Genomic DNA, 227,078 nt, shown 5'->3' with positions numbered 1-227,078 from the left:
CTGCGGCCTGACCGACGGCAATCTCAGCCGGCATCTGCAGGTGCTGCAGGAGGCCGGCCTCGTCGACGTCATCAAGGGCTATGAAGGCAATCGCCCGCACACCACCTGCCGTTTGACCAAGAGCGGCCGCCGCCGCTTCCTCGACTATCTCGCCGTGCTCGAGCAGCTGGTGCGCGACGCGGCCAGCGCCGCCGGCAAAGACCAAGGCAGGTCTCGCCGCCTCGGTATCCAGCCGATTTGATCATCCCATTTTTTTCCGGAGACTTTGTGATGCAAAGTAACGTCGCGCTCAAGCCGGAGGTAGCCGGACGGCTCCACGTCGGCATCATCATGGACGGCAACGGCCGCTGGGCGACACGGCGCGGCCTGTCGCGCCTGCGCGGACATGAGGCCGGCGTCGAGGCGATCCGCCGTATCGTCGAGACCGCGCCGGACCAGGGCGTCGGCACGCTGACGCTCTACGCGTTCTCGAGCGACAATTGGCGCCGCCCGAAGGCCGAAGTCACGGCGCTGATGGGGCTGCTGCGGTTCTATCTCGCCAACGAGATCGCAGCCCTCGTGCGCAACGGCGTTCGCCTCACCGTGATCGGCCGCCGTGACCGGTTGCCCGACGGCATCGCCGCCGCGATCACGCGCGCCGAGGCCGAGACCGCCGACGGCACCACGCTGCATCTGCGCATCGCGATCGACTATTCGGCGCGCGACGCCATCCTGAACGCCGCCGCTCGCGCCACCGGCGCAGGCCAGCTGAGCCGCGAGGCTTTTGCCGATCTGATCACCGGCGAGGCCGGCCTGCGCGATGTCGACCTGATCATCCGCACCTCGGGCGAGAAGCGGCTGTCGGACTTCCTGCTCTGGGAAGGCGCCTATGCCGAACTGCATTTTACCGAGCGGATGTGGCCCGAATTCGATGCCGACGATCTCGCCGACGCGCTCTCTTCGTTCCATCGCCGCGAGCGCCGTTTCGGCGGCCTGACCGCGATCGCGCCGGCGGAGGTGCCGAACCTCTAGCGCGCCAAGCCGAGCAAGCCGCTCTCTTCTCAAAGCCCGGCCGGGGGTTGGGCTCTCCTTACACAAGATGCGGGGACGAACGATCACGCCAACCAAAGCGGGAGCGATCATCCATGCGCATTCTTCTCATCAACGTGCCGCATCCGGCGATTGGCAGCCGGATCCCCGACGATCATTTGCCGCCGTTCGGCCTGCTGTCGATCCGCGGTCCCCTGATCGACGACGGCCACCAGGTTCGTCTCCTCGACGCCGAGTTCGGGCCGATGCCGCTGACTGCCGTCGCCCCAGGATATGGAAGGAGTCGATGTCGTCGCAGCGGCCCGAGCGCCGCGTCGGCACATCACGCGCAGCGTAAATCGATACCGTCATGCCGTCTCTGGATAACTGGCGCTGATGACTGGACGCCTGAGTCATCAGCGCGATAATTTCCGGATCGGCTGCGCAGAACAAAAAGAACCGTGGCGGTCGAGGCGTCGAGTTGAGCATACAGGTTGCGATCTTAAAAATATTGGCCAGTCACGTCGGCGGCAGAGCCACGCTCGATTCACTCAAGCACGACCTCGCTATCCTCTCGTCGAGCGGCGAGGATTGGCATGCGCGGATCAAGCGCCTCGCGTCGCGGGTTCCCGAACTCGACATCTTTAGCAATGGCTACGTGCTGCGTGACGCCGAAGGCTGGGAGATCACTGCGGCCGGTCGTGAGTTCCTGCGCGCGCTGGAAGCCGTCACCCAAGACAATCTGCCGCCTGCGCCAGTGGCCGAGTCTGCGATCCGCGAAGAAGGCAGGCTGATCGTGGTCGGTCACCGCTTCAGGAACAGGGCACGGCCACAGCGTAACCCGGAGCCGAGCGCATCGGTGCGCTGCCGGCCGTTCCGCGAGCCGCGTTGAACCTCATGGGTCTGCGCGCGACCTAACTTCGGGACGTGGCTCTGGAGGTCGCAAATGACTGCTTTGGCTCAATCGATCGCACGCGTGTTTCCGGCCAATTCGCTTCGCAGCAGCATCGCCCGGCATGTCCTGCTGTTCGGCTTCGCGGTCCTGTTCGTCGCGGTGCTCAGGGCGAGCTATGGCCTCGATCTCAGCGCGGGCTTGTTCTGATTTTTCCGGCGGCACGTCATATTGGGTTAACTGGATCGGGATAGCTAAGCGCACGCTTCCCTTGCATCTCGAACCCGGGTCGATCTTCCAAGGACAAGCCGATGCGCTGTCGGTGCGGCAGGACGCGCACCACTGTGCTCGACAAGCATTTCCGGACCGCGTTGGTTTGCCCCAAATGCGATGAGATCGAGCTGGCCGGGCCGGCCAAGCCGGAGGAACGGGTGTTGACCGCACGATAGCGCGGTCGTTTTCGGCGCCGAAACACGCTAGGTTCCGTCTGACGAAACGGTCCAAAGCGAAACCCGATGCCGCATCCTTCCGATCCTGCCGCCGTAACTCCTGCTGACGTCACGCTTGCCGACGTGCGCCGTGCCGCCGACGTGATCCGGGATTCGGTCATGGTCACGGCGTTCAACGAGAGCCGTACGCTGGGCGAAATCTGCGGCTGCCGCCTGTTCCTCAAATTCGAGAACCTGCAGTTCACCTCGACCTTCAAGGAGCGCGGTGCGCTGAACAGGCTGCAGGCGCTGTCCCCCGAAGAGCGCAAGCGCGGGGTGATCGCGATGTCGGCCGGCAATCACGCCCAGGGCGTCGCCTATCACGCCAAGCGGCTCGGCATCCCCGCCACTATCGTGATGCCAATTGGCACGCCGATGGTGAAGATCGAAAACACCAGGCGGCACGGCGCCGAGGTCATCATCACCGGGCAGACGCTGGAAGAATGCTTCGCGTTCGTCAGCGCGCATGCCGCAGAGCGCGGCCTGATCCTGATCCATCCCTATGACGATCCCCTGATCATTGCCGGACAGGGCACGATCGGGCTCGAAATGCTCGCGGCGGTGCCGGAGCTCGATATCCTGGTGGTGCCGATCGGCGGTGGCGGGCTGATCTCAGGCATCGCCACCGCCGCCAAGGCGATCAAGCCGTCGGTGCAGATCGTCGGCGTGCAGGCCCAGCTCTATCCGTCGATGTACAATGCCGTCAAAGGCGAGCAGCTGCCGATGCGCGGCGACACGCTTGCCGAGGGCATCGCGGTCAAGGCGCCCGGGCAGATCACCACCAGGATCGTCCGCGAGCTCGTCGACGACATCGTGCTGGTCAGCGAGGACCAGATCGAGCGCGCGGTCGCAACCCTGATCTCGATCGAGAAGACGGTGGTCGAGGGCGCCGGCGCCGCCGGCCTCGCGGCGGTGCTCGCGGCACCCGGCCGCTTTGCCGGCCGCAATGTCGGCCTGGTGCTCACCGGCGGCAATATCGACACCAGGCTGATCGCCTCGGTCCTGACCCGGGAGCTAGCGCGCGAGGGACGGCTGACCCAGCTGGCGCTCGACATCGTCGACCGGCCCGGCCAGCTCGCGGCGGTGTCGATCCTGCTTGCGGATGCCGGCGCCAACATCATCGAGGTCTCGCATCAGCGCACCTTCTCCGACCTGCCGGCCAAGGCGACGCTGCTCGAGCTCGTAATCGAAACCCGCGACCGCGCCCATCTGGAAGAGGTGCTGGCGAGGCTCGGCGCCGAAGGATTTGCGGTGCGGGAGAGCTAGCGACGCTGCTCCCATCCGCGAGTCGAAGCACCTAACCCGTCATCCTGAGGCGCGAGCGGAGCGAGCCTCGAAGGATGCACGGCCCGGCTGGTGGCCGATTCATCCTTCGAGGCTCGCAAGAGCTCGCACCTCAGGATGACGGGTTCTGGGCCGCCAGTTCCGCGAGCTTCGCGATCGTGTTGAGGTTGCGCGCGGTACCCTTGGCGGCGGCGGGGATCTTCAGCTTCGAGCGGCCCATGCCGCTGCCATAGGCGACATAGATCTCGCGCTTGCCGAGGCGCATTTGCTCGTCCTGCTGGCCCTTGATGTCCTTCAGGGCGTCCTTGGGTGGCGGCTCGTCGAGGAAGATCGCGACGGTCGTGTTCGGCGGCGCTTTCGGAAACGGATTGGCCTTCAGCACCGCGGCGATCTCGTCCGCGCTTCGCACTGCGACGCCGACCGGCTTGCCGGCATAGGCGTGCAGCCGCTTCTCCAACGCGGCCTTGACCTTGGGCGCGCCGAGCTTCGAGGAGAACACGACATTGCCGCTGGCGATATAGGTCTGCACGTCGGCAAATCCCGCGTCGGCGCACATCGCCTTCAACTCGGTCATCGGCAGCTTGCCGGTACCGCCGACATTGATCGCGCGCAGCAAGGCGACGTAACGCGGCATCACGATCTCACGTCAGCAGCAGCGCCATGCCCGGATCGCCCTTCTGCATCGCGCGCTGATAGGCCGGGCGCGCGGCGATGCGGCCGAGATAATTCCTGATGTTGGGGCAGCGGCCGAGGTCGTAAGGCAGGAAATAGCGCATCGTCGTCAGCGAAAAGCCGATCATGATATCGGCCGTGGTGAACGCCTCGCCCGCGAGATATTCGACATCGCGCACCCGCGCCTCGATCAGGTCGAACGAGCGGTCGACACGCGCTTTGGTCGCAACCAGCATCGGATTGTCGGCCGCGAGGTTGAGCCGGTTCAGGATCATGCTGCGGCCCATCTGCGCCTGCAGCGTGCCGTTGGCGAAGTGAAACCAGTACAGGAACTGCGCGAAGTCGGGATGGTCCGATGTCAGCGTCAGCCGTCCATTGCCGTATCTTGCGACGATATACTCGACGACCGCGCCGGATTCGGCCAGCACCAGGGCGCCGTCGGTGATGACGGGCGCGGCGCCGATCGGATGCAGCGACTTGTAGTCGGCCGGCGCCAGCATCGTGACCGGATCGCGCGTGGTGTGCTTCAGCTCGTAGGGGATCTCCAGCTCCTCGCACAGCCAGACGATCCGTTCCGATTGCGACTTGCCGAGATGGTGAACGGTGAGCATGCGCGCTCCTTAACTAGGCGTCCGCTTTCTTCTTCGCAGGCTTGCTGGCCGGCGGCGGCTCTTCCATCGCCTTCTTCATGGCGCGGGCATAGGCGTCGGCGGCGTTTTCCGCGGAATTCTGCAACCGCTTGGCGGTCGCAGTCGCGTTCAGGATCGTGCTCTTGGCCAGGAAGCGGAAGCGCGCCTTGGTCTCCTTGTCCTTGGCCTTGGCGGCGCGCGCGACCCAGACGGCCTGGCGCTTCTTGGCAGCCGCCATCACGGCCTTGGTCTGCGCTCTTGCGGTTTGCCGGATGACGGCGTCGAGGTCGGCTTCGGCCATTCAGATACACTCATTGACTGGACGTGCGCCGGGGTGGGCGCACGGTGGGAGGAGGGGGAGGTATCACTAGCGCAACCCGCGCCGTTTGAACATGCGATCCGTTGCGATGCCCCCGAGGTTTGGCCCGACGGATGGTTGCACGCTCTATCGGGCGTGCGGTTCGGCATGATATAGCGGCGCGGCCCGGCCGGCAGCCGCGCAGTCCAGGCGAGGTTTCGATGCAAGCGATCAGCCGCAGGAGCCTGCTTGGCGGCGTTGCCCTCCTGGCGACGGCGTCATCGCTTGCAGCGGCGACGGCCGAGCAGCTGACGGTCGATGCCGGCGAAGGCCGCGTCACGGTCAGCCGGTTTGCCTCGGAGCGCAGCGGCAAGCGGCCGGCCGTGCTTGTCCGGCACGGCTCGCGCGGCTTCGATCTCAGGCCGCAGGTCTATCAGCGCTATGCCAAAGCGCTGACGGCAGACGGCATCGACGCTTATTTCGTTCGTTACTACACCCCAGCCGACGAGCAGGCATTCAGGACGCTGAACACGCGCGAGGCCCGCGAGGCCTACGAGACCGGGCGTTTTCGAGGCCTGGGCCCCGCGGGTCTCGGCGGTGCTATCGGCGGTGCTGTCGGGCGCGGACAGTTCCGGCCGGATCGGACTGCTCGGCTTTTCGCTTGGCGGCTACGTTGCCGCGGTCGCGGCGGCTCGTGACGAGCGGGTGTCTGCGCTCGCCGTGCTGTACGGCGGCATGCCCGACAAGATCGCGCCTCAGGTCAAGCATCTGCCGCCGATGATCGAGCTGCACGGCGAGGCCGACCGCAACGTGCCGCTTGCCAGCGGCGAGGCGCTGGTCAGGCTCGGCAAGTCGGTCGGCGCCGCGGCGGAGATCGTCAGATATCCGGGCAAGGCCCACGGTTTCGACTTCGCGGACAATGATCCGATGACGGCCGATGCCGTTAACCGTGTTGCCGGTTTCTTCCAGGCCCGTCTGAACGCAGCTTGAGTCTCAGTCGGCAGACGAACCCGGCGGCACCTTGGCGCCTGCGAGCAGTCCGGCCAATTCCACCTGTCGGCCAAGCCCGGTCTTCGCCAGCACGGCCTTGAGCTGGTTGCGCACCGTTTCGCGGGAGATGCCGAATGCGACGGCGATGGCCTCGACGGTTCGTCCTTCGCCGATGCCGCGCGCGACCCGCGCCTCGGCCGGCGTCAGGTCGAACAGGCCCTGCAGCACTTCCGCGGTCGGCACCTCCGATGGCACCACCGGGGTCACGATCACGATCGCCAGCGCGCGGTCGAACAGGTCACGCGCTGCGCCCTGCATCGGGACCAGGTGCACGATCAGCGGCGGCCGATCGTCCTGTGCGGCGATCGGCACCGAGCGGACCTCGACGCCGATGAGCCCCTGATCGAGCGCCGCCACTGCCTGCGCGAACAGCGCGTCGGCGGTAGCTGCCGCCAGCGTCAGGCGATCGGTGCGATCCTGCATCACGTCGGGCACCAGGCGGTCGAATAGCGTGTTGGCCGTCATCAGACGGCCGCCGCGCCGCAGCACCGCCGCGGGCAGTCCAAGCATCGCCAGCGACTCGGTTGCTGCCCTGGCGCGCTCCATTCCAAGCCGGGCCGACAGCAGCGCCGCCCGCGCCAGATGCGGGCGCAGCGCGTCGAGCTGCTCGACCGCTTCCCGCTCGATCGGTCCGTGCCGGTATTCGCGCTCGACGCTGTAGATCAACACGTCGCCGCTCGGCACCGGGATCGCGGTACCGGCGCCCCATCCGAGCCCGCGTGGGCGGAAGAACTCGCGGATCTGGAAATCCTGCTGCACTTCCTCGGGCGTATCGAACACGTCGATGTCGCGCAGGAAGCCGGCATGGTTGGCCGCCAGCAGGCGCGGCAACCGCCCGTTGCGCTCGTGCCAGCCGCCTTCGACATAGGCAACCGTGTCGTCGTGCATGTCGGGGGATGCGACCCAGCGGACGTCGCGCGGGGCTGCCGTCAGCAGCACGATACCGCGTGCCCGCGCGATCGCGCCGACCTGATGCAGCACATTCGGCCAAAGCTCGGGGACGACCGCGGCCTCATAGGCCAGTTCAATCAGATGCTCGTGCAGGTCGTTCGCCATCGGCCATTCCAGGAAACATTACTGCCCAATAGATAAACCCATCGACCGCGAAAATATTGCGTAAAGCAATTCCGCCCAAGCCACGAGTCCGGGCTATCCCGGTGCGCGTCAGCCGCGCATCACGGGGAATTGCGGCGTTTCGCCGGGCTCGGTCGCGATTTTCGCGCGGGCGCGGAGGGCCTCGCTCGTTTGGCTGCCACCCGGCGCGCGGCGGCCAGCGCGGCCTGCGCCCAGAAGACGAGTTCGTCGGGCTCATCAAACAGCCGTTCCGGCACCCGCCAGAATGCGAGATCGATGGTCGCGCCCTGCTTGGCGTAGTTAAGCGGCGGGCTCGTCGACGCCTCCTGGAAGGTCTCACGGTTCTGATCGTCGACCCGCACGTAGAATGTATTGTCGGTGACCATCCCGAGCATCACGCCGTCGCAGAACACGCCGGTCTTGCCGAACATGCGCCGCATCGTGATGCGACCCGAGGTCACCGAGGTCAAGCCCAAGACGTGAAGATCAAGACCCGATGATCATCGCCGCATGTGGCGAAATTGAACCCGCGTGACAGTCGGACATCTTTCCGAAGCGTTTCGAAATGTATTCGGCGTAAATTGCTGCGGCGCGTGGCCCGCAAGCGTCACACCTTTGCAACGCTGCGCGCGATCATTCGACCATGAACATCCTTTAATTTGTATCCGCGCGACTTGTCGCGCCTGCTAGGCGGCGATCCGTGATATGTAGTCGAGCCATCGCCGGCTCGGGGAGGGCCGATGATCAGCCGCAGGGCACTTTCCGGATTGTTGATGACGCTGGTCGGGCCCTCATCGGTCACCGGCAACGGGTTGACGCTGAGTCATTGCCAGGGATCATGCGCGAATGTCGATCTGCCGGCGCTGGGCTACGATACGTTCTGCCGGTCGTTCTTCGATATCGCGACGCGAGGAAAGCTGCGCGCAGTCGCCACCGGCCCCGACATCCGAAGGGAGATGCGGTCGCTGTTCCGGGAGCGGCGGCTGTATCGGCCGTCGCGTGACGAGATCCGGATTCTCTGGCGCGGCACGGCGGATGGATTCTCGGTCGTGAAGGTCGAGTTCGATCTGGAATGCGGCGTTCCGGTGCGCGGATGCCTCGGGATTCCCGACGGCGCGTTCAAGGGATTGATCTTGCTCGGCCATGGCATGGCGAGCACACCGGAGCGGTGCTTCGATGATGCCGACAAGGACTACATGAACGCGCTCGGCAAGCAGCTTTGCCAGGACGGCTATGTCGTGTGGTGTCCCTACATCGTCCAAATCGGAAATCAGGAGAGCCAGAACAACATCGCCGCGATGCTGGCATCTCATGGCGTCTCCGCGCACAACGTGTCGTGTGCGTCGATCGACGCCGGCGAAACCGTCTGCCGGAAGCTGACCGGAGCGTCCGGTCTGAATGTCGGCGTCTATGGGGTGTCCTCGGGCGCCTTTCTCGCGATGCATCTGGAAGCCGCTACTGGGCGGATGCGGCCGACGGTCGCCTCCGGATATATGCGTAACGAGAAGAAGTTCCTGACGTCGTCCGCCATCAGCAAGAACCTCGGCATCGAGCTTGCAGGCTACATTCATTTCGCCAACAGCCGCGCCAAATACACCGGCGCTGAGCTCGCGTATCTGCTCTGTCCGTGTCCGCTGTTCGTCGAGATCGGTAGCCGCGATGCTGCAAACGCGATCGAGCTCGGGCGGGATGAGAAGTTCGCGGAAATGCAGGCCGTCTATACATCATCGGCCCATCCGCATCTGATCGACATGGACGTCTTCAACGGCGTGCACGAGGCGAGCGGCAAGCGCGCAAGGCCATGGCTGTACAGCCATCTGGCGTCGCCGGCCTATCAAGAGACGTCGCGTTTGAAGAATGCGATCGCGTTGTGAGGACAATCGTCGCTGTGGCCAGCCTCGGTTCGGCCGGCTCCGCGCGTTGCGTGGGTCCCCGATCATTTGCCTCCGGCGGCGCGGCGCTTCGACAGGCGGGCTTCGACCAATGCGATCAGCTCCTGCCGCAGGACAGGCGATGCCAAGATATCCCGCCGCGCGGCCTCGTGCACGACGCCGGCGACTGCCGCTGCAAGCACCTGGGCGGCGATATCGCCATTGGCGACGTTGCCCCGCCTATTCGCGGTGAACAGCGCCTCGCAGCCCTTGCGATATTCCGTCTCGAACCGGCGATGCGTGGCCGCGCTGGCTGCATCACGCGGCGCCTCCTCCAGCAGAACCCGGTGGGCCGCAGGGAAGCGGCGATGCACCTCGATAATGCCGTCGACAAATGCCACGATACGATGCGCTCGCGATTTTGTGTCGTCGGTCGCGGTGCGTAGCACCGCCAGCAATTCGTCGAAATGCCGACGCCTGGTTGCCTCGACCAGCGCAAGCTTGTTGGGGAAATATTGGTAGAGCGACCCGATGCTGACGCCGGCCCTCTCCGCCACCGCATTGGTCGTTGTCGCGGCCCAGCCGCGCTCACCGAGAATGTGAGCGGCGGCGTCGAGAATGGCCTCAATGGTGGCACGCGAACGGGCCTGGCGCGGCGCTTTCCGCATCTTGCTCGTCGTTGCCGGAATGCGAGTAGCCACCCAGACCTCTCCGCCAGTAATGTGAGCCAAGCGCTCAATTTTGTCCCATCGACAGGTCAAGTCAAAGGATTGCACATGGCAGCGACTGAGGTCGGCCGCGAGGTCAGGTTGAGGATCAGGCCGGAGGGCCTGCCGGGACCGCAACATTTCGAAATTACCGAGACCCCCGTGCCAACTCCTGGCGCAGGTGAGGTGCTGGTGCGCAACCGCGCATTCGTTGTCTCCGCGTCGCTCCGCCAAATGGTGAGCGAGGGAGCGGAGGATATACCCGGTGTGCCGCTTCCCGCGCTGCGGCCTGGCGACGTTCTCTCCGGCGAGACGATCGGAGAAGTGATGACGGCGCCCGCCGGCAGTGGCCTCTCGCCGGGCGATACTGTGCAGCACATGTTCGGTTGGCGCGATTATGCCATCTTGCCCGCCGTGCGATGCTTCCGGCTAGATGTGCCGTTGCCGGAACCTCTGGGTTACCTCGGCTATCTCGGGCATGGAGCGACCGCCTATGCGGCGTTGACCCGCGGCGTGCGGATCTGCAACGGCGATACGGTCTTCATATCGAGCGCGGCCGGAGCGATGGGTTCGATGGCCGGGCAGATTGCTCGCTTGCTGGGGGCGGGCCGCGTGATCGGCAGCACCAGCTCGCGCGCGAAAGCGGATCGCCTGATAGCTGAACTCGGCTACGACGCGGTGGTGATCCGTGATGGGGACGAGCCCTTTATCGTTGGGCTCAACAAGGCGGCCCCCGATGGGGTCGATGTCTTTCTCGACAATGTCGGGGGTGAGCAGTTGCAGGCCGCAGCCGCGATAGCACGCGAAGGCGCCCGCTTCGTCATCGCCGGGACGCTGTCAGGTCAGCTCGCGGTGGCAGGAACTGGCCGCACCGCGCCCGTCGTGCTGGATTCGACCCAGATACTCTTGAGGAAGATCACCATCCGCGGTTTTAGCGCTGACGATCATCCGCCGGCACGCGAGGAATGGTTTGCCCGCTTCGCGGATTGGTCGCGGGCCGGCGTCATCCGTCTTCCGCATGTCATGATCGACGGGCTTGAGCGCGCCACATGCGCCTTGTCCGATACGATCAACGGGCGGTATCTCGGCATAGTCGTTGTGAGGCCTTGATGGAGGCAGCCTCCGGAAGGCGCAACTCAAGCGCTCGAACCAGCAATCCCCGTGCTGCGCATCACAGCAGCGTTCCCGCGCCCGTAGTCTCGACCTGGATTGCGGCGGCCGCTGAACAGCAGTTGCCGCCGATGTGCCCTGTTGGTTACGTCACTGCCGGTTCGCAGCGATACAAGGGCGTAGTCGTCACGAGCGCGGGTGTAGAACGACCATTTCGGTCACGGGATTGTCGGATGCGGATTTAGCGCGTTATGATCTCCTGTGATGCACCTTGCCCATCCTGATCTTCTGCGGTCCGAGGGAACTCGACGTCATATCCGTGTCGTAGAGCTTGTTGGTAGACGAAGGTTTGGACAGCATGAGTGGTACGGAACGAATGCTCGGTGGATTGGCAGGGCTTCTGGTATCGGCGGGATTGGCGGCGATCGGGATGTCGGCGGCCCATGCCCAGGCGGGACCGCCCGGGCCCCCTGCAGTGGGCGTGTTCGAGGCGGTGAAGCGGCCGATCACCGAAACCAATGAATTTCTCGGACGCATCGAGGCCCCCAACCGCGTCAACGTGGTGGCGCGCGTCACGGCGTTTCTTGAGAAGCGGAACTTCGTCGAGGGCGCCGAGGTCAAGGCCGGCGACTTGCTGTATCAACTCGAGCGCGGCCCATTCGAGGCCGACCTGGCATCGAAGAAGGCGCAGGTCGCCCAGTTGCAGGCGACGCTGGTCAACGCGAAGCTGACCACCGACCGCGCCAAATCGCTGCTCGGCGGGCCGGCCGGCCAGCAATCGAGCGTCGACGCCGCGGTCGCCAATCAACAGAGCCTTGAGGCACAGGTGCAGGCCGCGCAGGCGCAGGTCGACCTGTCCCAGATCAATCTCGACTACACCGAGATCCATTCGCCGATCGACGGCAGGATCGGACGCACCGCAGTCACCGAGGGCAACGTCGTGACGCCGAGCTCGGGAACCCTGACGACCATCGTCAGCCAGGATCCGATGTACGTCACGTTCCCGGTACCGGTGCGCGAGGCGCTCGATCTGCGCGAACGCTATGCGACGCGCGGTGGCTTCAAGGCCGTCGTGATCCGGGTGCGCCTGCCGGACGGCCGGCTCTACGACAAGGTCGGCGAGCTAAACTTCGTCAACAACACCATCGCGCAGAACACCGACACCATCACCTTGCGCGGCACCATCCCCAACCCGTCGACCTATACATCCGTCGCAGCAGGCGGTGCGGTCCGCGAGCTGACCGACAATGAGTTCGTGACCGTGCTGCTGGAAGGCGTGCAGCCGGTCGAGGTGCTGGCGATCCCGCGCTCGGCGGTGCTGTCGGACCAGCAGGGCGAATATGTCTACGTCGTCGGCGCGGACAACAAGGCCGAGCAAAGGCGGATCCAGGTTGGGCAATCGACATCGACGATTGCCGCGGTGACGAGCGGCATCGCGCTCGGCGACAAGGTGATCGTCGAGGGGCTGCAGAAGGTCAGGCCGGGTGAGGTGGTCGCGCCGGGGCCCGCCAGCGCGCTGATCCAGTCGAGCATGAAGGTTTCTGCGGACGGCGGCGCCAGCAGCGCGCTGAAATCGACGGGCAATAACCCATGATTTCCGCTGTCTTCGTCGATCGTCCGCGGCTTGCGATCGTCATCGCGTTCGTGATCACGATCGCGGGCGCGCTGGCGCTGATGCAAATCCCTGTCGCCCAGTTCCCGGACATCGTGCCGCCACAGGTCACGGTCTCGGCCGTATTCCCCGGCGCTTCGGCCGAAGTGGTGGAATCGAGCGTCGCCCAGCCGCTGGAAGCGCAGGTCGTCGGTGTCGACAAGATGCTCTACATGAAGTCGACCAGCGGCAATGACGGCAGCTATACGCTGACGGTCTCGTTCGCGCTCGGCACCAACCCCGATATCAACACCGTCAACGTCAACAACCGGGTGCAGAGCGCGCTCGCGCAATTGCCGACCGAGGTGCAGGCGCAGGGCCTGACCGTGCAGAAGAAATCCTCAGCGGTGCTGCAGTTCATCGTGCTCTACAGCAAGAGCGGCGAGCAGGACCCGCTGTTCATCACTAATTACGCCATCATCAACGTGCTGGACGCAATCTCGCGCACGCCCGGCGTCGGACAGGCCTCGCTGTTCGCCAAGCTGAACTATTCGATGCGGATCTGGTTCGACACCCAGCGCCTGACCAGCCTCAATTTGGCCCCGTCGGACGTGATCGCCGCGATCCGTGCCCAGAGCGTGCAGGCGCCGGTCGGCCGCATCGGCGCGCGTCCGATCAGCAACGACCAGCAATTCCAGTTCAACGTGCAGACCCAGGGCCGCCTGACGACATCCAAGCAGTTCGGCGACATCGTGTTACGGGCCAATCCGGACGGATCGGTGCTGCGGATCAGGGATGTCGCCCGCGTCGAAATCGGCGCGCAGAACATGGATTCGGAATCGCGGATCGACGGCAATCCCGGTGTGCCGATGGGCATCTATCTCGCACCCGGCGCCAACGCCGTGACCACGGCCAAGGCCGTGCAGGCCACGCTTGCGAAGTTGTCGGAGCGGTTCCCGCCGGGGCTGACCTACCTCGTGCAGTACGACTCCACGACCTTCGTCTCCGATACGATCAAGGAAGTCATGAAGACGCTCGGCGAAGCCTTCGTGCTGGTCGTGATCGTGGTGTTCCTGTTCCTCGGCAATCTGCGCGCCACGGTGATTCCCGCGGTCGCGGTTCCGGTCAGCCTGATCGGCGCCTTCGCGGTGCTGCTGGCGCTCGGCTATTCCGCCAACACGGTCTCGCTGCTGGCGATGGTGCTGGCGATCGGCATCGTCGTCGACGACGCCATCGTCGTGGTCGAGAACGTCGAACGCGTCATGGAGGAGGAGCCGGAGCTGTCGCCGGCCGATGCCACCAAGAAGGCGATGGCGCAGATCACGGCGCCGATCATCGCGATCTCGCTGGTGCTGCTCTCGGTGTTCGTGCCGATTGCGTTCATTCCCGGCATATCAGGTACGCTGTTTCGCCAGTTCGCGGTGACGATCAGCGCCGCGATGGTGATCTCGGCGCTGAACGCGCTGACATTGTCGCCGGCGTTGTGCGCCGTGTTCCTGCGTCACGGCGGGCCGCGCCGCGGCATCATGGGACGGGTGCTGGGCGGCATCGACTGGGTCCGCGACCGCTATGCCGGCGTGGTGCAACGACTGGTTCGCGTGGCGGTGCTGTCGCTGGTGGCGGTGCTGGTGTTCGCCGGCGCGGTGTTCGGCGTATCGAAGATCACGCCGACCGGCTTCCTGCCCGAGGAAGATCAGGGCGCCTTCTTCATCGCGGTGCAACTGCCTGACGGCGCGTCCGTGGCGCGCACCAGCGAGGTGACCAAGCAGGTCGAAGCGATTCTGAAGAAGAACCCGGCGGTTGACCATGTGCTGTCGATCATCGGCTTCTCGCTGCTCGACGGCGCCAGCGAGCCCAACTCGACATTCATGGTGGCGCGCATGAAGCCGTTTGCCGATCGCAAGGCCGTTACCGACTCGGTGCAGGCCGCGATCCGGCAGACCTTCATCGCGGGATCGCAGATCCGCTCCGCCTCGGTGCTGCCGTTCAACCTGCCGCCGATCATCGGGCTCTCGACCTCCGGCGGCTTCGAATATCAGCTCGAGGCGCTGGAAGGGCAGGATCCGGCTGCCCTCAGCAGCGTGATGGGTGGGTTGATCGGTACTGCGAACCGCAATCCAAATCTGACCCGTGTGTTCTCGACCTTCACCGCGACCAACCCATCGGTCTATCTCGATATCGACCGCGCCAAGGCGCAGGCGCTCGGCCTCAACATGGCCGACGTGTTCACCGCGCTGCAGGCCACGCTCGGCGGCATCTATGTCAACAATTTCAACCTGTTTGGCCGCACCTGGCAGGTCAACGTGCAGGGCGACGCGGCCGACCGCGGCGACATTCCCGATATCTGGCAGATCTATGTGCGCAACACCGGCGGCGAGATGGTGCCGATCCGCTCGATCGCAAGCTTGCGCATCGTCACCGGCCCGCAGGTGATCACGCGCTACAACAATTATCGCTCGGTCACAGTGAACGGCAGCCCGGCGGCGGGCGCGTCCTCGGGCACCGCGATTGCGACGATGGCCGACCTGTCCAAGACGACGCTGCCTTCAGGCTATTCCTATGAATGGACCGGCACGGCCTATCAGGAGCAGGCGGCTTCCGGCCAGACCGGTATCATCCTCGCGCTCGCGGTGCTGTTTGCCTATCTGTTCCTAGTGGCGCTGTATGAGAGCTGGACCATCCCGATTCCCGTGCTGCTGTCGGTCACGGTCGGCGTGTTCGGCTCGTATCTCGCAATCAAGCTCGTGGGCCTCAACCTCGATCTCTACGGCCAGATCGGCCTCGTGGTGCTGATCGCGCTCGCCGCCAAGAACGGCATCCTGATCGTCGAGTTCGCCAAGGAGCAGCGCGAGGTCGGCAAGCCGATCACGGAGGCCGCGACCATGGGCGCGCAAATGCGCTTCCGCGCGGTCATGATGACCTCGATCGCCTTCATCCTCGGCCTGGTGCCGCTGGTGGTCGCGACCGGTGCCGCGGAAATCAGCCGCCGTGCGGTCGGCACCGCGGTGTTCGGCGGCATGCTGGCCGCGAGCTCGATCGGCATCTTCCTGGTGCCGATGCTGTTCGTCACCTTCCAGGGCTGGCGCGAGGGTGTAAAGAACCGGTTTGGTCGTCGGGGCAAGGCGGAACAGTCGGCGTCGCACTAGCGCATGATCCGAAAGGATCATGCGTGAACAACGAGCTAATCTGCGATGACGATCCAGTCTAATCCCATCGCGCATTAGCGGCGCGGGTGCGGCGGGGCTATACTACCGGCCCATCGATGGAGTTCCGGATTGAGCGTTGCGTTTACCAAGGAAGAGAGTGCCGAGACCGCGTCCGAAACGTTGTTGCCGGACCGCCCCATATCGCCACATCCCAATCTGGTGACCGAAGCAGGACGCAGAGCGCTGGAGCGCCAGCTCCAGGAGGCACGCGAGGCCTATGAGACGGCGCAGCAGCTGGACGACGTCAACGAACGGCGACGGCAGTCGGCGGTTCCGTTGCGCGACACACGCTATCTCACGGAACGGCTCCGCACCGCGCAGGTCGTCCCCGATCCTGTGTCGACCGAAGCCGTTGCCTTCGGCAGCACCGTGACGTTCAGACGCGCCGACGGCCGCGTGCAGACCTATCGCATTGTCGGCGAGGATGAGGCCGATCCAAAGGCCGGCTCGATCTCCTTCGTGTCGCCGGTGGCGAGGCAGCTGATGGGGAAAGCCGTGGGCGACGTCGTCGGGTCGGGCGCCCAGGAGCTGGAGATCGTGGCGATCGCCTAACGGATCGCAGATCCCGATCACGCCGCCGGCAGGGCAAGCCGCTCGATCGTTTGAATATGCCGCGCGAGGAGGCTGCAGGCTTGCTCGACGTTGCGGGCGCGCAGCGCCTGCAGGATCACGCGATGATCCTGGCTGGGCCGCGGCCGCCAGCCGGCATTGCGCGCCATCGCGAACACCAATCGCGAATTTGCCAGCTGCAGGCCATCGAGGCTGGCGAGCAGCCGAGGCATCGCGCAGGGCGCCACCAGCGCATGATGGAAGGCGCGATTGGCCAACTCGAAATCCTGCACCGTCTCGGCATTGTCGCCTTCGATCAACGCGACCTCGATCCGCGCCAGATGGGCCGACGTGAATTTCGGCGCCGCATTGCGCAGCGCGACCACCTCGAGCGCGGCGCGCATCTCGGCGATCTCCTTCACCGACTTGGTGTCAAGCGGCGCGACCCGCACCCCGCGCCGTGGCACAGCAACGACGAGATGCTGCGCCTCCAATTGTCTGAACGCCTCGCGCACCGGGACGTGGCTGGAATGGAATTCCCGCGCGACATGATCCTGGCGGAGCGGGGCGTCCGGCGGCAACGCGCCGCTGATGATGCGCTCGCCGATCGCCTCGGCGATGCGCCCGGCGGTTGTCGTATTTTCGCCAACGTCAGTCATAGATTATCTATCACAAAAACGAGTGCGCTTCCGCGCGGGCTCGGTTAGCATCATTTCAAGTCCACAATCGTAGATAATATACCAGATTATCTATGATCTGCAACAATCGAGAAGGCAAGCCTATGGTTGATGTCGTTGAGATCGAACGGACCGACAGAAGCAGCAGCGCACCGCTCCGCAAGAACTGGGAGCGGGCCGAGGCCGAGGCGCTCTACAACCTGCCGTTCGCGGACCTGATGTTCCAGGCGCAGGGCATCCACCGCGCCAATTTCGATCCGAACCACGTCGAAACCGCGAGCCTGCTCAGCATCAAGACCGGCGGCTGTCCGGAAGATTGCGGCTATTGCTCCCAGAGCGCGCATTACGACACCGGCCTGAAGGCCACCCGGCTGATGCCGCGGGACGAGGTGGTCGCGGTCGCGCAGCGCGCCAAGGACGCCGGCGCAACCCGTTTCTGCATGGCCGCGGCCTGGCGCAGTCCCAAGGACCGCGATCTCGATCAGGTCTGCGACATGGTCAGCGCGGTGAAGGGGCTCGGCATGGAAACCTGCGTCACGCTCGGCATGCTGACGCCGGACCAGGCCGAACGCCTCTCCGACGCCGGGCTCGATTTCTACAACCACAACGTCGATACCTCGCCGGAGTTCTACGACAAGATCATCACCACCCGCACCTTGCAGGATCGCATCGATACGCTCGCGCATGTGCGCGACGCCGGCATCAAGGTCTGCTGCGGCGGCATTATCGGCATGGGTGAACAGGTCGAGGACCGGCTCGGCATGCTGATGCTGCTCGCCAATCTCCCCACCCATCCCGAAAGCGTGCCGATCAATCTGTGGAACGAGGTCAAGGGCGTGCCGGTCAACGACACCGCCGAGCGGCCCGATCCGATCGCGCTGGCGCGGCTGGTCGCGACCGCGCGGATCATGATGCCGAAGAGCGTGGTGAGGTTGTCGGCCGGACGGCAATACATGACCGATGAACTGCAGGCGATGTGCTTCCTCGCCGGCGCGAACTCGATCTTCATCGGCGATGTGCTGCTGACCACCAAGAACCCGCAGCGCGATCGCGACGCCGATCTGCTCGACCGGCTCGGCATCACATCCCGTCTCGCCTGACCGTACCCTCCGGCACGCGCGCGGCGTCATTCGCCGCGCGACCAACCACCATCCTGAGAGTAAAGCATGAGCGCAATCCATGCGGCCAAGGCCGCTGATTACGCCGCGGCCTTGCACGCCCTGAGCAAGGACGATCGGCTGCGCGGCCTGAAGCCGCGTGCGGGCATCGATTTCGTGTCGAACGACTATCTGGCGCTGGCGAGCGCGCCACGCATCAAGCAGGCCGTGTCGGCCGCGCTCGAGGCCGGCACGCCGATCGGCGCCGGCGGGTCGCGGCTGTTGCGCGGCAATTGCGAGGAGCACGAACGGCTGGAGGCCGAGGCCGCCGCGTTCTTCCGCGCCGAGGCCGCGCTGTTCTTCGGAGGCGGCTATGTCGCCAACTTTGCCGTGCTGACGACGCTGCCGCAGCGCGGCGATCTGCTCGTGCTCGATTCGCTGGTGCACGCCAGCATCCACGAAGGTGCGCGGGCCGGCCGGGCCGCGTTCCGGTTCAGCGCGCACAATGATCCCGGGTCGGTCGAGGACACCATTCGCGGCTGGCGTGCCGAGGGCGGAACGGGCCGGGTCTGGATCGTGGTCGAAAGCGTCTACAGCATGGACGGCGATGTCGCGCCGCTCGACGACCTCGTCGCCATCGCCGAGCGGCACGACGCGTTCCTGATGGTGGATGAGGCGCACGGCACCGGCGTCTACGGCGAACAGGGGCGGGGGCTGACGGCGCCCTATGAAGGGCGCGAGAATCTCGTGATCGTGCATACCTGCGGCAAGGCGCTGGGCGCCGCCGGCGCATTGGTCACGGCCTCGACCGTGCTGCGCGACTTCATGGTCAATCGCTGCCGCCCGTTCATCTTCGCCACCGCGCCGTCACCGCTTGTGGCCGTCGCCGTGCGTGAAGCGCTCCTGATTCTGCGAGAGGAGCCCGAGCGCCAACAACGCCTCGCAGAACTGGTCGCGTTCACGCATCGCGAACTCGATCGGTGCGGCTTGCGCAGTCCGTCGCGCTCGCAGATCGTACCCTATATCGTCGGCGACAATGCACGCGCGATGCAGCTTGCCTCGGTGCTGCAGGCGCGCGGCTTCGACGTCAGAGGCATCCGCCCGCCGACCGTGCCGACAGGCACCGCGCGGCTGCGCATCGCGCTGACGCTTAATGTCGACGAGGACGATGTGCGCGCGCTGCTCGATGCGCTCGTCGAGGAGACGAAAGGCTGGTCGCGATGATCAGCCGGATCGTGGTGACCGGCACCGATACCGGAATCGGAAAGACGATCTTCTCCGCGGGCCTCGCCGGCTTCCTCGGCGCGAGCTACTGGAAGCCGGTTCAGGCCGGCCTTGAGGAGGAGACCGATGCACAACTGGTGGCGCGGCTTGCAGGTCTTGCGGCCGATCGCATCATGCCGGAGCGATACCGTCTTCGAACGCCGGCTTCGCCGCATCAATCCGCGGCGATCGACGGCGCGCGCATCGATCCTGCCGCGCTCGATCTGCCCGACACGGGGGACCGGCCGCTGGTGATCGAGGGCGCCGGCGGGCTGATGGTGCCGCTGAATGGCGACACGCTCTTTATCGACGTGTTCGAGCGGTGGCGGCTTCCGGTCGTGCTCTGCGCCCGCACCGCACTCGGCACCATCAATCATTCGCTGTTGTCGGTCGAGGCGTTGCGCAAGCGCAATATCGATGTTCTCGGGATCGCTTTCATCGGCGAGGGCAATCCCGAGAGCGAGCGCGCCGTCTGCGAGATCGGGCAAGTCCGCCGGCTGGGCCGCTTGCCCTGGCTGTCTCCGCTCGCAGCCGACACGCTGCAAACGGCCTTCAACGCCTCGTTCCGGCGCGACGATTTCAACCCATGACGTCAGCTCGGAAATCGCCGATCTGGCACCCGTTCACCCAGCACGCGCTGCACGATCAGATGACCAGGATCGTGCGGGCGGAGGGTGCCTATCTCTACACCGCGGACGACCGCCGCATCATCGATGCGATCTCATCCTGGTGGGTAGTGACCCACGGCCATTGCCATCCGCATATCGTGCGCGCCATCCAGAACCAGGCGGAACAGCTCAACCAGATCATCTTTGCCGGCCATACCCACGATCCGGCCGAAGACGTTGCCGCGGAGATCCTGAAGCTGGCGCCGCGTGGCCTGGAGTATGTGTTCTTCTCCGACTCCGGCTCGACCAGCGTGGAAGTGGCGCTGAAGATGGCGCTCGGCTACTGGCACAATATCGGCGTGCCGCGCACGCGGATCATCGTCATGCAGCACTCCTACCACGGCGACACCGTGGGGACGATGTCGGTCGGTGCGCGCGGCGTGTTCAACAAGGCCTACGAGCCGCTGCTGTTCGACGTCGCATCAATCCCGTTTCCGGCCGCCGGCCACGAGCAGGCGACGCTCGATGCGCTCGAAGCCGCGTGCAAGACGGAAAGCGCGGCTGCATTCATCGTCGAGCCGCTGATCCTGGGCGCGGGAGGGATGCTGATGTATCCGCCCTCGGTGCTGAAGGAAATGCGGCGGATCTGCGAAGCGTCAGGCGTGCTGTTCATTGCCGATGAGGTGATGACCGGCTGGGGCCGCGCCGGCACATTGTTCGCGTGCGAGCAGGCCGACGTGACGCCCGATATCGCATGCTACTCAAAGGGCCTTACCGGCGGATCGCTGCCGCTCGCAGTGACGCTCTGCCGCGCCGACATCTACGACGCGCACTATTCCAGCGATCGTTCGCGAACCTTCTTCCATTCGAGTTCCTACACGGCGAACCCGGTCGCCTGCGCCGCCGCAAGGGCAAACCTCGAACTCTGGCAACGCGGCGCGGGCGAGCGCACAGGCTCGCTCGCCGCGATGCAGGAGCGCCTGATCGCGCCATTCCGCGCCGACACACGCTTCGAGAACGTCCGCCGCACCGGCACCATCACCGCGCTTGACCTGAAGGCAAGCGATGCCGGCTATCTCGCGAGCATCGGCCCAAGACTTCAGGCCTTCTTCGCGCGTCGAAACCTGCTGCTGCGCCCGCTCGGCAACACGATCTACGTCATGCCGCCCTATTGCGTGACGGAGGCTGATCTCGTTGAGATTTATGCCGCGATCGCGGATGCAGCTGACGAGCTGGCCTGACGGTACGCCTTGCGCGCCTGAAATCCAGTGACTGACGACTTGCATCGCGTGCCGTTCTGCACGCGATGGGTTCTCACATGAGATCGGCGTGCCGTTGCGGGCACGCCGATAGGCTGGATCACGCGTCAGGATGGAACGCGATCGTGCCGCCCGCGCCAGCTTCATCACTGTGCCAAATAGTCGAATTTTCGTTTTGAATTGGACGACGCCTCCCTGCGCGTCATCAATCGGTGATCGGAGCATCCGGCTCGCACAAGGCCGGGCAGGGAGGTTTGGAATGGCGCGATCCGCCGACATCGACATCAACGCGGGCGCGCGCCTCGACAGGCTGCCGATCTGCGGATTCCACTGGCGCATCCTGGCCCTGATCGGCGCCGGCATGTTCCTCGATGCATTCGACATCTATCTCGCCGGCGGTGTGCTGGGCGCGGTGCTCAAGGAAGGTTGGTCGACGCTCGAGCTCAACGCGGCATTCGTCTCCGCGACCTTTGTCGGAATGACGATCGGCGCCTGGTTCTCCGGCATCCTCGGCGACCGCTTCGGTCGCCGCTTCTCCTATCAGATCAACCTTGCGATCTTCGGCCTCGCGTCGATCGCAGCGGCCTTCGCGCCGAGCATGACGATTCTGATCAGCCTCCGTTTCATCATCGGCATCGGGCTCGGCGCCGAGATCGTGGTCGGCTACGGGACCTTGACCGAATTCGTGCCGGCGGCCTCGCGTGGCCGTTGGATCGGGCTGCTCGCCGTGATCACCAACTTCTCGCTGTTCGCATCATCCATGATCGGCTTGTGGGTGATCCCGACGCTTGGTTGGCGCTACATGTTCGCCCTCGTCGGCCTCCTCGCGATGATCGTCTGGTTCTTGCGCAAATCGATGCCGGAATCGCCGCGCTGGCTGGCCGCCAACAGCCGCGCCGATGAAGCCGAGAAGATTCTGTCCGCGATCGAAGCGGAGGCCGCGCGCAAGGCAGCGCTGGCTCCCGTCGCGGCCAGCGCGCCGGCACAGGAATCGCCCGGCGCGGTCTGGTGCCTATTCCAGCCGCCATATCTCGCGCGCACGCTGCTCGGCAGCCTGCTGCACATCGTCGTCGGCTTCAGTCTCTACGGGTTCATCGGCTGGCTGCCGACCTTCATGGTCAAGGGCGGCCACAGCGTGGTCTCCTCGCTGGGCTACACCACCGTGATGGCGTTGGGCGGGCCGGTCGGATCGCTGATCGGGCTCGTGCTGGCGGACCGGCTCGGACGCAGGCTCTCGATCGTCTGCTCGTCGATTGCGGCTGCCGCGTTCGGCATCGCCTATCCGTACATGCCGGATGGTGTCGCGCTCGCGGGCGTCGGCTTCCTGCTGGTCACCGCGATCTACGTCATGCTGGCGACCGGCTTCGCGATGCATGTCCCCGAACTGTTCCCGACGCGGTACCGGCTCCGCGGCACGGCGATCTGCGCCACGTCCGGACGGATTGCGACCGCGCTGGTGCAGTACGTCGTGGTCGCGATCTTCGCCTGGCAAGGCTTGGCCGGCGTGCTGACGACGCTGGCCGGCATCCTCGTGTTCCAGGCCATGGTGTTTCTTGTGTTCGGATTCGAAACCAGGGGACGCTCGCTGGAGGACGCGTCGGCCGTCACGGACGCCGAGGCAGGACATCCATCGTCGATCGCGCGGAGGCCGGCGGACATCGGGGCCTAGCTCAGCTCGGAGCACGCCGCCCTGAGCCGATCGCGGAGCCAGCCGTTGGCATTGCTCTGATCGTATCTGCGATGCCAGTACAACATCCAGTCGAAGGGCGCGGACTCGAACGGCAGTTCCTCCATCCGCAGACCGTCGTCCATGAGCACGGCCGCGAGATGTCTCGGCATCACCGCGAGCAGATCGGTCTGCTTGAGAACATGAGGTACGACCAGCCAATGCGGCACGTTCAGCGCGATGCGTCTTCGATGGCCGCGTTCGGCGAGCACGTCGTCGACGAAGCGAAGGTCGGTCGGGCTCATCGAGACCTTCATGTGCTCCTGCGCGATGAAGCGCTCGAAGGTCAGCTGCCCGCGCTTGACCTGGTGACCGCTCCGCATCAGGCAGACCATGCGGTCGCGCAGCAGCGTCTCCGAACGGATCGACGCGGAATGCTCGAGGCCCATGCTGACCGCGACGTCGATCTCGTCCCGCTCCAGCGCATCGATCGTCAAGGCGGGCGGCAGATGGATCGTGTTGTAGGAGATCCGCGACCCCGGCGGCCGCGCCGCGGCGAGTCTCGGCAACAGTAGGCACGCGAGAATGTCCGACATTCGGATCGTGAAGATTCGTTCCGTCTTGCCTGGCTCGAAGCCAGTATCGCTCGCCATCACCCGCTCGACCTGGCGCAGCACCTGGCGCAGCGGCTCCGCCAGTTCGGTGGCGCGGGGCGTCGGCTTCATCCCGCTCGTCGTCCGCACCAGGAGTTCGTCCTCGAACATCGCGCGCAACCGGTTGAGCGCGTTGCTCATCGCAGGTTGACTGAGGCCGACGCGGTCGGCCGCCTTGGTGACATGACGCTCGGCCAGCAAAGCGTCCAACGCGACGAGCAGATTGAGGTCGATGGATCGGAGGTTCATGCCGTCATTCATATCGTGAATAGTGAGAGATCACAAATCCATTTCATCTATGGCAATTCGGCGCGTATCCAATCGATCTGAACCAAGGAGGCACCAATGAATTCCGAGACGATCAAACGCGAAGTGAAGATTTGCATGTTCGATCAGTACGGCACGGTCGTCGACATGCAGGGCGGCCTGACCAGGATCGCGGCGCCGTTCCTCGCGAAGAAGGGCTGGAAGGGCGATCCGAATTCCTTCGTCACATGGTGGCGTCGCACGCATTTCGAGAATTCGATGATCGATGCGCTGCTGCATCGCGAGCACACGCCCTATCGCGAGATCGGGCATCGCGCGGTGGCCCACGTGATGGATCGCGCGAAGATCGACTACACGATGGATGACGTGCGTTATCTCGTCGGCGAGATCGAGAAGCTGGTGCCGTTTCCGGAAGTGCCGGAAGCGCTCGCGCGGCTGCAAGCCAAGTACAAACTGGTGGTGCTCTCGAACGGCGATCCGGACATGCTCGAGACCGCGAAGCAGTATCACAAGGTCCCGTTCGATCGCGTGATCTCGGTGGCCGAGGCCAATTCGTTCAAGCCGCATGTCGCGACCTACACCAAAGCAGCCGAGATCATGGGCGTGAAGCCCGCCGAGGTGCTGTTCGTGGCCAATCATGCCTTCGACTGCATCGGCGCCAAGTCGGCCGGCATGCGGACGGCCTTCATCGACCGGCGCAGCCGCCCGTTCGGCATCACGCCGCACCAGCCCGATATCCTGGTGCCGTCGATGAAGGACCTCGCCGATGCGATCGTCTGATCGCGAGCCGCTGTCCGGCATCAGGGTCCTCGACCTCTGCCGCGTGGTCTCCGGCCCGTTTGCCACGATGCAGCTCGGCGATCTCGGCGCCGACATCGTCAAGATCGAGGATCCGCGCCAGGGCGACGAAAGCCGCCGCTACGGGCCGCCCTTCATCGGCGGCGAGAGCGCGTATTTCCTCTCGGTGAACCGCAACAAGCGCAGTTGCGCCATCGATCTGAAGTCGCCGGCGGGGCGCGACGCGGTGCTCGATCTTGCGTCCGCAGCCGACGTCGTGATCGAGAATTTCCGCCCGGGTACCCTCGACAAATGGGGCCTCGGCTTCGACGCGCTGCGCGCCCGCAGGCCCGACATCATCCTGTGCAGCATCTCGGGGTTTGGCCGCACCGGTGCGGACGCCGGGCGCCCCGGCTACGACCTGATCCTGCAGGGCGAATCCGGCGTGATGGACATCACCGGTGATCCCAATGGACCGCCGACCAAGGTCGGCACCTCGATCACCGATCTCGTCACCGGCCTGTATGCGTCGCATTCGGTGCTCGCCGCCCTGATGCGGAAGAGCCGGACGGGCGAGGGCGGCCGGGTCGACGTCGCCATGCTCGACGCCATGGCGTCGCTGCTGACGTTCAACGCCGGCATGTACTTTGCGTCGGGACAAAGCCCCAGGCGCCGGGGCAACGTCCATCCGACCATCAGCCCGTACGAACCGTTCGCGGCGAGTGACGGCTGGATCAATGTCGGAGTCGCGAACGACAAATTCTGGGCGGCGTTTTGCGACGTCATCGGCCGCCCGGACCTGCGCGAAGATAGCCGCTTCGCAACCGCGCCGAAGCGCGCGGCGAGCCGGAACGAGCTCGTTGCGATCCTCGCCCCCATCTTTGCCGGCAGGAGTCGCGCCGATTGGCTACAGGCGCTGGGCGTGGCCGGCATCCCCTGCGGCGCGATCAAGTCGGTCGGCGAGGTCTGCGAGACGCCGCAACTCACGCAGCGCGGAATGGTCCAGACCGTCCACCATTCAGCCGCAGGAGATGTGAGATTCATCGCGAGGCCGACGCGGTTCGGCGACGAACTGCCGGCACCTTCCACGCCACCGCCAATGCTCGGCGAGCACACGCGCGAGGTGCTTGTGGAATGGCGCGGCTGGACCGACGATCGGCTCGAGAGATTCGCCCTCGAAGGCGCGTCCGGAGACTTTGGACGGAGCTTCGTGCGATCGCCCGAGTGAGTATCGTGATCAAATGAGTGTCGTCATGAGAGATATCGCCGAGCAAATGATGCGCCGCGCCGTCGCAGACGAGCGGCAGGAATTCGGGTCGTTCTTCCTGTCGCGCTTCTATGGCCTGGAGATCGCCTACCAGGGCGAGGCGTGCGTCGTCTCCTTCGATGTCGTGACGCCGCTGTACAACCCGCAAGGCTCGCTGCACGGCGGGGTTCTCGCGACCGCGCTCGACATCTCGATGGGGCATCTGGTCAACCATGTCGCGGGTGCCGGCACCACGCTCGAGATGAAGGTGCAGTATCTCGCCGCGGTGCGCGAAGGGCGCGTGACCTGTCACGCGACCTTCCTGAAGCGCGGCCGGAAGACGTTCTTCGTGCAATCCCAGGCAGCCGCCGCGTCCGGCGAGCCGATCGCGCATGCCACGTCGACCTGGCAGCTGCTGAGCCGAGGCTGAGAAGCGCGGCCGGTTCGCGTCGGCCGTTGTCTCGTTGCCAAAACTGTGAGTTTCGCGGCGGAGCGGACCCCTACGCGAATCTCCGATGTCGTGAAAGCACGACCTCCCGAGGGCCCCGTCCCTTCGCACGAAGCGGTCATGAGCATTGCCAGGATCGTGATCCGGTCTCATACTCTAAAGCTGGAAGCACGTCTCCACGGCGCGGCCGGCGCGAAGATGCGAGAGGCGATACCTCAAAAGCGGAAAGACGGCGATGCGGTTTCATCTCGCATTTGCCCTTGTAACTATGGCGGCGCTGCTCGTTGATCCGATTGCCGCCATGTCGCAGGACATGTTGCGCAGCGTCGACCTCGACAGTCCCGAGATGACGACGTCGGAGATGACGCGCGCCGAGGTCGACGCGCTCCTCAAGGCCGCGCCTCAAGGGGACCGACGCACTGTAGATTTGGAGGGAAAGCGGCTGTCGCACCTCGATCTCTCGGGCCTCGACTTCTCTGGCGGCAACCTTCATCTCGTTAAGCTCAACCGAACCAATCTGAAAGCCGCGCGCTTCGATCGGGCCATACTGAACCAGGCTTGGCTCATCGACGCAGACCTGACGGAGGCGTCCCTCGTCAAGGCATCGCTGCTCGGCACGCAGATGCAGCGCGCCAAGCTTGGCGGCGCCGATTTGAGCGGCGCTCGCATCACCGCCGATCTGTCCGGTGCCGGTCTGATCGGGGCCAAGCTCGCGGGCGCGGATTTGAGCGCCGATATGCGCAACCAATCGATGGGCCTGATGCGTGGCGTGCTCAAATCCGCCGATCTCCGGAATGCGGATCTGAGCGGCGCCAATCTTGCGCGCGCCGATCTCGAATTCGCGCAGTTGCAGAACGCCAATTTGGCGAACTGCAACCTCAGCAAGGCTGACCTTGCGGGAGCCGATCTATCTGGCGCCAATCTCGCCGGCGCCGATTTCACCGAGACCGACCTCGCGTCGGCCCTCTTGCCGACCGCGGCCGCGCTGGCCGAGGCCCGCAATCTGGACAAGGCCCGGAACTTGGACCTGGCGCGGCGCCCAAACTAGCGATCGAATTGCAGTGTCCTGCAGCAGGGCTTATATTTTGTGTTGAGAACCACGCAGCCGCTCATCGTGCGGCAGGCAGGGGCCACGGTGGATGGTTGCATGTCGCACCGGAGGTGACGCCATGACCATTTCTCCCACACTGCACAAATATCTCGCCGCCGAAAACATCGCGTACGACGAGATCCCGCATGTGCTGACGCTGTCGTCAGCCCTGACCGCCCAGGCATGTCACGTCCCGGGTGATCGCCTGGCCAAGGCCATTGTGTTGCGCCGCAATGGCGGCTACCTGCTCGCCGTGCTGCCGGCATCGCATCACCTCAGGCTGGCGGATCTGAGGGCGAACTTCGGCGACGATATCGCCATGGCCGCTGAAAGCGAAATCGATCGGCTGTTCGCGGACTGTGCGCATGGGGCGGTTCCCGCCGCCGGCATCTGCTATGGACTCGACGTCATTGTTGATGACAGCATCCAGATGCAGCCCGAGATCTATATCGAAGCCGGCGATCATGAGACGTTGCTTCATCTCGGTCGTGCGCAATTCGCGCGCTTGACCGCCGGTTGCCTGCACGGCCGCTTCAGTACGCACGACTGAGGGCATGATAGCCGGGCCACCTGTCGCTGCGCCTTGACCAGAGCGCAGCACGCACGCATGCGGTCACGCCCGATCTGCTGTATAGTTGCAAGCGAGGGGGCTGCTGCCTTGCAAAGGAGGTCCTCCATGAAGGTCAAGGATGTAATGCACAAGGGCGTCGATTGGGTCAGCCCCGATACCCCGATCACTGAAATCGCGAAATTGATGCAAGGGCACGACGTCGGCTGCATTCCGGTCGGGCAAGACGATCGTCTGATCGGGATGGTGACGGATCGCGACCTCGTCTGCAAAGGTCTTGCGAGCAAGGGCTTCAACTCTGCGCGCGCCACAGCGCGCGATGTGATGACCGAAGGCATCCACTGCTGCCGGGAAGACGACGATCTGGCGAAAGCGGTGCATCACATGGAGACGCTAAAGATCCGCAGGCTGCCTGTCATCAACAAGAGCAAACGGATGGTCGGCATGGTCAGCCTGGGGGATATAGGCCACTTTGCCGGTGCCGATCTGATGTCCCAATGCATGAAGGGCGTGTCGGCTCATCATTGAGGCAAGGCCGGTCTGCCGAAAACCGGCAGATCGGCCGGCACTATGGCCGGACATCGAAGCGGACAAAAGAATCGAATTGGCGCACCCGACACGATTCGAACGTGTGACCTTTGCCTTCGGAGGGCAACGCTCTATCCAGCTGAGCTACGGGTGCGTGCAGGCACCATTTAGCTGATTGGCTCCGGGTCGGCAACGGCGTTGTCCGGCCGGTCAAGGGCTGTAAACTGCCTGGGCGCCAATATGACAGGTCTTGCGGAAAAGACCGTCTTTCGAGGGAGTTTGCCCATGCGTCCGCTGGAATTCGGCTGGTATCTGCCCACGCATGGCGACACCACGGCCTATGGGCTGATGGAGGCGCAGGTCGCCGGCTCGCCGGAACTCTGCGACCGCGTGGTGAAGGCGGCCGAGGATGCCGGGTTTGAATATCTCCTGATCCCGGTCGGCTCGGTGTGTTGGGAGGCCTGGATATCCGGCGCCTTCATGGCGGCGCGCTCGGCGCGGATCAAGCCGCTGATTGCAGCAAGGCCGGGCTACATCAACCCGGTGCTGATGGCCAAGATGATCTCGACCTTCGACCAGATGTCGGGTGGGCGGATCTGTATCAACCTGATCGCCGGGCAGAACGAGAGCGAGGTCGAGGCCGAAGGCGTGCGCTACGCCAAGGAGGAACGTTACGCGTTGATGGAGGAGGAGGTCTCGATCCTGAAGGCGCTCTGGACGACGCGCGGGCCGGTGAACTTCCAGGGCAAGTTTCACACGATCTCGGGCGCACATATCCAGCCGCGTCCGCTGCAGCAGCCATTCCCCAAATTCTATCTCGGCGGCGGCTCGCGGCAGGCCTGGGAGGTATCGGCGAAGCATTCCGACGTCCATCTGTTCTGGGGCGATCTGCCGGAGCGCATCGCGAAGAATATCGCCGAGATCAGGCGGATGGCGCGGGCGCATGACCGCGAGGACGCGATCGGCTTCGGCATGCGGCTGCAGGTGATCTGCCGCGAGAAAGAGGCGAATGCATGGGAGGCGGCCGACCAGCTGGTGCGCCACGCCACCGAGCGGCAGAAGCAGGAGATGAAGACGCTCTACATCAGGTCCGAGGCCAACCAGCGCGTGCAGCAGCTCGCGCGCGAATACGGCGACCTCCTGATGCCGCATCTGTGGACCGGGATCACCAAGGTGCGGCCTGGCGCCGGCATCGCGGTTGTCGGCAACCCCGAACAATGCGCCGCGACCTTGCAGCAGTTCATCGACGCCGGCTGCCACTCCTTCTGCCTGTCCGGCTATCTGCACGACGAGGAGGCCGAGCGATTCGGCCGCTTGATCCGCCCGATCCTTGCCGCGAACAATCGCGGGCGGCTCGCGGCGTGAGGTGTCGTCCGGAAGCTTTCTGAAAATTCATGGGTGAATCGGCGCGCGATGCGCCTCTAGTCGGGATCGCATCGCCGCTCGCGGCACCAGCGGAGTTGAAAGCATGCGTCACCGAGCCTGGCTTGCGGCGTTGACACAGCTCATCGCGACCGTTCACGTGCCGATCGCGTCGGCAACGCAGGCGCGGATCGAGCGTGACCGGAAGCCGGTCAAGGAGATCGCCAGCGGACGCATTGCCGTCGGCAGCGCGACGTTTCCCGTCTACCTCTCGGCCGATTGGTCCAATCCGCTGCCGGACGTCACCCGCGCGGTGCTGGTGCTGCACGGGGTGCTGCGCAACGCCGACGACTATTTCCGCGCGGCGCTCAGCGCGCAGGCCGCGGCCGGCGATATCGGCAAGAGCACGCTGATGATCGCGCCGCAATTTCTGATCGGGCCCGATGTCGAGGCGTTCAACCTGCCGGCGGAAACGCTGCGCTGGAGCCTTTATGGCTGGCAGGGTGGTGAGCCCGCGATCGCGCCAGGCCCTGCGAGCTCGTTCGAGGCGCTCGACGCCATCCTGGCCAGGCTCGGCGACCGCAAGCTGTTTCCCAACCTGGAGCAGGTCGTCGTATTCGGCCATTCCGGCGGCGGCCAGGTGGTGCAGCGCTATGCGATCGCGGTGAAGGGCGACCAGGTGCTGCTGCGCGAGGGCATCGGCGTGCGCTACGTGGTCGCCAATCCGTCCTCCTACGCCTATTTCACCAAGGAGCGGCCGGAGCCCGCGATCGCGGCGATGTGCGAAGGCTACGACAGCTGGAAGTTCGGCATGGACGACCGTCCGCCCTATCTCGCCGAGCCGACCCCGACCGCGCTGGAGCAGGCCTATGTCGCGCGCCGCGTGATCTATCTCCTGGGAACGCTCGACACCAACCCCAATCATCCCGCGCTCGACAAATCCTGCATGGCGGAAGCCGAAGGGCCGTATCGCTATGCGCGCGGCCATGCCTATGTCGCGGCGATGCAGGCCCGCGACAACGGCACGCCGAACCACAGCGTGTGGGATGTGCCCGGCGTCGGCCACGAGGGCGGCAAGATGCTCAACTCGCCCTGCGGCCTGACCGCGGTGTTCGACATCCCCGGCTGCGAGGCCGCGCGCTAGAGCGTGATGAGATCAAGTCGAGTTAGAGCGGCATCGGAGGTCCACCTCTCCTTTGGGAGAGGTTGGCGCGAAGCGCCGGGTGAGGGGTTGCGGTCTCTCATTGGAACCGCGGCCCCTCACCCGATTTGCTGCGCAAATCGACCTCTCCCCGATGGGGAGAGGTGACCCGAATCCGAGGCTAAACCCGATTCAACCTAACTCCATCCCGCGCTAGAGTTCGCGCGAAAGCCCGCCGATCGCGATGTGATCGCCTTACGCCGGCACGATCACCTTGCCGATCGGCCACAGGGCGATGCCCGCGAGCTTGAGATGCGCCCAGGCGAACGGGATGCCGATGATAGTCACGGCCAGCAGGATCGCGGTAATCACGTGGCCGATCGCAAGCCACCAGCCGGCCAGGATGAACCAGATCAGATTGCCGATCACGCCGAGCGGTCCGGTACCGATGTCGGAATATCCGGTCACCTCATCGCGGCGGACCGCGCGCGAGCCGAACGGCAGCAGCGTGTAGACGGCGATGTTGAAGGCGGCCCGCGCCCAGGGCAGCCCAATGATGGTGATCGCCATGATCACCGCTGCGATCAGCCAGCCGAACGCCATCCACGCGCCGCCGATCAGGATCCAGAGGATGTTGAGCAGGATAGACACGGGCTGCATGGCTGGCACCTTTGTGCCAATTGTAATGGCACGGTAGCCCCGAATCAACCTCAACGCTTGGAGCCGGTACCTTTCAGCGCGTCCCAAGCGGCCTGATTGGCCTGATCGAACGCCTTGCGGGATTGCGCTAACGCCTCACTCAGCACAGACCACGATTCGCTGCCGGCGTGTTTCAACTTCTGCAGACGCGCTTCCGCCTCAGTCGCGTCGGACTTCATTTGTTTGAGCGCGGCGTCGAAGTCACCGGTGTGGGCAGCAACCACTTTTCCCGCGGCTTCGCGGAACTTGTCTGCCGCCTCGCCCCAAGCCTTTGCTTGCGCCGCCGCGACCTGCTTGAACGTGGCCTGCTGCTGCTCGATCTGCTTACCGGCGCACTCGAAGTAAGTCTTCATCTGCGCCTCGAACTCGTTCCACTGATTTTCCAGTTCCGCCTTGGTGCGTGTCCAAGCGGCTTCGCCTGCCTCTGCTTGCGTCTTGAGTCGTGCCTGAAACTCGTCGCGGCGCCGTTTCAGATCGGCGACGATCTGATCCGCCTTGACCATTGCCTCTGTCGTGGCCCCGCCGGCCTTGATCTCGAACGACGCGAGCGCAGCATCCATTTCGTCGATCCGTTCCTTCGCCCAATTCAGGTACAAGTGCACGCTGCTCTGCTCTGACATGACAGCCTCCGCTTGACAGCCACATCAAAGGATCGCCTAAGTTGGCCGAGGTCGTGTTGACCTGTGTCAATTCGTCGTCCTTCGGCAGCGCGCACCCATCGCCGGGTGAAGAGCAAAGCTCGCGGCATCTCGCTTGCGACAGCCTGGTCTCTACATGCAATAGCACTGCACGCGAGGGACCAGGGCGAGCGCTTACCGCCGAAACCCGCTGGCGCGCGAATAACTCTGGCGGCCCTCCTGGCCCTGGCGCGCCGCCATGCTGGCGCGGCTCTCGCTGGCGACCGGCGTGGCGGGCCTCAGGTCCTCGAGGAAGATCGGCTTGGCGAAGTAATAGCCTTGGGCGTAGCGGATCTTGGTCGCCGCCTGCAGATAGGTGAGCTCCTCGTAGGATTCGATGCCCTCGGCGATCACGGTCATGCCGAGCGCCTCGCTCAGCGATTCGATGGCGCGCAGGATGCCCTGGCTGCGCGGCCGCTGATGGATGTCGGTGATGAAGGAGCGGTCGATCTTGATCTCGTCGGCGGTGATGTCGGCGAGCGCCGACAGCGACGAATAGCCGATGCCGAAATCGTCGATCGAGATGCCGACGCCGATGCCGCGCAGGATCGGCAGGATCTGGTCCTGGAAATGCGACCGAGTCACGAACGCGTCCTCGGTCACCTCGATCATGAAGCGTTTCGGGAAACCTGTCTCCTCGATCGCGCGGGCAAAGCGCCGCATGAACTCGATGTTGGAGACCTGCTTGGCCGCAACATTGATGCTGATCGTCGCCGTCGGGCCGAACGTGTCGTTGATCTGGTCGATCGACTTGACGATTTCCGCCAGCACCAGGAACGTCAACTCGTCGATCAGGCCGAGCTCCACGGCGAGGTTGATGAAGGTGCCCGGCGCCTGGATCACACCCTCGTCGTCGCGCAGCCGGACCAGCGCCTCGATGCCCTTGATCTCCTGGGTACGGATATCGACCTTGGCCTGGAATGCGCAGCAGAAGCGCTTTTCCAGGATCGCCAGCCGCAGCGACTGCTCGATCTTCATCCGCGCCAGCGCCTCGCGTTCCATGCTGTTGTCGAAGAACGCGGTCGCGCCCTTGCCGTTGTTCTTGACGCGATACATCGCGATGTCAGCGTTCTGGCGCAGCGCCTCGTAGCTCCTGCCATGCATGGGGTGGAGGCTGACGCCGATCGAGGTCGAGGCGAAGATCTCGGAGTCTTCGATGAAGAACGGTGCCTTCAGCCGCTCCTGCATGACATGGATGAATTCGGCGACCTCGTCATTGCCGCTGATCGGGTTCAACAGCAGCAGGAATTCATCGCCGGAGATACGCGACAGTATGTCGGTGTCGCGCAGCGCGTGGCCGAGCCGCTTGGACAGCTCGACCAGCAGTGCATCGCCGATCGCGTGACCGTAATAGTCGTTGATGTGCTTGAAGTTGTCGACGTCGAGGAAGGCGAGCGCGAAACGGCTCTGGGAATCGTCGCGGATCAGGCCGTTGACGCGATGCTCGATCACCCGGCGGGTCGGCAGGCCGGTCAGCTCGTCGTAATAGGCCGAGCGGAACAGCTGGTCCTCGAACGCCTTCTGCTCGCTGATGTCGGTCGAGGTCGAAATCAGGAGATTGCGGCCGGCAATCTGAACCGGCCGGTGCGCGGTGAGAAACACGTATTTGGATGCGCCGCAGGAGAGTACTTCCTCGAGCACCACCGGACGGCCGCTGCGCAGCAGGTCCAGATTGGCGGCGTGGCGCTCGTCGACCGGCGCCGGCTGGCTCGCGCTCGCGGCGAGCTGCAACTGGCTCGCTGCCGCTTCATTGACCAGGATGAACTGGCCCTGCTCGTCCTGGACGGTGACGCCCGCCGGCAGCAACTGGAGAAGATCGCGCAGGATGCGCAATTCATGGCCGGAAATGTCGTCCTGGCCGGTCGCCGGCGCGCCCGCCTGAAAATCGTTCTTAGTGAGACTATGCATGCGCCGACCTTGGCAAGGTCCGTTGTAGTTTTGGTTAAGCGGACTTGCGAAATGCCGTGACAGAAAGAGACCCGGGCTGCTTTCGCAAGCCGCCGCGGCAATCGTCATTAACAGAGTATCAATGTCGGCATTGGCCGCCGGTGAAAGCGATTGCGGCGCGCGCGGTTGCATCAACAACTGCGGATGTGCCGGAAAGCCGACTTATCAACAGTTGGGAAGCTTGCACTGCATGGTGCAGTGGACACCGGTCTTCAGGTAACTGATCTCGGTCTTGCCGTCGAACGGCCGCAGCGCCGACTTCAGGAGTTTGGTGCCGAAGCCGGGTTCGCCGAGGACCTCGACCGCCGGTCCCTCGGTTTCGTCCCAGATCACGTTGAGACGTCCATCGTCGACCGTCCATGACACTTGTAAAAATCCGCGCGGCGAGGAGAAGGCGCCGTATTTTCCCGCGTTGGTCGCGAGCTCGTGGAAGATCAGCGCCAGCGAGACGGCGAGCTTGGCGGGTAGGAACAGCTGTTCGCCATTGAGATTGAACCGCACGTGGCCGTAGGGCCCGAGTTCCGAGCGCAGCAAATCCTTGATATCGCAGCCATAGCCATCGACCCGCGCGATCAGATCGTCGGTCGCCGAGAGCGCGCGGATGCGATGGTCGATGCGCTGCCAGACATCGGGCCGGTCCTGCAGCGCCTGATGCAGCACGGCATGAATGGTCGAGGACTTGTTCTTCAGCCGGTGCTGCAACTCGTCGACCACGACCTTGCGGTACTGCTCCTCCTCGATCAGCCGCTTGGAGACTTCACGCTGCTGCGCGACCAGGGAACGGTAGTGCTCCACGCCCCAGATCGCGATGCCGCACACCGCCCAGAAGATCATCAGCAATGCAAAGCGCGCCGGATCGGCGTGCGCGTCGCTGAAATTGAGCAGGACCCCGAGCAGGCCGCTTGCCAGTGCCGTTGCGATCCCGATCCGGAAGCCGCCAAGCGCGGTCGCGAAGAACACCGCCGGGAAATAGGGCGTGAAGAACACGTCCGGCCGGATCTGGGCGAGCCCGAAGCGGGCGGCCGTGGCCAAAACGAGACAGAGCACGGCGAAGCTGACCGCAAGCAGCACCGATGGCTGGGAATCGCCCCGCCAACACGCCCTGAAATCGTCGATCCATTTCGCCATCGCTCGTTCCAGTTCACGTGAACAGGCGAACCAAAATAAGGCCCTGCGACCGAAAAACCGCAGTTGTGGCCTTCTGGCCACAGGCGGACCTCGCTGATCAGAAACGGCGCCCACGCTTGCGTTGTTGCGAGCCGCTAGGGAATATCCGCAACATCACACGTAAGTTGGGGGACCGGCATGGGACGGCTGGACGGCAAGGTCGCAGTGATCACAGGCGCGACCAGCGGCATCGGGTTGCGCACGGCGGAGGTCTTTGTCGCCGAGGGTGCGAGGATCGTGATCGCCGGTCGTCGCGCGCCTGAGGGCGAGGCGCTGGCGAAACAACTCGGCGGCAACTGCATCTTTCGGCAGACCGACGTCACCGTCGAGGAGCAGATGCAGGCGCTGATCGCGCTTGCGGTCGAGAAGTTCGGCCGGATCGACTGCCTGTTCAACAATGCCGGCGGCCCGGCGCAGACCGGAGGCATCGAGGGCCTCGACGTCGAACGGTTCGACGCCGCGATGGCGACCCTGGTACGCAGCGTCATGCTCGGCATGAAGCATGTTGCGCCCATCATGCGCCAACAGGGCTCCGGCAGCATCATCAACAATGGCAGCATCGCCGGCCGGCTCGCCGGCTTCTCCTCGTCGATGGTCTACGGCGCCGCGAAGGCCGCGGTGATTCATTTCACCAAATGCGTGGCGATGGAGCTCGGCGAGTCCGGCATTCGGGTCAACTCGATCTCGCCCGGCGCGATCGCCACCGGCATTTTCGGCAAGGCGCTGGGGCTGTCGACCGAAGCCGCTGAGCAGACCCCGGCTGTCATGCGCGAGGTCTACAAGGCAGCGCAGCCGATTCCACGCGCGGGCCTGCCCGACGATATCGCGCATGCCGCGGTATTCCTGGCGAGCGACGAATCGAGCTTCATCAACGGCCATGACCTCGTCGTCGACGGCGCCATGACCGGCGGCCGCAACTGGAGCCAGCAGCAGGTGGGCTACGTCGCGCTGCGCAAGGCGTTCGATCAGGGGGCGTAGGCCGAACGATCGAGCTCGCGATGACGCGAAGAGAAGATCGCCATGTCCGCACTGACCAAATCGATGGAAGGCTCTCCGCACTCACGGCCCCGCGTCAGTGCGAAGCTCGAGCGGAAGCTGCAACGTCTTGCTGCCGTGGTCGCGGTCGGAATCCTGTCCGGCCTCGCGGTCGGTCTGAGCCGCGGCGGGGGCGGAGCCACGTCGCTGATCGCCGGCGCCACCTATGGCTTCCTGCTTGCCGGCATCATCGGGGCCATCGAACTGTTCGTCCTTGAGGATTGGGATTGGCTCAGCCGACTGTCTTTTCTCACCAATCTGATCGCACGCAGCGCCATCTACGCCGCCATTATCATCGGCATCCAGCTGCTGCAGGCAGGCGAGCGTGTCGCGGGCGCGCCACTGCAGGCCTCGTTCGAGGATTTCTGGTGGAGCTTCGCCTATTCCGCGGGAATCTCGGTGCTGATGAATCTCGGCTTCAGCGTCGCCAATCTGATCGGCCCGCGCGCCTTCATGAACTTCGTCACCGGGCGTTATCACTCGCCGGTCGAGGAGGACCGTTTCGTGCTGTTCGTCGATATCGCCGGATCGACCGGGCTCGCCGAGCGGCTGGGCGGCATCGGTATCCATCGTTTTCTCGACCGCACCTTCCGCCTGCTGACGCAGTCCGTGGTCGACTATCGCGGCGAGGTGCTCAACTATATCGGCGACGAGGTCATCGTGACCTGGCCCGAACATAACGGCGCGGTCGATTGCCGGCCGCTGCGCTGTTTCGTGGCGATGCGCCGCGCGCTGCAGAAGGCGGCGCCGCAGTTCGAGCGCGAATTCGGAGCGGTGCCGCAGATCCGCGGCAGCCTGCATTTCGGCCCCGTGATCGTCGGCGAGATCGGCGACGTCAAGCGCGCGATCGTCTTCAACGGCGATGTCATGAACACCGCGGCGCGGCTGGAGGAGTTGAGCCGCAAGGTCGACGGCGGCTTCCTCGCCTCGCGCGCGGCAATGGCGCGCTTCGCCGCGCCGCCGCCATTTCCGGTGAGCGATCTCGGCCGGCTTCCGATCCGCGGCCGCGTCGACGGCATCGACGTCGTGGGGATCGGAGCGGTGGCGTAACCTTCAATCCGGAAGCGGTGACCAATCGCAGGAAATCTGATCGCGCTCGACGCCTAAGCTGTCATGCTCGGGCGTGAAGCGATGGAATCGTACCAGCGGCGCGACGCCTCGTTTTCCTGTGGAGTGGATAGTCCCAATGCCTTGCTCGCGAAGTCGATTGCGACAATTGCCGTGATGTCGGCGATGCTGAACTTGTCACCCGCTACGAATGGCATCTCGGACAGGCGTACCTCGAGATCGCCGTAGAAGTCAGCGATCCGGCGCTGACCACGGGTGACCAATTCGGGGATCTGATCGTAGCCGTGAGGTCCTGCGATCGCGCGCCCTTTCAGGCCGGCCGCCCCGTTGCGCACGGTCTCCATGACCGGAGCGAAGCCCTCCAACTCCATCCGTCGCTCCCACATGGTGACCATTGCCTTTTCCTTGGGCAACGTTCCGAGCAATGGCGGATTCGGCTGCACTTCTTCGAGATAACGGATGATCGCCGGCACCTCCGCGATGATCGTCCCGTCGTCAAGAACGAGGGCCGGCACGACGCGTCGCGGGTTGATCGCCGCGTAGGCGTCCGAGAACTGTTCCCGCGCACCGAGGTCGACCGGCACGAAGGGCATCGTTATGCCCTTCTCTGCCAGATAAATCCTGATGCGACGCGAATTGGGCGAACCGGAAGACTGGTAGAGTTTCATGGCTGGTCTCCCGAGCTCAAAGCTTTGAGCCGCCGCCGACCTGGATGGTATCGCCGGTCACCCAGCGCGCGGCATACGAGGCGAGAAAGGTCACTGCGTCCGCGACGTCGTCGGCATGACCGATCCGTTGCAAGGCTTGCATCTTGAGCGCGTAATCGCGGCCCTCATCCGTCTTGGCGAATTCGGACATGTCGGTGTCGATGATGCCCGGCGCCACGGCATTGACGCGGATGCCGCGGGACCCGAGCAGCGACGCGAAGTGCTTCACCATCGTGTCGATCGCGCCCTTGGTGACAGAATAGGCCGACAACTGGCCCACAGCAGCCCGCGCCGCCAATGACGATGTCATCACGATACTGGAGCCGTCGCCCAACAAGGGGAGTAACTGCTGCACCAGGAAGAACGGCGCGCGGACGTTGACCGCGAACATGCGATCGAAATCCTCGACGGTCTGCTCTTCGATGGTCGCGGGCACCGCAATTCCTGCGTTGGCGACAAGAATGTCGAGTTGGCCGACGACGAGCTTGCGCACCTCGGCGGCCAGCCTCTGCGCGCCATCGGATGCGGACAGATCGGCACCGACGGCGTCGGCCTGTCCGCCGGCTTCGCGAATTTCCGCGACCAGGGAATGCGCATCGTCGGCGGAATTTCCGTAGTGAACGATAACGCGGGCGCCGGCGAGAGCGAGCGCGCGGGCGGTGGCGCGGCCGATGCCTCGGGAGGCACCGGTGACAAGGGCGGTTCGGCTGATGAGGTCGGTCATGGTTGTTCTCCTGGTTGGATTTGTGATCGGGGTGTCTTCACGCAGCGGTCTTGCCGCCGTTGACGCTGATAATCTGGCCGGTGATGAACGATGCCTTGCCCGACGCCGCGAACAGGATGGCGTCCGCGAGCTCCTCCGGGCGGCCCGCTCGCTTCATGGGAATCCCCGCAACCATCCCGGCCTTGCGATCGGCGGAGCCCGTGAACCTGTCGAGCATTGCGGTCTCTATCGGACCGGGCGCGATCGCGTTGACGCGGACGCCAAAGGCGGCCGCCTCCAGAGCGGCGGATTTGGTCAAGCCTTCAACGGCGTGTTTGCTGGCAACGTAGAGCGAAGCATTCGGCGCTCCGCGGCTGCCCATGGTCGACGATATGTTCACGATGCTACCGAAGCCCTGGGACTGCATGATCCTGAGTTCGTGCTTCATCGACAGGAGAACACCGAGAACGTTGGTGTCGAAAGTCGCCGCGTAGCTTTCCGCGGTCTGCTCGGTCACTGGTCCGGGTGTGCCTTCCGTGCCGGCATTGTTGACTGCGACGTCGAGACGGCCGAACCGCTCGATCGTCCGCTCGACCAGTGCCGAAACGTCGCTCTCTTGCCGCACGTCGGCGCGGACGAATTCTGCTTCGACGCCCAGCGACCGGAGCTCTTCAGACAGTGCACGGCCGGCGTCGTCGTGGCGGCCGGAAACGACGACGCTCGCTCCCTCGCGGGCGAAGGCAAGCGCGGTGGCGCGGCCGATACCGGTGAGGGCACCTGTGATCAGGACGACGGAGTTGCTCATTCTTACTCTCCAGCAGATACGGCCGGTATGCTCGATCGGCCTAGTTCGCCAATTTCCACCGCAGCAGCTTTCGAAGACGTTGCGAGGTTTTGGCTTCAACGGCTGGTGATTTAGGAGAGGCTGGCTTCTTTGAGAAAGACTTCGTAGGGTCTGAGGTATACTTTTGAGGAATAGCTATGGAACTACGACACCTCCGTTATTTCGTCGCCGTGGCCGAGGAGGGCAGCCTTTCGGTCGCGGCCCAAAAGCGTCTGCACACCGCACAGCCGTCACTGAGCCGCCAGATCCACGATCTAGAGACGGAGCTCGGAGTGCAGTTGTTCGTGCGCGGACCGCGCGGCATCGAACTGACGCCATCGGGGCGCGTGTTTCTTGACCATGCGCGAGTGGCTCTGCTGCAGGTCGAGGCCGCCCGCGAAGCCGCAAGGCGCGCCGCCCAGCCGGCGAAATCAGCCTTCTCGATCGGGTTTCTTACCGGGTACGAGATGGACTGGCTTCCGGCGGTAATGGGTATCTTACGTGGTAAGCTGCCGAGCACGGAAATCACCATCCGTAGCGAGGACTCTCCCGACCTCGCGGCGGGATTGATGCGGGGCAAGATCGACCTTGCGTTCATGCGCCCGGAGAAGAGCGCGGCGGGCCTTCAGTTCAAGTTGCTTCGTCATGATCCGATCCTGGTCATGATGCCACGAGACCATCCGCTCGCGGCGCGCTCCTCGGTTCGTCCGAAGGATTTGGCAGGACAGAGCTACATCGGAGTATCTGCGGCGAGGGCGCCAACGCTGCGCTCGGCGATCAATGACTTTTTCACGCGACACGGCTTGGCGATAGAAACGGCGCACCAGGCGGAGAATCTAGCCATGGCTATTTCGCTGATCGCCTCCACTGGGGGCATCTGCCTTCTTCCGCTCTACGCGCAGAACTTGCTCCCGAAAACCATCGTCTGCCGTCCGATTCAGGGTGCGCCGCCGCTGGTCGATCTGGTGATCGGCTACAATGAAGGTAACCGTTCGCCGTTGCTGGAGTTTGTTCTTTCGAGGGTAGACGAGATCAAGTTTCAGGCGTTGAGGCACGAGGGAGGATGATGCTCGAGGAGAGCGCTCCGCTTGAAGAGAAGGCGTCAGGGCAGAAATCCGGGATTCCGTTCTGAATCTGGATCTCGAAAATCAGGCTGCGACAAATTAACCCGACGGGCAAATCAGCGCTTCCGTCGTCGGGCAAATCAGATGTTCAATTCCGTCCGTCTCACCCGATCGAGGGGCGCTTCGCGATCGTCACGAGCGCGGTGTGGGATGCGGTGGACGCTGATTGCGCAGTCGACGAATGCGCATGAAGCGGACGGCGAAATCGTGCAGGCCTGACGCCCTAGTGGTAGGTGTCCTCGTGCAAACGCAATTGCGTTTGCGCAGGCGGTGACAACAAAGCCCAGTCTCGCCGGGGAGAGCACGTATAAGCCGTAACCCATCGCGCAGGGAAAGCCGGGTTGTTTCCGGTTACACCTGTAGTCCTACCCCGTGCTTTCTACCCTATGCACGGGGCCCATGGGTGCGATCGGCACCCGGCTTTCCCTGCGCCCTCTGTCTCAGAGCGACGAAACGAAATGCAAAGCTCGGGCAAATCATGTCGTGAGAAGGCGTAGCTGTATCCCCACCCTCAGCTGTCATCGCCCGGCTCGACCGGGCGATCCAGTACGCCGGGGCTTCTCGGCTTAAACACGATTGCCTCTGGAATACTGGATCACCCGCTTCGCGGGTGATGACATCGCGTTGTTTGGCATCTTGAATCGCGAACCGTCCATCGCGTCGTCCTGGCGAAAGCCAGGACCCATTACCCAACTGCGCATTATCGAGCGATGCTGGGGCTACGATCCCGTTCACAATCAAAGACGGTGGTTATGGGTCCTGGCTTTCGCCTGGCTTTCGCCAGGACGACGATTGTGGATGTGGCGTTGTTCCTTCCGCCCTTTCGGGCGAGGGACACAACTCACGCCTTCTGCTTCGCCGCTTCCTTCGCGAGGTCGGGCGCATTCACGGCCGGGATCGCGACACGGCCGGTGCCGGTATGCTGAAGCGCGGCGGCGGCCTTGTCGTTCTGCATGATCTTGGCCATGACAGCCTGGCCGGCGCGTTCGAACACCGCGCGGTTGTCGATCACGAACTGGCGCGACTTGCGCAGGCCGTCGATATAGCCGTTGATCTCGGGCACCACATAGCGCGCGACCATGTCCCAGCTGCGGCGAGTGTTTTCCGGATTGGCCCAGTCATGGGCGAAGCCGATGATCGAGCCGACGCCGCCGGAGACGTCGATCAGGTTCTTGATCATCTTGATCAGGTCATCCGGCGTGCCGATGGTGGAGGCAGCACCTTCGACGAAGGCGGTCTTGTCGACGGCTTCGTCCGGCGAGGCGAATGCGGTCAGGCCCGGCCGCATCAAGGTGCCGACGTTATATTCGTTGTGCCAGCGCATCAGCCCGGGGCCGGCCTCGCGCCGCGCCCGCTCGCGCGTTTCGGCGATGTGCCAGGACAGCAGCACGCGCCAATTGGAACGGCTCACCGTGGTGCCGGCCTTCTTGGCGGCGTCCTCAGCGAATTGCCACTGCTGCGGCAGCGCCATCAGGCCCTGGGTCGACATCGAGCCCAGCGAGATGATGCCGATGCCGTATTTGCCGGCGAGCGTCATGCCCGACGGCGAGATCTGCGAGGCCACCACGAACGGCATGTCCTCCTGCAGCGGCAGGATCTGCAGGGCGGCGTCGTGCATCTCGAACCAGTCGGTCTTGGCGGTGACGCGCTCGCCGTTAAACAGGCGGCGGATCACCGCGATCGCCTCGTCCTGCCGGTCGCGCTGGGTCATCGGGTCGATGCCGAGCGTATGCGCGTCGGAGGCGAGCGCGCCGGGGCCGGAGCCAAAGATGGCGCGGCCGCCGGTCATGTGGTCGAGCTGCACCATGCGCTGCGCGACGTTGAAGGGGTGGTGGTAGGGCAGCGAGATCACGCCGGTGCCGAGCTTGATGCGCTTGGTGCGCTCGCCGGCGGCGGCCAGGAACATTTCCGGCGAGGCGATCGTCTCCCAGCCCGAGGAATGGTGCTCGCCGCACCAGAATTCGTCGTAACCGAGCGCGTCGAGCTGTTCGACGAAATCGAGATCGCGGCGGAATTGCAGCATCGGATGCTCGCCGATCGGGTGATGCGGGGCGAGGAAGGCTCCGAACTTGAGGCGCGCCATGGGTCGTTCTCTCCGGCTTATTGTTGTCGGGGGCTTTCCGCCAACCTACGGGGTGGCCCGAGGCAAGGCAATGCTTCGGGGCTGCGGCGCCCGCATGGTTGTTGCGCAAATCGGCGGCGATTGCCGCCCTCCGGAATGTTTCCCAGCGCATCAACGCAAATTGGCGCCGGGTCGAGCGTCCGTGATCCCAGGCTTACCTCGCAGGTAATCGAAGCAATGACTGGAATCTGCTGATGTCCGTCATGACGTCATTTCGGGCAGGACAGGGCATGCACCAGATCGTATCGACGCGCGCGGAGACCTCCCGCCGCTGGTGGGTGCTTGCGATCGTGGTGTCAGCGCAATTCATGTTCGGCGTGGATGCCTTCATCGTCAACGTCGCGATCCCGACGATCGCGGCGGAGCTGCACGCGACGCCGGCGCAGATCGAGGCCGTGATCGCGATCTACCTGATCGCCTATGCCACGCTGGTGGTCACCGGCGGCCGGCTCGGCGATATCCATGGCACCAGGAACGTGTTCATCGCCGGCGTCGCGGGCTTCTCGGTAACCTCGCTTTGGTGCGGTCTCGCGCAGTCCGGACCAGAGCTGATCATCGCCCGGCTGGCGCAGGGCGCGACGGCGGCGCTGATGGTGCCGCAGGTGCTGGCGACGCTGCATCTATTGTTCTCCGATGCCGCCCGTGCACGGGCGTTCGGTATCTACGGCATCGTGCTGGGGCTCGCCGGCGCGGCCGGCTTCATGCTCGGCGGCGTCTTGGTGACGCTCGATCTCGCCGGCCTCGGCTGGCGCGCGGTGTTCTTCGTCAACGTGCCGTTCGGCGTCATCATCATCGCGGCCGCGCTGAAGATCATGCCGACGGGGCCGCGCCGCGCCGGCACGCGGCTCGATATCCCGGGCGCGGTCGTGCTGTTTGCGGGCTTGTTGTGCCTGATCGGGCCGCTGCTGTTCGGTCACGATCTCAACTGGATGGCGTGGGTGTGGCTGGTGATGGCCGCAGGTGTTGCGATCATTGCGGCCTTCGTCCGGCTCGAGCGCAGCGTCGCGCGCCGCGGTGGTATGCCGCTGATCGATCTGGCGCTGCTGTCGGATCGCGCCTTCATGCGCGGCCTGGTCGCGGTGTTTTTCTTCTTCTTCGCCAACCTGTCCTTCTATCTGATCATGACCATGTTCATGCAGAAGGGCTTGCAGATCCCGCCGTTGCAGGCGGGGCTTGTGTTCGTGCCGCGTGGCGCTGACCTTCGTGATTGCCTCGCGTCACAGCGGTGCTCGCGCCAGGCATCGCGGCACGCTGGTGCTGATCGAGGGCTGCGCCTTGCAGATCGTCGGCCTCGCCGTGCTCGTTGCGACCGTTCAGACGATCGCATCACCATCGGCACTGCTGCTCGCGCTGGTGCTGATGATCTTCGGCTATGGTCAGGGCCTGGTGATGGCGCCGCTGTCGAATGCGGTGCTGTGGAGCGTGAAGCCTGCGAGTGCCGGCGCCGGCTCCGGCATGTATGGCACGACGACGCAGATCGGCAACGCGGCCGGCGTCGCCGCGATCGGCGCGGTGTTCTTCGCGGTGGAGAGCCCAACATCAGCACATCTGGCGCTGTTTGCGGCATGCGCATTGTTTGGGCTGTCGATCATTATTTCAGCCGCATTTCTGTCATGGATGCGCCGTGCCACAGCGTGAATCCGCAGGGATCTGGCGCCGATTTTCGAAAAGTTCACGTTCGAACAACGTGCTGCGGCAACTATTTCGATCGGTCCTCGGCGCGATCGCGCGTTAACGCCGATTCTCACAAATCCGCAGGGAAAGACAGCACACGGCCTTTTCATTTTGCGGTGCAGCAATTATCTGGTCAGCTGACACAGAAGAATAAATCACCTCAGGAGTTGCTGTTGTCCCTGGTCAACAACGTCGAATTTTTGCGTCATCTGCCCAAGATGAACGCGTTCCGCGGTCTCGGCGCGCTTGCGCCGGCCGTGCCGACGCCGCTCGTCGAGACGACCGAATTCGGCGTCAACCCCGGCGATCTGAAGATGTTCTCGTTCGTGCCCCCGCAGCTTGCGCGGTCGCCCGCGCTCGTCGTGGTGCTACATGGCTGCGGCCAGACGGCTGCGTCCTACGATCTCGGCGCCGGCTGGTCGACATTGGCGCAGCATTACGGCTTTGCGCTGCTGATGCCTGAACAGCAGGCCGTCAACAACGGCAACAACTGCTTCAACTGGTTCAATCCGCAGGATATCGCGCGCGAGCAGGGTGAAGCCTGTTCGATCCGGCAGATGATCGCGCACATGGCCGGCGCGCATCAGATCGATCCGCGCCGCATCTATGTGACGGGGCTGTCCGCCGGCGGCGCGATGGCCTCGGTCATGCTCGCGACCTATCCGGACGTGTTCGCGGCGGGCGCCATCATTGCGGGGCTGCCGTTCGGCGTCGCCACCGATCTGCGCGAAGCGCTGCATGCGATGATGCATGCGAGCGCACTGTCCGCGCCCGAACTCGGCGGTCTCGTCCGCAACGCGTCCACGCATGACGGCGCATGGCCGAGGCTTTCGGTGTGGCATGGCAGCGCCGACCGCACCGTACATCCCGGCAATGCCGATGCAATCGTCCGGCAGTGGCTCGACGTTCACGGCCTGCCGCTGGCGGCAATGTCGAAGGCGGATGTCGACGGCCATCCGCGCGAGGTCTGGTGGAATGCCGACGGCGAAACGCTGGTCGAATCCTTCTCCATCACCGACATGGCGCATGGCACGCCGCTCGGGCTGGCCGACAATGAGGAGCGCTATGGCGTGGAGGGCGCGTTCCTGATCGAGGCCGGGATCTCCTCGTCGTATCACATCGCGAGCTTCTTCGGCCTGACGGACAAGGTCCGTCAGCCGCATATCGCTCCGACCGGAATCCCGCGCGAGCGCGCCGACACGATCTCGATGACGATCCCGGTGCCTGCGGCCGAGCCCGAGGCAGTATCCGGCCGCAAAAGCGACCGGCCGCGCAAGCGACGGCGCAAGGGTGTCGACGTCGGCGCCGTCATCACGCGGGCGCTGACCGCCGCAGGCCTGATGAAGTAGTTACATCTCGCCGGTCAGGAACGGGTTCGTCATCCGCTCCTGGCCGATGCTCGATCCCGCGCCGTGGCCGCAGATGAAGCCGACATCGTCGCCGAGCGGCAGCAGCTTCTGCTTGATCGACTGGATCAGCGTCGGATGGCTGCCGCCCGGCAGGTCGGTGCGCCCGACCGAGCCGGCAAACAGCACGTCGCCGACATGGGCGAAGCGCAGCTCCTTGTTGAAGAAAACCACGCTGCCCGGCGAATGGCCGGGGCAGTGCAGGATGTCGAAGGTGAGGTCGCCGATCGAGACCTGATCGCCCTCGTCGAGCCAGCGGTCCGGGCCGAAATTGCGCACCCCGGTCATGCCGAAGCGCTCGCCGCTCGAGACGACATTGTCGAGCAGATATTTGTCGGCGATATGCGGGCCTTCGATCTTGACCTGCAGCGCATCGCGCAATTCGGCGGCGCCGCCGACATGATCGATATGGCCGTGGGTCAGCCAGATCTTCTCGACCGTCACGCCGGTCTGCTTGATCGCGGCCTGGATCTTCGGCACGTCGCCGCCGGGGTCGATCACCACGGCCTTCTTGGTCGGCTCGTGCCAGATGATGGTGCAGTTCTGCTCGAAAAGCGTCACCGGCACGATGATCGCGCCGGCCTTCGGTTTGGTGTCGGTTGTCTCGTTCATGGGGGCACCATAGGCTACCGGAAAATGCCGTCAACACGCTCGGGAAATGCGCCGGCCCCGACGTGTGATCCCAAAACGGACCGTGATAAGGTCACCTCCAGCAGAACACCATCGTGAGCAGGCCGGTATACGGTTGCTCTCGATCATGCGTTAAGTCCTCGCAGTCCGGAACCTCATGACCCAGGCCCCCAATTCACCGCTCGGCGGACCCCGGACCACCGCCCGCGCCTTCTTCGTCGCGGACCGCATCAACACGTCCGGCCTCGAGCGCGGCGACGTGCTGGCCACGACGCCGCTGGCGTTTCGCGTCAATGACAATGGTGTGGCGATCCTGTTTCGCTATGGCGTCGTCGTCCTGATCGGTCTCAACGCGCTGGAGGAGGATGAATTCCTGCGCAGCCTGCAGTCGCGCATGACCGGTCTGTTCACGCGGCGCGAGGAGGAGATCGCGATCATCGAGCTTGCGGCGGACAAGGAAGACCAGATTCCGCCGGGCGGCCCGATCTATCTGCAAAGCCTGTCGCCGGAGCGGCTGATCCTGGTCGGCGAAGCGCTGGCCAAGAGCGTGGTGCTTGCGCGGCACGAACGCGAGGTCCGGGCGGTCTTCGACACGACCGAGCCGTTGGCGCGCGAGCTTGCGAAGGGCGGCCAGGTCCGAGGCGGCCGCGTCGCGATCCTTAAACACATCGGCAACGCGCTGTTGGTACGGCATCGCGTGGCCGGACCGGTCGAAGTGTCGGAGAAGCCCGACATCCTCTGGGACAAGCCGCATCTCGAGCGGCTCTATGCCCGGCTCGAGGACGAGTACGAATTGAAGGAGCGTGCGGAATCGCTGAACCGCAAACTCGCCGTCGTGGCCGAGACCGCGCAGGTGCTGACCGATATCATCGACACCAGCCGCTCGCTGCGGCTGGAGCTGATCATCGTCTTCCTGATCCTGTTCGAGGTGCTGATCACCATCTATCAGCTCGCGATCGCCCGCCACTGACGCATTGCAGCCATTTTTCCGTCCCGAATTATGCGTCATCCCTGAACCGACAGGCCGCCCCGGGTCGCGGAGCGGCCTCAACCGGGCTGCGAGCTTGGGGGGACGGGATGGATCAGGACGACAGGGACTGGTGGCGGCGTGGCATCTTCTATCAGGTCTATCCGCGCTCGTTCGGGGATAGCGACGGCGACGGCGTCGGCGATCTCAGGGGGATCATCGCGCGACTGCCCTATCTGACGCGGCTTGGCGTCGACGCGGTCTGGCTGTCGCCGATCTTCCCGTCGCCGATGGCCGATTTCGGCTACGACATCTCGGATTACACCGGCATCGACCCGCTGTTCGGGACGATGGAGGATTTCGACGCGCTGGTCGCGGCTGCGCACGATTCCGGCCTCAAGCTGATCCTCGACCTGGTGCCTAACCATACATCCGATCAGCATCCCTGGTTCATCGAAGCGAAGAGCTCGCGCGATAACCCGAAGCGCGACTGGTACATCTGGCGCGATCCGGCGCCGAATGGCGGTCCACCGAACAACTGGCTGTCGGAGTTCGGCGGCAGCGCCTGGACGTATGACGAGGCTTCCGGCCAGTACTATTATCACGCGTTCCTTACCCAGCAGCCTGATCTGAACTGGCGCAATGGCGAGGTGAGAGACGCGATCTATGACGTGATGCGCTTCTGGCTGCGCAAGGGCGTCGACGGTTTTCGTGTCGACGTGATCTGGCACCTGATCAAGGATGCCGAATTCCGCGACAACCCGCCGAACCCGCACTATCGCGAAGGCCGACCGCCGCACGAGAAAGTGCTGACGCAATATTCGACCGATCAGCTCGAAGTCCATGCTGTTATCACCGAGATGCGCCGCGTCACCGGGGAGTTCGACAACCGCGTTCTGATCGGCGAGATCTATCTGCCGCTGCACCGGCTGGTTGCTTATTACGGCAACGATCTGCGCGGCGCGCAGATGCCGTTCAATTTCGCGCTGTTGTCCACCTTGTGGAGCGCGCGCTCGGTCGAGCAGATCATTGCCGATTACGAAAAGGCGCTGCCGCCGGGCGCATGGCCGAACTGGGTGCTCGGCAATCACGACCGGCCGCGGGTGGCGAGCCGGGTGGGGCCCGCGCAGGCGCCGGTCGCCGCGATGCTGTTGCTGACGCTGCGTGGCACGCCGACGCTGTATTACGGCGACGAGATCGGCATGCATCAGGTTGCGATTGCCCCTAGCGAGGTGCGTGATCCCTTCGAGAAGAACGTGCCTGGCATCGGCGTCGGCCGCGACGGCTGCCGCACCCCGATGCAATGGAGCGCCGAGCGCTATGCCGGTTTCTCGACCGCCAGGCCGTGGCTGCCGCTGGCGCAGGATTTCGCAAGCGACAATGTCGCAAGGCTGGAGGCGGAGCGGGCGTCGATCCTCAACCTCTACAAGGCGCTGATCGCGTTGCGGCGAAGGTTGCCGCAGCTCGTCCATGGCAGCTATGAGCCGGTGACGGCGCACGGCGATGTCCTGCTCTACCGGCGGCGGAGCGCCGAGGGCGTCGCCGTGATCGCGCTGAACTTCGGGGCGGTCCCCGCGTCGGTCTCCTCCAGCGCCATCGGCTTCAGCAACGAGGTTCTGCTCTCGACCTTCATGGACCGGCAGGGCGAGAAGGTCGAAGGCGTGCTCAACCTGCGCGGCAATGAAGGCGTGATCCTCGGGCTGCATCAGGACGACCAAAGCGCGATGAGATCACGTTAAATCATCATCGCGCTTCAGCTTCGTGGTTGGGCATGATCCATTCGGAAAACCGCTTCACACTTTTCCGGATCATGCCTAACGCGACGTGCGGGGCTCCCTGGTGTCGATATCGCTGCGCTTGAGCAGGTAGTCGAGCCCACCGACCCTGTACCAGCGATAGCCGTAGGCTTCGACCAGAAGCTTGTGACGGCCGGCATTGTCGGCGCGGCTGTGATCCTCGGACAGAAGGTTGACGAGGAGATTGCCGGCGTCATCGGGCAGTCCAACGTCGAACGAAATCTCGAGCGGCTTTTCCGCGAAATTGTGCACGAACAGCACCGAGTTGTTGCGCCAGTCGTAACGAATGATCAGGACGGCAGGATTTCGGGTTGCGATGATCTTGAAGTCTCCCCAGCCGACTTCGGGGACTTCCTTGCGCATGCGGATGATGCGCTCGGTCCAGTTCAACATCGAATTGGGGTCGCGCCGCTGCTTGGCGGCGTTGACGTGTTCATAGCCGTAGGGTCCCTTGTCGATCACCGGCACGCATGGCCGATCGCTTTCGGTAAAGCCGCCGTGCGGCTCGGTCGACCATTGCATGGGCGTGCGCGCGCAAGCGCGTTCGGGCAGGTCGAGATCATCGCCCATGCCGAGTTCATCGCCGTAGCGGATCACGGGCGTGCCGGGAAGCGTGCACATCAGACTGTAAGCGAGTTCCAGACGTCGGCGATCGCCGCCCAGCATGGGTGCAAGGCGCCGCCGGATGCCGCGGTCGTAGAGCTGCATGCTCTTGTCGGGTCCGAATGCCTTGAACACCGTCTCGCGCTGCGCCCTGGTGAGACGGCCGAGGTCGAGTTCATCGTGATTGCGGAGGAACAGGCCCCATTGGGCGGTCGCGGGCCGCGGCTTGGTCGCCGTCAATGCTTTCGCCAATGGCTTCGAATCGGCTGACGCCAGCGCGTAAAACAGATGCTGATTGACGTGGAAGTTGAACATCATGTGCATGCGGTCGCCGTCGCGCCCGAAATACTCCATGTCCGTCTCGGGCAAGACATTGGCTTCGGCAAGGATGATCGCGTTGCCCTGGCGCCATTGCAGGAATTCGCGGAACGATCGCAGCATGTCGTATTGCTCGACCGGCTTGCGCACGGAGGCGCCCTTGGTTGCGATCACGAAGGGCACGGCGTCCATGCGGAAGCCGGAGACGCCGAGTTGAATCCAGAATCCCATGATCTTGAGGATCTCGGCCTGGACATGCGGGTTCGACGTGTTGAGGTCCGGCTGGAAATCGTAGAAGCGATGGAAGTACCAGGCGCCCGCCTGCTTGTCGCGCGTCCAGGTCGATTTCTGCACTCCCGGAAACACCATGCCCGTGTTGGCATTGGCGGGCTTCTTGTCCGACCAGACATACCAGTCGCGGTAAGGCGAGTCCTTTGCGCTGCGCGCTGATCGAAACCAGGCGTGCTGGTCCGAGGTGTGATTGACGACGAGATCGATGATCACGCGGATGCCGCGTTGCCGGCAGCCATGGGTAAACTCGACGAAATCGCCCAGCGTGCCGTAGGTCGGATCGACCCCGTAATAGTCCGAAATGTCGTAACCATCGTCCTTGCAAGGCGAAGGCTGAAACGGCATCAGCCAGATCGCAGTGATGCCGAGCCCGTGCAGATAATCCAGACGCCGCAGCAGGCCTCTGAAGTCGCCGATGCCGTCGCCGTTGGCATCCATGTAGGTGCCGACGGAGAGGCAGTAGATCACGCCGTTCTTGTACCAGAGGTCGTCGATCACCAGGCAGCCCTCATCGGTCCGCCCATGGTGGCGGCGGTGGGATAAGCGGCGAGGTGGCGGCGGGTTCCTGCCCGGAGCGCCGTTCCACTTTTCCGGATCATGCTCTCGTGGAATCGGCTATTCTGCAGCGATGGAATCGCCCGCCCGCCAGATCGCGCTTGTGCCCGCGCCCGACCGACGCCAGTCGGAGACCGCGCTGGCGATCGCGCGCGGGACGGCGCGGCTTCTGAGGTCGCTGGGATTTTCCTGCATCAGCGAATTGCCGCTGCCGTCCGGCCGCCGCGCCGATCTGGTCGCGCTGAACGAGCGCGGCGAGATCTGGATCGTCGAGATCAAGTCATCGCTCGAGGATCTGCGCGCCGACCAGAAATGGCAGGACTACCGGATGCATTGCGACCGGCTGTTCTTCGCCTTCACGCAGGATCTGCCGTGCGAAATCTTCCCGGCCGACACCGGCCTGATCATCGCCGACGCCTACGGCGCGCATCTGCACTGCGAGGCGCCGGAGCATCGCCTACCGGCGGCCACCCGCAAGGCGATCACGGTGCGTTTTGCGATGGCCGCGGCACAGCGGATCAACCGGCTGGTCGACCCGCAGGGGTATGAACTCTAACAGCAAGCGCTATCGTAATCCGTCATCCTGAGGAGCGCGTAGCGCGTCTCGAAGGATGCACGGCCACCAGCCGGGCCGTTCATCCTTCGAGGCTCGCTGCGCTCGCACCTCAGAGCGTGTGAATTTTTCCTGTTTTAGACTGCCGATGTAGCCGGTTCGGTCGGGATGTGATTCTCTGCACGGAGCGAGTTGCGGGGGATGGAAGATGGCCGGGGACAAGCTGTTCGGAGAACTGCCTGAGCGGTCGAAGCCGCAAACTGATGGGGCGCCGTTGGGCTCGCCGCGGCTGCGCGAACCGAAGCGCGATCAAGTTGAGCTGCGAGCGGTCGATATCGAGAGCCTCATTGGGGAGGGTCATCCGGCGCGGGTGATCTGGTCCTATGTCGAAGGTCTCGACCTGAGCGAGCTTGAGGATCGGATCAAGGCCCGGGGCCACAGGCCTGGTCATCCGGCGACCTCGCCGCGACTTTTGTTGGCGCTGTGGCTCTATGCGACCAGCGAGGGGGTGGGGAGTGCCCGGGCTCTGGAGCGGCTGTGCGAGAGCCACGATGTCTATCGCTGGCTGTGCGGCGGGGTGTCGGTGAATTATCACTCGCTGGCGGACTTCCGGGTCGGATATGCCGATTTGCTCGACCGGCTGCTGGCAGAACATCTGGCGGCGCTGGCCGAAGTCGGCTTAGTCGATCTCGACACGCTGGCGCAGGATGGCGTGCGGATTCGGGCGAGCGCCGGAGCAGCCTCGTTCCGGCGCCAGGCAACCCTCGACCGGCATCTGGGGGTGGCGCAGGGGGTCGTGGAGGAACTCAAGCGAGAGGTCGATGCGCGCTCCGACGCGAGCAACCAGCGCATCAAGGCGGCCAAGGAGCGCGCAGCACGTGAGCGCGCGCAGCGGCTGAAGGCGGCACAGGCAGCGCTTGAGGAGATCAAGCGCCAGCGTCAAGCGCGCGCGGAAGAGCGCAACAACGGCAAGACGCCCAAGGAGCCGCGCGCCTCCACCACGGACCCACAGGCGCGCGTCATGAAGATGGCCGATGGCGGCTTCCGCCCGGGGTACAATTTGCAAGTGGCAAGCGTGGCCGGAGAGCAGATCGTCGTCGGGTTCGAGATCACCAATGCCGGCTCAGACCGCGGCCTCATGCGGCCGATGCTCGAGCGGACGCGCGTGCGGATTGGTCGTCTTCCGGGGCGCCATCTCGTCGACGGCGGCTTTAGCAGCGCCCACGACATCGAATGGGCGCACAGCCAGGGAGTTGAGGTCTTCTGTCCACCGACACAATCCAAGCACGGCACCGATCCCTCCCTGCCGCGGCGCGGGGATGGCCCGGGTGTCCTGGCTTGGCGGGCTCGGATGGCTAGCGAGGCCGGCAAGGCTCAGTACAAGCTTCGCTCGATCTGCGAATGCATCCATGCCCGCTGGCGAAACTGGAACCTGCGGCAACTGACCGTGCGCGGCATCGAAAAGGTCCGCGCTGTCGTGCTCTGGTACGCACTCGCCAACAACATCCTGCAAGGCCATCAAATCTGAAGCTTCGGCTATCCCGCCAACACACCAGAAATTGGCGAAACAAAAAGATTCACAAGCTGTCAGGATGACGGTGATAAGCTTTGACGATCTGTAGGACGGGTAGAGCAAAGCGAAACCCATCGCTTGTCGCCACGGCACGAAGGCGTGGTTTTCGCTTCGCTCTACCCACCCTACGAAACTACGAAAGGACAAAAGCAAATGGCCGGGACGAGCCCGGCCATCGCAAAATCACATGAAGCGATCGCTTAGCGCGGCGCGCGCTTGGCGAGGATACGCTGCAGCGTGCGACGGTGCATGTTGAGACGGCGTGCGGTCTCCGAGACGTTGCGGTTGCACATCTCGTAGATGCGTTGGATGTGTTCCCAGCGCACGCGGTCCGCCGACATCGGATTGGCCGGCAGTTCGGACTTCTCGGTGCCGGTCGCGAGCAGCGCGGCGACGACGTCATCGGCGTCGGCGGGCTTCGAGAGATAGTCGACGGCGCCCATCTTCACCGCGGTCACCGCGGTCGCGATGTTGCCGTAGCCGGTCAGCACGATCGCGCGCGCCTCGGGGCGCTTGCGCTTCAAGGCCGAGACGACGTCAAGGCCGTTGCCGTCGCCGAGACGGAGGTCGACGACCGCGAAAGCGGGCGCGGCGCGGCCGATCTCGGCGAGACCATCAGACACCGTGTCGCATGACTTCACCGCGAAACCGCGCGTCTCCATCGCGCGCGACAGGCGTTCCAGGAACGGCTTGTCGTCCTCGACGATGAGGAGCGAGCGGTCGGCATGGTCATTCAGTTCAGTGATGGCGTTCACGGTCCATTTTTCCCTGTGGCAGACACCTATTATATGGGGCCCTACTGCGGCACTGCCAAGGCAGCCGAAAGTCGCGTGCAATTCTCGAAAGAGCGATGCATCCGGTATGCCAGAGATGCGATTAAGAATCGTTCTTAGGCTTCGGTTTCGTCGGCCGGCGCGGCTTCCTCGAAGCGTTCGCGCGGCCAGACGATCTGCACCACGGCGCCGTGATCGGGGAAGGCGCGATTGGTAAATGACACTTTGGCGCCGGTGCGTTCCAGCAGCGTCCTTGCGATGAAAACGCCCAGCCCCAGGCCGCCTCGGGCATTTTGAGCCTCATCTGCGCCCCGGCGGCGCGACAAATACGGCTCGCCGATCCGTTTCAGCATGTCGGGCGCGATGCCCGGGCCATCGTCCGAGACGACGATCTCGATGGTTTCGGCGTTCCACCACGCGTTCACCTCGACGGTCTGGTGCGCGAAATCGACCGCATTTTCGAGAATGTTGCCGACACCATAAAGGATCGCGGGATTGCGTGCGGTGACCGGTTCACGCGTTGCTGCGACAGCAAGCCGCACCTTGATGTTGATGCCGAAATCGCGATGCGGCGCCACAGCCTCCTCGATCAGGGTCGACAGCTTCATGGTGTCGAACGGCGCGCCGCTCGATGACAATTGCGCAATCTTGCTCAGGATGTCGCGGCAGCGCTGCGCCTGCTCGCGCACCGTCTTGAGGTCGTCGGCGATCGCCGGGTCGTGCACCGTCTTCTCGAGCTCGCGCGAGATCAGGAAGATCGTCGACAGCGGCGTGCCGAGTTCATGCGCGGCGGCGGCGGCGAGACCGTCGAGCTGGGTCAGATGCTGCTCGCGCGTCAGGATCAGCTCGGTCGCGGCAAGCGCATCGGAGAGCTGGCGGGCCTCCTCGGTCACCTGAAATGCGTAAAGGCTGGTGACGCCGATCGCGAGCAGGATCGAGAGCCAGACGCCGATCAGATAGATCGGCGGCAGCACCAGCGGATCGTCGGCGTCCCAGGGCAGCGGCAGGTGATAGAAGAACAGCGCCGAGGCGCAGGCGACCGCAAGGCAGCCGAGCGCGATCGTGAGGCGGATCGGCAGCACGGTGGCTGAGATCAGGACCGGCGCCAGGAACAGGAACGAGAACGGGTTCTGCAAGCCCCCGGTGAAGTACAGCAGACCGCCGAGCTCGACGATGTTGAAGGCGAGCAGGGCCGCGGCATAGACCGGCTCCAGCCGCTGCATCGGGTTGAACGCGACCTGCAGCGCGAGGTTGAGCAGCGCCGAGAATGTCACGATGATGACGCAGGGGACGATCGGAACGTCGAATTCCAGTCCCTGGGCCACGATGAAGATCGCGACGAGCTGGCCCAGCGCGGCGAGCCAGCGCAGCCGCAGGATCGTATCCAGGCGGACATAGCGGCGAGGTTGGCGGAAATCGGAAGCGACGTCGGTCATATCAGGGACCTTAGCTGTGCCGTGGGCGGCGCACAAATTCGCGACTTAGCGCAAGGATGCAGGGCAAGCCTTGCGCTTATTGTCGCAATGGCTCAATGACGGCCATATGCAACAGCGCGGGACAGGTCAGGCGCAAGCGCCTGCGGCCAACCAGGCGCCCGCGGCCGATCAGGACGGATCGGCCGCGATCGACGTTGCGCATCTGGTCAAGGTCTACAAGGCCACCCGCGCGGTCGACGATATCTCCTTCCGGATCGCGCGCGGCAGCATCACCGGCCTGCTCGGCGGCAACGGCGCCGGCAAGACCACGACGATCGCGATGATCATGGGGCTGGTGCTGCCGACCTCGGGCAGCGTCACGGTGCTGGGAGCAAGAATCCCCGAGCAGCGCTATGATGTGCTCGGCCGGATGAATTTCGAGAGCCCCTATGTCGACATGCCGATGCGGCTCACGGTGCGGCAGAACCTGACCATCTTCGGGCGCCTCTATGCCGTGAAGCATCTGCGCGAGCGGATCGACCAGCTCGCGGCCGATCTCGATCTGACGGAATTCCTCGACCGCTCCAACGGCAAGCTCTCCGCCGGGCAGAAGACCCGTGTCGCGCTGGCGAAAGCGCTGATCAACGAGCCGGACCTGCTGCTGCTCGACGAGCCGACCGCATCGCTCGACCCGGATACCGCCGACTGGGTGCGGCAGCACCTCGAGACCTACCGCAAGACCCATAACGCGACCATCCTGCTGGCCTCGCACAACATGCTGGAGGTCGAGCGCCTCTGCGATCGCGTCATCATCATGAAGCGCGGCAAGATCGAAGACGACGACAGCCCCGAGGGGATCATGGCGCGCTACAATCGCGACACGCTGGAAGAGGTGTTTCTCGACGTGGCGCGCGGCCGCCTCCGGGAGGGCGCGCCAGAGGGCACACCATGAGCGAGATCGTCAGCCATCAGCCGCGCAGCATTTCACTGCAACGCATCAACGCGATGGTGCTGCGCTATTGGTATCTCCTGATGTCGTCATGGCCGCGGCTGCTGGAACTGGTCTACTGGCCGGCCTTGCAGATCATCACCTGGGGTTTCCTGCAGAACTACATCTCGCAGGCATCCGGCTTCTTCGCCAGGGCGGGCGGCACGCTGATCGGCGCCGTGATCCTGTGGGACATCCTGTTTCGCGGCCAGCTCGGCTTCTCCATCTCGTTCCTGGAAGAGATGTGGGCGCGCAATCTCGGCAACCTGATGATGAGCCCGCTGAAGCCGATCGAATTCCTGCTCTCGCTGATGATCATGAGCCTGATCCGGCTCGCCATCGGCGTGATCCCGATGACGCTGCTGGCGCTGTTCTTTTTCGGCTTCAATTTCTACGCCATCGGGCTGCCGCTGATCGCGTTCTTCTGCAATCTGATCTTCACGAGCTGGTCGGTCGGCGTGTTCGCCTCGGGCCTTGTGCTGCGCAACGGGCTCGGCGCCGAGAGCATCGTCTGGACGCTGATGTTCGCGGTGATGCCGCTCGCCTGCATCTACTATCCGGTCGAGGTGCTGCCGGTCTGGCTGCAATATATCGCCTGGACGCTGCCGCCGACCTATGTGTTCGAAGGCATGCGGTCGCTGCTGATCGATCACGTCTTCCGTGCCGACCTGATGGCCTGGGCGCTGGTCATCAACGCCATCCTGTTCGTTGCCTCTTTTGCAGTCTTCCTTGCCCTTTTGCAGAGCGCCAAGCGCAACGGATCGCTGCTCGGGGGTGGTGAATAAATGTCACTTTCCCGTGGATTCTCGGTGTTTTAGCCCGATATCGACCCCATATTCAGCTCGCGGCGCATTGACGCATTGTTACGCATTGGTCAGTATGCTGCGGCGCAAAACAGGGGTCTGAAATACTATGCCCATCGGTGAATTTGGCGGTGCTCCGCCACTAGTGGCAGAAGCCAGTCCGGCACTCACGACGCCGCTATACTGGATGTATGAGATGGCGCATGCGTCGCTCAATCCCGCGCGTGCGGTGACCGACGCCACCAAGATCCTGTTTCAGAACCCGCTCAATCCGTGGTCACACACCGAGTTCGGCAAATCGGTCGCGGCCGGCTGTGAATTGTTCGAGCGCACCACGCGCCGTTACGGCAAGCCGGACTGGAATCTGCCGACGAGCGAGGTCAACGGTATCCGTACGGCGGTCGAGGTTCGCTCGATCTGGGAAAAGCCGTTCTGCCGCCTGTTGCACTTCGATCGAAAACTGACCCGTCCATTGCGCGCGCCGCAGCCCCGCGTGCTGATCGTGGCGCCGATGTCGGGCCATTATGCGACGCTGTTGCGCGGCACGGTCGAGGCGTTTCTGCCGACGCATGAAGTCTACATCACCGACTGGGCCGACGCGCGCATGGTGCCGCTCGCGGAAGGGCGGTTCGATCTCGACGATTACGTCGATTACGTCATCGAGATGCTGCACACACTCGGCGGCAACATGCACATCATCGCGGTGTGCCAGCCCTCGGTGCCGGTCCTTGCGGCCGTCTCCGTCATGGAGGCGAACAACGATCCGTTCGTGCCGCTGTCGATGACGCTGATGGGCGGCCCGATCGACACGAGGCGCAATCCGACCGCGGTCAACAACCTCGCGGAAGAGCGCGGCATCGAATGGTTCCGCAACCATGTCATCACCAAGGTGCCGTTCCCGCATCCCGGCGTGATGCGCGACGTCTATCCGGGCTTTCTGCAGCTCAATGGCTTCATCAGCATGAACCTGGACCGGCACATGGACGCACACAAGGCGCTGTTCGCCCATCTGGTGAAGGGTGACGGCGACCTCGCCGACAAGCACCGCGAGTTCTATGACGAATATCTCGCGGTAATGGACCTCACCGCGGAGTATTACCTGCAGACGGTCGACCTCGTGTTCGTCAAGCACGCGCTGCCGAAGGGCGAGATGACCCATCGCGGCAAGCCGGTCGATCCGTCGAAGATCCGCCGCGTCGCGCTGATGACGGTGGAAGGCGAGAAGGACGACATCTCCGGCCTCGGACAGACCGAGGCAACGCACGCGCTCTGCACCGCAATTCCGAACCATCGCCGCGTGCACTACGTGCAGAAGGGCGTCGGGCACTACGGCGTGTTCAACGGCTCGCGGTTCCGCTCCGAAATCGTGCCGCGGATCTCCGATTTCATGGTTTCGGCGGCCAATACGCGGCTTTCCCTGGTCGCCGCGGCCGAATAGGTATCGCCCCGGCCGCGTTTATCGCGGTCGCGCAAGTCACTGGTTTAACTAAAAGAATCTCAAATCAGCCAAGGCTCAAGTGATGAATTTAATTTCATCTCTTGGGCCTTTTTCGTGACTCCGATTCATCAGAAAAAATCCGGTTCCGCCCCCTGCCGGTAGAGGTCAATTAACGGCCAACCCCTGTATATTGGGCAAATGATTTGTTTTTGCGCCGAGCGCTTTCCCTGGCGGCGGATATGGCAAAGTTCGGGCGAACTCCTGCTCCCCGGACTCTCAGAAATGGCTACTCGCGCGCTCCTCTATCGGCGGCCTGCCGAACCCGCGACCGTATTGGTCAGACACGGCTCCCAGTTCTTCACCGTCAGGCTGCGCCGGCATAGGCGCGCGCGCCGCTATACGCTCAGGATTCATCCAACCGATCGCGAAGCGATCCTGACCATGCCGCCGCGCGGCACGATCGTGGAGGCGAAGGAGTTCGCCAATATTCATGGCGGCTGGATCGCCGCCCGTCTTGGCCGCTTGCCGAAGGCCGCGCCGTTTCAGCCCGGCACTGTGGTGCCGTTGCGCGGTGTGCCGCATCGTCTGGTGCATCGCTCGGGCGAGCGCGGTACGGTCTGGACCGAGACGCGCGACAGCGGCGAGAAGATCCTCTGCGTCGCCGGCGGCGTCGAGCACATGGATCGCCGGGTGCATGACTTCCTCAAGCGCGAGGCGCGCAAGGATCTGCAGAAGGCGGCGCAGCTGCACGCCGCGGAACTCGGCGTACGCGTGCGGCGGATATCGATCCGCGATCAGTCGAGCCGTTGGGGCTCGTGCACCTCGGCGGGTTCGCTGTCGTTCTCGTGGCGGTTGATCCTGGCGCCGCCCTTCGTGCTCGATTACCTCGCCGCCCATGAGGTCGCGCATCTCGTCGAGATGAACCACTCGGCGCGGTTCTGGCGGGTGGTCGACAAGGTCTGCGCGTCGGTCACGCGCGCCAAGAACTGGCTCGACACCTACGGCAACGACCTGCATCGCTACGGGATTCAGGAGTAGGCGAACCCTTCGCCCCGGTTATTGTGTCATCGCCCGCGAAAGCGGGCGATCCAGTATTCCAATTGTAACGCGGCGTACTGGATCCCCGCATTCGCGGGGATGACAGCCGAAATTGGGCCCGGCTAAAGCCTATATCGGCCTACCGAAACAATCGATCCGCCAGCCAGCCGTCGAGCCCCGCCGCCGCTTCGGGCCGCGCGTTCGGGTTGGGTGGCGCCGAGGCGCGGGCCGGCGTCGGAGGTGGCTGGCGATAATAGCCGCCGCCCGACGGGACCGGCGCGGGCGCTGGCGCCTGCATCGGCGGTTGAATCTGCATCGGCGCCGCCGGTGCTGAAGGCGCTGATATCTGCGACGAGATCTGCATCAGGTTCGCCGGGGCCCAGCTGCCCTGCGAGTTCGGGATCGCCGCGACCGGCACGCCCTGATGCGCGGCCTTCATGAAGCGGGTCCATACTTCCACCGGCAGTCCGCCGCCGGTCGCCTTCTTGGTCGGCGAATTGTCGTCATTGCCGAGCCAGACGCCGGTGACGAGCTTGGCGGTGTAGCCGATGAACCAGGCGTCGCGATAATCCTGGCTGGTGCCGGTCTTCCCGGCCGCGGTCCAGCCGGGGATTTCGGCCTTGCGCGCGGTGCCCGAGATCAGCGTCTCGCGCATCATGCTGTTCATCATCGCATCATAGCGCGGCTCGATCACCTGGTTCGGTGGATCGGCCGGGCGATCGTAGAGCAGCTTGCCCGAGCTGGTCTTGATCCTGGTGACCACATGCGGCGACACGGCGTAGCCGCCATTGGCGAACGGCGCATAGGCGCCGACCAGCTCCAGCACGGACACTTCCGAGGTGCCGAGCGCGATCGAGACGTTGGGCTCGAGCTTGGAGGAGATGCCGAGCCGGTGCGCGGTGCGCACCACGTTCTTGGCGCCGACCTCGACGCCGAGCCGCACCGCCACCGTGTTCAGCGACATCGCCAGCGCCTGGGTCAAGGTCACCGAGCCGAAATATTCGTGGGTGTAGTTTTCCGGCTTCCAGCCCTTGATGTCGAGCGGCGCGTCGGTGCGGATCGTGTCCGGCGTCAGCCCGGATTCGACCGCGGTGAGATAGACGAACGGCTTGAACGACGAGCCCGGCTGCCGCTTCGCGGTGACCGCGCGATTATACTGGCTCTCGGCATAGTTCCGGCCGCCGACCATGGCGCGCACCGCGCCGTCGGGCGTCATCGCCACCAGCGCGCCCTGGCTGACATTGAACTTCACGCTCTTGGCGGCGAGCTCGTCGATCACGGCGGCTTCGGCGACGTTCTGCAGCTTCGGATCGATCGTGGTCTGCACCACGATGTCCTGGTCGATCTGGCCGACCAGATCGTCGAGCACTTCGCCGATCCAGTCGGCGACATAGTTCACGGTGCCGGCGCCGGCCGGCTTCACCGCAATCGAGGGTTGGCCGATCGAGGCTTTTGCCTGCGCTTCGGTGATGAACTTGGCGTCGGCCATCGCCGCGAGCACGACCCGCGCGCGCTGCTCGGCGCCCTCAGGGTTGCGGTTTGGCGCCAGCCGCGACGGCGACTTGACGAGGCCCGCGAGCATCGCGGCTTCCGGCAAGGTCACGTTCTTCGCCGACTTGCCGAAATAGCGCTGGGCTGCGGCCTCGACGCCGTAGGCGCCGGACCCGAAATAGACGCGGTTGAGATAGAGCTCGAGGATCTCATTCTTGGAATGCTTGCGTTCCAGCCACAACGCGAGCTCGGCCTCCTGCAGCTTGCGCTGCATGGTGCGTTCCTGGGTCAGGAACAGGTTCTTGGCGAGCTGCTGGGTCAAGGTCGAGCCGCCCTGCGAGACGCCCCGATGTAGCACATTGGTGACGGCTGCGCGCAAGATGCCTAGCGGGTCGACGCCGAAATGCGAATAGAAGCGGCGGTCTTCGATGGCGATGAAAGCCTTCGGCAGATAGGGCGGCAGGTCCTTCAACGCGATGTTGGCGCCGGCCATTTCGCCGCGCTGCGCCAGCACGCTGCCGTCGATGCCGACGATCTGGATCGTCGGCGGACGTTTGGGAATTTCCAGGGACTGGATCGGCGGCAGATGCGCGCCGACCCACACCACGACACCGATCACGGCGATGCCCGCCCACAGGCCGAGCACCGCGGTCCAATAGAACAGCCGGCCGATCCCAAAGCCGCGGGACTTGCTGCGCCGCTTGCTGCCGCTGCGCGACTGGCGCGGTTTCTCACTACCGGAATCGCTGCTTTTGGGTTTGGATTTGGCGGGCGTATCGTCGCCGCCGCCTGGAACGCGATCGGAGGGCGACAGTCTGAGGTCGGCAAGCGCGGCCGGAAGCCCGAACAGCGGCTCCTTGCGCGCACCGCCTTTTTTACGTCCCCACGCCATCCGCAACGCTCACACCCTGACAGGGCGCACGCTAGCGTTCCCGGTTTAAGGGGCGGTTACGCAAAGCTTAACGGGGGATTAGGAGGTGAGGCGGCGCGTGCTACATAGAGATGGAACAACAAAACAAAGGAGCACCGCATGGGCCATATCGATCCGACCAAGGACGTGTTTGCGCAATTCCGGGACAACAACCGGCCGGGCCCGATCCACATGCTCAATCTGGTGCGGTTGCGCGAATGGGCCGCCTATCCCGACGGCCGCAAGGCGACCGGCGCGGAGGCCTATGCCGCCTATGGCCGCGAGAGCGGACCGGTGTTCGAACGCCTCGGCGGGCGCATCGTCTGGCAGGGCCGCTTCGAGCTGATGCTGATCGGTCCGCAAGAGGAGCGCTGGGATCACTGTTTCATCGCCGAGTATCCAAGCGTTGCCGCCTTCGTCGAAATGATCCGCGATCCGGTCTATCGCGAGGCGGTGAAGCACCGCCAGGCCGGTGTCGAGGATTCGCGGTTGATCCGACACGCCGTGCTGCCGGTCGGGAAGAATTTCGGCGAGATTCCGACGTGAGGTCGGACTAGCGCGAGGGCGGCTGATCTCCTTCCCCGTCATGCTGAGGCGCGAGCGGGGCGAGCCTCGAAGCATGTACCGCCACAGTCGGGCCGCCGACCCTTCGAGATGGCCGCGTTGCGGCCTCCTCAGGGTGACGGTGAGGGAGCGCAGTGCACCTTCCCGTCATTGCGAGCGAAGCGAAGCAATCCATGTCTCGGCTTGCGGAGAGATGGATTGCTTCGTCGCTATCGCTCCTCGCAATGACGGGCATAGCCCCAAAAACAATCGGCGGCCTGGAGGCCGCCGATTGCATCTCAACTCTGCGCGAACGACTAGCCCGCCGGGCCGGCATCCTCGAGGATCGGGCCGAACAGCTCCCAGCGCTCGCCGTTGAACTTCATCATCTGCAGCTGCTTGTTGACGCGATAGTCGTTCGGCGTGGTGTTGCCCTTGATGCCGGGCAGCGCCATGTCGAGTTCGACATTCTTCAGGTTGGTGGCCTGCTTCAGCACGTTCTCGCGCGTCAGCTCGTCGCCGCACTGCTTCAACACATGCACCATCAGCTGGGCGGTGGAGTAGCCGTAGGTGTTGAAGTTCGAGTTCTTGTCGCCGTCGGGATAGTACTTGGCCATGAAGTCGAAATAGCGCTTCATGCCCGGATCGTCCTTCCACTGCGGATCGGCGGGATCCTTGCCGTAGTTGGTCGAGATCAGGCCCTTGGAGGCCTCCAAGCCCGCCGGCTGCAATACGGCGCCGACCGAGGTCGCGTTGATGTCGACGATGTGGACCGGATGCCAGCCGAGCTCGGCAATCTTCTTGATCGCCTGCGCTGCCTGCTTCGGCGTCGAGGCCGAGAAGAACAGGTCGGCGCCGGCGTCCTTGATCTTGATCACCTGGGAATCGATGGTCGGGTCGGAGACCTCATAGGAGGCTTCGGCCACGATCATCTTGGCGGCCTTGTCGCCGAGGCCGGCCTTGATGCCGTTCAGATAATCCTTGCCGAGGTCGTCGTTCTGATAGAGCACGCCGACCTTGGCGTTCGGATGCTCCTTCAGGATGTACTGGCCGTAGATGCGGCCTTCGACGAAGTAGTTCGGATTGAAGCCGAGCGTCCAGGGGAAGTTCTTCGGATCGGTGAACTTCGAGGCGCCGGTGGCGGCGAACAGCTGCGGCACCTTCTTGGCGTTGAGATATTTCTGCACCGCGGCGTTCGACGGCGTGCCGACGATCTGGAAGGTCAAGAGCACCTCGTCGCTCTCGACGAGCTTGCGCACCTGCTCGACGGCCTTCGGCGGCGAATAGGCGTCGTCATACTGGATGAGGTTGATCTTGCGGCCGTTGATGCCGCCCTGATCGTTGATCATCTTGAAATAGGCCGCCTGGGTCTTGCCGATCGAGGCATAGGCGGAAGCCGGGCCGGAGAAGGGGACGGTCTGGCCGATCTTGATCTCGGTATCGCTCGCGCCGGGATCGTATTTCTTTTGCGCGGAGGCCGACGTTGCAGACAGCGCGATCGCGAGCGCCGTTCCCGTGACCAAGTGGAAAATCCCATTCCTCATAATGCTGTTTCCCTCACGTGACTGATGATTGGCCGATGATCTTGTCCGCGGGTTCAAGGTCCCGCGGTCGCCATCGCTGGGCCGGGATACTGGAGGAACCGTTGCTGCGACGCAAGACGAGCAATGCCGAAAAGGTGAGCGTTTTCAGTCAACGAAAGTAGGGGGCGATGCAAAAAGCGGGCGCCGCGCATTGTCAGCGAAGCGGATCGAGACCGCCACCTGCATTATCCCCGTCATCCCTGAGAGCCTGCAAGGCAGGCGTCTCGAAGGATCAACGGCCCCGGTCGGGCCGTCGTGCTTCGAGACGGCCTCTGCGCGGCCTCCTCAGCATGACGGGTCTCAATATTCGAAGCCGTTAGCCCGCCGGTCCGGTGTCCTCGATGATCGGGCCGAACAGCTCCCAGCGCTCGCCGTTGAACTTCATCATCTGCATCTGCTTGTTGATGCGATAGTCGTTCGGTCCGGTCGTGATCGACATGCCGGGCAGTGCGAGGCTCGGCACGAACTTCTTCAGGCTGGTCACCTGCTTCATCAGGTTCTCGCGGGTAAGGTCGTCGCCGCACTGCTTGAGCACCTGGATCAGGAGCTCGGCCGTCGAATAGCCGTAGGTGTTGACGGTGTTGAGCTTGTCGCCCTCCGGGTAATACTTGTCCATGAAGGCGAAATAGGCCTTCACGCCGGGATCATCCTTCCACTGCGGATCGGCCGGGTCCTTGCCGTAATTGGTCGAGATAATGCCCTTCGAGATGTCGAGGCCGGCCGGCTTCAGCGTTGCCGATACCGGGCTCGCATTGATGTCGAGGATGTGCACCGGGTGCCAGTCAAGATCCGCGACCTTGCGGATCGCTTGAGCTGCGAATTTCGGCGTCGACGCGTTATAGAGCAGGTCGACGCCGGCGGCCTTCAGCTTGACGATCTGGGAATCGACGGTCGGGTCGGTCAGCTCGTAGGACGCCTCGGCGACGATCATGCTGGCCGCCTTGTCGCCGAGCCCGCTCTTCAGGCCGGTGATGTAGTCGCGGCCGAGATCGTCGTTCTGGTAGAAGATGCCGATCTTGGCATTGGGATGATTGGCCAGGATGTATTTGGCGTAGATGCGTCCTTCGGACTGGTAGTTCGGGTTGAAGGCGATCGTCCAGGGTGCGTTCTGCGGATCGGAGAAGCGCGAGGCGCCGGTGGAGGCGAGCAGCTGCGGCACCTTCTTGGCATTCAGGTATTTCTGCACGGCGGCATTTGAGGGCGTGCCGATGATCTGGAAGGTGAACAGCACCTCGTCGCCCTCGACCAGCTTGCGCACCTGCTCGACCGCCTTCGGCGGTGAATAGGCGTCGTCATACTGGATCAGGTTCAGCTTGCGGCCGTTGATGCCGCCCTGATCGTTGATCATCTTGATGTAGGCCGCCTGGGTCTTGCCGATGCCGGCATAGGCGGATGCGGGGCCCGAGAACGGCACGGTCTGGCCGATCTTGATCTCGGTGTCGGTCGCGCCGATGTCGTATTTCTTCTGCGCGGTAGCCGATGTAACCGACAACGCGATGGCAAGCGCTGTCGCAGCGAGCAATTGCACGCTCCTCATGTCCGTGACCTCCCATGTTGCCGGTGATCTTGTCCGCAAGGCTCAAACCCGCGGATGTCACCGTTATCAGGGATGATGGAGGAAGGGCGGGGGCATTGCAAGGCGATGCTCCTGCGCGCGATGTCGCGTCAGGCGAGCCAGAGCAGGATCAACGCGAGTGCGGCGGGCGCCGCCTGCACATATCGGGTCTCCTCACCGGAATTCGGGTGGACGCTAGCACGCGCACGGTGAATTGTATGCCGAGCGACCTGTTTCGAGAGCAATGACGTTCCAGAGTGACCGATATGGCCGACCGCAAGACCGCACAGACGTTCAACCTCGACCGCCTCAAGACGCCGATCGGCACTGCGCTGCTGGTGACCGATGACGATGGCGTGCTGCGTGCGCTCGACTGGGACGATTATGAAGCGCGAATGCTCGACCTGCTGCGGTTGCACTATGGCGCCGTGACGCTGCGGGACGGCCGCGCGCCGGCTGCGATGCGCAAGGCGCTCGGCGATTACTTCAACGGCGATCTCGATCGCCTGACCGATGTCGAATGGCGCGTCGCCGGCACGCCGTTCCAGCAGAAGGTCTGGCACGCGTTGCCGAAGATTCCGCCGGGCACCACCATGAGCTACGGCGCGCTGGCGATGAGGCTGAAAGTGCCGAACGCGATGCGCGCGGTCGGCCACGCCAACGGCTCCAACCCGATCAGCGTCGTCGTGCCCTGTCACCGCCTGATCGGCGCCAACGGCTCGCTGGTCAAATATGGCGGCGGACTGGAGCGCAAGCGCTGGCTGCTGCGCCACGAGGGCGTTGAGATATAGCGGCCGACCTCGGCCGCAGTGAGGCGATCAATCGAGATTCTCGCGCGGCATGTTGCGCAGATCGCGCACGATGTAGAGGAATACGATGAGCGAAGGCACCCACGCGAGGATCGCTCCCACCAGCATCGCATCGACCGTCGTCATCGGATCTCCTTGAGCGTTGCTGGCGCGGTTTCGAGCGAAATGGCCGCCGGTTCGCGTGAAGAAAACGCGTCAAACAAAAATCTGGCCTTCGCCGTCAGATCAGCTTTTCCGATGAGCCGCCGGTTCTCGGAGGGGATAGAGCCACTTCCAATAGACCTTGTTGCGCTCCATCTGCCGCTTGTAGATCTCGCGGCACTTCGTCGAGCAGAACTGCTCGAAATACCAGCTGTGCCGGATCAGTCCGAAGGGCCGCCGGCATCCTGGATTCCCGCAACGGCCGGTCATGATGCTGCCTCCGCATTCGCGCGCCAAAGCCAGCGAATGAAGTTCTCCTGACCCTTGTGAAGACAGAGCCGTCCGCAGTAGCGTTCACCGGCCGGATTTCGCAGGCAGATGATCTTGGCATCTTCACTGTCACACTGGGCGCAGCGCGGTTCCGTACGCATGGCGACTTCCCTCCGAGGAACTGCCATTTGCCAATCAAAAATGTCTGATGCTGTCGTCGCCGTCGGCCTTCTTGAGGGACGGCGCCGCGAAATCTCGCGCTGCCACGGTCGATGTGCAACTTGTCCAGATGTTTCTCGGCATCATCCTTGCGTATACTCGATTTGAACTCACCCGCGCGTCGCTGTGCCATGCTGTGCGAGAGCAGCATCGAGGCATTCGACCAGCGCATCTCCGTCGAACGGCTTGATCAGAAAGCAGATCGCGCCCGCCTCCATGGCTCGGGCCCGATCGGCTTCGACGGAGAAGGCCGTGATGAAAATGAACGGAAGACGCCGGCCGTCGGCAATCAGGCGCGCCTGCAGGTCGAGCCCGCTCATGGCCGGCATCCTGACATCGGCTATCACACAGGAGGTGTCGTTCAGTTGCGGCGAATGCAGGAATTCTTCGGCCGACGCGTAGGTCTGGACCGCGTAGCCCAGCGACCTGACCAGATTGTCGGTCGCGGTGCGCACCGACATGTCATCGTCGACGATTGATATCACCGGGTTGGACAAGGAGGGCTTTCCTGGAACGGCCAGAGGGGCCTCTGGTGCATGCGGCCACGCAGCCACAGTGCGTCGTCGGCCGCGGCCGGAGAATCATACTTAGGTTTGCGCGCCGCCGGATGCCTGCTTGATCCCGAGGATCTGCGCCATCCTGACCAGATCGGGCAACGACTTCGCGGCCATTTTCCGCATAATGTGCCCGCGGTGTATCTTGACTGTGATCTCGGCTACGCCGATTTCGGCGGCGACCTGCTTGTTCATGAGCCCCGCGGTGACGAGGCTCATGATCTGGCGCTCGCGAGGGGTCAGGGTCGCGAAGGCTGCGCGCAGGTTCGCGACCGTCCTGGCCTCATGGCGGCGCGTTCTGTCGCGTTCGATCGCGGTCGTGACGGCATCCAGCATGTCCTGATCGCGGAACGGCTTGGTCAGGAAGTCGACGGCTCCGGCCTTCATGGCTCTGACCGTCATCGGGATATCGCCATGGCCGGTCATGAAGATGATCGGAATATGAATGTCGGCCCTGGCCAGCTCCGCCTGGAAGTCTAGGCCGCTCAGCCGGGGCAGCCTGATGTCCAGTATCAGGCAGCTCGGAACATCGGGGAGCGTGTGCTGCAGAAATTCATGGGCCGACCCGAACGCCGTGGTCCGCAGGCCGACCGACCGGAAAAGATTGCTCAGCGAGTCTCGCACCGACAAATCGTCGTCGACGATAAACACGATCGGATCCTCGACGTTCGCGAGGGCGGAGGGCGATGCCGCGCGTCCAATCACCATGCATGATTCTCCTGACGCAGCGGCAGGGTGAACTGGAACGTCGTGCCGGGGCCGATATTTCTGGACACGGACAGGCGCCCTCGGTGGGCTTCGACGATCGAGCGGCAGATCGACAACCCCATTCCCATGCCGCTGGCTTTGGTGGTGTAGAAAGCATCAAACAGCCGCTCGGCATTCTCCGTCGCAACTCCGACACCAGAGTCGGTGACCGTGACCAGGATCTGCCCGGCATCGTCATGGCGGGTCCGGATCACGAGCTCCCGTGACCTGTCCGTGACCGGCTGCATTGCCTCGATGCCATTGACGACGAGGTTGAGGATGACTTGTTGCAGCTGGATGCGGTCGGCGACGACGGGCGGGAGCGCGGCAGCGAGGTCCAGCTGCAGGGATACAAGGTGGCTCTGCAGTTCATGCTGCACCAGGCCGATCACCTCGTTGATGGCTTCATTGATGTCGAGCGGCGCCATCTGACCGGTTGTCTTGTTCACCAGGGCGCGGACACGCTGGATGACCTCGCCGGCCCGGTTGCCGTCGCTGATAATCGACCTGACCGCCCCGCGCGCTTCATTCAGATCGGGAGCCGCCCGGTTGAGCCAGCGCAGGCATGCCGCAGCGTTGGCAACCACGGCGGCAAGCGGCTGGTTCACTTCATGAGCGATCGATGCGGCGAGCTCGCCGAGTGCCGTCACGCGCGTGACGTGCGCGAGGTTGGTCTGCGCTTCATGCAACTCCGCCTGGGCTCGCTTGCGGGCGGTCACGTCGGTGACCGCTCCGATGAATTCGGTGTCGCCCGAGGGGGTGGTCACCGCATGCGCCCTGGCGTGAACATATTTGATCGCGCCGTCCGGCATCAGCAATCGGTAGCCGTGCTCGAAGTCCTTGCCGTCGAGCGAGGCACCGTCGACGGTCCGTTGCACGCGGGTGCGATCATCCGGATGGATGCGCTGAAGGACCGTGGCATGCTTGATGGAAGGAGCCCTGTCGAATCCGAAGATCCTGAACGTCTCTTCCGACCAGATCACCTCACCGCTGGCGACGTGCCAGCCAAAGCTGCCGGTGTGGCTCAATCGTTGGGCTTCGCTCAGGTACATTTCGCTCTGCTGCAGCGCGTTTTCGGCCTGTTTGCGCTCGGTGATATCCTCGCATGCGATCAGGACGATCAATCGATCGTCCTGCCGCCGCACGGCCTTGGCATTTTCACGAACCCAAAGTCTTGAACCGTCCTTGCGGACCTTCCGGATTTCCCAATTGTGGGTTTGGCCGATGTTGTCGAGGCACGCCGCGACGTTGCGCTGGACCGTCTGATGGTCTTCGCCGGCAAAGACCCGCAGCACGGATTGTCCAAGCAATTCGTCGACGGTGTAGCCGAGTTGTGCCGCGCCGAACGTGTTGACCGACAGCACGAGACCCGTGGCGTCGACCATGAAGTACATGACCGGGTTGTGCTCGAACACCTCCTTCCATTGCGCTTCGCTGTTCCGCAGGGCCTCTACCGCGCGCTCTTCGCCGCTGGCCCGGCCGCGCAACATGGCTTCCATCTGCCTGTGGGTGCGCCCCACCACCCCCATCATCAGAAACGCGGCGGCAAGCGACGCGATCAGCAGCGCCAGGGCAATCAGATGGGCAGAAGCTGCAGGCTGCGGACCAAGCAGCAGCCCGATGCAGGTTGCGGCCAAAGCCAGCATCATGCCGCCGAGCAGCCATTGCTCGGCCGACCAGGGCCTCGTGGTCGGGATGCGCATCATCGGCAGCACCAGCACTTGGCTATCCAGCACTCGGCCGTCCAGCACTCGGCCGTCGTAGACCGCGCTGCGTCGCTAGGTGACCGCTACCATCGGCGGCGACAACGTCGCCCTCCTAACGAATTGCATCCTAGCAGCTTTCTCGACGTCCGAACGGGATCGTTGGGGCGATTTTTGGCGATCCACGCGCATCGCGTGAGGTCGCGCGGAAGGCGCAATCGCCGCACGAACTCAGGCCCAGGTTGCGGCTAAACCAAAGTATGTCGTCCCCATCCGAATGTAACGGCTGGATCAACCTCCGTTCAATGGCCCGTTTCCTCCCGGTGGCTACGCTTCTTGGGTAACTCGATGACAGTAGAGGCCTTTCGGGGTTCAGCAATCGCCAATCAGAGACGGGAGATTGAAATGCCCAACGCGCGCCTGCATCTGATCCTTTGCTCCGACGACGTCGCGCGCGAGACGACACCGCAGAGACGTAACCGCAGCTTTCAGCCTTCCGTGATCGACGGCGGCAAGCAAGCAGCGACCGTGCAGGCCGACAATTCGTGGATCGATCTGCTCGATGTCTTCGACTTGAGCGTTGTGCTCTGTCAGGCGAGCTACCTGGCCTTGCTGGGGGCAAGCCTCGCGGCCCTGCAGCCGCAATTGAACGTGCCGGATCCAGGGTCGTAGCCCGCTCTGGATCCAAGTCCGGCGGGCTGCCGGGACCGACGCGCTGGCTGCTCACGCCTGGGTCGCGCAAAACGGGTCCGACAACAGCCTCCGTGAGAGCCCGGAATCCACTCCCCGTCTAGCCCCGGCCCTGATGGATTCCGGGCTCAGTTCCTCAGACGCGCAATGGCGCATCTGGGCACGACGGGTGGAGAGCGGCCCTTCACGCCGCAGGCTTCGCCGCCTGGTCCTCGGTCGACAACAGATGCAGCAGCGCGCTCTTGATCGCGGCCTGCCGGGTCGGTGCGGTGATCTGGGCGCCGAGCAGGTCGGTGACATAAAACACGTCGCGGGCGCGCTCGCCGAAGGTCGCGACATGCGCCGAGGCGATGTTGAGGTTGAGCTTCGAGATCGCGGTGGTCAGCTGGTAGAGCAGGCCGGGGCGGTCGAGGCCGGAGACCTCGATCACGGTGTAGCGGTCGGACCACTGGTTGTTGATGGTCACTTCGGGCTCGACGACGAATGGCCGCGCCTTGCTGCGCACCGCGCGCTTCGCCACCGCCTCGGGCAGCCTGAGCTTGCCTTCCAGCACCTGTTCGATCATCTCGCCGATCCGCGTCGCGCGGCGGCCTTCGTCATCGTCGCGATCGTATTCGCGCGAGATCGAGATGGTGTCGAGCGCGCGGCCGTCGGTCGTGGTGTAGATCTGCGCGTCGACGATGTTGGCGCCGGCGGAGGCGCAGGCGCCGGCGATGATCGACAGCAGCCAGGGATGGTCGGTCGCCAGAATCGTGAGCTCGGTGACGGCACGGACCTCGTCGAAGCCGACATTGATCGCGAGCTTGTGGCCGGCCTGCTCGCTGGCGCGGATGAAGCGCGCCTGACGGATCTTGCGTTGCAGCTCGACCTTGAGCCAGTACGCCGGGTAGTGCCGGCCGATATAGGCGTTGAGCTCGACCTCCGGCCATTCGGTGAAGGCGCGGCGGAACTCGGCCTGCGCCACCGTGATGCGCTGGGCGCGGTTGACCTCCGAGAAGCCGCCGGTCAGCACCGGCTCGGTCTCGTAATACAGCGTGCGCAGGAGCTGCGCCTTCCAGCCGTTCCAGACGCCCGGGCCAACGCCGCGGATGTCGGCGGTGGTCAGGATCGTGAGCAGCTTCATCTGCTCGACGGATTGCACCACGGCGGCGAAATTCTCGATGGTCTTGCGGTCCGACAGATCGCGCGATTGCGCCACCGTCGACATCGTCAGATGTTCCTCGATCAGCCATGCCACCAGCTCGGTATCGGCCGCGGAGAAGCCGAGCCGCGGGCAGAGCCGCCGCGCCACCTTGGCGCCAGCGATCGAATGATCCTCAGGCCTGCCTTTGGCGATGTCGTGCAGCAGGGTCGCGATATAGATCACCGGGCGGTGCTCGGGACGAATTTTGCGGAACAGGTCGCTGGCGACCGTGAACTCCTCGTTGCCGCCGCGCTCGATGTCCTGCAGGAAGCCGATGCAGCGGAGCAGATGCTCGTCCACCGTATAGTGGTGATACATGTTGAACTGCATCATCGACACGATCTTGCCGAAGGCGCGGATGAAATGGCCGAGCACGCCGGTCTCGTTCATCCGCCGCAGCACGGTCTCCGCGTCGTTCGAGGTCAGGATCTCCATGAACAGGCGGTTGGCTTCCTCGCTGTCGCGCAGCTGGGTGTTGATCAGCTTCAGCGAGCGCGTCACCGTGCGCATCGCGTCGGGGTGGAAGGCGAGGTTGTTCTGCTGCGCGAGGCGGAAGATACGGATCAGGTTGACCGGATCGCGCTTGAAGACATCAGGGGCGGCGAGGTTGATGCGGTTGTTGTCGACGATGAAGTCGTCGCTGCCGGCCACCCGCCGCCGCTTGGTGCCCGGCCGCAGCCGCGCCACCATCCGGCTCAGCACCGGCGCCGGCTTGTTGTGCTCCTCCTCGAGCTTGGCGCACAGGATCGCGGTGAGGTCGCCGACGTCTTTGGCGATCAGGAAGTAGTGCTTCATGAAGCGCTCGACGTCCTGCATGCCGGGATGCGAGGTGTAGCCGAGGCGGACCGCGATCTCGCGCTGCATGTCGAACGACAGCCGCTCCTCGGCGCGTCCGGCGAAGAAGTGCAAATTGCAGCGCACCGACCACAGGAAGTCGGCGCAGCGGCGGAAGGTGCGGTACTCCTGCGCGTCGAACACGCCGCGCTCCAGCAGCTCGTCGGTTTCGCGCACGCGGTAAACGTATTTCGCGATCCAGAACAGGGTATGCAGGTCGCGCAGGCCGCCCTTGCCGTCCTTGACGTTGGGCTCGACCAGATAGCGCGACTGGCCGGCGCGGCGATGCCGCTCCTCGCGCTCGGCGAGCTTGGCGGTGACGAATTCTGCTGCGGTGCCCTGCACCACTTCCTTGTCGAAGCGTTCGACCAGCTCGTCATAGAGCGGCTGGTCACCGGTCAGGAAGCGCGTCTCCAGGATCGCGGTGCGGATTGTCATGTCGCCGCGCGCCTGGCGGATCGATTCATCGACCGAGCGCGTGGCGTGGCCGACCTTCAGCCCCATGTCCCAGAGGCAATAGAGGATGGCTTCGGCGACCTGCTCGCCCCAGGCGGTCTGCTTGTAGGGCAGGATGAACAAGAGATCGATGTCGGATTCCGGCGCCATCAGCCCGCGGCCATAACCTCCGGTCGCCACCACGGCCATGCGTTCGGCGCCCGAGGGGATCGGCGAGTGATAGAGATGCCGGGTCGCCGCCGCGTAGAGGATGCGGATGATCTCGTCCTGCACGAAGCACAGCCGTTCGGCGCAGCGGCGGCCGTGGCGGTCCTTCAGCAGCAGCTCCTGCGCCGTGGCGCGCGCCGCGATCAGCTCGGCCTTGAGCAGCTGCGCCATCGCGGCGCGGAACTGGTCCTCGCGGCCGGCATGCTGTTCGGCGAGTGCATTGACCGCCGCGGTGATCCGCTCGGTCTCGAATCGACCATCCGCTTCAGGGCGGACTTCGGCTGCGACGCTGTCCATACATTCATCCGATATCGGACGGAGCTGTTGCTGTCACTGACCAAAGTATGACGACAGCCGCTCCATGCTCTCGTGGCGGCGCTTCGCGCAAGACCACTTCCGCGCCATCTGGTGAAGGGTAGAGATTTTCCCGATGATCGCAAGTCTAACTCCTTGAATTAAATGATTGTTTCTTGGTTCGCGCGAGCCGATCTGCCGATGCAGAAATTTCCCGGCGCGCCTGGAGCTCAACGACGGCATCATCTCGGTGCAGCCGGCCAGCTGCAACAAAGGCGCTCGAATTCCTCGACGCCGGTGTGATCATCTCAGCTCGACCGGACCGCTTGCGCGATCTCACCGCTAAATCCAGCGCCGGCGGGGCGATGTGGTGGTGACATCCGCTCCTGAAGGTCTTACATCCGAAGACCAAGAAGAATAGCCGGGAGACAAGTCCATGGACTCCGCCGAACTCCGCGCAATGCAGGCTCCGATCAAGGAGCGCTACAAGGCCGACCCCTCGGCCGCCGTGATCACGCTGAAGGCCAAGGGCACGATCGACAGCGAAAGTCTTTCCTGCAAGGTCGAAACCGGCCGTGCGCTCGCGATCGCCGGCCTGCATCCCGCCACCGGCGGCTCCGGGCTCGAGCTCTGCTCCGGCGACATGCTGCTGGAGGCGCTGGTCGCCTGCGCCGGCGTCACGCTGAAATCGGTCGCGACCGCCGTCGAGGTGCCGCTGAAGGTCGGCAATGTGTTCGCCGAGGGCGATCTCGATTTCCGCGGCACGCTCGGCGTCGACAAGGAGGCCCCGGTCGGCTTCCGCGAGATCCGCCTGCGCTTCGACGTCGGCACCGACGCGCCGCAGGACAAGCTCGACCTGCTGCTGAAGCTCACCGAGCGTTATTGCGTGGTCTACCAGACCATCAAGAACGGCCCGAAAGTCTCGGTGACGATGCAGCGGGTGTGACGTCTCGCTTACCCTCCCCTGGAGGGGAGGGTCGACGCGAATGCAATGAGCGGCGGGGTGGGGTGAAAGTCTCTCCACCCGATCAGTGCCCGTGTTGAGTGATCACCCCACCTCGTTTTGCATTCCGCTGTGCTGCATGCGAACCGATCCTCCCCCTCCAGGGGAGGATAAGAAAAGAAGAAATGTCCCCCGAACTCCACTTCGTCCTGCTCCTCGTGCTGCGCATGGCGGTTGCCGCCGCCTTCGTGGTCAGTGCGTCCATCATCACGGAACGTTCGGGTCCGGTGATCGGCGCGCTGATCGCAACCCTGCCGATCTCGGCGGGGCCGTCCTACACCTTCCTCGCGCTCGACCATGACGCCGCCTTCATCGCCGAGGGCGCGCTGTCGAGCCTGCCGGTCAATGCGGCGACGATCTTCATGGGCCTCACTTATGTCGTGCTGGCGCAGCGCTTCAGCATGTGGATCAGCGCGGGAAGCGCGATCGCGTTGTGGCTCGTGCTCGGCACCATCATCCGCCAGTTCGCGTGGACGCTCGCCGGCGGGCTGATCCTCAATGCCATAGCGTTTGCGATCTGCATTCCGCTGCTCAGGCCTTATCGGCACGTCGCGAAGATGCCGCTGATCGCGCGGCGCTGGTACGACATCCCGCTGCGCGCTGCGCTGGTCGCAAGCCTGGTCGGCACGGTCGTCACTGCGTCGACCTGGGTCGGTCCGCGCATTACCGGCGTGATCGCGCTGTTCCCGATCGTGTTCTCCTCGATGATGCTGATCCTGCATCCGCGGATCGGCGGCCCCGCGACCGCCGCCGTGCTCGCCAACAGCGCGTGGGGCCTGCTCGGCTTCGGTCTCGGCATCGCCGTGCTGCACGTAGCGGTGCTGCAATTTGGCTCAGCCGTAGGCCTCTGCTGCGCGCTCGCCACCTGCATCGTCTGGAATCTGGCGCTGTGGCAGATCGGGCGGCGGAAAGCCGTGAAGGCGTCCTAACCTCCCCTTGAAAAGGGGAGGTCGCTTTGCTCGTCAGAGCGAAGCGGATGGGGATCTGCTCTCTCTGCAAACAGCGTCGTCTTCGGCTGGAGCCCCATCCCGACCTTCCCCCTTTCAGGGGGAAGGAGAAGGGGTGATCCGGGCTGCACGGCTACTGCTTCGGCAGCTTCGCCCGCAATGCATACAGCGCATCCAGCGCCTCGCGCGGCGACATTTCGTCGGGATGCAGGGCCTTCACCGCCTCGACCAGCAAATCCGCCTCGCTTGGCGGCTTGTCCTCACTTGCGGCGCGGGAGGGCACGGCGAACAGCGGCATGTCGTCGGCCAGCGCGCGGGCGGTCTGGCCGCGGTCCTGGGCTTCGAGCTTTGCCAGCACTGATTTGGCGCGCGTGATCACGGCGGGCGGCAGGCCGGCGAGTTTTGCGACCTGGATGCCGTAGGACCGGTCGGCGGAGCCCGGCAGCACCTCGTGCAGGAACACGACGTCGCCCTGCCATTCCTTGACCCGCACCGTGGCGTTGAACATCCGCGGCAGCTTCGCCGAGAGCGCCGTCAGCTCGTGATAGTGGGTGGCAAAAAGCGTGCGGCAGCGGTTGCTTTCGTGCAGGTGCTCGATCGCGGCCCAGGCGATCGACAGGCCGTCGAAGGTCGCTGTCCCGCGGCCAATTTCGTCGAGAATCACCAGCGACCGCTCGCTCGCCTGGTTCAGGATCACGGCGGTCTCGACCATCTCGACCATGAAGGTCGAGCGTCCGCGCGCCAGATCGTCGGCGGCGCCGACGCGCGAGAACAGCCGGTCGACGATGCCGAGCCGCGCGCGGGACGCCGGCACGTAAGAGCCGATCTGCGCTAAGAGTGCGATCAGCGCATTCTGGCGCAGGAAGGTCGACTTGCCGGCCATGTTCGGACCGGTGATCAGCCAGAGCTGGCCGGACTTCTGGCCCGGCGCCGGAGAGAGATCGCAGGCATTGGCGATGAACGGCTGGCCGTCGCGCTTCAGCGCCTGCTCGACCACCGGGTGGCGGCCGCCCTCGATTGCAAACCCGAGCGAGCCGTCGACGTCGGGCCGCACGTAATTGTCGTCGATCGCAAGCTTCGCCAGCGAGGTCGCGACGTCGAGCATCGCAAAGGCATGCGCGGCGTTGCGCAGATCGTCGCTGGCGGCGAGCGCCATCGCGCTCAGCCGCTCGAAGATCTCGAGCTCGAGATTGAGCGCACGCTCGCCGGCATTGGCGATCTTGGCCTCGGTCTCGCCGAGCTCTGCGGTGGTGAAGCGAACCTGTCCCGCGAGCGTCTGGCGATGGATGAAGGTCGCGTTCAGCGGTGGTGCGAACAGCTTGTCGCCGTGCTGCGCGGTGACCTCGACGAAATAGCCCAGCACGTTGTTGTGCCGGATCTTCAGCGTCTTGATGCCGGTGTCCTCGGCATAGCGCGCCTGCATCGCGGCGACGACGAGGCGCGAGGCATCGCGCAGGTTGCGGCTTTCATCGAGCGCGGCCTCATAGCCGTCGCGGACGAAGCCGCCGTCGCGCTTGATCAGCGGCAATTGCTCGGAGAGTGCGCGGGAGAATTCCTGCGCCAGGTCGCGCGAGGGGCGCCGCAGGGCCGCCATCACGGTCGAAACCTCGGCCGGCGGATCGCTGAGCTGCGCCAGCAGCTCCAGCGCCTGGTCGGCGGCCAGGATGCCGTCGCGCAGGCTGGCGAGGTCGCGCGGCCCGCCGCGGCCGACCGACAGCCGGGCCAGGGCACGCGACATGTCGGGTGCCGCGCGCAGCACGGTTCTGATGTCCTCGCGCGCCGCGGAATCCGCGACGAAGGCGGAGACGGCATCGAGCCGCCGCGCGATCACGGCAACATCGGTGAGCGGCGCGGCAAGCCGCTGCGCGAGGAGGCGCGAGCCCGCCGCAGTGACGGTGCAGTCGATCGCATCGAGCAGCGAGCCGCGGCGTTCGCCGGCCAGCGTGCGCGTCAGTTCGAGATTGGCGCGGGTCGCCGGGTCGATCGCCATCGTGGTGCCGGCGGCCTCGCGCGCCGGCGGCGACAGCGGCGGGCGCTTCCCGACCTGGGTGCGGTCGATATAGGTGACGGCCGCGGCCGCGGCAGTCGCCTCCAGCCGCGACATCGCCGAGAGGCCATCCATGGTCGCGACCGCGAAATAGTCGCACAGCCGTCGCTCTGCGGTAGCGCTGTCGAACACGTCGCGGGTCAGCGGCGTCACCGAGGGCAGCTCGCGCAAGGTCGACGCGAGCTCGTTGTCGCTGTACAGCGCGTCGGTGACGATCGCCTCGTTCGGATTGATCCGCGCCAGCGTCGCCGCGAGCTCTGATGTCGAGCACTCCGTCACCATGAATTCGGAGGTCGAGATGTCGATCCAGGCAAGGCCAAGGCGATCCGCGCCGGCCGAACCGCGGGCGCGCGCGATCGCGATCAGGTAATTGTTGGTGCGGGCGTCGAGCAGCGTGTCTTCGGTCAGCGTGCCCGGCGTCACCAGCCGCACCACGCCGCGGCGGACCACGCTCTTGTTGCCGCGGGCCTTTGCCTCCGCGGGATTTTCGGTCTGCTCGCACACCGCGACGCGGTGCCCGGCGCCGATCAGGCGATGCAGGTAGTCCTCGGAGCGTTCGACCGGCACGCCGCACATCGGGATGTCCATGCCCTGGTGCTTGCCGCGCTTGGTCAGCACGATGCCGAGCGTCTTCGAGGCGATCTCGGCGTCCTCGAAGAACAGCTCGTAGAAATCGCCCATCCGGTAGAACAGCAACAGGCCCGGGTGGGCCGCCTTGATCTCCAGATACTGTTCCATCATCGGCGTGACGCGCGACGGCGCCTCGGCGGCTGTGGCTTCGGGCGGAACGGGGATCGGCTGCTGAATGGTCATGAGGGCCGGGAAACTACAAAATTTCGCAGCGCGGTCCTATCCGCGAGGTCGGGGTTTTCCACCCTGTCCACGGTGCCAATTATGTCAGCCCTCACGGTAATGCGTGCAGGGCACGCAGTGCCGTCAATTGACCTGCCGCGGGCACGCTCCTAAAACTCACCCCAAGTTCCAGCCGATCCAGCGCCTAAGTCGCGGCATTCAGGGAGAGATTCAATGCGTGATGTGTTCATTTGCGATGCCGTCCGGACTCCGATCGGCCGTTTCGGCGGCTCGCTCGCCAAGGTGCGCGCCGACGATCTCGCGGCGGCCCCGATCAAGGCGCTGATGGCAAAGCACCCGACGCTCGACTGGAATCAGGTCGACGAGGTCTTTTTCGGCTGCGCCAACCAGGCCGGCGAGGACAACCGCAACGTCGCGCGCATGGCGCTGCTGCTCGCCGGTATGCCCGAGTCGGTTCCCGGCCAGACCCTGAATCGGCTTTGCGCCTCCGGTCTCGATGCAGTCGGTGCCGCGGGCCGCGCCATCCGTGCCGGCGAGATCGATTTCGCGATCGCGGGCGGCGTCGAATCGATGACGCGCGCGCCGTTCGTGATGGGCAAGGCTTCGGAAGCCTTCTCGCGCTCGGCCGAGATTTACGACACCACCATCGGCTGGCGCTTCATCAATCCCTTGATGAAGGCGCAGTACGGCGTCGATGCGATGCCGGAGACCGGCGAGAACGTCGCCGAGGAATTCCAGGTCTCGCGCGCCGATCAGGACGCGATGGCGATCCGCTCGCAGCAGCGCGCCGGTGCCGCGATCGCGTCGGGCTATTTCGCCGAGGAGATCGTGCCGATCCAGGTGCCCGGCGGCAAGGCCGGTCCCATCACGGTCGACAAGGACGAGCATCCGCGGCCGGAGACCACGCTCGAAGCTCTCGCCAAGCTGAAACCGATCGTGCGCAATCCGGGCACGGTGACCGCGGGCAACGCTTCGGGCGTCAATGACGGCGCCGCCGCGATGATCCTGGCCTCCGCGGCTGCTGTGAAGAAGCAAGGCCTGACCCCGCGCGCAAAGATCCTCGGCCTTGCCTCGGCCGCGGTGCCGCCGCGCATCATGGGCATCGGCCCGGTGCCGGCGACGAAGAAGCTGGTCGAGCGGCTCGGCATCAAGGTGTCGGACTTCGACCTGATCGAGCTCAACGAGGCCTTCGCCTCGCAGGGCATCGCCTGCCTGCGCCAGCTCGGCGTCAAGGAAGATGCCGATTTCGTCAATCCGCATGGCGGCGCGATCGCGCTCGGTCACCCGCTCGGCATGAGCGGCGCGCGGCTGGTTTTGACCGCGGTGCACGGCATGGAGAGGCGGGGCGGGAAGCTTGCCTTGGCAACTATGTGCGTTGGCGTCGGCCAGGGCGTCGCGGTTGCGATCGAAAAGCTGAATTAGTCCAATAGCTTGGAAGGGCTGAAAACAGCCCTTTCCCAATTTGGTTATGCATTATAATGATCTGATGTGAGCCCACGGGGCGCGTGGGCCGCGGAGGAATTCGCCATGACCCTGTTGTATCCGCTGCAATCGCTTGCGGCCCATCCGGCGCGGCTGTCGCCGGACTATCGCTCCGCCATCAAGCGCTCGCCGCAAAAGCCGCTGATCCCGATGCGGCATACGCTCTCCGAATTGACCGGGCCGGTCTATGGCCATGAGACGGTGCGCGCGCACGACAACGATCTCACCATCCAGGCCAAGGGCGAGCCGCTCGGCGAGCGCATCATCGTGCATGGTCATGTGCTCGACGAGGACGGCCGCGGCGTGCCCAATACGCTGGTCGAACTGTGGCAGGCCAATGCCTGCGGCCGCTACATCCATGTCGTCGACCAGCATCCGGCGCCGCTCGATCCGAATTTCACTGGCGCCGGCCGCACCCAGAGCGATGACAAGGGTTATTACAAGTTCGTCACCATCAAGCCCGGCGCCTATCCCTGGGGCAATCACCACAATGCGTGGCGGCCTGCGCATATCCACTTCTCGGTGTTCGGCCACTCCTTTATCTCGCGTCTGGTGACGCAGATGTATTTCCCCGGCGATCCGCTGTTTCCGTTCGATCCGATCTTCAATTCGGTGACGGATGAGAAGGCGCGGGCGCGGATGATCTCGTCGTTCGATCTCGAGAACACCCAACCGGAATGGGCGCTGTGCTACCGCTTCGATATCGTGCTGCGCGGGCGCAACGCCACGCCGATGGAGACCAGGTAAGTGTCGAACCAACGTCCTGATGGAATCACGCCCTCCCAGACCGTCGGTCCCTACTTCAAGTACGGCCTGACGCCGAACGGCGAATATGCGTGGAACGACGCCTTCAGCAACAATCTGCTAACGCCTGACGTCTCGGGCGAGCGCATCCGCGTCGAAGGCACCGTCTATGACGGCGACGGCGCCGTGATCCCGGACTGCATGCTGGAGATCTGGCAGGCAGACAGCCAGGGCCGCTTCTCCGATCCGCAGGATGCGCGCGCGCTGCCGAACTCCTCCTTCAAGGGCTTTGGCCGCTGTGGCACCGACAAGAGCGGTGGCTATGCGTTCGACACCATCAAGCCAGGCGTGGTGCCGGACGCCGACGGCAAGCCGCAGGCGCCGCACATCGTGCTCGCGGTGTTCGCGCGCGGCGTGCTGCTGCACCTCTACACCCGGATCTACTTCGACGACGAAGCCGGCAACGCCGGCGATCCTGTGCTCGCATTGGTGCCGGCCGATCGCCGCGCGACCTTGATCGCCAAGAAGGCCGGTTCGGGCAACGCCTACACGTTCGACGTCCATCTGCAGGGCGACAACGAGACGGTGTTCTTCGACGTCTAGCGTGGAGGGTGAGGAATGACGCGCGATCGCTTCCTCACCGGTCTGATTGGGTATCCGATCGCGCATTCGGCGGCGCCTGCGATGCACGAGCAGGCGGCTGCAGTGCTCGGCGTTCGCTGCCACTACCAGCTCGTCGAGGTGAAGGGCGCCGGGCGCGACGATCTGCGTGCGATGTTAGAGGGCGTCAGGCGGCTCGGCTTTGCCGGCGTCAACGTTACCTTTCCCTACAAGGAGGCGGTCGTCGATCTGCTCGACGATCTAGCACCGGATGCGCGTGCGATCGGCGCGGTCAACACCATCGTCGCGAGTGGCGCGCGGCTGGTCGGGCACAACACCGATGCGACGGGTTTTGCGCGTGCGATCGAGCCGCTGCTCGCCGGCGCGCCGCGCGGCCCGATCGCGCTGATCGGTGCCGGCGGCGTCGGCAAGGCGATCGCCTTCGCGATCGCCGGCCTCGGCGTCACCGGGATCAGGATCTTCGACGCCGATGCCGCCAAGGCCGCGCAGCTTGCGGCCCAGCTGCGGGATCGCTACGCGGTCCACGCCACCAGCGTCGCGGCCGCGGCGGATGGCGCCGTGGGCTTGGTCAATGCAACGCCGGTCGGCATGCTGCCGAGCCGCGACACGCCGGTGCCGGACGCGCTGCTGCGTTCCTCGATGTGGGTCGCCGACGCGGTCTACACGCCGCTCTGGACGCCGCTGCTGACCGCAGCCAAAGCGAGGGGCGCAAGCGTCCTGACCGGACGGGACCTCGCGATCAACGCCTCGGCCGACGCATTCAAGCTGTTCACGGGATTGACGCCGCCGCATGCGGCGATGGCAAATGCGTTCGACGCCGTGATGGCTGCACGCTACTCTCCGCCTGCCTGAAGGGCGGAGGCATGAAATGAAAAAAATCAGGATCGGGCTGGCGGGCTGCGGCTTCGTCTCGGAGCTGCACATGGTTGCCTACCGGCGCGTCTACGGCGTCAATGTCGAGGTGCGGGCGGCGGCGGCGCGCGGCGATCATGTGGTCGAGTTCGCGCGCAAGCACGGAATCCCGAACGCGTATCGCAGCTTTGCCGATCTGGTCGCCGACCGCGAGCTAGACGTCATCGACATCTGCACGCCGCCCAATCTGCACGCCGCGATGATCGTCGAGGCCATGCAGGCCGGCAAGCACGTAATCTGCGAGAAGCCGTTCAGCGGCTATTTCGGCCGCGACGGCGACACGGCGCCGATCGGCAGGCACGTCCCGAAGGCGCTGATGTACCAGCGCGTGATGGAAGAGATGGAAGCGACCCGCGCCGCGATCGAGCGCAGCGGAAAACTGTTCATGTATGCCGAGGACTGGATCTACGCGCCCGCGGTGACCAAGACCGCGGAGATCATCCGCGCGACGCGCGACAAGATCCTGTTCATGAAGGGCGAGGAGAGCCATTCCGGCTCGCATGCCGCGCATGCCGCAGAGTGGGCGATGACCGGCGGCGGCTCGCTGATCCGGATGGGCTGCCATCCGCTGTCGGCCGTGCTCTATCTCAAGCAGGTCGAGGCGAGAGCGCGCGGCGAGGCGACACACGTTGCCAGCGTCACCTGCGATGTCGGCAACGTCACCGCCGGTCTCAACCCCGAGGAGCGCGGCTATATCAAGGCGAATCCGGTCGACGTCGAGGATTGGGGCACGCTGACCGCGACCTTCTCCGACGGCACCAAGGCCACGGTATTTTCCGGCGACATGATCATGGGCGGCGTGCGCAACCTGATCGAGACCTACACCTCAGGCGGCTCGCTGTTTGCCAACATCACGCCGAACACGCATCTTGTGAGCTACCAGACCTCGGAGCAAAAGCTCGCTTCCGTCTACATCACCGAGAAGGTCGATCGCAAAACCGGCTGGCAATATGTCTGCCTCGAGGAGGAATGGACCCGCGGCTACCTGCAGGAGATCCAGGATTTCATGGAATGCGTCGCGACCGGCCGCGCACCGCTCGCCGACCTCGCGCTGGCGTATGCGACCACGAAGGTGAACTACGCCGGCTATTGGGCCGCGGATGAGGGCAGGCGGGTGGTGCTGTAGAGGCTCGATTGCGCCGCGTCGGGACTGCGCTCCCTCGCCCCGTTCTTCACGGGGAGAGGGTTGGCGTAAGGGGTTCTCTCCGCGAGCAGTGTGGTTGGTGAGACCTGTACCCCCTCACCCGGATTGCATCTGCGATGCAATCCGACCTCTCCCCGCAAGCGGGGCGAGGTAAGAAAGCAGACGTCGCTGGTACCGACTACGCCGCGTACACCGATCCCTTCGGCAGCGGGAATACCGGATCCTGCGTCTTGATGTTGGTCGGCCACACCACGGTGATGCGCTCGCCGGCGTTCTGCATCACGACGGGCGTCGAGCGCTCGTTCTGGCCGGACATCGGCGTGCCCGGCGGATAGAATTTCACGCCATAGCCCTGGATGGTGCCGCCCGGCGGGATGTCGACATCAAGCGCGGCCTTGCGGATCGCCTCGGGATCGAAGCCGCCATATTTCTCCTTGGCGACCGGCAGCACATTGTTGAGTAGCACCCAGGTCTGGTTGAAGCCCATCGAGCAGTGCGGCGGCACTTCGGTGGCGCTGGTCTTCTCGCGGTAGCGCGCGACCATCACCTTGGTGAGATCGCCGACCCCCGGCGCCAGCTTGGCGGGATCGAGCAGCTGCGCCGGAACGGGGTCGATGTTGCAGAAATTGTCGATGTCGGCGCCGAAGGTCGCGCGCAGCTTGTCGAGTTGGCTGTAGCCGGCGCCGGCACCGAACAGCATCTTGAACTTCAATCCGCTCTCGCGCGCCTGGCGCAGGAACAGCGTGATGTCGGGGTTGTAGCCGGCATGCGAGAGGATGTCGGCCTTGGCGCGCTTCAATTTGGTCACCAGCACCGAGAGATCGGGCGCCGAGGCCGAGTAGCCTTCCTTGAGCACGACCTGCAGCCCGGCCTCCTTCGCGAACATCTCGTCGGCGGCGGCGACGCCGACGCCGTAGGGACCGTCCTCATGGATCAACGCGACCTTGACGTCCTTCGGCTCCATGCCGAGCCTGGCCTTGGCGTGCTCGGCGAGGAAGCCGCCGAAGGCCTGGCCGTACTGGTCGGAATGGATCTGGGCGCGAAACACGTAGTGCAAGTTCTTGTCCTTGAACACGGCGGTCGAGACCGCGGTCGTGATCCAGAGGATCCGCTTCTGCTGCTCGACCTTGGCGGCGAGCGGCACCGCGTGCGAGCTCGCGAACACGCCGTTGAGGATATCGACCTTCTCCTGGTCGATCAGGCGATTGGCCTCGTTGATCGCGACATCGGGCTTGCTCTGGGAATCGACGTTGACCGGGGCGATCTTGTACTTGCCGCCGACGCCACCCTTCTCATTGACGAGATCGATCGCGATCTGCGTGCCGATCGAGGAGGCGACCGAGCCGCCGGCGGCAAACGGACCGGTCAGGTCGTAGATCACGCCGATCCGGACCGTTTCGGCCTGCGCCTGCGCGCGTGTCCAATCGAAGCTGAAAGCAGCGGCGGCAGCCGCTGAAGTCTTCAGCAGCGTCCTGCGTGAAGTCGGCATCGCGTCCTCCCCTGAAGCCGTCATTTGCGACGGGTATTTGTTTTTGGCGGAGTATTGGGAGGAGGCCGCGGAAAGTCAACGCGATTGCGGCTGCGATTCTTCACTCGTTGGTAGGGGTTCGCCATCGATCCCGTCATCCTGACAGCTTGTGAATCTTTTTGTTTCGCCAATTTCTGGTGTGTTGGCGGGATAGCCGAAGCTTCAGATTTGATGGCCTTGCAGGATGTTGTTGGCGAGTGCGTACCAGAGCACGACAGCGCGGACCTTTTCGATGCCGCGCACGGTCAGTTGCCGCAGGTTCCAGTTTCGCCAGCGGGCATGGATGCATTCGCAGATCGAGCGAAGCTTGTACTGAGCCTTGCCGGCCTCGCTAGCCATCCGAGCCCGCCAAGCCAGGACACCCGGGCCATCCCCGCGCCGCGGCAGGGAGGGATCGGTGCCGTGCTTGGATTGTGTCGGTGGACAGAAGACCTCAACTCCCTGGCTGTGCGCCCATTCGATGTCGTGGGCGCTGCTAAAGCCGCCGTCGACGAGATGGCGCCCCGGAAGACGACCAATCCGCACGCGCGTCCGCTCGAGCATCGGCCGCATGAGGCCGCGGTCTGAGCCGGCATTGGTGATCTCGAACCCGACGACGATCTGCTCTCCGGCCACGCTTGCCACTTGCAAATTGTACCCCGGGCGGAAGCCGCCATCGGCCATCTTCATGACGCGCGCCTGTGGGTCCGTGGTGGAGGCGCGCGGCTCCTTGGGCGTCTTGCCGTTGTTGCGCTCTTCCGCGCGCGCTTGACGCTGGCGCTTGATCTCCTCAAGCGCTGCCTGTGCCGCCTTCAGCCGCTGCGCGCGCTCACGTGCTGCGCGCTCCTTGGCCGCCTTGATGCGCTGGTTGCTCGCGTCGGAGCGCGCATCGACCTCTCGCTTGAGTTCCTCCACGACCCCCTGCGCCACCCCCAGATGCCGGTCGAGGGTTGCCTGGCGCCGGAACGAGGCTGCTCCGGCGCTCGCCCGAATCCGCACGCCATCCTGCGCCAGCGTGTCGAGATCGACTAAGCCGACTTCGGCCAGCGCCGCCAGATGTTCTGCCAGCAGCCGGTCGAGCAAATCGGCATATCCGACCCGGAAGTCCGCCAGCGAGTGATAATTCACCGACACCCCGCCGCACAGCCAGCGATAGACATCGTGGCTCTCGCACAGCCGCTCCAGAGCCCGGGCACTCCCCACCCCCTCGCTGGTCGCATAGAGCCACAGCGCCAACAAAAGTCGCGGCGAGGTCGCCGGATGACCAGGCCTGTGGCCCCGGGCCTTGATCCGATCCTCAAGCTCGCTCAGGTCGAGACCTTCGACATAGGACCAGATCACCCGCGCCGGATGACCCTCCCCAATGAGGCTCTCGATATCGACCGCTCGCAGCTCAACTTGATCGCGCTTCGGTTCGCGCAGCCGCGGCGAGCCCAACGGCGCCCCATCAGTTTGCGGCTTCGACCGCTCAGGCAGTTCTCCGAACAGCTTGTCCCCGGCCATCTTCCATCCCCCGCAACTCGCTCCGTGCAGAGAATCACATCCCGACCGAACCGGCTACATCGGCAGTCTAAAACAGGAAAAATTCACACGCTCTGAGGTGCGAGCGCAGCGAGCCTCGAAGGATGCACGGCCCCGCTGGTGGCCGTCGATCCTTCGAGACGCCGCTACGCGGCTCCTCAGGATGACGGTCGGATGGTTTACTCCGGGGCTCGGAGAAAACAGGCCGCAACCTACTCCATCACCGCGGCATGATCCGGCGGCGCCGACTGCGCGCGCAGCGCGGCCTTGGTCGAGCCGATCATCAGCGCGAGCGGGATCGAGACCAGGATGAACAGCATCACCAGCTGGTAGTCGTGCGAGAATGCGATGATCTGCGACTGCGCCGCCACCATCCTGTCGGCCATCGCGCGGCCGGCATCGGTGTTGAGATTGATCATGCCTGATACGTCGGGCATCTGCAGCGCGTGGTTGAACGGATTGATCTGCTCCGACAGCTTTGCGTAGATCCGCCGCCCGCCTTCCGTAAGCTGCGCGATCACGATCGAGATGCCGATCGAGCTTGCGACGTTGCGGAACAGCGTCAGCATCGAGGTGCCGTCGGTACGCAGCTGGTTGGGCAGCGTCAGGAACGCCACCGTCGACAGCGGCACGAAGACGAGGCCGAAGCCAAAGCCCTGGATCACGCTGACGACGATGATCTCGCTCGCCTGCGTCATGTCGGTCCAGCCGGTCATCTGGAACAGCGACGCCGCGGTCAGCGCCAGGCCGGAGACGATCAGCGTGCGCGCCTCGATGTAGCGCATCAGGCGGCCGACCAGCATCATCGCGACGAAGGTGCCGGCGCCGCGGGTCGCCAGCAACAGGCCGGCGGTGATGATCGGATAGCCGACCACGTTCTGCAGATACGGCGAGGACAGCGCCATGGTCGAATACAGCACGAGGCCCATCACCGTCATGAACACGACGCCGCCGAGGAAATTGCGGTCCTTGAAGATCGCGAACTGGATGAACGGCTTGTCGGTGGTCAGCGAATGGGCGAAGAAGAAATAGGCGCCGACCGCCGCCACAATGAACTCGATCATGATCTCGTTGGATTCCAGCCAGCCGAGCTGCTCGCCGCGGTCGAGCGCGAGCTGCAGCGCGCCGATCGCGACCGCGAGCGCGCCGAAGCCGAACCAGTCGAAGCGCAGCGCGCGGTCCTGCCTGGTCTCGTCCATGAACACCGCGAGGCCGAGCACGGTGAAGGCGCCGAACGGCAGATTGACGAAGAACACCCAGTGCCAGGAATAGGTCTCGGTCAGCCAGGCACCGAGCGAGGGACCCATGATCGGACCCATCATCACGCCCATGCCCCAGATCGACATCGCCTTGGCGCGCTCATGCAGCGCGTAGGAATCCAGCATCACGGCCTGCGACAGCGGCACCAGCGCCGCGCCGAACACGCCCTGCAACAGGCGGAACAGCACCATCTGGTTGATGTCCTGCGCCAGGCCGCAGAACACCGAGGCGACGGTGAAGCCGGCCGAGCAGATGATGAAGATGCGCTTGCGGCCGAAGCGGTTGGCGATCCAGCCCACCGGCGCGGTCATGATCGCGGCCGCGACGATGTAGGAGGTCAGCACCCAGTTGATCTGGTCCTGCGAGGCCGACAGCGAGCCCTGCATATAGGGCAGCGCGACGTTGGCGATCGTGGTGTCGAGCGCCTGCATGATCGTCGCGGTCATCGCGCAGATCGTCACCATGTTCCGGCGCAGGCCGGGCACGGCGGATGGTGACGGTGCATTCATTCAGGCCGGTCTCGCTTTGTCGAATGTGTCGGGGGTCACCTCTCCCGCTTGCGGGGGAGGTCGGCGCGTAGCGCCGGGTGGGGGCTCTCTCCGCAATGTGACTCGTGGAGAGAGCCCCCACCCCAGCCCTCCCCCGCAAGCGGGAGAGGGAGCGCACTGTCTCTGCGGTCGATGATCGACCGCATTTCATCCTACTCGTGGTCCGGGTGCGCGGAGGCCGAGCGCAGTCCAAGCAGGCCGGCCAGCGTGCGGCGGTGGTTGGTGTCGATCGTCGCGTAGACGCTCATGCCGGCCTTCAGCTTCTTCACGAACGGATCGTTCTCGTCGAAGTAGATCCGCACCGGGACCCGCTGCACCACCTTGACGAAGTTGCCGGTGGCGTTCTGCGGCGGCAGGATCGCGAATTGCGCGCCGGTGCCGGGCGACAGCGAGCCGATCTTGCCCTTGAATTCGTGGTTCGGGAACGCGTCGACGTCGAGCGTGACCGGCTGGCCGACCGCGACATAGGTGAAGTCGCTTTCCTTCGGATTGGCGTCGACCCAGGGATGGTCGACGTCGATCACCGAGAATACCGGCGCGCCCGCGGCGACGAAGCGGCCGAGCTGGATCTGGTCGACCTGGGTCGCCACGCCGTCCATCGGCGCGCGCAGCACGGTGTGATCGAGGTTGCGCTGGGCGTCGTCGAGCCTGGCCTTGGCCTGGGCGTAGGGCGGGAATCGCTCGATCGGCAAATCGACATCGCCGAGCAATTGCGTCTTGGCGTTGGAGATCTGCTGCCTGATGTATTGCGCCAGGCTCTCGGCCGTGACCTGCGCGTTGGCGGCGTTGTCGAGGTCGAGCTGCGAGCCGAAATTCTGCTTGGCGAGCGTCGATTTGCGATCGACGTCCTTCTTCTTCAGTTCGATGCTCTGCTGGGCGAATTCCAGCATCCTGGTGTTGATCTTGATGTTGTCGACCAGATTGTCATAGCTGGTCCTGGTCTGGTCGAGCGCCGCCTTGGCCTGGTCGACCGCGAGGCGGAACGGCACCGGATCGATCTCGAACAGCTCGTCACCCTTCCTGACGTGCTGGCCTTCCTTCACGACGATCTTGTCGATCTTGCCGGAGATTTCCGGCGTGATCAGCACCTTCTGCGCGCCGACATAGGCGTCGTCGGTGCCGACATAGCGGCCGCCATTGAGATAGAACACGCCGCCGCCGATCACCGCCACGATCGGCAGCACGACGAGCAGCAGCACCCGGCGATAGCGCCGCAGGCCCGCCATCAGGCGGCGGCGCGGCGCGCGGCTCGCCTTGCCCGACGGCGCTGATACGCCCGGATTGCTCTTCTGATCAGGGGCCAGCTTGAGGACGGGTTCAGCCATAGCGTTGTTCCTTTCGGGAGGGCTCGCCGGCTGGGTTTTGGATGGCATTGCGAACGTTTTCCTTGATCGATTCCAATTGAGTGAGCAGGCGGTGCGCGTCCGCGGGGCTGATGCCCTCGAGCGCGGTCGCGGTGAGTTCGGAGCGCAGGCCGGCCAGCTTCCCGAGCAGCGGGCGCGCGGCCTTCTTCAGATAGAGGCGGTTGACGCGGCGGTCGTTCTCGTCACTGCGGCGCTCGATCCAGTCATTGTCGCAGAGCTTGTCGATCAGCCGCGTCAGCGTGATCGGCTGCATCTCGAGCAGCTCGGCGAGCTCGGTCTGCTTCAGCCCTTCCTGGCGTTCCACCTTCGACAGCACGGCCCATTGCGCACGCGTGATGCCGTAGCGCGCGGCCTCCTTGTCGGCATAGACGCGGATCAGCCGGAACAATTCGCCGAGCGTAAACATGAAGTTGGCGTCCACGGAACCGCGCATCAATCTTGCCTCCATAAGCTTGCAATATAATAAGCTTGCTTATGAATTCTGCATGCCAGGTTAACGGGGGGCTGCCCCGCATGGCGCACATGGCTGCAAGGCGGTGAGGGACTGGCTTCGGTACTGGGCTTGGGTATTGGGCTTCGATGATTGGGCTTGGGCGGGCTATGGGAACGGGCGCGGAAATGCTACATATGCGGGCAATGAGCCTCGCCAAGCCGACATTTCCTGCCCCCGACCACGATCACGGCCGTTGCGCCGCGGACGCGATGACGCATGCCGAACAGGTGTGCGCGCGCCGTGGCCAGAAATTCACCCCGATCCGGCGTCAGGTGCTGCAGGCGCTGCTGTCGAGCCATCGGCCGCTCGGCGCCTATGAGGTGATCGACGAACTGGCCAAGACGATGCCGCGGCCGGCACCGATTACCGTCTATCGCGCGCTCGATTTCCTGATGGAGAACGGCCTCGTTCACCGCATCGAAAGCCGCAACGCCTTCCTCGCCTGCGCGCACGATCATGACGAGACCTCGATGGTGGCGTTCCTGATCTGCGATCATTGCGGCTCGGTCGGCGAAATCCCCGCCGCCCCGGTTGCGCAAAGCCTGACCGCTGCGGCGCGGGCCTCGGGCTTCATCCCGAAGCTCTCCGTGGTCGAGATCGCCGGCACCTGCGCGCATTGCCAGAAAACGTGATGCGCGGCGAAGGATTGCCGCAAACTCACGCTTCTCCCTCTCCCGCTTGCGGGGGAGGGCTGGGGTGGGGCTCTCTCCACGAGTCACACTGTGGAGAGAGCCCCCACCCGGCGCTGCGCGCCGACCTCCCCCGCAAGCGGGAGAGGTAAGAGAGCAACGAGCACCGGACCACTGAACAACAACACGGCAGCAAGCCGGACCGCGAGGAAACATGTCGACCCAAGCGATCTCCGCCAGCGTCACGCGACCCGTCAGCGTCGGCCACGGGCTGCCGCCCGGCGCCATCGCATTGATGCTGATGCTGTGCGTGAGCTGGGGCTTCAACCAGCTCGCGGTGAAGCTCGCGCTGCCCGATGTGCCGCCGATGCTGCAGGCGTTGATCCGTTCCTCCGGCGCGCTGCCGGTCATGCTGATCGTCGGCCGGCTGCGCGGCGTCAAGTTCTTCGAGCGCGACGGCACGCTGCTGCCGGGCGTGATCGCCGGGCTGATGTTCGGCTGCGAGTTCGTGCTGATCTTCACGGGCCTTGTCTTCACCTCGGCCTCGCGCGCCTCGGTCTTCCTCTACACCGCGCCGTTCTTCGTCGCGCTCGGCTCGTATCAGTTCCTCGGCGAGCGTCTCTCGACCGTGCAGTGGAGCGGATTGGCGTTAAGTTTTGCCGGCGTCGCGCTCGCGATCGGCGTGCCGCAGCCGAATGTCGATGCCAAGGTGCTGCTCGGCGACCTCATGGTGGTCGGCGGCGGCGCGCTGTGGGCGGCGACCACGCTGGTCGCCAAGGGAACGCAGCTGCGCAAAGCCGCGCCGGAAAAGGCGCTCGGCTACCAGGTCGCGATCTCGATCCCGATTCTCGGCCTCGCGGCCTGGATCGCCGGCGAGCGCATCGAGCACGTGCCGAGCGCGCTCTCGATCTCGCTGCTCGCCTATCAGGCGGTCTGGGTGGTGGGTTGCACGTTCGTGATCTGGTTTGCGATGGTGAAGACCTATTCGGCCAGCAAGCTGTCGGCCTTCACCTTCGTCACGCCGCTGTTCGGCGTGGTCGCGGCCTATTTCATCATGCACGACACGCTGACCCCGGTGTTCGGCGTCGCCGCGCTGCTGGTGATCGCCGGCCTCTATCTGGTCAACAAGCCCGACCCGAAGGTGACGCCGGACCCGAACGTGCCGGCGTGATGATTTGAGATCGCGGATGTCTGACTCGCCAACGGCGCAACAAACCCACTGTCGTCCCTGCCTAGTGCGCAATTGCGCACGGGAGCAGGGACCCAACCAAGAATGGTTGTTGGTGAGCGATGGTGGAACGACGAGTGCCGTTCACAACATTCGGCGCGGCGTATGGGTCCCTGCTTTCGCAGGGACGACCCGTGGAGAGAGTCCCGCTTCTTTTCCGCTACCCCGTCTCGATCGGCAGCGCCGGATCCTTCGCCCATTCGCCCATCGAGCCGTCATAGAGCGTGAGATTGTCGTAGCCGAGCCGATGCAGCTGGAACAGGTCGATGGTCGCGGAGATGCCGCCGCCGCAATAGGCGATAACGCGCTTGTCCTTGCTGATACCCTGCGCGGCGAAGGTTGCCTCCGCCTCCGCAAGCGGCACGAACGTCTTGCCCTTGGGGTCGATCAGGGTTGCGGCCGGCACGCTGACGCTGCCGGGGATGCGGCCCGGCCTGCCGTAACGGCTCGGCTCCAGTCCCTTGTAGAATTGCGGGCCGAGCGCATTGACGATCATGGTATCGCGCTCCGTGGTCGCGGCGAGCACATCATGCTTGCCGACGAACATGCCGTCCTTCGGCCGCGCCGAGAACGTGGCCTGCGGATAGCCGCCGGCAAGCCCGGTCTCGATGTCGCGTCCCTCGGCGGTCCATTTGTCGATGCCGCCGTCGAGCACCGCGGCGCCGTCAAAGCCGAGCGAATGCAGCATCCACCAGAACCGCGTCGCCCACATCGCCGTGCCGATCGAATAGAGCACCACGCGGCTGCCGGCCGAGATCCCATGCCGGCCGAACGCGGCCTCGAGCTGGGCCGTCGGCGGCATCATGAAGCGCAGCTCGGTGCGGGGGTCGGAGAACTCGGCCTGTAGATCGAGGAAATTCGCCCCCGGGATGTGGCCGGCCTCGAACGTCTGGCGGCCCGAGACGACAATATAGGGAACGCCGCTGCCGGCCGGGGCGGGCTCCAGATAGGTCGTGCAGTCGAACAGGCGCAGTTCGGGGCGGGTCAGGATGTCGGCAAGTTCCGCCGTGGTGATCACCTCGCTATGGCCGGCCATGTCGCGCCCTCCCAGAATGATCTTAAGGCAATGCTAAGATGCGCCAGGTCACATGAAAAGCTGTCAGTTTGCCCTTTGATTCACCCCAATTCGGCCCAATATAGCTGTCCATGCAGGACGCCGCTGCATGGCTTGCCTTTGGCCTCAATCGGCGCCATAAGCTGTTGAATTCACTTCGAAACATCGCCGCTTGGCCCGCCGTGCGCGAGGCCCATCGCCCCCTTGGTGAATGTCACCAAAACCTGATATTCGAGTTGCCATGAACAAGCCCGAGATTTTGCCGCAAGACGACGTCGCCGGTCCCGCACCGCGGCACCACACCACTCAGGTCATGGTCGGCAACGTCGCCGTCGGCGGCGGCGCGCCGATCGTCGTGCAGTCGATGACCAACACCGACACCGCCGACATCGAGGGCACCATCGCCCAGGTCGCCGCGCTCTCCCGCGCCGGCTCCGAGATGGTACGCATCACCGTCGACCGCGAGGAAGCCGCCGCCGCCGTGCCGCACATCCGCGACGGCCTGCGCAAGCTGGGCATCACCACGCCCCTGATCGGCGACTTCCACTATATCGGCCACAAGCTGCTCGCCGAATATCCGGCCTGCGCCGAGGCGCTCGACAAGTACCGCATCAATCCCGGCAATGTCGGCTTCAAGAACAAGCGCGACACCCAGTTCGCCGACATCATCGAGATCGCCAACAAGAACAACAAGCCGGTGCGCATCGGCGCCAATTGGGGCTCGCTCGACCAGGAGCTACTCACCAAGCTGATGGACGAGAACACGGCGTCGGCCAATCCGCGCGACGCCCGCGCGGTGACCCGCGAGGCGATGGTGCAGTCGGCGTTGCTGTCGGCGGCCCGCGCCCAAGAGCTCGGCATGCCCAAGAACAGGATCATCCTGTCGGCGAAGGTCTCCGCCGTGCAGGATCTGATCGCGGTCTATCAGGAAGTCGTGCGCCGCTCGGATTACGCGATCCATCTCGGCCTCACCGAGGCCGGTATGGGCTCGAAGGGCATCGTGGCCTCGTCGGCCGCTCTCGGCATTCTCCTGCAGCAGGGCATCGGCGACACCATCCGCATCTCGCTGACCCCGGAGCCCGGCGGCGACCGCACGCTGGAAGTGCAGGTCGCGCAGGAATTGCTGCAGACCATGGGCTTCCGCACCTTCGTGCCGCTGGTTGCGGCCTGCCCGGGCTGCGGCCGCACTACCTCGACCACGTTCCAGGAGCTGGCGCGCTCGATCCAGGATTTCATCCGCGACGAGATGCCGGCCTGGAAGACCAAATATCCGGGCGTCGAGCAGCTCAACGTCGCGGTCATGGGCTGCATCGTCAACGGCCCCGGCGAATCCAAGCACGCCAATATCGGCATCTCGCTGCCCGGCACCGGCGAAGCGCCGGCCGCGCCCGTCTTCGTCGACGGCAAGAAGTTCCGCACCCTGCGCGGTCCGGGTATCGCCGCCGACTTCAAGGCGCTGGTGATCGACTATATCGACCAGCGTTACGGCAGCGGCGCCAAGGTGCCGGAGGCGGCGGGCGCCGCGGAGTAGTTTCGCTGCGCGCGTGACCCACACGCAAATGTCGTCGCTGCGAAAGCAGGGCATAACCGCTGGCGGTGGTTATGGCGCGAGATGCGGGTTGCGAGCCTTCGCAAAACCCGATCCTGTGGTGATGGGTCCCGGATCTGCGCTCCGCTTCGCTGCGCTTGTCCGGGACGACGGATATGCTTGCGGCGCGGATTGCGCTTCGCTCTATCCGGGCTACCATGCTCCCAATCAAGAACCATTGGGAGAACGCCCATGAGCTCGCTGTCCGGCAAGCAGGGTCCGCGCTACCGCCACCTCGCCGACCAATCCGAGCCCTATGAGACCATCGGCGTCGAGAAGCTGACGCCGATCATTGGCGCGGAAATCTCCGGCGTCGATATTGCGAAGCTGGTTGGCGACGATGCGCGCTCCAACCGGCAGATGGACGAGATCCATCGCGCGCTCGCCGAAAACCTCGTCATCTTCTTCCGCGACCAGCACATCAGCCCCGAGCAGCACCTCGCCTTCGGCCGCAAGTTCGGCGAGCTGCACGTGCACCCGGCCGCGCCGAACGAGGGCGATCCGGCGCTGATGAAGATCTATGCCGACAAGGATTCACCGCGCGCCAACGGCGAAGGCTGGCACACCGACGTGTCCTGCGATCTCGAGCCGCCGATGGGCTCGATCCTCTATATCAAGCAGTGCCCGCCGCGCGGCGGCGACACGCTGTTCGCCAACATGTACGCGGCCTATGAGGCGCTGTCGGACCGCATGAAGGCCTATCTCGACGGGCTGACCGCGCTGCATGACGGCGAGCAGACCTATCGTGGCCTGTACGCCAACTACGGCGTCGCCGACAAACGGGAATATCCCCGCGCCGAGCATCCGGTGGTCCGTACCCACCCGGTGACCGGCAAGAAATCCCTCTACGTCAATCGCGGCTTCACCCGCTTCATCGTCGGCATCCCGCGCGACGAGAGCGATGCCATGCTGGCCTATCTCTACCAGCATGCGGAGAACCCGCTGTTCCAGTGCCGCTTCCGCTGGACCGAGAACGCGATCGCGTTTTGGGACAATCGCTGCGCCCAGCACCGCGCGATGTGGGACTACTGGCCGCACACCCGCTGCGGCACCCGCGTTACCGTGAAGGGCGAGCGGCCGGTGTGAGGACAGCGATGGCCTTGCGCCGTCGCGCTGGCTGCGGCTGAGCTCGATGCTTCAGTCTGCCCAAGGCGGTGCGGTTAACAGGGGTAATCCTTGCGGGTCATAGTATCCGTGAGCCGGTGAGCCCTATGATGCCCCATCATAATGGGCGATATCACCATGCTGCAGGTGATACTGGACGCGCGCAGACATGAGAGCATCGTCATTCGCGTCGACGGAAACTCAGCTTGTGAAAACGCTGGCTCGCACGTCAGATCGGTTCGAGCGCCATTTGCTCCGAGGACGATGCGCCGGACGGCTCCGCTTTGGTTCGCAGCAACCCTCGCGCTGACATGTCTTTCGGATGTGCCGGGTTCTGGCGGCGCCGCGCAGGCGCAGTCGCATGGCAGCGCCGGCAATTGCCTGCAACCGGCACAAGCCAAGACGAGCGCTGCGGTTAACGCTGCTCAGGCCAAACGAGCGCCGCGCGCGGACGCGCTCGTCCGCGAGCTTGCGACGGCACGGCGAGATATTGAATTGCTGCAGCTCTCGGTCCGGGGAACGTATGGAACGCGCGGCGATGCGACCAAGGCCTTCGATCTCTACGCGAAGGCTGAGGCCGAGTGGAATCAAGCAGGCAAAGGCGCGCTCGAGGCGCTGCGTTCGCCGCGTTCATAGAGCAAGGACGAACGAGCTGACGGGATGTCGTGCAGAGGAGCTGGTCGATGAAAAGGTCTATCGGATTGCGTCCGCTGCTTCTGCTTGCGGCCCTGGTGTCGTTGCTGTCAGCGCCGCAGCCGCCCGCGGCGGATGCGCGGCCGCAGTCTGATCGACCTCACAAGGCTCGCCTGATCCGGGCCGAACCGCCGCAACCCAGGCCTGAGGCTCTGGCCATGAATGCCTGGACCGTGGGCCTCGCCGGCGGCCTGCTCGAGGGCGCGCCGATCCGCCTGGCCGCGGAGATGGCCCGCGTGGTCGATGACGGCGACAATCTGCACGTTCTGCCGGTGGTGACGCGAGGGCCCGTGGAGAATCTGAACTCGCTGCTGTATCTGCGCGGCATCGACGCGGCGATCATCAATTCCGACGCGCTGGAGGAATACAAGAGCCAGGTGCCGGACATCCAGCGACGGATCACCTACATCCTGAACTTGTTTCCATCCGAATTGCACATCTTCGTGCGGCCGGAGATTCAGAGTCTGGCCGACCTCGCCGGCAAGAAGGTGAACTTCAACAGCCAGGGTACCGCCGCAGCCTATTCAGGTCCGCTGATCTTCAGTCGCCTCGGCATCGAGATCGAGAAGACGTTCATTCCGCACCAGATCGCACTCGAGCAGATGCGGAAAGGCGAAGTCGCGGCCGTCGTCTTCATTACATCGAAGCCGGTCGATGCCTTTGTGAAAGGTCGATTTGAATCGGGCTTCAAGTTCCTGCCGGTGCCGTATGACAGCAAGTTCGAGGACTACTATCTGCCGGCGGCTCTCGATGCGGCCGATTACCCAAATCTGATCAAGCCGGGTGATCGCGTGGCCACGATCGCCGTACCGACCGCTCTTGTCGCCTTCAATTGGCCGGCCAACACCAATCGGTTTGAGCGCGTTGCACGTTTCGTCGATCATCTGTTCTCGCGTGTCGACAAGCTGCAGGGACCCGGCTTCGACCCGAAGTGGAAATCGATCAACCTCGGAGCGACCGTGCCCGGTCTCGCGCGCTTTCCTGCGGCGCAGGCGTGGCTCGATCGTCAGTCGGCGACGGCACGGGCATCGCAATGACCAGGATCGCCGCCCCGCTGCTTGCGGTAATCGCCGTCGTCAACGGCGTTGCCCTTGCGCAGGGGGTGGAAGATCCCATGGCACAGCTTCGGGCCTGTTCGCAGTTGCAACGTGAAGCGCGCCTGGAGTGCCTCGACAAGCTGGCGCGCGCCGCCGCACCAACTCGCCGCGAGGCGTCGAAGGCGGATCATTGGACGATCAGCGAGACGACGTCTCCGGTCGATTATTCACCGATCGCCACTGCGACGACGTCCGCTTCGGTCGATTCGTCCACGAAGCTGTCGATCCGGTGTCGCGGCGGGCGGACCGAATTGTCCTTCGTGGGGCCCGCGATCTCCGGCCGGGGCGACGGCTATGTGATCTCCTATCGCATCAACGACGGTCAGCCTGTGCAGATCGCTGCCGCCGTGCCGGCGGCCGGTTCCGGCGTCGCCGTCGCGGGCGATGCCGTTCGCTTGTTGCAATCGCTTCCCGATAACGCGGTCCTTGCTGTCCACCTCTCACCCGGTGCCGGGGCTGCCCATGATGCAACATTCTCGCTCGCGGGGCTGGACGCGATACGAGCGAGGATGGCTGCGACCTGCAAATGGCCGCTCGCTGTCGCAAGGCCCAGCAATTGAGAACCGTGTTCGCCGATTTTTTCGAGATGGAGATGTTTGATGCTCAATTTTCAATCTGTTGCGAAGTTTATTGCGATGGGTGCCATCGCTGTGCTGGCTTCCACGTCGTTGGCAGAGGCTGAGCACGGTGGAAAATACTGGGTGCCGGGCGCGCAGTCCGCGACTGATCCGGCGAGCGACGCTCGGAAACCGCGAATGTCACGATCCGCCGCCGAAACGCGCAAGCGCGCCGCATATGCGCGCATGCATGATCCGGCGGCGCCGAAAGAGAAGGAGCATCACCTGATCCTGCAGGTGAACAGCAATGACCCTGCCGCCATGAATCTCACACTCAACAACGCAACGAACGTGGCCGAGTATTACAAGGGCCTTGGCGAAAAGGTGAAGATCGAGGTGGTCACGTTCGGCCCGGGCCTGCACATGCTCCGCGAGGATACGTCGCCGGTGAAGGCTCGCATCGAGGAAATGGCCCTCAGCTCACCCGAGGTGTCGTTCAAGGCCTGCGGCAACACCCAGGAGAAGATGCAGAAGGCCGAGAACAAGTCGATCCCGATCATCAAGCAGGCGGAAGTCGTGAAGTCCGGCGTCGTGCGCGTGATGGAACTGCAGGAGAAGGGATGGGCCTACGTGAAGCCGTGAGCCGGAGGGCCAGCTTGCCTTGAACCCCTTTGCGCGGGCGCGGACCGGCCGGCGTAGAGAATGGGTGTAAATGCATCAGCACGCGGCACAGGACTGCCGGCCGCGCAGCCAATCGCATTGACGCCGCGCATCGGCTACGCCAAGCTCCGGGAAAATCAAGAACAACTCCCGGGGAAACGCCATGCTCCGCGCCGAAGACAACAAATTCCTCACCGAATCCGGTGCCGGAACGGGAATGGGCGAATTGCTGCGCCGGTTCTGGATTCCGGTGCTGCTCTCGGAAGAGCTGCCGGAGCCGGACGGCGACCCGAAGAAGATCACGGTCATGGGCGAGGAACTGCTCGCCTTCCGCGACTCGAGGGGCGTGGTCGGAATCATCGATCAGTATTGTCCGCATCGCGGCGCCAATCTCTGGCTCGGCCGCAACGAGGAATGCGGCATCCGCTGCGTCTATCACGGCTGGAAGTTCGACACCGACGGCCGCTGCGTCGACATGCCGACCTCCTATCCGGACCTCAACGCCAAGGACCTGATCCGCATCAAGTCCTATCCGGTGCGCGAATGGGGCGAGATGATCTGGGCCTATATGGGCCCTGCCGAGGCGATGCCCGAATTGCCGGCGCTGGAGATGGCGCTGCTGCCGGGCTCGCATCGCTTCGTCACCAAGAAGTGGCAGGACTGCAACTGGGTGCAGGCGGTGGAAGGCTCGATCGATACCGCGCATTTCACCTTCGCGCATCTCTCCTTCGAGAAGGAGGAGAATGAAATCCTCGACATCAAGAAGCATTTCGTCAACCCGCTGACGCGGGTCGCGACCGACCACATGCGCTGGATCGCCGAGGACCCGCGGCCGGTGATCAAGATCAATCCGCACGAGGCCGGGCTGACGGTCGCGGGCGGTCGGCTCACCGGCAGCGACAACATCTACTGGCGCATCGCCCAGTTCCTGATGCCGTTCCACAGCTATGCGCCGAGCTCGATGCCGGGCGAGAACATGTTCGGCCAGACTTTCGTGCCCGTGACCGACACCAATTGCTGGATCTACACCTATGCATGGAATCCGCACCGGCCGCTGACCGATGCCGAACGCGACGGCTATGCCAATGGCAACGGCGTGATGGCGGTGGTCGACGAGAACTACGTGCCGCTGCGCAACAAAGCAAACGACTATCTGATCGACCGGCAACTGCAGCGAACCAGGAGCTACACCGGCATCAAGGGCGTCTCCGAGCAGGACGCCGCGGTGCAGGACAGCCAGGGCCCGATCGCCGACCGCGCCCGCGAGCATCTCGGCCCGACCGATCTCGGCATCATGCACTTCCGCAAGCTGGTGATGGAGGCGGCCCGCGCGCTGCAAAAGGGCGAGGCGCCGCCGCACGCGGCGCACCAGGATCGCTACACCGTGCGCTCCGGCGCCTGCGTCACCAGCAAGACCAAGGACCTCACCGCCGTGATGATCGAGCGGTTCGGCGATCCCGCGGGCTTCGTCGGCGGTCCCGGGCAGAACGCCGCGGCGGAGTAACTCTCGCCGTCGTCCCTGCGAAAGCAGGGACCCAGAACCACCGCCGCAAATGTCGAAGCACGCTGGGGCCATAGCCTTCGCCAAACGAGCGTTGGTGGTTATGGGTCCCGGGTCGCGCTGCGCTTGCCCGGGACGACGTGGGGAGAGATATCGCTACAGTGGAATCCTGCGATACTCCCGGTTGGAGAGGCCGGCCTCCTCGAGATCCAGATCGCGTTCGATGCGCCGCCTGGTTTCGTCGGTGATCTTGCCGTCGCGCAGCAGCATGTGGATGAACTTGCGCTCGGAGGCGATCAGCTCCCGCGTCAGCGCGGTACCGGCGGCGGAGACGTCATGCTTGTCGGGATCGAGCGTATCAGGCAGCTGGTTGACGCGGATTTCGTGGCGCGAGCGCAGCAGTTTGATCACCTCGTCGGAGAGCTCGCGGTCGTCAGTGATGGCGTCGAGCGATTTCAGCGCGGCGTTCAGCGCCTCGCGCCGCGCCTCGATTTCCTGCTCGTGCTCGGCGATATGCTCGCTGCGGCCGTCCTTGGTGAGGCCGAGCACGCGCACCACCGGTGGCAATCCGAGGCCGAGGCCGACCAGGGTCACGAAGATCACGCCGAAGGCGACGAACAGGATCAGGTCGCGATACGGGAAGGCCTCGCCACCAGGCAATGTCAGCGGCAGCGCAAGCGCCGCGGCGAGCGAGACCGCGCCGCGCACGCCGGTGAAGGCGACCACGAACACCGCCCGCCATGACGGCAGCGGATCGCGCTCGCGCACGCGGGCGCTGATCCAGCGCGGCAGATAGGTGCCGGGGAACACCCAGAGGAAGCGCGCGACGATCACGATGACGGCGACCAGCGCGGTCGCGGCCAGGATGTCGTGCAGCGGAAATGATTTCGACCTCTCGTACAGCGAGCGCATCTGGAAGCCGGTCAAGAGGAACAGCAGGCCCTCGATCAGATAGATGATCAAATCCCAGAAGAAGATGCCCTGCAGGCGCGTCGCGGCCGAGATCAGCAGCGGTCCGTTCCAGCTCATATAGAGGCCGCAGGCGACGGTTGCGATCACGCCGCTGCCGCCGAAATGCTCGGGGATCCAGTAGGCGAGATAGGGCGTGATCAGCGACAGCGTGATCTCGACCTGCGGATCGCGGGCGCGGCGGCGGGCGCGCAGGCTGAGCCAGCCCACCGCGGTGCCGAACGCGATCTCGCCGGCAACGATGACGAGGAACGTGCCGGTCGCCTTCGGCAGCGAGAACAGCCCGGTGGTGATGGCGGCCAGCGCGAAGCGGTAGAGGATCAGTGCGGTCGCGTCATTGGCGAGCCCTTCGCCCTCGAGCACCACCAGGATGCGGCGGGGCATGCCGAGCTTGCGCGCGATCGCGAGCGGCGCGACCACGTCCGGCGGCGCGACGATCGCCCCGAGCAGGAAGCCGATGTTCCAGGGCAGCCCGATCAGATAGTGGGTTGCGGTCGCGACCATGAAGGCGGTGAAGATCACGCAGCCGACCGAGAGCAGGATGATCGGCCGCAGATTGGCCTTGAACTCGCGCCAGCTCATCGCGACGCTCGCCGAATAGATCAGCGGCGGCAGCACCACCAGAAGCACGAGCTCGGGCGGCAGTTCCAGCGACGGCATGCCCGGCACGAAGGCGAGCACGATGCCGACCAGCAGCAGCAGGATCGCCGGCGCGATATCGGTCCGCCGTGCCACCAGGGCGGTTCCCGCCAGCACGCCGAGCAAAGTGAGAAAGATCTGAAACTTGGCTTCCATGACGGGCTCAATTCGCCCGGAAACCAGCGCCAGTCAATGCGGTCCGGCCGGAGCCGGACCGCTGGGCTGTGTCACGAAGCTATCGCGGGCGCGGGGACGCCCTATAGGGTCAGTCCCGCACGTCGTAACGGTACGACTTCGAGACGATCTGCCAGCCGTCGGCGAGCTTCATCGCCACCAGATAGTCGGTGAAATAGCGCGGCGGCAGCTGGCAGCGCACCTTGATGAAGGCGGTGTTGTCGTCGGAGCGGTCGATGGTGACGATGAAGTCCTCGCGCGGCTTGCCCTCGGCCTTCGCCGACGGCCGCTTGCGCACCAAAGCGAGCCAGTCCGGCACGCTGAGGACCTTCAGCTCGCCCTTGTCCACCCAGCGCAGGTCGGCACTGGGATGAAAGGCCGTCGCGAGCTTGTCGGCATTGCTCTCGTAGAGGCCGTCGAAATAGGTTTGCACGACGCTTTCGACGCTGGATCGTTCTTGGCTCATTGGGCGGTCCTCCCGGCAGGATTTGATCTGCTAGAACTTAGCCATGAACCGCCGGATTGCGCTACGCCCGGCGGCAAAATTCCGCGTGAGGGATGAGCTGTGACCGCATCTGCAAATTCGAACGCAAGCTCGAACGAAACTATCCTGACCGGCGAATGCTGCTGCCGCGATGTGCGCTACGAAGTCGCCGACGCGTTCACCTATGCGCTGAATTGTCACTGCTCGAACTGCAGGCGCACCACAGGCTCGGCGTTCAAGCCGTTCGCGGGCATCGTGCGCGAAAAATTTACCGTCACCAGCGGCGCCGAGGGGCTGTTGATCTACGGCGACGAACTCACCCACGACGCGCATTGCTCCCGCTGCGGGTCGCTGCTCTATTCGCGCGTCCGTAACGGCGGCTATGTCCATGTCACGATGGGTACGCTGCGCGATGCGCCGACGATCCGGCCGACCGCGCATATCTTCGTCGGCTCCAAGGCGCCCTGGTACGAGATACGGGACGACCTGCCGCAATATCAGGAGCACGTCACGCAAGGCGGGGAATAAATCCGCGTGACGTCAATTCTTGTCTTGGGCCTGGTCCGCTTGCGCGGCGACGGTCGCGAGGAGGGCTCGTGCCATGCCGCGGACCTTGCCGGCCCTGGCGGCTGGAACCGGCACGCTTGTGCCCTGCATCATGTCCTCCGTGGCTCTGTTCTTGTTGCCGCGATCGTGCACGAAATCGCGCGACCGGCCAAATCCGAACCGCCGGTCTGTTTCGTCGACTAACAGTCAGGATGGCATGGTCCACGCCGGATCGTGAGGCGCCTCACAAAGCACCCCGGCTGCTTCTGGTAAACGGACCTGCATGCTAGAAACGGCCAGAGTGTCGCCATGAACGGGTCTGGGTTCTTGAGCTTGAATCGGTTGCTGCTCGCCGTCGCGGCCTTGCTGCTGATCGCCTGCCAGCCCGCCTTCGCCGAGAAGCGCGTGGCGCTGGTGCTTGGCAACTCGGCCTATCGGAACACGGCGCCGCTGGCCAACCCGGTCAACGACGCCTCGGTGATGGCCGCGACGTTGAAGAATGCCGGCTTCGACGTGGTCGACTTCCGCAAGGACCTCCCGGCCGTCGAGACCCGCCGCGCGCTGCGCGAATTCGCCGACCTCGCCCGCGATGCCGATATCGCGCTGGTCTATTACGCCGGCCACGGCATCGAGGTGGACGGCGCCAATTACCTGATCCCGGTCGACGCCCGGCTGGAGCGCGATACCGACGTCTATGACGAGGCGTTTTCGCTCGACCGCATCCTGGTCGCGATCGAGCCGGCTAGGCGACTGCGGCTGGTGATCCTCGATGCCTGCCGCGACAATCCGTTTGCCAAGACCATGAAGCGGACGCTGGCGACCCGGGCGATCGGGCAGGGGCTCGCCAAGGTCGAGCCGACCAGCCCGAACGTGCTGATCGCCTATTCCGCGAAGGCCGGCTCGACCGCAGCCGACGGCGACGGCAAGAACAGCCCGTTCACGATCGCGCTGTCGAAGTTCCTGCCGACCCCCGGTCTCGATGTCCGCCGCGCCTTCGGCTATGTCCGCGACGAGGTGCTGAAGACCACCAACAACCGCCAGGAGCCGTTCGTCTACGGCTCGCTCGGCGGTGAGGACGTGCCGCTGGTGCCGGCACCGGCCAAGCCGGCGCCCGCCGCTGCCGCTGCCCCGCCGGTTGCGCCGGCACCGACGCCGCAGTCGGAGGCCCGTCGCGATTACGAGCTGGCGCTGCAGATCGGCAATAAGAGCGCGATGAACGCTTTCCTTGCCCAATATCCGAGCGGCTACTACGCCAACCTCGCCAGGTTGCAGCTGGAGAAGTTCACCGCCGAGGAGGCGCGCGTGGCCGCCACCGAGAAGGCGCGTCTGGCCGAGCAGGAGCGCGCCCGGCTCGCCGCCGAGGGCGCGCAGAAGGCGCAGCAGGCCAAGGCCGAGGCCGACGCGAAGGCTGCCGAAGCGGCGCGTCTGGCCGCGGAACGGGCCAAGCAGGTCGCACAGGAACAGGCCGCGGCCGCCGAGCAGAAGCGCCAGGCGGATGCTGCGCTCTCCGATCGCGCCGCGACGAACAAGGCGGTTCCCGATCAAGCGGCAACGCAGGCTGCGGCCGCAGCGGCGGCTCCGCCGGCTGCTCCCGAGAAGACCACGACCGTGGCCGCATTGGCCACCGGGTCGCCCGAGGTGGACGTGGTCAAATCGGTGCAGACCGAATTGCGCCGGGTCGGCTGCCTGACCGGTACCGTCGATGGCGACTGGAACGCAGCCTCGCAGCGCTCGCTGACGTTGTTCAACCGCTATGCCGGCACCAAGCTCGACATCAAGACCGCCAGCGTCGATACCCTCGATGCCGTCAAGCTGCAGCAGTCCCGGGTCTGTCCGCTGGTCTGCGAGCGCGGCTACAAGGTTGACGGCGACCGCTGCAGCAGGATCGTGTGCGCCGAGGGCTCGTTCCTCAACGACGACAATGAGTGCGAGAAGCGGCGTGAGCGGAAGCCGGCCGCCAAGCGCGACAGCGACGAGCGTCCGTCGCGCCGTGACCACGAACGCGCCTTGCGTCCGCAGCGCGAGCCACAGGTTCCGTCCGCAGAAATTCCGCGCCCGCAGCGCCGTGCAAGGGCGGAAGGCGGCGGCAGTGGTCAGATCATGTGCGATGCCTATCTGTGCCGTCCCGTCAGGCGCGGCTGCCATCTCGAATATCGCGGCGGCGGCGGCCCCGGCGGCAACGTCGGCAATGTCGAGGTCTGCAACTAGAGCAGGACGAGTTTGGGTTGAATCGGGACCGCAGACTGGGCTCACCTCTCCCCATTGGGGAGAGGTCGATTTGCGCAGCAAATCGGGTGAGGGGCCGCGGCTCCAATGAGAAAGCGTAACCCCTCACCCGGCGCTACGCGCCGACCTCTCCCAAGGGAGGGGTGAATTTCCGCCGCCGCTCCAGATCAAACCTAATCTCATCACCCTCTAGCTCTCAGCGGCTAGATTGCGCTGGCGGCGATATTCACCATCAGGGCCAGCAGCGCGGTGTTGAACACGAACGAGATGATGCCGTGCACGGTCGCGGTGCGGCGGATGATCTTGTCGGTGATGCCGACGTCGGAGACCTGCGCGGTCATGCCGATCACGAACGAGAAATAGACGAAATCCCAGTAATCGGCGTCGGTATGCGCATCGCCGCTCGGAAACTGCAATCCGCCGGGCGTCTTGCCGCGGTAGAACTCATGGGCGTAGTGCAGCGCGAACGCGCTGTGGACCGCCGTCCATGACAGCGTGATGGTGAGGATTGCCACCGCCAGTCCGGCTGGGTTGCCCTTTGATGCGCCGAGTTCGAATACGATGGCCAGCAGGCTCGCCAGCGCGCCGAATGCGGTCAGCAGCAGGATCAGGAAACGGCCATCGTCCTGCAATATGGCGCTGCGCTTGATGTGGGCGACGCCACAGCGCAGCATCATCACATAGGCGAGCACGAGATAGAGCGCGGCGAAGGCGTCCCAGCCGGCCAGCATGCGGGTGACGAGGCGCATCGATCCCGGCATCAGCAGCGCGACGGCGATGCCGACCGCGACCGAAACGAAGGTGCGCGGCCGGCCCACGACGATGCGGACCGGCAGCGGCAGCTTGCGGAAACGAACAAGGCGATCGTCGAACTCCTCGCTCATTTCGCGCTTTGCTTTCAGCTAGTTCTTGCGCTCGGCGACGAAGCGGGCGGCCGCGCGCAGCACGTCGCCCCGGTTGCCGAACACCGACAGTGCGGCGTCGGCGCGGGCCAGCAGGTCACTGACGCGCTGCTTGGCGCCGTCGATGCCGAGCTGGGTGACGAATGTGGTCTTGCCGAGCGCGGCATCGGCGCCGGCCGGCTTGCCGAGTGCGGCGGCGTCGCCCTCGACGTCGAGCAGATCGTCGGCGATCTGGAAGGCCTCGCCGAGCGCTTTGCCGTAATCGTCGAGCGCCTGGTATTCCTTCTGCGAGGACTGGCCGAGGATCGCGCCGGCGATGCAGCCGAAGCGGAGCAGCGCGCCGGTCTTCATCTGCTGCAGGCGCGCGACGTCGACCGGCTCGCGGTCGCCGAAGCGGCCTTCGCCGGCGAGATCGAGGATCTGGCCGCCGGCCATGCCGCCGACGCCGGCGGCGCGCGCCAGCGCACGGGTCAACAGCAGGCGCACCTGGGCGTCCTTGTGGATCGCATCGCGGGTAATGATGTCGAAGGCAATCGTCAGCAGCGCGTCGCCGGCGAGGATCGCGGTGGCGTCGTCATAGGCCTTGTGCAGGGTCGGGCGGCCGCGGCGCAGATCGGAATTGTCCATCGCGGGCAGATCGTCGTGGATCAGCGAATAGCAGTGGATGCATTCGAGCGCTGCGCCCACCAGCAGGGCGGATTCGCGCGGGATGCCGAACACCGCGGCGCTCTCGACCGCGAGGAACGGCCGTAGCCGCTTGCCACCGCCGAGGCTCGAATAGCGCATGGCCTCGATCAGCCGCTTCGGGCGCACGATCTCGTCGCTCTCGGTCGCATCGGACAGTAGTTTGGCGAGCAGGGCTTCGGTATCCTCCGCGGTCTGGTCCAGCCGCTTGGAAAACTCTGCAGTACCGGTCGTCATTAAGAATTGCTCCAGATCGATTTTCGGCCGGACAATCGTTGATGGGATCGGCTTCGTCAATTCCCGCCCTGCGGCGGATTGCGCCTTAAAAGTGCTGGAAAAACCGTGAATTATCCCGCAGACGTCTGATGGCGCCGGCCGTGTTCGGGCGGGCGGGTCCGAAATCCTCCCTGGAAAGGTTCTCCCCGGAAACCCCAGCTTTGCGCATTGTCCGGATTTTATTGCTGCTTTTGCTGGCCCTGCTGTTGCTGCCCTATCTGGTGACGCCGTTCTACCGCACCGGTCAGCCAGTTTCGGCCCTGATGGCGTGGCGGACCCTGCGAGGGGCCCCGGTCACACGGCATTGGATCGATTTCAGCGCGATGTCGCCCTATCTTCCGCGGTCCGTGGTCGGCGCGGAGGACGCCCATTTCTGCAAGCACCGGGGCGTCGATTGGGGGGCGCTGCGCGAGGTGATCGACGACGCCGGGGATGGTGAGGCGGCCCGCGGCGGCTCGACCATCACGCAGCAGGTGGCCAAGAACCTGTTCCTGTGGCCCGGCCGCAGCGTGATCCGCAAGGGGCTGGAACTGCCGCTGGCGCTGTGGATCGATTTCGTGCTGCCGAAGCAGCGGATCCTCGAAATCTACCTCAACATCGCGGAAATGGGGCCGTCCGGCCAGTTCGGGGCCGAGGCCGGTGCCCAATATGCCTTTGGCCGGTCGGCGGCAGAGCTGTCACCCCGGGAGGCGGCGCTTTTGGCGGCGATCCTGCCGAATCCGGTCAAAAGGAGTGCCCGGAACCCGGGTCCGGGGGTCCGCAGGCTGTCCGGCACCTATATGGCCCGGGCCAACTCCGTGACGCGCTGCTGGCGCGAAAATCGCGGCTCTTGAGCGCGATTTCGGGCGGATTTTGCTGTCTCCGGGCCTAGATTTACGCGGTCCCTTCCTCTATAAGCGCGGCCTTACCGGCATCGCAGCTTGCGCTTCGAAGCGCTGAGCCCGTCCGCATTTCGGACGATGCCTCCGCAACACCCTAGAGGACACCGTCATGGCCGTTCCCAGAAGAAAAACCTCGCCGTCGCGCCGTGGCATGCGCCGTTCGGCCGATGCGATCAAGACCCCGACCTATGTCGAGGACAAGGACTCCGGCGAGCTGCGCCGTCCGCACCACCTCGACCTGAAGACCGGCATGTACAAGGGCCGCCAGGTCCTGAAGGCGAAGAAAGAGTCCTGAAGAGTCCTGATCGGACCTTCGGCTTTCGCGCCGAGGCGGGAGCATGATCCGGAAAAGTGCGTAGCGGTTTTCCCTCGCGACAAACGCCAGAGGCGTTTGCGCGGAGATCATCCTCCAATCAAGACGGCGCTGCGCCTGAATTCGGCCAACGAGTGCGGCCAAGACGGGCGCGTCGGCGGCGAGGCCAATGAGCATCGCCGCATAGCTGGTTCTCCCTGAATAAGGCGCAAGCCCCGATGGTCGGTTTTCCGCTGCTGCTCGTTCCGCTCGCGGTCTACAACATCATCGCCTTCCTGATGCCCGGCGTGTCGTTCACGGACCCGCTGATCAGGCTGACATTGCTGTCGGGCGAGCAGTGGCAGATCACGCTCAGTGACATGCTGCTTGCCGTCGGCGTGCTGTTGTTGCTGCTCGAAGTCATCAAGGGCGCGCGCCCCGGCGCGAAATATCTCACCGACCATCTGCTGTCGCTGATCGTGTTCGGCGCGGCGGCCGCCGAATTCGTGCTCTGGCCGAAATTCGGCAACTCGACCTATTGCCTGCTGACGCTGCTGGCGCTGGTCGATTTCATTTCCGGAATTGCGCTGCGAACCCGCCGCCGCGCGGTGGTCGCGCCCGCAGCACCGGTGCCGGTCAGCAAGCCGCAGCCCGCAGCGGTCGAGACGCCGCGGCCCGCGCCTGCGGCGGAGCCTGCCCCGCAGCGGCCCGAGCCGGCGCCTGTCGTCACGCCGGCGCCCGCCGTGCCGGTCCCGCCAGCGACGTCCGTTGCGGAATCCGTGCTGCTCGATCAGTCCGCGCCCAAGCCCACGGTCAATTCGCCGGATTTGCAGCCGGGCGGCCAGCCACCGTCGGACACGCCGCAGCGCTAGACCCCTTTCGAGGACGATCATGAGCGGAGAAACGGCCCTTCCGATCGCCGATTCGACGACCGCTCGATCGATCTTCGACTGGCTGGAACGGTTCGCCGCTTGCGTCAGGGCGGTCGACTATGCTGCCGCCCGTCCGTTCTGGCATTCGGACATCATCTCGTTCGGCACCTATCAGGAACTGATCCACGGCCGCGCGCGCTGGACCGAGATGCAATGGGACAATGTCTGGCCCCGCACTGCGGATTTCGCCTTCGATCTCGCGCATACTGAGGTGCTGATCAGCGCCGACGGCGGCATGGCGACGGTGATCACGCCATGGACGAGCACCGGCTTCCATGCGGACGGCAGCCGCTTCGACCGGCCGGGACGGGCGACGATCATTCTCGCGCGTCAGGCCGACGGGCGCTGGCTCGGCATCCATTCCCACATGTCGCTGCGCCGCGGCGTGCCGCAGGACAGCCACGGCAACCGGCCGGTCAAGGCCCGCTGATCGCAGTGCAGCGTTTGACCTCCTAGATGATTTGCCTGGTGCGCCGCGCGACGCTGCGGCGTTCGTCGAGATGCGGGCCGTAGGCGCTCTGCGCGTCGGCCAATGACCCACGCCGCAGCTCGCAGGTCTGCGGCTCGTGGGCGGCGGTGGCGATCAGATGGGTCACAAACGACGGATCGGCATGCGCCAGCGGGACCTTGGGCGCCCAATGGGTGGTCGCCGCCAGCGGCACCAGAGCCGTGCCGGTCGCCCCGGCAGTGTCTGTGAACTCGCCATCGAGGACCTCTGATTGATCGATATCGCGCATCGCCTGCGACCCGTTGGAGCGTCATCATTTGGGACGTTGCGTCCGTCTGCAACATCCTCATGGCAAGGGTCATGCCCGCCATCCCCAGTTCGTTCCGCGGCAGTCGAAAACGTGGTTTCCAGATTATTTATCAAGTTCTCCTAGCGTTGGATTCGCCGGAACCACTATCTTGGGGCTGTGTGGAATCACCGGCTGCCGTCCCAAATCGAGACATGTTCGATGCTCCCTGTCCCGCCAGCTGCCAGCATCCTCGCCTCGCTCGGCCAAGCGACATTCGCCTGGGACCTGGCGAGCGACGCGATTGCCTGGAGCGACAATGTGGCGACGGTCTTCCCGGACATTCCGGTCGCTGCGCTTGCGAGCGGCGGCGAGCTCGCAAAGCTGATCGAGCCGATGCGCTCGGTTCGATCAGATGCGCTCGGCCAGCTTACGCCGGCGCGGAGCGGCGAGGGCGTGCCCTACCGGATCGAATATGGCGTGCGGGCCGTCACCTCGGCGCCGGTGATCTGGATCGAGGAGACCGGCTGCTGGTTTGCGGGCGCCGACGGCAGGCCGGCGCGCGTGCAGGGCGTCGTTCGCATCAACAATGAGCGGCACGCGCGCGACGAGCAGCTCGTGAAGCTGTCGCGGCACGATCCGCTGACCAACGAGCTCAACCGCACCCATCTGATCGCCTCGCTCGCCGAGACCATCGAGGAGTGCGCGCGCTTCCGCACCTCCTGCGCCTTCATGCTGATCGGCATCGATCATCTGGCGCGGGTCAACGATGCGTTCGGCTTCGATGTCGCGGACGCCGTCATCGCCGAGGTGGCGAAACGGATTCGTGCGCGGCTGCGCAGCGGCGACATGCTCGGCCGCTTCTCCGGTAACAAGTTCGGGCTGATCCTGCGCAACTGTACCGTCGACGACACCAACGTGGCCGCCGAGCGTTTCCTCGCCGCGGTGCGCGACGAGGTGGTGCCGACCAGGTCCGGCCCGGTGTCGGTGACGGTCTCGATCGGCGCCGTCACAATCCCGCGCCATGCGAAGTCGGCGGAGGAGGCGGTCAATCGCGCCCAGGAGACGCTGGACGCCGCCAAGAGCCGCCGCGCCGGATCGTTCGCGCTGTGGAAGCCGAACGTCGAGCGCGATGCCCAGCGCCGCGTCAACATCCGCGTCACCGACGAGATCGTCACCGCGCTGAATGAGCGCCGCATCGTGATCGGCTTCGAGCCGGTGGTCGATGCGCGCTCGCGGCAGCCTTCGTTCTACGAATGCCTGGTCCGCATGGAGCAGGAAGACGGCAGGGCGCTGCTTGCGCCCGATATCGTGCCGGTCGCCGAGCGGCTCGGCCTGATCCGGATGGTCGACCATCGCGTGCTGGAGCTTGCGATCGCCGAGCTCGCCTCGGCTCCAGGCGTTCAGCTCAGCCTCAACATCTCGCCGGACACCACGATGGATCCGGACTGGTGGGCCACCATCGAATCGCTGATGCGCGCGCATCCCGGCGTCGGCGAGCGGCTGATCGTCGAGATCACCGAGACGGTTGCGATCCAGGATATCGACGACGTCCGCGGCTTCGTCACGCGGCTGAAGAATTTCGGCAGCCGGATCGCGATCGACGATTTCGGCGCCGGCTACACCTCGTTCCGCAATTTGCGCAAGCTCGGTGTCGATATTGTCAAAATCGACGGCGCCTTCGTGCAGAACATCGTGCGATCGGCCGACGACCGCGCCTTCGTGCAGACGCTGATCGATCTCGCGCGCCGCCTTGAAATCAAGACCGTCGCCGAATGGGTGCAGGACGAAGAAGCCGCCGTGATGCTGCGCGAATGGGGCTGCGACTTCATCCAGGGCCGCCTGATCGGCCTCGCCTCGCCGGACCGGCCGTGGAACGCGCCGGCGGAGAAGGCCGTGCCCGCCGCGGGCTGATCTGTTCGGCCAGATTAGCGGTATCGTCCCGGCGAAGCCCGGACCCATACGCCGCGGCTTCTCAATGAGGCGACCTGGCAGACGCCTCGTTCAATCAACAAGCATTTGTGGTTGATGGTGTGGACGGCCCCCTACGGCATCAGTGTGCCAGAATGAGGTTGTTGCAAATCTCAGACATGGGAGCCGTCCGTGAACCAGATTATCCGCATTGGGATGGATACGTCGAAGCATATTTTTGTGCTGCATGGGGTTGATGCGTCCGAGCAGCCGGTCTTACGCAAGAAGCTTTCGCGCAAACTCGTGCTGGAGTTCTTCGCCAAATTGCCGCCGACGGTGATCGGGATGGAGGCCTGCGGGGCGTCGCAATATTGGGCGCGAGAGCTTTCCAGGCTGGGCCATGAGGTGAAGCTGATGGCACCGCAATTGGTGAAGCCCTACGTGATGCGGAACAAGAATGACGGGCGAGACGCAGAAGGCCTGTGTGAGGCGATGAGCCGGCCGAGCATGCGCTTTGTGCCGGTGAAAAGCGCCGAGCAGCAGGCTGCGCTGATGCTGATGGGGGTCCGCGACGGACTGATCGCCCGGCGCACCCAATTGACCAACACGATCCGCGGCCATGCGGCGGAGTATGGCCTGATCGCGCCCAAGGGGCTGGAGGCGATCGAACCGCTGCTGGCGCGGATCGCGCAGGACGAGACGCTTCCCGCTCTGGCGCGCGAGCTGTTTGCCATGCTGGGCCGGGAGTGCGTCAGGCTCGAGGACGAGTTGGAGGCGGTTGAGGCCAAGCTGATGGCCTGGCACCGCGGCGATGCCACGGGCCGGCGCCTGGCGCAGATTCCGTCGATCGGTCCGATCATTGCAACGATGCTGGTGATGAAGACACCTGATCCGGCCGCGTTCCGCTCAGGTCGTCACTTTGCGGCTTGGCTCGGCCTCACGCCCAAGGACCACTCCACCGCAGGCAAGACCAGGCTTGGCAAGATCACGCGGGCGGGCGATGAGGACCTGCGCCGTCTGCTGGTCGTCGGGGCCACGGCGGTGATCCAGCAGGCCAGGCGCGGACGCGGTCATCACTCGCGCTGGCTACTGGCGCTGATCAAGCGCAAGCCGCCGAAGCTTGCGGCCGTAGCGCTTGCCAACAAGGTGGCGCGCATCGCCTGGAAGCTGATGGTGACGGGTGAGAGTTATGACGCCGCACGGCTGAATGCCGCTACGACGGGTACCGCTTAACAGATTGGCCGGCCGGCGGGCTCGCTCGCCGACCGACCGACCGGAGCTGCAAGAGCAGATGGAGCGATCGATCGAGCAACGATGCGAGACAATCCGTGGGACCCATCGGCCGTCAACAGGTCGCGTGGTTGTTTGGAACTCGCATCGCGCAAACCATCTTGGCCAGCGATTCATTCGATCGCACTCAACAGGCCGGACATATGGATGCAAGCGATCCGATCAATCCCAGAAAGCTCTTGTGCCACGGGGGCCGTCCACATATGGGTCCCGGCATTCGCCGGGGCGCCGATGGAGTGGGTAGCGCGCAAGAACGAGACCTACTCGTCCTTCTTCGTCGGCTGCGACATGCGCTCGAGGCGCTCCTGCATGTCCTTCATCTGGCGGCGAAGGTCGTCGATGTTGCCGTCGTCGGCCGCGGGCTCCGGCGCCTTCTCGGCTTCGGTGCCGCCGCGCTGCGGCACGAACGGCTTGAACATCGAGAAGGTCTGCTGGAACAGCTCCATGTTGCGGCGGACCTGTTCTTCCAGGGGAGCAAACGGCGTCCCGCTCAGCGCGCCCGCGATCTGCTTGCGGAATCTCTCCTGTTCCCGGGTCAGCGTATCGATCGACTGCTCGAGATATTTCGGCACCACCATCTGCATGCTGTCGCCGTAGAAGCGGATCAGCTGGCGCAGGAAGGTGGTCGGCAGCAGGTTCTGCCCGGCCTTGTTCTCCTGTTCGAAGATGATCTGCGCGAGCACGGAGCGGGTGATGTCATCGCCGGTCTTGGCGTCATAAACGAGGAAATCCTCGCCTTCCTTCACCATCGCCGCGAGATCCTCGAGCGTCACATAGGTGCTCGTACCGGTATTATAGAGCCGCCGGTTCGCGTATTTCTTGATCGTGGTCGGTTGTTCAGATTTTGCCATGGGCTCACACTTCAACACCGAAGGACCTGGAACCCGGCAGCATCGCCGCTGGGCTAAATGCAACGCATCGCAGCAAAGGTAAGCATTTTCAAAGCCGTTCGGCTACCGTTTTGTGCTGCACGGTTAATCCCAAAGCAAAGGCATTGCTCAGGAAAGTGCCAAGGACGTCATTTTGAGTGCGTCGCGGCGCGATTTGCGCGTCAGCGCGATTGACATGGCTCAATGAGGTTTACAGGATAGTCGTTAAGAGACAGGCGCGCAAACCGGCCGCCCGCCGTCGAGAAATCCAGCTACAACCCATAGGAGATGTCCATGTCAGACGATGTCGTCATCGTCAGCGCCGCCCGCACCCCCGTCGGCAGCTTCAACGGCGCGTTCGCCACCACGCCGGCCCACGACCTCGGCGCGATCGCCATCAAGGCGGCGCTGGAGCGTGCCGGCGTCGAGGGTGGTCAGGTCTCCGAAGTCATCATGGGCCAGATCCTCACGGCGGCGCAGGGCCAGAATCCGGCCCGCCAGGCCTCGATCGCGGCCGGCATTCCGGTGGAAAGCCCGGCCTGGGGCGTCAACCAGCTCTGCGGCTCGGGCCTGCGCACGGTGGCGCTCGGCTACCAGGCGCTGCTCAACGGCGATTCCTCGATCGTGGTCGCGGGCGGCCAGGAATCCATGAGCATGGCCCCGCACGCGCAATATCTGCGCGGCGGCGTCAAGATGGGCGGCCTCGAGCTGATCGACACCATGATCAAGGACGGCCTGTGGGATGCCTTCAACGGCTACCACATGGGCAACACCGCCGAGAACGTCGCCAAGCAGTACCAGATCACCCGCTCCCAGCAGGACGAGTTCGCGGTCGGTTCGCAGAACAAGGCCGAGGCGGCGCAGAAGGCCGGCAGGTTCAAGGACGAGATCGTCCCGGTCACCATCAAATCCCGCAAGGGCGACATCGTGGTCGACACCGACGAATATCCGCGCCATGGCGCGACCCTCGATGCGATGGCCAAGCTCCGCGCGGCGTTCGAGAAGGACGGCACCGTGACCGCCGGCAACGCCTCGGGGATCAATGACGGCGCCGCCGCCGTCGTGCTGATGACCGCCAAGGAAGCCGCCAAGCAGGGCAAGAAGGTGCTCGCCCGCATCGTCTCCTGGGGCCAGGCCGGCGTCGATCCCAAGATCATGGGCACCGGGCCGATCCCCGCCTCGCGCGCCGCGCTGAAGAAGGCCGGCTGGAACATCGCCGACCTCGACCTGATCGAGGCCAACGAGGCGTTCGCCGCGCAGGCCTGCGCCGTCAACAAGGACCTCGGCTGGGATCCGGCCAAGGTCAACGTCAATGGCGGCGCGATCGCGATCGGCCATCCGGTCGGCGCGTCGGGCGCCCGCGTGCTGGTGACGCTGCTGCACGAGATGCAGAAGCGCGATGCCAAGAAGGGCCTCGCGACGCTGTGCATCGGCGGCGGCATGGGCATCGCCATGTGCGTTGCACGCGACTGAACAAGAGGCAGCGAGGTCGGTTAGGTGATGAAAAGATCATCTGTCAACCAAGGCGCGAGCTGATAGAAAAGATGCCCGGCTTTACGCCGGGCATTTTTGTTTCGAGAGCATGAAGCGGTTTTCCGAAAGATCATGCTCAAAAGAAGGAGCTAAAGCGCGACGGCGATGCAGCCTATTCTCATCGCGCTTTGTTGAGTGAGTGCGAGGACCGGAGTGATCCGGTTATAAAAGACGGCCAAGGAGGAGACGGACATGGCACGTGTTGCATTGGTGACGGGCGGAACGCGGGGCATTGGAGCTGCAATCAGCAAGGCGATGAAGGCGGCGGGCTACAAGGTGGCGGCAAGCTATGCCGGCAACGACGCCGCGGCGGAGAAGTTCAAGGCGGATACTGGAATCCCCGTCTACAAGTGGGACGTCGCGTCGTTCGACGCCTGCGCGGCCGGCGTGAAGCAGGTCGAGGCCGATCTCGGCCCGGTCGACGTGCTCGTCAACAATGCCGGTATCACCAAGGATACCGCATTCCACAAGATGACGCTGGAGCAGTGGAATGCCGTGATCAACACCAATCTCGGCTCGCTGTTCAACATGACGCGCCAGGTGATCGAGGGCATGCGCGCCCGCAAGTTCGGCCGCGTCATCTCGATCTCCTCGATCAACGGCCAGAAGGGCCAGTTCGGCCAGGTCAACTACTCCGCGGCGAAGGCCGGCGACATCGGCTTCACCAAGGCGCTCGCGCTGGAGAACGCCAAGGGCGGCATCACCGTCAACGTGATCTGCCCGGGCTACATCAACACCGAGATGGTGCAGGCGGTGCCAAAGGACGTGCTCGAGAAGAACGTGATCCCGCAGATTCCGGTGAACCGGCTCGGCGAGCCCGAGGAAATCGCGCGCGCGGTGGTCTTCCTCGCGGCTGACGAGGCCGGCTTCATCACCGGCTCGACGCTGACCGTGAACGGCGGCCAGTATCACGCCTGACGCAAGACGCGTCGTCGCGTCGCAGGCGCCATCAATCACGTCGTGATGCCCGGCCTTGTGCCGGGCATTTTCGTCGTTACAACCGCAAGGCGCGAAGCAGAGACGTGGCCGGGGCGGCCACGACGGATTGAGTTCAGATGACGACCCGAACTGCCACCCTTGTCGGACTGACCGCCATCCTTATGTGGTCGCTGCTGTCGGTCATGACGGTTGCGACTGGGGCGATCCCGGCGTTCCAGCTCGCCGCCATGACGTTTGCGATCGGCGCCGCGGTCGCGTTCGCAAGCTTCCTGTTCCGTCCCGCGGCATTCGGCGCATTGAAGCAGCCGCTGGTCGCCTGGGTCGTCGGTGTCGGCGGGCTGTTCGGCTATCACGCGCTGTATTTCCTGGCGCTGCGTTTCGCGCCACCGGCCGAGGCCGGCCTGCTCAACTATCTCTGGCCGCTGCTGATCGTGCTGTTCTCGTCGCTCTTGCCGGGTGAGCGGCTTGCGATCCATCACGTCGTCGGCGCGCTGCTTGGCCTTGTCGGTACCGTGCTGCTGTTCGCCGGCAACACCGGCGCCTTCACCCAAGCGCAGATTCCAGGCTTCGCGGCGGCATTCGTCGCGGCGTTCGTCTGGGCCGCCTATTCGGTGATGTCGCGCCGGCTCAAGGCGGTGCCGACTGATGCGGTGGCGGGCTTCTGCCTTGGCACGGCCCTGCTCGCTGCACTGGTGCACATGCTGGTGGAAACCACGGTGTGGCCCGCGACACCGCTGCAATGGCTGGCCGTCGCGGCGCTCGGTATCGGTCCGGTGGGCGCGGCGTTCTTCGCCTGGGACATCGGCATGAAGCGCGGCGACATCCGCGTGCTCGGCGCCGCATCCTATGCCACGCCGCTGCTCTCGACCGCGTTCCTGATTGCCGCGGGTTTTGCCAAGCCCAGCGCCAACATCGCCATCGCCGCGATCCTGATCGCCGGCGGCGGCCTGATCGCGGCGAAAGATATGGTGCTAGGAAAAAGAATGTAGGATGGGTCGAGCGCAGCGAAACCCATCATGCTTCGTCGCGTGACGATCGATGAGTATCGCTTCGCTCCACCCATCCCACGAGGATGGCTCGCGACGAGTTTCGATCCAAAAGACAGACAGATCAGCACAATATCTAGCGCCACAAGGAAATGATGTTGGACGCACCGTTTTTGGAGCTGGCCTATTTCGTAGGTGAAGCAAACCTGAAGCAGGCGCTTGACAAGGTAAGAGCTGAGACGCCGCTCGAGGGAGCGGGAAGAAAGTTCACGGCCTCGAACGTGATCGGAATCGCTGGGCTGGCTGAGCAATTGGCGGTTCGTGGTGGTGTAATAGAATTGCGCACCGAAGGCGAAGCCTTTTGCGGACCGCCGGCGCGTCTTGACCCGAGAGTCCGGACGCTGGGCAACATTGCGTACCGGAGGTTCGTCCACTGGGCGCGTCTTCTGAACCCTACGTATGGCGCGATACTCGTCGAGTACTCCCTGGAGAATCCGGATGAGCTCCGCAAAGATCAGCGCAGTCTCGCGTTTCGAGATTTCTATTTGGCAAAGCGAGCATTGGATGTGCGTGCTTGGTCCAAGCTTCATGAGATTGTGGGCGGCCGGGCTTATCGATACGCCCTTCCTGATGGCTTGTACGTCTCCATGACTCCCTACTTCAACCCGGAGGCGGCAGGGCTGGCTTCAGGCGATGCGCAGGTACTATCGGCGAAGATCGCTGAGCTGTTGGCTCGTTCGCTCCGTGATTAGGGGCAAAAGAACGTAGGATTGAGTAGAGCGAGCCTGTTTCACCGTCACCCTGAGGAGGCCGCAACGCGGCCGTCTCGAAGGGTCGACGGCCACCAGCCGGGCCGATTCATCCTTCGAGGCTCGCTGCGCGAGCACCTCAGGATGACGGGGTAAGAACGTTACGAAGCCGGCTCCCAGCCCTTCGGCGCCAGCTCGAACTTCGCAAATTCAAATCCCGGCGCCACGGTGCAGCCGACCAGCGTCCAGTCGCCGCTGCTTTCCGCGGCCTGCCAGGCGCCCGCCGGCACGATCGCCTGTGGCTGTTCGCCGCGCGCGACATCCGGCCCGAGCGTGATCGCATGCGGCGGGGCGCCGTCCTGCGCAATCTTCAGCGTCAGTGGGGCGCCCGCGTAGTAGTGCCACATCTCGATGGCGTCGATGCGATGCCAGTGCGAGCGCTCGCCGCGCGCGAGCAGGAAGTAGATCGCGGTCGAATGCGCGCGTCCACCGGCGTCACGGCGTTGGTCGCGGAACGTCTCACGATAATGCCCGCCTTCCGGGTGCGGCTTCAGGTCGAGCCGCGCGATGATGTCGGCAGCAGAGAGCCGTGACATCAGGACTTGTTCTTGCGCTCGCGGAGCTCGCCGAACACCAGCGCCGGGTCGGCGCCCTTCATGTGCAGCTTGGCGGCGACAACAGGCTCGTCGGCGCGCAGGAACACGTTGGCCTTCTTCTCGTCGCCCAGCAGCACGGGAATCGTCGGCTTGTTCTCGGCCCGCAGCTTCGTCACTTCCTCGGCGCGGGCCTGCAAATGCGGATTGTCGGCCTCGATGGTGAGCGCGAACTTCACGTTGGAGGCGGTGTATTCATGGCCGCAATAGAGGCGGAAATCGTCCGGCAGCGAACGCAGCTTCAGCAGCGAATCCCACATCATGGGATAGGTGCCTTCGAACACCCGGCCGCATCCGATCGAGAACAGGGTATCGGCGGCGAACACCGCCTTCTCGCCGTCGAACACGTAGGAGATATGGTCGAGTGTATGGCCGGGAGTCTCGACCACGCGCGCGAGCAGGCTGCCGACCTTGATGACGTCGGCATTGGCGGCGCGCAAGTCGACATTGGCGATCTTGGCCGACTTGTCGTGCGGGGCGACGACGCGGCAGCCGTATTTCTGCTTCAGCTCGGCGACGCCGCCGACATGGTCGCCATGGTGATGGGTGATCAGGATGTCGGTCAGCGTCCAGCCTTCGCGCTCCAGCGCCTTGATGATCGGGCCGGCCTCCGGCGCGTCGATCGATGCCGTCGCCTTGGTGACGGGATCGTGGATCAGGTACCCGAAATTGTCGGTGAGGCAGCTGAAGGTGCGAATTTCGGCGGTCATGATATCTCCACGGACAAACGGGACGGACATTTCAGAGTATGGTCTTTTCGAAAAGCCGGCGTCGCCGTTTCGGGATCATGCTCTTACCGCGCCCAATATAGGGGTGAAATATGGCGTTAACGCTCCGGCGGCAACGCAAATTTCGGCGCTCCCCGGCTGCAGCGGGCATGGTAGGCTGGGATCATGGACGTCATCGACCTCCGCGACTTCTATTCGCAGCGCCTCGGCATCGTGGCGCGGCAGCTGATCAACCGCGGCATCCGTGCGCGTTGGCCGAACGCGGAAGGCCTGCGCGTGCTCGGGCTCGGCTATCCGACACCTTATCTCGGCCTGTTCCGCGATACCTGCGAGCGCTGCATCGCCTTCATGCCGGCGGCCCAGGGCGTGCTGAAATGGCCGACCGGCCGGCCTGCGCTGGCGACCCTGATCGATGAATTCTCGATGCCGCTGCCGGATGCCGCGGTCGACCGCGTACTGTTGGTGCATGCGCTGGAGATGTCCGACGATCCCGAGCGGCTGCTGCGCGAGGTGTGGCGGGTGCTGTCGCCGTCGGGGCGGTTGATCGCGATCATTCCGAACAGGCGCGGCGTCTGGACGCGCACCGATGCCACGCCGTTCGGCCATGGCCGGCCCTATTCGCGGGCGCAGATCACCCAGCTGTTGCGGCAGACCTGGTTCACGCCGGCGTCATGGGGCGAGGCGCTGTTCATGCCGCCGGTGCAGGGCAGTTGGTTCCTGCGCTCGGCGATGGCGTGGGAGCGGGTCGGCGCGGCGCTGTCGATGCCGTTCGCCGGCGTGCATATCGTGGAAGCGAGCAAGCAGGTCTATCGCGCGATCCCGGCGCGCCGCGAACGCACGCAACTGATCCCGTCATTGCGTCCGGTGCTGGTGCCGTCCTCGACGGCGACGCGCAATTCCAGTCACTCGGAATCCTGAAGCGACGTGACGCGAATAAATCACCCTCCCCTGGAGGGGAGGGTGGCTGCACACGTGCGTTACTCGTTGCCCGGATTGAAGTCGTCGCTCGGCGCCGGCTGCGCCGCCATGTCGGGGCGCGGGCCGTGCGGACGGCGGCGACGGCGCGGAAAGCGCTCGCTGCGTTCGCCGCGTTCTGCGCCGCCATTGTTGGCTTCATAAGCGCCACCGTTGGCCTGCGGCGGCGCGCCGCCGGTGATGAACGAGGGCAGACGATCGACGCCGCCGGCATCGGCCAGCACCGGCTGCGGCTGGATCTGCGGTTGCGGCTGATATTGCGGCTGCGGACGATGCTCGCGTTCGCGGTGCTCACGCGGCTGCGGCTCTCGCGGCTGCTGATCACGTTCGCGATGCTCCCGCGGCTGCTGGTAGGGCTGCTGGGCGTTGTCGCGCATGAATGGCTGTTGCTGTTGCGGCACGAAGCCCGGCTCCTGGCCGAAGCTCGAATAGCCGTCGCTGTCGTCGTCTTCGGTCTGCGTCACCTCGGCGTCGGGGCGCGGCTGCTGCTGATTCTGCCGGAACTGCTCCTGCGCGGCCGCGATGATCCGGTAGTAGTGCTCGGCGTGCTGGTAGTAGTTCTCGGCTGCTACCGGATCGCCGGAGGAGCGTGCATCGCGCGCAAGCTGGACGTATTTCTCGGCCACGTGGGAGGCCGTGCCGCGGATCTTGATGTCGGGTCCGTTCGATTCGTACACCCGTGTCAGGGGATTCTGGCCGCGCCGGTTATTGTTGTTGTTATTGTTGTTGTTATTCCGGTTGCGCATCCGCTTGTTGTTCTGACCGTTTCTCATCTGTCGCCTTTTATTCCAGCCCTGAAGTTATTGCAGTCCACAGTCCGATTCTCAGAGTCCGATTCGGCGCGCGCCTAGGCACACGGAATCGCAATACCGTTCGAAGTGGCATCGATGTCGCCGACCATCTCGTTCAGCAAAGTCGCGTTCAGCAAAGACGCGTTCCCCAACCGCCGCCGGCCAAACACGCCAGCGACAAAATCATTCCGCCCGTCGAGACAGGCCCAGTTCTCGTGCGTAAGTGTTCAAGCGCAATAACAGGCTTTCGTTCGCTTGGCGGTCGAGAGCAGCACAGCTTCGGCTATTGCGCTCAATGAGACCTGCGTTCCTGGAACCTTTCGATCGGCGGGCTCTGCTGAACCCTGGTCATCACCCGTAACGGTTACGGGGCCAGCACCGATGTTGTGGGCGGAACGTAGTCGTTCCCGGGGGATATTCCAAGAGGTTTTTTTGCGTTCCAATAGGACTTTATCGGGGCAGCCGGCGGGCTGAAACGGCTCTCGGAACGCCCCCGAGATCGGCTTTGGGCGGCCCCGTTGGGGATAACCCGGAAGCCGTCATCAGCGCTTCAACGTCGCCGCTTTGGCCCTGTCCGACTTCCACAACCAGAAATCCACCTGAAGTCAGAAGACCCGCAGATTGCGAAATCAGCGTGCGGTAGGCGTCGAGCCCGTCGGCCCCGCCGTCGAGCGCCGCGCGCGGGTCGTGCGCGCGCACCTCAATGGCGAGACCGGCGATGTCGGCCGAGGGGATGTAGGGCGGATTGGACACGATCAGGTCGAACGCGCCGGTCAGAGCGCTGCCATAGTCGCACGCGATCCATGTCGCGCGATCGGCAAGCCCGAGCTCGGCGCCGTTGCGGCTCGCCGTCTGCAGCGCCTCCGCGGAGATGTCGGTGCCGAAGCCGTGCGCGTTTGGCAGTTCCGAGAGCAGCGCCAGCAGGATCGCGCCGGAACCGGTGCCGAGATCGGCGATCCGCAACGCGCGCCCGGCCGCGCCGTCGGCGCGCAGCAGCTCGAGCGCACGCTCGACCACGGTCTCGGTGTCGGGGCGCGGCACCAGCGTTGCGGCGGTCAGATGCAGCGGCAGTCCCCAGAATTCCTTGATGCCGAGAATGCGCGCGACCGGCTCGCCGGCGAGGCGGCGCAGCGCGAGGTTCTCGAGGCGATCCGCTTCGTCCGGGGTCAGCGTACGTTTCGCTCCCGTGACCGTGCCGGTCAGATCGAGGCCAAGCGCCGCGCCGACCAGCAGCCGTGCATCGAGGTCGGCGGAATCGTTGCCGGCCGATTGCAGCCGCGCAGCCAGTGCGCGGCGGGCGCTCTCGACTGTTGCGTTGACCACAGGCGCCATCACACCGTGTCCTCGCGCAACACCAACCGCCCGTCGTCCCCGCGAAAGCGGGGGCCCATATGCCGCGGCCCTTCGATCTGGGCGGTCGGGGTCGATATCGGGATCAACAATGACGCCTTGTGGTTATGGATCCCTGCTTTCGCAGGGACGACGACGATCAATGGAGCCAGCAGCCGGATCGGTTCACGCCGCCGCGCCCTGTGCCGCGAGCTGCGCGGCCTGGTGCTCGGTGGTCAGCGCATCGATCAATTCGCCGAGCGCCTCGCCCGCGATCACCTGCGGCAGCTTGTAGAGCGTCAGGTTGATGCGGTGGTCGGTGACTCTCCCTTGCGGGAAATTATAGGTGCGGATGCGCTCCGAGCGGTCGCCGGAGCCGACCTTCTCCTTGCGGTCGGCGGAGCGCGCGGCATCGACGCGCTGGCGCTCGGCGTCATAGATACGCGAGCGCAGGATGTTCATCGCCGACGCCCGGTTTTTGTGCTGCGAGCGGCTGTCCTGCATCATCACCACGATGCCGGTCGGCAGATGGGTGATGCGGATTGCGGACTCGGTCTTGTTGACGTGCTGGCCGCCGGCGCCGCCGGCGCGCATGGTCTCGATCCGCAGATCGGTGTCCTTGATGTCGACGTCGACGTCCTCGACCTCGGGCAGCACCGCGACCGTGGCGGCCGAGGTGTGGATGCGGCCCTGCGTTTCGGTGTCGGGCACGCGCTGCACGCGGTGCACGCCGGACTCGAATTTCAGCTTGGCGAAGGCGCCGCGGCCCTGCACCTCGGCGATGATTTCCTTGTAGCCGCCGACAGTGCCTTCGCTCGCCGAGATCACCTCGACCTTCCAGCCCTGCAAGGCCGCGAAGCGCTCGTACATCCGGAACAGGTCGCCGGCGAACAGCGAGGCCTCGTCGCCGCCGGTGCCGGCGCGGATTTCCAGCACCACGTTGCGGTCGTCCATCGCGTCCTTCGGCAACAGCGCGACGCGGATCTTCTGCTCTAGATCGCCGATGCGCGCCTGCAGCGTTTCCAGTTCGGCTTCCGCCATGCTGCGCATCTCGGAATCGGTCCCCGCATCGGCCAGCAACGCCTTGGTGTCGGCGAGTTCCGATCGGGCGGAGCGATAGGTCTTCACCGCATCGATCAGCGGATTGAGCTCGGCGAGCTCGCGCGTGATCGCAACATAGCGCTCGGAGTTGACCTGGCCGAGCAGCTCGGCCTCGAGCGAGGCGTGATGGGCGAGCAGGACGTCGAGTTTGGCTTCGGGTAGCATGGCGGAGTCTCGAATTGCTGAAAGCGCGAAGGGTGGCGGAGGCGACGGCAGCGTCGCTACAAGGCCAGCCCCTCGGTTTCCGCAAACTTCGTCAGCGCCTCGCGGATCGAGACGCTGCCGACCGGCGCGTCCAGCAGCGGATTGATCATCGCCTCGGCCTTCTTGGCGTCGAGGTCGAGGATCAAGGCCTTGACCGGGCCGTGCGCGGTCGCCGACAGCGACAGCGAGCGATAGCCGAGCGCGATCAGCGCCAGCGCGCCGATCGGCTTCGACGCCATCTCACCGCACAGCGAGGCGGCTTTCTTCGCGATCTTGGCCTTGCGCACGATGTCGCGCAGCGCGCGCAGGATCGGCGCCGACAGGGTGTCGAAGCGTTCCGAGACCTTGGCATTGCCGCGATCGACCGCGAACAGGAACTGGAACAGGTCGTTGGAGCCGACCGAGACGAAGTCGACCTTCTTCAGCAGCTCGTCGAGCTGGTAGAGCAGGGCCGGCACCTCGACCATGGTGCCGATATCGATCCGTTCGGGCAGCGAATGGCCGTGCTGGCGCAGATAGGTCAGCTCGCGCTCGACGATCGCCTTGGCCTGGTCGAACTCGGCGATCTCGGAGATCATCGGGAACATGATCTTCAGGGCACGGCCGCCGCCGGCGCGCAGCAGCGCGCGGATCTGGCCGCGCAGCAGGCCGGGGCGGTCGAGGCCGAGCCGGATCGCGCGCCAGCCGAGCGCGGGATTTTCCTCGACCACGGTCTCCATGTAGGGCAGCGCCTTGTCGCCGCCGATGTCGAGCGTGCGGAAGGTGACGGGCTTGCCGCCCGCGGCATCGAGCACGGTGCGGTACAGCGCGAGCTGGTCGCTCGAACGCGGCAGGCTCGGGCTCACCATGAACTGCAATTCGGTACGGAACAGGCCGATGCCGGCGCTGCCGGTGTCCTCGATATGCGGCAGGTCGATGGTCAGGCCGGCGTTGATCAGGAGCTCGATCGGCTGGCCGTCCTTGGTCACGCAGGGCTTGTCGCGCAGCGCCGAATATTGCGCCTGCCGCCGCGCCCGGAACCGGACGCGCTCGGCGTAGGCGGATTCGATCTCGGCGGAGGGGCGGACATAGATCTCGCCGGAAATGCCGTCGACGATGATGGCATCGCCCGGATCGGCAATGCCGGGCGCGTTCGGCACCTCGCCGACCGCGGGAATGCCGAGCGCGCGCGCCACGATCGAGACGTGGGAATTCGCGGTGCCTTCCTCCAGCACCAGGCCGCGCAGCCGCTTGCGGTCATAGTCGAGCAGTGCCGCGGGGCCCATCGCGCGCGCGATCAGGATGGCGTTGTCGGGCAGCTGCTCGCGCGTCGGCGCATGGTCCTGGCCGACCAGCTGCCGCATCAGGCGATGGCCGAGATCCTCGAGATCGTGCAGCCGGTCGCGCAGATAAGGATCGGTCGAGCGCAGCATGCGCGCGCGGGTGTCGGACTGCACGCGTTCGACGGCGGCTTCCGCGGTGAGGCCGGTGGCGACCGCCTCATGCAGCTTGTGCGACCAGCCCTGGTCGTTGGCGAACATGCGGTAGGCTTCCAGCACATCGCGATGCTCGCCGCCTTCGGCGACGTCGCCGCGCTCCAGCATGCGGTCGAGATCGGCGCGCAGATTGGCGAGCGCAGTATCGAGCCGCTTGATCTCCTTCGGCAGGTCCTCGGCGATGTAGTTGGTGATGACGACGCGCGGCTCGTGCAGCACGACATGGCCGAGCGCGATGCCGTCGGAGAGCACCGCGCCGGTCTTGTGCAGCGAGTGCCGCGCGGCGGGCTCGGCGCCGGGCTGGGCCAGCGCGGCAAGCTCGCCCGAGGCGATCATCTCCGCCAGCACCATGGCGGTGGTCTGCAGCGCCTCGACCTCTTCCTCGACATAGGTGCGCTTGGCGCGGTTCTGCACCACAAGCACGCCGAGCGTGTTGCCGGCGCGCAGGATCGGCACACCGAGGAACGAGTGGTAGATCTCTTCGCCGGTCTCCGGGCGGTAGGCGAAGGCGGGGTGGCTTTGCGCGTCGGAGAGATTGAGCGGCGTCGCCTCGCTGGCGACGAGGCCGACCAGGCCTTCATGGGCGCTCAGCACGGTGCGGTGCACGGCGTCGCGGTTCAGACCCTCGGTGGCGTAGAGCTCGAGCGTGTTGTCGATGCGCAGCACGTAGCAGGAGCAGACCTCGGCCACCATGTTGGCCGCGATCAGCACCACGATCTTGTCGAGGCGTTCCTGGGCGGAGACTTGCTCCGCCATGGTTTCGCGGAGCCGCCTCAACAGGACGCGGGGGCCTCCCGACGCGCTCCGCATGTGCTTCAGTCCCTCCCCACCAGGCCGGCGCACGGGGCCGGCTGGCCGTTGGCGCAATACTCGTCAAACACAACAATTTTAGTCATTCGGCGTCGCCGCTCGCGCCAGTTCCCGCCGATTCGGGATCGCACAAACTGTGCCACAGTTTGCGACAGCCCACCTGACTGGCCGTATAGCCAATCGAGGCTCGCTTTGCCAAGCAAAACGCCTGCCAGTAGCAAATAACGTCTGCGTCAGCCCGATGCTGCGCCCGCTAAGAGAAATTCTAACTCCGGGGTACCGGTACCGGAGGCTGCCTGTTCCAATGCCAAGGCCCCGGGGCCTTATCCCCGTGTCATTCCCCGGTGCGCACCTGCGTACTGGAGGTCGCGCCTCCTGGGTCCCGCTTCGCGGGCCCTCAATGACGAAGGTGAGGCGCCTGCTCCGCCGCTCGCCCCCTCTACGCCTGGTCCAGCCCGTACAGCGTGTGCAGCGTGCGGACCGCGAGTTCGGTGTAGGCGGCGTCGATCAGGACCGAGAACTTGATCTCGGAGGTGGTGATGGCGCGGATGTTGATGTTGCGATCGGCCAGCGCCTTGAACGCCTTCGCCGCGACGCCGGCATGGCTGCGCATGCCGCTGCCGATCACCGAGACCTTGGCGACATCGGTCGCGGTGTCGAGCCTGATATAGCCGATCTTGGCCTTGGCGGAGGTAATGGTGTCCTTGGCGCGGTTGTAGTCGGTGGCCGGCACGGTGAAGGTGAGGTCGGTGGTCTTGCCGTCCTCCGACACGTTCTGCACGATCATGTCGACGTTGATGTTGGCATCCGCGAGCGGCCCGAAGATCGCCGCGGCGACGCCGGGCTTGTCCTCGATCTGGCGCACGGAAATCTGGGCTTCGTCCTTGGAGAAGGCGATGCCGGTGACGACGTGCATTTCCATGATTTCCTCCTCGCTGCAGATCAGCGTGCCCGGCGGCTGGTTGGCGTGCGGGTCGATATCCTCTGGCTTGTCGAAGCTGGAGCGTACGAAGATCGGCATGTTGTGCACCATGCCGAGTTCCACCGAGCGGACCTGCAGCACCTTGGCGCCCTGCGAGGCCAGCTCCAGCATGTCCTCGAATGCGATCTTGTCGAGCCGGCGGGCCTTCGGCACCACGCGCGGATCGGTGGTGTAGACGCCGTCGACATCGGTGTAGATGTCGCAGCGGTCGGCGCGTAGCGCGGCCGCGATCGCCACCGCCGAAGTGTCCGAACCGCCGCGGCCGAGCGTGGTGATGCGGCCGGTCTGCGGGTTGATGCCCTGGAAGCCGGCGATCACGGCGACTTCCTTGCGCTCCTTGAAACGGCCGATGATCTCGCTGCCGTCGATATCGAGGATGCGCGCCGAGGCATGCGCGTCCGAGGTTTTGATCGGGATCTGCCAGCCCTGCCAGGAGCGCGCCTGGATGCCGATGCCCTGCAGCACGATCGCGAGCAGGCCCGAAGTGACCTGTTCGCCGGAGGCGACCACCGCGTCATATTCGCGCGCGTCGTGCATCGGCGAGGCCTCGGTGCACCAGGCCACCAGCTCGTTGGTCTTGCCGGACATCGCGGAGACGACGACGGCGACCTCGTGGCCGGCGTCGACCTCGCGCTTCACGTGCTGGGCGACGTTGCGGATACGGTCGATATTGGCGACGGACGTACCGCCGAATTTCATCACGAGGCGGCCCATGACGACGCGTCTATTCCTTTAAGAGGATAAGTAGGTTAACCCACGCCGAAAACCGCAAGCGCGGGCACCGAAAGGCGCGTATACATAGCGCCGCGCCCGGGGGCAAGCCGGTTGGTAGGGGTCCCCCGAGGGTCTTTTGGGGGTGTTTTGCTGGTTGCGGCCGGGCTGTGGCGCAAGGGTAACGCGGGGGCAACGCGAAGGCGGATTGGATGGGACGCTACATCGACGAAATCCTGCAGCCTGGCGAGAAGGTGCTGTATTCCACCAATGCACACTGGATGTTCTATCTGCCGGCGATCGCGGCCTGGATCCTGGTCCTGGCGCTCTTGATCCTGTCACGGATGACGACGGTCGACGGCCTGGTGCTGGCCTGCCTTACGGCCGCCGCAGTGGTCGCGGTCGCGGCGCTGTACTGGACCGGCGCGGCCTGGTTCCATCGCTGGACGACCGAGACTGACGTGACCAATTTCCGCGTCGTGCACAAAACCGGCTTCGTCAAGCGGCGCACCTTCGAGATGAGCCTCGACAAGGTCGAGAGCGTCGACGTCAACCAGAGCATCCTGGGGCGCCTGCTCAATTATGGCGACGTCACCATCCGCGGCGTCGGCGAGGGCATCGAGACCATCAGGACCATCGCCGCGCCGCTGTCGTTTCGCAATTCGATCACCGCGCGATAGGGGCGCGCGCAATCATGGCCACAACGCTTTCCAGTTCCACCGCCGCCTCGGTCGATCCGGCCGAAATCGCGAAGTTTTCAAGATTGTCGGATGAATGGTGGGATCCGCGCGGCAAGATGGCGCCGTTGCACAAGATCAATCCGCTGCGCCTGACCTATATCCGCGATGCCGCCTGCCGCAAGTTCGAGCGCAACGCCAAGAGCCTGAGCTGCCTGTCCGGCCTGCGCCTGCTCGACATCGGCTGCGGCGCCGGCCTGCTGTGCGAGCCGTTCACCCGGCTCGGCGCCCAGGTGATCGGGATCGATCCCTCCGCCACCAACATCGCGGCCGCGAAGCTGCACGCCGACAAGGGGCATCTGTCGATCGACTACCGCTGCACCACGGTGGAGGAGATGGACGCGCGCGAGCGCTTCGACATCGTGCTGGCGATGGAGGTGGTCGAGCACGTCGTCGACGTCGGCGCCTTCATCAAGCGCTGCGCTGCCATGCTCAAGCCCGGCGGGCTGATGGTGGTCTCGACCTTGAACCGCAACTGGAAGAGCTTTGCGCTGGCGATCGTCGGCGCCGAATACGTACTGCGCTGGCTGCCGCGCGGCACCCATGACTGGAGCAAGTTCGTCACCCCCGCCGAGCTCGAGCGCTATCTCGGCGACGTCAATCTCACCGTCACCGAGCAGGCCGGCGTGGTCTACAACCCGCTCGCCGACAAATGGAGCGTCTCGACCGACATGGACGTGAACTACATGGTGGTGGCGGAAGAGGTGTAGGCCGATCCGTATCCACACAACCGGTGTCGTCCCTGCGGACACAGGGACCCATAACCACCGGCCCACATAACTGGGCGAGGTCAGCGTTCCAAGCATGTACTACGTCTACATCCTCGCTAGCCGACGCCATGGCACGCTGTATATCGGCGTGACGAATTCCGTGCAGAAGCGGCTTGAGGAGCATAGAGCCGGGAAAGGCTCATCATTCGTCAAGACATATGGTGTCTACCGCCTCGTCTACGTGGAAGCCTACGAACGGGTTGAAGAGGCTATCGCTCGCGAAAAGCAACTCAAGCGGTGGAAGCGCGACTGGAAGATCGAACTGATCGAGCGCGAGAATCTCGAATGGCGTGACTTAAGCGATCTGCTGGTCTGACTGGCGTGCCACGAACCGCTCTCTGTGGTTATGGGTCCCTGCGTTCGCAGGGACGACGGGGAGTTTGCGGCGGCGGCGTATGTTCCGACTGTGACCACAGCCAGTGATGTTGTCCCGGCTTTTGCCGTTACACCGGTGTCGTCCCTGCGAACGCAGGGACCCATAGCCACCGGCTTGAGTTGCTTGACGACGGTCGGCGTTTCGATGATCGCTCCAGGGCAAGCTGCAGCTCTGCTTGTCCGATCGGCGTGCCACGAACCGCTTGCTGTGGTGATGGGTCCCTGCGTTCGCAGGGACGACGGGGAGTTTGCGGCGGCGGCGTATGTTCCGACTGTGACCACAGCCAGTGATGTTGTCCCGGCTTTTGCCATTACACCGGTGTCGTCCCTGCGAACGCAGGGACCCATAGCCACCGGCTTGAGTTGCTTGACGACGGTCGGCGTTTCGATGATCGCTCCAGGGCAAGCTGCAGCTCTGCTTGCCTGATTGGCGTGCCACGAACTGCTTCCTGTGGTGATGGGTCCCTGCGTTCGCAGGGACGACGGGGAGTTTGCGGCGGCGGCGTATGTTCCGACTGTGACCACAGCCAGTGATGTTGTCCCGGCTTTTGCCGTTACACCGGTGTCGTCCCTGCGAACGCAGGGACCCATAGCCACCGGCTTGAGTTGCTTGACGACGGTCGGCGTTTCGATGATCGCTCCAGGGCAAGCTGCAGCTCTGCTTGTCTGACCGGTGTGCCACGAACCGCTTCCTGTGGTTGATGGTGTGGACGGCCCCCTACGGCATCAGTGTGCCAGAATGAGGTTGTTACAAATCTCAGACATGGGAGCCGTCCGTGAACCAGATTATCCGCATTGGGATGGATACGTCGAAGCATATTTTTGTGCTGCATGGGGTTGATGCGTCCGAGCAGCCGGTCTTACGCAAGAAGCTTTCGCGCAAACTCGTGCTGGAGTTCTTCGCCAAATTGCCGCCGACGGTGATCGGGATGGAGGCCTGCGGGGCGTCGCAATATTGGGCGCGAGAGCTTTCCAGGCTGGGCCATGAGGTGAAGCTGATGGCACCGCAATTGGTGAAGCCCTACGTGATGCGGAACAAGAATGACGGGCGAGACGCAGAAGGCCTGTGTGAGGCGATGAGCCGGCCGAGCATGCGCTTTGTGCCGGTGAAAAGCGCCGAGCAGCAGGCTGCGCTGATGCTGATGGGGGTCCGCGACGGACTGATCGCCCGGCGCACCCAATTGACCAACACGATCCGCGGCCATGCGGCGGAGTATGGCCTGATCGCGCCCAAGGGGCTGGAGGCGATCGAACCGCTGCTGGCGCGGATCGCGCAGGACGAGACGCTTCCCGCTCTGGCGCGCGAGCTGTTTGCCATGCTGGGCCGGGAGTGCGTCAGGCTCGAGGACGAGTTGGAGGCGGTTGAGGCCAAGCTGATGGCCTGGCACCGCGGCGATGCCACGGGCCGGCGCCTGGCGCAGATTCCGTCGATCGGTCCGATCATTGCAACGATGCTGGTGATGAAGACACCTGATCCGGCCGCGTTCCGCTCAGGTCGTCACTTTGCGGCTTGGCTCGGCCTCACGCCCAAGGACCACTCCACCGCAGGCAAGACCAGGCTTGGCAAGATCACGCGGGCGGGCGATGAGGACCTGCGCCGTCTGCTGGTCGTCGGGGCCACGGCGGTGATCCAGCAGGCCAGGCGCGGACGCGGTCATCACTCGCGCTGGCTACTGGCGCTGATCAAGCGCAAGCCGCCGAAGCTTGCGGCCGTAGCGCTTGCCAACAAGGTGGCGCGCATCGCCTGGAAGCTGATGGTGACGGGTGAGAGTTATGACGCCGCACGGCTGAATGCCGCTACGACGGGTACCGCTTAACAGATTGGCCGGCCGGCGGGCTCGCTCGCCGACCGACCGACCGGAGCTGCAAGAGCAGATGGAGCGATCGATCGAGCAACGATGCGAGACAATCCGTGGGACCCATCGGCCGTCAACAGGTCGCGTGGTTGTTTGGAACTCGCATCGCGCAAACCATCTTGGCCAGCGATTCATTCGATCGCACTCAACAGGCCGGACATATGGATGCAAGCGATCCGATCAATCCCAGAAAGCTCTTGTGCCACGGGGGCCGTCCACATATGGGTCCCTGCGTTCGCAGGGACGACACCGGGTTTGCGGATGCCACGCAATCCTGTCATGCACCGTTCTAGTTGACCGTCCCGGTGCCAATCGGCACGCTGCGCGCACTCTCGCCCGGCACGCCTTCCTCATCCCGCATGTTCACAATCGCATCGCTCTGGATTCCCTTCACGATCGTCGCTGCGTTCGGCCAGGTGGCGCGCAATGCGATGCAGCGGCATCTGACCGGGCCGCTCGGGACCTGGGGCGCGACCAATATCCGCTTCCTGTTCGGCCTGCCGTTCGCGGTGGTGTTCTTCGCGCTGGCGGTGCTGCTGACCGGCGATGGCGTGCCGTGGCCGGCGGCGTCGTTCTGGCCGTGGCTGTTGTCCGGCGCGCTCAGCCAGATCGTCGGCACCGGCTTCATGCTGCTGGCGATGAACGACCGCTCCTTCGTGGTGACCACGGCCTACATGAAGACCGAGGCGATCCAGACCGCGATCTTCGGCTTCATCTTTCTCGGCGACCATCTGACGACGCCTAAGGTGATCGCGATCGTGATCGCCACGATCGGCGTCGTCATCACCGCGCTCAGGCCGGGCGGCTCGAGGAGCTTTGCCGATCTGCGGCCGACCGGCCTCGGCCTCGGCGCCGCCGCGGTGTTCGCGATCTCGGCGGTGAGTTTTCGCGGCGCGATCATTGCCGTGCCTTCCGTCTCGTTCGTGACCGCGGCGTCGTACACGCTGATGTGGAGCCTGCTCGTCCAGACGCTGATCCTGTCGGTCTATCTGTTGCTGCGTGCGCCCGACGTGCTGCGGAAAATCCTCGGCCTGTGGCGGCCGTCGATGTTCGCGGGCTTCATGGGCGCGTTCTCCTCGCAATTCTGGTTCCTGGCGTTCGCACTCACCGCCGCCGCCAATGTGCGCACGCTGGCGCTGATCGAGGTGCTGTTCGCGCAGGGCGTGGCGTATGTCTCGCTCAAGCAGCCGTTCTCGCTGCGTGAGGTGATCGGCATCGTCCTGATCGTGATCGGCGTCGCGCTGCTGATCGCCGCGTAAGATTACCCCTTCACCGCGATCAGCACCGCGCCGGCCGAGATCAGCGCGATCCCGATCCAGCCATAGGCCGACGGGCGCTCGCCGAGGAACACGGCGCCGAACAGCGCCACCAGCACCACGCTGAGCTTGTCGATCGGCGCGACAAGTGTGGCGGGCCCGAGCTTGAGCGCGCGGAAATAGCAGATCCACGACGCGCCGGTGCCGAGCCCGGACAGCAGCAGGAACAGCCAGCTCTTGCCCGAGATCGGTCCGGCCTGGGTGAATTGCCCGGTCGCGAACAGGATGGCCGACAGCGTGATCAGCACGATCAGGGTGCGGATCAGGGTGGCGAGATCGGAGTTGATGCCCTCGACGCCGACCTTGGCGAAGATCGCGGTTAGGGCGGCGAAAATAGCCGAAAGGAACGCCCAGACCTGCCAGGTCGCGGTCAATTCCGGTCTTCCGGCAGCGTCGGCAGCGGTGAGACCTCGACGCCTTCGTCGATCAGCGCGCGCGCCTCCTCGGGAGAGGCCTCGCCATAGATCGGCCGGTGCTCGATATCGCCGTAATGCATCTTGCGCGCCTCGTTCGGGAAGCGGTCGCCGACATTGTCGGCGTTCTTCACGATGTGGTCGCGCAGTTCCTTCAGCTTGCTGCGCAGCTCGCGCTCCTGCGCCATCATCAGCGACGTCGATTCGGCAGGCGCCGCCTCGACGGGGGCGGCCGGTGCCGGTCGGGCCGGTTCGCGGCCCTTCTTGCTGACGATTTGCGGCGCCATGATCGCGCGCTCGATCTTATCGGAGCCGCAGGACGGGCAATCGATCAGGTGACGCCGCTCCTGCGATTCATAGGCCGACGAGCTCTGGAACCAGCTCTCGAACTGATGGCCGCGCTCGCAGCGCAGCGTGTAGCGGATCATGCCGAACCCCGGACGAGGTGCAGATGCTCCGGGCCGGCCTTGGGGTCGGCGATGCCGAAACGCCTGCCGTGCTGAAGTGAAGGGATGGTCTTGCGCGCGGTCTCAACCTTGGAAGGATCGATCTCGGCCAGGAACACGCCGGGCTCGACGCCGCCCTCGGCGAGGATCTCGCCCCAGGGGTCGATGATCAGCGAATGCCCGAAGGTCTCGCGCTTGTTCTCATGCAGGCCGGCCTGCGCCGCAGCGAACACGAAGCAGCCGGTCTCGATGGCACGGGCGCGCAGCAGCGTATGCCAATGCGCTTCGCCGGTCTTGCGGGTGAAGGCGGACGGCACGGTGAGGAACGACGCGCCGGCCTCGGCAAGCGCGCGATACAGCGCCGGGAAGCGCACGTCGTAGCAGATCGTCAGTCCGATCCGGCCCCAGGGCAGGTCGGAGATCACGGCGGTCTCGCCGGGCTGGTAGTTGGCCGATTCGCGATAGCTCTCGCCGCCCGGCAGATCGATGTCGAACATATGGATCTTGTCGTAGCTCGCGAGCACATTGCCTTCGGGCCCGATCAGGAACGAGCGGTTGACCGCCTTCTCCGGCGAGTAGCGCAGCGCCAGCGAGCCGATATGCAGATGGATTTTCAGCTCGGCGGCCAGCGCGCGATAGGCCTGCAGCGACTTGTCGTCCTCTTCGCTCGCCAGATGCTCGAACAGCGCCTTGCGGTTCAGCTGCATCATGTTGCTGACCTCGGGGGTCAGCACGTATTTGGCGCCCTGCGCCGCCGCTTCGCGGATCAGCCGCGTGCCCTGCTCCAGGCTCGGCTCCGGCAGCAATCCGGTGCGCATCTGCACCATGGCGGCGGTGAAAATGTTGTCCGTGCTCATCAGGCGCCGCCTCCGTTGCTGAGCAGGCCATCGAGCTTGCCCTCGCGATCGAGCGCGTAGAGCTCGTCGCAGCCGCCGACATGGGTCGTGCCGATGAATATCTGCGGGAAGGTCGCCCCGGTGCCGGCGCGGTCGTACATCTCGTCGCGATAGGACGGGTTGCTGGCGACGCTCAGTTCGGTGAACGCAGCGTTCTTGCGCGTCAAAAGTGATTTGGCCGCGGTGCAATAGCCGCAGCCCGGGCGGGTGTAGATTTCGATGGCAGCGGTCATGGTGCGCTCGGTTGAACCTGAATGACAGATTATATGGGAGCGCGGTGGGTATCGACAACCCGGGCAAACACCAGCACATCGACCTGCGCGGCTTTGGCGCGCAACAGCGCCCTTGCGCAGGCATCCACTGTGGCGCCCGAGGTCAGGACGTCGTCGACCAGGATCACGCGGCGGCCCTGGATGTGAGCCTTGCGTTCATCGGTGACCCCGAATGCGCCCTGCACATTGCTGGCGCGGTCCTTGCGCGACAACCCGATCTGCTGCTCGGTGGCGCGGGTGCGCCGCAGCGCCTCGGAGACCATTTTGACGCCGCTCTGGCGCGCGATCACCTTGGCCAGCGCGCCGGACTGGTTGTAGCGCCGGCTCCAGCCGCGCCGCCAGTGCAGTGGAACCGGCACCAGCATGTCGGCGCCTTGGAGCAATTCCTTCCCCGCCCGCGCCATCCAGCGGCCCATCGTCGGCGCCAGATCGGTGCGATCCTGGTATTTCAATGCGTGCACCAGGGTGCGCGCGACGTCGTCATAGCGCACCGCGGCACGGGCGCGCTGGTAGGCGGGCGGATGGGCGATCGCCTCCATCGACAGCAGCTCGGGTCCGGGATCGTAGACAAAGGGAATGCCGAGCCGCGGGCAGAACGGCGGCGCGATGAACGACAATTTGGCCCAGCAGGCCGCGCAGACGCCCTCGCCATCGACCGGCTCGCGGCAGGACACGCACAGCGTCGGCAGCGCGATGTCGAGCGCCAGCCGCGCGGTACGCAGCCACGCGCCGCCGACCGTGCCGAGCGCACGCTGAATGTGACCGGAAATGGAGCGTGTCGGTGATGCCTCGGCGTCCATGGCTGATGAGGCTAGCGTTTGAGCCGCACGGGCTCAAGGCGCATTGCCTGCGGCGGCGGTCCGGCGTAACCAGCGCGGATGGCAACGACCCCGGCCACGGCCCCGATCCTGTTCGATCGCGCATTGCTTGGCGCGCGGCTGGCGCGCGCGCGGCGCGAGGGGGCGGCGACGTTCCTGCTCGAGCGTGCCAGCGAAGACATGGCCGACCGCTTGCAGGCGGTATCGCGCAGCTTTGCTTCAGCGGCCGATGTCTGGACGCCGGGTGATGGGATCACGGAGGCCCTGCGCGGACGTGTCGCGGCGGTCGATGCGATCGGCTTCAGCGAGGCGGAAGCGCTCGGGCTGCTGCCGGAATCGCTCGATCTCGTGGTCTCGGCGCTCGCCTTCCAGTTCGTCAACGATCTGCCGGGCGTGCTGGCGCAAATCCGCCGGGTGCTGAAGCCGGATGGGCTGCTGCTCGCTGCGATGCTCGGCGGCGATACGCTGACCGAGCTCAGGCAAAGCTTTGCCGCGGCGGAGGCGGAGTGCGAGGGCGGGGTGTCGCCGCGCGTTGTGCCATTCGCCGATCTGCGCGACATCGGCGCGCTGTTGCAGCGGGCCGGCTTCGCGCTGCCGGTGACCGACGTCGACCGCGTCGTGGTGCGCTATTCAAGCGCGTTCGCGCTGATGGCTGACCTCAGGCGGATGGGCGCGACCAATGTGCTGCGCGAGCGCCGTCACACTCCGACCCGCCGCGCCACCATGCTGCGCATGGCGCAGATCTATGCCGAACGCTTCGCCGATGCCGACGGCCGCATCCGCGCCACCTTCGACATCGTCTGGCTGTCCGGCTGGGCGCCGCACGACAGCCAGCCGAAGCCGCTGAAGCCCGGCTCGGCGAAAGCGAGTTTGGAGGCGGCAGTGAAGCAAGTGAAGCGTTAGGCGCGCGCGGTGCTAGGGCTCCCTCTCCCCTTGCGGGAGAGGGTGGGGGAGAGGGGTGGCCCCGGGCGACATACTAGTGTGATCATCGCTTTCGCAATTTTGCACTCGTCTTCGAGATGTATGCTGAGAGAGCGCGCCGCGTGGCACCCCTCTCCCCAGCCCTCCCCCGCAAGGGGGGAGGGAGCCCGTCCATTGTGCGTCCCTTACGGTGGTTTGCTCATCGCGCGCCGGCGAAATCTTTGCTTCGGCGTCTCTTAGAGACTGCCGCCGAAGGCGGCCGACGCTTCCCCGCAAGCGGGAAGGAGCGTGCCTGCAAAATTTCGGAATATTGGAAAAATACCCGTGAGTTGCCCGACGTGTCAAGCAGCCCGGTCGAACGCCGGCCACCGCCGGCTCCTTTGCATGGGGTTGTTTTCGATATTTTGACAGCGCGCCTCCCTCGCAAGCGGGGAGGCGAAGAAGGTCACAGCAACAGATCCATCAGATGCGGCAGCAGCGGAATGTCCGCCGGCGGCATCGGGTAGTCGCGCAGCTTGCCGGCGCGGACCCAGGCGAGGTTCTGGCCCTCGCGCGCCACCGCCATGCCCTCCCAGCGCCGGCAGATGTAGAGCGGCATCAGCAAATGGAAGGTCTCGTAGGCATGGCTGGCGAAGGTCAGCGGTGCGAGGCACGGCTCGCTCACGGTGATGCCGATCTCCTCGTGCAGCTCGCGGATCAGGGTCTGTTCCGGCCGCTCGCCGGGCTCGATCTTGCCGCCGGGGAATTCCCACAGCCCCGCCAACGCCTTGCCTTCGGGACGCTGCGCCAGCAGCACGCGCTTGTCGGCATCGACCAGCGCGCAGGCGACGACGAGGGTCAGCTTGATGTCAGCCATGCAGCACGAATGTTCCTTCTGATGTTGCAAGCTTTCATTAACCAGCAACGCGCCGTCAGCCAAACGATTTGTGCCTGTGCGCTTTTTCTGCATTCGCGATAAGTCGGCCTTAATGCGCAGCCGGCAGGGTGAAGGTCCTGATTTATCAGCTCATCATTTTCTCTGCCGATATAACCCATGCGCACCTTGCTCCGGACCGTCAGCCGTTTCCGCCGCGATCGCTCCGGCAACATCGCGATGATCTTCGGCCTCGCCCTGCTGCCGCTCATGGTCGCGGTCGGATGTGCGGTCGACTATTCCTGCGCCAATCAGATCCGCAGCAAGCTGATATCCGCCGCCGACGCGGCGAGCGTCGGATCGGTTGCCAAAGCATCGCCCGGCTTCATCGCGGCCGGCGCCATGACCTCGGACGGCGAGATTTCGGCCGGCGAGGCCGACGCGAGGAAGATCTTCAACGGCAACGTCCTCAACCAGAACGGCTTCACGCTGACCAGCGTGACGCCGACCATGACCAAGAGCGGCGGCACCATCACCTCGACGGTCCAATTCACCGCAGATGTCCCGACCATGTTCCTCGGCGTGTTGGGGCGGAGCAAGGTGTCGGTGTCGGGCACCTCGACCTCGACCGCGAACATGCCGCTCTATATCGATTTCTATCTGCTGCTCGACAATTCGCCGTCGATGGGGGTCGGCGCCACGCCGACGGACGTCGCCAAGCTGGTCACGGCCACCACCGGCAACAGCTTCAAACCGAACGACCAGTGCGCCTTCGCCTGCCACGACTACAACGACCCCAACAACTACTACAATTTGGCGAAATCGCTTGGCGTCACGACGCGGATCGACGTGCTTCGCAGCGCGACCCAGCAATTGATGGACACCGCGGCGGCGACCCAGACCTATTCGAGCCAGTTCCGGATGGCGATCTATGACTTCGGCGCGTCCTCGAAGACCTATGGACTGCGAAGTCTGTTCTCGCTGTCGTCAAGCCTGTCGAGCGCGAAGTCGGCGGCCGGCAACATCGATCTGATGGGCGTCTACGGCAACAACGATGCCTACACCGCGGACAAGGACAGCCAGTTCACCACGATTTTCCCCCAGATCAACAACGCGATCGCAAACCCGGGCGCGGGCACGTCGTCGGCGCCGCTCAAATATCTGTTCTTCGTATCCGACGGGGTCGCCGACGAGCCGAATTCAAGCTGCCTGAAGCCGATCACCGGCAGCAATCGCTGCCAGTCGCCGATCAATCCGGCGCTCTGCGATGCGATCAAGAAGCGCAACATCAAGATCGCGGTGCTCTACACCACCTATCTGCAACTGCAGACCAACAACTGGTACATGACCTGGATCGATCCGTTCAATCAGGGCCCGTTCGGCCCCTCGCCGAACAGCCAGATCGCGCAGAACATGCAGGCCTGTGCGTCGCCGGGCTTCTATTTCGAGGTCAGCCCGACGCAAGGCATCGCGGACGCGATGAATGCGCTGTTCAAGAAGGCAGTCGCCGACGCGCGGATCAGCAGTTAAGGCCGCGAGTCTTATCTCTCACCGTCACCCTGAGGAGGCCGCGAAGCGGCCGTCTCGAAGGGTCGACGGCCCGGCTGATGGCCGTGCATCCTTCGAGACGCGCTACGCGCTCCTCAGGATGACGGGTCCGATACTTCGCCCTTCGCAATAACGGAGAACCCTACGACCGGTAATCGCCGTTGATCGCGACGTATTCCTTGGTGAGGTCGCAGGTCAGCACCCGGTCTCTCGCCTTGCCGAGGCCGAGCGCGACCTTGATCTGGATCTTCGGCGCTTTCATCGCCTCCGATACTTCTTTCTCATTGTAGGACGGATCGCGCGCGCCGCTCCTGGCGACGCGGATGCCGTTGAAGGAGATCGAGAGCTTGTCGCGGTTGGCGGGCTCGCCGGCCTTGCCGACCGCCATCACCACGCGGCCCCAATTGGCGTCCTCGCCCGCGATCGCGGTCTTCACCAGCGGCGAATTGGCGATCGACATCGCGATCTTGCGCGCCGACGGCTTTGTCGTCGCGCCCTCGACCACGACCTCGACCAGCTTGCGCGCGCCTTCGCCGTCGCGCGCCACCTGTTCGGACAGATTGGCGAGGATCTGCTGGAACGCCTTGGTGAAGGCCTTCAGGCGCGGGTCGCTGGCGCGCGAAATCTTCGGCGCGCCATTGGCTGCAGCGGCACCGGTCGCAAATGCGAGCAACGTGTCCGAGGTCGAGGTGTCGCCGTCGATGGTCAGCGCATTGAAGGTGTCCTCGACGCCGGCCTTGAGCAGGGATTGCAGCACGGATGCCGACAGCGGCGCGTCGGTGAAGACGAAGGACAGCATGGTCGCCATGTCGGGCATGATCATGCCGGCGCCCTTGGCCATGCCGTTGATCGTCACCTTGGCCTTGCCGAGCTTGACGGTCGCGGTGGCGACCTTCGGGAAGGTGTCGGTGGTCATGATCGCCTTGGCCGCGTCCATCCACAGATCGGGGGTCGCGGTCTCCGCGAGCTGCGCCAGCACGCCGTCGAACTTGGTGGCGTCGAGCGGCTCGCCGATCACGCCGGTGGAGGCAAGGAACACGTCCGCCGTCGAACAGCCGACCGCCTTCGCCGCGATCTGCGCGGTCAGCGCGGTGGACGCCTTGCCGGTCTTGCCGGTGAAGGCGTTGGCGTTGCCGGAATTGACCACCAGCGCGCGCGCAGCCCCGCCCTTCAGCTTGGCGCGGCACCATTCGACCGGCGCCGACGGGCACTTCGACTTGGTGAAGACGCCGGCCACCGTGGTGCCCTTGTCCAGCAGCGCGAGCAGCACGTCGGTGCGGCCCTTGTAGCGGATGCCGGCGGCAGCGGTCGCAAGCCGCACACCCGCGATCACGGGCATCTCGGGAACGTCGGGCGGGGCGAGGGGGGAGACGGCGGTGGACATGAGAGGCTTCCGGCTACGGGGAGGGAAGCGCTGCATAACATCTCGCCGGCTGAAGCGGGAGAGGGCGCGGGTGCGATTGCGGCTGTCACTAATTGTTCAAAGAACTTGGTCCGGGCCGCCTCCAACCTCCCCTTGAAAAGGGGAGGTCGCTTTGCTCGAAGAGCAAAGCGGGTGGGGATCCGCTCTCTCCGCGAGCAGTGTCGCCCGTGGCTGACCCCCATCCCGATCTTCCCCCTTTCAGGGGGAAGGAGAAGAGTTCGCAACCCGTTGGCTTCATCGGGCTACGGTTCACCGCAAAAGCAAATGGCCGGGACATGCCCGGCCATCGCAACTGCAACAACGTTCGCGAAGCTTACTTCTTCGCCGGCGCCATCTTGTTGTCGGCGGGCTTCGGCGCGTCCTTGGCGGCATCCGCCGGCGCCGTCGCGTCCTTGGCCGTCTCGGCTGGCTTGTCCAGGCGCTCGACCTTGGCGGCCTCGCGCAGCTTGGCGACATAATCGGCCTGCGCCTTGCGGGTCACATAGGTCTCGATCTGGGCCTTCACCTGCTCGAAGTCGGGCGCCTTGCGGTTGCGCTTTTCCTCGACCTTGATGATGTGCCAGCCGAACTGCGACTTGACCGGATCGGAAATCTTGCCCGGCTCGAGCGTGAAGGCGACCGCGGAGAATTCCGGCACCATCTGCTCCTTGGTGAAGAAGCCGAGGTCGCCGCCGTCGGAGGCGCCGGGATCCTTGGACTTCTTCTTGGCGAGCTCGGCGAAGTCCGCGCCCTTGTCGAGCTCGGCCTTGATCGCCTTGGCTTCGTCCTCGGTCTCGACCAGGATGTGGCGGGCGCGCACTTCCTGCTCGCCGGTGATCTGCTTGGAGGCCTCTTCATAGACCTTCTTCATGGCGTCGTCGGTGGTCGCGGCCTTGCCCTCGCTGGCAAGCAGGCTGTCCATCAACAGGCGGTTGCGGGTGAAGGCGAGCCGCTTCTTGAAGTCGTCGTTGTTCTCGATCTTCTTGTCCTCGGCGGCCTTGGACACGATCTTCATGTCAATCAGGAAGGACAGCACGTTGTCCTTCTTGGTCGCGGGGTCCATCTGCGCCAGGCTCGGGCCGAGTTCCTCCTCGGCGAGCGCGACGTCGCTGGCATGGATCTCGGAACCGTTCACCTTCGCCAGCACCGGGTCGGATTCCGCGGCGCGGACCGGGAGGCCGGCAGCCAGCACTGCGACAAGACAGCCCGTGGCGGCCAGGGTGGCGAGGCCGAGGCGCAGGCCGGTTTTGGTTTCCGGAGGCGAGGTGGTCATGCAAAATCCTTGGTCTAAAGGGGGGAAGCTCGAGCGGGGCGGACACTCGCCCAATCGTGTTACATTGGCAACGCGAAAGTCTTGTCAAAATGATGAATTCCTTGACATCTTGGCGGCGTTGACAACCCCCCGACCGGGCCATATCTCTGGCCGACCGTGTCAGCGGTGAGAGCGCTTATTTTGCTGCGTTTTTCGCCGTTGAACCCAGGATGGCCTGTTTCCCACTCAATTGGCTAGGGAGCCCCGGGTCGGGGCTCGAACCGTAGCGCGTCACGGTGAGTTGATAGGCAATCCGGCGGACCGTCTCAGGCTGTATTCCAAGACTGAAACTCAAGACTGAACCAAGACCGAACTCGAGACCGAAGAACAGGAATTTCGCATGATCGGCGCGCTCGCCCGCAAGTTTTTCGGCTCCGCCAACGACCGTCGGGTCAAGGGGTATCAGTCCCGCGTCAGCGCCATCAACGCCCTGGAGCCCGAACTCGTCAAACTGACGGACGACCAGCTCAAGGCCCGCACCGCCGAATTCAAGCAGCAGCTCGCCAGCGGCAAGACGCTGGACGACATCCTGGTTCCGGCCTTCGCCACGGTGCGCGAGGCGGCCAAGCGGACGCTCGGCCAGCGCCATTTCGACGTCCAGCTGATCGGCGGCATGGTGCTGCACGAGGGCGACATCGCCGAGATGAAGACCGGCGAAGGCAAGACGCTGGTCGCGACGCTCGCGGTCTACCTCAACGCGCTCGCCGGCAAGGGCGTCCACGTCGTCACCGTCAACGACTACCTCGCCCGCCGCGACTCCGGCTGGATGGGCCAGATCTATTCGTTCCTGGGGCTGACCACCGGCGTGATCGTGCACGGCCTCGACGACGCCGAGCGCAAGGCCGCCTATGCCTGCGACATCACCTACGGCACCAACAATGAATACGGCTTCGACTACCTGCGCGACAACATGAAGTACCGCCTGGAGGACATGGTCCAGCGCGAGCATTTCTACGCGATCGTCGACGAAGTGGACTCCATCCTGATCGACGAAGCGCGCACGCCGCTGATCATCTCCGGCCCGCTCGACGACCGGTCGGATTTCTACAACACCATCGACACCTTCATGCCGAAGCTCGTCAAGAAAGACGACTACGAGGTCGACGAGAAGCAGCGCACGGTGACGCTGACCGAAGGCGGCATGGAGAAGCTGGAGAACCTGCTGCGCGACGCCGGCCAGCTCAAGGGCGAGTCGCTGTACGACGTCGAGAACGTCTCCGTCGTGCATCACGTCAACCAGGCGCTGCGCGCGCACACGCTGTTCACGCGCGACAAGGATTACATCGTTCGCGACGACGAGGTCATCATCATCGACGAGTTCACCGGACGTATGATGCAGGGCCGGCGCTATTCGGAAGGGCTGCACCAGGCGCTGGAAGCCAAGGAGCACGTCACGGTCCAGCCCGAGAACCAGACGCTGGCCTCGATCACCTTCCAGAACTATTTCCGGATGTACCAGAAGCTGTCCGGCATGACCGGCACGGCGCTGACCGAAGCCGACGAACTGTTCGACATCTACAAGCTCGAGGTCGTGGAGATCCCGACCAACCTGCCGGTGGCGCGTCTCGACGAGGACGACGAGGTCTATCGCACCCAGAACGAGAAATACGCCGCGATCCTTGCCGAGATCGAGCGCGCCAACAAGCGGTTGCAGCCGGTGCTGGTCGGCACGGCGTCGATCGAGAAGTCGGAAGTGCTGGCCGAGTACCTCAAGAAGCACGGCTACAAGCAGATCGACTTCACCTCCGAGTCCGGGATGGAGAAGCTCTACGCCGCGGCGCGCGCGGGCAAGCCTGCAAAGCTGTTCGCGGTGCTGAACGCGCGCTTCCACGAGCAGGAAGCCTATATCGTCGCGGAAGCCGGTGTGCCGGGCGCGATCACGATCGCGACCAACATGGCCGGCCGCGGCACCGACATCAAGCTCGGCGGCTCGCTTGAGATGCGGATCCAGCAGGAGACCGCCGCGATCACCGACGAGGCCGAGAAGGCCAGGAAGATCGAGCTGATCAAGGCCGACATCGAACGCTTCCGCGAGCTGGTGCTGAAGGCGGAAGAGGATTTCGAGGTCGAGCCCGCCAAGGGCAACAAGCCCGCCAAGACGGTGAAGAAGCCGGGCGGCCTCTACATCATCGGCTCCGAGCGCCACGAATCCCGCCGCATCGACAACCAGCTGCGCGGCCGTTCCGGCCGTCAGGGCGACCCCGGCCGCTCCAAGTTCTTCCTGTCGCTGGAAGACGACCTGATGCGCATCTTCGGCTCCGACCGGCTCGACAGTATGCTGCAGCGGCTCGGCTTGCAGGAAGGCGAAGCCATCATCCATCCCTGGATCAACAAGGCGCTGGAGAAGGCCCAGCAGAAGGTCGAGGCGCGCAACTTCGACATCCGCAAGAACCTCTTGAAGTTCGACAACGTCCAGAACGACCAGCGCAAGGTGATCTTCGACCAGCGCATCGAGCTGATGAAGGACGACAGCGTCGTCGAGACCGTGACCGACATGCGCCACGCCTTCGTCGAGGACGTGGTCGCCAAGCACATCCCCGAGCACGCCTATGCCGAGCAGTGGGACACCGCCGGCCTCAAGGAAGAGCTGAAGCGCGTGCTCGACGTCGACCTGCCGGTCGACGAATGGGCCAAGGAAGAGGGCATCGCCGACGAGGAGCTGCTCAACCGCATCGAGAATCATGTCGACGAGCGCATGGCGGCGAAGGTCGCGCAATGGGGCCCCGACGTGATGCGTTACGTCGAGAAGACCATCCTGTTGCAGACGCTCGACCATCTCTGGCGCGAGCACCTGATCATGCTCGACCATCTGCGCCAGGTGATCGGCCTGCGCGGCTACGGCCAGCGCGATCCGTTGCAGGAGTACAAGACCGAGGCCTTCAATCTCTTCCAGGAGATGAGCGCGCATCTGCGCGAGGCGGTCACCGCGCAGCTGATGAGGGTCGAGATCGTGCCGCCGGACGAGCCTGCGATGCCGCTGCCGCCGATGGAAGCGCACAAGCTCGATCCCCACACCGGCGAGGACGAGTTCGCGCAGGCTCGCCTGACCGAAGCCACCTACGCCCAGGCCTCGCTGGCGCCGGGCATGCCGGCCGCCGACCGCAATCCGAATGACCCGGCAAGCTGGGGCAAGGTCGGCCGCAACGAGGACTGCCCCTGCGGCTCAGGCAAGAAGTACAAGCACTGCCACGGGCGGTACGCGTAAGCCGCCGCAAGCCCTGACGCGGCGGGCGCCTGGCCCGCCGTCCACGCTGCATCGCCGTCAGCCGGCGAAGGCCTTGTCGAGATCGGCGATGATGATCTTCTGCATCTTCAGCATCGCCTGCATCGCGCGATCGGCCGCCTTGCGGTCGGGATCGCCGAGATAGCGGCTCAGCGCCGTCGGGATCACCTGCCAGGACAGGCCGAAGCGGTCCTTGAGCCAGCCGCAGCGCGATTCCTGGCCGCCGTCGGTGAGCTTCTCCCAGAAGTAATCCACCTGCTCCTGGGTCTCGACGCTGAGGAAGAACGACACCGCCTCGTTGAACTTGTGCTGCGGTCCGCCATTGAGCGCGTAGAACCGCTGCCCCTCGAGCTCGAAACTCGCCATGAAATCGCTGACGGTCTCGATCTCGGCGTTGGGAAACACCGATTTGTAGAAGGCGACGGCGTCGCGGACGTTGTTGTCGAGCCAGAGGAACGGCGTGATCGAAGTCATGACGGGGAGATCCTTGTGATCGATGAGGAGGATGAGCCGGAACCGCGCGCGCAGTGATAGCGCATCCGGAGGACGGGCCCGCGACCGGCACTCCGACATGTTGACCGGACTTTTTGTTGGAGCCTCCCGGCATGGCTGTCCGTCGGTGAGGCGGTATTTTCGCGATTTTGGGTTCCCTGGTAACCCTGCGATAAGGCCGCCGACGGTTCAACCACTACTCAAAGTCGGTATTGGCTCGTCCAATCAATCACTTGTTAGTGCTCTGTGCTTCAATATTGCGGGGCGCGTTGGGCGAGCCGCCAACGCGCATCAAAGCGTCTCTTTGATCAGGGCTCGATCAGGAGGTAGCGCCTTGCAGACCGCGACGACGATGCCCGGCCGCTACTATCCGGCGATCTTCGTGCTGGCGTCGGCCACGCTGGCCTATCAGATCCTCATCACCCGCTTCTTCAGCGTGATGGTGCATTACCACTTCGCTTTCGGGGCCATCGCCCTTGCGATGTTCGGGCTGACGCGCGGTGCAATGAAGGTTTATGAGGATTCCACCCGTTATGCGCCGGAGCGTGTGGCGCCGGAATTTGCCCGGCACGCCGCGCGGTTCGCGATCAGCGGCGTCGCTGTCATGTGCGCCTTTCTGTATGCGCCGCTGGTCGTGCCCGACGCATATGCCATGTCTGCGCTCGCCGTGGTGGCGCTGGCTTTCACCATTCCGTTTGCCGAGGGCGGCATCTGCATCACGATTCTTCTGACCCGGCTGCCCTATGTCGGCGGCTGGCTCTACGCTGCCGATCTGGTCGGCGCCGCGGTCGGATGCCTCGGCATCATCTTCGTGCTGCTGGTGATCGATCCGGTCAGCGCGACGCTGTGGATCGGCGCCTGCGCCGCGGCCGTCGGCTGGTTCGTGGTCGGTCACGGCGAAGGCCGAAGCGATGTGCGCCTGAGCCGCAACAGCGCGCTTGGTCTCGCCGCGCTCGCCGCCGTTCACACCGCGCTTGCCGCAACCGGCAGCAGCCATCTTGGCGTGATCTGGGCTAAGGGCACCCCGCAGACCGGAACGTTGTTCGAGCGCTGGAACACCTATTCGCGCATCCGCGTGACCGATCTCGGGCTCACGATGCCGTTCGGCTGGTCCTTCTCGCGCACCCCGGATACCAGGATCGAGCAGCTCTATCTCGACATCGATGCCGACGCGGCGACGCCGATCACCCGCTTCTCCGGCGATCTGACGAAGGTTTCCTATCTCAAGGACGACGTCATCAACGCGCCCTATCTGGTGCAGCAACGGCCGGGCGACGTGGCCGTGGTCGGCGTCGGCGGCGGCCGCGACATCCTCTCCGGCCTCTATTTCGGCGCGCAGCGAATCCACGGCATCGAAATCAATCCCGCGATCTTCGAAGTGCTGACCGACAAGTTCGCCGATTATTCGGGCCATCTCCATCGCCAGCCCGGCGTGTCGCTGGTCAATGCGGAGGCGCGCAGTTACATCAACCATTCGCCCGATCGCTACGACCTGATCCAGATCTCGCTGATCGACACCTGGGCCGCCACCGCAGCCGGCGGGCTGACGCTGACCGAGAACCGGCTCTACACCGTGGAGGCGTGGGACGATTTCTTCCGCGCCTTGAAGCCGGGCGGCATGCTCTCCGTGTCGCGCTGGTACGAACCGACGGTCTATCGCGGCGAGTTCTATCGCCTGATTGCGATCGCGGCCGAGGCGCTGCAGCATCAGGGCGTGCCGATGACCGAACTGTCGCAGCATGTCATTGCGGCGAATGTCGGCAGCGTCGTCACGGTCATGACCCGGCCCGAGGCGTTCACGGCGGTGCAATGGCAGGGCGCGCGCGACCGGCTGGAAGCACAGGGATTCAAGCTGCTGCTCGGGCCGGATATCGCGTATGACAGTGTCACCTCGACGCTTCTATCGGGCAAGGCCGACCAGAGCTTCCTTGATTCATTGCCGGCAAACATCGCGGCCTCGACCGACGACAAGCCATTCTTCTTCTATACCGCGCGACTTGCCGATCTATTTCTCAAGAACGGCTTAGAGGCGCAGAACAACGCCGCGCTCGGCATCATCAAATGGGTGCTCGTCTTCCAGCTCGGCATCTGCATCTACTACATCGGCATTCCCTTCACGCGCCTGATGCGGCGGATGCCGGTGGCCACACTGGTGCCGCCGGTGGCCTATTTCGCAGCGATCGGCATGGGCTTCATGCTGATCGAGATTTCGCAGATGCAACGGCTGATGGTGTTCCTCGGCCACCCGGTCTACGGGCTCAGCGTCGTGCTGTTCACGATCCTGCTGTTCGGCGGCATCGGCAGCGCCACTGTGGGTGCCGCGCCTTCGCGGCCGGCCATGTTGATCGCTCGCCTCGTGGCGCTGGGCGCAACGCTGGTGGCCGCAGCCTGCTGACGCCGGCCGTCACCGCTTGGGCGCGCTCCGCGCCGACCGACATCCGCATCCTGGTGTCGGTCGCGCTGCTGGCGCCGCCGGCTTTCTGCATGGGCATGATGTTTCCGCTGGGCCTCGGCATCTGGCGGCGCCATGACGGGCTGCTGCCTTTCTTCTGGAGCACCAACGGCATCACCTCGATGCTTGCTTCCGTGCTCGGCATGGCGCTGTCGATCCAGTTCGGCATCACCACGACATTCGCACTCGGCGTCTGCTGCTATGCGGTGTGCGCGATCATGATCGTCGGCAACCGGCTGGCCCATCCGGTCGCTGATACCGCCCTCAAGCCGGTACGGCCTGCCGGCCTGGTGGCGCAGGACGAGGTGGCGTCGTAGCGGAGGCTGTTGCCTCAGTTCGCGCTGCCGATCAGGCTTTCCAGCAGGCGCTTGAGCTCGGTGGTCGACTTGTCGCCATAGCTCTCGACGATGTGCTCCTCCTGGCTCACCGCCAGCGAGTTCAGGCGGCGGCACAGCGCCTTGCCTCGGTCGGAGACGAACATCAGCACCTTGCGGCGATCCTTGGGATCCTGCACGCGATAGACCAGCGCGTCCGACACCATGCGGTCGATCATCTTGGTCAGCGTCGGATGGTTGAGCAGCACCGCGTCGGCAAGCTCGCCCATCGAGTGTCCGTTGCCGTCGGACAGCACTTTGAGGATGCGCCACTGCTCGACCGGCACGCCTTCCTTGGCCAGCCGCGTCTCCAACTGCCGGTTGATCTCCCGGTTGGCTTGCGCGAGCAGGTAGGTGAGGTGTTCGGTGATCGGGGAATTTTCTTTCGGCGGTTTAGCCACGGCGTGAGACCTGGTTCCTGACCCGGTGAATGAATGTCCGGCAACTCATGCCATTTCTATATGCACTTCAATTGTTGAATATTCAATATTTTCCCCTAGGATATTCCCCCAACCAAGGGGCGGATGCCGCGACCGCCCGCTGGCTGCGTTGCGTACTGCTTCCCAGACAGGAGTTGGCGTGCTCTCGACGGTCTCCTTCCAGGCGTATGGCGGCATGCCCGTCGCGCCGCCGCACCTGTTTCGAAATCCGTCGTCCTGTGCGGCCGATCTCGCTTTGACCGTCAAGCCGGGCTCCTCGCGCCGTGGCGGCACCGACGGCAAGCTTAGAATCGGCAATTTCATCACCTTCTCAGGCGCGCCCGGGATCTGGGGGCCGATCTCGGCCAACAGCGTCATGCTGGCGGTCGCCGAGATCAACCGGCGCGGCGGCATCCGCGGCCGCGAGGTCGAATTGTCGATGTACGACGCCGGCGGCCCGATCGAGGAGGTGGTGCGCCGCGCCGAGCGGGCGATCGCCTTCGACGAGATCGACGTGATCATGGGCTCGCATATCTCGGCGGTCCGCCTCGCGCTGCGCAAGGTCACGGCCGGCCGCATCCCCTATGTCTACACGCCGGTCTATGAAGGCGGCGAGCGGACGCCCGGCGTGATGGCGATCGGCGAGACGCCGCGCGCCGAAAGCCGTCCGGCGATCCACTGGCTCACCGAGGTCAAGAAGGCGCAGCGCTGGTATTTGATCGGCAGCGACTATGTCTGGCCCTGGCAGTCGCATCGCGCGGTGAAGCGCTACATCAAGGAGGCCGGCGGCCAGGTGGTCGGCGAGGAATTCGTCCCGCTCGGCGAGGACGATCACGAGCCGCATCTGGCGCGGATCCGCGCGGCCCGGCCCGATGTCGTGCTGATCACCCTGATCGGGACCGACAGCATCACCTTCAACCGCGCCTTCGCCGACGCGGGACTCGCCGCCACCACGCTGCGCTATGCCGGCGCGATGGACGAGACCGTGCTGCTCGGCATCGGGCCGGACGCGACCGAGAACCTGTTCTGCGCCTCCGGCTATTTCGGCTGCGTCGATTCGCGCGCCAATGACGAGTTCCAGATCAGCTACCGCGCGATGTTCGGGGCGCTCGCGCCGCCGATCGGCTCGGTCGGACAGTCGAACTACGAGGGGATGCGCTTTCTCGAAGCGGCGGCCAACCGCGCCCGCTCGCTGTCCACGGGGCCGTTGTCCGCCGCGGCGCGCAACCTCGTCTACAGCGGCGCCCGCGGCACCGTCACCATTCGCGATGGCCGTGCCGAAATGCCGATCTATCTTGCCGAGGCCGACGGTCTCGACTTCAATGTGATCAAGACGATCTAGAATGGTACCGTCGCCCGCGAGGGCGATGCCGTGCTCGCCGCGCGGCGTGCCGGTGCCAGACAGGAGCAGGTGTGCATTCGACGCTCAAGGTCATGGCCGGTTGCGGCCTCCCATGCCCGCCATCCCTGCTGTTCAGGAACCTGGCGGCGCCGGCCGATCAGGCGATGTCGCCATCCGACCGCAGCCTGTTGAGGCGGCGCGGGGCAGCCAGCAAGCTCAAGATCGGCGGCTTCGTCTCCTGCACCGGCTCGTCCGGGATATGGGGGCTGTCTGCCACCAGCAGCGCGCAGCTCGCCGTCGCCGAGATCAACCGGCGCGGCGGCATCCTCGGCCGCGAGGTCGAGTTCTCAGTCTACGATGCCGGCGGGCCGCTCGACGAGGTGCTCGACCGCGCCGAGCAGGCGATCGCACTCGACGAAGTCGATCTCATCATGGGCATACACACCAGCGCGGTGCGCCTCGCGCTGCGCAAGCTGACCCGCGACCGCATTCCCTACATCTATTCGTCCCTCTACGAGGGTGGCGAGCGGACGCCGGGCGTAGCCGCAATCGGCGAGACGCCGCGCTGGCAGATACGGCCGTCGATCCACTGGCTGGCTGAGGTCAAGAAGGCCTCGCGCTGGTATCTGATCGGCAGCGACTATGTGTGGGGGTGGCAGTCGCATCGCGCCGTGAAGCGCTACATCAGGGAGACCGGCGGCCAGGTCGTCGGTGAGGAATTCGTGCCCGTCGGCGAGGACAATTATGAGCAACATCTGGCGCGGATTCGCGCGGCAAAGCCCGATGTCGTGCTGATCTCGCTGATCGGCACCGACAGCATCACCTTCAACCGCGCTTTCGCCGCATCCGGGCTCGCCGCCACCACGCTGCGGTTCGGCGGCGGGATGGACGAGACCGTGCTGCTTGGCATGGGCGCCGACAATTCGGAGAACCTGTTCTGCGCCTCGGGCTATTTCCCCGGCCACGGATCGCGCGCCAATGACGATTTCCAAGAGCGCTATCGCGCGATGTTCGGGCCGTTCGCGCCGCCGGTCGGATCGTGCGGCGAGTCAGCCTATGAGGGAGTGTACTTCCTGCAAGCCGCCGCCAACCGCGCCGGCTCGCTGGCGATGCGGCCGCTGCTTACGGCGGCGCGCAACGTCGTTTATCGCGGTGCACGCGGCCCGGTCACGGTTCGCAACGGCCATGCCGAGATGCCGATGTATCTCGCGGAGGCCGATGGGCTCGACTTCAAGGTGATCAAGGCGATCTAGCGTGGCACCGTCGCCCGTGAGGGCGATGCCGTGAGCGGCGTGCGGGTGCCGGACAGGAGCAGGTGTGCATTCGACGCCCAATGTCATGGCAAGAAACCTCCCGTTCCCGCCGTCCCTGCTGTTCAGGAACCTGGCGTCGGCGGCGTCGGATCGTCTGCTTGCGCCGATGGATCGCGGCGGGTTCGGCCCGCGCGGCGCGCGCAACCGGCTGCGGATCGGCGGCTTCGTCTGTTGCTCCGGTTCGCCCGGGATGTGGGGGCCGGCCGCGACCTCGACCGCGCAGCTCGCCGTTGCGGAAATCAACCGGCGCGGCGGCATTCTTGGCCGGGAGATCGAGTTCGCGGTCTACGACGCCGGCGGCCCGATCGACGAGGTGATCGACCGCGCCGAGCAGGCGATCGCCTCCGACGAGGTCGATCTCATCATGGGCATGCACACCAGCGCGGTGCGTGTCGCGCTGCGCAACCTCATCACCCGCAGCAAGATCCCCTACATCTACACGCCGGTCTATGAGGGCGGCGAGCGGACGCCGGGCGTTATTGCGATCGGCGAGACGCCGCGTTGGCAGAACCGGCCGTCGATCCACTGGCTGGCCGAGGCGAAGCGCGCCAGGCGCTGGTACCTGATCGGCAGCGATTATGTCTGGCCCTGGCAGTCGCACCGCGCGGTGAAGCGCTACATCAAGGAGACCGGGGGCCTCGTGGTCGGCGAGGAGTTCGTGCCGGTCGGCGAGGACGATCACGAAGCGCATCTGGAGCGGATCCGTGCGGCGAAGCCCGATGTCGTGCTGATCTCGCTGATCGGCACCGACGGCGTGACCTTCAACCGCGCCTTCGCCGAGGCCGGGCTCGCCGCCACCACGTTGCGCTTTGCCGGCTGTTTCGACGAAACGGCGCTGCTCGGCATCGGCGCCGACAAGACCGAGAACCTGTTCTGCGCCTCCGGCTACTTCCCCTCGGTCGGCTCGCAGGCCGGCGACGATTTCAGGGACCGCTATCGCGCGATGTTCGGTCCGTTCGCGCCGCCGGTCGGATCGTGCGGCGAGTCCGCCTATGAAGGCTTCTGCCTGCTGGAGGCTGCCGCCAACCGCGCCGGCACGCTGGACATGCGCCCGCTGCTCGCGGCAGCGGACAATCTCGTCTATCGCGGCCCGCGTGGTCCGGTTACGGTGCGCAATGGCCATGCCAGGATGCCGATGTATCTGGCCGAGGCCGATGGCCTCGACTTCAGGGTGATCAAGGCGATCTGACGCCGGATGCGACAGCCTGCCTACCCGATCCATGAAATAATACTTGAAAAGGAAAATATTTCCGTTTTCAATACAACATCGGGGTGAGCGGTTCGCGCGGGGCAAACGCGCTGCCGCTGCTCCGTGCCCAGGGAATCCGATCCAGGAATCAAATCCAAAGATCAAAAGCTTCAGGAGAGCGCCGTGACCGTCGTCCTTCCCACGCCAACGCAACTTCGTGCCGTCGCCGAGCAGTGCGGCCTGTCCCTGACCGATGAGGACGTGGCCTCGTTCCGCGGCCTGATGCAGGGCTCGGTCGATGCCTACAACCTCGTCGCCCAGATGCCGGACGAATTGCCCGAAGTGAAGTATCCGCGCACGCCCGGCTATCGTCCGGCACCGGAAGACAACAAGCACAACGCCTGGTACCGCAAGTCGACGGTGAAGGGCGCAGCCTCCGGCAAGCTCAAGGGCAAGACGGTGGCGCTGAAGGACAACATCATGCTGGCCGGCGTGCCGATGACCAACGGCTCGTCGACGCTGGAAGGCTATATCCCCGATTTCGACGCCACCATCGTCACGCGCATGCTGGATGCCGGCGCCGAGATCGCCGGCAAGACGCACTGCGAGCATTTCTGCCTGTCCGGCGGCAGCCACACCGGCTCCTACGGGCCCGTGCACAATCCGCACAAGATGGGCTATTCGGCCGGCGGCTCGTCGTCGGGCTCCGGCGTTGTGGTCGCGCTCGGCGAGGTCGACATGGCGATCGGCGGCGACCAGGGGGGCTCGATCCGCATGCCGTCCTCGTTCTGCGGCACCTACGGCATGAAGCCGACCTGGGGTCTCGTGCCCTACACCGGCATCATGCCGATCGAGATCTATGTCGACCACACCGGCCCGATGACCGCGACCGTGGAGGACAACGCGCTGCTGCTGGAAGTGCTGGCCGGCGACGACGGCTACGATCCGCGGATCAAGGCGCCGAAGGTCGACGACTACACCAAGGCGCTCGGCAAGGGCGTCAAGGGCATGAAGATCGGCATCGTCAAGGAAGGTTTTGAGCAGCCGACCGCGGAGGCCGCGGTGAATGAGAGCGTGCATGAGGCGGCCAAGCGCTTCAAGGACCTCGGCGCCACCGTCGAGACGGTGTCGATCCCGATGCACATGCTCGCCGGCGCGATCTGGACGCCGATCGGTACCGAAGGCCTGACCCAGACCATGATGTTCGGCGACGGCTACGGCCTCAGCCGCGGCGATCTCTATTCGACCTCGCTGATGGATTTCCACCGCGGCTGGCGCCGTCAGGCGGATTCGCTGTCCGAGACCACGAAGCTGTTCATGATGCTCGGCACCTACATCAACAACACCTTCGGTCCGCGCTTCTACGGCAAGGCGCTCAACATCTCCCGCCGGCTGGCCGCAGCCTATGACAAGGCCTTCAAGGACTACGATCTGCTGCTGATGCCGACCACGCCGATGAAGGCGACGAAATTGCCCGAGGCCAATGCCAGCCGCGAGGAGTATGTCGCCCGCGCGCTGGAGATGATCTCCAACACCGCGCCGTTCGACATCACCCATCACCCGGCGATGTCGCTGCCTTGCGGCATGGTCGACGGGCTGCCGGTCGGCCTGATGCTGGTCGGCCGGATGTTCGAGGAATCCACCATCTACCGCGCCGCCCACGCCTTCGAGCAGGCCGGCGACTGGAAGAAGATGTGAGGCGCCGCTTGTCGCAGAAACAGGCCGAACGGATCGGGCACCATGGCTAGCACCTTCGCCGCGGTGTTCGAGATCGTGAGCTTCGGCGCGATCATCGTGCTGGTCGTGCTCGGGCTCGGCATCATCGCCAGCATGATGGGCATCTTCAACTTCGCGCAGGGCGAGTTCGTCCTGCTCGGGGCCTATGTGACCTATCTGGCCTACGCCCATGGTGCGCCGGTGTGGGCCGGCATGGTCGCCGCGCCCTTTGTGGTCGGCGCGCTCGGCTTCGTGCTGGAGGCGCTGATCATCAGGCGGTTCTATGCCGCGCCGATCGTGGCGATGCTCGGCACCTATGCGCTCGGGCTGATCATCCGCGAAAGCGTCCGCGGCCTGATCGGCGGCTTCTATCTCACGGTGCCGGAGCCGATCGGCGGTTCGATCGACCTCGGCTCCGTCCACATCTCGGCCTGGCGCTTCACCATCATCGTGATCACGCTGTTGGTGATGGGCGGCTGCTATCTGCTGCTGGCGCGCACCTCGTTCGGGCTTCGGGTCCGCGCCACGCTGGAAAACCCGGCGCTGGCGCGTGCGTCGGGCATCTCGACGCCGCTGATCTACGGCGCGACCTTTGCGTTCGGCGCGGCGCTGGCCGGGCTTGCCGGCGCGCTGATCGTGCCGGTGTTCAGCCTGTTCGCCGATCTCGGCATCCGTTTCCTGATCCAGGGCTTCGTCGCCGTGATGGTCGGTGGGGTCGGCTCCTTCATCGGTCCGGTCGCCGGCGCCGGCGTGATCGGCACGCTCAGCGCGGCGCTGCCCTGGGTCATGTCGCCTGTCGTCGCCGACGTCCTCGTCTTCGTGCTCGCCATCGCCTTCATCAAATTCCGGCCGCAAGGCCTCATTGCTGGGAAAGGGGTCTAGTCACCATGTCGATTGAACGCATGAATCTCACGCGCCGCCGCTTCATGAGCAATTTTGCCTTCGCGACCGGCGCGCTCGCGACCGGGGTCGGCAGCTGGGTGGTGAGGCCGGATTGGGCCAACGCCGCCGAGGGACCGATCAAGGTCGGCATCGCAACCGACCTGACCGGCCCGATCGCCTATGCCGGCAATGCCGACGCCAACGTCGCCAAGATGGTGATCAAGGAGATCAACGCCGGCGGCGGCCTGCTCGGCCGGCCGCTCGAGCTCTACATCGAGGATACCGCCTCGAACGAATCGGTCGCGGTCGGCAATGTCCGCAAGCTGATCCAGCGCGACAAGGTCGACATGGTGCTGGGCGGCATCACCTCGTCGATGCGCAACGCGATCAAGGACCCGATCGTGGCGCGCGGCAAGACGCTCTACATCTATCCGCAGCTCTACGAGGGCAAGGAGTGCACGCCCTATCTGTTCTGCACCGGGCCGACGCCGGCGCAGCAATGCGACGAGTTCATTCCGTGGCTGATCAAGAACGGCGGCAAGAAGTTCGCGCTGCCGAGCGCCAACTATGTCTGGCCGCACACGCTCAACGTCTACGCGCGCAAGGTGATCGAGGACAATGGCGGCGAGGTCGTGTTCGAGGAGTATTACCCGCTCGATCAGGTCGACTTCTCGTCGACCGTCAACCGCATCATCTCGAACAAGGTCGATGTCGTCTTCAACACCGTGATCCCGCCGGGCGTAGGCCCGTTCTTCAAGCAGCTTTATGAAGCCGGCTTCCTCAAGAACGGCGGGCGGCTCGCCTGCGTCTACTATGACGAGAACACGCTCAACATCAATCAGGCCAACGAGATCGAGGGTCTGGCGAGCTGCCTCGATTACTTCAAGGTGCTGACCAAGGAGGATCCGTTCGACGCCAAGCTCCAGGCGGCCTATGAGAAGGATTTCCCGGGCAACTTCCTGTTCGCGGCCGGCAGCGCCGCCACCGGAACCTATCGCGGCCTCAAGCTGTGGGAAGCCGCAGTCAAGGAAGCCGGCAAGGTCGACCGTGACTCGGTTGCCGCCGCGCTCGACCACGCCAAGATCGCCGAAGGGCCCGGCGGCCCCGCCGAAATGGTTCCCGGCAAGCGTCACTGCAAGATGAAGATGTACACCGCTGTTGCCAAAGGCGGGAACTATGAGATCGTGGCACGCAGCGCCGGTCTCGTCGATCCCAAGGAATGCTGAGCAATCAATGGGTGGAGCAGAGCAGGCCGTCGCACGCATCGGTGAGGGACCGGATGTCGTGACGCGCGAGGACGTACCGGCCGCGAGCGCGCCGGCGGGACGGGCATCGGCAGGATGGAAGGTCCTGCCGATCGTGGAAGGGCTGGTGCTCTTGATCGCACTGGTCCTGCCATGGGTGCTGCAGGATTATCTCACGGTGTTCGCCACCCGCGTGGTGATCCTCGCGCTGTTCGCGCTGTCGTTCGACCTGGTGTGGGGCTATGCTGGCATCATGAGCTTCGGCCAGGCGCTGTTCTTCGGCGCCGCCGGCTACGGCGTGGCGCTGATGGCGCGCGACCTCAACGTCACCTCGATCCTTCTGATCCTGCCCGCCGGCATGCTGATCGGCCTCACGGCCTCGCTGCTGCTCGGCGGCTTCCTGCTGCTCGGGCGCTATCCCTCGAGCGTGATCTTCGTCTCGCTCGGCACCCTGACCGGCTCCTATGCGGCGGATCGGCTGGCGCGCGGCTGGTACTATCTCGGCGGCCAGAACGGCATCCCGTCGATCCCGCCGCTCACGCTCGGCAGCTACGAGTTCGAGGAGGGGCCGGTCTACTACTACATGGTGCTCGGCATCCTCGTGGTCGTCTATCTGCTCTGCCGCTTCCTCGTGCGTTCGCAATTCGGGCTGGCGCTCGCCGGCCTGCGCGAGAACGAGCAGCGCATCGCCTTCTTCGGCTACAAGGCGCAGCATCTGAAGGCGATCATCTTCGCGGTCGGCGGCACCATTGCCGGCCTCGCCGGCAGCCTCTATGCCTTCCACGAAGGATTTGTCTGGCCCAACATGCTGGGGGTCGTGTTCTCGACCCAGGTCGTGCTCTACGTCTTGTTCGGCGGCTCCGGCACGCTGATCGGCGCCGTCATCGGCACCGTGATCATCGAGGGCGTCAGCTTCTGGCTGTCGGACAATTATCGCGACGTCTGGCCGATCATCCTCGGCGTGCTGCTGCTGCTCGTGATCATGTTCCGCCCGCTCGGGCTGGTCTCCTTCGTGCTCGGCGAGCGCGAGCGGGTCGGCAGCTTCGGCAAGGGACCAAACAAGAAGGGACCAAACAAGGCGCCAAAGCCCAAGGAGACCGGCCATGCCGCTCCTTGAGGCGTCGGGAATCAGCAAGGTGTACGGCAAGCTCACCGCGCTCGATGGTGCGGCGCTGACCGTCGGCGAGAACGAGTTTCATGGCCTGATCGGCCCCAACGGCTCGGGCAAGAGCACGCTGATGAAGTGCGTCGCCGGCGCCGAGGTGCCGACCACGGGCAAGGTCGCGTTCGTCAACACCGACATCACGGCATTCACGCCGACCGAGCGCGCCCGCGCCGGCATGAGCCTGAAATTCCAGATCACCTCGGTGCTGCCGACGCTGACGCTGTACGACAACATCCTGCTGGCGCTGCAGGCGCATTCGTCGCTGTTCGATCTCGTGCTGTCGCGCACCCGCAACAGGCTGCACGATCAGGTGATGACGATGCTGACCCAGTTCCGTCTCGCCGACCGCGCGTATGATGCCGCAGCGGCGTTGTCGCACGGCCAGCAGCAATGGCTCGAGATCGCGATGGCGCTCGCCGGCAAGCCGCGGCTGTTGCTGCTGGACGAGCCGACCGGCGGCATGAGCCTCGAGGAGCGCCGCGTCACCGGCGAGCTGTTGCAGCCGATCAAGCAGCATTGCTCGCTCGTCATCGTCGAACACGACCTCGATTTCATCCGCGACATCTGCGACCGCCTCACGGTGCTCGACCAGGGCAAGGTGCTGGCGTCGGGCACGGTCGCGGAAATCCAGGCCAACAGAAACGTCCAGGAGATTTATCTTCGCCGTGCCTGACCAGTCCTTCCTCGATATCCGGCATCTCGATGCCGGTTATGGCCGCAGCCAGGTCCTGTTCGATGTCAACATCGGCATTCCCTGGCGCGGCGGCGTCGCCGTGCTCGGCCGCAACGGCGCCGGCAAGACCACGCTGATGAAGACCATCGTCGGCGAGCTCGCGAGCTCGCAAGGCGAACTGTTCTTCGACGGCCGCGACATCACCCGTCGCCGCACCGAGGAGCGCGTGCGCTCCGGCATCGGCTATGTGCCGCAGGAGCATTCGGTTTTCGCCCGCCTGTCGGTGCGCGACAACCTCGCGGTCGGCTCGCTGACCAATTCCGATACGAGCGCGGTCGATCGCGTGCTCGAGATCTTCCCCAAGCTCGGCCAGCGCCTCGATCAGCCGGCCGGCACGCTGTCCGGCGGCGAACGCAAGATGCTGGCGATCGGCCGCGCCATGCTCGGCAATCCGAAACTGCTGCTGTTGGACGAGCCGACCGAAGGCGTCTGGATCGGCGTCATCGAGGAGATCACCGAACGGCTGATCGAGCTTGCGAAGAGCATCTCGGTCGTGATCGTCGAGCAGCATCTCGACCTCGCGCTGCGCGTCGCCGACTACGCCTATGTGCTGGACCGCGGCCGCGTTGCCCTGCAGGGCGCAGCAGGCAAAGTGCGAAGCGATCCGGAACTGCTGCGCTATCTGGCGCCATAGCAGCCAGCAAACGGGGCAACCGAAAGGCTTCCTGGATTGTCGGGATCGCGGCTGACCGGCTCCGGATCGCAGGGGCGGCCCCATCCCTGGCTTGGCTCTGACCGTTCCGGCCGGTGAGGGCCATAGCCGCCACGAGCGTTCGTTATCTTGACAAAGGTCAACGCAGACCCGGCGAGGACGTGCTGAATTGCCAACGGGCTTCCGGTTGCGTGCCGGAGCCGCAACGGATTCTTGCATTCGTTGGATCGGCTATCGTGCGGGGACAGTTTTGACGAAAGAACGGCAGGCGGAAGATGCGGCGGATACATTCCGGCTCCTTCGGGCCTTTCGCTCGATCCGGGACCGCGCCGCACGACGACGCATCGTCGAGACGGTTGAAGCGATCGCGGATGACCGCGCACCGGCCGCTGACGCAATGTCGGTCGTCACCGATCAAAAATGAAGTTCAATGTCGAACCGATTGCCCTGCCCCGTTCTTGCCAGGTTCAGTGCACGATGCGGTCAGCCTTGCGCCGGGCAGGGTCGTTTCCCTGCGTCCGCGTCCGTCGCACCGATCGCATCTTGCGACGCGCATACCAGGCAGCGACCGAGCAGCTCAGCCAGGCAAGCGATGCGGTGATGAAGGCAGCCGCGACGCTGCGATCCACCATCAGCGAGAACACAATCGCAAACGTCAGCATGCCGAACGCACCCAGTGCGGCGCCTGCGGCGTCGAGTGCGGCGGCTTGCCGGCCGCGCCGCGTGCCATTGAGTCCCGCTTGTCGCTTGCGGCGGATCTCATGCTTCTCGATCAGGGTTGCGCTGGCGCAGAAAATGGCAGGAAGTGCAAGAAAGGCGCCGCCGATATACGCGCCGCAGTAGCTGCTGATCAGCCCGGTGAAGACCGTCGCGCCACCGCCAAGCACGAAGCGGATCAGATATTCGCTCCAGCTGCCCTCTCTCAGCGCCGACGGTGAGAAGCGGACCGGCGTCATGCTTGCCCTCCGGCAAGGGCCAGCAGGCCGAACACGATCGTCAGCCAGACGGCAAGCGACAGCGATGTTGCAGGGATCGCGCGCAACCTGGTACGAATCAGCAGTTGGCAGACCACGAAGCTATAGACGGCGAGCGCGAGCGCGCCGGCGATCATCGCACGGCTCTGCAGGGCGGCGTATTCGGCGCCATGCTGGCACACGGCGATGCCGAGCGTGGCGAGCGCAACGGAAGGCGCTGCGCCGAACAGTCCGGCGAAGCTCTTCGGGCGCAGAACGTCACCCAGCATCGCGAAGGCCGATACGACGGCGCCGCCCAAGAGAAAGCGGATCACATATTCGGTCATCGCGCCTTGCTCCGCGGCGGATCGTCACCCGGATAGCCGGTCCAGAAGCGCAGCAGCCGCTCGAGACCCGCTCCGAGCGCGAATCCCGCGATCACGTCGCTCGTCCAGTGTGCGAGGACCAGAATGCGCGTCAGCGAAAGGCCGACCGCAAGCCCCTGAACTATGTGGCGAGCGCTGGCGGGCAGCGTCGCGGCCGCCGACGCCAGCGCGCCCATGTGCAGCGCGTGGCCGGAGGGAAAGGCGTCTTCACGCTTGCCGGAGATCGAGACGCCGTTGAGGTGGCCAACCACGGTCAGACGGTCGGGGCGGGTCTGGTTGAACAGCAACTTCAAGCCGTGCGGCAGCAGCGATGCTGCGACCGTCACCAGCAGCGCATGATTGCTGGCGCGCTCCAGCGCGGCGCCGCGCCCGCGCGAGGCGAGCCAGCCGGCGGCCGCGAGCACAAGCAGGACCTTCTCGTCAGCGCCCCAGGTCAGCCCGCGGGCGACCTCTTCCGGAGCAGGTGCGGTGTTGCGGGCGATCGCACGCGCGATCATGGCATCCGCCGCGGTCGGGCGAATAGTGATGGGGAAGGTGGGGCCGCCTCGATGGCGACGTGCTCGAACTCTGGCTGTCGTATGCATGGTCAAGTTCCCATCCAACGCGCCAGCCGCGGCATGGGTCCTAACGGGCGTGTGGGCGAGGTCCACGGAGGAACCAACTGCAGTTCGATCCTCGTTCCCCAGGGAACGAAGAGCTCCGGCTGCCGTTGGGCTGCGGGAGGAATTCACCGATGCGTTATCTTTCGATCATAGCCCTTTGTGCCGCTGCCGCGATGAGCGGCGGTACCGCGCTGGCGCAGCATGCCGGCACCAAGTCCGAACAATCCGCATGCTCGCGCGACGCACAGCGTTTCTGCCGCAAGGACCTCGGCAATGACGGCGCCGTGCAAAGCTGCCTTCAGATGAAGCGAGCCAGCCTGAGCTCAAGCTGCAAGAAGGTGTTCGAAAGCCACGGAATGTGACCGGCAGCGAGCTTCATGCTCGAGATCGCCCGCCTCGGGCCGTGCAAGCACGAACCGCCGGCAGAGGGGACAACGGTCGCTCTCAGAACTCGTGCTCGACGAGCAGCCGCCAGACACCTTCAAACAGCGCCATGAGGACGAATAGCGTCGACGAGGTCAGCAAAACGCCCACCGCGAGATGATGATACGGCGCACCTTCGGTGAGCAGGAACCCGATCAGTGATGCGACGATCAGGCTCATCCAGCCGGCCAGCGCGCGCCGCGACTTGCGGATCAGGGTGGACATTTCTCCCGTCATCGTCGGCTTCTCCGGTTCGGGCCGGGCGGTTTGCCGCTGCGTGGTCATTGCATCTGGCCTGTTACTGACAGGATCATCATCCCGGGGCGCTCGTGTGGATGACGGCCGGATTTGCGGCCGGCAAGCGTTCGAGATGGTTCAGAGCTGCCTTGAGTTGGGTGTCCCGAGCGGTGCCGATCAGCTCTTCCTTGATCGGCGGAGAAGCTGTTTCGGAAGATGCGCCCTTGGCGCCTGGCGTTGTGTTGGATTTTGACAGCGTCCCGGGATTGGCGAACGCGCCGTGGAGCTGGGCTTCGCGCCAAACCAGGGAGTTCGCGACCTGTTCGTCCTTGGCCGCCTCGACGACGACATCGGGTGTAACCCCGTTGCCCTGAATGGAACGGCCTGATGGGGTGTAGTAGAGCGCGCTCGTCAGCCGCAAGGCACCATGGTCCTTGATCGGGATGATGGTCTGCACAGATCCCTTGCCGAAGCTCTGCGTTCCCATCACGGTCGCACGATGGCGATCCTGCAGCGCGCCCGCAACGATTTCGGACGCTGACGCGGAGGCGCTGTTAACGAGAACGACCATCGGAGTGTCCGGCAGCAAGGCACCCGTTGCAGGAGCCGTGAACGATTGATCGTCGTTGCCGTTGCGCCCACGGATCGAAACGACGGTGCCGCCGTTGAGGAAATCGCTGGATACATCGACCGCGGAGGTGAGCAGGCCGCCGGGATCATTTCTCAGGTCGAGGACAAGGCCGGCGAGCTTGCCGCCCGCCTCGTGCTGCAGCGCCGAGATAGCCTGGTGCAGTTCGTTCGGCGTCTGCTCGCCGAACTCACTGATCCGCAGATATCCCACGTCATTCGCTTCCAGCCTGGACTTGACGCTACGGACCTCAATGACCTGCCGGGTGAGGGGCACCTCGAAGGGCGACTGGCCGCCGCGCTGGATCGTCAGTTTCACGATCGATCCCGGCTGTCCGCGAATCTTCCTGATCACCTCCATCAGGTCCACGCCGTGTGTGCTTTGGCCATCGACCGAAACGATCGCGTCGCCGGGCTGCAAGCCGGCACGGGCACCCGGCGTATCGTCGATTGGCGAAAGAACTGTCGGCAACCCGTTGTGGTCCGTGATCTTGAGGCCGACGCCGCCGAACTTTCCGCTCATGTCCTCTCTGGACTCGCGAAATTCCAGCTCGGTCATGTAGGAGGAGTGTGGATCGAGGCGCGACAGCATTCCCTTCAAGGCCGCGTCGGTGAGCTGGCCCGAGTCGACCGGATGCACATAGTCCTGCTGCACGAGCTGCATCACGCCCGCGAGAAGCGCGAGGTCGGCCCTTGAAGGGCCGGCAGCAACTTCCGACGCCAGTGCCAGGCCGGCGACGGCGGCCGATGCCGCGCAGGCGATTACGATCGTGCGCAGTTGGGATATCTTCATGGCTTGCCCGTGCTGTGAGTGCGTTGAGCGCGTAAACGCGCCGCGTTGCCGCGGCGGGCTCCTGATATTGAGCCTCGCCGTCGCGCTTGGAGAACACGCGACGGCAGGCCTGCGTCATGGCTAACCAATCGGCATGGCCACGAAGTGGGTATTGTCCGACGTCTTGACGCGCATCAGGACGTCATGCTTGCCTTCGGACTTAGCTTCCGAGAGCGCGTTGCGAAGGTCGGCCGCAGAGCTGACGCTCTTGCCTGCGACGTCGAGGATGACGTCGCCCGACTGCAGGCCGTGCTCGGCCGCCGGACCGTCCGGCTCGATGGCCGTGACCACGACACCCCTGTCGCCGGCGCCGCCGACATCGCCTGCGGGGGCAACCGACAGACCGAGGTGAGGAATGCCCTTCGCCCCTTGCTCGGACCCGTCGGCCCGGGCAACTTTTTGGGTATCGTTTGGCATCTTGGCAAGCGTCACTGTGAGCGTCTTCGCGTCGCCCTTGCGAATGATGTCGAGCTTCGCCGAGCTACCCGGGGCCATCCCTGAAATCTCGCGCGCGAGTGTCCGCGAGTCCTTGATCGCGTTGCCGTTGACCGACGTGATTACGTCGCCCGGCCGGATGCCGGCCTGCGCCGCCGGCGTGTCCGGCTGGGCCTCGTCGACGAGTGCACCCCGGGCCTGCTTCAGGCCCAGGCTTTCGGCGATACCGGTGGTGACCGGCTGCACCTGCACACCGAGCCAGCCGCGCGTCACGGTGCCGTGCTCCTTGAGCTGGGCGACGATCATCTTCACGGTCGATGCCGGCACATCGAAGCCGATGCCGACCGAGCCGCCCGACGGCGAATAGATCGCGGTATTGACGCCGATGACGTTGCCATTGGTGTCGAAGGTCGGCCCGCCCGAGTTGCCTTTGTTGATCGGCGCGTCGATCTGGATGTAGTTGTCATAGGGCCCAGAACCGATATCGCGTCCCTCGGCCGAGATGATGCCGGCTGTCACGGTGCCGCCGAGGCCGTAGGGGTTGCCGACCGCCACGACCCAGTCGCCGACGCGCGGTACCTGGCTTTCGAGATTGACGTAGGCAAAGTCCGTCTTGCCGTCGACCTTGATGAGCGCGAGATCCGTCTTGGGATCGGTGCCGATCACCTTTGCGGTATAGATGGTGCCGTCATCCGTCGTCACCTGCACGGACTTGGCATGATCGACGACGTGATTGTTGGTCACGGCATAACCGTCTGCGGAGATAAAGAAGCCGGAGCCGACGCCGGTGATGATCTCGTGGCGTTGCAGCTTGCCGCCGGGGAAGCCGTCGGGGCCGAACTGGCGGAAGAATTTTTCGAAGGGCGTTCCTTGCAGGGATGGAGGCAGGTTCTCGGCTTCGGAACCGGTTGCATTGCTCTCCTCGTCCAGCCTCACGCGTACTGAAATGACGGCCGGTTTGACCTTCGCGACCAGGTCGGCGAAGCCCGCGGGACCTTGCATCTGTGACGTCGGAATAGCGGCGAACGCTTGCTCGACAAATTGGTGATGTCCTAACGGCCCCGCGATGGCGATGGCTGCACCGATCATTGCAGCGGAGCCGAGCAGCGCGACGCGCCGGGCCGACAAGGGCTTGCGATGTTGACCGTTGTTGTCGTTTGGCATGATGTTTCTCCTTAAATTGGTTGCGTCATAGCGCTGACAAAAACCTATCGCCGCAGCATTACGGCGTCCTGTCCGATGCATTAATTCGAGGGATAGGTTGCTAAATTCGCGGTAACGCTCAGCGCACAGGCGAATGGATTTTGGAGCGCGCCGAGAGGCGCTCGCCCGATGACGGGACGAGGATGCGGCGCGATGCAGGCGACGACCCGCTCAACCTGATCGTCGCGCTTGCGCGGAACTAGGCTCGGCCGACGAGCTCGACAAGATGGGCGCGTGACGGCGAAGGGTCAAACCGGTCGGCGAAATACTGCGTCTCGTGGACGATCAGCCCGTCGCGAAATTCCATGATGCTCACCACGTAGGACGGCCTGTCGTCATAGGTGAGGATGTATTCCGTGATCCAGAGATCGCCGCCGCCGATCATGCGCTGGATCGTGAAGCGCTTCTTGTTCGGCTGAACCGTCCGGCTCTGCTGAATGTTGCGCCGGCCACGGATCCGCTCGCCGGATTGCGGATAATCAAGCACCGCATCCTCGCGATAGATCTCGTGCTCGCGCTCGAAATCGCTCGCGTCCGACGCCTCCCAATGGCGCTGCAGCGCCGCGCGTATGGCCTGATCATCCATCGCAACCTCCCGGCTGTGCCCCGTGCATGATCTGGCGATCATCTACGCGTGGTTGGCAAGAGGAATGTGGTGGCGAAGGCGGCTATGATTGGGAGGGCATGTCGCGAGAATGCGGAACTGCGACCCACTGGTCGAGCGACACATTCGGTGTCGTCCCGGCCTTGAGCCGGACCATAAGCACGAATGCGAATTGTCTTGAAAAGCTGTGGCCGCAGCCCGCTTCAACAACACGGCCCTGTGGTTATGGGTCGCTGCTTTCGCAGCGACGCACCTTGTGCCGTTCGACGTGCCAATCGGAGACGACGAGCGCCGCGGCGCAAGCCGGCCGCGCTTACTTCACCGCGGAGAAGCGGGTGTCGAACGAGTTGGTCTGCACGACCGGCGCGGAGCCGGCGAGTTGGGTCGACGATGCCGCGGGGGCCGACGCCGCGGCGGTGTTGGTTGCCTGCGGCTTCGGCGCGGTCTTGGCGGCCTGCTTCGGCTCGGCCTTCGGGGCGACGCGAACCACCGATTGCGGCCTGGCCTCGGCGACCTTCGGCTTGGCTGGTGCGGCCGCGACCGGAGCCGGCGGCGGTGCGGTGGTCTTGCTGGCGTCGGCGGTGCCGCCGATGCCGACCTTCTGGGCAAAGCTCGAGAAGAAACCTTCGGACTTGTCGGACGTGTTGGCCGAGGCGACGCGGGCGGTCGACGACGTCGTCGCTACCACAGGTTCTTCCTGCTGGACCGCGAGATTGGGCCGCGGCGGATTGACCGTGCCGGGGATCGTGCCGGGCGCGCGCGCCAGCGCCATCGATTGCAGCGACTGGCTGTCGCCGCCTTCGGAGAGACCGGTGTTTCCTTCCGGAATCTTCGAGGCGAAGATCGCGTTCATGCCGCCGTCGATACCGGTGTTGAGGCGTGCCACGGGCGTGCCCTTGGACACCAGCTTGGCGGTCTCGGCGGCGTCCTGCTGCTCCTTCTCGCGCACGGCGCTCGCGATCTCCTCGGGGATCACATAGGCCGGGCACTTCGCGGAGGCCTCGAACACCGGATCGCGCGTCGCGTTCGGGGCCTTGACCGCGTCGAACACGTACTTCTTCTCGCAGAAGTCGACCTTCGGCTCCTGCTTCGTCACTTCGAAATGATCGTAGCCTTCCTTGATCATCTTCCAGAAAGGCATGTTCGGATTGTTGCGGTGCCTGGCCATGTTCACCGGCGTCATCCGGAACGGATAGGCCTGCAGCTGGAACGCCTTCTGGCCGCCGAAGAACGACTCGCGGCCGAGCGAATAGATTTCCGCGATCTGTTCGTCGGTCATCGCGTAGCAGCCGCGCGAGGAACAGTCGCCATGCACCATCAGCTGCGAGCCGGTGCGGCCGAGCGCCTTGTCGAACGCGTTGGGATAGCCGGTGTTGAACGACAAATAATAGGCCGATTGCGGGTTCATCTGGCTCGGATTGATCGAGTAGAACCCTTCGGGCGCCTGGCGGTCGCCCTCACGGATTTTCGGGCCGAGATCGCCCGACCAGCGGCAGATCGGATAGGTCTTGAGCAGCGCGAACTTGCCGGAGCGGGTCTGCTTCCAGACCTCGAGCTCGGCCTCCTGCTTGAACAGCCGCACCAGGATCGGCGACTGCATGTCCATGTCCTTCTCGGTCATGGCAGCGACGAGCTTGGGCGGGACCGGCTGGTTGGCCTTGGCGTTCTGGGCGAGCGAGATCTGGTCGCTGTCACAGCCGGCCAGCATGACACCCGCGGCGAGGACCGCCGAAGTCAGAAGCGCGCGTACGAGCGTGCGATGAGTCAAGTCCGAGCTCCACACCCACCGGGCGATTTTCGCGACCCCAACACGGCGAATATGCCCTGAAGCCATTGTATAAAATATTAGCCTTCGACCACCCCTGCTCGCAACCTGAACCGAGGCTGACAGCCTTCACGGTAGTAGGCATGGTTCAAGGAACGTTAAAGACCCGGCTCGGGGCCCAATTACGGCAAAATCGGCTGATTTGGTTGAAAAATGCGGCGGTTTGGGCGCCTCAGCCCAGCTTGCGGCCGATATCCAGGAATTTCTGGCGCCGCTGTTTGCGAATCGCGTCCGGATCAAGATTTCGTAGGTCGTTGAACGCCTGGGCGATGGCGTCGCCCGTGGTCGTGATCATCGCGGCGGGGTCGCGATGAGCGCCGCCGGAGGGTTCTTTCAGGATCTGGTCGATAACGCCGAAGCGCAGCATGTCCTGGGCCGTGATCTTCATGCTGTTGGCGGCTTCCTGCGCCTTGGTGCCGTCGCGCCACAGGATCGAGGACGCCGCCTCCGGCGAGATCACGCTGTAGATCGCATGCTCCATCATCAGCACGCGGTTGGCGGTGGTGATGGCGATGGCGCCGCCCGACATGCCTTCTCCGGTGACGATCGCGACATTGGGTACGCCGAGCGACAGGCAGGCGTCGATCGAGCGCGCGATCGCCTCGGCCTGGCCGCGCTCCTCGGCGCCGATGCCGGGATAGGCGCCGGCGGAATCGACGATCGACAGCACCGGGATGCCGAAGCGGTCGGCCATCTCCATCAGGCGCACCGCCTTGCGGTAGCCTTCGGGACGCGCCATGCCGAAATTGTGCTTGATGCGGGTATCGGTAGTGGCGCCCTTCTCCTGGCCGACCACGCAGATGCTCTCGCCGCGGAAGCGGCCGAAGCCGCCGATCAGGGCCTCGTCGTCGGCGAATTTGCGGTCGCCGGCCATCGGGGTGAATTCGGTGATCAGGCCGCCGATGAAATCGGTGAAGTGCGGCCGCTGCGGATGCCGCGCCACCAGCGTCTTCTGCCACGGCGTCAGATTGGCATAGAGGTCGGTGAGGGCCTGCGCCGCCTTGTCCTCGATCCGCGCGACCTCGTCGCCGATGTCGCTGCCGCTCGCGGCAAGCGCACGCAACTCGTCGATCTTGGATTCAAGCTCGGCGACGGGTTTTTCGAAGTCGAGATAGCTGCGCATCGGGTCGGGCATCAACTCAATATAGGGAGGAACAGTGCGAGGGGCGAAGCGGTTTTGGCGGTGGCAAGAGAAGTTTTGTAACTTCAATCGGTTAACGCGCATTCGGGCGGAATGCACGCTTCGGGATCGCAGGCAGGTGACGCTCTTTCTGCGGAGACGACGCGGAAGTCAAGGCGGATCAGGTGAAGGTACCGATGTCTGGCGGGCGGCGGACTTACTTCTCGGCCAGCGGATGCAGGTCGCGGACCAGGCTCTTCAGCCGCTCCTCGACCACATGGGTGTAGATCTGGGTGGTGGAGATGTCGGTATGGCCGAGCAGGGTCTGGACGATGCGCAGGTCCGCACCATTGTGCAGCAGGTGGCTGGCGAAGGCGTGGCGCAGCACGTGCGGAGACACCAGCCGCGGCGCCAGGCCGGATGCGGCCGCGAGCTCCTTCAGGTCGCGGGCGAAATGCTGCCGGGTCAGGTGGCCGCTCTCGCCGGAGGACGGAAACAGCCATTTCGACGGCGCCGCCTTCTTCGCCTTCGGCTGCATCACCTCCAGCGCCGCGAGATAATCCGCCATCGCCTGGCGCGAGGCGTCGTTGAGCGGCACCAGCCGCTCCTTGTTGCCCTTGCCGCGCACCACGATCATCCGCGCATCGCGCCGCGCCGCGGAGACCGGCAGCGACACCAGCTCGGAGACGCGCAGGCCGGTGGCGTAGAGGACCTCGAGCAGGCAATACAGCCGCAGCGCGCGCAGCCGCTGCGCCGGCGAGACGTCGGTCTGGGTCAGCTCCTTGGCGCGGGTCAGCATCCGGTCGACATCGGCAATCGACAGCACCTTGGGCAGGCCGCGACCGCGCTTCGGCCCCGACAGGATCGCGGCCGGATCGTCGCCGCGGATCCGCTCGTTGAGCAGGAAGCGATAAAGATGCCGCATTGCCGACAGCCGCCGCGCCACGCTGGTCGACTTGAAGCCTCTGGTATCGAGGTCGGCAAGGTAGCCGCGCAGCGCGTCGGTGTCGGCGCTGGTGAAATCGGCGCCGGCATGGGCGAGATAATCGGAGAAGTCGGTGAGGTCGCGCCGGTAGGCGTCGAGCGTGTTGACACCTGCGCCCTGTTCCGCGGCGAGCATGTCGAGGAACAACGCGGTCAGCTTGGCGTCGGAGGACCTGGTGGGAGACTTGGCGGGGATCTTGGCTGCTACGGGCATGCCAGAATCATAGCGGCTATTTCTTGAGGAACTTATCCGGCGGGATGGTCACGGTCATTTCCCGCGGTTTCGGGTGCACGAAATTCGCCAGCGCGAAGACGATGCCGTAGCCGATCCCGAAAATCACGGCGACGACCGTCAGGAAGCGGAACAGGCTGGGCATGGAGGCGACTCGGGCGGCGAATTAACCAATGAAATCATCCAACATGTTCCCCGCGCGGTTGCAAGAGTCGCTGGTAACGGTATCGCCGGGGGTAGTATAGGTGGCTCGAATTCTGAACAAATCGTCCCAATATCCGAGCTTTTTGATGTCCGACGCAGCCGTCCCGGCGCCCACCCACCCGACCCTGGAGGCCGATATCACGGCCGCGCTGGGGAAGCGGTCGATCGTGCTGGTCGGCATGATGGGGGCCGGCAAGTCGACCATCGGCCGGCGGATGGCGGCGCGGCTCAAGCTGGCGTTCACCGATGCCGACACCGAGATCGAGGCGGCGGCCGGCATGACGATCCCGGAGATTTTCGAGACCCACGGCGAACCGTATTTTCGCGATGGAGAGGCGCGGGTGATCGCCCGCATCCTCGACAGCGGCCCGATCGTGCTGGCGACCGGCGGCGGCGCCTTCATGCGCGAGGAGACCCGCAACCGGATCCGCGATCGCGCAGTTTCAATCTGGCTCAAGGCCGACAGTGATATCATCATGCGTCGGGTCCGCCGCCGCGCCGATCGTCCGCTGCTGCAGACCCCAGACCCCGAGGCGACCGTCAACCGGCTACTCAGCGAGCGCGAGCCGGTTTACCAGAACGCCGATCTGACGATCGCCTCGCGCGACGTGCCGCACGATCGCATTGTCGACGAATGCCTCGAGGCCCTGCACGCGCATCTGTGCGGCGTGCGTCCGGCCGGCGAGCCACCACCTGATGGATTGAACGCGACCTCATGACTGCGCCCTTGAAACACTCCGCCTCCGTTACCGTCGATGTCGCGCTCGGCGACCGCGCCTATGACATCGTCATCGGCCGCGACGTGCTGGCCTCGCTGGGCGAGCGTGTCGCGGCGCTGCGGCCCGGCGTGCGGACCGCTGTTGTCACCGACCGCACCGTCGCAAAACACTGGCTGGAGCCAGCCGAGGCGTCGTTGGCGGCCGCGGGCGTGCCGACGTCGCGGATCGTCGTCGAGGAGGGCGAGGGCTCGAAGAGCTACGCCACCCTGACGCAGGTCAGCGAGGCGCTGATCGCGGCGAAGATCGAGCGCAACGATCTGGTGATCGCGCTCGGCGGCGGCGTGGTCGGTGATCTCGCCGGCTTCGCGGCCGCGATCCTGCGCCGCGGCGTCGATTTCGTGCAGGTGCCGACCTCGCTGCTGGCGCAGGTCGATTCCTCCGTCGGCGGCAAGACCGGCATCAACTCGCCGCAGGGCAAGAACCTGATCGGCGCATTCCACCAGCCGGTGCTGGTGATCGCCGACACCTCGGTGCTCGACACGCTGTCGCCGCGCCAGTTCCGCGCCGGCTACGCCGAGGTCGCGAAATACGGCATCCTCGGTGACGACGCCTTCTTCGCCTGGCTCGAAAAGAACCATGCCGACATCTTCTCGGGCGGCGCGGGGCGTGAGCACGCGATTGCGACCTCCTGCCGCGCCAAGGCCGCCATCGTCTCCCGCGACGAGCGCGAGACCGGCGAGCGCGCGCTGCTCAATCTCGGCCACACTTTCGGCCATGCGCTGGAAGCCGCGACCGGCTTCTCCGACCGCCTGTTCCATGGCGAGGGTGTCGCGGTCGGCATGGTGCTCGCGGCGGAATTCTCCGCGCAGCTCGGCATGATTTCGACGGACGACGCTGCCCGCATCGCGCGTCATCTTTCTGCGGTAGGATTGCCGACGCGCCTGCAGGATATCGCAGGCTTCGCGCAGGAAGGGCTTGCCGATGCCGACGCTCTGTTGGCGCTGATGGCGCAGGACAAGAAGGTCAAGCGCGGCAAGCTCACCTTCATCCTGCTGGAGGCGGTCGGCCGCGCCGTGATTGCAAACAATATCGAGCCACAGCCGGTGCGCGACTTCCTGCAAGCCAAGCTGAAGGCTTAGAGCGCGATGACACTTCTTCGGATCGTCATCCCGCTCTATCTCTTTGATTTGAGCATGATCTTTTCGGAAAACCGCTACACACTTTTCCGGATCATGCTCTAACCACGGATCAAGCCAGTGGGATGGTTGACCTTCTCGATCGTGCTGCTCTGTCTGCTCGTCTCCGCCTTCTTCTCGGCGAGTGAGACGGCGCTGACCGGCGCTTCGCGCGCCAGCATGTTGCGGCTGTCGAAGCAGGGCAACAGCGAGGCCACGGTGGTCTCGAGCCTGATGGCGATGCGCGAGCGGATGATCGGCGCGCTGCTGCTCGGCAACAATATCGCCAATATCGGCGCCTCCGCGCTCGCCACCGGCATCTTCACCGCCTGGTTCGGCGATGTCGGCGTGCTTTATGCCACCGGTGTCATGACGGTGCTGGTGGTGATCTTCGCGGAAGTGCTGCCCAAGACCGTCGCCATCAATGCGCCGGACCGGGTGTCGCTGCTGGTGGCTCGGCCGATGCGGTTGACGGTGCTCGTGCTCGGGCCGCTTCTCACCATCATTGAATGGATCGTCCGCGCCCTGATGCGGCTGCTTGGCATCAAGATCGGCGCGCATCAGGCCATCCTGTCGCCGACCGAACGCCTGCGCGGCGCGGTCGATCTGCTGCATCACGAAGGCAAGGTCGAGAAGCAGGACCGCGACATGCTCGGCGGCTTGCTCGACCTCAGCGAACTGCAGGTCTCCGACGTGATGGTCCACCGCACCGAGATGACCATGGTCAATGCCGACCTGCCGCCCGAGGAATTGGTGCGCGAGGTGCTGGCGAGCGAATACACCCGCATCCCGCTGTGGCGCGAGAAGCCGGAGAACATCGTCGGCGTGCTCCACGCCAAGGATCTGCTGCGGGCGATGCGCGCCAATGAAGGCGACATGTCGGCGATCGATGCCTCGGCGATCGCGCTGCCGCCCTGGTTCGTGCCGGAGATGCGCCCGGTCTCCGAACAGCTGAAGGCGTTCCGCCGCCGCAAGACCCACTTCGCCCTGGTGGTCGACGAGTATGGCGAGGTCGAAGGCATGGTGACGCTGGAGGACATCCTGGAGGAGATCGTCGGCGACATCTCCGACGAGCACGATGTCGTGGTCGCCGGCGTGCGCGCCCAGCCGGACGGCTCGGTGGTGGTCGACGGCTCGGTGCCGATCCGCGATCTCAACCGCGCGATGGACTGGCGCCTGCCGGACGAGGAGGCGACCACGGTTGCCGGCCTCGTGATCCATGAGGCGCGGTCGATTCCCGATCGCGGCCAGAGCTTCACCTTCCATGGCTTCCGCTTCCGCGTGCTCCGCCGCGAGCGCAACCGCATCACCGCGTTGCGCATCGTCGCCGTCCCGCGCGAGGCGGCCGAGCCCGACGAGAAGAAGCCGAGGCGGGCAGGGACGGCGTTCTAGTCCTGGTCCGGCGAACGAAGCCTATCCCCGTCACCCCCGCGCAACGGCTTTGCCGTTGTCGCTGGAGGAGCCGCGAAGCGGCGTCTCGAAGGGTCGACGGCCCGGCTGGTGGCCGCGCATCCTTCGAGGCTCGCAAGCGCTCGCGCCTCAGGATGACGGGTCTGGCGATGATTCCGAACGCTACTCGATATCGATCGAGATGCCCGACAGCTTCCACGCGCCGTCGGAGGGGATGAAGCCGAGCTGATACTTCACCTGCTTGGGCGTGGTGTCGAAATGGCCCTTCAGCCGCAACACGCCCTTGTCGTCGATCTTGGCGTCCTCATCGAGGACGATCGGCTTGGCGACCACGGCGTCGAACACCGCGTGCTTGTCGACCAGATCCTTGAAGATCGTCTTCAGCTTGTCCGGCGAAAATTGGTCGCGGAACGGCTTTGAGATCTTGGCGTGGAACACGGCGAAATTGTTTGCGGCCACCGCGTCGTTGAGCGAGACCAGGATGCTCTTGATCAGCACCTCCTGGACGAACGGGCTCGGCATATCCAGCGCCAAGGCCGGGCGCAACGCGCAGATCAGGAGCAGGCCGGCTGCGGCGACAATCGACCGGAAACGTGGCCGGCAAGGGATCATCAATGGCCCCATAACAAGCGTGGCGATACGATCCATCATTTTCCTGCCAACATATGGCGCAGGTCCATCGCCGGAGGTCCCAATCTCATAACGGAAAACCACTGCCTCGTCTTGAGCCAAGCGCGAGCTAGCGCGGCTTTTCCCCGGGGCCGTGGGCGTGGATCGCCAGCGCGTGAACCGAGCCGGCGAGTTCCTGCGCCAGCGTCGCATTTATCATGCGATGGCGTTCGAGCCGGCTCTTCCCTTCGAAGGCCGGAGACACAATATATACCCTGAAATGCGTCTCGCCGCCTGGCCTGTGGCCGGCGTGGCCCTCATGCAGATGTGACTCATCGACCACGTCGAGGCTTTCGGGCAAGAAAGCTTCATGCAACTTGTTTATGATAGCGTCTTTGGTGCTCATGGCGGCGGAGTTAGGTCCGCGACGGCTTTTCGTCAATGGTGCAAGCGGGAAACGAGGTCTGCACAATGTCAAGACTTGAAGATTTGTGCATTGCGTAGTCAAAGAGAACATGCCGATCGATTCATCAAAATTCTTCGACTCCATTCGCATCAAGCCGACCAAGGTGAGTGCGAAGCGCCAGGCGCAGGCCGGCGAGCAGGCCGTGACCTGCGAGTGGGCGGGTTGCCAGAACAAGGGCGCGCACCGCGCCCCGAAGGGCCGTGAGAATTCGCGCGAGTATTGGCACTTCTGTCTCGATCACGTCCGCGAGTACAACCAGTCCTACAATTTCTTCCAGGGCATGAATCCCGACGACGTCGCGCGCTACCAGAAGGACGCGCTGACTGGCCACCGTCCGACCTGGAAGATGGGCGCCAACAACGGCAAGAAGGAGAGCGGGCTCGACGCCGCCTCCGATCCGTTCCACGTGTTCTCCGAGCTCAACGGCCGCGGCCGCTGGCGTCCCGGACCTGGTGGCGCGGAGCCGAAGCCCGAGACGCGCAAGGTCATGAACGCCGAGCGCAAGGCGCTGCTGGTGATGGGGCTCGGCGCCGGCGCGACGCTCGAAGACGTCAAGTCGAAATACAAGGCGCTGGTGAAGCAGCACCACCCCGACGCCAATGGCGGCGACCGCTCCACCGAGGATCGCCTGATCGAGATCATCAAGGCGTATAATTATCTGAAGACCGTGGTGCGCGAGGCGTAAGCTCTTGCCTCCGTCGCCCCTGCGGAAGCAGGGGCCATAACCACCGACGGTTATTGTTCTCGTCAGGTGTCCACCCCATTGTCCCATTGTTGGGCCGCGGCGTATGGGTCCCTGCTTTCGCAGGGACGACGGCGGAGTTTGTGGCTCCGCCGTCGGACGCTTCCTGCTGTTCAGCCCTTCGGCACTGCTCCGACATAGGACGAGCTCGGCCGGATCAACCGGCCGGTGCGCCGCTGTTCCAGCGCGTGCGCGGTCCAGCCAGCGGCACGGGCCACGGCAAAGATCGGCGTGAACGCCTGCCGCGGGATCTCCAGCCCATCGAGCAGGATCGCGGTGAAGAACTCGACATTGGTCTCGAGCGGCCGCTCCGGATTCTTCTTGCGCAGCGCTGCGCGGATATAGGCCTCGACCTCGCCGGCAAACGGCAGGTCGGCGCCGTCGGCCTCCAGGTGTTCGATCGCAACCTTCAGCACGTCGGCGCGCGGATCACGCACGCGATAGACCCGATGACCGAAGCCCATCAGCCGTTCGCCATGCGCCAGCGCGCCGTCGACCCAGGGCTGGATGCGCTCACGGGTGCCGATTGCGTCCAGCATCTCCAGCACCGGCTCCGGCGCGCCGCCATGCAGCGGGCCGGTCAGCGCGCAGTAGCCGCCGGTGACGGCCGCGAACAGATCGGCCTGGGTCGAGGCGATCACCCGCGTGGTGAAGGTCGATGCATTCATGCCGTGGTCGCAGACGGTGACGAAATAGGCGTCGAGCGCCGCAACCTCGCGCGGCTCGGCCTTGCGCCCCCGCAGCATCCGCAGCGTGTCGGCCGCGTGGCTGGCATTCGGGTCCGGCGCGATCGGGGCATGTCCTTTGGCGTGCTGGACCAGGGCGCCCGCGATCACAGGGAATGCGCCGACAATGGTCGCCTCGTGCTCCAGCCCGCTCTCGCCGCGCAATCCGGCGATCGCGGCCCGGAAGCCGTCGACGATCGACATGCCGCGCGTCGCCGGCATCAGGTCCGGCAGCCGCGCAAAGGCGCGTTCGCGGGCGGCGCCGAGGCCGGCGCGGACGTTGGCTTCGCTCACCGACTTGCCGGTGGCGCCGTTCCACAGCCGCGCCGTGACGCCCTCGAAGCTCGACTTGCCCGCGAGGTTGGCGACGTGCTCGCCGGCGATGATCAATTCGCCGCGCTCGCCGTCGACACGGCTCAACACGGTCTCGGCGGCGGGGACGCCGTCCAGACCGATCTGGCTCTTGGTGAGAATCATGTTCATGGCCCGATCTCCTTGCTTCACACCTTGAAGATCGAGTCTCTCGACGAGTTGATCAATCTTGATTATATTAATCAATATGAAAAAATCCGCCGAGCTCTACCTCTCCGCCCGGGAGGCCGCCGCCGAGCTCGCGATCTCGCCGGCGACCCTCTACGCCTATGTCAGCCGCGGCCTGATCCGCTCCGAGCCGTCGCCGGATTCGCGCAGCCACCGCTATCGCGCCGAGGACATCAGGGGGCTGAAGGAGCGCCGCGTGCCGTCGCCGGAGCCGCGCGGCTTTCGCAATTTCGATGCCGATCTTCCGGTGATGGATTCAGCGATCGCGACCATCACCGAGCAGGGCCCGATCTATCGCGGCGTGAACTGCGTCGATCTCGCCGAGCGCGACACGCTGGAGCACACCGCGACGCTGCTGTGGGACGTCACCGGCGTCGATCCGTTCGCGCCGGACAATTGCCCGCATGTCTCGGATGAAATGCGCGCGATCGCCGAGGCCGCGCGCCGCGCCCAGCCGATCGATCGCACGGTCGCGGTGCTGGCGCTGGCGGCGAGTGCCGATCCCGGCGCCTTCACCCGCGCGCCGGATGGACGCGCGATGGTCGGCGGGCGCATCCTGCGGCTGCTGGTCGCGACCATGCTGAACGCCGTGCCATCGGCCGAGCCGCTGCATGAGCAGGTGGCGCGGGTCTGGACGCCGGACAACAAGCACGCGCCCGACCTGATTCGCCGCGCGCTGGTGCTGCTCGCCGATCACGAACTGAATGCCTCCACCTTCACGGCGCGCTGCGCGGCATCGACCGGCCTCAATCTGTACGACTCCGTGATCGCGGGTCTCGTCGCGTTGAAGGGGCCGATGCATGGCGGCGCCGGCGTGCTCGCCTCGCGCCTGGTCAAGACCATGATCGACAATGACGTTGCGCCGGTGGTCCGCGAGCGGGTCGCGCTCGGCGAACGCTTCGCCGGCTTCGGGCACGGCGTCTACAAGAAGGGCGATCCGCGCGCGATTTCGCTGCTCGAGGCCCTGACGCGGGCCGGCGCACCGCGGAAATTCACCAGGGAGGTGCCCGAGCGGATCGCGGAAGCAACCGGCGAGTTCGTCAACATCGATTACGCGCTGGCGGTGCTGGTGCATGCGCTGCGAATGCCGGCGGGGAGCGAGCTCGCGCTGTTTGCGATGGCCCGCAGCGTCGGCTGGATCGCGCATGCCAGCGAGCAGCTTCAGCTTGGCAAACTGATCAGGCCCCGCGCGCGCTATGTCGGCCCGGCACCCGGGCGGGCCGGCACGACCAATAGTATCTAGCGCATGATCCGGAAAAGTGGGGACCGGTTTTCCGAAGAGATCATGCGCAAAAAGATCAGGCTATTTTGCCGGCTTGGCCGGTTCGATCAGGCCACCTCCATGCCGGCGGCGGATAGTCCAGATCGCCAGCGACAGGATGACGGCGCAACCCGCGACCGCGAACATCCACAGGTGCTTGCCGACATGTTGATGATGCGGCAGGCCGGCATAGTCGTGCAGCGCGGTGACGGCGAGCACGCCGGGCAACACATGCGCCGGTGCCCAGAGCAGGATCGCGGGGATGTTGATCGCGTAGAAGCGCGCCGGCGGCATGTCGAGCGCACCGGCGGTGATCGGCACAAAGGCGCGGATCGGCGGCACGAAGCGGGCGAAGAACACCGCGAGCACGCCCCAGCGGTTGAAGAAGGCCTCGCTCTGCGCGACCACCCGCGGATAATTGGAGAGCGGCCAGGCCGACAGGATCTCGCGCTGGCTGCGGTAACCGATCAGGTAGGCGGTGCCGTCGCCGAGCATCGCGCCGGCGGCCGCGGCGGCGAGCACCGGCACGAGCTTCAATTCGCCGCCCGGGACCAGCGCGCTCAGTGCCAGGATGATGGTCGACCCCGGCACCAGCGAGCCGACCACCGGGACTGCTTCCAGCAGGGCGGCCAGAAACAGCGTCAGATAGGCGAGCCAGGCATGGGCCGAAACGAAAGCGATCAATGGGTCAAGGAATGAGGTCACAGAATCCCTGGGTGCGGTGAAACAGGTCCGAGAGCTAACAACTCCCCACCGGGCTGAAAAGTGCCTCGCCGGGCAGGCCGCCGTGGGGCTGCGGCGAAAGTACGGCGGGATTTGCAGAGCAGCCTTCCAAAAACCGAGTTTCACGCCTATCTTTATGATACAACAACGGAACTTTGATTTGCCCGTGGGCTTCTGCCGGCCGATGCTCTCTGCTAGGCTTGTGGGTAGCACCCCATCCGCAGCCAAATGACCTAAATCTGGTTTCGGGAATGCCCGGGACCTCGGAGGATGAATGACGACGGCCGTCCAGACCAAAGCGCAAGAACCCGTCGGGTTGCCCGACATGAAGGTGTCGGTTCGGCAGGTCTTCGGGATCGATAGCGATCTGGAAGTTCCGGCCTATTCCGAAGTCGATCCGCATGTGCCGGAAGTCGACAGCGACTATCGCTTCGACCGCGCCACCACGCTGGCGATCCTCGCCGGCTTTGCCAAGAACCGCCGCGTGATGGTCACCGGCTATCACGGCACCGGCAAATCGACTCACATCGAGCAGGTTGCGGCCCGCCTCAACTGGCCCTGCGTACGCGTAAACCTCGACAGCCACATCAGCCGTATCGATCTCGTCGGCAAGGATGCCATCGTGGTCAAGGACGGCAAGCAGGTCACCGAATTCCGCGACGGCATCCTGCCCTGGGCGCTGCAGCACAACATCGCGCTGGTGTTCGACGAGTACGACGCCGGCCGTCCGGATGTGATGTTCGTGATCCAGCGCGTGCTGGAGGTGTCCGGCCGCCTGACGCTGCTCGACCAGAACAAGGTGATCAAGCCTCACCCGGCGTTCCGCCTGTTCGCGACCGCCAACACGGTCGGCCTCGGCGACACCTCGGGCCTCTATCACGGCACCCAGCAGATCAACCAGGGCCAGATGGACCGCTGGTCGATCGTCACCACGCTGAACTACCTCGCCCATGACGAGGAAGTTGAGATCGTGCTGGCGAAGGCGAAGCACTATCGCACCCAGGAAGGTCGCGACATTGTCAACAAGATGGTGCGGCTGGCGGATCTCACCCGCAACGCGTTCGCCAATGGCGACCTGTCGACGGTGATGAGCCCGCGCACGGTGATCACCTGGGCCGAGAACGCCGACATCTTCAACGACATCGGCTTCGCGTTCCGCGTCACCTTCCTCAACAAGTGTGACGAGCTGGAGCGGCCGCTGGTCGCCGAGTTCTACCAGCGCTGCTTCAACGTCGAGTTGCCGGAATCCTCGGTCAACGTGGCGCTCAGCTAGCCCATGCCGAAAATCTCCGTCGAGCGCACAGTCACACAGACGAAGAAGACGGTGCTCGGCGGATTGCTCCGCTACAACAACGAGAAGATGGGGAAGCAGAAATACAAGCGCTTCGCCATCTCGCTGCGGCAAGGCGACGAGATCGTCGGCGGCATCGTCGGCGAGGTCTGGACCGCGGTGTTGTTCATCCAGCTGTTCTGGATGGAGCAGAAGTTTCGCAACAAGGGTTTTGGCGCGAAGCTGATCAAGGCGATCGAAGACGAGGCGCGACGTTTCGGAGCGACGCGATCCTATCTGGATACGATGAGCTTCCAGGCGCCGGGCTTCTACCGCGCCAATGGATATAAAGAGTTCGGTTCGATTGAGGGGTATCCCGGCGGCGTCACGCGCCACTGGTTTACGAAATCGCTATGACAACCTCCAATATCAAATTCCGTCCCGGATCGAAGGAAGCGCCGACCGAGCCGTTCAAGCGCTCGGTGTCGGCCTGCCTGAAGGCGATCGCCAGGAAGCCGGAGCTCGAGGTCAGCTTCGCTGCCGAGCGGCCGGGGCTTGCGCCCGGCAAGGCGCGGCTGCCGGAGCCGGCGCGCAAGATGACCAAGCGCGATGCGGCGATCGTGCGCGGCCACGCCGACTCGATCGCGCTCAAGATCGCCTGTCACGATCCCAAGGTGCATCGCAAGCTGATGCCGGGCAATCCGCAGGCGCGCGGCGTGTTCGAGGCGGTCGAGCAGGCGCGCGTCGAGGCGATCGGCTCGCGGCGGATGGCGGGCGTCGCGAAGAACCTCACCGCGATGCTCGACGATCATTTCCACCGCGGCAAGTATGACGAGATCACCGATCGCGCCGATGCGCCGCTGTCGGATGCGCTGGCGATGCTGGTGCGCGAACGCCTGACCGGCATGGCACCGCCCGCGGCCGCCAAGAAGATGGTCGATCTCTGGCGTCCGACGCTGGAGGACAAGATCGGCTCGCGGCTCGACCAGCTCAGCCGTTTCACCGAGGACCAGGCGAGGTTCGGTGACATGGTCCACGATCTGCTGTCGGCGCTCGATCTCGGCGACGACCGCAACATGGACTCCGACGACGACGATGACCAGGACGAGAACCAGGACGGCGAGAACGATCAGTCCGGTGCCGAGGGCTCGCCTGATTCCGACGCCGCGCAGGAGATGAGCGCCGACCAGGCCCAGACGAGCGCGGAAGAGATGAGCGAAAGCGCAATGGAAAGCGCGCAGGCCTCCACCTCAGACACGTTCGACGACGGCGAACTGGGCGACGACGAGACGCCGGGCGAGGCGACACGGCCGAATTCGCGCGGTCAGAACGAGCCGCGCGGCCCGGAATATCATGCGTTTGCGCCGAAGTTCGACGAGGTGATCGCCGCGGAAGATCTCTGCGATCACGACGAGCTCGAGCGGCTGCGCTCCTATCTCGACAAGCAGCTCGCGCATCTGCAGGGCATCGTAGCGCGGCTCGCCAACCGCCTGCAGCGCCGCCTGATGGCACAGCAGAACCGCGCCTGGGATTTCGACCTCGAGGAAGGCATCCTCGATCCCGCGCGGCTGTCGCGCGTCGTCACCGATCCCTATCATCCGCTGTCCTTCATGCATGAGAAGGAGGCGACCTTCCGCGACACCGTGGTGACGCTGCTGCTGGATAACTCCGGCTCGATGCGCGGTCGTCCGATCACGGTTGCCGCCACCTGCGCCGACATCCTGGCGCGTACGCTGGAGCGTTGCGGCGTCAAGGTCGAGATCCTGGGCTTCACCACCCGCGCCTGGAAGGGCGGGCAGTCGCGCGAGGCGTGGCTCGCGGCCGGCAAGCCGGCTAATCCCGGCCGCCTCAACGATCTGCGCCACATCATCTACAAGTCGGCGGATGCGCCGTGGCGCCGTGCGCGGAAAAATCTCGGCCTGATGATGCGCGAGGGCCTGCTGAAGGAGAACATCGACGGCGAGGCGCTCGACTGGGCGCACAAGCGTCTGCTTGCGCGTCCCGAGCAGCGCCGCATCCTGATGATGATCTCCGACGGCGCGCCGGTCGACGACTCCACGCTGTCGGTCAATCCGGGCAACTATCTCGAGCGGCACCTGCGCCACATCATCGAGGAGATCGAGACCCGCTCGCCGGTCGAGCTGATCGCGATCGGCATCGGTCATGACGTGACGCGCTATTATCGCCGCGCCGTCACCATCGTGGATGCCGAAGAGCTTGGCGGCGCGATCACCGAAAAGCTCGCCGAGCTGTTCAGCGAGACCCACGGCTCGGCGCCCGCACCGGGCACGCGGCGCCGCCTTCACTCGTGAGACATGCGCTCACCCGTTAGCCGCCGCCACGTCCTGCAAGGGATGGCGGCGGGGCTGTCGGCCGCAGCATTGCCGCGTCTCGCGCGGGCGCAGGGCGCGAGCCAGCCGGCGTTGACGCCGGGACCGCCCGGCAGGCCGGGCCGCCACCGCGTCGACGAACCCGCAGCCGTCGAGGTCAACGCACGGCCGCTGCCGTCGTTCGATATCCGCGATCGTGCGCGGGTACGGTTCGGCGCGCTGGAATATCGCAGCGGCCTGATCCTGACCTCGTCATTCTCCGGCTTTGGCGGCCTGTCCGCGCTGCGGCTCGATGCCAAGGGCGAGCGCTTCATTGCGGTCAGCGACCAGGGCACCTGGTTCACCGGCCGCATCGTCTATCGCGGCCGGGAGATGGCCGGGCTCGACGATGTCGAGGCGGCGCCGCTGCTCGACGCCCACGGCAAACCGATCACCGCCACCCGCGGTTGGTACGATTCGGAATCGCTCGCGCTCGACGGCTCCATTGCCTATGTCGGGCTCGAGCGGGTCAACCAGGTGCTGCGCTACGATTTCGCCAAGGGCTTCACCCGCGCGCGCGGCGAGCTGGTGCCGCTGCCGGCGGCGGCGCGCAAGCTGCCCATCAACAAGGGGCTCGAGGCGCTCGTCTTCGTGCCCAAGGTCATGCCCAACGCCGCACCGCCGAGCCAGCCGCTGGCCGGTACGCTGATCGCGCTTTCCGAACGCGGGCTCGATGCCGGCGGCAACCTGATCGCCTTCCTGGTCGGCGGCAGGACGCCGGGCCAGTTCAGCGTCCGCCGCACCGAGAATTTCGACATCAGCGACGCGGTCCTGCTGCCGTCGGGCGATCTGTTGATCCTGGAGCGGAAGTTCTCTTGGCTTGGCGGCGCCGGCATTCGCATCCGCCGCCTCGCTTTGTCGGACATTGCGCCCGGTGCCGTCGTCGACGGTCCGGCGATCTTCAATGCCGATCTCGGCAACGAGATCGACAACATGGAAGGCATCGACGCCCACGTCACCGCGGAGGGCGAGACTGTGCTGACCATGATTTCCGACGACAATTTCTCCCTGATCCAGCGCAATTTGCTGCTGCAATTCACGCTGGTTGAGTAAAGGGCGGCCCCCAAGGGACGGCGCTATCGCATTGCTGATCTGCCCCGGCCCGTTCGGCGACAGCGACAGTTGGTGATTGCGGCGGCCGCCTCTATCTTGTGGTGGCCGTTTCCCCGATCCCGGATACCTCTCGCATGAGCCCCCTGTTTTCCCCGATCGAACTGCGCAGCCTCAAGCTCTCCAACCGGATCATGGTCTCGCCGATGTGTCAGTATTCGGCCATCGACGGCTCCGCTACCGATTGGCACTTCACCCACATCAACATGCTGGCGCTGTCGGGCGCCGCGATGTTCTGCATCGAGGCCACCCATGTCGAGGATATCGGGCGGATCACGCCGGGCTGCCTCGGCCTCTACAGCGATGCCAACGAGGCGGCGCTGAAGCCGATCCTGGCCTCGGTGCGCAAGCATTCGAAGGCGGCGGTCGCGATGCAACTCGCCCATGCCGGCCGCAAGGCTTCGAGCCAGCGTCCGTGGGAGGGCGGGCAATTGATCCCGATTGCCGAAGGCGGCTGGCAGACGGTTGGGCCGTCGGCTGTCCCGCATAAGGAAAGCGAGGCGCCGCCGCTGGCGCTCGATGACGCCGGCCTGAAGCGCATTCGCGAGGCCTTTGTCGCGGCCGCCCGGCGGGCCGACCGGCTCGGCATCGACGCGCTCGAGCTGCACGGCGCGCACGGCTATCTGCTGCACCAGTTCCTGTCGCCGATCGCCAACAAGCGGACCGACCGCTATGGCGGCTCGCTCGAAAACCGCATGCGCTTCCCGCTGGAAGTGTTCGACGCGGTGCGCGCCGTATTCCCGGATCACAAGCCGATCGGCATGCGGGTGTCGGCGACCGACTGGGTCGAGGGGGCCTGGGACCTCGCGCAGACCATCGAATTTGCCAAGGAGTTGAAGAAGCGCGGCGTCGACTGGATGGACGTCTCCTCCGGCGGCGTGTCGCCGCTGCAGAAGATTCCGCTCGGTCCGGGCTACCAGGTGCCGGCGGCACAGGCGGTCAAGGAGGCGACCGGCGTCACCACGATGGCGGTCGGCCTGATCACCGAAGCGAAGCAGGCCGAGGAGATCGTTACCTCAGGCAAGGCCGACATGGTGGCGCTCGCCCGCGGCATGCTCTACGATCCGCGCTGGGGCTGGCACGCCGCCGCCGAGCTCGGCGGTGAGGTGAGCGCGCCGCCGCAATACTGGCGCTCGCAGCCCTCGACGCAAAAGGCGCTGTTCGGCAAGACCACCTTCGGGACGCGGTAAATTCACTGTCATTCCGTGATGGTCCGAAGGACCAGACCCGGAACCTCGAGATTCAGGGTTCGATGCTACGCATCGCCCCGGAATGACAGTGTGATTCATCAGGCCATTGTCCTGCCGTAACCAACGCGGGTACTCTCCGGAGCGCGTGCGGAAGACACGCATCGAACAAAGAGAGGAAACCCATGGAACTCGGATACTTCGCGATGCCGTCGCATCCGCCGGAGTGCGGATTGAAGGAGGGCCACGACTGGGACCTGCAGGTGCTGCGCTGGCTGGACGAGCTCGGCTATCAGGAAGCCTGGATCGGCGAGCATCACACCGCGCCCTGGGAGCCGCATCCGTCGCCCGACCTGCTGGTCGCGCAGGCGCTGCTGCAGACCAAGAACATCCGCATCGGACCCGGCGGCTTCCTGCTGCCGTATCATCACCCGGCCGAACTCGCCAACCGCGTCGCGATGCTCGATCACCTCTCGAACGGACGATTGAATTTCGGCGTCGCGGCCTCGGGCCTGCCGAGCGACTGGGCGATGTTCAATGTCGACGGCATGTCGGGCCAGAACCGCGACATGACCCGCGAGGCGCTCGAGATCATCCTGAAGATGTGGACCGAGCCGGCTCCATGGACCCACAAGGGCAAGTTCTGGACGGTGACCAAGCCGGACACGATGTTCGACTTCCTCAAACCCCACATCAAGCCACAGCAAGCACCGCATCCGCCGATCGGCGTCGCGGGCCTGTCGAAGAACTCGGATACGCTCAAGCTCGCCGGCGAGCGCGGCTTCATCCCGATGAGCCTCAACCTCAACCCCGCCTATGTCGGCAGTCACTGGGACTCGGTCGAGGCCGGCGCCGCCAGGACCGGCCGCAAGCCGAGCCGCAAGGACTGGCGGATGGTGCGCGAGGTGTTCGTGGCTGATACCGATGAGGAGGCGTGGAGGCTGTCGACCGGCGACATGATGGGCCGGATGATGGGCGAGTATTTCCTGCCGCTGCTCGGCCACTTTGGGTTCAAGGATTATCTGAAGGCGTCGCCCGACGTGCCCGATAGCGACGTCACGGTCGAGTATTGCGCCCGCAACAACTGGATCGTCGGCTCGCCCGCGACGGTCACCGAGAAGATCGAGAAGATCTATCAGGAGGTCGGCGGTTTCGGCGTGCTGCTGGTGTTCGGTTTCGACTACAAGCACAAGCCCGAAGCCTGGCACAATTCGCTGCGGCTGCTGAAGCAGGAGGTCTTGCCGAAGCTGAAGCATCTCGACACCTCGGTCGGCCGCGCGGCATAGGCTTGCGGAGGAGCGCGGGGCAGCGACAACGCTGCCCCGTATGTCATGATGGATCGCTCAGGCGGTGCCGAGCCAGAACCGGGTTTCGATTTGCGCCCAGCCCTTGCCGATGCGGCTGCTCAGCCAGCTGTCGCTGCGCTTCAGACCCTTGTCCTTCTGGCCTTCCGGCGTGTTGCGCCAGGCCTGCCAGCGGTACTGGCCGTAGATGCTGACGATGCGCGCGGCGTAGGTCAGCGCCAGCTGTGAATCGCCTCTGATAATGACGAGGTTGTCGTCGTTCTTGGTGCTGGCACGGTCGGAGAAATTGTGCGAGCCGGTCATGACCACCGGGTTCTTGCCGGCCGGATCCAGCACGATCACCTTGCTGTGCACGGCGATCATGAATTTTCCGGTGTTCTTGATCTCGTGCTGCCACCAGTCGGCGGTCTTGTCGATGCCGGCGGGCCGGATCACGTCGGCAATCTGCTTGCCCTTGAAGACCTGCTGCTGACCGCTGCCGGCCAGCAGTTGCAGCTGATCCTTCGGACTGTCCTTGCCCTGCGCCGGGAAATTGTTGAGCACCCCGCGCACATAGAGATTCTTGTCCTGCGCCTTCTCCAGGATCGGGCCGAGCAGGCCCTTGTTGCCGGGATTGAGCATCAGGCACACCGCGCCATGCTCGGCGTCCTCGATCATCTTGGTCGCTTCCTTGAGATCGCCGCTCTTCGTGGTCGGCGTGAACCAGACGCTGATGTTCGAGTTGCCGATCGTGAACGGCCATTCGTGATCGCCGGCCACGGCCAGCGCCTTCGGCGACTTGCTGCCGTCGGCGTAGATCGCTTTCCAATGCTCGTGATAGGCCGTCGCGATCTTGTCGTCGGCGATCTCGAGCCCATTGTTGTTCTGGGTGCAGAGACCGGTCCGGGTCCAGTTGGTACTGCCGGTCCAGACCATCTTCGGTGTTTGCGCGCCGTCGCAGAACACCGCGAACTTGTTGTGCGCGTAGCGGCTCGGCGCAATCTTGCGGCGCACGATGTCGACGCCCGCCTTCTTCAGCACGCCGGCATTCTTCTCGGTTTCCTTTGCGGTAGCGTCCGACTTGCCGGTGCTGTTGCCGAGCACGACATGGGCCTTGCCCTTCATGGCGGTCAGCGCGGCAATCAGTTCGGGATCGTTGAGCTCGTAAAGCGCGGCATAGACGTCGACCTTGTCCTTCTTGGCCTCGGCCAGCAGGGCGAGCAGGCGCGCGCCAAGCTCGCCCTTGAGGAAGTCGCGGATCTTGTTGCCCTTGGTGGAGATCGCCTTCTCCAGCGTCTGGGAGGCCTTCGGCGTGGTGCCGATCGCGCGCGACAGCCATTGTGCCGAGATCGTGCCGCGGTTGAACCATGGCTTGAGCGGGCCCGACGGCGTGGCCGAGACGTAGTCGGTCCATGTCGCTGGCGCACCGTACGCGGGCTTCACCTTGGTGGCGCCGTCCTTGAGAACCGGCACGACGCCATAGCGGACCGGCGCATCGGCCGGGGCCAGGAAATCGGTCCAGTTCGTCTTCTGCACCGGCCATTCGGTGCTCGGACGATGATCTCCCGCCTTGTGGCCCTGCGCCTGATCCTCGAACCCGACCCAGGTGTCGACGACCGTCGCGCTCTTGCCCTGCTGCTGACGATAGAGCGCAAAGCCGAGGCAGTCCGGGATCATTGCCGCGACCTCCCAAACCACGAAGATGCCGTCGGTGGTTGGAAACGCCTGAATTGTGGAAATCATGGTGATGCCTCCAAATCACTGATGAGAAATATCCGCTCGATATGAACCTGGCGCGTCAGCGCCGCAGGAGATCCGAGGTGTCGCGTCGGACCGTTCCGGGCGCCTGGCGGCTCGTCTAGCAGGAGGAGTATGGATAATACATGCAACCGAAACTATCGGCTGGATCACAGATGGATCACGCCGTGTGGACCGTTCCGCCGCGGTTGCAGCTGTCTAGAGCAGCTTCACCGTGACCTTCGCCTTGCCCGTGTGATCGCCGTAGAACCATTTGTAGATCCAGGGCAGGCCGATGACGGCCTGGTTGACGTAGAGAAAGATCTCGCCGCTGCGATCGGCGGTGAACCTCGCTTTGTAGACTTGCGGATCGGTGTTCGGCGCCGGCAGCGGATCGAGGAAATACTCGTCGACGCCGGTCTCTCCGACCCGTGCGATCAGCCTGAACCATGGCCGGAACAGGATGCGTCGCAGGAAGATCGTGGCGTATCCGCGCCAGCGATTTGCGCCCGCGATGGTCGAGGTCCGGTATCCGATCGGCGTGACGGCGCGTCCGGCGTCCTCCCATGGCTCGGACATCGTGATCGCGATCTCGTACTTGAACCCGGTGCGGACCTTGAGCCCGGTCGGCGCACAGATCGCGCTGGTGTCGAAGTCGGCAGCATCCTGCGGGATGCCCTTGTCGGCGGCGACGAGCTTGTCGGCCGCGGTCCCCTTGCAGAAGGCGCCCATCGAATCCGCGGCATTGAACAGGAAATGGCTGAGCAGCGTCGCGCCGAACCAGACCAGCAAGGCGGTGAGCAGGAACGGCACGACATGCCGCTTCCCGACATTGAGAATCCACTGATAGATCGTGCTGGTCCGGAAGCGATAGATCGCATTGTGCACGATCCCGGAGAGCGGCGCCGGGTTCGCGCGGTCACGCCAGATGATCCGCATCCTGTCGCTGATCGTTGCGCTGAGCGAACTGCCCACGGCCATCAGCACGAAAACGGCGATGATGCCGCCAGCGAACCATTCCGGGTTGCCGGCATACCAATCGGTCCACCAATGAAACGAAGCGGGCAGGAATGACTCGATGAAGCGCACCAACTCCGAGATCATCCTGAACCAGGAGCTGAATTCGTGCTCCTTGTGCTGGTTGTGGAACAACCAGAACGTCGCCAAATGAAGCGACGCCGCCAGCGTGGCGAAGTAGGCGATCCGCCGCATCCAGACGAAATTCCACAGCTTCTCCTGCGCGGCATGACGCGCCGGCGCGCCACTGGGCGTTTCAAACGTATTCGGTCCCAGCGGTGTCACCTGGCCGCTGCGGGAGACGACCACATAGTTCGGCGGAAGTCCGATCGGGGCATAGGCGTTGGCGCCGCTGTCGATCCGCTCGAACACGCTTTCGTGGATCTTCGGCATCGGCACGCTGACGCCGGCGTAGGGATCGTTGCAGAGATCGGCGACCTTGCGGGGACCGTACCGGTAATAGGCGCCGAGGCCGGCCCGCGAATCATAGAGGCGGCCATCCTTGTCCTCGGAGGACCTGATCGCCTTGATCGCATCGGGATCGGCAATCGGCGCGCTCTTGAACACGAGCCCGCGCTTGACCGCTTCGTCGACCAGCCACGCCAGCGGCACGAACGCGACGGCGTCGTCCGGATAGCCGCCGCCGACATTGGCATGCATGCCGACGAACCACACCTGGACGAGGCGCTCGCCATCGATCGTTGCCGGCACGGCCGGTGCGGGCTGTCCCGGCTCTTGCTCCGTCCAGAGCACCGGATGGAAGGTCGTGCGCTCGTCGTCGAGCGCCAGCGCATGCCGTGCGCACTTGACCTTCGGGCTGAGAATCCGGTTCGGCAGCTCGAGCGGCCACACCCAGTTGGAGATGCCGCGTGTCATCTCGTCGATCGGCAGGCCATAGGCCGCGACGGTGTCCCAGATGCCGATGAACTCGATCGCTGGCACCGGCTTCCGTGCGATCTCCGCATAGGGCTTGTTGCGCAGAAGCCGGTCCAGCACCGGCACGAGGACGTAGTCGCGCAGCGCGCGGAACAGCACCTCGATGCGCCAGATCGAGTGATAGCCCGCGGCCCGGTAGGCGCGATAGGCCTTCACCGCGCCGTCGTGCAGTTCGGCTTCTGTGTCCGCGACGATAAGGCCCTGATCGAGGATGAGCGCGGCGAGTGTGCGCACGGTGAATGCGCCACGGCTGAATCCGAACAGATAGATCTGCGAATCGTTCTGGTGGTCGTAGTTGCGGCAGATGAATTTGTAGGCATCCAGGATATTGCGCTTGAGGCCGTAGCCGAAGGCGCCGCCGAGCAGCGCAAGCGGGACGAAGGACGACGTGCCGACGCCGTCATCATACTTGGCGGCCTGCGCGTTGCCCTGCAGATCCAGTGACTGGAATATTCGCCAGACATTGGTGCGCCAGACGCTGGAAGCGGCGTTGCCGGTGCCGTCGGACAGGATAATGATCTTGGGGCTCGGCATCCAAAGACGCTCGCTGAAGCGGATGAAGCGGATGGCGCAGCGTAGCAGCAGCCGGGTCGATTGCTACCTTGGATCGATCTTTAATCATTCGGCGCCGCGATAGGTGTGAACTGGCGCACAAAAGCGCCCTGAGGTCGCGGCCATTTGAGGCGAGACGGCTTTCGCGGCGTAACGAAAAGGCCTAGCCTGACCAGCGGTGCAATTCATTGATGAGGCACAGCAATGCGCAGCCGCGTCAGAAAATTTGCCCATATCCTGGAGCGCTTCGGCCTCGCCTTGGCGGGAGCAGCCAGCGGTCTGTTCGTCGCCATCCATGTCGGCTCGAGCGTCTCGGCGCTGACGTCGCAGGCGTTCCTGCTGATCATGATGCTGGGCGGCGCGATCGGCTTCTATCTCGGCATCGACACGCCGCCAAAGCTGTTTCATCCGAAGGATGGGAGCTCGACACGCAAGATCGACGCGGCGGAGCTGCTCAGTGCGGTCGGCACCTTCCTCGCGACCATGGTCGCGTTCTTCTCGGTCGGTGTCGTCGTGCTGCGCAGCGAGCCGGACATCGCCTGGACCGCGGCGATCATGGCAGGCTGGGTGCTCGGCGTCACGATGCAGATCGTCGCCGGCACGATCGCCCGCACCCGGGTCTAGCTACGCACTGCGCGTGACGCCCAATCCTGCAAGATGCGTGTCGACGAACTGCGCGAGGCGTTCGCGCAACTGCTCCGGCGGCACCGCGACCACGCGCTCCTCGAGGCCCAGCGAGATGATGCCGTGAACCGCGGAGAACATCGTCCGCGACAGCAGCGCGACGTCGTCGGAATCGCGATCGGGCAATAGCCGCACCAGCGGCGCGTGCATCAGCGCAAAGGCATCCATCACCATCGCCAGGATATCTTCCGGAAACGGCCGGTCGTCCTCCATCCGGTGCTCGAACAGCGAGCGCAGCAGATTGGCGTGCTCGGTGGCGAAGCCGAGATAGGCGTCGGCAAGCCCGTGCAGCTGGCGCAGGGGATCGTCGGCCGGGACCGCCTTGAGCCGCGTGGTCAGGGCCTGAACGGTCTCCCGGTTCACGGTCAGGATCAGGCCGTCGAAGTCGCCGAATTCATTATAGACGCTGCCGATGGAGCAGCCGGCGGCCTCGGCAACATCACGAACCTTCAATGATCTCAATCCTTTAGTGGCGATGTGCCGGCGCGCGATCTCGATCAGCAGACCTCGCCGCTGAAGTTTTTTCCGGTCGCGTCGCGATTCGTCTTGAACAATGTTCATTTTCAGGCTACTTATTTGAGCGTTGCTCAAGTTGGCATAGGAGGCCACTCACATGCAGACCCTAGCACTTCAATTGACCACCACCTTTGTCGATGACGCGATCGAGCTCGTGAAGGGCTTTGCCCGCGCGATATTCGCCCTGGCGAGCGCGCCGATCGAGCGGATCGCCCGCGCCTGCGACGTCGCAGGTGTCCTGGAGCAGCGGCGCGCCGATCGGCGCGCGCCGCGCCCGGCGGCCCAGCGGGGTAGCCGCTGCAAGTCACGCCACTGCCGATGGTCGCCGTTCGGCGGCCTGAGTGATCTGACCTGACGCGCCCACTTCGCAATTGTCGCCGAAGCCTCAACAAAGCGCTCACCATGTCCCTCGCGAACCCGTTTCGATGTCGATCGACCACAACCTTGGATAAGGTCTCGTACATTTCTGCCGGGCATTGTCGCGCCGCCCGGCGCCGACCTGCGCTGGTTCGAACCGATACGTTGCGGAAAAGACTAAAGGCTGCGGCATCCTCGTCATTTTCACCACGCCCACCATTCTCAGCCACGCGAATTCGCAGACCTGCCAGCGCTGCGCGCGCTAACCCAAGGAACCGGTCATGATCAAGGAATTGATGACGTCCCGCCGCTTCGCGCCGCTGTTCTGGTCGCAGTTCTGCTCGGCGCTGAACGACAACGTGCTGAAGAACGCGCTGGTCATCATGCTGCTGTATGGCGTCGCCAACGAGCAGGGGCCGGCGCTGGTCCAGCTCGCGGGTGCGGTCTTCATCGCGCCGTTCTTCGTGCTGTCGGCACTCGGCGGCGAGCTCGCCGACCGCTACATCAAATCCGTCGTCGCGCGCCGGCTGAAGTTCTTCGAGATCTTCGCCGCGGCCTTCGCCGCAGCCGGCTTCTTCACCCATTCGATCCCGCTGCTGTTCATCGCGCTGGCGCTGTTCGGCATCGTCGCCGCGCTGTTCGGCCCGGTGAAATATGCTGTGCTGCCCGACCAGCTCTCGGTTTCCGAGCTCGCGACCGGCAACGCGCTGGTCGAGGGCGCAACCTTCATGGCGATCCTGATCGGCACCATCGCGGGCGGCATGTTCGTCGCCGGCGCCAGCCATATGGGCTGGATCTGTGCCGCCGTGGTCGGTCTGTCGGTGCTGTCCTGGGGCTTTGCGTCGCGCATTCCGGTGACGCAGCCGTCCGCGCCTGATCTGCCGATCACCAAGAATCCCTGGACCTCGACGGTGCGTCTGTTGAAGGCGCTCTACGCCGAACAGCGGCTGTGGGACGGCATGGTGATCGTGTCCTGGTTCTGGATGGTCGGCGCGATCGTGCTGTCGCTGCTGCCCGCGCTGATCAAGGAAGGCGTCGGCGGCACCGAGGGCGTGGTCACGCTGTGTCTCGCCGTCTTCGCGATCGGTATTGCCGCCGGCTCGTTGTTCGCCGCGCAGCTGAGCCACGTCCGTCCGAATCTCGCGCTCGTGCCGATCGGCGCCATCGTGATGGGCGTGATCGGCCTCGACCTCGCTTGGGCGATCGCCACCACCTCGCTCGGCAACGAGGTTACCGCGGCGGCGTTCGCGGCCTCGTTCGGCGGCTTCCGCATGCTGGCTGATTTCTTCCTGTTCGCGTTCGGCGGCGGCCTGTTCGTGGTGCCGTCGTTTGCGGCGGTGCAGGCCTGGACCGCGCCGTCCGAGCGCGCCCGCATCATCGCTGCCGGCAATATCCTGCAGGCAGGCTTCATGGTTGCCGGCGCGGTGTTCGTCGGCGCGCTGCAAGCTGTCGGCCTGCCGATCGCCTGGATCTTCTTCGGCCTGGCGATCGCGAGCTTCGGCACCGTCTGGTTCGTGCTGAACAAGTGGGGCAAGGAAGGCGTGCGCGATTTCGGCGCGCTGCTGTTCCGTGCGCTGTTCCGCCTCGAGGTGCGCGGGATGGAGAACCTGCCTCCATCAGGCACGCGGATGCTGATCGCGCCCAACCATGTCAGCCTGGTCGACGGTCCGCTGCTGCACGCCATGCTGTCGATCGACGCGAGCTTCGCGGTCGACACCGGCATCGCCAAGGCGTGGTGGGCCAAGCCATTCCTGAAGATGATCAAGCACTACACAATGGATCCATCCAAGCCGCTGGCCGCGCGCGACCTGATCAAGCTGGTCGCCGCAGGCGAGCCGGTCGTGATCTTCCCGGAAGGGCGCATCACGGTCTCCGGTTCGCTGATGAAGGTCTATGACGGCACCGCGATGATCGCCGACAAGGCCGATGCGGTCGTCGTCCCGGTCCGCATTGAGGGCGCCCAACGTTCGCATCTCAGCTATCTCAAGAATGGTGAGATCAAGCGCTCTTGGTTCCCCAAGGTGACGATCTCGATCCTGCCGCCGGTGAAGCTGCCGATCGACCAGTCGCTGAAGGGCAAGGCGCGCCGCAATGCCGCCGGCGCCGCGCTGCAGGACGTCATGATCGACGCCATGGTCCAGAACGCGATGCTCGACCAGACGCTGTTCGAGGGCCTCCGCCACGCCTATCGCGACCGCGACACCGGCAAGCCGATCATTGAGGACGCGCTCGGCACCAAGCTGACCTATCGCAAGCTGATCCTCGGCGCGCAGGTGTTGAGCCGCAAGCTCGAGCAGGGCACCGCCGTGGCTGAGAATGTCGGCGTGCTGTTGCCGAACTCGGCCGGCGTCGCCGTCGTCTTCATGGCGCTGCAGACCATCGGCCGCGTGCCGGCGATGCTCAACTTCTCGGCCGGTCCGGTCAACGTGCTGGCCGCGATGAAGGCGGCGCAGGTGAAGACCGTGCTGACCTCGCAGGCTTTCATCGAGAAGGGCAAGCTCGACAAGCTGATCACGGCGATGGCGGGCCAGGCGCGCGTCGTCTATCTCGAGGATGTCAGGGCCGGCATCGGCCTCGCCGACAAGATCGCAGGCTTCCGCGCCGGCATCGCGCCGCGCGTCGCCCGCCAGGCCAATGATCCCGCGGTCATTCTGTTCACCTCGGGTTCGGAAGGCACGCCGAAGGGCGTCGTGCTGTCCCACCGCAACATCCTCGCCAATGCGGCGCAGGCGCTGGCGCGGGTCGATGCCAATGCCAACGACAAGGTATTCAACGTCCTGCCGGTGTTCCACTCGTTCGGTTTGACCGGCGGCATGATGATGCCGCTGCTCGGCGGCATTCCGATCTTCATGTATCCGTCGCCGCTGCACTACCGGATCGTGCCCGAGCTGATCTACCAGACCGGTGCCACCATCCTGTTCGGCACCGACACCTTCCTCACCGGCTACGCGCGCTCGGCGCATGCCTATGATTTCCGCACGCTGCGGCTGGTCATTGCCGGCGCTGAAGCGGTGAAGGAGCGCACGCGGCAGATCTACATGGAGCGCTACGGCATCCGCATTCTCGAGGGCTATGGCGTCACCGAGACCGCGCCGGTGCTGGCAATGAACACGCCGATGGCAAACCGCCAGGGCACCGTCGGCCGCATTTCGCCGCTGATGCAGTACCGCCTCGATCCGGTCCCCGGCATCGAGGAAGGCGGCCGGCTGTCGGTGAAGGGCCCGAACGTGATGATCGGCTACCTCCGCGCCGAAAATCCCGGCGTGCTCGAGCCGCTGCCGGAAGGCTGGCACGACACCGGCGACATCGTCACGGTCGATGCGCAGGGCTTCATCGCGATCAAGGGCCGCGCCAAGCGTTTTGCCAAGATCGCGGGCGAGATGGTCTCGCTCTCGGCGGTGGAGACCATGGCATCGGCGCTGTGGCCGCAGGCGATGTCGGTTGCGGTCTCGATCCCCGACGCGCGCAGGGGCGAACGCATCGTGCTGCTCACGACTCAGAAGGATGCCGACCGCGCCGCGATGCAGCGCCAGGCCAAGAGCGTCGGCGCCTCCGAGCTCGCGGTGCCCGCCGACATCCGTGTCGTCGACAAGGTGCCGCTGCTCGGCTCCGGCAAGACCGACTATGTCGGCGCCACTGCGCTTGCCAAGGAACTTGCCGCTGCGCCCGCAACGCAGGCCGAGCCCGCCGGCGACGAGAGCGAGCCGGAATCACTGCAGCAACACGTCGCATGATGGTTGTGCTTTTCGGGAGCATGTTGTCAGATAGACGGCAACTGCTCCCGAGAAAGCACGATCATGCTGGACAAACTGAACCCGGCTACCGAGGACGCGCCTGAACTCCTGGCCGAGCGCTGGATCGCCACGCTGGACGCGGCGCTCGCCCGCCGCTCCGCTGATGCTCTCTCCGCGCTGTTTGCGCCCGACAGCCACTGGCGCAACATCCTCGGCATCTCCTGGCATTTTGCGACATTCAGCGGACGGCAGCGCGTCGTCGCCGAGTTGCTCGCGCGCGCAGGCGCAGTGAAAGCGCGCGGCTTTCGTCTCGATGACCGTGCCTTGATACCGCGGCGGGCCGTGATGGCCGGACGCGAGGTGATCGAGGCGGTCTTCACCTTCGACACGTCGAATGGCCCCGGCACCGGCGCGGTCCGCCTGTTGCATGAGAGGGGTGGAAATTCCGCGGCGTGGACGTTCTCCACGATGCCCGACTTCGACCGCATCTGCGACGCGCGCGCGACGCACGCCGCCGAGCAATCGCACGCTCGCGATTTCGCCGCGCCCGACTGGCTGGAGCAGCGGCAGACCTCGTGCGCCTATGCCGACCGCGAGCCTGATGTGCTTGTTGTCGGCGGCGGCCATGCCGGCATCGCGGCCGCCGTCGAGTGCAAACGGATCGGGCTCCATGCCCTGATCGTCGATCGCCAGCAGCGCATCGGCGACAATTGGCGGCTGCGCTATCGCGGCCTCAAGCTGCACAACAAGACGCCGGTCAATCTGTTTCGCTACCTGCCGTTCCCGCCGACCTTTCCGGACTACATCCCGAAGGACAAGATCGCGAACTGGCTGGAGAGCTATGTCGACATCATGGAGCTCGACTTCTGGACCGAGACCTCGTTCGAAGGCGCGCGCTATGACGACGCCACGCAACGCTGGACCGCGACGCTGCAACGGCCTGACGGTCCGCGTACGCTGCATCCGAAGCACATCGTGCTCGCGACCAGCGTCAGCGGCACGCCGAATATCCCCAAGATCCCGGGCATCGAGCGCTTCGAGGGCCGGGTGCTGCATTCCAGCGCGTTCGCAGTGGGACGCGAATGGGCAGGGCGCTCGGTGGTCGTGTTCGGCACCGGCACCAGCGCCCATGACATCTGCCAGGAGCTGCACGCCGCGGGCGCCGACGTCACCATGGTGCAGCGCAGCCCGACCATGGTGGTCAATGTCGAGCCCGCGCAGCTCTACGACAGGACCTATCTCGGCGACGGTCCGCCGATCGAGGTGCGCGACATCCTCAATTCCGGCGTGCCGCTGCCAGTGATGAAGATCGCCCACCGGATCATCACCGACGAGGTGAAGCGGCTCGATGCCTCCTTGCTGTCGCGGCTGGAGCGCGCCGGCTTCCGGCTCGAATTCGGCGAGGACGGCACCGGCTGGCCGCTGAAATTCCGCTCCCGCGGCGGCGGCTATTACTTCAATGTCGGCTGCTCCGAATTGATCGCCGACGGCAAGATGCGCCTGATCCAGGCAGCCGACATTGCCGGCTTTACCGCCGATGGCCTCGCGCTGAAGGACGGCACGACGCTGAACGCCGAGCTATTTGTGCTCGCCACCGGCTACAAGGGCCCTGACCATCTGGTGGGCAGGCTGTTCGGCGACGACGTCGCAGCGCGCGTCGGCCGCGTCTGGGGCTTCGACGATGCGACGCAGGAACTGCGCAACATGTGGACGCGCACGGGCCAGCCCGGCCTCTGGTTCACCGGCGGCGCGTTCTCGCAGGCCCGCATCTACAGCCACTTCATCGCGCTCCAAATCGCAGCGATCGAGGCCGGCAGCCTTTCCAAGCATCTGACCTGAACTGCAAGCACTCAAGGATTCCCATGCCGCTTCCGCTCGATCCCGTCATTGAGACAATCATCCCGCTGCTGCCGCTGCGCGATCCCGCAACCATGACGCCGCAGAGCTGCCGCGATTCGCTCCGCGCGCTGGCCGATGCGCGGGCCGCGGTGCCGCCGCCGCCGGTCGATGTGGCTGAGAACATCGCGGTCGCGGGCGCGGTGGGCAAGCTCGCGGCGAGGCTCTATCGCAACGGCCGTGGCACGGCGCCGACCGTGATCTTCTTCCACGGCGGCGGCTGGGTCGCTGGCGATCTCGAGACCCATGACCGCCAGGCGCGCAACCTCGTGATCGAGACCGGCGCGGTGGTGATCTCGGTCGATTACCGCCGCCCGCCGGAGACGCGCTTTCCCGGCGCCTTCGAGGATGCGTTCACCGCGATCCGCGACGTCGTCGCGCGCATCGCCGAATTCGGCGGCGATCTCTCCCGCGTCGGCGTTGCCGGCGATTCCGCGGGCGGCAATCTCGCCGCCACCACGGCGCTCGCCTGCCGCGACGCCGGCATCAGGCTTGCCGGTCAATTGCTGGTCTATCCCGTCACCGACGTAGCAGGCAGTTTTGCCGATGCGGGCGAGAACGCGAGATTTCCGTCGCGCGATGAGAATGCCGAGGGTTATTTCCTGACGCGTGCGACGATGCAGTGGTTCGCGGGGCATTATCTCGCAGATCCCGCGCAGGGGGTTGACTGGCGCGTCTCGCCGCTGCGCGCGAAGTCTCTCGCCGGTGTCGCGCCGGCTGTCGTCACCACGGCTTGGTTCGACCCGCTGCGCGACGAGGGCCATGCTTATGCCGAGGCGTTGCAGGCGGCCGGCGTGCCCGTGACGTATCATACCGGCGAAGGCCTGATTCACGGCTACTTTGGCCTCGGCGATGCGTCGGAGGCGGCGCGCGCCGAGGCGCAGCGCGCGCGGGCGGATTTTCGGGTGCTGCTGGAGCGGGGAGTCTAACCTCCCGTCGTCCCGGCCGTGGTTGGAGAAGGGAGTCTAACCTCCTCGTCGTCCCGGCCAAGCGAAGCGCGAGCCGGGACCCATATGTGGACGGCCCCCGTGGCACAAGAGCTTTCTGGGATTGATCGGATCGCTTGCATCCATATGTCCGGCCTGTTGAGTGCGATCGAATGAATCGCTGGCCAAGATGGTTTGCGCGATGCGAGTTCCAAACAACCACGCGACCTGTTGACGGCCGATGGGTCCCACGGATTGTCTCGCATCGTTGCTCGATCGATCGCTCCATCTGCTCTTGCAGCTCCGGTCGGTCGGTCGGCGAGCGAGCCCGCCGGCCGGCCAATCTGTTAAGCGGTACCCGTCGTAGCGGCATTCAGCCGTGCGGCGTCATAACTCTCACCCGTCACCATCAGCTTCCAGGCGATGCGCGCCACCTTGTTGGCAAGCGCTACGGCCGCAAGCTTCGGCGGCTTGCGCTTGATCAGCGCCAGTAGCCAGCGCGAGTGATGACCGCGTCCGCGCCTGGCCTGCTGGATCACCGCCGTGGCCCCGACGACCAGCAGACGGCGCAGGTCCTCATCGCCCGCCCGCGTGATCTTGCCAAGCCTGGTCTTGCCTGCGGTGGAGTGGTCCTTGGGCGTGAGGCCGAGCCAAGCCGCAAAGTGACGACCTGAGCGGAACGCGGCCGGATCAGGTGTCTTCATCACCAGCATCGTTGCAATGATCGGACCGATCGACGGAATCTGCGCCAGGCGCCGGCCCGTGGCATCGCCGCGGTGCCAGGCCATCAGCTTGGCCTCAACCGCCTCCAACTCGTCCTCGAGCCTGACGCACTCCCGGCCCAGCATGGCAAACAGCTCGCGCGCCAGAGCGGGAAGCGTCTCGTCCTGCGCGATCCGCGCCAGCAGCGGTTCGATCGCCTCCAGCCCCTTGGGCGCGATCAGGCCATACTCCGCCGCATGGCCGCGGATCGTGTTGGTCAATTGGGTGCGCCGGGCGATCAGTCCGTCGCGGACCCCCATCAGCATCAGCGCAGCCTGCTGCTCGGCGCTTTTCACCGGCACAAAGCGCATGCTCGGCCGGCTCATCGCCTCACACAGGCCTTCTGCGTCTCGCCCGTCATTCTTGTTCCGCATCACGTAGGGCTTCACCAATTGCGGTGCCATCAGCTTCACCTCATGGCCCAGCCTGGAAAGCTCTCGCGCCCAATATTGCGACGCCCCGCAGGCCTCCATCCCGATCACCGTCGGCGGCAATTTGGCGAAGAACTCCAGCACGAGTTTGCGCGAAAGCTTCTTGCGTAAGACCGGCTGCTCGGACGCATCAACCCCATGCAGCACAAAAATATGCTTCGACGTATCCATCCCAATGCGGATAATCTGGTTCACGGACGGCTCCCATGTCTGAGATTTGCAACAACCTCATTCTGGCACACTGATGCCGTAGGGGGCCGTCCACACCATCAACCACCGCAGCCCGTTGTTGCAGAAGGCTGTGGCCCCAACGTCGTACCACACGGACATTCGTGGTTATGGGTCCCTGCTTTCGCAGGGACGACAATCTTGGTGTGGATAGTTCGCGTTCAACAACTCGCCTCAATCATTCCCGATCGTGTCGCCGAACAGCTGCCAGGTCTCGCCGTTGAACTTCTGCAGCCGCATCGCTTCGACCGGGAAATAGTCGGTCGGCGAGGTCTTCACCTTGATGCCGGGCAGGAACATCGGCAGCGCGATGTCGAGGTTGGCGGCCTGCTTCATGATGTTCTCATGGGTGAGGTCGTCGCCGCATTGCTTGAGCACCTGCACCGTCGCCTCCGCCACCACATAGCCGTAGACGATCAGCTGGTCCTGCAGATTGCCGTCCGGGAAGTACCTCTTCATGAAGTCCTGCCAGGCGATCACGTCCTTATCGTCCTTCCACTGCGGGTCGTTCGGATCCTTCAGCGAGTAGGACGAGATGATGTCCTTGGAATATTCGAAGCCGGCCGGCTTCAGCACCGAGGACACCGAGGTCGAGGTCGCCGCGAGGAAGAACAAATCCGGCTTCCAGCCGATCTCGCCGATCTTCTTGATCGCCTGCGCCGCCTGCTTGGGGATCGCGTGCATGAACAGCACGTTGGCGCCGGAGGCTTTCAGCTTCACGATCTGGCTGTCGACCGTCGGATCGGTCGATTCATAGGTGGTCTCCGCCACCACCATCCTGGCGGTGTTCTCGGCGCCTAAGCCCTTCTTGAAGCCGTTGCCGTAATCCTTGCCGGCGTCGTCGTTCTGGTAGAACAGCGCGATCTTCGCGTCGGGCTTCTGCGTCAGCACGTATTTGGCGTAGACCGCGGTCTCAGCCTGGTACGACGGCTGGAAGCCGATCGACCACGGATAATGCTGATAGTCGCCCCACAGCGTGGCGCCGGCGCCGACGAACAGCTGCGGCACTTTCTTGTCGTTGAGATATTTGCGCACCGCAAGGCCGGTCGGCGTGCCCAGCGGATTGAGGATCGCGGCGACCTCCTCCTGCTCGACCAGCTTGCGGGTCTGCTCCACCGTCTTCGGCGGCGAGTAGCCGTCGTCGAGCGTGATCAGATTGATCTTGCGCCCGTTCACGCCGCCCTGGTCGTTGATCATCTTGAAGTAGGCGGCCTGCGTCTTCGCGATCACGCTGTAGGCCGATGCCGCGCCTGAGAATGGCGAGGTCTGTCCGAGCTTGATCTCGGTGTCGCTGGTACCAGCGCCATATTTCTTCTCGGCGGCGTGCGCCTGTGTCGCGAGCGCAAGCGCGACTAGAGCCGTGATGGCCTTCCAGATCATCGTGAGCCTCCCTGTGGCGTTCTTATTGTTCGCGAGGGAGAGCTTAACGCAGGTCTGGGAAGGCGGGCTTGCGGCGAGACGCCGGGGCAGGGATGCTAAAATGCGGCGGGATTGCAACAGCGAGGCTGGCGAAATCAGCGAGTGTGCGGTGGCCTGCCGCGATGTGGAATGATTCTCGAAATCTCCCCGCGTGCGGGGCGTTTCTTACCTCGCCCCGCTTGCGGGGAGAGGTCGGATCGCATGGAGCGTAGCGCAATGCGATTCGGGTGAGGGGGCACTGCTACGTCCGCGAGTCTTGCTGGCGGAGAGAGCCCCTCACCCCAACCCTCTCCCCGCAAGAGCGGGGCGAGGGAGAACTCCTAATCTCAGCGGTAGCGCACGCTGCCGGTCGTGACCGGATCGGTCGGCAGCACCGTGGCGCCGGCTCTACTGGCGGCGGCGGCGGTGATCATGCCGGGCTCGGCCGCGGCCTGCACATCGCGGGGCGGGTTGAATTCGAGGATGACCAGGACTGCCGTGGCCAGCACCGCCACGGCGGCGGTTGCGAGCGCAGGCACCAGTCTTCCGCGCGTATCGGCTGCGCGAACTTGCATTGACCAATTCCTTTATTGGGGTCGTTCTTTGGACGTGATGTAGGAACGGCCAGGCTTCTTCCCAAGAGTGCGGCGCACATGCCTCACAATCAGTTGTCCTTCACGGTTTTCGGATCCGCGCGGCGTTGGCCGCGTCGAATCGCAATCGTGTCGGACGGCTTGTTTGCACACCATGAGTTGGAAGAGATCGTGGCGTTTTGCATGCGCCTCATGCGCTCGTGATTGATCGCGTGACGTTGTGATTAATGGCCACGCGACAGGCCATTTTTGCCGTGATTTACAGGCTTTCTTCGTTGTGCGCCGCGTGTGCGTTAAGGCTTTCTTCACGCGCTCTCGAAGCATCAGCACGGATTCGCGTGACGTGCGAGCTGCGGAAGCAATGACACCGCTGTCATGGCAGCAGCTGTCAGCGGACTTGTCGCAACCGTCGCGACGCGGTTCGTCATTGCGAGAAGCGAAGCGACGAAGCAATCCATCTCTCTTCACGTTGTGCGATGGATTGTTTTGCTTCGCGCGTCATTGCACAAAGAAGAATTCACTTCGCCACTGCCGCGCGCGTGGTGGTCGGATCGATTTACCTGTCAGACAGCGGGAGAGGGTGCGCGCTCGCACTCTCGCGGCCGGATCGGCCCGAGCTTTGCGGCAGCTTGACCCTCTTTCTTGAGCAGAGGGTGCGGGGAACGCCGGGTGCCAGCACGCACCCATGGGTCCCGAGCAACAAAAAGCTCGGGAGGTCGGACCACAGGTACGGCCGGGCGATCCCGGCGTTCCCCGCGCGGTTGGTTTACGGCTTATACGTGCTCTCCCCGGCGAGACTGGGCTTGTTTGTCACCGTCTTCACTGGACGCGTTTGCGTCTTGTGAAGAGACACCTGCCGCTAGGGCGTCAGGCCTGCACGATTTCACCGTCCGCGATGAGGCGCACTCGTCTCGCGCGCTTCTCGCGTCCACCGCATCCCGCACCCAACGTCCGTGACGATCGCGATACGCCCCTCTCAGAGGAGGCGGGACGCGGTCTTGTAATGCTGAGTTGGGGTCTCGGGGAAGAGGAATATTTTCTTCGCGCGGACTGGACAGGCTGTGTCGCCTTGAACTTGCTGGCGAAATTCGTTTTTTGGCGCACGGCCGCCGCGGCGGTGGAACTTGCGCTGCGGTTCCGACTTGATGTTGCGGGCTGGGTTACCGGCCTGCACGGCCTTGCAAGTTCCTGCCCCCAAAGCCAGGGCCGTGCACTCCCCCGGGGGCGCCGGCTCCCGGGGGGCTAGCCGGCGTGGCGCCAACTCCCTTCAAATCCACGCAGTCGATTTCCTTCGCTGTGTTCATTAGTGCACCGTCAAGCCACGCCCCGCGGGCGTAGTCTTCGTCCATCACCGCGAATGTCCGGCACTGCCGGTGACCGAGAACGCCAGTTGCGCTCCCGCCTTCGGATGCAATGGAGCAGCGTGATGCAGAACAGCCTTCCCGACCCGCGCAGGTCCCCGGAGCAACGCCTTGCGGATGAATCGATCCGCCTCCGCGACCAGGCCCGCGCCATGCCGCCCGGCGTCGCACGCGACCGCCTGATCCGCATGGCCCGCCAGGCCGAAACCGCCTCGCGCATCAGCGCGTGGGTGACGTCGCCGGGACTGCGGTCGCCGGAGTGAAGGGGGCGATGGTGCGATTTGCGCTGCGCATGCAACGCATCATGATTGAGAGCGTGTGATCTGGCTGCGATCGCGGCGTCGGTGCATCGATGTCAGCGAAGAAGGATATCTTCTCTGCGGGACTGGACGGGGGGCACGCTAGGGGAATTCGTCTTTTAGCGCACGGCTTATAGGTAGGAAAATATGCCGTACAATATGTGCGTCTTCAAGCCTGAAGGATGTCCAGCGCTCGCTGAACTCCAGCTAAGGCACAAGTTTGAAGACCCCGTTGTTAAGATAATCGTCGAAGCAGCACGTCTTGCACTTCGCGGAAGCGCGTAGTTAGTGCCGGTGAAACAGTGGTCAAAATAGACATAGCTAAATGAGCGCGTCGCGCACGTATTCAATGCGCCGTCGGACCATCGCTCGGCTATTCGTGCCTTGTGATGTGTATCCCTTCAAATTTGAGTCATTCAGTAGCTGAGGCAATACGCCCGCACGTGGTTTGCCCTGTTGGAGCGCCAACGCCGTACCTACAACTACCGCCTCGTACAAGTTGATTGGAGTGCTATCGCGTCCCCTGATTATGCCGCGTGGCAGTTCTTGCCGTACGAATGCTAGAGTATTTGCGAATAGATCTATGAGGTCTTGCGAAGGTCCATTTGCGGCGTAGTCAAGCATGTATCTGTTCAGAAAGTCGCGGACACTGTGATCGAAATCTTCGTAGCCCTCTACGAAGGCAAAAAACCTAAGTACTGCTTCTTCGTACTCAGCGGACATCTGAGCGTCGCGGCTTCCACGAGACAATTTTAGCACAGCACGCAAGTCGGCATTTTGACTTAGCTGTCTCAGCAAGTTTTTGAACTCGCCACGATAGACAATATTTCGAATCTCTTGTTGATGGAGGCCGACGCCACCAGTGTTAAGCCGCTCAAACAAGTCAAATCGGACATTAAAGTCGCTGCGATCGTTCAGCGTCGTAACCCGCATGGGCCTGTTCAAAAAACCGGTTCGCACGGGCGCAGGCAGGTCAGCAAACGTTAGACCGTTCAGGTTTGACAGCTTGTCGAGTCCCGTCAATCGCAGCGGCTCGGAGCGCCCTATCTTTTGGAGGTTGCCCGGATTGCCATGGAAATGGAGTATTGTGCTCAAGCGTTGGACGCCGTCGACCACCTCCCATGACCCATCCGCCGCATTGACGGCCATGTAAAGGCTCGGGACCGGGATGCCCAAGAGAATGCTTTCTATTAATTCAGACTCCCGTGCCTCCTTCCAAACAAACTGACGTTGATATTCGGGAGCGATGTCTAAGCTCGTCGCCGTTGCGCAGTGTTTCGGACATGCGCGTAACAAAATCGAGCAATAGCGCTTCCAGCCGAGGTCTTGTTAATGAGACGCGACGCTCATCAGATTTCGCGTGCCTGAACCAAGTTGGATTTGTTGCTCGAAACTTCTGACAAACCGAGCGGCACACGGAAAAGAGGGCTACATAGAAAGCGGCCGCGATCCCCGATAGGTTATCTAGCTTGAGGCCACAATCTGAGATTGTCCAGGGCCCGACTAGGTGGGCGCAAATCGCTCCTTCGATGGAGCGGATATGCTTGGCGGTTTCAGGTCCAAACCACCCGAGCAGCGGTTCGTCCGCAGAAATGTCGCTCTCAGCATCGCGGAATGACAGAATGCTCTTGCAGATGGGAATCAAGCTATCGGCTTCAGTAACCGGTAAGAGCCGAGCTCTGCCAATTACAACCATGGCTGGATTCAGGTCGAGACCTACGCTCGATAAGCCGAGACTGGAGGCTGCATATGTCGTTGTGCCACTTCCGTTCCAGGGGTCCAACGTTAGCGAATTCGGAGGAAGGCCCGCCGAGGAAATGATCTTCGACGCGAATAGCTCAGGATATCCTGCATAATATGGGAAGAAACGCTCCCACGCGTCATTGGTTTGGACGGTCCTTTTGGGCCAAATGATATCGAGGTCCCTCGCGAGCACAGCTTCGTTTCCTGCGAATCCAACTAAGACACTTCTACGAAGTTTGCTTCTTTTCGGCCAGCCGGCCCGTAAGAAACTGAGACGCTGAGTGTAAACTCTCCGGATGGAGCGAGCCTTCCAACGTAGCCCTGCATCCACAAACAAAAACGGCCGGGTCATCCGACCCGGCCGTTCAAAACTCTCTTCGCGCTTTCCGCGTGTGCGGCCGCGCTCAGCTCGCCTTCTTCACGAACGCCGGCTTGCCGACCTTCTTCTCGATCGCGCGCTTGAGATCGAGGGCGCGGGGCGACAGCACGTCGGCCTTGGCCTTGAGCAGGTAGGCGTCGAGGCCGCCATTGTGGTCGACGCTCTTCAGCGCGTTGGTCGAGACGCGCAGGCGCACGTTGCGGCCGAGCGCGTCCGAGATGAAGGTCACGTTGGCCAGGTTCGGCAGGAAGCGCCGCTTGGTCTTGATGTTGGAGTGGCTCACCTTGTGGCCCGTCTGGGGGCCCTTGGCCGTCAGTTCGCAGCGCCGGGACATTACCAAAATCCTTATTGCATCCCCGCCTCTGGCGGCGCGTGCAATCACGCGGCCCGCGCGGGGGTTTTGAATTCGCGTCCATTTTCCAGGAACCGCGGGTGTATAGGGGGAGAATACCCGAGCGTCAAGATTATATCGCCGCATAACCGTCGCGGGAAATGGCGGTTCATAAGCGCTACCAGCCACTTAACGGCGGATATGGCAACCATATAAAGGGCGTATTCGGCTGCAAGTCTTGGTTCCATAACAGATGCGCGCGTTGTCCGGCCGAATTGAACGTCCAGATGGATGACGAAAGAGCGCCGATAGCAGGACCGTCAGGTAGGTTAAGTGACCACCGCCATTGCCCTTTTGCCCCCGCTCGGCCGGCTCGTCGGTCTGTGCGCCGGTGCCCTCTTGCTGTTTTGCGCCGAGCGCGCCAGCGCACAGGGGCGGCTCGACGCCCAGTATGAGGCGACGCTCGCCGGTATCCCGGTCGGCAAGGGCAGCTGGACCATCGAAATCGGCGACGACACCTTCTCGGCCTCGGCCCAGGGCGGCACCGCGGGCCTCCTGAAGGCATTCTCCGGCGGCAGCGGCTCGGGCGCCTCGCAGGGCCGCGTCGTCAACGGCGTGCTGGCCGCCACCTCCTACACCGCCACCACCACCACCTCGAAGAAGTCGGAGACCATCCGGATGGTGCTGGCGGCTGGCGGCATCAAGGAATCCACGATCGAGCCGGAGCCGCCGGTCGATGCCGACCGCCTGCCGGTGACCGAGGCGCAGAAGAAGAACGTGTTCGATCCGATGACCGGCTCGTTCCTGCGCGCGCCGGGCAATGCCGAATTGATGAGCCCGGATGTCTGCCGCACCGGCGCCGGCGTGTTCGACGGCCGCATGCGTTACGACCTCAAGCTCGACTTCAAGCGGGTCGAGATCGTGAAGGCCGAGCGCGGCTATCACGGCCCGGCGCTGGTCTGCGCGCTCTATTTCGTGCCGATCTCGGGCTACATCCCCGATCGCCCTGTCATCAAATATCTCGCCGCCCAGCGCAACATCGAGGTCGCCTTCGTGCCGATCGCGGGCACCCGCCTTCTGGTGCCGTTCCGCATGACGATCCCGACTCCGCTCGGCCCATGCCATGCTGGAAGCCACCTCGTTCGTCACCACAGCCGCGCCGCCGCGCGTGGCGAAGACGCAGTAAGGGTGAGCAGCGGAAGTGCTTGACCGTCATCCTGAGGAGCGCGCTCTTGCGCGCGTCTCGAAGGATCGACGGCCACCGGCCGGGCCGTGCATCCTTCGAGACACGCTTTGCGCTCCTCCAGCGACAAAGGCGAAGCCTTTGCGCGGGGCTGACGGGTCAGGGAAGGTGACCGGTTCAAGGAATGCAACAATCGTCATGGAATCCAGTTGACTCTTGTCCGCTTCTGATTCGACTCGGTCGCCTCTGGAATTTAAGGAATTCAGTCCGCATATCCCGTGCTTGTGGAGCCCTCTCAAACTTGATCTAGTGCCGCCGCCGTCAGCCTGCCCGAGATGTTGCGGTGAACGTTTCAGGCCTGGAATGGAGTCACCGATTCGGGCGCGATTCGTTCCGGACTCGTTCCGAAGCTTAAGGGTGGCGCGGAAAGCGTCGCATTGTGAGACAGATTCGCCTCAGATGATGCCCATGATCGATCAGTTTCTGGATTTCCGCGTCATTGCGAGGAGCGCAGCGACGAAGCAATCCATCGTGCCGACGCGCACGCGAAATGGATTGCTTCGCTTCGTTCGCAATGACGGCTGACAGCCGCCTTCAGTAAAGAAACAACTGCAAAATATGGCTTTCTCAACTTCGTTCGGAAATGACCGCGTGCCCGGCGCAGGCGTCACTGCGGTGCTGGGGCCGACCAACACCGGCAAGACGCATCTGGCGATCGAGCGCATGCTGGCGCATTCGTCCGGCCTGATCGGGCTGCCGCTGCGGCTGCTCGCGCGCGAGGTCTACAACAAAGTCGCGGCCCGCGCAGGCGTCGACAATGTCGCGCTGATCACCGGCGAGGAGAAGATCAAGCCGAAGGCGCCGCGCTTCTGGGTCTCGACCGTAGAAGCGATGCCGCGCGATCTCGATGTGTCGTTCCTCGCGGTCGACGAGATCCAGATCGCGGCCGATCTCGAACGCGGGCATGTGTTCACCGATCGCATGCTCAACCGCCGCGGCCGCGACGAGACGCTGCTGCTTGGGGCTGCGACCATGCGGCCGATCATCGAGCGGCTGCTGCCGGGCGCCTCGATCGTCACGCGGCCCAGGCTCTCGCAGCTCGAATTCGCCGGCGACCGCAAGATCACGCGGCAGCCGCGGCGCACCGCGATCGTCGCGTTCTCCGCCGATGAGGTCTACGCGATCGCCGAACTGATCCGACGCCAGCATGGCGGCGCGGCCGTGGTGCTGGGCTCGCTCTCGCCCCGCACACGCAATGCGCAGGTCGAGATGTTCCAGAACGGCGACGTCGATTACCTCGTCGCCACCGACGCGGTCGGCATGGGGCTCAATCTCGACGTCGATCACGTCGCCTTCGCCTCCGACCGCAAATATGACGGCTACCAGTTCCGTCGGCTGACGCCGGCCGAATTCGCCCAGATCGCGGGCCGTGCCGGGCGCGCCACGCGCAACGGCACCTTCGGCACCACCGGCCGCTGCGCGCCGTTCGAGCCGGAGCTCGTCAATGCGCTGCAGAACCACACCTTCGACAGCGTCAAGATGCTGCAATGGCGCAACGCCAGGCTCGATTTCGCCTCGCTCGGCGCGTTGCAGGTGTCGCTGGCGCTGACGCCCAATCATGAGGCACTGACGCGGGCCCCGGTGGCCGAGGACCTGCGCGTGCTCGAACACGTCGCGCGCGACGCCGAGGTGCGCGAATTCGCGCATGGTTCGGCCGCGGTGGAGCGGCTGTGGGAGGCCTGCCAGGTTCCGGACTACCGAAAGCTGTCGCCGGCCGCCCATGCCGAACTCGTGACCACGCTGTATGGCTTCCTGATGCAAAAGGGGCGTATCCCTGATGCATGGTTTGCCGCCCAGGTCGACCAGGCCAACCGGACTGACGGCGATATCGACACGCTATCGGGCCGGATCGCGCAGATCCGGACCTGGACCTTCGTTGCCAACCGGCCCGACTGGCTCTACGACCCGGAGCACTGGCAGGGGATCACGCGCGATCTCGAAAATAAATTGTCCGATGCGCTGCATGAACGGCTCACGGAGCGTTTCGTTGACAGGCGGACCAGTGTATTGATGCGCCGCCTGCGGGAGAACTCAGTTTTGAATACGGAAATTGGCAAGACCGGTGAAGTGATCGTGGAAGGCCACGTGATAGGCCGGCTCGATGGTTTCACCTTCGCACCTGATGCGGCCGAGGCCGGCAGCGACGCCAAGGCGCTGCAAGCCGCCGCCCAGCAGGTGCTGGCGCGCGAGATCGATACGCGTGCCGAGAAACTGGGCGCCGCCCCCGACGAGCAGTTCGTGCTGACCTCCGACGGCACCATCCGCTGGACCGGCGATGCGGTGGCCAAGCTGGTGGCCGCCGACGACGCGCTGCATCCGCGGCTGCGCATCATTTCCGACGAGCGGCTGACCGGCGCCTCGCGCGAAGCCGTGCAGACCAGGCTCGATCTCTGGCTCAAGACGCATATCGAGAAGCTGCTCGGGCCGCTGTTCGAACTGTCCAAGGCCGAGGATATCCAGGGCATCGCCCGCGGCATCGCCTTCCAGCTCGTCGAGGCGCTCGGCGTGCTCGAGCGCAGCAAGATCGCCGCCGAGATGAAGGATCTCGACCAGCCCTCGCGCGCCGCGCTGCGCAAATACGGCGTGCGCTTCGGTGCCTATCACATCTATTTCCCGCAGCTCCTGAAGCCCGCGGCGCGCTCGCTGGCCTCGCTGCTGTGGGCCGAGAAGCAGAGCAATGTCGACATGGGCGCGCTGTCGAATGTGCAGCATCTCGCCTCCAGCGGCCGCACCTCGTTCCCGGTCGACAAGGCCCTGCCGCGCGACGGCTATCGCGTGCTCGGCTATCGCCAGTGCGGCGAGCGCGCGGTGCGCGTCGACATTCTCGAGCGGCTCGCCGATCTGATCCGTCCGGCGCTTGCCTGGCGCGAGACCTCGCCGGGCGAGAAGCCCGCCGGAGCGTTCGATGGCCGCGGCTTTGTCGTCACGCAGGCGATGACCTCGCTGACCGGCTCCGCCGGAGAGGACTTTGCCTCGATCCTGCGCGCGCTCGGCTACCGCATGGACCGCCGCCCGCCGCTGCCGCCGAAGGCTGTCGAGGTTGCGCCTGCTGAGGCCACCGAGACCGTTGCCGCCGAGACGCCACCGGTTGAGGCGACTTCGGACGCGGCCGCGGACGTGCCGGTCGATGCCGCGGTCGTGGCGGATGCGCCGGAAGCCGCCGCTGCGCCTGAGGCCGAAGCCGCCGCCGATCAGCCGGTGTCCGGCGTTCCCGCGCCGTCGGCCGCGCTGCTGCCCGATGTCGGCTTTGCCGAGGTGGTCGCCAGCGAAGCGACGCCGGTGGTGCTCGAGACCCAGCAGGATGCCGTCGTCGAGCGCGCCGCGCCGGTCGATGAGCCCGCTGTTGCCGAAGAGCCGGCTGCTGAAGCCCCCGTTGCTGAAGTGCCGGCCGAGCCCGCGCCTGCGGTGGAAGCCGCTGCGAAGACGCCGCCTGAAGCCGTTGCCGCAGAGGCTCCGTCAGAGCCCGCCGCCGAAGCGCCTGCGGAGACCGCGAGCGCTGACGCCGTGCCCGCCGAGGCCGCTCCCGCCGCCGCGGAAACGCCGGCTGAGCCGCAAATGGTCGAAGTCTGGCGGCCCGGCGGCCGCTCCGACGAGCGCCGTCCGCATCATCGCGGTCACGACCGCAACCGCGGCCGTCACCAGAACAAGCCCGCCGAGGGCGCGCAGGCTGCCGAAGGCGGCGGCGAGGGCGAAAAGCGCGAGCATCATCGCCGGCCGCGCCGCCACCGGGATTTCCGCGTTCCGCGTCCAGGCGCGCCCGCTGACGGCGCTGCGCCGGCCGCTGCCGCGCCGGCCGATGGCGCGCCGCGCGAGGACAAGGGCCAACGCCGCGAGCGTTTTGAAGGCAAGGGCCGCGATCGCGACAATGAGCGTCGCCGCGACAACAAGTTCGGCGGCGGCGATCGCAAGGGCGGTGATCGTGACCGCGGCGGCCGCGATTTCGGCAAGGGCGGCCGCGACAAGCGCGAGGGCGGCCCGTCGCATCGGCCCTATGCGTCGAGCGCGCCGCGCGAGCGCGACCGTCCGATCGATCCGAACTCGCCGTTCGCCAAGCTCGCTGCCCTGAAGGAGCAACTCGCCGGCCGGAAGGAATAATCTAACCCTTGGTCCAGTTCTTGGTCTGACGCTTGGACAGACAGCGGCTCGACAAATGGCTGTGGCACGCGCGGGTCGTGAAGGCCCGCACCGGCGCGGCTGAGCTCGTCGCATCAGGTCATGTCCGCATCAACGGCACGCGCGAGAAATCGCCGGGCCATGCGGTGAAGGCGGGCGACGTGATCACCGTCGCGCTCGACAACAGCGTCCGCGTGCTGAAGGTCGCGGGCTTCGCCGAGCGGCGCGGCGATGCCAGTTCGGCGCGCGTGCTGTACGAAGATTTGCAGGCCGGCAATTTGCAGCCCGGTAAGGAGTAGTTATCTAGCGCTTGCTATCCCAATTTTAGGGTGGCAGGGGCGTGAGAATACTGGCGTTTTTCAGGGCCGGCTTCCCTTGCGGCCCCGGTATTCCTGCGCTACGCAACCCCAGAAAAATCGATCGTTCCGGAGTTTTGGATGACCTACGTCGTCACTGAAGCCTGCATCAAGTGCAAATATACCGACTGCGTCGAGGTCTGCCCCGTCGATTGCTTCTACGAGGGCGAGAACATGCTGGTCATCCATCCCGACGAATGCATCGATTGCGGCGTGTGCGAGCCGGAATGCCCGGCTGACGCCATCAAGCCGGACACCGAGCCGGGGCTGGAAAAGTGGCTCGAGGTGAACACCGAATATGCCAAGAGCTGGCCGAACATCACCCAGAAGAAGGACGCGCCCGAGGACGCCAAGGAGTGGGAAGGCAAGGAAGGCAAGTTCGAGAGGTATTTTTCTCCGAATCCGGGCAGCGGCGACTGATTCGCTGGCGCTCGCGAACAGCCGGCGGGACTACCCCAATAAGGGTGGCCCGGACCCGCGGCGGCCCCTCCGTTCGGCCGCCGATTTAACCCTAATGACGGACATATGACCTGAGGATGCCCTGTTATGCCCGGAATCGGGCGTAAACCATTGATTTTTGCGGAAAATGTGCTATATCTGCACCATTACAGGCCAAGAACCCCCTGCCATGCGTACCTTGTGGCGTCGAGGTTCCCGCAAACATCGAACAGGGGCGTGGCAGTTTCCGCGCGCAGGCTGTGTCACAGAAAACGCGTAAAAAGAGTGCTTCCAAGACGACGAAGAAAGCCGCTGTCGTTGCTCGCAGCGCAACCAAGGGCCGTGCCAAGGCGCCCGTGAAGGGGGCCAAGAAGGCGGCGGCTGCAAAGTCCTCAAAGAACAAAAGAAGCGTGATGCCAGAAAAGACTGCCAAGACTGCCGCGAAAGCGGCAGCTGCGAAGCCCGCTGCTGCGAAGGTCGCCCCCAAGACTGCTGCTGTTGCGCCGAAGCCGGCCGCCCCGAAGGCTGCCGTCCCCGCCGCTGCTCCGAAGGTTGCCGCCAAGCCGGCCGCTCCGTCCCGCCCGGAAGAGAAGAAGGTCGTGACCCAGCGCCAGGGCTTCAAGGCCAATGAATTCGTCGTCTATCCCGCTCACGGCGTCGGCCAGATCCTGGCGATCGAGGAGCAGGAGATCGCGGGCGCCAAGCTCGAGCTGTTCGTGATCAATTTCATGAAGGACAAGATGACGCTGCGCGTCCCGACGGCGAAGGTCGCCAATGTCGGCATGCGCAAGCTGTCGGAGCCGGCGCTGGTCAAGAAGGCGCTGGAGACGCTGAAGGGCCGCGCCCGCGTCAAGCGCACCATGTGGTCGCGCCGCGCCCAGGAATACGAAGCGAAGATCAATTCGGGCGACATCGTCGCGATCGCCGAGGTGGTCCGCGATCTCTACCGTTCGGAATCGCAGCCCGAGCAGTCCTACTCCGAACGCCAGCTTTATGAAGCGGCGCTCGACCGCCTGTCGCGCGAGATCGCGGTCGTGCAGCACTCGACCGAGACCGAGGCGATCAAGGAGATCGAAGGCCAGCTCGCCAAGAGCCCGCGCCGCGGCGCCAAGGCCGAGTCCGCTGAAGGCGAGGCGGAGGGCGATGCCGACGGTGAGGATCTCGACTCTGATGGCGACGATACCGCCGTCGAAGACGAAGCCGCCTAAACAACGCTGCAGGATTTCAGACGAGAAGCCCGGTCGCACGACCGGGCTTTTTGTTTTGCGCACGATCTCGCTGGGTGCGGAAACGGCGCTGTCTTGCATGCGGCCTTGCATATCGCCCTGCTGCAATCGTCGCTTGGCTGATCGCTCCGACTCATGACCTGCTGCGCCGCGCTGGCGGCGAGTTCGCGGAGCCGGCGAGGGGCGCAGCATGCTTGCAGGACGGTCGCTGGGGCGCGGTTACGACTGGCTGTGGACCGCGTTCACGGTCTCGACGTTCGGCACCTGGATCGCCTTCGACGCGTTCCCGCTGCTCGCGATCCTGGTGCTGCATGCGAGCCCGGAGGCGGTCTCGGCGCTTGCGGCCGTCGGGCTGCTGGCCGGGGCCGCGGTGGCGGTGCCGCTCGGGCCCTGGATCGAATTCCGCCGCAAGCGGCCGGTGATGATCGCGATGGATCTGATCCGCTTCGCGGCGACGATCAGCGTTCCCATCGCGTTCGTGCTGGGACGGTTGACCTTCGTCCAGCTCGTCGTCGTCGCCGTCATCATGGCCGCCGCGGACATCGCGTTCCGTGCGGCGAGCGGCGCCTGCTTGAAGGCGCTGGTCGAGCCGGGCGATCTGGTGATCGCGAACGGGCGGCTCGAAGCCACGACCTGGACCGCGACCGCGATCGGGCCGCCACTCGGGGGTGCAGCGATCGGCGTGCTCGGCCCGGTGGTGACCGTGGTCGCCAACGCGGTCAGCTTTCTGCTCTCGGCGCTGGCCATCCGGCGGATCGGCGGAAGCGAGCCTGCGCCCGCCCAGCGCCAAGCCCAGGGATTTCGCGCGGCCGAACTGATCGAGGGATGGCGGGCGATCCTCGCGCATCCCGTGCTCCGCCTGCTGTTCTTCAACACCGTGCTGGTCAATGGCCTGATCATGGCGACGGCGCCGCTGCTCGCGGTGCTGATGTTGCGCGATCTCGGCTTTGCGCCGTGGCAGTACGGGCTCGCATTCGGGGCGCCCTGTATCGGCGGGCTGATCGGCGCGCGGCTCGCGCCTTCGCTCGCCGCTCGCTTCGGGCAGCACAATGTGTTGCTCGCGGCCGGTACGCTGCGTGCCTGCTGGTCGCTCGGCCTCGCCTTTATGCCGAACGGTGCCGCGGGCATCGCCGTCGTCTTTGCGCTGCAGTTCGGTCTCGTCACCTGCGCCGGTATCTTCAATCCGGTGTTTGCGGCCTATCGTCTGGCCCAGATCGAGATCGAGCGGACCGCGCGCGTGCTCTCGGCCTGGACCATCACCAGCAGCGCAACCATCGCGGTGCTGACCGCGCTCTGGGGCCTGCTGGCGGGCTTCGCCGGTGTCCGGACGGCGATCGCGCTCAGCGGCCTGCTTTTGCTGACCACGCCGTTATTGCTGCCACGTCGCGCTCTGAGAGCGTCTTCGAGCGAAGCGGACACCACTTCACGACAACAGGGCTCTAGTACGAGCGCAGCTTGATGCCCCAACGGCCGTTCTCTGAGGTCACGATCCACAGGTTGCGGTGACGGCTGGCAATCGATCCGTCGGTACGGTCGCGGCTGTATGAATGCAGCAGCGCGTCCATGCCGGCGAGATCGCGGGCATTGAAGCGGTCGGTGAAATTGTCGATGCAGCGGATCGCCGCCGCGATCATGGTCACGTCGTCGAGGCCATCCGCGTGCGGCTGGAACAGGTTGTCGGCATTGCCCATGCTGTCGCTATACACCGGCACCGGAGTGAGCGGCAACGGCGTGCGCACGAGCGGCTCTCCAATCGTAGCCCGGACAAAGTGAAGCCTCTTGATCGCGGTGAGGCGAGGACCGCCGGGTACCGAACGGCTTGAAAGCCACGTAAGCAATCCTGACCAGAATCGTCTTCACGGATGACGACGGCAATCGGAGCGCGCATGATATGCTGGCCGCCCGGCGGCTATTTGATCGACATTGAAGTGACCCATCAATTTGCAGCGAGGAAAAATCCGATGACATCCAATGTTGAGGCAACCAGGAAGGGTTATGAGGCGTTTCAGCGCGGTGACATTCCGGCGCTCATGAGAGATCTGATCGATGACGACTGTACGTGGATAACGCCAGGTCCCCAGGATAAATTGCCTTGGGCCGGGACCTTTAGGGGAAAGCAGCAGATTGCAAACTTCTTCGTCCAGGTCGGCGAGAATCTGGAATTCAGCGAGTTTGCACCGCGCGAGATGATTGAGCAGGGCGACACTGTCGTGGTCTTGGGTACACTCACGGCGCGGGCAAAGAAAACAGGCAAGACCGTCAAGAACGAATGGGCCCATGTTTTCAAGTACCGCGAAGGAAAGGCGGTCCGCTTTCAGGAATACATTGACACTGCGGCGGATGTCGCGGCGATGACGTGACGGAGCAGGAGGCGGCCGGCTGAATCGGGCGCGCATTCGCGTGTTTCGCAGGCGTCATCCGCCTCTTCCTGCTACTTCACCCGTTGCTTCTCAAGCTTGCGCGCTAGCGTCCGGCGGTGCATGCCGAGGCGGCGCGCGGCTTCGGAGATGTTGAAATCGGTCTCCATCAGGGTCTGGTGAATGCGCTCCCATTCCAGCGTCTTGATCGAGGTCGGCCGCGCGCCGACCTCGATGGCGGCGTTGCCTTGCGCTTTAAGGAACGCGGCCTCGATGTCGTCGGTGTTCGACGGCTTGGCCAGATAGTGGCAGGCGCCGAGCTTGATCGCCTCGACCGCGGTCGCGATGCTGGCGAACCCGGTCAGCACGACGATCAACATGTCGGGATCATGCGCATGCAGCGCTTCGACGCAGGCAAGTCCCGATGCGCCGCCGGCGAGCTTCAGATCGACGACGGCATAGCCTGGCGATTGCTGCTCGAGCAGCTCGCGGACCTCGTCGAGCGAGGCCGATACCGCAACGCCGTAGCCGCGGCGCTCGAACGAGCGCTTCAGCGTGCGGGCAAAGCCTGAATCGTCCTCGACGATCAGGAGCTGGCGTTCATCCGTCAAGATGGTCTCCGATCGCAAGCGTCGAGAGCGGCAGCTCGAGCCTGACGGCGGCGCCGATATCCGGCCGGTTGCGCGCCGTCACCACCCCGCCCAGCTTGCGCACGACATTGACGACCAGGAACAGGCCGAGGCCGCTGCCGGAGCTGCCCTTGGTCGACTGATACGGCTTGCCGACATGCGCCAGCATCTCGCGCGAGAAGCCCGGACCGCGATCGGTCACCGACAGCACGAGCTTGTCGGCATTGCGTTCGGCCATCAGCTCGATCCAGTCGCGCGAGACCTCGGCGGCATTGTCGAGCACGTTGAAGATCGCCTGCTTGAGTGCGATGTCGGAGACGATCGCCAGATCGGCGCCGAAGGCGTTGCGGAAATACAGCGTCGCCGACGGCCGCGTCGTCCGCCATTCCTCCACCAGCGCGGTCAGGAACGCCGCGACCGTGGTCGGCGAGGAGCCTTCGCCGCGGGCTTCGCCGGCCGACAGCAGGATGCCGGTCACGATCGACTTGCAGCGCTGCACCGAGATCTCCATCTCGCCGAGGTCCTGCGACAACTCGGGATCGGAGGCGAGCGCCGGCATCCGGCGCCAGTCGCCCAGGATGACCGAGAGCGAGGCGAGCGGCGTGCCGAGCTCATGCGCGGCGCCTGAGGCCAGAAGGCCCATCTGCACGATGTGGTCCTGCTCGGCCGCGTGCTGGCGCAGCGCTGCGAGGCGGAGGTCGCGGTCGCGCAGGTTGCGGTTGATCCGGGTCATGAACACCACGAGCAGCACGGCGTCGAGCACGAGCCCGATGAATGTGCCGGCGATATAGAGATTGAAGGCTTCGGCAAAGCCCAGCGGCAGCTCGAGCGGCCGGTAGTAGCTGGTCAGCCAGGCGAAGTTCATGCAGACCAGCGCCACCAGCGACCAGGTCGAGGGCGCATCGAGCAGCACCGCGCCGAGCGTGACCTGCAGCAGATAGAGCGACGTGAAGGGATTGGTGGCGCCGCCGCTGAGATAGAGCAGGGCGGTCAGCGCCGCAACGTCGAGCGCCAGCGCGACCAGGAGCTCGCGGTTGTTGATGTCGGCGCGGTAGCGCAGCCACAGCAGGCTGACGAGGTTGAGCGCGACGAGACCGAAGATCACGGCGGCCATCGGCAGCAGCGGCAGCGCGACGCCCATCCAGAACTGCACGAAGCCGATGGTGGCGATCTGGCCGATCACGGCGATCCAGCGCAGCTGGACCAGCAGGGCCATGTTCTTGCGATTGGTCGCGAGGTCGGCGGGTGCTGCGAGATCGAACGGCATGCCGGCAGCCGCGTTCACGGCAGATGGCATCACGGCCGTGCTGGTCGCGGCGTTTTCGTCATGCAGATCCGATGTGCGCTCGAGCATCTGGGCCTGTGTCGCGAGACAGATTGCGGGCTGCGCCGATCAGGCGGCGCACGGCGGCGCGCCTTGAGCCCCACCTTGGGTCGAAGGCGCCGGCGCGGCCCCTGCCGCTGATGACGCGCAGGAGCGCGCCGGCCAGCATAAAGGCCAGCGCGAACCATGTCAGCGCGTAAATCAAGTGGTTGTTCGGAAACCGCACGATCGTGAGCCCGCCGACCGGAGTGCCGCCCGGATTGGGCGTCGCATCGGCGTCGATGAAGAAGGGGGCGGTGTGCGGCAATCCGTGCACGGCGGCGATGGCGGCGACGTCGCGGGAATACCAGCGGCCTGCCGCGGGATCGTTGCTCCGCAGGAAGCCGCCCTTCGGCTCTGACATCCGCAGCAGCCCGGTGATGCTGACTGGGCCTTGCGGCTCGCTGTCGCGCCGCGTCGCCGGATCTCGCCTGTCAGGCGGAACGAAGCCACGATTGACCAGCACGCTGGTTCCGTCGGCCATGCGCAACGGGGTCAGCACCCAGAAGCCAGGGCCCTCTGTGGTGACGGCCTGCACCAGCGTCTCGTCGGAGTTGAGGAAGGTGCCGCGCACGGTGACGCGGCGATATTCGTCGCTCGCGGCCGTGACATCAGGCCATGACGAGGGAGGCGGCGGCGCTGTCGGCGCCGCATGCATGCGCTGCTCGACTCGCTCGATCAGCGCCAGCTTCCAGGTCCTGCGTTCGATCTGCCAGATACCGAGCGCGCCGAGCAGCACCACACCCAGCATGCCGAGCGTGAGCAGCGCGAGCGAGGGTCTGGCAGGCCGCATCGTCACGGCATCTGGCTCATGTCGTGGATCGGCATCATGTTGATGTTGAGGTGATGCATGACCCACAGCGATCCGGTCAGCGCGATCACCACCATGATCACGGTGAAGATCATCGCCATCATGGTCCAGCCGTTCTCGGACCGCGTGTTCATGTGCAGGAAGTACACCATGTGCACGACGATCTGGACCGCGGCGAGCACCAGCACGATCAGCGCGGTGACCTGCTTGTCGGCGATGGCGCCGGTCATCACCAGCCAGAACGGCACCGCGGTGAGGACGACGGAGAGGCCGAAGCCGATCAGATAGCTCTTCAGCGAGCCGTGTGCAGCCCCGTGATGGGCCGCGCCGCCATGGTCATCATGGCCGTGACCGCCGGCATTGGCTTCGAGAGTGCGGGCTTCTGTTGTCATCGCAGCATTCCCAGGAGATAGACGAAGGTGAAGACGCCGATCCAGACCACGTCGAGGAAGTGCCAGAACATGGAAAGGCACATCAGCCGGCGCCGGTTGGCTTCGATTAGGCCGAAGCGCGCGGTCTGCACCATCAGCGTCACCAGCCAGACCAGGCCGAAGGTGACGTGCAGGCCGTGGGTGCCGACCAGCGTGAAGAACGACGACAGGAAGGCGCTGCGCTGCGGCGTCGCGCCTTCATGGATCATGTGCGCGAACTCGGTGAGCTCGATGCCGAGGAAGGCGAGGCCGAACAGCCCGGTGATCGCGAGCCAGGCCTGCGTCGCGCCGATCCTCGATTTCTCCATCGTCAGCATGGCAAAGCCATAGGTGATCGAGGAGAGCAGCAGCATCGTGGTGTTGAGCGCGACGAGCTTGAGGTCGAACAGGTCCTTGGGCGCAGGGCCGGCGGCATAGTTGCCGCCGAGCACGCCATAGGTCGCGAACAGCATCGCGAAGATGAGGCAGTCGCTCATCAGGTAGATCCAGAAGCCCAGCATGGTGCTGGCGCCTTCCGGATGCGCGTGCTCGTCGAGGACGTGGAAGACCGGTTCGGAGCCTTGTGTGGAGACGGTAGCAACAGTCATGTCTGGGCTCCTGCGGCGAGAACGCGCGTCCGCGCATCTTCGGTCCGCACCACCTCATCCGCCGGGATGTGGAAGTCGCGGTGATAGTTGAAGGTGTGGCCGATCGCGACCGCGAGCAGCGCAGCGAAGCTGACGGCGGCAAGCCACCAGATGTACCAGATCAGGCCGAATCCCATCACCGTCGCGAGGGCGGCGAGGATGACGCCGGTGCCGGTGTTGGAGGGCATGTGGATCGGCTTGAAGCCGGTCAGCGGCCGCCGGTAGCCGCGGCGCTTCATGTCCCACCAGGCATCGTTGTCGTAGACCACCGGAGTAAAGGCGAAGTTGTAGTCCGGCGGCGGCGAGGAGGTCGCCCATTCCAGCGTGCGCGCGTCCCAGGGATCGCCGGTGGTGTCCTTCAGCTGCTCGCGGCGCAGGATGCTGACCGCGAACTGCACCAGCATCGCGCCGATGCCGAGCAGGATCAGGAAGGCGCCGAAGGCCGCGATGACGAACCAGATCTGCAGGGACGGATCGTCGAACACGCGGAGCCGGCGGGTCACGCCCATCAGGCCGAGCACATAGAGCGGCATGAAGGCGAAGTAGAAACCCGAGACCCAGAACCAGAACGACAGCTTGCCCCAGAACGGATCGAGCCTGAAGCCGAACGCCTTCGGGAACCAGTAGTTGATGCCAGCGAACAGGCCGAACAGCACGCCTCCGATGATCACGTTGTGGAAATGCGCGATCAGGAACAGGCTGTTATGCAGCACGAAATCCGCCGGCGGCACCGCGAGCAGCACGCCGGTCATGCCGCCGATCACGAAGGTCAGCATGAACGCCACCGTCCACATCATCGGCAGCTCGAAGCGGATGCGGCCGCGATACATCGTGAACAGCCAGTTGAACATCTTCGCGCCCGTCGGGATCGAGATGATCATGGTGGTGATGCCGAAGAACGAGTTCACGCTGGCGCCGGAGCCCATCGTGAAGAAATGATGCAGCCAGACCAGGTAGGACAGGATGGTGATGACGACGGTGGCGTAGACCATCGAGGTGTAGCCGAACAACCGCTTGCCGGAGAACGTCGCGGTCACCTCGGAGAAGATGCCGAATGCCGGCAGCACCAGGATGTAGACCTCGGGATGGCCCCAGATCCAGATCAGGTTCACGTACATCATCGGGTTGCCGCCGAAGTCGTTCGTGAAGAAGTTGGTGCCGACGTAGCGGTCGAGCGACAGCAGCGCCAGCACCGCTGTCAGCACCGGGAAGGAGGCGACGATCAGGACGTTGGTGCAGAGCGAGGTCCAGGTGAACACCGGCATCTTCATCATCGTCATGCCCGGCGCGCGCAGCTTGACGATGGTGCAGACCAGGTTGATGCCCGATAGCGTGGTGCCGACGCCGGCGACCTGTAGTCCCCATATGTAATAATCGACGCCGACGTCGGGACTGTAGCCGATGTTCGACAGCGGCGGGTAGGCCAGCCAGCCGGTTCGGGCGAATTCGCCGACGAACAGCGACATCATCACCAGCACGGCGCCGCCGACCGTCATCCAGAAGCTGAAATTGTTGAGGAAGGGGAAGGAGACGTCGCGGGCGCCGATCTGCAGCGGCACCACGTAGTTCATCAGACCGGTGACCAGCGGCATCGCCACGAAGAAGATCATGATCACGCCGTGGGCGGTGAAGACTTGGTCGTAGTGATGGGCCGGGAGATAGCCGTCGGAGCCGTTGAAGGCGATCGCCTGCTGCAGGCGCATCATCAGCGCGTCTGCGAAGCCGCGCAGCAGCATCACGATGCCGAGGATCATGTACATGATGCCGATGCGCTTGTGGTCGACGGTGGTGAACCACTCGCGCCACAGATAGGTCCAGAGCCGGAAGTAGGTAACGATCGCGAACAGCGCGAGGCCGCCGGTCGCCACCACCGCGAAGGTGCCGACCAGGATCGGCTCGTGCAGCGGCAGCGCGTCCAGATTGAGACGGCCGAAGATCATCTTGATGAGATCGGGATTCATGCGGCGCTCCTCAGGAGTCTGATTTCGGGCGCTGGCCGAGCAGCAAGGATGTCGATGACGGATGGGCGGGCGAGAACGGCGGGCGCTTCAGCCCGACGCCACGCAGCGGCGTCAGGTCGAGCGGCGCAAGCACGTCGCGCGACGGCGCGTCCTTGATCTCGTCCATCGAGCAGATGCCGGCGACGAAGGTCGGTGAGGTGCCGAGCGGCGCGCCGCGGCGGGCGTATTTGTCGTAGGTGAGCGGCAGCGTGTTGTTGAGGCCTTCGCGGCCGAGGCCGCCCTTGGCGTCGATCGCCATCATCTCGCTCATGCACATCTTGCCGGGCTCGACGCACATGTTGAGGATCGCCTTGTAGAGATCGCGATCGACCGAGCGATAGAGCCGGACCGGATCGTTCTGGCTCGGGCGCTCGAGCTGCAGATAGTCGGTGCGGCCGAGCATGTTGGAGCTGGCCTTGGCGGTAGCGATCCACTTGTCGAAGTCGGCGCTCGACAGGCTCTTGAACTCGAAGTGCATGCCGGAGAAGCCGGCGCCGCTGTAATTGGCGGAGAAGCCGCGGAAGGTGCCCGCCTTGTTGGCGACCGCGTGCAGCTTGGTCTCCATGCCGGGCATGGCGTAGATCTGGCCGGCGAGGGCGGGGATGTAGAACGAGTTCATCACGGAGGAGGCCGTGATGCGGAAGCGGATCGGGCGGTCGACGGGAGCTGCGAGCTCGTTGACGGCGGCGACGCCGTAGTCCGGGTAGATGAACAACCACTTCCAGTCGAGCGCGACCACCTCGACATTGAGCGGGGCGTCCTTGCTCTCGATCGGCTTGTCGGCGGCGATGCGGCCGAGCGAGCGGTAGGGATCGAGCAGATGGGTGCCCATCCAGGTCAGCGCGCCGAGGCAGATGATGATCAGGAGCGGTGCCGACCAGATCACCAGCTCGAGCTGGGTCGAGTGATCCCACTCCGGCTCGTAGGGGGCCGCGGTGTTGGACTGGCGGTAGCGCCAGGCGAAGAAGATGGTCAGCGCCATCACCGGAAGCACGATGATGAGCATCAGCACGGTGGAGATGACGACGAGGTCGCGCTGCTGGGCGGCGATGTCGCCGGCGGGAGCCAGGACGACGAAATCGCACCCGCCAAGCAGCGCCGCGAACGGCAATAAGGCCAATAATTTCAAGGCGCGCACGGCTCACCCCACTTGAATTTTATGAGTTCCGCCAAGGGGTAGCTGCGATGCAGCAAAGATGACATTGGACAATTTGTCCAATGTTGCACTGCGGGATAGGCGGTCAGAAGGTGAGGTGGACCGCGCGGCAAAGTCTGCCCGTGGCCTCATCTCTAGTCTGAGCGTGATCTGTTCGGAAAACCGGTTTCCACGTTTCCGGATCAGGCTCCAAAGGACGGTTCTCCGGCGATGGCACAGGCCCCAGCAATGGCTCACGGCACCCCGACCGCGTCAGGTCACGGGCAGGCGAAACCCGGCGAAATCGCCATCGGCGTCATCATCGGGCGCACGTCGGAATTCTTCGACTTCTTCGTCTACGCGATCGCCTCGGTGATCGTTTTTCCGAAGCTGGTGTTCCCGTTCGTCAATGAACTGACCGGCACGCTCTATTCATTCGGGATATTCGCGCTGGCCTTTGCCGCGCGGCCGCTCGGCACCGTCATCTTCATGGCGGTCGACCGCCGCCACGGCAAGGGCGCCAAGCTGGTCATCGCGCTGTTCCTGCTCGGCACCGCCACGGTCGCGCTCGCCTTCCTGCCCGGCTACGACACGATCGGCGCCGCGGCGATCTGGCTCCTGGCCGCAGCGCGCGTCCTGCAGGGCATCGCCTGGGGCGGCGCGTGGGACGGCCTCGCCTCGCTGCTCGCGATGAACTCGCCGGCGAACCGCCGCGGCTGGTACGCGATGGTGCCGCAGCTCGGCGCGCCGCTCGGCCTGATCGTGGCGAGCGCGCTGTTCGCGTTCTTCGCCGGCAACCTTTCTGCGGATGATTTCTTCGATTGGGGCTGGCGCTATCCGTTCTTCGTCGCCTTCGCAATCAACGTGGTGGCGTTGTTTGCGCGGCTGCGCATGGTGGCGACCGATGAATATTCCGAGCTGTTCGAAAGCCGCGATCTCGAGCCGGCGCGCGTCGGCGAGACGGTGGCGCAGGAGGGCCGCAACATCCTGCTCGGAGCCTTTGCGCCGCTGGCGAGCTTTGCGCTGTTCCACATGGTCACTGTGTTTCCGCTGTCCTGGGTGTTCCTGTTCACCAAGGAAAGTCCGGTGCGCTTCCTGATCATCGAGATGATCGGCGCCATGGTCGGGGTCGTCGCGATCATCGCCTCCGGCATGATCGCCGACCGCGTCGGGCGCAAGCCGCTGCTGCTGGGGTCCGCGGTCGCGATCGCGGTCTATAGCGGCTTTGCCCCGCAGCTGCTCGACGCCGGTGCATTCGGCGAGACGATCTACATGGTGCTCGGCTTCGTGCTGCTCGGGCTGTCGTTCGGCCAGTCGTCCGGCGCGATCGCCTCGAATTTCGCGCGGACCTATCGCTACACCGCCTCGGCGCTGACCTCGGATTTCGCCTGGCTGTTCGGCGCCGGCTTTGCGCCGCTCGCCGCGCTGCTGCTGGCGACGCATTTCGGCCTGATCTCGGCCGGTGCGTATCTGTTGTCGGGTGCGGTGTGGACGCTGCTCGCGCTTTGGCTGAGCGGCCTGCGCGAAGCCGAAGTCAATTAGTCACGCGGCCCTATCTGCTCCTTCCCCCTGAAAGGGGGAAGGTCGGGATGGGGGTCCAGCCATACGCACCAGCGCGCGTGGAGAGAGCAGATCCCCACCCGCTTTGCTCTCACGAGCAAAGCGACCTCCCCTTTTCAAGGGGAGGTGGACTGGAGCCCTTTCCGCTCCGATTGAATCGGAACGGAGCTCCATATTCTTGTCTTGACGCGTTTTCTTCACGCGAACCGGTGCCCACTTCGCTCGAAAACGCTCTACCGAAACAGCCCGTCGACGCGGAACGAATATCCCAGGCCGACGATGGTGTTTGGCGAGTTGCGGTTGAGCCCGAACGCGACGTGGAGATCGAGCTGCTGGGTCGGCGTGATCCGGTACATGCCGCCGGAATTGATCAGCTGGGTCGGCCGCGCGCCGTCGGGATAGTCGCCGACATATTCGGTGAACACGCTGATCCGCTCGGTCAATTTCTTCTCCATCACGAAGGTCGTTTCCGACATGTGCCGGCCGGTCGGCTCGGCCGGGCGGAAGAATTCCGTGAACATGCCGCTGACGCCCCAGCCGTCATGCAGATCTCATGACCATGGCAGCTGGATGTAGGGCTGCGCGCCGCGCCCGGCGATGGCGGTCGCGCCGGTCGGCAGCGCGACGCCGGCGGTGATCGACAGATCGATCTTTCCCGGCACCGGGCTGATCTGCCATTTCACTCCAGGAGCGACGTCGGAGAAGCCCGAGGCACCCGGCGATCTCACATTGCCGGTATAGCTCGGCAGGTCGATCAGGACCTCGAGGCAAGGCGCGATGCCGAGCCGCCAGCGGCTGTTGCTGCCGTCGATGGTGCGGCCACTGTTGCGGCCGGTGAGGTTGATGCCGTTCTCGCTCTGCAGGCTCCCGACCGGCACGACGATACTCGAATTGGTGACGTCGGGCCGGTCGGTCGCAATTTCGTCGCTCGGCTTGGGACAACCGTCCGCGCGCGCGGCGGTGGCTGCTGCGAGGGTGAACACAGCAAGCACGCACCCGAGTTCGGCAAGTCGAGCGACGGCGCCGAACCGATTGTGAAACACTGGGGATGCTCCAAAAACCCGGCGCCGCTACGGAGGTGGCAGCGTGGATAGTGATCGGCGGGGCGCGCGGATATTCCTCACGGGCCAAAAAAATCCGCTCCGGCCGCTGCAGCGATTGGAGAAACCGCGCGGGCGGGCGAAATTTCGGGGAATAGAATGGCAGCCCGGCGGCTCCTGTTGTGGTGGCAAAACAGGAGACCCCCGGAATGACCATTCGTTCGATCGCAGGCGTGCTCGCGCCGCAGCATGCCAAAATCGCCGCGATGGCGGCTATCGCGATCTTGCTCGCGCTGAACAGCGCCCGTGCGGCGGGCGATCCGGCGCGCGGCGCCACGCTGTACCAGGGCTGCGGCGATTGCCATTCGATCGACAAGAACGATGTCGGCCCGATGCACAAGGGGGTCGTGGGCCGCCTTGCCGGCTCGGTCGCGGGCTACAATTACTCGCCGGCGTTGAAGAACTCGAAGATCGTGTGGACCGAGGCCAATCTCGACAAATGGCTCTCCGGTCCGGACGCGATGGTGCCGGGCACCAAGATGTTCTACGAGGTCCAGGATCCGAAGGACCGCGCCGACATCATCGCCTTCCTCAAGGAGAAGGCGAAGTAGCCGAATAAGACATCAATCCACCACGATCTTGACGCGGTCGCGCGGCTTCACCTGGGCGTGGGCATCGAGGCCGTTGAGCACGCGGAAGCGCTCGGCCGGATGATCGACGCCGGCCATGCGGTGCGACAGCGATTCCACGGTGTCGCCGGGCTGCACGTTGATCACCTTGATCCGCAGCGGGCGCGCGGCCTGGATCTCGTCGAGCGTCAGGCGGCGGAACGAGTTGACGGTCTCGCGCGCGTTGCGCTCGCTCTCGGTGGATTTCTGCTTGGCGGCGAAGATGAAACGGTAGACGTCGCTGCCGAAGCGCAGCGCGTAGACCTTAAACTGCCACTGGTCGCCATGCGCGGTGGCCGATGCCGCCGGAAAGCCGTTGATATTGAGGTCCTCGGTCGAGGACCTCTCGACGCCTTCCATCCAGCCGGAATTCAGATAGTCGCCGAGCGACTGTTCGGCCGGCACCCGCACCACGTCGAAGCGCATCGCCTGGCTGCCGCCCTCGCGCACGCCGATCACCGCCTGCGCGGTGTTGTCGAGCGTGAAATTGTCCGGCGCGGTGAAGGTGAAGCCGAGCTTGGGATGCAGGAAGCGGCGGCCGCGCACAAAACCTTCGCTGGGGTCCTCGCCATAGACGATGTTGTCGATCGCGGCGAGATAGGTCTCGCGGTCGCGCTCGTTGCTCTCCGGCGATGAGTATTGCCGTGCGGTGGTCTGCGCATTGGAGATGCGCTCCGGCGTTGCCGGATGCGACGAGGTGAAGTCCTGCGCGCGCGGATCGAGCGCGGTCTTGCCGATTTTGAGCGCGGCATTGCGCTCCATCGCGGTCAGGAAGCGCGCCGCGCCGTAGGGATCGAAATGCGCGCGCGCGGCGATTCCGACGCCGATGCCATCGGCCTCGAACTCCTGCTGCCGCGAGAAGCTCGCCATCGTCAGCTTGGTCTTGGCGAGCGCCAGCGCCGTGAGATCGGGATCGGTGCTCATGTCGGTGACGACGCGCGTCACCACCGCCGCCTGGCGCGCCTGGTCCTCGCGCATCGCGGCATGCTTGGCCAGCACATGCGCCATCTCGTGGCTCAGCACCGAGGAAAGCTCGGAGGTGTCGCTGGCGAGCGCGATCAGGCCGCGTGTAACGTAGAGTTGGCCGGTCGGCAGCGCGAAGGCGTTCACCGCGCCGGAATTGAGGATCGTCACCTTGTAGGCCTGGTCGGGCCGTTCGGACGCGGCGACCAGCCGGTCGACGGTCTTGCCGATCAGGGCCTCGAGCTTCGGGTCGTCATAGGCGCCGCCATAGGACGACAGGATGCGCTCATGCTCGCGCTCGCTGCTCGGCGTCTGCTGCACCACCCGGTTCGGCTTCACCGGCGCCGTCGCCGCGGTCGGCGGGACCTGCTCGAAGCGGCCGACATTGCCGCAGGCCGA

The 227,078-nt window shown here is 64.7% G+C and carries 209 protein-coding genes, 1 tRNA gene and 3 pseudogenes (2 of these 213 cut by a window edge); 119 read left to right on the top strand and 94 right to left on the bottom strand.

Annotated elements, in window-relative coordinates; translation table 11 throughout:
* The 6 genes and pseudogenes from ACVW1C_RS18505 to ACVW1C_RS18480 all read left to right on the top strand — a co-directional run.
* Positions 1-241, top strand: the 3' portion of a protein-coding gene (locus ACVW1C_RS18505) for a transcriptional regulator (RefSeq protein ID WP_456759658.1). 140 nt of this gene lie to the left of the window's left edge; the window shows 241 of its 381 coding nt (coding positions 141-381); its start codon lies beyond the left edge, outside the window; its stop codon occupies positions 239-241.
* Between the two features lie 29 nt (positions 242-270).
* Entirely contained in the window at positions 271-1,011 is a 741-nt protein-coding gene (locus tag ACVW1C_RS18500) for a di-trans,poly-cis-decaprenylcistransferase (protein WP_456759657.1), read from the top strand.
* 113 nt (positions 1,012-1,124) lie between these two features.
* Positions 1,125-1,292: pseudogene (locus ACVW1C_RS18495) on the top strand (magnesium-protoporphyrin IX monomethyl ester cyclase); the annotation flags it as partial.
* A gap of 227 nt (positions 1,293-1,519) precedes the next feature.
* Complete coding sequence (locus tag ACVW1C_RS18490) at positions 1,520-1,900, top strand: aminoacyl-tRNA deacylase (RefSeq protein WP_456759656.1); 381 nt, start codon at positions 1,520-1,522, stop codon at positions 1,898-1,900.
* A gap of 54 nt (positions 1,901-1,954) precedes the next feature.
* Positions 1,955-2,110 carry a response regulator gene (locus ACVW1C_RS18485; protein ID WP_456759655.1) on the top strand — a complete coding sequence of 52 codons (156 nt, stop codon included), beginning with the start codon at positions 1,955-1,957 and terminating at the stop codon, positions 2,108-2,110.
* Between the two features lie 305 nt (positions 2,111-2,415).
* A complete protein-coding gene (locus ACVW1C_RS18480) occupies positions 2,416-3,654 on the top strand; it encodes a threonine ammonia-lyase (protein ID WP_456759654.1) in 1,239 nt (412 codons plus the stop codon).
* 130 nt (positions 3,655-3,784) lie between these two features.
* On the opposite strand, the gene ACVW1C_RS18475 is transcribed toward ACVW1C_RS18480, so the two are convergent.
* From ACVW1C_RS18475 to ACVW1C_RS18465, 3 genes are read right to left on the bottom strand one after another with little or no spacing between them, the layout of a single operon-like run.
* Positions 3,785-4,306, bottom strand: coding sequence for a DUF1697 domain-containing protein (locus ACVW1C_RS18475; RefSeq protein WP_456759653.1), 522 nt, complete (start codon positions 4,304-4,306; stop codon positions 3,785-3,787).
* Between the two features lie 7 nt (positions 4,307-4,313).
* On the bottom strand, positions 4,314-4,955 hold the full coding sequence (locus ACVW1C_RS18470; protein WP_456759652.1) for a glutathione S-transferase family protein: 642 nt from the start codon (positions 4,953-4,955) through the stop codon (positions 4,314-4,316).
* A gap of 13 nt (positions 4,956-4,968) precedes the next feature.
* Entirely contained in the window at positions 4,969-5,274 is a 306-nt protein-coding gene (locus ACVW1C_RS18465; protein ID WP_176534744.1) for a hypothetical protein, read from the bottom strand.
* Between the two features lie 218 nt (positions 5,275-5,492).
* Here ACVW1C_RS18465 and ACVW1C_RS18460 point away from each other — a divergent pair, with 218 nt between their 5' ends.
* Together ACVW1C_RS18460 and ACVW1C_RS18455 are read left to right on the top strand one after the other, a co-directional pair.
* Complete coding sequence (locus ACVW1C_RS18460; protein WP_456759651.1) at positions 5,493-5,969, top strand: hypothetical protein; 477 nt, start codon at positions 5,493-5,495, stop codon at positions 5,967-5,969.
* Positions 5,869-6,261 (top strand): dienelactone hydrolase family protein, encoded by a 393-nt coding sequence (locus ACVW1C_RS18455; RefSeq protein WP_456759650.1) that lies wholly within the window; start codon positions 5,869-5,871, stop codon positions 6,259-6,261. The genes ACVW1C_RS18460 and ACVW1C_RS18455 overlap by 101 nt, the downstream gene beginning before the upstream one ends.
* A gap of 3 nt (positions 6,262-6,264) precedes the next feature.
* Here the strand turns inward: ACVW1C_RS18455 and ACVW1C_RS18450 are convergent, their stop codons facing one another.
* Entirely contained in the window at positions 6,265-7,377 is a 1,113-nt protein-coding gene (locus ACVW1C_RS18450; RefSeq protein ID WP_456759649.1) for a helix-turn-helix transcriptional regulator, read from the bottom strand.
* Between the two features lie 119 nt (positions 7,378-7,496).
* On the bottom strand, positions 7,497-7,856 hold the full coding sequence (locus ACVW1C_RS18445) for a TfoX/Sxy family protein (protein WP_456759648.1): 360 nt from the start codon (positions 7,854-7,856) through the stop codon (positions 7,497-7,499).
* A 279-nt stretch (positions 7,857-8,135) separates the two neighbouring features.
* On the opposite strand from ACVW1C_RS18445, the gene ACVW1C_RS18440 reads away from it, so the two are divergent.
* Positions 8,136-9,269, top strand: coding sequence for a hypothetical protein (locus ACVW1C_RS18440; RefSeq protein WP_456759647.1), 1,134 nt, complete (start codon positions 8,136-8,138; stop codon positions 9,267-9,269).
* 62 nt (positions 9,270-9,331) lie between these two features.
* Here ACVW1C_RS18440 and ACVW1C_RS18435 read toward each other — a convergent pair whose 3' ends face one another.
* A complete protein-coding gene (locus tag ACVW1C_RS18435) occupies positions 9,332-9,967 on the bottom strand; it encodes a TetR/AcrR family transcriptional regulator (RefSeq protein WP_456759646.1) in 636 nt (211 codons plus the stop codon).
* A gap of 75 nt (positions 9,968-10,042) precedes the next feature.
* Between ACVW1C_RS18435 and ACVW1C_RS18430 the strand changes: the two genes are divergently transcribed.
* The 4 genes from ACVW1C_RS18430 (at position 10,043) to greA (ending at position 16,432) form a co-directional block, all read left to right on the top strand.
* Entirely contained in the window at positions 10,043-11,083 is a 1,041-nt protein-coding gene (locus ACVW1C_RS18430) for an MDR family NADP-dependent oxidoreductase (RefSeq protein ID WP_456759645.1), read from the top strand.
* A 358-nt stretch (positions 11,084-11,441) separates the two neighbouring features.
* Positions 11,442-12,677, top strand: a complete 1,236-nt coding sequence (locus ACVW1C_RS18425; protein ID WP_456759644.1) for an efflux RND transporter periplasmic adaptor subunit — start codon at positions 11,442-11,444, stop codon at positions 12,675-12,677.
* Entirely contained in the window at positions 12,674-15,820 is a 3,147-nt protein-coding gene (locus ACVW1C_RS18420; protein ID WP_456759643.1) for an efflux RND transporter permease subunit, read from the top strand. The genes ACVW1C_RS18425 and ACVW1C_RS18420 overlap by 4 nt, the downstream gene beginning before the upstream one ends.
* 129 nt (positions 15,821-15,949) lie before the next feature.
* Complete coding sequence (gene greA / locus ACVW1C_RS18415) at positions 15,950-16,432, top strand: transcription elongation factor GreA (RefSeq protein ID WP_456759642.1); 483 nt, start codon at positions 15,950-15,952, stop codon at positions 16,430-16,432.
* Positions 16,433-16,449: 17 nt separating this feature from the next.
* On the opposite strand, the gene ACVW1C_RS18410 is transcribed toward greA, so the two are convergent.
* The gene (locus ACVW1C_RS18410; protein ID WP_456759641.1) at positions 16,450-17,088 is read right to left on the bottom strand and encodes a GntR family transcriptional regulator; all 639 of its coding nucleotides are present in this window, start codon (positions 17,086-17,088) and stop codon (positions 16,450-16,452) included.
* 122 nt (positions 17,089-17,210) lie between these two features.
* Here ACVW1C_RS18410 and bioB point away from each other — a divergent pair, with 122 nt between their 5' ends.
* From bioB to ACVW1C_RS18385, 5 genes are all read left to right on the top strand, one after another.
* Positions 17,211-18,206 (top strand): biotin synthase BioB, encoded by a 996-nt coding sequence (gene bioB / locus ACVW1C_RS18405; RefSeq protein WP_456759640.1) that lies wholly within the window; start codon positions 17,211-17,213, stop codon positions 18,204-18,206.
* A gap of 66 nt (positions 18,207-18,272) precedes the next feature.
* The gene (locus ACVW1C_RS18400; RefSeq protein ID WP_456759639.1) at positions 18,273-19,427 is read left to right on the top strand and encodes an 8-amino-7-oxononanoate synthase; all 1,155 of its coding nucleotides are present in this window, start codon (positions 18,273-18,275) and stop codon (positions 19,425-19,427) included.
* Entirely contained in the window at positions 19,424-20,056 is a 633-nt protein-coding gene (gene bioD, locus ACVW1C_RS18395; protein WP_456759638.1) for a dethiobiotin synthase, read from the top strand. Before ACVW1C_RS18400 ends, bioD begins: the two co-directional genes overlap by 4 nt.
* Positions 20,053-21,315, top strand: coding sequence for an adenosylmethionine--8-amino-7-oxononanoate transaminase (locus ACVW1C_RS18390; protein ID WP_456759637.1), 1,263 nt, complete (start codon positions 20,053-20,055; stop codon positions 21,313-21,315). Before bioD ends, ACVW1C_RS18390 begins: the two co-directional genes overlap by 4 nt.
* 277 nt (positions 21,316-21,592) lie before the next feature.
* Positions 21,593-23,002, top strand: a complete 1,410-nt coding sequence (locus ACVW1C_RS18385; RefSeq protein WP_456759636.1) for an MFS transporter — start codon at positions 21,593-21,595, stop codon at positions 23,000-23,002.
* Here the strand turns inward: ACVW1C_RS18385 and ACVW1C_RS18380 are convergent.
* A complete protein-coding gene (locus ACVW1C_RS18380) occupies positions 22,999-23,901 on the bottom strand; it encodes a LysR family transcriptional regulator (RefSeq protein WP_456759635.1) in 903 nt (300 codons plus the stop codon). The genes ACVW1C_RS18385 and ACVW1C_RS18380 overlap by 4 nt on opposite strands.
* Positions 23,902-23,997: 96 nt before the next feature.
* Here ACVW1C_RS18380 and ACVW1C_RS18375 point away from each other — a divergent pair, with 96 nt between their 5' ends.
* The 6 genes from ACVW1C_RS18375 (at position 23,998) to ACVW1C_RS18350 (ending at position 28,576) form a co-directional block, all read left to right on the top strand.
* A complete protein-coding gene (locus ACVW1C_RS18375) occupies positions 23,998-24,699 on the top strand; it encodes a haloacid dehalogenase type II (protein ID WP_456759634.1) in 702 nt (233 codons plus the stop codon).
* Positions 24,686-25,924 carry a CaiB/BaiF CoA transferase family protein gene (locus ACVW1C_RS18370; protein ID WP_456759633.1) on the top strand — a complete coding sequence of 413 codons (1,239 nt, stop codon included), beginning with the start codon at positions 24,686-24,688 and terminating at the stop codon, positions 25,922-25,924. The genes ACVW1C_RS18375 and ACVW1C_RS18370 overlap by 14 nt, the downstream gene beginning before the upstream one ends.
* 25 nt (positions 25,925-25,949) lie before the next feature.
* Complete coding sequence (locus tag ACVW1C_RS18365; protein ID WP_456759632.1) at positions 25,950-26,372, top strand: PaaI family thioesterase; 423 nt, start codon at positions 25,950-25,952, stop codon at positions 26,370-26,372.
* 253 nt (positions 26,373-26,625) lie between these two features.
* On the top strand, positions 26,626-27,438 hold the full coding sequence (locus ACVW1C_RS18360) for a pentapeptide repeat-containing protein (RefSeq protein WP_456759631.1): 813 nt from the start codon (positions 26,626-26,628) through the stop codon (positions 27,436-27,438).
* A gap of 121 nt (positions 27,439-27,559) precedes the next feature.
* Positions 27,560-28,030: an aminoacyl-tRNA deacylase gene (locus tag ACVW1C_RS18355; protein WP_456759630.1), complete on the top strand. Its 471-nt coding sequence runs from the start codon at positions 27,560-27,562 to the stop codon at positions 28,028-28,030.
* 126 nt (positions 28,031-28,156) lie between these two features.
* The gene (locus ACVW1C_RS18350; protein WP_173640025.1) at positions 28,157-28,576 is read left to right on the top strand and encodes a CBS domain-containing protein; all 420 of its coding nucleotides are present in this window, start codon (positions 28,157-28,159) and stop codon (positions 28,574-28,576) included.
* 77 nt (positions 28,577-28,653) lie between these two features.
* Here ACVW1C_RS18350 and ACVW1C_RS18345 read toward each other — a convergent pair.
* Positions 28,654-28,730 (bottom strand) — tRNA-Arg (locus tag ACVW1C_RS18345).
* A 131-nt stretch (positions 28,731-28,861) separates the two neighbouring features.
* Between ACVW1C_RS18345 and ACVW1C_RS18340 the strand changes: the two genes are divergently transcribed.
* A complete protein-coding gene (locus tag ACVW1C_RS18340) occupies positions 28,862-29,941 on the top strand; it encodes an LLM class flavin-dependent oxidoreductase (protein ID WP_456759629.1) in 1,080 nt (359 codons plus the stop codon).
* Between the two features lie 103 nt (positions 29,942-30,044).
* Positions 30,045-31,082 (top strand): alpha/beta hydrolase, encoded by a 1,038-nt coding sequence (locus ACVW1C_RS18335; protein ID WP_456759628.1) that lies wholly within the window; start codon positions 30,045-30,047, stop codon positions 31,080-31,082.
* Between the two features lie 252 nt (positions 31,083-31,334).
* On the opposite strand, the gene ACVW1C_RS18330 is transcribed toward ACVW1C_RS18335, so the two are convergent.
* The 4 genes from ACVW1C_RS18330 to ACVW1C_RS18315 form a co-directional block, all read right to left on the bottom strand.
* Positions 31,335-31,739, bottom strand: a complete 405-nt coding sequence (locus ACVW1C_RS18330) for a YccF domain-containing protein (RefSeq protein ID WP_456759627.1) — start codon at positions 31,737-31,739, stop codon at positions 31,335-31,337.
* Positions 31,740-31,789: 50 nt separating this feature from the next.
* Positions 31,790-32,398, bottom strand: coding sequence for a sll1863 family stress response protein (locus ACVW1C_RS18325; protein ID WP_456759626.1), 609 nt, complete (start codon positions 32,396-32,398; stop codon positions 31,790-31,792).
* A 192-nt stretch (positions 32,399-32,590) separates the two neighbouring features.
* Positions 32,591-34,363 (bottom strand): putative bifunctional diguanylate cyclase/phosphodiesterase, encoded by a 1,773-nt coding sequence (locus tag ACVW1C_RS18320; protein WP_456759625.1) that lies wholly within the window; start codon positions 34,361-34,363, stop codon positions 32,591-32,593.
* A gap of 204 nt (positions 34,364-34,567) precedes the next feature.
* The gene (locus tag ACVW1C_RS18315) at positions 34,568-35,530 is read right to left on the bottom strand and encodes a sensor histidine kinase (protein WP_456759624.1); all 963 of its coding nucleotides are present in this window, start codon (positions 35,528-35,530) and stop codon (positions 34,568-34,570) included.
* A gap of 177 nt (positions 35,531-35,707) precedes the next feature.
* Here ACVW1C_RS18315 and ACVW1C_RS18310 point away from each other — a divergent pair, with 177 nt between their 5' ends.
* Entirely contained in the window at positions 35,708-36,547 is an 840-nt protein-coding gene (locus ACVW1C_RS18310) for an SDR family NAD(P)-dependent oxidoreductase (RefSeq protein WP_456759623.1), read from the top strand.
* Between the two features lie 42 nt (positions 36,548-36,589).
* On the top strand, positions 36,590-37,654 hold the full coding sequence (locus ACVW1C_RS18305; protein WP_456759622.1) for an adenylate/guanylate cyclase domain-containing protein: 1,065 nt from the start codon (positions 36,590-36,592) through the stop codon (positions 37,652-37,654).
* Positions 37,655-37,707: 53 nt separating this feature from the next.
* Here the strand turns inward: ACVW1C_RS18305 and ACVW1C_RS18300 are convergent, their stop codons facing one another.
* Genes ACVW1C_RS18300 through ACVW1C_RS18290 form a run of 3 tightly spaced genes read right to left on the bottom strand, consistent with a single transcriptional unit; the run spans position 37,708 to position 39,887 of the window.
* Positions 37,708-38,340, bottom strand: coding sequence for a glutathione S-transferase family protein (locus ACVW1C_RS18300; protein ID WP_456759621.1), 633 nt, complete (start codon positions 38,338-38,340; stop codon positions 37,708-37,710).
* A gap of 16 nt (positions 38,341-38,356) precedes the next feature.
* Entirely contained in the window at positions 38,357-39,103 is a 747-nt protein-coding gene (locus tag ACVW1C_RS18295; protein WP_456759620.1) for an SDR family oxidoreductase, read from the bottom strand.
* 37 nt (positions 39,104-39,140) lie between these two features.
* Positions 39,141-39,887 carry an SDR family NAD(P)-dependent oxidoreductase gene (locus ACVW1C_RS18290; RefSeq protein ID WP_456759619.1) on the bottom strand — a complete coding sequence of 249 codons (747 nt, stop codon included), beginning with the start codon at positions 39,885-39,887 and terminating at the stop codon, positions 39,141-39,143.
* Positions 39,888-40,063: 176 nt separating this feature from the next.
* Here ACVW1C_RS18290 and ACVW1C_RS18285 point away from each other — a divergent pair, with 176 nt between their 5' ends.
* Positions 40,064-40,972 carry a LysR substrate-binding domain-containing protein gene (locus tag ACVW1C_RS18285; RefSeq protein ID WP_456759618.1) on the top strand — a complete coding sequence of 303 codons (909 nt, stop codon included), beginning with the start codon at positions 40,064-40,066 and terminating at the stop codon, positions 40,970-40,972.
* Positions 40,973-41,870: 898 nt separating this feature from the next.
* On the opposite strand, the gene ACVW1C_RS18280 is transcribed toward ACVW1C_RS18285, so the two are convergent.
* On the bottom strand, positions 41,871-43,112 hold the full coding sequence (locus ACVW1C_RS18280; protein ID WP_456759617.1) for an LLM class flavin-dependent oxidoreductase: 1,242 nt from the start codon (positions 43,110-43,112) through the stop codon (positions 41,871-41,873).
* Between the two features lie 269 nt (positions 43,113-43,381).
* On the opposite strand from ACVW1C_RS18280, the pseudogene ACVW1C_RS18275 reads away from it, so the two are divergent.
* Positions 43,382-44,789, top strand: a pseudogene (locus ACVW1C_RS18275) (MFS transporter).
* Between the two features lie 209 nt (positions 44,790-44,998).
* Positions 44,999-46,174: an extracellular catalytic domain type 1 short-chain-length polyhydroxyalkanoate depolymerase gene (locus ACVW1C_RS18270; RefSeq protein ID WP_456759616.1), complete on the top strand. Its 1,176-nt coding sequence runs from the start codon at positions 44,999-45,001 to the stop codon at positions 46,172-46,174.
* On the opposite strand, the gene ACVW1C_RS18265 is transcribed toward ACVW1C_RS18270, so the two are convergent.
* A complete protein-coding gene (locus ACVW1C_RS18265; RefSeq protein ID WP_353705106.1) occupies positions 46,175-46,843 on the bottom strand; it encodes an MBL fold metallo-hydrolase in 669 nt (222 codons plus the stop codon). It abuts the gene before it with no gap.
* Between the two features lie 175 nt (positions 46,844-47,018).
* Between ACVW1C_RS18265 and ACVW1C_RS18260 the strand changes: the two genes are divergently transcribed.
* A complete protein-coding gene (locus tag ACVW1C_RS18260) occupies positions 47,019-47,831 on the top strand; it encodes an RMD1 family protein (protein WP_456759615.1) in 813 nt (270 codons plus the stop codon).
* A gap of 107 nt (positions 47,832-47,938) precedes the next feature.
* The gene (locus ACVW1C_RS18255) at positions 47,939-49,567 is read left to right on the top strand and encodes an alpha-amylase family glycosyl hydrolase (RefSeq protein ID WP_456759614.1); all 1,629 of its coding nucleotides are present in this window, start codon (positions 47,939-47,941) and stop codon (positions 49,565-49,567) included.
* A 75-nt stretch (positions 49,568-49,642) separates the two neighbouring features.
* Here the strand turns inward: ACVW1C_RS18255 and ACVW1C_RS18250 are convergent, their stop codons facing one another.
* A complete protein-coding gene (locus ACVW1C_RS18250; RefSeq protein WP_456759613.1) occupies positions 49,643-51,334 on the bottom strand; it encodes an alpha-amylase family protein in 1,692 nt (563 codons plus the stop codon).
* A 130-nt stretch (positions 51,335-51,464) separates the two neighbouring features.
* Between ACVW1C_RS18250 and ACVW1C_RS18245 the strand changes: the two genes are divergently transcribed.
* Positions 51,465-51,947: an MmcB family DNA repair protein gene (locus tag ACVW1C_RS18245; RefSeq protein WP_456759612.1), complete on the top strand. Its 483-nt coding sequence runs from the start codon at positions 51,465-51,467 to the stop codon at positions 51,945-51,947.
* A gap of 205 nt (positions 51,948-52,152) precedes the next feature.
* Positions 52,153-53,472 carry an IS1182 family transposase gene (locus ACVW1C_RS18240; protein ID WP_456756648.1) on the top strand — a complete coding sequence of 440 codons (1,320 nt, stop codon included), beginning with the start codon at positions 52,153-52,155 and terminating at the stop codon, positions 53,470-53,472.
* A gap of 245 nt (positions 53,473-53,717) precedes the next feature.
* On the opposite strand, the gene ACVW1C_RS18235 is transcribed toward ACVW1C_RS18240, so the two are convergent.
* Positions 53,718-54,272, bottom strand: a complete 555-nt coding sequence (locus ACVW1C_RS18235) for an ActR/PrrA/RegA family redox response regulator transcription factor (RefSeq protein WP_016845514.1) — start codon at positions 54,270-54,272, stop codon at positions 53,718-53,720.
* A gap of 134 nt (positions 54,273-54,406) precedes the next feature.
* Complete coding sequence (locus tag ACVW1C_RS18230) at positions 54,407-55,726, bottom strand: ActS/PrrB/RegB family redox-sensitive histidine kinase (protein WP_456759611.1); 1,320 nt, start codon at positions 55,724-55,726, stop codon at positions 54,407-54,409.
* A 106-nt stretch (positions 55,727-55,832) separates the two neighbouring features.
* On the opposite strand from ACVW1C_RS18230, the gene ACVW1C_RS18225 reads away from it, so the two are divergent.
* The 4 genes from ACVW1C_RS18225 (at position 55,833) to ACVW1C_RS18210 (ending at position 59,972) form a co-directional block, all read left to right on the top strand.
* A complete protein-coding gene (locus ACVW1C_RS18225) occupies positions 55,833-56,657 on the top strand; it encodes an ABC transporter ATP-binding protein (protein WP_456759610.1) in 825 nt (274 codons plus the stop codon).
* Positions 56,654-57,478, top strand: a complete 825-nt coding sequence (locus ACVW1C_RS18220; RefSeq protein ID WP_456759609.1) for an ABC transporter permease — start codon at positions 56,654-56,656, stop codon at positions 57,476-57,478. The genes ACVW1C_RS18225 and ACVW1C_RS18220 overlap by 4 nt, the downstream gene beginning before the upstream one ends.
* Before the next feature lie 127 nt (positions 57,479-57,605).
* Positions 57,606-58,934, top strand: coding sequence for a polyhydroxyalkanoate depolymerase (locus ACVW1C_RS18215; RefSeq protein ID WP_456759608.1), 1,329 nt, complete (start codon positions 57,606-57,608; stop codon positions 58,932-58,934).
* Between the two features lie 198 nt (positions 58,935-59,132).
* On the top strand, positions 59,133-59,972 hold the full coding sequence (locus ACVW1C_RS18210) for a M48 family metallopeptidase (protein ID WP_097671176.1): 840 nt from the start codon (positions 59,133-59,135) through the stop codon (positions 59,970-59,972).
* A gap of 139 nt (positions 59,973-60,111) precedes the next feature.
* Here the strand turns inward: ACVW1C_RS18210 and ACVW1C_RS18205 are convergent, their stop codons facing one another.
* Positions 60,112-62,355, bottom strand: a complete 2,244-nt coding sequence (locus ACVW1C_RS18205; protein ID WP_456759607.1) for a transglycosylase domain-containing protein — start codon at positions 62,353-62,355, stop codon at positions 60,112-60,114.
* A gap of 138 nt (positions 62,356-62,493) precedes the next feature.
* Here ACVW1C_RS18205 and ACVW1C_RS18200 point away from each other — a divergent pair, with 138 nt between their 5' ends.
* Positions 62,494-62,919, top strand: a complete 426-nt coding sequence (locus tag ACVW1C_RS18200) for a DUF1330 domain-containing protein (protein ID WP_456759606.1) — start codon at positions 62,494-62,496, stop codon at positions 62,917-62,919.
* Positions 62,920-63,233: 314 nt separating this feature from the next.
* On the opposite strand, the gene ACVW1C_RS18195 is transcribed toward ACVW1C_RS18200, so the two are convergent.
* Both ACVW1C_RS18195 and ACVW1C_RS18190 read right to left on the bottom strand, forming a co-directional pair.
* On the bottom strand, positions 63,234-64,460 hold the full coding sequence (locus ACVW1C_RS18195; RefSeq protein WP_456759605.1) for an ABC transporter substrate-binding protein: 1,227 nt from the start codon (positions 64,458-64,460) through the stop codon (positions 63,234-63,236).
* 355 nt (positions 64,461-64,815) lie between these two features.
* Positions 64,816-66,036, bottom strand: a complete 1,221-nt coding sequence (locus tag ACVW1C_RS18190) for an ABC transporter substrate-binding protein (RefSeq protein ID WP_456759604.1) — start codon at positions 66,034-66,036, stop codon at positions 64,816-64,818.
* A gap of 284 nt (positions 66,037-66,320) precedes the next feature.
* On the opposite strand from ACVW1C_RS18190, the gene ACVW1C_RS18185 reads away from it, so the two are divergent.
* Positions 66,321-66,845: a methylated-DNA--[protein]-cysteine S-methyltransferase gene (locus ACVW1C_RS18185; protein ID WP_456759603.1), complete on the top strand. Its 525-nt coding sequence runs from the start codon at positions 66,321-66,323 to the stop codon at positions 66,843-66,845.
* A 153-nt stretch (positions 66,846-66,998) separates the two neighbouring features.
* Entirely contained in the window at positions 66,999-67,325 is a 327-nt protein-coding gene (locus ACVW1C_RS18180; RefSeq protein ID WP_456759602.1) for a hypothetical protein, read from the top strand.
* Between the two features lie 278 nt (positions 67,326-67,603).
* Here the strand turns inward: ACVW1C_RS18180 and ACVW1C_RS18175 are convergent, their stop codons facing one another.
* From ACVW1C_RS18175 to ACVW1C_RS18165, 3 genes are all read right to left on the bottom strand, one after another.
* Positions 67,604-67,978, bottom strand: coding sequence for a response regulator transcription factor (locus ACVW1C_RS18175; RefSeq protein WP_176534787.1), 375 nt, complete (start codon positions 67,976-67,978; stop codon positions 67,604-67,606).
* 102 nt (positions 67,979-68,080) lie between these two features.
* Positions 68,081-68,755 carry a response regulator transcription factor gene (locus tag ACVW1C_RS18170; protein ID WP_456759601.1) on the bottom strand — a complete coding sequence of 225 codons (675 nt, stop codon included), beginning with the start codon at positions 68,753-68,755 and terminating at the stop codon, positions 68,081-68,083.
* Complete coding sequence (locus ACVW1C_RS18165) at positions 68,749-70,515, bottom strand: PAS domain-containing sensor histidine kinase (RefSeq protein ID WP_456759600.1); 1,767 nt, start codon at positions 70,513-70,515, stop codon at positions 68,749-68,751. Before ACVW1C_RS18165 ends, ACVW1C_RS18170 begins: the two co-directional genes overlap by 7 nt.
* A gap of 387 nt (positions 70,516-70,902) precedes the next feature.
* Between ACVW1C_RS18165 and ACVW1C_RS18160 the strand changes: the two genes are divergently transcribed.
* Entirely contained in the window at positions 70,903-71,169 is a 267-nt protein-coding gene (locus ACVW1C_RS18160) for a hypothetical protein (protein ID WP_456759599.1), read from the top strand.
* A 202-nt stretch (positions 71,170-71,371) separates the two neighbouring features.
* On the opposite strand, the gene ACVW1C_RS18155 is transcribed toward ACVW1C_RS18160, so the two are convergent.
* Positions 71,372-74,164 (bottom strand): [protein-PII] uridylyltransferase, encoded by a 2,793-nt coding sequence (locus ACVW1C_RS18155; RefSeq protein ID WP_456759598.1) that lies wholly within the window; start codon positions 74,162-74,164, stop codon positions 71,372-71,374.
* 433 nt (positions 74,165-74,597) lie between these two features.
* Between ACVW1C_RS18155 and ACVW1C_RS18150 the strand changes: the two genes are divergently transcribed.
* Complete coding sequence (locus ACVW1C_RS18150) at positions 74,598-75,107, top strand: OsmC family protein (protein ID WP_456759597.1); 510 nt, start codon at positions 74,598-74,600, stop codon at positions 75,105-75,107.
* Between the two features lie 182 nt (positions 75,108-75,289).
* Entirely contained in the window at positions 75,290-76,093 is an 804-nt protein-coding gene (locus ACVW1C_RS18145; protein ID WP_456759596.1) for a hypothetical protein, read from the top strand.
* A gap of 151 nt (positions 76,094-76,244) precedes the next feature.
* Here the strand turns inward: ACVW1C_RS18145 and mutS are convergent, their stop codons facing one another.
* Positions 76,245-78,971: a DNA mismatch repair protein MutS gene (gene mutS, locus ACVW1C_RS18140; protein ID WP_456759595.1), complete on the bottom strand. Its 2,727-nt coding sequence runs from the start codon at positions 78,969-78,971 to the stop codon at positions 76,245-76,247.
* A 213-nt stretch (positions 78,972-79,184) separates the two neighbouring features.
* Between mutS and pcaF the strand changes: the two genes are divergently transcribed.
* From pcaF to ACVW1C_RS18115, 5 genes are all read left to right on the top strand, one after another.
* On the top strand, positions 79,185-80,393 hold the full coding sequence (gene pcaF / locus ACVW1C_RS18135; RefSeq protein ID WP_456759594.1) for a 3-oxoadipyl-CoA thiolase: 1,209 nt from the start codon (positions 79,185-79,187) through the stop codon (positions 80,391-80,393).
* Between the two features lie 105 nt (positions 80,394-80,498).
* On the top strand, positions 80,499-81,200 hold the full coding sequence (pcaH, locus tag ACVW1C_RS18130; RefSeq protein WP_456759593.1) for a protocatechuate 3,4-dioxygenase subunit beta: 702 nt from the start codon (positions 80,499-80,501) through the stop codon (positions 81,198-81,200).
* Entirely contained in the window at positions 81,201-81,800 is a 600-nt protein-coding gene (pcaG, locus tag ACVW1C_RS18125) for a protocatechuate 3,4-dioxygenase subunit alpha (protein ID WP_456759592.1), read from the top strand.
* A gap of 15 nt (positions 81,801-81,815) precedes the next feature.
* Positions 81,816-82,670 carry a shikimate dehydrogenase gene (locus ACVW1C_RS18120; protein WP_456759591.1) on the top strand — a complete coding sequence of 285 codons (855 nt, stop codon included), beginning with the start codon at positions 81,816-81,818 and terminating at the stop codon, positions 82,668-82,670.
* Between the two features lie 16 nt (positions 82,671-82,686).
* Positions 82,687-83,856, top strand: coding sequence for a Gfo/Idh/MocA family protein (locus tag ACVW1C_RS18115; protein ID WP_456759590.1), 1,170 nt, complete (start codon positions 82,687-82,689; stop codon positions 83,854-83,856).
* A 196-nt stretch (positions 83,857-84,052) separates the two neighbouring features.
* On the opposite strand, the gene ACVW1C_RS18110 is transcribed toward ACVW1C_RS18115, so the two are convergent.
* From ACVW1C_RS18110 to ACVW1C_RS18090, 5 genes are all read right to left on the bottom strand, one after another.
* Complete coding sequence (locus ACVW1C_RS18110; protein WP_456759589.1) at positions 84,053-85,363, bottom strand: ABC transporter substrate-binding protein; 1,311 nt, start codon at positions 85,361-85,363, stop codon at positions 84,053-84,055.
* 201 nt (positions 85,364-85,564) lie between these two features.
* Positions 85,565-86,884, bottom strand: coding sequence for an IS1182 family transposase (locus ACVW1C_RS18105; protein ID WP_456756648.1), 1,320 nt, complete (start codon positions 86,882-86,884; stop codon positions 85,565-85,567).
* Positions 86,885-87,114: 230 nt separating this feature from the next.
* Positions 87,115-88,671 (bottom strand): MDR family MFS transporter, encoded by a 1,557-nt coding sequence (locus ACVW1C_RS18100; RefSeq protein ID WP_456759588.1) that lies wholly within the window; start codon positions 88,669-88,671, stop codon positions 87,115-87,117.
* A 191-nt stretch (positions 88,672-88,862) separates the two neighbouring features.
* A complete protein-coding gene (locus ACVW1C_RS18095) occupies positions 88,863-90,035 on the bottom strand; it encodes an HlyD family secretion protein (protein WP_456759587.1) in 1,173 nt (390 codons plus the stop codon).
* Positions 90,028-90,510: a MarR family winged helix-turn-helix transcriptional regulator gene (locus ACVW1C_RS18090; RefSeq protein ID WP_456759586.1), complete on the bottom strand. Its 483-nt coding sequence runs from the start codon at positions 90,508-90,510 to the stop codon at positions 90,028-90,030. The genes ACVW1C_RS18095 and ACVW1C_RS18090 overlap by 8 nt, the downstream gene beginning before the upstream one ends.
* 200 nt (positions 90,511-90,710) lie before the next feature.
* Here ACVW1C_RS18090 and ACVW1C_RS18085 point away from each other — a divergent pair, with 200 nt between their 5' ends.
* Together ACVW1C_RS18085 and ACVW1C_RS18080 are read left to right on the top strand one after the other, a co-directional pair.
* The gene (locus ACVW1C_RS18085) at positions 90,711-91,199 is read left to right on the top strand and encodes a Fur family transcriptional regulator (protein WP_456763113.1); all 489 of its coding nucleotides are present in this window, start codon (positions 90,711-90,713) and stop codon (positions 91,197-91,199) included.
* 211 nt (positions 91,200-91,410) lie between these two features.
* Complete coding sequence (locus tag ACVW1C_RS18080) at positions 91,411-92,367, top strand: DMT family transporter (RefSeq protein WP_456759585.1); 957 nt, start codon at positions 91,411-91,413, stop codon at positions 92,365-92,367.
* Between the two features lie 217 nt (positions 92,368-92,584).
* On the opposite strand, the gene ACVW1C_RS18075 is transcribed toward ACVW1C_RS18080, so the two are convergent.
* The gene (locus ACVW1C_RS18075) at positions 92,585-93,460 is read right to left on the bottom strand and encodes a sulfurtransferase (protein WP_456759584.1); all 876 of its coding nucleotides are present in this window, start codon (positions 93,458-93,460) and stop codon (positions 92,585-92,587) included.
* A 259-nt stretch (positions 93,461-93,719) separates the two neighbouring features.
* On the opposite strand from ACVW1C_RS18075, the gene ispG reads away from it, so the two are divergent.
* The 7 genes from ispG to ACVW1C_RS18040 all read left to right on the top strand — a co-directional run bounded on the left by ispG (position 93,720) and on the right by ACVW1C_RS18040 (position 100,681).
* The gene (gene ispG, locus ACVW1C_RS18070) at positions 93,720-95,009 is read left to right on the top strand and encodes a flavodoxin-dependent (E)-4-hydroxy-3-methylbut-2-enyl-diphosphate synthase (protein WP_456759583.1); all 1,290 of its coding nucleotides are present in this window, start codon (positions 93,720-93,722) and stop codon (positions 95,007-95,009) included.
* A gap of 249 nt (positions 95,010-95,258) precedes the next feature.
* A complete protein-coding gene (locus ACVW1C_RS18065; RefSeq protein ID WP_456759582.1) occupies positions 95,259-96,152 on the top strand; it encodes a TauD/TfdA dioxygenase family protein in 894 nt (297 codons plus the stop codon).
* 141 nt (positions 96,153-96,293) lie between these two features.
* Positions 96,294-96,806: a hypothetical protein gene (locus ACVW1C_RS18060; RefSeq protein ID WP_456759581.1), complete on the top strand. Its 513-nt coding sequence runs from the start codon at positions 96,294-96,296 to the stop codon at positions 96,804-96,806.
* Between the two features lie 47 nt (positions 96,807-96,853).
* Complete coding sequence (locus ACVW1C_RS18055; protein ID WP_456759580.1) at positions 96,854-97,900, top strand: TAXI family TRAP transporter solute-binding subunit; 1,047 nt, start codon at positions 96,854-96,856, stop codon at positions 97,898-97,900.
* Positions 97,897-98,520 (top strand): hypothetical protein, encoded by a 624-nt coding sequence (locus tag ACVW1C_RS18050; protein WP_456759579.1) that lies wholly within the window; start codon positions 97,897-97,899, stop codon positions 98,518-98,520. Before ACVW1C_RS18055 ends, ACVW1C_RS18050 begins: the two co-directional genes overlap by 4 nt.
* 195 nt (positions 98,521-98,715) lie before the next feature.
* On the top strand, positions 98,716-99,159 hold the full coding sequence (locus ACVW1C_RS18045) for a DsrE family protein (protein WP_456759578.1): 444 nt from the start codon (positions 98,716-98,718) through the stop codon (positions 99,157-99,159).
* Between the two features lie 181 nt (positions 99,160-99,340).
* Positions 99,341-100,681 carry a Rieske 2Fe-2S domain-containing protein gene (locus ACVW1C_RS18040; protein ID WP_456759577.1) on the top strand — a complete coding sequence of 447 codons (1,341 nt, stop codon included), beginning with the start codon at positions 99,341-99,343 and terminating at the stop codon, positions 100,679-100,681.
* 153 nt (positions 100,682-100,834) lie between these two features.
* Here the strand turns inward: ACVW1C_RS18040 and ACVW1C_RS18035 are convergent, their stop codons facing one another.
* Complete coding sequence (locus ACVW1C_RS18035; protein WP_456759576.1) at positions 100,835-102,442, bottom strand: Na+/H+ antiporter; 1,608 nt, start codon at positions 102,440-102,442, stop codon at positions 100,835-100,837.
* Positions 102,443-102,551: 109 nt separating this feature from the next.
* Positions 102,552-102,926, bottom strand: a complete 375-nt coding sequence (locus tag ACVW1C_RS18030; protein ID WP_173640076.1) for a nuclear transport factor 2 family protein — start codon at positions 102,924-102,926, stop codon at positions 102,552-102,554.
* A gap of 99 nt (positions 102,927-103,025) precedes the next feature.
* Here ACVW1C_RS18030 and ACVW1C_RS18025 point away from each other — a divergent pair, with 99 nt between their 5' ends.
* Both ACVW1C_RS18025 and ACVW1C_RS18020 read left to right on the top strand, forming a co-directional pair.
* Complete coding sequence (locus ACVW1C_RS18025; protein WP_456759575.1) at positions 103,026-103,472, top strand: GFA family protein; 447 nt, start codon at positions 103,026-103,028, stop codon at positions 103,470-103,472.
* A 327-nt stretch (positions 103,473-103,799) separates the two neighbouring features.
* Positions 103,800-105,698, top strand: coding sequence for a caspase family protein (locus tag ACVW1C_RS18020; protein ID WP_456759574.1), 1,899 nt, complete (start codon positions 103,800-103,802; stop codon positions 105,696-105,698).
* A gap of 221 nt (positions 105,699-105,919) precedes the next feature.
* Here ACVW1C_RS18020 and ACVW1C_RS18015 read toward each other — a convergent pair whose 3' ends face one another.
* Together ACVW1C_RS18015 and ACVW1C_RS18010 are read right to left on the bottom strand one after the other, a co-directional pair.
* On the bottom strand, positions 105,920-106,600 hold the full coding sequence (locus ACVW1C_RS18015; RefSeq protein WP_456759573.1) for a DUF1345 domain-containing protein: 681 nt from the start codon (positions 106,598-106,600) through the stop codon (positions 105,920-105,922).
* 18 nt (positions 106,601-106,618) lie between these two features.
* A complete protein-coding gene (locus ACVW1C_RS18010) occupies positions 106,619-107,539 on the bottom strand; it encodes a polyprenyl synthetase family protein (RefSeq protein ID WP_456759572.1) in 921 nt (306 codons plus the stop codon).
* 200 nt (positions 107,540-107,739) lie between these two features.
* Here ACVW1C_RS18010 and mtgA point away from each other — a divergent pair, with 200 nt between their 5' ends.
* The 4 genes from mtgA (at position 107,740) to ACVW1C_RS17990 (ending at position 110,113) form a co-directional block, all read left to right on the top strand.
* The gene (gene mtgA, locus ACVW1C_RS18005; RefSeq protein ID WP_456763112.1) at positions 107,740-108,411 is read left to right on the top strand and encodes a monofunctional biosynthetic peptidoglycan transglycosylase; all 672 of its coding nucleotides are present in this window, start codon (positions 107,740-107,742) and stop codon (positions 108,409-108,411) included.
* Between the two features lie 157 nt (positions 108,412-108,568).
* Positions 108,569-108,754 carry a 50S ribosomal protein L32 gene (gene rpmF / locus ACVW1C_RS18000; RefSeq protein WP_021077536.1) on the top strand — a complete coding sequence of 62 codons (186 nt, stop codon included), beginning with the start codon at positions 108,569-108,571 and terminating at the stop codon, positions 108,752-108,754.
* Positions 108,755-108,990: 236 nt separating this feature from the next.
* The gene (locus ACVW1C_RS17995) at positions 108,991-109,623 is read left to right on the top strand and encodes a hypothetical protein (protein WP_456759571.1); all 633 of its coding nucleotides are present in this window, start codon (positions 108,991-108,993) and stop codon (positions 109,621-109,623) included.
* 19 nt (positions 109,624-109,642) lie between these two features.
* Entirely contained in the window at positions 109,643-110,113 is a 471-nt protein-coding gene (locus ACVW1C_RS17990; RefSeq protein WP_456759570.1) for a YybH family protein, read from the top strand.
* Positions 110,114-110,135: 22 nt separating this feature from the next.
* Here ACVW1C_RS17990 and ACVW1C_RS17985 read toward each other — a convergent pair whose 3' ends face one another.
* On the bottom strand, positions 110,136-110,420 hold the full coding sequence (locus tag ACVW1C_RS17985) for a hypothetical protein (protein WP_456759569.1): 285 nt from the start codon (positions 110,418-110,420) through the stop codon (positions 110,136-110,138).
* Between the two features lie 219 nt (positions 110,421-110,639).
* On the opposite strand from ACVW1C_RS17985, the gene ACVW1C_RS17980 reads away from it, so the two are divergent.
* A complete protein-coding gene (locus ACVW1C_RS17980) occupies positions 110,640-112,331 on the top strand; it encodes a putative bifunctional diguanylate cyclase/phosphodiesterase (RefSeq protein ID WP_456759568.1) in 1,692 nt (563 codons plus the stop codon).
* Between the two features lie 189 nt (positions 112,332-112,520).
* Positions 112,521-113,561, top strand: a complete 1,041-nt coding sequence (locus ACVW1C_RS17975) for an IS110 family RNA-guided transposase (RefSeq protein WP_456759367.1) — start codon at positions 112,521-112,523, stop codon at positions 113,559-113,561.
* Between the two features lie 317 nt (positions 113,562-113,878).
* Here ACVW1C_RS17975 and phaR read toward each other — a convergent pair whose 3' ends face one another.
* A complete protein-coding gene (phaR, locus tag ACVW1C_RS17970) occupies positions 113,879-114,469 on the bottom strand; it encodes a polyhydroxyalkanoate synthesis repressor PhaR (RefSeq protein WP_176528494.1) in 591 nt (196 codons plus the stop codon).
* Positions 114,470-114,781: 312 nt separating this feature from the next.
* On the opposite strand from phaR, the gene ACVW1C_RS17965 reads away from it, so the two are divergent.
* The 4 genes from ACVW1C_RS17965 (at position 114,782) to ACVW1C_RS17950 (ending at position 118,697) form a co-directional block, all read left to right on the top strand.
* Positions 114,782-115,960, top strand: coding sequence for an acetyl-CoA C-acetyltransferase (locus tag ACVW1C_RS17965; RefSeq protein WP_456759567.1), 1,179 nt, complete (start codon positions 114,782-114,784; stop codon positions 115,958-115,960).
* Positions 115,961-116,212: 252 nt separating this feature from the next.
* The gene (phbB, locus tag ACVW1C_RS17960; protein ID WP_456759566.1) at positions 116,213-116,938 is read left to right on the top strand and encodes an acetoacetyl-CoA reductase; all 726 of its coding nucleotides are present in this window, start codon (positions 116,213-116,215) and stop codon (positions 116,936-116,938) included.
* 137 nt (positions 116,939-117,075) lie between these two features.
* On the top strand, positions 117,076-117,948 hold the full coding sequence (yddG, locus tag ACVW1C_RS17955; protein WP_456759565.1) for an aromatic amino acid exporter YddG: 873 nt from the start codon (positions 117,076-117,078) through the stop codon (positions 117,946-117,948).
* 155 nt (positions 117,949-118,103) lie between these two features.
* Complete coding sequence (locus ACVW1C_RS17950; protein ID WP_456759564.1) at positions 118,104-118,697, top strand: hypothetical protein; 594 nt, start codon at positions 118,104-118,106, stop codon at positions 118,695-118,697.
* Positions 118,698-118,855: 158 nt separating this feature from the next.
* Here the strand turns inward: ACVW1C_RS17950 and ACVW1C_RS17945 are convergent, their stop codons facing one another.
* The gene (locus tag ACVW1C_RS17945) at positions 118,856-119,290 is read right to left on the bottom strand and encodes a cupin domain-containing protein (protein WP_456759563.1); all 435 of its coding nucleotides are present in this window, start codon (positions 119,288-119,290) and stop codon (positions 118,856-118,858) included.
* Positions 119,290-120,057 (bottom strand): hydroxyacylglutathione hydrolase, encoded by a 768-nt coding sequence (gene gloB / locus ACVW1C_RS17940; RefSeq protein ID WP_456759562.1) that lies wholly within the window; start codon positions 120,055-120,057, stop codon positions 119,290-119,292. The genes ACVW1C_RS17945 and gloB overlap by 1 nt, the downstream gene beginning before the upstream one ends.
* A 183-nt stretch (positions 120,058-120,240) precedes the next feature.
* Between gloB and ACVW1C_RS17935 the strand changes: the two genes are divergently transcribed.
* A complete protein-coding gene (locus tag ACVW1C_RS17935; protein ID WP_456759561.1) occupies positions 120,241-120,993 on the top strand; it encodes a class I SAM-dependent methyltransferase in 753 nt (250 codons plus the stop codon).
* Positions 120,994-121,052: 59 nt separating this feature from the next.
* Here ACVW1C_RS17935 and ACVW1C_RS17930 read toward each other — a convergent pair whose 3' ends face one another.
* The 5 genes from ACVW1C_RS17930 to ACVW1C_RS17910 form a co-directional block, all read right to left on the bottom strand.
* Positions 121,053-121,823 (bottom strand): DUF4167 domain-containing protein, encoded by a 771-nt coding sequence (locus tag ACVW1C_RS17930; protein WP_456759560.1) that lies wholly within the window; start codon positions 121,821-121,823, stop codon positions 121,053-121,055.
* A gap of 468 nt (positions 121,824-122,291) precedes the next feature.
* Positions 122,292-123,173: a peptide chain release factor N(5)-glutamine methyltransferase gene (prmC, locus tag ACVW1C_RS17925; RefSeq protein ID WP_456759559.1), complete on the bottom strand. Its 882-nt coding sequence runs from the start codon at positions 123,171-123,173 to the stop codon at positions 122,292-122,294.
* A 183-nt stretch (positions 123,174-123,356) separates the two neighbouring features.
* Complete coding sequence (gene prfA, locus ACVW1C_RS17920; protein WP_456759558.1) at positions 123,357-124,436, bottom strand: peptide chain release factor 1; 1,080 nt, start codon at positions 124,434-124,436, stop codon at positions 123,357-123,359.
* A 56-nt stretch (positions 124,437-124,492) separates the two neighbouring features.
* Positions 124,493-126,760, bottom strand: a complete 2,268-nt coding sequence (gene ptsP / locus ACVW1C_RS17915) for a phosphoenolpyruvate--protein phosphotransferase (RefSeq protein WP_456759557.1) — start codon at positions 126,758-126,760, stop codon at positions 124,493-124,495.
* Positions 126,761-127,199: 439 nt separating this feature from the next.
* A complete protein-coding gene (locus tag ACVW1C_RS17910; protein ID WP_456759556.1) occupies positions 127,200-128,456 on the bottom strand; it encodes an aspartate kinase in 1,257 nt (418 codons plus the stop codon).
* A gap of 209 nt (positions 128,457-128,665) precedes the next feature.
* Between ACVW1C_RS17910 and ACVW1C_RS17905 the strand changes: the two genes are divergently transcribed.
* From ACVW1C_RS17905 to ACVW1C_RS17885, 5 genes are all read left to right on the top strand, one after another.
* The gene (locus ACVW1C_RS17905; protein WP_456759555.1) at positions 128,666-129,133 is read left to right on the top strand and encodes a PH domain-containing protein; all 468 of its coding nucleotides are present in this window, start codon (positions 128,666-128,668) and stop codon (positions 129,131-129,133) included.
* Positions 129,134-129,147: 14 nt separating this feature from the next.
* Positions 129,148-129,900: a bifunctional 2-polyprenyl-6-hydroxyphenol methylase/3-demethylubiquinol 3-O-methyltransferase UbiG gene (gene ubiG, locus ACVW1C_RS17900; RefSeq protein WP_456759554.1), complete on the top strand. Its 753-nt coding sequence runs from the start codon at positions 129,148-129,150 to the stop codon at positions 129,898-129,900.
* A gap of 94 nt (positions 129,901-129,994) precedes the next feature.
* Positions 129,995-130,276, top strand: coding sequence for a GIY-YIG nuclease family protein (locus tag ACVW1C_RS17895; protein ID WP_456759553.1), 282 nt, complete (start codon positions 129,995-129,997; stop codon positions 130,274-130,276).
* Between the two features lie 835 nt (positions 130,277-131,111).
* Entirely contained in the window at positions 131,112-132,152 is a 1,041-nt protein-coding gene (locus ACVW1C_RS17890) for an IS110 family RNA-guided transposase (RefSeq protein WP_456759367.1), read from the top strand.
* 398 nt (positions 132,153-132,550) lie between these two features.
* On the top strand, positions 132,551-133,450 hold the full coding sequence (locus ACVW1C_RS17885) for an EamA family transporter (protein ID WP_456759552.1): 900 nt from the start codon (positions 132,551-132,553) through the stop codon (positions 133,448-133,450).
* A gap of 2 nt (positions 133,451-133,452) precedes the next feature.
* Here ACVW1C_RS17885 and ACVW1C_RS17880 read toward each other — a convergent pair whose 3' ends face one another.
* The 5 genes from ACVW1C_RS17880 to ACVW1C_RS17860 are packed head-to-tail and all read right to left on the bottom strand — an operon-like array spanning position 133,453 to position 136,334.
* Positions 133,453-133,881 carry an EamA family transporter gene (locus tag ACVW1C_RS17880; protein ID WP_456759551.1) on the bottom strand — a complete coding sequence of 143 codons (429 nt, stop codon included), beginning with the start codon at positions 133,879-133,881 and terminating at the stop codon, positions 133,453-133,455.
* The gene (locus tag ACVW1C_RS17875) at positions 133,878-134,348 is read right to left on the bottom strand and encodes a DUF1178 family protein (RefSeq protein ID WP_456759550.1); all 471 of its coding nucleotides are present in this window, start codon (positions 134,346-134,348) and stop codon (positions 133,878-133,880) included. Before ACVW1C_RS17875 ends, ACVW1C_RS17880 begins: the two co-directional genes overlap by 4 nt.
* Positions 134,345-135,223: a carbon-nitrogen hydrolase family protein gene (locus ACVW1C_RS17870; RefSeq protein ID WP_092120177.1), complete on the bottom strand. Its 879-nt coding sequence runs from the start codon at positions 135,221-135,223 to the stop codon at positions 134,345-134,347. The genes ACVW1C_RS17875 and ACVW1C_RS17870 overlap by 4 nt, the downstream gene beginning before the upstream one ends.
* Positions 135,223-135,495 carry a glutaredoxin 3 gene (gene grxC, locus ACVW1C_RS17865; protein ID WP_456759549.1) on the bottom strand — a complete coding sequence of 91 codons (273 nt, stop codon included), beginning with the start codon at positions 135,493-135,495 and terminating at the stop codon, positions 135,223-135,225. Before grxC ends, ACVW1C_RS17870 begins: the two co-directional genes overlap by 1 nt.
* Before the next feature lie 29 nt (positions 135,496-135,524).
* The gene (locus tag ACVW1C_RS17860) at positions 135,525-136,334 is read right to left on the bottom strand and encodes a ComF family protein (protein WP_456759548.1); all 810 of its coding nucleotides are present in this window, start codon (positions 136,332-136,334) and stop codon (positions 135,525-135,527) included.
* 78 nt (positions 136,335-136,412) lie between these two features.
* Between ACVW1C_RS17860 and ACVW1C_RS17855 the strand changes: the two genes are divergently transcribed.
* Positions 136,413-137,255 carry a methyltransferase domain-containing protein gene (locus ACVW1C_RS17855; RefSeq protein WP_456759547.1) on the top strand — a complete coding sequence of 281 codons (843 nt, stop codon included), beginning with the start codon at positions 136,413-136,415 and terminating at the stop codon, positions 137,253-137,255.
* Positions 137,256-137,718: 463 nt separating this feature from the next.
* Here ACVW1C_RS17855 and ACVW1C_RS17850 read toward each other — a convergent pair whose 3' ends face one another.
* Complete coding sequence (locus ACVW1C_RS17850) at positions 137,719-138,129, bottom strand: (deoxy)nucleoside triphosphate pyrophosphohydrolase (protein ID WP_050630700.1); 411 nt, start codon at positions 138,127-138,129, stop codon at positions 137,719-137,721.
* On the bottom strand, positions 138,111-138,308 hold the full coding sequence (locus ACVW1C_RS17845; protein WP_456759546.1) for a hypothetical protein: 198 nt from the start codon (positions 138,306-138,308) through the stop codon (positions 138,111-138,113). The genes ACVW1C_RS17850 and ACVW1C_RS17845 overlap by 19 nt, the downstream gene beginning before the upstream one ends.
* On the opposite strand from ACVW1C_RS17845, the gene ACVW1C_RS17840 reads away from it, so the two are divergent.
* Complete coding sequence (locus ACVW1C_RS17840; RefSeq protein WP_456759545.1) at positions 138,307-139,656, top strand: TadE/TadG family type IV pilus assembly protein; 1,350 nt, start codon at positions 138,307-138,309, stop codon at positions 139,654-139,656. The two genes, ACVW1C_RS17845 and ACVW1C_RS17840, sit on opposite strands and share 2 nt — an antisense overlap.
* Positions 139,657-139,816: 160 nt before the next feature.
* On the opposite strand, the gene argJ is transcribed toward ACVW1C_RS17840, so the two are convergent.
* Positions 139,817-141,058, bottom strand: coding sequence for a bifunctional glutamate N-acetyltransferase/amino-acid acetyltransferase ArgJ (gene argJ, locus ACVW1C_RS17835; protein ID WP_456759544.1), 1,242 nt, complete (start codon positions 141,056-141,058; stop codon positions 139,817-139,819).
* Positions 141,059-141,410: 352 nt separating this feature from the next.
* Entirely contained in the window at positions 141,411-142,349 is a 939-nt protein-coding gene (locus tag ACVW1C_RS17830; protein ID WP_176396250.1) for a peptidylprolyl isomerase, read from the bottom strand.
* Between the two features lie 379 nt (positions 142,350-142,728).
* On the opposite strand from ACVW1C_RS17830, the gene secA reads away from it, so the two are divergent.
* Positions 142,729-145,593 (top strand): preprotein translocase subunit SecA, encoded by a 2,865-nt coding sequence (gene secA, locus ACVW1C_RS17825; protein ID WP_456759543.1) that lies wholly within the window; start codon positions 142,729-142,731, stop codon positions 145,591-145,593.
* A gap of 57 nt (positions 145,594-145,650) precedes the next feature.
* On the opposite strand, the gene ACVW1C_RS17820 is transcribed toward secA, so the two are convergent.
* Positions 145,651-146,085 (bottom strand): VOC family protein, encoded by a 435-nt coding sequence (locus tag ACVW1C_RS17820; RefSeq protein WP_173640120.1) that lies wholly within the window; start codon positions 146,083-146,085, stop codon positions 145,651-145,653.
* 352 nt (positions 146,086-146,437) lie between these two features.
* Between ACVW1C_RS17820 and ACVW1C_RS17815 the strand changes: the two genes are divergently transcribed.
* On the top strand, positions 146,438-148,498 hold the full coding sequence (locus ACVW1C_RS17815; RefSeq protein ID WP_456759542.1) for a hypothetical protein: 2,061 nt from the start codon (positions 146,438-146,440) through the stop codon (positions 148,496-148,498).
* A 53-nt stretch (positions 148,499-148,551) separates the two neighbouring features.
* On the top strand, positions 148,552-148,872 hold the full coding sequence (locus ACVW1C_RS17810; protein WP_456759541.1) for a hypothetical protein: 321 nt from the start codon (positions 148,552-148,554) through the stop codon (positions 148,870-148,872).
* A gap of 14 nt (positions 148,873-148,886) precedes the next feature.
* On the opposite strand, the gene ACVW1C_RS17805 is transcribed toward ACVW1C_RS17810, so the two are convergent.
* Positions 148,887-149,330, bottom strand: coding sequence for a MarR family winged helix-turn-helix transcriptional regulator (locus ACVW1C_RS17805; protein ID WP_038387042.1), 444 nt, complete (start codon positions 149,328-149,330; stop codon positions 148,887-148,889).
* Positions 149,331-149,508: 178 nt separating this feature from the next.
* Here ACVW1C_RS17805 and ACVW1C_RS17800 point away from each other — a divergent pair, with 178 nt between their 5' ends.
* From ACVW1C_RS17800 to ACVW1C_RS17755, 10 genes are all read left to right on the top strand, one after another.
* Positions 149,509-150,690, top strand: coding sequence for a substrate-binding domain-containing protein (locus tag ACVW1C_RS17800; RefSeq protein WP_456759540.1), 1,182 nt, complete (start codon positions 149,509-149,511; stop codon positions 150,688-150,690).
* 92 nt (positions 150,691-150,782) lie between these two features.
* Positions 150,783-151,943, top strand: coding sequence for a substrate-binding domain-containing protein (locus tag ACVW1C_RS17795; protein ID WP_456763111.1), 1,161 nt, complete (start codon positions 150,783-150,785; stop codon positions 151,941-151,943).
* Positions 151,944-152,028: 85 nt separating this feature from the next.
* Positions 152,029-153,192: a substrate-binding domain-containing protein gene (locus ACVW1C_RS17790; RefSeq protein WP_456759539.1), complete on the top strand. Its 1,164-nt coding sequence runs from the start codon at positions 152,029-152,031 to the stop codon at positions 153,190-153,192.
* Between the two features lie 183 nt (positions 153,193-153,375).
* Positions 153,376-154,890 (top strand): amidase, encoded by a 1,515-nt coding sequence (locus ACVW1C_RS17785; RefSeq protein WP_456759538.1) that lies wholly within the window; start codon positions 153,376-153,378, stop codon positions 154,888-154,890.
* A gap of 42 nt (positions 154,891-154,932) precedes the next feature.
* Positions 154,933-155,790, top strand: coding sequence for a branched-chain amino acid ABC transporter permease (locus tag ACVW1C_RS17780; protein ID WP_456759537.1), 858 nt, complete (start codon positions 154,933-154,935; stop codon positions 155,788-155,790).
* A 5-nt stretch (positions 155,791-155,795) separates the two neighbouring features.
* Positions 155,796-157,016 carry a substrate-binding protein gene (locus tag ACVW1C_RS17775; protein ID WP_456759536.1) on the top strand — a complete coding sequence of 407 codons (1,221 nt, stop codon included), beginning with the start codon at positions 155,796-155,798 and terminating at the stop codon, positions 157,014-157,016.
* 7 nt (positions 157,017-157,023) lie between these two features.
* Complete coding sequence (locus ACVW1C_RS17770) at positions 157,024-158,151, top strand: branched-chain amino acid ABC transporter permease (RefSeq protein ID WP_456759535.1); 1,128 nt, start codon at positions 157,024-157,026, stop codon at positions 158,149-158,151.
* Positions 158,138-158,872, top strand: coding sequence for an ABC transporter ATP-binding protein (locus ACVW1C_RS17765; protein WP_456759534.1), 735 nt, complete (start codon positions 158,138-158,140; stop codon positions 158,870-158,872). The genes ACVW1C_RS17770 and ACVW1C_RS17765 overlap by 14 nt, the downstream gene beginning before the upstream one ends.
* Complete coding sequence (locus ACVW1C_RS17760; RefSeq protein WP_456759533.1) at positions 158,865-159,566, top strand: branched-chain amino acid ABC transporter ATP-binding protein; 702 nt, start codon at positions 158,865-158,867, stop codon at positions 159,564-159,566. The genes ACVW1C_RS17765 and ACVW1C_RS17760 overlap by 8 nt, the downstream gene beginning before the upstream one ends.
* 268 nt (positions 159,567-159,834) lie before the next feature.
* Positions 159,835-160,008, top strand: a complete 174-nt coding sequence (locus tag ACVW1C_RS17755) for a hypothetical protein (protein ID WP_456759532.1) — start codon at positions 159,835-159,837, stop codon at positions 160,006-160,008.
* 43 nt (positions 160,009-160,051) lie between these two features.
* On the opposite strand, the gene ACVW1C_RS17750 is transcribed toward ACVW1C_RS17755, so the two are convergent.
* Genes ACVW1C_RS17750 through ACVW1C_RS17740 form a run of 3 tightly spaced genes read right to left on the bottom strand, consistent with a single transcriptional unit; the run spans position 160,052 to position 161,507 of the window.
* Positions 160,052-160,540: a DUF3147 family protein gene (locus ACVW1C_RS17750; RefSeq protein WP_456759531.1), complete on the bottom strand. Its 489-nt coding sequence runs from the start codon at positions 160,538-160,540 to the stop codon at positions 160,052-160,054.
* Positions 160,537-160,884 (bottom strand): DUF3147 family protein, encoded by a 348-nt coding sequence (locus ACVW1C_RS17745; RefSeq protein ID WP_456759530.1) that lies wholly within the window; start codon positions 160,882-160,884, stop codon positions 160,537-160,539. Before ACVW1C_RS17745 ends, ACVW1C_RS17750 begins: the two co-directional genes overlap by 4 nt.
* Positions 160,881-161,507, bottom strand: a complete 627-nt coding sequence (locus ACVW1C_RS17740) for a phosphatase PAP2 family protein (RefSeq protein ID WP_456759529.1) — start codon at positions 161,505-161,507, stop codon at positions 160,881-160,883. The genes ACVW1C_RS17745 and ACVW1C_RS17740 overlap by 4 nt, the downstream gene beginning before the upstream one ends.
* A gap of 149 nt (positions 161,508-161,656) precedes the next feature.
* On the opposite strand from ACVW1C_RS17740, the gene ACVW1C_RS17735 reads away from it, so the two are divergent.
* Positions 161,657-161,887 (top strand): hypothetical protein, encoded by a 231-nt coding sequence (locus ACVW1C_RS17735; RefSeq protein ID WP_456759528.1) that lies wholly within the window; start codon positions 161,657-161,659, stop codon positions 161,885-161,887.
* 82 nt (positions 161,888-161,969) lie between these two features.
* Here ACVW1C_RS17735 and ACVW1C_RS17730 read toward each other — a convergent pair whose 3' ends face one another.
* The 8 genes from ACVW1C_RS17730 to ACVW1C_RS17695 form a co-directional block, all read right to left on the bottom strand.
* On the bottom strand, positions 161,970-162,233 hold the full coding sequence (locus tag ACVW1C_RS17730; RefSeq protein WP_456759527.1) for a hypothetical protein: 264 nt from the start codon (positions 162,231-162,233) through the stop codon (positions 161,970-161,972).
* A 28-nt stretch (positions 162,234-162,261) separates the two neighbouring features.
* Positions 162,262-163,605 (bottom strand): S41 family peptidase, encoded by a 1,344-nt coding sequence (locus ACVW1C_RS17725; RefSeq protein ID WP_456759526.1) that lies wholly within the window; start codon positions 163,603-163,605, stop codon positions 162,262-162,264.
* Between the two features lie 120 nt (positions 163,606-163,725).
* Entirely contained in the window at positions 163,726-165,243 is a 1,518-nt protein-coding gene (locus ACVW1C_RS17720) for a Do family serine endopeptidase (RefSeq protein ID WP_456759525.1), read from the bottom strand.
* A 238-nt stretch (positions 165,244-165,481) separates the two neighbouring features.
* Positions 165,482-165,868, bottom strand: coding sequence for a nuclear transport factor 2 family protein (locus ACVW1C_RS17715; RefSeq protein ID WP_456759524.1), 387 nt, complete (start codon positions 165,866-165,868; stop codon positions 165,482-165,484).
* A gap of 331 nt (positions 165,869-166,199) precedes the next feature.
* Positions 166,200-167,654 (bottom strand): L,D-transpeptidase family protein, encoded by a 1,455-nt coding sequence (locus tag ACVW1C_RS17710; protein WP_456759523.1) that lies wholly within the window; start codon positions 167,652-167,654, stop codon positions 166,200-166,202.
* Positions 167,655-167,883: 229 nt separating this feature from the next.
* A complete protein-coding gene (locus ACVW1C_RS17705; protein WP_173640136.1) occupies positions 167,884-168,846 on the bottom strand; it encodes an acetyl-CoA carboxylase carboxyltransferase subunit alpha in 963 nt (320 codons plus the stop codon).
* A 202-nt stretch (positions 168,847-169,048) separates the two neighbouring features.
* Complete coding sequence (gene xerD / locus ACVW1C_RS17700; protein WP_456759522.1) at positions 169,049-170,029, bottom strand: site-specific tyrosine recombinase XerD; 981 nt, start codon at positions 170,027-170,029, stop codon at positions 169,049-169,051.
* 16 nt (positions 170,030-170,045) lie between these two features.
* Complete coding sequence (locus ACVW1C_RS17695) at positions 170,046-170,192, bottom strand: hypothetical protein (RefSeq protein WP_016843561.1); 147 nt, start codon at positions 170,190-170,192, stop codon at positions 170,046-170,048.
* 145 nt (positions 170,193-170,337) lie between these two features.
* On the opposite strand from ACVW1C_RS17695, the gene ACVW1C_RS17690 reads away from it, so the two are divergent.
* From ACVW1C_RS17690 to ACVW1C_RS17680, 3 genes are all read left to right on the top strand, one after another.
* On the top strand, positions 170,338-170,970 hold the full coding sequence (locus tag ACVW1C_RS17690; RefSeq protein ID WP_456759521.1) for a shikimate kinase: 633 nt from the start codon (positions 170,338-170,340) through the stop codon (positions 170,968-170,970).
* On the top strand, positions 170,967-172,109 hold the full coding sequence (aroB, locus tag ACVW1C_RS17685; protein WP_456759520.1) for a 3-dehydroquinate synthase: 1,143 nt from the start codon (positions 170,967-170,969) through the stop codon (positions 172,107-172,109). The genes ACVW1C_RS17690 and aroB overlap by 4 nt, the downstream gene beginning before the upstream one ends.
* Before the next feature lie 117 nt (positions 172,110-172,226).
* On the top strand, positions 172,227-173,537 hold the full coding sequence (locus ACVW1C_RS17680) for an HlyC/CorC family transporter (RefSeq protein WP_456759519.1): 1,311 nt from the start codon (positions 172,227-172,229) through the stop codon (positions 173,535-173,537).
* Between the two features lie 180 nt (positions 173,538-173,717).
* On the opposite strand, the gene ACVW1C_RS17675 is transcribed toward ACVW1C_RS17680, so the two are convergent.
* Both ACVW1C_RS17675 and ACVW1C_RS17670 read right to left on the bottom strand, forming a co-directional pair.
* The gene (locus ACVW1C_RS17675; protein ID WP_456759518.1) at positions 173,718-174,203 is read right to left on the bottom strand and encodes a hypothetical protein; all 486 of its coding nucleotides are present in this window, start codon (positions 174,201-174,203) and stop codon (positions 173,718-173,720) included.
* A gap of 91 nt (positions 174,204-174,294) precedes the next feature.
* A complete protein-coding gene (locus ACVW1C_RS17670; RefSeq protein ID WP_456759517.1) occupies positions 174,295-174,570 on the bottom strand; it encodes a BolA family protein in 276 nt (91 codons plus the stop codon).
* A 109-nt stretch (positions 174,571-174,679) separates the two neighbouring features.
* Here ACVW1C_RS17670 and ACVW1C_RS17665 point away from each other — a divergent pair, with 109 nt between their 5' ends.
* Positions 174,680-175,315 carry a J domain-containing protein gene (locus ACVW1C_RS17665; RefSeq protein ID WP_021082239.1) on the top strand — a complete coding sequence of 212 codons (636 nt, stop codon included), beginning with the start codon at positions 174,680-174,682 and terminating at the stop codon, positions 175,313-175,315.
* 170 nt (positions 175,316-175,485) lie between these two features.
* Here ACVW1C_RS17665 and ACVW1C_RS17660 read toward each other — a convergent pair whose 3' ends face one another.
* Positions 175,486-176,580: a citrate synthase/methylcitrate synthase gene (locus ACVW1C_RS17660; protein WP_456759516.1), complete on the bottom strand. Its 1,095-nt coding sequence runs from the start codon at positions 176,578-176,580 to the stop codon at positions 175,486-175,488.
* Positions 176,581-176,656: 76 nt separating this feature from the next.
* Here ACVW1C_RS17660 and ACVW1C_RS17655 point away from each other — a divergent pair, with 76 nt between their 5' ends.
* Entirely contained in the window at positions 176,657-177,880 is a 1,224-nt protein-coding gene (locus ACVW1C_RS17655) for a citrate/2-methylcitrate synthase (protein ID WP_456759515.1), read from the top strand.
* Positions 177,881-177,940: 60 nt separating this feature from the next.
* On the opposite strand, the gene ACVW1C_RS17650 is transcribed toward ACVW1C_RS17655, so the two are convergent.
* Positions 177,941-178,603 carry a DedA family protein gene (locus ACVW1C_RS17650; protein ID WP_456759514.1) on the bottom strand — a complete coding sequence of 221 codons (663 nt, stop codon included), beginning with the start codon at positions 178,601-178,603 and terminating at the stop codon, positions 177,941-177,943.
* Positions 178,604-178,895: 292 nt separating this feature from the next.
* Here ACVW1C_RS17650 and cobS point away from each other — a divergent pair, with 292 nt between their 5' ends.
* The 6 genes from cobS to ACVW1C_RS17620 all read left to right on the top strand — a co-directional run bounded on the left by cobS (position 178,896) and on the right by ACVW1C_RS17620 (position 185,843).
* The gene (cobS, locus tag ACVW1C_RS17645; protein ID WP_456759513.1) at positions 178,896-179,894 is read left to right on the top strand and encodes a cobaltochelatase subunit CobS; all 999 of its coding nucleotides are present in this window, start codon (positions 178,896-178,898) and stop codon (positions 179,892-179,894) included.
* A gap of 3 nt (positions 179,895-179,897) precedes the next feature.
* Positions 179,898-180,308 carry a GNAT family N-acetyltransferase gene (locus ACVW1C_RS17640; protein ID WP_456759512.1) on the top strand — a complete coding sequence of 137 codons (411 nt, stop codon included), beginning with the start codon at positions 179,898-179,900 and terminating at the stop codon, positions 180,306-180,308.
* Positions 180,305-182,203: a cobaltochelatase subunit CobT gene (gene cobT / locus ACVW1C_RS17635; protein ID WP_456759511.1), complete on the top strand. Its 1,899-nt coding sequence runs from the start codon at positions 180,305-180,307 to the stop codon at positions 182,201-182,203. The genes ACVW1C_RS17640 and cobT overlap by 4 nt, the downstream gene beginning before the upstream one ends.
* Before the next feature lie 3 nt (positions 182,204-182,206).
* Positions 182,207-183,313, top strand: a complete 1,107-nt coding sequence (locus tag ACVW1C_RS17630; protein ID WP_456759510.1) for an esterase-like activity of phytase family protein — start codon at positions 182,207-182,209, stop codon at positions 183,311-183,313.
* A 134-nt stretch (positions 183,314-183,447) separates the two neighbouring features.
* Entirely contained in the window at positions 183,448-184,560 is a 1,113-nt protein-coding gene (locus tag ACVW1C_RS17625) for an NADH:flavin oxidoreductase/NADH oxidase (protein WP_456759509.1), read from the top strand.
* 182 nt (positions 184,561-184,742) lie between these two features.
* On the top strand, positions 184,743-185,843 hold the full coding sequence (locus ACVW1C_RS17620) for an LLM class flavin-dependent oxidoreductase (RefSeq protein ID WP_456759508.1): 1,101 nt from the start codon (positions 184,743-184,745) through the stop codon (positions 185,841-185,843).
* 57 nt (positions 185,844-185,900) lie between these two features.
* On the opposite strand, the gene ACVW1C_RS17615 is transcribed toward ACVW1C_RS17620, so the two are convergent.
* Together ACVW1C_RS17615 and ACVW1C_RS17610 are read right to left on the bottom strand one after the other, a co-directional pair.
* Entirely contained in the window at positions 185,901-187,583 is a 1,683-nt protein-coding gene (locus ACVW1C_RS17615) for a phospholipase D-like domain-containing protein (protein ID WP_456759507.1), read from the bottom strand.
* Between the two features lie 213 nt (positions 187,584-187,796).
* Positions 187,797-190,064 carry a DUF2235 domain-containing protein gene (locus tag ACVW1C_RS17610; protein ID WP_456759506.1) on the bottom strand — a complete coding sequence of 756 codons (2,268 nt, stop codon included), beginning with the start codon at positions 190,062-190,064 and terminating at the stop codon, positions 187,797-187,799.
* A gap of 222 nt (positions 190,065-190,286) precedes the next feature.
* Here ACVW1C_RS17610 and ACVW1C_RS17605 point away from each other — a divergent pair, with 222 nt between their 5' ends.
* Positions 190,287-190,706 carry a hypothetical protein gene (locus tag ACVW1C_RS17605; protein WP_176528546.1) on the top strand — a complete coding sequence of 140 codons (420 nt, stop codon included), beginning with the start codon at positions 190,287-190,289 and terminating at the stop codon, positions 190,704-190,706.
* Here ACVW1C_RS17605 and ACVW1C_RS17600 read toward each other — a convergent pair whose 3' ends face one another.
* Positions 190,707-191,327, bottom strand: coding sequence for a TetR/AcrR family transcriptional regulator (locus tag ACVW1C_RS17600; RefSeq protein ID WP_456759505.1), 621 nt, complete (start codon positions 191,325-191,327; stop codon positions 190,707-190,709).
* Between the two features lie 52 nt (positions 191,328-191,379).
* Here ACVW1C_RS17600 and ACVW1C_RS17595 point away from each other — a divergent pair, with 52 nt between their 5' ends.
* From ACVW1C_RS17595 to ACVW1C_RS17580, 4 genes are all read left to right on the top strand, one after another.
* Entirely contained in the window at positions 191,380-191,637 is a 258-nt protein-coding gene (locus ACVW1C_RS17595; RefSeq protein ID WP_456759504.1) for a hypothetical protein, read from the top strand.
* Positions 191,638-191,920: 283 nt separating this feature from the next.
* Complete coding sequence (locus ACVW1C_RS17590) at positions 191,921-195,373, top strand: acyl-[ACP]--phospholipid O-acyltransferase (protein WP_456759503.1); 3,453 nt, start codon at positions 191,921-191,923, stop codon at positions 195,371-195,373.
* A gap of 63 nt (positions 195,374-195,436) precedes the next feature.
* Positions 195,437-197,212, top strand: a complete 1,776-nt coding sequence (locus ACVW1C_RS17585) for an NAD(P)-binding domain-containing protein (RefSeq protein ID WP_456759502.1) — start codon at positions 195,437-195,439, stop codon at positions 197,210-197,212.
* 23 nt (positions 197,213-197,235) lie between these two features.
* Positions 197,236-198,198, top strand: coding sequence for an alpha/beta hydrolase (locus ACVW1C_RS17580; RefSeq protein ID WP_456759501.1), 963 nt, complete (start codon positions 197,236-197,238; stop codon positions 198,196-198,198).
* Between the two features lie 344 nt (positions 198,199-198,542).
* Here the strand turns inward: ACVW1C_RS17580 and ACVW1C_RS17575 are convergent, their stop codons facing one another.
* The 3 genes from ACVW1C_RS17575 to ACVW1C_RS17565 form a co-directional block, all read right to left on the bottom strand.
* On the bottom strand, positions 198,543-199,583 hold the full coding sequence (locus tag ACVW1C_RS17575) for an IS110 family RNA-guided transposase (protein WP_456759367.1): 1,041 nt from the start codon (positions 199,581-199,583) through the stop codon (positions 198,543-198,545).
* Positions 199,584-199,790: 207 nt separating this feature from the next.
* Entirely contained in the window at positions 199,791-200,996 is a 1,206-nt protein-coding gene (locus ACVW1C_RS17570; protein ID WP_456759500.1) for an ABC transporter substrate-binding protein, read from the bottom strand.
* Positions 200,997-201,361: 365 nt separating this feature from the next.
* On the bottom strand, positions 201,362-201,589 hold the full coding sequence (locus ACVW1C_RS17565; RefSeq protein WP_456759499.1) for a hypothetical protein: 228 nt from the start codon (positions 201,587-201,589) through the stop codon (positions 201,362-201,364).
* A gap of 1,444 nt (positions 201,590-203,033) precedes the next feature.
* Between ACVW1C_RS17565 and ACVW1C_RS17560 the strand changes: the two genes are divergently transcribed.
* Positions 203,034-203,231: a hypothetical protein gene (locus ACVW1C_RS17560; protein ID WP_456759498.1), complete on the top strand. Its 198-nt coding sequence runs from the start codon at positions 203,034-203,036 to the stop codon at positions 203,229-203,231.
* Positions 203,232-203,588: 357 nt separating this feature from the next.
* Here ACVW1C_RS17560 and ACVW1C_RS17555 read toward each other — a convergent pair whose 3' ends face one another.
* Genes ACVW1C_RS17555 through rpmB form a run of 3 tightly spaced genes read right to left on the bottom strand, consistent with a single transcriptional unit; the run spans position 203,589 to position 205,723 of the window.
* Complete coding sequence (locus tag ACVW1C_RS17555) at positions 203,589-204,563, bottom strand: DUF262 domain-containing protein (RefSeq protein ID WP_456759497.1); 975 nt, start codon at positions 204,561-204,563, stop codon at positions 203,589-203,591.
* Entirely contained in the window at positions 204,463-205,362 is a 900-nt protein-coding gene (locus tag ACVW1C_RS17550) for a DNA methyltransferase (RefSeq protein ID WP_456759496.1), read from the bottom strand. The genes ACVW1C_RS17555 and ACVW1C_RS17550 overlap by 101 nt, the downstream gene beginning before the upstream one ends.
* 52 nt (positions 205,363-205,414) lie before the next feature.
* Positions 205,415-205,723 (bottom strand): 50S ribosomal protein L28, encoded by a 309-nt coding sequence (gene rpmB / locus ACVW1C_RS17545; protein WP_173640159.1) that lies wholly within the window; start codon positions 205,721-205,723, stop codon positions 205,415-205,417.
* Between the two features lie 351 nt (positions 205,724-206,074).
* Between rpmB and ACVW1C_RS17540 the strand changes: the two are divergent.
* The 6 genes and pseudogenes from ACVW1C_RS17540 (at position 206,075) to ACVW1C_RS17515 (ending at position 214,555) form a co-directional block, all read left to right on the top strand.
* Positions 206,075-206,906: pseudogene (locus tag ACVW1C_RS17540) on the top strand (DUF3108 domain-containing protein).
* Positions 206,907-207,521: 615 nt separating this feature from the next.
* Positions 207,522-211,058, top strand: coding sequence for a helicase-related protein (locus tag ACVW1C_RS17535; protein WP_456759495.1), 3,537 nt, complete (start codon positions 207,522-207,524; stop codon positions 211,056-211,058).
* Positions 211,059-211,090: 32 nt separating this feature from the next.
* Positions 211,091-211,375, top strand: a complete 285-nt coding sequence (locus ACVW1C_RS17530; protein ID WP_456759494.1) for an RNA-binding S4 domain-containing protein — start codon at positions 211,091-211,093, stop codon at positions 211,373-211,375.
* A gap of 138 nt (positions 211,376-211,513) precedes the next feature.
* Positions 211,514-211,852 carry a ferredoxin FdxA gene (gene fdxA, locus ACVW1C_RS17525; protein ID WP_456759493.1) on the top strand — a complete coding sequence of 113 codons (339 nt, stop codon included), beginning with the start codon at positions 211,514-211,516 and terminating at the stop codon, positions 211,850-211,852.
* Between the two features lie 431 nt (positions 211,853-212,283).
* Entirely contained in the window at positions 212,284-213,078 is a 795-nt protein-coding gene (locus tag ACVW1C_RS17520) for a CarD family transcriptional regulator (protein WP_212311903.1), read from the top strand.
* Positions 213,079-213,286: 208 nt separating this feature from the next.
* The gene (locus ACVW1C_RS17515; RefSeq protein ID WP_456759492.1) at positions 213,287-214,555 is read left to right on the top strand and encodes an MFS transporter; all 1,269 of its coding nucleotides are present in this window, start codon (positions 213,287-213,289) and stop codon (positions 214,553-214,555) included.
* Here the strand turns inward: ACVW1C_RS17515 and ACVW1C_RS17510 are convergent.
* Positions 214,536-214,835, bottom strand: a complete 300-nt coding sequence (locus tag ACVW1C_RS17510; RefSeq protein ID WP_456759491.1) for a hypothetical protein — start codon at positions 214,833-214,835, stop codon at positions 214,536-214,538. The genes ACVW1C_RS17515 and ACVW1C_RS17510 overlap by 20 nt on opposite strands.
* Before the next feature lie 123 nt (positions 214,836-214,958).
* Here ACVW1C_RS17510 and ACVW1C_RS17505 point away from each other — a divergent pair, with 123 nt between their 5' ends.
* Positions 214,959-215,456, top strand: coding sequence for a nuclear transport factor 2 family protein (locus ACVW1C_RS17505; RefSeq protein WP_456759490.1), 498 nt, complete (start codon positions 214,959-214,961; stop codon positions 215,454-215,456).
* A 71-nt stretch (positions 215,457-215,527) separates the two neighbouring features.
* Here the strand turns inward: ACVW1C_RS17505 and ACVW1C_RS17500 are convergent, their stop codons facing one another.
* From ACVW1C_RS17500 to cyoA, 7 genes are read right to left on the bottom strand one after another with little or no spacing between them, the layout of a single operon-like run.
* The gene (locus ACVW1C_RS17500; protein ID WP_176528563.1) at positions 215,528-216,064 is read right to left on the bottom strand and encodes a response regulator transcription factor; all 537 of its coding nucleotides are present in this window, start codon (positions 216,062-216,064) and stop codon (positions 215,528-215,530) included.
* Positions 216,054-217,379, bottom strand: a complete 1,326-nt coding sequence (locus ACVW1C_RS17495) for an ATP-binding protein (protein ID WP_456763110.1) — start codon at positions 217,377-217,379, stop codon at positions 216,054-216,056. The genes ACVW1C_RS17500 and ACVW1C_RS17495 overlap by 11 nt, the downstream gene beginning before the upstream one ends.
* Positions 217,380-217,407: 28 nt before the next feature.
* Positions 217,408-218,238, bottom strand: a complete 831-nt coding sequence (locus ACVW1C_RS17490) for an SURF1 family protein (RefSeq protein WP_456759489.1) — start codon at positions 218,236-218,238, stop codon at positions 217,408-217,410.
* Between the two features lie 2 nt (positions 218,239-218,240).
* Positions 218,241-218,648 carry a cytochrome o ubiquinol oxidase subunit IV gene (gene cyoD, locus ACVW1C_RS17485; protein WP_173640166.1) on the bottom strand — a complete coding sequence of 136 codons (408 nt, stop codon included), beginning with the start codon at positions 218,646-218,648 and terminating at the stop codon, positions 218,241-218,243.
* Positions 218,645-219,274: a cytochrome o ubiquinol oxidase subunit III gene (gene cyoC / locus ACVW1C_RS17480; RefSeq protein WP_456759488.1), complete on the bottom strand. Its 630-nt coding sequence runs from the start codon at positions 219,272-219,274 to the stop codon at positions 218,645-218,647. Before cyoC ends, cyoD begins: the two co-directional genes overlap by 4 nt.
* Positions 219,271-221,274, bottom strand: a complete 2,004-nt coding sequence (gene cyoB, locus ACVW1C_RS17475; protein WP_456759487.1) for a cytochrome o ubiquinol oxidase subunit I — start codon at positions 221,272-221,274, stop codon at positions 219,271-219,273. The genes cyoC and cyoB overlap by 4 nt, the downstream gene beginning before the upstream one ends.
* 10 nt (positions 221,275-221,284) lie before the next feature.
* Positions 221,285-222,451 carry a ubiquinol oxidase subunit II gene (gene cyoA / locus ACVW1C_RS17470; RefSeq protein WP_456759486.1) on the bottom strand — a complete coding sequence of 389 codons (1,167 nt, stop codon included), beginning with the start codon at positions 222,449-222,451 and terminating at the stop codon, positions 221,285-221,287.
* 246 nt (positions 222,452-222,697) lie between these two features.
* Here cyoA and ACVW1C_RS17465 point away from each other — a divergent pair, with 246 nt between their 5' ends.
* On the top strand, positions 222,698-223,990 hold the full coding sequence (locus ACVW1C_RS17465; RefSeq protein WP_456759485.1) for an MFS transporter: 1,293 nt from the start codon (positions 222,698-222,700) through the stop codon (positions 223,988-223,990).
* 251 nt (positions 223,991-224,241) lie between these two features.
* Here ACVW1C_RS17465 and ACVW1C_RS17460 read toward each other — a convergent pair whose 3' ends face one another.
* The gene (locus ACVW1C_RS17460) at positions 224,242-224,529 is read right to left on the bottom strand and encodes a transporter (RefSeq protein ID WP_456759484.1); all 288 of its coding nucleotides are present in this window, start codon (positions 224,527-224,529) and stop codon (positions 224,242-224,244) included.
* A gap of 30 nt (positions 224,530-224,559) precedes the next feature.
* The gene (locus ACVW1C_RS17455) at positions 224,560-225,051 is read right to left on the bottom strand and encodes a transporter (RefSeq protein WP_456759483.1); all 492 of its coding nucleotides are present in this window, start codon (positions 225,049-225,051) and stop codon (positions 224,560-224,562) included.
* 206 nt (positions 225,052-225,257) lie between these two features.
* Between ACVW1C_RS17455 and ACVW1C_RS17450 the strand changes: the two genes are divergently transcribed.
* Entirely contained in the window at positions 225,258-225,659 is a 402-nt protein-coding gene (locus ACVW1C_RS17450; RefSeq protein WP_456759482.1) for a c-type cytochrome, read from the top strand.
* 12 nt (positions 225,660-225,671) lie between these two features.
* Here ACVW1C_RS17450 and ACVW1C_RS17445 read toward each other — a convergent pair whose 3' ends face one another.
* Positions 225,672-227,078 carry the 3' portion of a M48 family metalloprotease gene (locus tag ACVW1C_RS17445; protein WP_456759481.1) on the bottom strand. Its footprint extends 87 nt past the window's final position, so only the last 1,407 of its 1,494 coding nucleotides appear in the window; the start codon falls outside the window, past its right edge; its stop codon occupies positions 225,672-225,674.

This window comes from Bradyrhizobium sp. USDA 4011 (assembly GCF_054063415.1).
This window is presented reverse-complemented; position numbering and strand designations above follow the sequence as displayed.

Coding starts and splice junctions, on each gene's coding strand:
- ACVW1C_RS18500 (WP_456759657.1), top strand. CDS start 271: ATGCAAAGTAACGTCGCGCTCAAGCCGGAGGTAGCCGGACGGCTCCAC.
- ACVW1C_RS18485 (WP_456759655.1), top strand. CDS start 1,955: ATGACTGCTTTGGCTCAATCGATCGCACGCGTGTTTCCGGCCAATTCG.
- ACVW1C_RS18480 (WP_456759654.1), top strand. CDS start 2,416: ATGCCGCATCCTTCCGATCCTGCCGCCGTAACTCCTGCTGACGTCACG.
- ACVW1C_RS18475 (WP_456759653.1), bottom strand. CDS start 4,306: ATGCCGCGTTACGTCGCCTTGCTGCGCGCGATCAATGTCGGCGGTACC.
- ACVW1C_RS18470 (WP_456759652.1), bottom strand. CDS start 4,955: ATGCTCACCGTTCACCATCTCGGCAAGTCGCAATCGGAACGGATCGTC.
- ACVW1C_RS18465 (WP_176534744.1), bottom strand. CDS start 5,274: ATGGCCGAAGCCGACCTCGACGCCGTCATCCGGCAAACCGCAAGAGCG.
- ACVW1C_RS18460 (WP_456759651.1), top strand. CDS start 5,493: ATGCAAGCGATCAGCCGCAGGAGCCTGCTTGGCGGCGTTGCCCTCCTG.
- ACVW1C_RS18450 (WP_456759649.1), bottom strand. CDS start 7,377: ATGGCGAACGACCTGCACGAGCATCTGATTGAACTGGCCTATGAGGCC.
- ACVW1C_RS18440 (WP_456759647.1), top strand. CDS start 8,136: ATGATCAGCCGCAGGGCACTTTCCGGATTGTTGATGACGCTGGTCGGG.
- ACVW1C_RS18430 (WP_456759645.1), top strand. CDS start 10,043: ATGGCAGCGACTGAGGTCGGCCGCGAGGTCAGGTTGAGGATCAGGCCG.
- ACVW1C_RS18425 (WP_456759644.1), top strand. CDS start 11,442: ATGAGTGGTACGGAACGAATGCTCGGTGGATTGGCAGGGCTTCTGGTA.
- ACVW1C_RS18420 (WP_456759643.1), top strand. CDS start 12,674: ATGATTTCCGCTGTCTTCGTCGATCGTCCGCGGCTTGCGATCGTCATC.
- ACVW1C_RS18410 (WP_456759641.1), bottom strand. CDS start 17,088: ATGACTGACGTTGGCGAAAATACGACAACCGCCGGGCGCATCGCCGAG.
- bioB (WP_456759640.1), top strand. CDS start 17,211: ATGGTTGATGTCGTTGAGATCGAACGGACCGACAGAAGCAGCAGCGCA.
- ACVW1C_RS18400 (WP_456759639.1), top strand. CDS start 18,273: ATGAGCGCAATCCATGCGGCCAAGGCCGCTGATTACGCCGCGGCCTTG.
- bioD (WP_456759638.1), top strand. CDS start 19,424: ATGATCAGCCGGATCGTGGTGACCGGCACCGATACCGGAATCGGAAAG.
- ACVW1C_RS18390 (WP_456759637.1), top strand. CDS start 20,053: ATGACGTCAGCTCGGAAATCGCCGATCTGGCACCCGTTCACCCAGCAC.
- ACVW1C_RS18385 (WP_456759636.1), top strand. CDS start 21,593: ATGGCGCGATCCGCCGACATCGACATCAACGCGGGCGCGCGCCTCGAC.
- ACVW1C_RS18380 (WP_456759635.1), bottom strand. CDS start 23,901: ATGAACCTCCGATCCATCGACCTCAATCTGCTCGTCGCGTTGGACGCT.
- ACVW1C_RS18375 (WP_456759634.1), top strand. CDS start 23,998: ATGAATTCCGAGACGATCAAACGCGAAGTGAAGATTTGCATGTTCGAT.
- ACVW1C_RS18370 (WP_456759633.1), top strand. CDS start 24,686: ATGCGATCGTCTGATCGCGAGCCGCTGTCCGGCATCAGGGTCCTCGAC.
- ACVW1C_RS18365 (WP_456759632.1), top strand. CDS start 25,950: ATGAGAGATATCGCCGAGCAAATGATGCGCCGCGCCGTCGCAGACGAG.
- ACVW1C_RS18360 (WP_456759631.1), top strand. CDS start 26,626: ATGCGGTTTCATCTCGCATTTGCCCTTGTAACTATGGCGGCGCTGCTC.
- ACVW1C_RS18355 (WP_456759630.1), top strand. CDS start 27,560: ATGACCATTTCTCCCACACTGCACAAATATCTCGCCGCCGAAAACATC.
- ACVW1C_RS18350 (WP_173640025.1), top strand. CDS start 28,157: ATGAAGGTCAAGGATGTAATGCACAAGGGCGTCGATTGGGTCAGCCCC.
- ACVW1C_RS18340 (WP_456759629.1), top strand. CDS start 28,862: ATGCGTCCGCTGGAATTCGGCTGGTATCTGCCCACGCATGGCGACACC.
- ACVW1C_RS18335 (WP_456759628.1), top strand. CDS start 30,045: ATGCGTCACCGAGCCTGGCTTGCGGCGTTGACACAGCTCATCGCGACC.
- ACVW1C_RS18330 (WP_456759627.1), bottom strand. CDS start 31,739: ATGCAGCCCGTGTCTATCCTGCTCAACATCCTCTGGATCCTGATCGGC.
- ACVW1C_RS18325 (WP_456759626.1), bottom strand. CDS start 32,398: ATGTCAGAGCAGAGCAGCGTGCACTTGTACCTGAATTGGGCGAAGGAA.
- ACVW1C_RS18320 (WP_456759625.1), bottom strand. CDS start 34,363: ATGCATAGTCTCACTAAGAACGATTTTCAGGCGGGCGCGCCGGCGACC.
- ACVW1C_RS18315 (WP_456759624.1), bottom strand. CDS start 35,530: ATGGCGAAATGGATCGACGATTTCAGGGCGTGTTGGCGGGGCGATTCC.
- ACVW1C_RS18310 (WP_456759623.1), top strand. CDS start 35,708: ATGGGACGGCTGGACGGCAAGGTCGCAGTGATCACAGGCGCGACCAGC.
- ACVW1C_RS18305 (WP_456759622.1), top strand. CDS start 36,590: ATGTCCGCACTGACCAAATCGATGGAAGGCTCTCCGCACTCACGGCCC.
- ACVW1C_RS18300 (WP_456759621.1), bottom strand. CDS start 38,340: ATGAAACTCTACCAGTCTTCCGGTTCGCCCAATTCGCGTCGCATCAGG.
- ACVW1C_RS18295 (WP_456759620.1), bottom strand. CDS start 39,103: ATGACCGACCTCATCAGCCGAACCGCCCTTGTCACCGGTGCCTCCCGA.
- ACVW1C_RS18290 (WP_456759619.1), bottom strand. CDS start 39,887: ATGAGCAACTCCGTCGTCCTGATCACAGGTGCCCTCACCGGTATCGGC.
- ACVW1C_RS18285 (WP_456759618.1), top strand. CDS start 40,064: ATGGAACTACGACACCTCCGTTATTTCGTCGCCGTGGCCGAGGAGGGC.
- ACVW1C_RS18280 (WP_456759617.1), bottom strand. CDS start 43,112: ATGGCGCGCCTCAAGTTCGGAGCCTTCCTCGCCCCGCATCACCCGATC.
- ACVW1C_RS18265 (WP_353705106.1), bottom strand. CDS start 46,843: ATGAACGAGACAACCGACACCAAACCGAAGGCCGGCGCGATCATCGTG.
- ACVW1C_RS18260 (WP_456759615.1), top strand. CDS start 47,019: ATGACCCAGGCCCCCAATTCACCGCTCGGCGGACCCCGGACCACCGCC.
- ACVW1C_RS18255 (WP_456759614.1), top strand. CDS start 47,939: ATGGATCAGGACGACAGGGACTGGTGGCGGCGTGGCATCTTCTATCAG.
- ACVW1C_RS18245 (WP_456759612.1), top strand. CDS start 51,465: ATGGAATCGCCCGCCCGCCAGATCGCGCTTGTGCCCGCGCCCGACCGA.
- ACVW1C_RS18240 (WP_456756648.1), top strand. CDS start 52,153: ATGGCCGGGGACAAGCTGTTCGGAGAACTGCCTGAGCGGTCGAAGCCG.
- ACVW1C_RS18230 (WP_456759611.1), bottom strand. CDS start 55,726: ATGACCGACGTCGCTTCCGATTTCCGCCAACCTCGCCGCTATGTCCGC.
- ACVW1C_RS18225 (WP_456759610.1), top strand. CDS start 55,833: ATGCAACAGCGCGGGACAGGTCAGGCGCAAGCGCCTGCGGCCAACCAG.
- ACVW1C_RS18220 (WP_456759609.1), top strand. CDS start 56,654: ATGAGCGAGATCGTCAGCCATCAGCCGCGCAGCATTTCACTGCAACGC.
- ACVW1C_RS18215 (WP_456759608.1), top strand. CDS start 57,606: ATGCCCATCGGTGAATTTGGCGGTGCTCCGCCACTAGTGGCAGAAGCC.
- ACVW1C_RS18210 (WP_097671176.1), top strand. CDS start 59,133: ATGATTTGTTTTTGCGCCGAGCGCTTTCCCTGGCGGCGGATATGGCAA.
- ACVW1C_RS18205 (WP_456759607.1), bottom strand. CDS start 62,355: ATGGCGTGGGGACGTAAAAAAGGCGGTGCGCGCAAGGAGCCGCTGTTC.
- ACVW1C_RS18200 (WP_456759606.1), top strand. CDS start 62,494: ATGGGCCATATCGATCCGACCAAGGACGTGTTTGCGCAATTCCGGGAC.
- ACVW1C_RS18195 (WP_456759605.1), bottom strand. CDS start 64,460: ATGAGGAATGGGATTTTCCACTTGGTCACGGGAACGGCGCTCGCGATC.
- ACVW1C_RS18190 (WP_456759604.1), bottom strand. CDS start 66,036: ATGAGGAGCGTGCAATTGCTCGCTGCGACAGCGCTTGCCATCGCGTTG.
- ACVW1C_RS18185 (WP_456759603.1), top strand. CDS start 66,321: ATGGCCGACCGCAAGACCGCACAGACGTTCAACCTCGACCGCCTCAAG.
- ACVW1C_RS18170 (WP_456759601.1), bottom strand. CDS start 68,755: ATGGTGATTGGACGCGCGGCATCGCCCTCCGCCCTCGCGAACGTCGAG.
- ACVW1C_RS18160 (WP_456759599.1), top strand. CDS start 70,903: ATGCCCAACGCGCGCCTGCATCTGATCCTTTGCTCCGACGACGTCGCG.
- ACVW1C_RS18155 (WP_456759598.1), bottom strand. CDS start 74,164: ATGGACAGCGTCGCAGCCGAAGTCCGCCCTGAAGCGGATGGTCGATTC.
- ACVW1C_RS18150 (WP_456759597.1), top strand. CDS start 74,598: ATGGACTCCGCCGAACTCCGCGCAATGCAGGCTCCGATCAAGGAGCGC.
- ACVW1C_RS18145 (WP_456759596.1), top strand. CDS start 75,290: ATGTCCCCCGAACTCCACTTCGTCCTGCTCCTCGTGCTGCGCATGGCG.
- mutS (WP_456759595.1), bottom strand. CDS start 78,971: ATGACCATTCAGCAGCCGATCCCCGTTCCGCCCGAAGCCACAGCCGCC.
- pcaF (WP_456759594.1), top strand. CDS start 79,185: ATGCGTGATGTGTTCATTTGCGATGCCGTCCGGACTCCGATCGGCCGT.
- pcaH (WP_456759593.1), top strand. CDS start 80,499: ATGACCCTGTTGTATCCGCTGCAATCGCTTGCGGCCCATCCGGCGCGG.
- ACVW1C_RS18120 (WP_456759591.1), top strand. CDS start 81,816: ATGACGCGCGATCGCTTCCTCACCGGTCTGATTGGGTATCCGATCGCG.
- ACVW1C_RS18115 (WP_456759590.1), top strand. CDS start 82,687: ATGAAAAAAATCAGGATCGGGCTGGCGGGCTGCGGCTTCGTCTCGGAG.
- ACVW1C_RS18110 (WP_456759589.1), bottom strand. CDS start 85,363: ATGCCGACTTCACGCAGGACGCTGCTGAAGACTTCAGCGGCTGCCGCC.
- ACVW1C_RS18105 (WP_456756648.1), bottom strand. CDS start 86,884: ATGGCCGGGGACAAGCTGTTCGGAGAACTGCCTGAGCGGTCGAAGCCG.
- ACVW1C_RS18100 (WP_456759588.1), bottom strand. CDS start 88,671: ATGAATGCACCGTCACCATCCGCCGTGCCCGGCCTGCGCCGGAACATG.
- ACVW1C_RS18095 (WP_456759587.1), bottom strand. CDS start 90,035: ATGGCTGAACCCGTCCTCAAGCTGGCCCCTGATCAGAAGAGCAATCCG.
- ACVW1C_RS18085 (WP_456763113.1), top strand. CDS start 90,711: ATGAGCCTCGCCAAGCCGACATTTCCTGCCCCCGACCACGATCACGGC.
- ACVW1C_RS18080 (WP_456759585.1), top strand. CDS start 91,411: ATGTCGACCCAAGCGATCTCCGCCAGCGTCACGCGACCCGTCAGCGTC.
- ACVW1C_RS18075 (WP_456759584.1), bottom strand. CDS start 93,460: ATGGCCGGCCATAGCGAGGTGATCACCACGGCGGAACTTGCCGACATC.
- ispG (WP_456759583.1), top strand. CDS start 93,720: ATGAACAAGCCCGAGATTTTGCCGCAAGACGACGTCGCCGGTCCCGCA.
- ACVW1C_RS18065 (WP_456759582.1), top strand. CDS start 95,259: ATGAGCTCGCTGTCCGGCAAGCAGGGTCCGCGCTACCGCCACCTCGCC.
- ACVW1C_RS18060 (WP_456759581.1), top strand. CDS start 96,294: ATGGGCGATATCACCATGCTGCAGGTGATACTGGACGCGCGCAGACAT.
- ACVW1C_RS18055 (WP_456759580.1), top strand. CDS start 96,854: ATGAAAAGGTCTATCGGATTGCGTCCGCTGCTTCTGCTTGCGGCCCTG.
- ACVW1C_RS18050 (WP_456759579.1), top strand. CDS start 97,897: ATGACCAGGATCGCCGCCCCGCTGCTTGCGGTAATCGCCGTCGTCAAC.
- ACVW1C_RS18045 (WP_456759578.1), top strand. CDS start 98,716: ATGTCACGATCCGCCGCCGAAACGCGCAAGCGCGCCGCATATGCGCGC.
- ACVW1C_RS18040 (WP_456759577.1), top strand. CDS start 99,341: ATGCTCCGCGCCGAAGACAACAAATTCCTCACCGAATCCGGTGCCGGA.
- ACVW1C_RS18035 (WP_456759576.1), bottom strand. CDS start 102,442: ATGGAAGCCAAGTTTCAGATCTTTCTCACTTTGCTCGGCGTGCTGGCG.
- ACVW1C_RS18030 (WP_173640076.1), bottom strand. CDS start 102,926: ATGAGCCAAGAACGATCCAGCGTCGAAAGCGTCGTGCAAACCTATTTC.
- ACVW1C_RS18020 (WP_456759574.1), top strand. CDS start 103,800: ATGAACGGGTCTGGGTTCTTGAGCTTGAATCGGTTGCTGCTCGCCGTC.
- ACVW1C_RS18015 (WP_456759573.1), bottom strand. CDS start 106,600: ATGAGCGAGGAGTTCGACGATCGCCTTGTTCGTTTCCGCAAGCTGCCG.
- ACVW1C_RS18010 (WP_456759572.1), bottom strand. CDS start 107,539: ATGACGACCGGTACTGCAGAGTTTTCCAAGCGGCTGGACCAGACCGCG.
- rpmF (WP_021077536.1), top strand. CDS start 108,569: ATGGCCGTTCCCAGAAGAAAAACCTCGCCGTCGCGCCGTGGCATGCGC.
- ACVW1C_RS17995 (WP_456759571.1), top strand. CDS start 108,991: ATGGTCGGTTTTCCGCTGCTGCTCGTTCCGCTCGCGGTCTACAACATC.
- ACVW1C_RS17990 (WP_456759570.1), top strand. CDS start 109,643: ATGAGCGGAGAAACGGCCCTTCCGATCGCCGATTCGACGACCGCTCGA.
- ACVW1C_RS17985 (WP_456759569.1), bottom strand. CDS start 110,420: ATGCGCGATATCGATCAATCAGAGGTCCTCGATGGCGAGTTCACAGAC.
- ACVW1C_RS17980 (WP_456759568.1), top strand. CDS start 110,640: ATGCTCCCTGTCCCGCCAGCTGCCAGCATCCTCGCCTCGCTCGGCCAA.
- phaR (WP_176528494.1), bottom strand. CDS start 114,469: ATGGCAAAATCTGAACAACCGACCACGATCAAGAAATACGCGAACCGG.
- ACVW1C_RS17965 (WP_456759567.1), top strand. CDS start 114,782: ATGTCAGACGATGTCGTCATCGTCAGCGCCGCCCGCACCCCCGTCGGC.
- phbB (WP_456759566.1), top strand. CDS start 116,213: ATGGCACGTGTTGCATTGGTGACGGGCGGAACGCGGGGCATTGGAGCT.
- yddG (WP_456759565.1), top strand. CDS start 117,076: ATGACGACCCGAACTGCCACCCTTGTCGGACTGACCGCCATCCTTATG.
- ACVW1C_RS17945 (WP_456759563.1), bottom strand. CDS start 119,290: ATGTCACGGCTCTCTGCTGCCGACATCATCGCGCGGCTCGACCTGAAG.
- gloB (WP_456759562.1), bottom strand. CDS start 120,057: ATGACCGCCGAAATTCGCACCTTCAGCTGCCTCACCGACAATTTCGGG.
- ACVW1C_RS17935 (WP_456759561.1), top strand. CDS start 120,241: ATGGACGTCATCGACCTCCGCGACTTCTATTCGCAGCGCCTCGGCATC.
- ACVW1C_RS17930 (WP_456759560.1), bottom strand. CDS start 121,823: ATGAGAAACGGTCAGAACAACAAGCGGATGCGCAACCGGAATAACAAC.
- prmC (WP_456759559.1), bottom strand. CDS start 123,173: ATGGCGCCTGTGGTCAACGCAACAGTCGAGAGCGCCCGCCGCGCACTG.
- prfA (WP_456759558.1), bottom strand. CDS start 124,436: ATGCTACCCGAAGCCAAACTCGACGTCCTGCTCGCCCATCACGCCTCG.
- ptsP (WP_456759557.1), bottom strand. CDS start 126,760: ATGCGGAGCGCGTCGGGAGGCCCCCGCGTCCTGTTGAGGCGGCTCCGC.
- ACVW1C_RS17910 (WP_456759556.1), bottom strand. CDS start 128,456: ATGGGCCGCCTCGTGATGAAATTCGGCGGTACGTCCGTCGCCAATATC.
- ACVW1C_RS17905 (WP_456759555.1), top strand. CDS start 128,666: ATGGGACGCTACATCGACGAAATCCTGCAGCCTGGCGAGAAGGTGCTG.
- ubiG (WP_456759554.1), top strand. CDS start 129,148: ATGGCCACAACGCTTTCCAGTTCCACCGCCGCCTCGGTCGATCCGGCC.
- ACVW1C_RS17895 (WP_456759553.1), top strand. CDS start 129,995: ATGTACTACGTCTACATCCTCGCTAGCCGACGCCATGGCACGCTGTAT.
- ACVW1C_RS17885 (WP_456759552.1), top strand. CDS start 132,551: ATGTTCACAATCGCATCGCTCTGGATTCCCTTCACGATCGTCGCTGCG.
- ACVW1C_RS17875 (WP_456759550.1), bottom strand. CDS start 134,348: ATGATCCGCTACACGCTGCGCTGCGAGCGCGGCCATCAGTTCGAGAGC.
- ACVW1C_RS17870 (WP_092120177.1), bottom strand. CDS start 135,223: ATGAGCACGGACAACATTTTCACCGCCGCCATGGTGCAGATGCGCACC.
- grxC (WP_456759549.1), bottom strand. CDS start 135,495: ATGACCGCTGCCATCGAAATCTACACCCGCCCGGGCTGCGGCTATTGC.
- ACVW1C_RS17860 (WP_456759548.1), bottom strand. CDS start 136,334: ATGGACGCCGAGGCATCACCGACACGCTCCATTTCCGGTCACATTCAG.
- ACVW1C_RS17855 (WP_456759547.1), top strand. CDS start 136,413: ATGGCAACGACCCCGGCCACGGCCCCGATCCTGTTCGATCGCGCATTG.
- ACVW1C_RS17850 (WP_050630700.1), bottom strand. CDS start 138,129: ATGGCTGACATCAAGCTGACCCTCGTCGTCGCCTGCGCGCTGGTCGAT.
- ACVW1C_RS17840 (WP_456759545.1), top strand. CDS start 138,307: ATGCGCACCTTGCTCCGGACCGTCAGCCGTTTCCGCCGCGATCGCTCC.
- ACVW1C_RS17845 (WP_456759546.1), bottom strand. CDS start 138,308: ATGGGTTATATCGGCAGAGAAAATGATGAGCTGATAAATCAGGACCTT.
- argJ (WP_456759544.1), bottom strand. CDS start 141,058: ATGTCCACCGCCGTCTCCCCCCTCGCCCCGCCCGACGTTCCCGAGATG.
- ACVW1C_RS17830 (WP_176396250.1), bottom strand. CDS start 142,349: ATGACCACCTCGCCTCCGGAAACCAAAACCGGCCTGCGCCTCGGCCTC.
- secA (WP_456759543.1), top strand. CDS start 142,729: ATGATCGGCGCGCTCGCCCGCAAGTTTTTCGGCTCCGCCAACGACCGT.
- ACVW1C_RS17820 (WP_173640120.1), bottom strand. CDS start 146,085: ATGACTTCGATCACGCCGTTCCTCTGGCTCGACAACAACGTCCGCGAC.
- ACVW1C_RS17795 (WP_456763111.1), top strand. CDS start 150,783: ATGGCCGGTTGCGGCCTCCCATGCCCGCCATCCCTGCTGTTCAGGAAC.
- ACVW1C_RS17790 (WP_456759539.1), top strand. CDS start 152,029: ATGGCAAGAAACCTCCCGTTCCCGCCGTCCCTGCTGTTCAGGAACCTG.
- ACVW1C_RS17780 (WP_456759537.1), top strand. CDS start 154,933: ATGGCTAGCACCTTCGCCGCGGTGTTCGAGATCGTGAGCTTCGGCGCG.
- ACVW1C_RS17775 (WP_456759536.1), top strand. CDS start 155,796: ATGTCGATTGAACGCATGAATCTCACGCGCCGCCGCTTCATGAGCAAT.
- ACVW1C_RS17770 (WP_456759535.1), top strand. CDS start 157,024: ATGGGTGGAGCAGAGCAGGCCGTCGCACGCATCGGTGAGGGACCGGAT.
- ACVW1C_RS17765 (WP_456759534.1), top strand. CDS start 158,138: ATGCCGCTCCTTGAGGCGTCGGGAATCAGCAAGGTGTACGGCAAGCTC.
- ACVW1C_RS17750 (WP_456759531.1), bottom strand. CDS start 160,540: ATGACGCCGGTCCGCTTCTCACCGTCGGCGCTGAGAGAGGGCAGCTGG.
- ACVW1C_RS17745 (WP_456759530.1), bottom strand. CDS start 160,884: ATGACCGAATATGTGATCCGCTTTCTCTTGGGCGGCGCCGTCGTATCG.
- ACVW1C_RS17740 (WP_456759529.1), bottom strand. CDS start 161,507: ATGCATACGACAGCCAGAGTTCGAGCACGTCGCCATCGAGGCGGCCCC.
- ACVW1C_RS17735 (WP_456759528.1), top strand. CDS start 161,657: ATGCGTTATCTTTCGATCATAGCCCTTTGTGCCGCTGCCGCGATGAGC.
- ACVW1C_RS17730 (WP_456759527.1), bottom strand. CDS start 162,233: ATGACCACGCAGCGGCAAACCGCCCGGCCCGAACCGGAGAAGCCGACG.
- ACVW1C_RS17725 (WP_456759526.1), bottom strand. CDS start 163,605: ATGAAGATATCCCAACTGCGCACGATCGTAATCGCCTGCGCGGCATCG.
- ACVW1C_RS17720 (WP_456759525.1), bottom strand. CDS start 165,243: ATGCCAAACGACAACAACGGTCAACATCGCAAGCCCTTGTCGGCCCGG.
- ACVW1C_RS17715 (WP_456759524.1), bottom strand. CDS start 165,868: ATGGATGATCAGGCCATACGCGCGGCGCTGCAGCGCCATTGGGAGGCG.
- ACVW1C_RS17705 (WP_173640136.1), bottom strand. CDS start 168,846: ATGCCCGACCCGATGCGCAGCTATCTCGACTTCGAAAAACCCGTCGCC.
- xerD (WP_456759522.1), bottom strand. CDS start 170,029: ATGCCCGTAGCAGCCAAGATCCCCGCCAAGTCTCCCACCAGGTCCTCC.
- ACVW1C_RS17695 (WP_016843561.1), bottom strand. CDS start 170,192: ATGCCCAGCCTGTTCCGCTTCCTGACGGTCGTCGCCGTGATTTTCGGG.
- ACVW1C_RS17690 (WP_456759521.1), top strand. CDS start 170,338: ATGTCCGACGCAGCCGTCCCGGCGCCCACCCACCCGACCCTGGAGGCC.
- aroB (WP_456759520.1), top strand. CDS start 170,967: ATGACTGCGCCCTTGAAACACTCCGCCTCCGTTACCGTCGATGTCGCG.
- ACVW1C_RS17675 (WP_456759518.1), bottom strand. CDS start 174,203: ATGGATCGTATCGCCACGCTTGTTATGGGGCCATTGATGATCCCTTGC.
- ACVW1C_RS17670 (WP_456759517.1), bottom strand. CDS start 174,570: ATGAGCACCAAAGACGCTATCATAAACAAGTTGCATGAAGCTTTCTTG.
- ACVW1C_RS17665 (WP_021082239.1), top strand. CDS start 174,680: ATGCCGATCGATTCATCAAAATTCTTCGACTCCATTCGCATCAAGCCG.
- ACVW1C_RS17660 (WP_456759516.1), bottom strand. CDS start 176,580: ATGAACATGATTCTCACCAAGAGCCAGATCGGTCTGGACGGCGTCCCC.
- ACVW1C_RS17655 (WP_456759515.1), top strand. CDS start 176,657: ATGAAAAAATCCGCCGAGCTCTACCTCTCCGCCCGGGAGGCCGCCGCC.
- cobS (WP_456759513.1), top strand. CDS start 178,896: ATGACGACGGCCGTCCAGACCAAAGCGCAAGAACCCGTCGGGTTGCCC.
- ACVW1C_RS17640 (WP_456759512.1), top strand. CDS start 179,898: ATGCCGAAAATCTCCGTCGAGCGCACAGTCACACAGACGAAGAAGACG.
- cobT (WP_456759511.1), top strand. CDS start 180,305: ATGACAACCTCCAATATCAAATTCCGTCCCGGATCGAAGGAAGCGCCG.
- ACVW1C_RS17630 (WP_456759510.1), top strand. CDS start 182,207: ATGCGCTCACCCGTTAGCCGCCGCCACGTCCTGCAAGGGATGGCGGCG.
- ACVW1C_RS17625 (WP_456759509.1), top strand. CDS start 183,448: ATGAGCCCCCTGTTTTCCCCGATCGAACTGCGCAGCCTCAAGCTCTCC.
- ACVW1C_RS17620 (WP_456759508.1), top strand. CDS start 184,743: ATGGAACTCGGATACTTCGCGATGCCGTCGCATCCGCCGGAGTGCGGA.
- ACVW1C_RS17615 (WP_456759507.1), bottom strand. CDS start 187,583: ATGATTTCCACAATTCAGGCGTTTCCAACCACCGACGGCATCTTCGTG.
- ACVW1C_RS17610 (WP_456759506.1), bottom strand. CDS start 190,064: ATGCCGAGCCCCAAGATCATTATCCTGTCCGACGGCACCGGCAACGCC.
- ACVW1C_RS17605 (WP_176528546.1), top strand. CDS start 190,287: ATGCGCAGCCGCGTCAGAAAATTTGCCCATATCCTGGAGCGCTTCGGC.
- ACVW1C_RS17600 (WP_456759505.1), bottom strand. CDS start 191,327: ATGAACATTGTTCAAGACGAATCGCGACGCGACCGGAAAAAACTTCAG.
- ACVW1C_RS17595 (WP_456759504.1), top strand. CDS start 191,380: ATGCAGACCCTAGCACTTCAATTGACCACCACCTTTGTCGATGACGCG.
- ACVW1C_RS17590 (WP_456759503.1), top strand. CDS start 191,921: ATGATCAAGGAATTGATGACGTCCCGCCGCTTCGCGCCGCTGTTCTGG.
- ACVW1C_RS17585 (WP_456759502.1), top strand. CDS start 195,437: ATGCTGGACAAACTGAACCCGGCTACCGAGGACGCGCCTGAACTCCTG.
- ACVW1C_RS17580 (WP_456759501.1), top strand. CDS start 197,236: ATGCCGCTTCCGCTCGATCCCGTCATTGAGACAATCATCCCGCTGCTG.
- ACVW1C_RS17570 (WP_456759500.1), bottom strand. CDS start 200,996: ATGATCTGGAAGGCCATCACGGCTCTAGTCGCGCTTGCGCTCGCGACA.
- ACVW1C_RS17565 (WP_456759499.1), bottom strand. CDS start 201,589: ATGCAAGTTCGCGCAGCCGATACGCGCGGAAGACTGGTGCCTGCGCTC.
- ACVW1C_RS17560 (WP_456759498.1), top strand. CDS start 203,034: ATGCAGAACAGCCTTCCCGACCCGCGCAGGTCCCCGGAGCAACGCCTT.
- ACVW1C_RS17550 (WP_456759496.1), bottom strand. CDS start 205,362: ATGACCCGGCCGTTTTTGTTTGTGGATGCAGGGCTACGTTGGAAGGCT.
- rpmB (WP_173640159.1), bottom strand. CDS start 205,723: ATGTCCCGGCGCTGCGAACTGACGGCCAAGGGCCCCCAGACGGGCCAC.
- ACVW1C_RS17535 (WP_456759495.1), top strand. CDS start 207,522: ATGGCTTTCTCAACTTCGTTCGGAAATGACCGCGTGCCCGGCGCAGGC.
- fdxA (WP_456759493.1), top strand. CDS start 211,514: ATGACCTACGTCGTCACTGAAGCCTGCATCAAGTGCAAATATACCGAC.
- ACVW1C_RS17520 (WP_212311903.1), top strand. CDS start 212,284: ATGCCAGAAAAGACTGCCAAGACTGCCGCGAAAGCGGCAGCTGCGAAG.
- ACVW1C_RS17515 (WP_456759492.1), top strand. CDS start 213,287: ATGCTTGCAGGACGGTCGCTGGGGCGCGGTTACGACTGGCTGTGGACC.
- ACVW1C_RS17505 (WP_456759490.1), top strand. CDS start 214,959: ATGACGACGGCAATCGGAGCGCGCATGATATGCTGGCCGCCCGGCGGC.
- ACVW1C_RS17495 (WP_456763110.1), bottom strand. CDS start 217,379: ATGCCATCTGCCGTGAACGCGGCTGCCGGCATGCCGTTCGATCTCGCA.
- ACVW1C_RS17490 (WP_456759489.1), bottom strand. CDS start 218,238: ATGCGGCCTGCCAGACCCTCGCTCGCGCTGCTCACGCTCGGCATGCTG.
- cyoD (WP_173640166.1), bottom strand. CDS start 218,648: ATGACAACAGAAGCCCGCACTCTCGAAGCCAATGCCGGCGGTCACGGC.
- cyoC (WP_456759488.1), bottom strand. CDS start 219,274: ATGACTGTTGCTACCGTCTCCACACAAGGCTCCGAACCGGTCTTCCAC.
- cyoB (WP_456759487.1), bottom strand. CDS start 221,274: ATGAATCCCGATCTCATCAAGATGATCTTCGGCCGTCTCAATCTGGAC.
- ACVW1C_RS17465 (WP_456759485.1), top strand. CDS start 222,698: ATGGCTCACGGCACCCCGACCGCGTCAGGTCACGGGCAGGCGAAACCC.
- ACVW1C_RS17460 (WP_456759484.1), bottom strand. CDS start 224,529: ATGTTCACGGAATTCTTCCGCCCGGCCGAGCCGACCGGCCGGCACATG.
- ACVW1C_RS17450 (WP_456759482.1), top strand. CDS start 225,258: ATGACCATTCGTTCGATCGCAGGCGTGCTCGCGCCGCAGCATGCCAAA.